This window comes from Enterococcus sp. FDAARGOS_375 (assembly GCF_002393265.1).
GTDB classification, from domain to species: domain Bacteria; phylum Bacillota; class Bacilli; order Lactobacillales; family Enterococcaceae; genus Enterococcus_D; species Enterococcus_D innesii.
This window is the reverse complement of the sequence record NZ_CP023515.1, coordinates 2,698,187-2,928,872: the sequence shown is the minus strand read 5'-3', so window position 1 is coordinate 2,928,872 and position 230,686 is coordinate 2,698,187. Positions and strand designations below refer to the sequence as shown.

General features: G+C 42.5%; 213 protein-coding genes, 1 tRNA gene, 3 riboswitches and 3 other annotated features (1 of these 220 only partly in view). Of the genes, 58 read left to right on the top strand and 156 right to left on the bottom strand.

Annotated features, from left to right (window positions below):
• Position 1: 1 nt before the first annotated feature.
• Positions 2–1,801: a penicillin-binding transpeptidase domain-containing protein gene (locus CO692_RS15280; RefSeq protein ID WP_096742622.1), complete on the bottom strand. Its 1,800-nt coding sequence runs from the start codon at positions 1,799–1,801 to the stop codon at positions 2–4.
• Positions 1,802–1,971: 170 nt separating this feature from the next.
• Between CO692_RS15280 and CO692_RS15275 the strand changes: the two genes are divergently transcribed.
• Together CO692_RS15275 and CO692_RS15270 are read left to right on the top strand one after the other, a co-directional pair.
• Positions 1,972–2,640, top strand: coding sequence for a response regulator transcription factor (locus CO692_RS15275; RefSeq protein WP_096742621.1), 669 nt, complete (start codon positions 1,972–1,974; stop codon positions 2,638–2,640).
• Positions 2,630–4,072, top strand: coding sequence for a sensor histidine kinase (locus tag CO692_RS15270; RefSeq protein ID WP_096742620.1), 1,443 nt, complete (start codon positions 2,630–2,632; stop codon positions 4,070–4,072). Before CO692_RS15275 ends, CO692_RS15270 begins: the two co-directional genes overlap by 11 nt.
• A 70-nt stretch (positions 4,073–4,142) precedes the next feature.
• Here CO692_RS15270 and CO692_RS15260 read toward each other — a convergent pair whose 3' ends face one another.
• The 5 genes from CO692_RS15260 to CO692_RS15240 form a co-directional block, all read right to left on the bottom strand.
• Positions 4,143–4,760 (bottom strand): HAD-IA family hydrolase, encoded by a 618-nt coding sequence (locus CO692_RS15260; protein WP_096742619.1) that lies wholly within the window; start codon positions 4,758–4,760, stop codon positions 4,143–4,145.
• A gap of 217 nt (positions 4,761–4,977) precedes the next feature.
• Positions 4,978–6,570 (bottom strand): TPM domain-containing protein, encoded by a 1,593-nt coding sequence (locus CO692_RS15255; RefSeq protein WP_096742618.1) that lies wholly within the window; start codon positions 6,568–6,570, stop codon positions 4,978–4,980.
• A gap of 140 nt (positions 6,571–6,710) precedes the next feature.
• The gene (locus tag CO692_RS15250; RefSeq protein WP_096742617.1) at positions 6,711–8,060 is read right to left on the bottom strand and encodes a PFL family protein; all 1,350 of its coding nucleotides are present in this window, start codon (positions 8,058–8,060) and stop codon (positions 6,711–6,713) included.
• A gap of 8 nt (positions 8,061–8,068) precedes the next feature.
• Complete coding sequence (locus CO692_RS15245) at positions 8,069–8,335, bottom strand: ACT domain-containing protein (protein ID WP_081118964.1); 267 nt, start codon at positions 8,333–8,335, stop codon at positions 8,069–8,071.
• A gap of 103 nt (positions 8,336–8,438) precedes the next feature.
• Entirely contained in the window at positions 8,439–9,101 is a 663-nt protein-coding gene (locus CO692_RS15240) for a 2,3-bisphosphoglycerate-dependent phosphoglycerate mutase (protein ID WP_096742616.1), read from the bottom strand.
• A gap of 415 nt (positions 9,102–9,516) precedes the next feature.
• On the opposite strand from CO692_RS15240, the gene CO692_RS15230 reads away from it, so the two are divergent.
• Genes CO692_RS15230 through CO692_RS15220 form a run of 3 tightly spaced genes read left to right on the top strand, consistent with a single transcriptional unit; the run spans position 9,517 to position 12,885 of the window.
• Entirely contained in the window at positions 9,517–10,998 is a 1,482-nt protein-coding gene (locus CO692_RS15230) for an ABC transporter permease subunit (protein ID WP_005230136.1), read from the top strand.
• The gene (locus tag CO692_RS15225; RefSeq protein ID WP_005230134.1) at positions 10,991–11,713 is read left to right on the top strand and encodes an amino acid ABC transporter ATP-binding protein; all 723 of its coding nucleotides are present in this window, start codon (positions 10,991–10,993) and stop codon (positions 11,711–11,713) included. The genes CO692_RS15230 and CO692_RS15225 overlap by 8 nt, the downstream gene beginning before the upstream one ends.
• Positions 11,714–11,730: 17 nt before the next feature.
• Entirely contained in the window at positions 11,731–12,885 is a 1,155-nt protein-coding gene (locus CO692_RS15220) for a pyridoxal phosphate-dependent aminotransferase (RefSeq protein WP_096742615.1), read from the top strand.
• Between the two features lie 134 nt (positions 12,886–13,019).
• On the opposite strand, the gene CO692_RS15215 is transcribed toward CO692_RS15220, so the two are convergent.
• Together CO692_RS15215 and CO692_RS15210 are read right to left on the bottom strand one after the other, a co-directional pair.
• Positions 13,020–13,727, bottom strand: a complete 708-nt coding sequence (locus tag CO692_RS15215) for a DUF4811 domain-containing protein (RefSeq protein ID WP_096742614.1) — start codon at positions 13,725–13,727, stop codon at positions 13,020–13,022.
• Positions 13,724–15,202, bottom strand: coding sequence for an MDR family MFS transporter (locus CO692_RS15210; protein WP_096742613.1), 1,479 nt, complete (start codon positions 15,200–15,202; stop codon positions 13,724–13,726). Before CO692_RS15210 ends, CO692_RS15215 begins: the two co-directional genes overlap by 4 nt.
• Positions 15,203–15,339: 137 nt before the next feature.
• On the opposite strand from CO692_RS15210, the gene CO692_RS15205 reads away from it, so the two are divergent.
• From CO692_RS15205 to spxB, 3 genes are all read left to right on the top strand, one after another.
• Positions 15,340–15,825, top strand: a complete 486-nt coding sequence (locus CO692_RS15205; RefSeq protein WP_086292474.1) for a MerR family transcriptional regulator — start codon at positions 15,340–15,342, stop codon at positions 15,823–15,825.
• A 175-nt stretch (positions 15,826–16,000) separates the two neighbouring features.
• Positions 16,001–16,693, top strand: a complete 693-nt coding sequence (locus CO692_RS15195) for an N-acetylmannosamine-6-phosphate 2-epimerase (RefSeq protein WP_096742611.1) — start codon at positions 16,001–16,003, stop codon at positions 16,691–16,693.
• A gap of 127 nt (positions 16,694–16,820) precedes the next feature.
• A complete protein-coding gene (gene spxB, locus CO692_RS15190; RefSeq protein ID WP_096742610.1) occupies positions 16,821–18,554 on the top strand; it encodes a pyruvate oxidase in 1,734 nt (577 codons plus the stop codon).
• A 75-nt stretch (positions 18,555–18,629) separates the two neighbouring features.
• On the opposite strand, the gene CO692_RS18065 is transcribed toward spxB, so the two are convergent.
• The gene (locus tag CO692_RS18065; RefSeq protein WP_005236316.1) at positions 18,630–18,758 is read right to left on the bottom strand and encodes a hypothetical protein; all 129 of its coding nucleotides are present in this window, start codon (positions 18,756–18,758) and stop codon (positions 18,630–18,632) included.
• Positions 18,759–19,168: 410 nt separating this feature from the next.
• On the opposite strand from CO692_RS18065, the gene CO692_RS15185 reads away from it, so the two are divergent.
• Positions 19,169–19,714: an NfeD family protein gene (locus CO692_RS15185; protein ID WP_086292481.1), complete on the top strand. Its 546-nt coding sequence runs from the start codon at positions 19,169–19,171 to the stop codon at positions 19,712–19,714.
• A 25-nt stretch (positions 19,715–19,739) separates the two neighbouring features.
• Complete coding sequence (locus CO692_RS15180; RefSeq protein ID WP_096742609.1) at positions 19,740–21,194, top strand: flotillin family protein; 1,455 nt, start codon at positions 19,740–19,742, stop codon at positions 21,192–21,194.
• A 78-nt stretch (positions 21,195–21,272) separates the two neighbouring features.
• On the opposite strand, the gene CO692_RS15175 is transcribed toward CO692_RS15180, so the two are convergent.
• The 3 genes from CO692_RS15175 to CO692_RS15165 all read right to left on the bottom strand — a co-directional run bounded on the left by CO692_RS15175 (position 21,273) and on the right by CO692_RS15165 (position 23,599).
• Positions 21,273–21,842, bottom strand: a complete 570-nt coding sequence (locus CO692_RS15175; protein ID WP_096742608.1) for a sugar O-acetyltransferase — start codon at positions 21,840–21,842, stop codon at positions 21,273–21,275.
• 22 nt (positions 21,843–21,864) lie between these two features.
• Positions 21,865–22,377 (bottom strand): cyclophilin-like fold protein, encoded by a 513-nt coding sequence (locus CO692_RS15170; RefSeq protein WP_096742607.1) that lies wholly within the window; start codon positions 22,375–22,377, stop codon positions 21,865–21,867.
• 124 nt (positions 22,378–22,501) lie between these two features.
• A complete protein-coding gene (locus CO692_RS15165) occupies positions 22,502–23,599 on the bottom strand; it encodes an alpha/beta hydrolase (protein WP_096742606.1) in 1,098 nt (365 codons plus the stop codon).
• 211 nt (positions 23,600–23,810) lie between these two features.
• Between CO692_RS15165 and CO692_RS15160 the strand changes: the two genes are divergently transcribed.
• The gene (locus CO692_RS15160) at positions 23,811–24,695 is read left to right on the top strand and encodes a LysR family transcriptional regulator (protein ID WP_096742605.1); all 885 of its coding nucleotides are present in this window, start codon (positions 23,811–23,813) and stop codon (positions 24,693–24,695) included.
• 193 nt (positions 24,696–24,888) lie between these two features.
• Here the strand turns inward: CO692_RS15160 and CO692_RS15155 are convergent, their stop codons facing one another.
• From CO692_RS15155 to CO692_RS15050, 22 genes are all read right to left on the bottom strand, one after another.
• Positions 24,889–25,749 carry an AraC family transcriptional regulator gene (locus tag CO692_RS15155; protein WP_077453758.1) on the bottom strand — a complete coding sequence of 287 codons (861 nt, stop codon included), beginning with the start codon at positions 25,747–25,749 and terminating at the stop codon, positions 24,889–24,891.
• Between the two features lie 158 nt (positions 25,750–25,907).
• Positions 25,908–26,693: an ABC transporter permease gene (locus tag CO692_RS15150; protein WP_096742604.1), complete on the bottom strand. Its 786-nt coding sequence runs from the start codon at positions 26,691–26,693 to the stop codon at positions 25,908–25,910.
• Positions 26,690–27,637, bottom strand: coding sequence for an ATP-binding cassette domain-containing protein (locus CO692_RS15145; protein ID WP_222422865.1), 948 nt, complete (start codon positions 27,635–27,637; stop codon positions 26,690–26,692). Before CO692_RS15145 ends, CO692_RS15150 begins: the two co-directional genes overlap by 4 nt.
• Positions 27,637–28,419 (bottom strand): MerR family transcriptional regulator, encoded by a 783-nt coding sequence (locus tag CO692_RS15140; RefSeq protein ID WP_186366379.1) that lies wholly within the window; start codon positions 28,417–28,419, stop codon positions 27,637–27,639. Before CO692_RS15140 ends, CO692_RS15145 begins: the two co-directional genes overlap by 1 nt.
• Positions 28,420–28,652: 233 nt before the next feature.
• Positions 28,653–29,546 carry a sensor histidine kinase gene (locus CO692_RS15135; RefSeq protein WP_096742601.1) on the bottom strand — a complete coding sequence of 298 codons (894 nt, stop codon included), beginning with the start codon at positions 29,544–29,546 and terminating at the stop codon, positions 28,653–28,655.
• Between the two features lie 9 nt (positions 29,547–29,555).
• The gene (locus tag CO692_RS15130) at positions 29,556–30,392 is read right to left on the bottom strand and encodes an ABC transporter permease subunit (protein ID WP_081118940.1); all 837 of its coding nucleotides are present in this window, start codon (positions 30,390–30,392) and stop codon (positions 29,556–29,558) included.
• Positions 30,385–31,299, bottom strand: a complete 915-nt coding sequence (locus CO692_RS15125) for an ATP-binding cassette domain-containing protein (protein ID WP_096742600.1) — start codon at positions 31,297–31,299, stop codon at positions 30,385–30,387. Before CO692_RS15125 ends, CO692_RS15130 begins: the two co-directional genes overlap by 8 nt.
• Positions 31,300–31,387: 88 nt before the next feature.
• Positions 31,388–32,062, bottom strand: a complete 675-nt coding sequence (locus CO692_RS15120; protein ID WP_081118938.1) for a response regulator transcription factor — start codon at positions 32,060–32,062, stop codon at positions 31,388–31,390.
• Between the two features lie 470 nt (positions 32,063–32,532).
• Positions 32,533–32,994 carry a DUF3788 family protein gene (locus CO692_RS15115; RefSeq protein ID WP_096742599.1) on the bottom strand — a complete coding sequence of 154 codons (462 nt, stop codon included), beginning with the start codon at positions 32,992–32,994 and terminating at the stop codon, positions 32,533–32,535.
• A 48-nt stretch (positions 32,995–33,042) separates the two neighbouring features.
• On the bottom strand, positions 33,043–33,507 hold the full coding sequence (locus CO692_RS15110; protein WP_096742598.1) for a hypothetical protein: 465 nt from the start codon (positions 33,505–33,507) through the stop codon (positions 33,043–33,045).
• A gap of 59 nt (positions 33,508–33,566) precedes the next feature.
• Complete coding sequence (locus tag CO692_RS15105; protein WP_081118934.1) at positions 33,567–33,869, bottom strand: antibiotic biosynthesis monooxygenase family protein; 303 nt, start codon at positions 33,867–33,869, stop codon at positions 33,567–33,569.
• Between the two features lie 171 nt (positions 33,870–34,040).
• Positions 34,041–34,388 (bottom strand): hypothetical protein, encoded by a 348-nt coding sequence (locus CO692_RS15100; protein WP_186366380.1) that lies wholly within the window; start codon positions 34,386–34,388, stop codon positions 34,041–34,043.
• Between the two features lie 283 nt (positions 34,389–34,671).
• Positions 34,672–35,655: a serine hydrolase domain-containing protein gene (locus tag CO692_RS15095; protein WP_086292502.1), complete on the bottom strand. Its 984-nt coding sequence runs from the start codon at positions 35,653–35,655 to the stop codon at positions 34,672–34,674.
• Positions 35,656–35,794: 139 nt separating this feature from the next.
• Complete coding sequence (locus tag CO692_RS15090; protein ID WP_096742596.1) at positions 35,795–36,331, bottom strand: CDP-alcohol phosphatidyltransferase family protein; 537 nt, start codon at positions 36,329–36,331, stop codon at positions 35,795–35,797.
• Between the two features lie 134 nt (positions 36,332–36,465).
• Positions 36,466–37,158 carry a M23 family metallopeptidase gene (locus tag CO692_RS15085; RefSeq protein WP_096742595.1) on the bottom strand — a complete coding sequence of 231 codons (693 nt, stop codon included), beginning with the start codon at positions 37,156–37,158 and terminating at the stop codon, positions 36,466–36,468.
• A gap of 320 nt (positions 37,159–37,478) precedes the next feature.
• A complete protein-coding gene (locus CO692_RS15080) occupies positions 37,479–39,452 on the bottom strand; it encodes an ABC transporter permease (RefSeq protein WP_096742594.1) in 1,974 nt (657 codons plus the stop codon).
• Positions 39,453–39,454: 2 nt separating this feature from the next.
• Positions 39,455–40,213 carry an ABC transporter ATP-binding protein gene (locus CO692_RS15075; RefSeq protein WP_096742593.1) on the bottom strand — a complete coding sequence of 253 codons (759 nt, stop codon included), beginning with the start codon at positions 40,211–40,213 and terminating at the stop codon, positions 39,455–39,457.
• Between the two features lie 93 nt (positions 40,214–40,306).
• Positions 40,307–41,290, bottom strand: coding sequence for a sensor histidine kinase (locus CO692_RS15070; RefSeq protein WP_096742592.1), 984 nt, complete (start codon positions 41,288–41,290; stop codon positions 40,307–40,309).
• Positions 41,283–41,975: a response regulator transcription factor gene (locus CO692_RS15065; RefSeq protein WP_077453775.1), complete on the bottom strand. Its 693-nt coding sequence runs from the start codon at positions 41,973–41,975 to the stop codon at positions 41,283–41,285. Before CO692_RS15065 ends, CO692_RS15070 begins: the two co-directional genes overlap by 8 nt.
• 110 nt (positions 41,976–42,085) lie before the next feature.
• A complete protein-coding gene (locus CO692_RS15060; RefSeq protein WP_096742591.1) occupies positions 42,086–42,916 on the bottom strand; it encodes a prenyltransferase in 831 nt (276 codons plus the stop codon).
• Positions 42,917–43,252: 336 nt separating this feature from the next.
• Positions 43,253–43,681: a VOC family protein gene (locus tag CO692_RS15055; RefSeq protein WP_096742590.1), complete on the bottom strand. Its 429-nt coding sequence runs from the start codon at positions 43,679–43,681 to the stop codon at positions 43,253–43,255.
• Between the two features lie 73 nt (positions 43,682–43,754).
• Complete coding sequence (locus CO692_RS15050; RefSeq protein WP_096742589.1) at positions 43,755–45,416, bottom strand: phosphoenolpyruvate carboxykinase (ATP); 1,662 nt, start codon at positions 45,414–45,416, stop codon at positions 43,755–43,757.
• A 361-nt stretch (positions 45,417–45,777) separates the two neighbouring features.
• Here CO692_RS15050 and CO692_RS15045 point away from each other — a divergent pair, with 361 nt between their 5' ends.
• The gene (locus CO692_RS15045) at positions 45,778–47,073 is read left to right on the top strand and encodes an ISL3-like element ISEfa11 family transposase (protein WP_096741998.1); all 1,296 of its coding nucleotides are present in this window, start codon (positions 45,778–45,780) and stop codon (positions 47,071–47,073) included.
• Positions 47,074–47,362: 289 nt separating this feature from the next.
• On the opposite strand, the gene rlmD is transcribed toward CO692_RS15045, so the two are convergent.
• The 4 genes from rlmD to CO692_RS15020 all read right to left on the bottom strand — a co-directional run bounded on the left by rlmD (position 47,363) and on the right by CO692_RS15020 (position 51,988).
• Positions 47,363–48,730 carry a 23S rRNA (uracil(1939)-C(5))-methyltransferase RlmD gene (gene rlmD / locus CO692_RS15040; protein ID WP_096742588.1) on the bottom strand — a complete coding sequence of 456 codons (1,368 nt, stop codon included), beginning with the start codon at positions 48,728–48,730 and terminating at the stop codon, positions 47,363–47,365.
• A gap of 240 nt (positions 48,731–48,970) precedes the next feature.
• Complete coding sequence (gene typA, locus CO692_RS15035; RefSeq protein ID WP_016611080.1) at positions 48,971–50,809, bottom strand: translational GTPase TypA; 1,839 nt, start codon at positions 50,807–50,809, stop codon at positions 48,971–48,973.
• A gap of 130 nt (positions 50,810–50,939) precedes the next feature.
• Positions 50,940–51,707 carry an inositol monophosphatase family protein gene (locus tag CO692_RS15025; RefSeq protein WP_081118918.1) on the bottom strand — a complete coding sequence of 256 codons (768 nt, stop codon included), beginning with the start codon at positions 51,705–51,707 and terminating at the stop codon, positions 50,940–50,942.
• A gap of 8 nt (positions 51,708–51,715) precedes the next feature.
• On the bottom strand, positions 51,716–51,988 hold the full coding sequence (locus tag CO692_RS15020) for a UPF0223 family protein (RefSeq protein ID WP_008381425.1): 273 nt from the start codon (positions 51,986–51,988) through the stop codon (positions 51,716–51,718).
• Positions 51,989–52,206: 218 nt separating this feature from the next.
• Here CO692_RS15020 and CO692_RS15015 point away from each other — a divergent pair, with 218 nt between their 5' ends.
• Positions 52,207–52,731 carry a type 1 glutamine amidotransferase domain-containing protein gene (locus tag CO692_RS15015; RefSeq protein ID WP_096742586.1) on the top strand — a complete coding sequence of 175 codons (525 nt, stop codon included), beginning with the start codon at positions 52,207–52,209 and terminating at the stop codon, positions 52,729–52,731.
• A gap of 72 nt (positions 52,732–52,803) precedes the next feature.
• Here CO692_RS15015 and CO692_RS15010 read toward each other — a convergent pair whose 3' ends face one another.
• The 19 genes from CO692_RS15010 to purC all read right to left on the bottom strand — a co-directional run bounded on the left by CO692_RS15010 (position 52,804) and on the right by purC (position 78,162).
• A complete protein-coding gene (locus CO692_RS15010; protein ID WP_096742585.1) occupies positions 52,804–54,003 on the bottom strand; it encodes an MFS transporter in 1,200 nt (399 codons plus the stop codon).
• Positions 54,004–54,165: 162 nt separating this feature from the next.
• Positions 54,166–55,437 carry an O-acetylhomoserine aminocarboxypropyltransferase/cysteine synthase family protein gene (locus tag CO692_RS15005; RefSeq protein ID WP_096742584.1) on the bottom strand — a complete coding sequence of 424 codons (1,272 nt, stop codon included), beginning with the start codon at positions 55,435–55,437 and terminating at the stop codon, positions 54,166–54,168.
• A gap of 50 nt (positions 55,438–55,487) precedes the next feature.
• Positions 55,488–55,741 (bottom strand) — a binding site (T-box leader).
• A 110-nt stretch (positions 55,742–55,851) separates the two neighbouring features.
• Positions 55,852–57,258, bottom strand: a complete 1,407-nt coding sequence (gene lpdA / locus CO692_RS15000; RefSeq protein WP_005230052.1) for a dihydrolipoyl dehydrogenase — start codon at positions 57,256–57,258, stop codon at positions 55,852–55,854.
• A 7-nt stretch (positions 57,259–57,265) separates the two neighbouring features.
• Complete coding sequence (locus CO692_RS14995) at positions 57,266–58,912, bottom strand: dihydrolipoyllysine-residue acetyltransferase (RefSeq protein ID WP_096742583.1); 1,647 nt, start codon at positions 58,910–58,912, stop codon at positions 57,266–57,268.
• 25 nt (positions 58,913–58,937) lie between these two features.
• Entirely contained in the window at positions 58,938–59,915 is a 978-nt protein-coding gene (locus CO692_RS14990; protein WP_005230047.1) for an alpha-ketoacid dehydrogenase subunit beta, read from the bottom strand.
• A 2-nt stretch (positions 59,916–59,917) separates the two neighbouring features.
• Entirely contained in the window at positions 59,918–61,027 is a 1,110-nt protein-coding gene (pdhA, locus tag CO692_RS14985; RefSeq protein ID WP_005231936.1) for a pyruvate dehydrogenase (acetyl-transferring) E1 component subunit alpha, read from the bottom strand.
• A gap of 434 nt (positions 61,028–61,461) precedes the next feature.
• On the bottom strand, positions 61,462–64,053 hold the full coding sequence (mgtA, locus tag CO692_RS14975) for a magnesium-translocating P-type ATPase (RefSeq protein WP_096742582.1): 2,592 nt from the start codon (positions 64,051–64,053) through the stop codon (positions 61,462–61,464).
• 187 nt (positions 64,054–64,240) lie between these two features.
• Positions 64,241–64,412, bottom strand: a riboswitch (M-box (ykoK) riboswitch).
• Positions 64,413–64,801: 389 nt separating this feature from the next.
• A complete protein-coding gene (wecB, locus tag CO692_RS14970) occupies positions 64,802–65,902 on the bottom strand; it encodes a non-hydrolyzing UDP-N-acetylglucosamine 2-epimerase (protein ID WP_096742581.1) in 1,101 nt (366 codons plus the stop codon).
• 122 nt (positions 65,903–66,024) lie between these two features.
• A complete protein-coding gene (guaC, locus tag CO692_RS14965) occupies positions 66,025–67,002 on the bottom strand; it encodes a GMP reductase (RefSeq protein ID WP_005230038.1) in 978 nt (325 codons plus the stop codon).
• 210 nt (positions 67,003–67,212) lie between these two features.
• On the bottom strand, positions 67,213–68,127 hold the full coding sequence (locus tag CO692_RS14960; protein WP_096742580.1) for an aldo/keto reductase: 915 nt from the start codon (positions 68,125–68,127) through the stop codon (positions 67,213–67,215).
• 169 nt (positions 68,128–68,296) lie between these two features.
• Positions 68,297–69,583: a phosphoribosylamine--glycine ligase gene (purD, locus tag CO692_RS14955; protein WP_096742579.1), complete on the bottom strand. Its 1,287-nt coding sequence runs from the start codon at positions 69,581–69,583 to the stop codon at positions 68,297–68,299.
• 16 nt (positions 69,584–69,599) lie between these two features.
• A complete protein-coding gene (gene purH, locus CO692_RS14950) occupies positions 69,600–71,135 on the bottom strand; it encodes a bifunctional phosphoribosylaminoimidazolecarboxamide formyltransferase/IMP cyclohydrolase (protein WP_077453792.1) in 1,536 nt (511 codons plus the stop codon).
• Positions 71,128–71,712 carry a phosphoribosylglycinamide formyltransferase gene (gene purN, locus CO692_RS14945; protein WP_081118542.1) on the bottom strand — a complete coding sequence of 195 codons (585 nt, stop codon included), beginning with the start codon at positions 71,710–71,712 and terminating at the stop codon, positions 71,128–71,130. Before purN ends, purH begins: the two co-directional genes overlap by 8 nt.
• A complete protein-coding gene (gene purM / locus CO692_RS14940) occupies positions 71,709–72,755 on the bottom strand; it encodes a phosphoribosylformylglycinamidine cyclo-ligase (protein WP_096742578.1) in 1,047 nt (348 codons plus the stop codon). The genes purN and purM overlap by 4 nt, the downstream gene beginning before the upstream one ends.
• A gap of 114 nt (positions 72,756–72,869) precedes the next feature.
• Positions 72,870–74,294, bottom strand: coding sequence for an amidophosphoribosyltransferase (gene purF, locus CO692_RS14935; protein ID WP_010749590.1), 1,425 nt, complete (start codon positions 74,292–74,294; stop codon positions 72,870–72,872).
• On the bottom strand, positions 74,279–76,507 hold the full coding sequence (gene purL, locus CO692_RS14930) for a phosphoribosylformylglycinamidine synthase subunit PurL (protein ID WP_192940711.1): 2,229 nt from the start codon (positions 76,505–76,507) through the stop codon (positions 74,279–74,281). Before purL ends, purF begins: the two co-directional genes overlap by 16 nt.
• Positions 76,500–77,177 carry a phosphoribosylformylglycinamidine synthase subunit PurQ gene (purQ, locus tag CO692_RS14925; RefSeq protein WP_010749588.1) on the bottom strand — a complete coding sequence of 226 codons (678 nt, stop codon included), beginning with the start codon at positions 77,175–77,177 and terminating at the stop codon, positions 76,500–76,502. Before purQ ends, purL begins: the two co-directional genes overlap by 8 nt.
• Positions 77,174–77,446 (bottom strand): phosphoribosylformylglycinamidine synthase subunit PurS, encoded by a 273-nt coding sequence (gene purS, locus CO692_RS14920; protein WP_096742577.1) that lies wholly within the window; start codon positions 77,444–77,446, stop codon positions 77,174–77,176. The genes purQ and purS overlap by 4 nt, the downstream gene beginning before the upstream one ends.
• Positions 77,437–78,162, bottom strand: coding sequence for a phosphoribosylaminoimidazolesuccinocarboxamide synthase (purC, locus tag CO692_RS14915; RefSeq protein WP_081116641.1), 726 nt, complete (start codon positions 78,160–78,162; stop codon positions 77,437–77,439). The genes purS and purC overlap by 10 nt, the downstream gene beginning before the upstream one ends.
• A 214-nt stretch (positions 78,163–78,376) precedes the next feature.
• Here purC and CO692_RS14910 point away from each other — a divergent pair, with 214 nt between their 5' ends.
• The 3 genes from CO692_RS14910 to CO692_RS14900 all read left to right on the top strand — a co-directional run bounded on the left by CO692_RS14910 (position 78,377) and on the right by CO692_RS14900 (position 81,567).
• A complete protein-coding gene (locus tag CO692_RS14910; RefSeq protein WP_087627619.1) occupies positions 78,377–78,811 on the top strand; it encodes a hypothetical protein in 435 nt (144 codons plus the stop codon).
• Positions 78,812–78,911: 100 nt separating this feature from the next.
• Positions 78,912–79,517 carry a DUF1054 domain-containing protein gene (locus CO692_RS14905; RefSeq protein ID WP_016611021.1) on the top strand — a complete coding sequence of 202 codons (606 nt, stop codon included), beginning with the start codon at positions 78,912–78,914 and terminating at the stop codon, positions 79,515–79,517.
• A 1-nt stretch (position 79,518) separates the two neighbouring features.
• Positions 79,519–81,567, top strand: coding sequence for a penicillin-binding transpeptidase domain-containing protein (locus tag CO692_RS14900; RefSeq protein WP_096742576.1), 2,049 nt, complete (start codon positions 79,519–79,521; stop codon positions 81,565–81,567).
• A gap of 50 nt (positions 81,568–81,617) precedes the next feature.
• On the opposite strand, the gene purB is transcribed toward CO692_RS14900, so the two are convergent.
• The 9 genes from purB to CO692_RS14855 all read right to left on the bottom strand — a co-directional run bounded on the left by purB (position 81,618) and on the right by CO692_RS14855 (position 89,847).
• The gene (gene purB, locus CO692_RS14895) at positions 81,618–82,916 is read right to left on the bottom strand and encodes an adenylosuccinate lyase (RefSeq protein ID WP_096742575.1); all 1,299 of its coding nucleotides are present in this window, start codon (positions 82,914–82,916) and stop codon (positions 81,618–81,620) included.
• A 13-nt stretch (positions 82,917–82,929) separates the two neighbouring features.
• Positions 82,930–84,057 carry a 5-(carboxyamino)imidazole ribonucleotide synthase gene (gene purK / locus CO692_RS14890; protein WP_015509893.1) on the bottom strand — a complete coding sequence of 376 codons (1,128 nt, stop codon included), beginning with the start codon at positions 84,055–84,057 and terminating at the stop codon, positions 82,930–82,932.
• Complete coding sequence (gene purE, locus CO692_RS14885) at positions 84,041–84,529, bottom strand: 5-(carboxyamino)imidazole ribonucleotide mutase (protein WP_010749580.1); 489 nt, start codon at positions 84,527–84,529, stop codon at positions 84,041–84,043. The genes purK and purE overlap by 17 nt, the downstream gene beginning before the upstream one ends.
• Before the next feature lie 329 nt (positions 84,530–84,858).
• Positions 84,859–86,163 (bottom strand): nucleobase:cation symporter-2 family protein, encoded by a 1,305-nt coding sequence (locus tag CO692_RS14880; protein WP_010749579.1) that lies wholly within the window; start codon positions 86,161–86,163, stop codon positions 84,859–84,861.
• The gene (locus tag CO692_RS14875; protein ID WP_010749578.1) at positions 86,163–86,744 is read right to left on the bottom strand and encodes a xanthine phosphoribosyltransferase; all 582 of its coding nucleotides are present in this window, start codon (positions 86,742–86,744) and stop codon (positions 86,163–86,165) included. Before CO692_RS14875 ends, CO692_RS14880 begins: the two co-directional genes overlap by 1 nt.
• A gap of 76 nt (positions 86,745–86,820) precedes the next feature.
• A riboswitch (purine riboswitch) is annotated at positions 86,821–86,918 on the bottom strand.
• An 82-nt stretch (positions 86,919–87,000) separates the two neighbouring features.
• Positions 87,001–87,678, bottom strand: coding sequence for a hypothetical protein (locus CO692_RS14870; RefSeq protein WP_010749577.1), 678 nt, complete (start codon positions 87,676–87,678; stop codon positions 87,001–87,003).
• A 20-nt stretch (positions 87,679–87,698) separates the two neighbouring features.
• Complete coding sequence (locus tag CO692_RS14865) at positions 87,699–88,304, bottom strand: glycoside hydrolase family 73 protein (RefSeq protein ID WP_005229997.1); 606 nt, start codon at positions 88,302–88,304, stop codon at positions 87,699–87,701.
• Positions 88,301–89,311 carry a M15 family metallopeptidase gene (locus tag CO692_RS14860; protein WP_096742879.1) on the bottom strand — a complete coding sequence of 337 codons (1,011 nt, stop codon included), beginning with the start codon at positions 89,309–89,311 and terminating at the stop codon, positions 88,301–88,303. Before CO692_RS14860 ends, CO692_RS14865 begins: the two co-directional genes overlap by 4 nt.
• Before the next feature lie 32 nt (positions 89,312–89,343).
• Complete coding sequence (locus tag CO692_RS14855) at positions 89,344–89,847, bottom strand: hypothetical protein (RefSeq protein ID WP_005229993.1); 504 nt, start codon at positions 89,845–89,847, stop codon at positions 89,344–89,346.
• Positions 89,848–89,970: 123 nt separating this feature from the next.
• Between CO692_RS14855 and CO692_RS14850 the strand changes: the two genes are divergently transcribed.
• On the top strand, positions 89,971–90,927 hold the full coding sequence (locus tag CO692_RS14850; RefSeq protein ID WP_005229991.1) for a Gfo/Idh/MocA family protein: 957 nt from the start codon (positions 89,971–89,973) through the stop codon (positions 90,925–90,927).
• Between the two features lie 32 nt (positions 90,928–90,959).
• Here CO692_RS14850 and CO692_RS14845 read toward each other — a convergent pair whose 3' ends face one another.
• Complete coding sequence (locus tag CO692_RS14845; RefSeq protein ID WP_015509896.1) at positions 90,960–91,922, bottom strand: aromatic acid exporter family protein; 963 nt, start codon at positions 91,920–91,922, stop codon at positions 90,960–90,962.
• Positions 91,923–92,020: 98 nt separating this feature from the next.
• On the opposite strand from CO692_RS14845, the gene CO692_RS14840 reads away from it, so the two are divergent.
• Positions 92,021–92,620 (top strand): FUSC family protein, encoded by a 600-nt coding sequence (locus tag CO692_RS14840; RefSeq protein WP_005231932.1) that lies wholly within the window; start codon positions 92,021–92,023, stop codon positions 92,618–92,620.
• A gap of 44 nt (positions 92,621–92,664) precedes the next feature.
• On the opposite strand, the gene CO692_RS14835 is transcribed toward CO692_RS14840, so the two are convergent.
• The 5 genes from CO692_RS14835 to CO692_RS14815 form a co-directional block, all read right to left on the bottom strand.
• The gene (locus CO692_RS14835) at positions 92,665–96,087 is read right to left on the bottom strand and encodes an FtsX-like permease family protein (protein WP_096742574.1); all 3,423 of its coding nucleotides are present in this window, start codon (positions 96,085–96,087) and stop codon (positions 92,665–92,667) included.
• A complete protein-coding gene (locus tag CO692_RS14830) occupies positions 96,088–96,789 on the bottom strand; it encodes an ABC transporter ATP-binding protein (RefSeq protein ID WP_015509898.1) in 702 nt (233 codons plus the stop codon).
• A gap of 195 nt (positions 96,790–96,984) precedes the next feature.
• Complete coding sequence (locus CO692_RS14825) at positions 96,985–97,824, bottom strand: SDR family oxidoreductase (protein ID WP_096742573.1); 840 nt, start codon at positions 97,822–97,824, stop codon at positions 96,985–96,987.
• Positions 97,825–97,946: 122 nt separating this feature from the next.
• Positions 97,947–99,092, bottom strand: a complete 1,146-nt coding sequence (gene nagA / locus CO692_RS14820) for an N-acetylglucosamine-6-phosphate deacetylase (protein WP_096742572.1) — start codon at positions 99,090–99,092, stop codon at positions 97,947–97,949.
• A 68-nt stretch (positions 99,093–99,160) separates the two neighbouring features.
• Positions 99,161–100,006 carry a helix-turn-helix domain-containing protein gene (locus CO692_RS14815; RefSeq protein WP_015509901.1) on the bottom strand — a complete coding sequence of 282 codons (846 nt, stop codon included), beginning with the start codon at positions 100,004–100,006 and terminating at the stop codon, positions 99,161–99,163.
• A 159-nt stretch (positions 100,007–100,165) separates the two neighbouring features.
• Between CO692_RS14815 and CO692_RS14810 the strand changes: the two genes are divergently transcribed.
• Complete coding sequence (locus CO692_RS14810) at positions 100,166–100,345, top strand: hypothetical protein (RefSeq protein WP_005229977.1); 180 nt, start codon at positions 100,166–100,168, stop codon at positions 100,343–100,345.
• Positions 100,346–100,400: 55 nt separating this feature from the next.
• Here CO692_RS14810 and CO692_RS14805 read toward each other — a convergent pair whose 3' ends face one another.
• The 4 genes from CO692_RS14805 to CO692_RS14790 form a co-directional block, all read right to left on the bottom strand.
• Positions 100,401–101,618: a pyridoxal phosphate-dependent aminotransferase gene (locus CO692_RS14805; RefSeq protein WP_005229975.1), complete on the bottom strand. Its 1,218-nt coding sequence runs from the start codon at positions 101,616–101,618 to the stop codon at positions 100,401–100,403.
• 167 nt (positions 101,619–101,785) lie between these two features.
• Positions 101,786–102,661: an ABC transporter ATP-binding protein gene (locus tag CO692_RS14800; RefSeq protein ID WP_005229973.1), complete on the bottom strand. Its 876-nt coding sequence runs from the start codon at positions 102,659–102,661 to the stop codon at positions 101,786–101,788.
• Positions 102,662–102,671: 10 nt separating this feature from the next.
• Positions 102,672–103,886: an ABC transporter permease subunit gene (locus CO692_RS14795; RefSeq protein ID WP_096742571.1), complete on the bottom strand. Its 1,215-nt coding sequence runs from the start codon at positions 103,884–103,886 to the stop codon at positions 102,672–102,674.
• A complete protein-coding gene (locus CO692_RS14790; RefSeq protein WP_096742570.1) occupies positions 103,883–104,995 on the bottom strand; it encodes a hypothetical protein in 1,113 nt (370 codons plus the stop codon). The genes CO692_RS14795 and CO692_RS14790 overlap by 4 nt, the downstream gene beginning before the upstream one ends.
• Positions 104,996–105,187: 192 nt before the next feature.
• On the opposite strand from CO692_RS14790, the gene CO692_RS14785 reads away from it, so the two are divergent.
• From CO692_RS14785 to CO692_RS14775, 4 genes are all read left to right on the top strand, one after another.
• Positions 105,188–105,270: transfer RNA gene (locus tag CO692_RS14785), tRNA-Leu, on the top strand.
• 411 nt (positions 105,271–105,681) lie between these two features.
• Positions 105,682–106,539 (top strand): hypothetical protein, encoded by an 858-nt coding sequence (locus CO692_RS17980; protein ID WP_226818170.1) that lies wholly within the window; start codon positions 105,682–105,684, stop codon positions 106,537–106,539.
• Positions 106,540–106,672: 133 nt separating this feature from the next.
• Positions 106,673–107,002, top strand: a complete 330-nt coding sequence (locus CO692_RS17975; RefSeq protein ID WP_226818168.1) for an Ltp family lipoprotein — start codon at positions 106,673–106,675, stop codon at positions 107,000–107,002.
• A 31-nt stretch (positions 107,003–107,033) separates the two neighbouring features.
• Positions 107,034–108,305, top strand: a complete 1,272-nt coding sequence (locus CO692_RS14775) for a hypothetical protein (RefSeq protein ID WP_096742569.1) — start codon at positions 107,034–107,036, stop codon at positions 108,303–108,305.
• 88 nt (positions 108,306–108,393) lie between these two features.
• On the opposite strand, the gene CO692_RS14770 is transcribed toward CO692_RS14775, so the two are convergent.
• From CO692_RS14770 to CO692_RS14715, 12 genes are all read right to left on the bottom strand, one after another.
• The gene (locus tag CO692_RS14770) at positions 108,394–108,621 is read right to left on the bottom strand and encodes a hypothetical protein (protein WP_005229963.1); all 228 of its coding nucleotides are present in this window, start codon (positions 108,619–108,621) and stop codon (positions 108,394–108,396) included.
• A gap of 64 nt (positions 108,622–108,685) precedes the next feature.
• A complete protein-coding gene (locus CO692_RS14765) occupies positions 108,686–109,558 on the bottom strand; it encodes a VOC family protein (protein WP_096742568.1) in 873 nt (290 codons plus the stop codon).
• A 160-nt stretch (positions 109,559–109,718) separates the two neighbouring features.
• Positions 109,719–110,552 carry a sugar phosphate isomerase/epimerase family protein gene (locus CO692_RS14760; RefSeq protein WP_186366383.1) on the bottom strand — a complete coding sequence of 278 codons (834 nt, stop codon included), beginning with the start codon at positions 110,550–110,552 and terminating at the stop codon, positions 109,719–109,721.
• A 149-nt stretch (positions 110,553–110,701) separates the two neighbouring features.
• Positions 110,702–112,195 (bottom strand): extracellular solute-binding protein, encoded by a 1,494-nt coding sequence (locus CO692_RS14755; RefSeq protein WP_096742566.1) that lies wholly within the window; start codon positions 112,193–112,195, stop codon positions 110,702–110,704.
• Positions 112,196–112,198: 3 nt separating this feature from the next.
• Positions 112,199–113,791, bottom strand: a complete 1,593-nt coding sequence (locus CO692_RS14750; RefSeq protein WP_096742565.1) for a glycoside hydrolase family 43 protein — start codon at positions 113,789–113,791, stop codon at positions 112,199–112,201.
• Positions 113,788–114,234, bottom strand: coding sequence for a DUF4064 domain-containing protein (locus CO692_RS14745; protein ID WP_096742564.1), 447 nt, complete (start codon positions 114,232–114,234; stop codon positions 113,788–113,790). Before CO692_RS14745 ends, CO692_RS14750 begins: the two co-directional genes overlap by 4 nt.
• A complete protein-coding gene (locus CO692_RS14740; protein ID WP_096742563.1) occupies positions 114,231–115,148 on the bottom strand; it encodes a pectinesterase family protein in 918 nt (305 codons plus the stop codon). Before CO692_RS14740 ends, CO692_RS14745 begins: the two co-directional genes overlap by 4 nt.
• The gene (locus CO692_RS14735) at positions 115,109–115,999 is read right to left on the bottom strand and encodes a dienelactone hydrolase family protein (RefSeq protein ID WP_096742562.1); all 891 of its coding nucleotides are present in this window, start codon (positions 115,997–115,999) and stop codon (positions 115,109–115,111) included. Before CO692_RS14735 ends, CO692_RS14740 begins: the two co-directional genes overlap by 40 nt.
• Positions 115,996–117,312 (bottom strand): glycoside hydrolase family 28 protein, encoded by a 1,317-nt coding sequence (locus tag CO692_RS14730; RefSeq protein WP_096742561.1) that lies wholly within the window; start codon positions 117,310–117,312, stop codon positions 115,996–115,998. Before CO692_RS14730 ends, CO692_RS14735 begins: the two co-directional genes overlap by 4 nt.
• The gene (locus CO692_RS14725) at positions 117,309–118,430 is read right to left on the bottom strand and encodes a glycoside hydrolase family 105 protein (protein WP_077453826.1); all 1,122 of its coding nucleotides are present in this window, start codon (positions 118,428–118,430) and stop codon (positions 117,309–117,311) included. Before CO692_RS14725 ends, CO692_RS14730 begins: the two co-directional genes overlap by 4 nt.
• Positions 118,431–118,595: 165 nt before the next feature.
• A complete protein-coding gene (locus CO692_RS14720; RefSeq protein ID WP_096742560.1) occupies positions 118,596–119,273 on the bottom strand; it encodes a YesL family protein in 678 nt (225 codons plus the stop codon).
• Between the two features lie 15 nt (positions 119,274–119,288).
• The gene (locus CO692_RS14715; RefSeq protein WP_077453828.1) at positions 119,289–120,257 is read right to left on the bottom strand and encodes an ABC transporter permease; all 969 of its coding nucleotides are present in this window, start codon (positions 120,255–120,257) and stop codon (positions 119,289–119,291) included.
• Positions 120,258–120,516: 259 nt separating this feature from the next.
• Between CO692_RS14715 and CO692_RS14710 the strand changes: the two genes are divergently transcribed.
• Complete coding sequence (locus CO692_RS14710; RefSeq protein ID WP_015509917.1) at positions 120,517–121,404, top strand: carbohydrate ABC transporter permease; 888 nt, start codon at positions 120,517–120,519, stop codon at positions 121,402–121,404.
• 60 nt (positions 121,405–121,464) lie between these two features.
• Here the strand turns inward: CO692_RS14710 and CO692_RS17970 are convergent, their stop codons facing one another.
• Together CO692_RS17970 and CO692_RS14705 are read right to left on the bottom strand one after the other, a co-directional pair.
• Positions 121,465–121,917 (bottom strand): helix-turn-helix domain-containing protein, encoded by a 453-nt coding sequence (locus CO692_RS17970; protein WP_226818166.1) that lies wholly within the window; start codon positions 121,915–121,917, stop codon positions 121,465–121,467.
• Positions 121,918–121,946: 29 nt separating this feature from the next.
• On the bottom strand, positions 121,947–123,677 hold the full coding sequence (locus CO692_RS14705) for a cache domain-containing protein (RefSeq protein WP_226818164.1): 1,731 nt from the start codon (positions 123,675–123,677) through the stop codon (positions 121,947–121,949).
• 162 nt (positions 123,678–123,839) lie between these two features.
• On the opposite strand from CO692_RS14705, the gene CO692_RS14700 reads away from it, so the two are divergent.
• From CO692_RS14700 to CO692_RS14680, 5 genes are all read left to right on the top strand, one after another.
• On the top strand, positions 123,840–124,820 hold the full coding sequence (locus CO692_RS14700; RefSeq protein WP_005229927.1) for a LacI family DNA-binding transcriptional regulator: 981 nt from the start codon (positions 123,840–123,842) through the stop codon (positions 124,818–124,820).
• Between the two features lie 74 nt (positions 124,821–124,894).
• Positions 124,895–126,298: a tagaturonate reductase gene (locus CO692_RS14695; protein ID WP_096742559.1), complete on the top strand. Its 1,404-nt coding sequence runs from the start codon at positions 124,895–124,897 to the stop codon at positions 126,296–126,298.
• 12 nt (positions 126,299–126,310) lie between these two features.
• Entirely contained in the window at positions 126,311–127,822 is a 1,512-nt protein-coding gene (locus CO692_RS14690; protein WP_060792119.1) for a UxaA family hydrolase, read from the top strand.
• A 20-nt stretch (positions 127,823–127,842) separates the two neighbouring features.
• Positions 127,843–129,231, top strand: coding sequence for a glucuronate isomerase (gene uxaC, locus CO692_RS14685; RefSeq protein WP_096742558.1), 1,389 nt, complete (start codon positions 127,843–127,845; stop codon positions 129,229–129,231).
• A gap of 10 nt (positions 129,232–129,241) precedes the next feature.
• Complete coding sequence (locus tag CO692_RS14680; protein WP_096742557.1) at positions 129,242–129,913, top strand: rhamnogalacturonan acetylesterase; 672 nt, start codon at positions 129,242–129,244, stop codon at positions 129,911–129,913.
• 258 nt (positions 129,914–130,171) lie between these two features.
• Here the strand turns inward: CO692_RS14680 and CO692_RS14675 are convergent, their stop codons facing one another.
• From CO692_RS14675 to CO692_RS14655, 5 genes are all read right to left on the bottom strand, one after another.
• Entirely contained in the window at positions 130,172–130,978 is an 807-nt protein-coding gene (locus tag CO692_RS14675) for a gluconate 5-dehydrogenase (protein ID WP_005229917.1), read from the bottom strand.
• Between the two features lie 22 nt (positions 130,979–131,000).
• Positions 131,001–131,843 (bottom strand): 5-dehydro-4-deoxy-D-glucuronate isomerase, encoded by an 843-nt coding sequence (kduI, locus tag CO692_RS14670; RefSeq protein WP_096742556.1) that lies wholly within the window; start codon positions 131,841–131,843, stop codon positions 131,001–131,003.
• 12 nt (positions 131,844–131,855) lie between these two features.
• A complete protein-coding gene (locus tag CO692_RS14665; RefSeq protein WP_096742555.1) occupies positions 131,856–132,854 on the bottom strand; it encodes a sugar kinase in 999 nt (332 codons plus the stop codon).
• Between the two features lies 1 nt (position 132,855).
• A complete protein-coding gene (locus tag CO692_RS14660) occupies positions 132,856–133,503 on the bottom strand; it encodes a bifunctional 4-hydroxy-2-oxoglutarate aldolase/2-dehydro-3-deoxy-phosphogluconate aldolase (protein ID WP_005229908.1) in 648 nt (215 codons plus the stop codon).
• 110 nt (positions 133,504–133,613) lie between these two features.
• Entirely contained in the window at positions 133,614–134,366 is a 753-nt protein-coding gene (locus CO692_RS14655) for an IclR family transcriptional regulator (RefSeq protein WP_026008086.1), read from the bottom strand.
• A gap of 151 nt (positions 134,367–134,517) precedes the next feature.
• On the opposite strand from CO692_RS14655, the gene CO692_RS14650 reads away from it, so the two are divergent.
• Entirely contained in the window at positions 134,518–135,258 is a 741-nt protein-coding gene (locus tag CO692_RS14650; RefSeq protein ID WP_096742554.1) for a MurR/RpiR family transcriptional regulator, read from the top strand.
• 18 nt (positions 135,259–135,276) lie between these two features.
• Here the strand turns inward: CO692_RS14650 and CO692_RS14645 are convergent, their stop codons facing one another.
• The 5 genes from CO692_RS14645 to recQ all read right to left on the bottom strand — a co-directional run bounded on the left by CO692_RS14645 (position 135,277) and on the right by recQ (position 142,319).
• The gene (locus tag CO692_RS14645) at positions 135,277–136,650 is read right to left on the bottom strand and encodes a gluconokinase (protein WP_226818162.1); all 1,374 of its coding nucleotides are present in this window, start codon (positions 136,648–136,650) and stop codon (positions 135,277–135,279) included.
• 220 nt (positions 136,651–136,870) lie between these two features.
• Positions 136,871–138,202 carry a 6-phospho-alpha-glucosidase gene (locus CO692_RS14635; protein ID WP_096742877.1) on the bottom strand — a complete coding sequence of 444 codons (1,332 nt, stop codon included), beginning with the start codon at positions 138,200–138,202 and terminating at the stop codon, positions 136,871–136,873.
• Positions 138,202–139,830, bottom strand: a complete 1,629-nt coding sequence (locus tag CO692_RS14630) for a PTS transporter subunit EIIC (protein WP_015509929.1) — start codon at positions 139,828–139,830, stop codon at positions 138,202–138,204. Before CO692_RS14630 ends, CO692_RS14635 begins: the two co-directional genes overlap by 1 nt.
• Positions 139,831–139,992: 162 nt before the next feature.
• A complete protein-coding gene (locus tag CO692_RS14625) occupies positions 139,993–140,496 on the bottom strand; it encodes a hypothetical protein (protein WP_096742552.1) in 504 nt (167 codons plus the stop codon).
• Positions 140,497–140,552: 56 nt separating this feature from the next.
• On the bottom strand, positions 140,553–142,319 hold the full coding sequence (gene recQ, locus CO692_RS14620) for a DNA helicase RecQ (RefSeq protein WP_096742551.1): 1,767 nt from the start codon (positions 142,317–142,319) through the stop codon (positions 140,553–140,555).
• A gap of 118 nt (positions 142,320–142,437) precedes the next feature.
• Between recQ and CO692_RS14615 the strand changes: the two genes are divergently transcribed.
• Positions 142,438–143,553 carry an NAD(P)/FAD-dependent oxidoreductase gene (locus CO692_RS14615; RefSeq protein ID WP_096742550.1) on the top strand — a complete coding sequence of 372 codons (1,116 nt, stop codon included), beginning with the start codon at positions 142,438–142,440 and terminating at the stop codon, positions 143,551–143,553.
• Positions 143,554–143,643: 90 nt separating this feature from the next.
• Here the strand turns inward: CO692_RS14615 and CO692_RS14610 are convergent, their stop codons facing one another.
• Entirely contained in the window at positions 143,644–144,654 is a 1,011-nt protein-coding gene (locus CO692_RS14610) for a plasmid pRiA4b ORF-3 family protein (RefSeq protein WP_096742549.1), read from the bottom strand.
• Positions 144,655–144,720: 66 nt separating this feature from the next.
• Positions 144,721–146,259 (bottom strand): zinc ABC transporter substrate-binding protein AdcA, encoded by a 1,539-nt coding sequence (locus CO692_RS14605; RefSeq protein WP_015509936.1) that lies wholly within the window; start codon positions 146,257–146,259, stop codon positions 144,721–144,723.
• A gap of 321 nt (positions 146,260–146,580) precedes the next feature.
• Positions 146,581–146,680: riboswitch (TPP riboswitch) on the top strand.
• Positions 146,681–146,773: 93 nt separating this feature from the next.
• Here CO692_RS14605 and CO692_RS14595 point away from each other — a divergent pair.
• The 4 genes from CO692_RS14595 to CO692_RS14580 are packed head-to-tail and all read left to right on the top strand — an operon-like array spanning position 146,774 to position 150,008.
• Positions 146,774–147,397, top strand: coding sequence for a YkoF family thiamine/hydroxymethylpyrimidine-binding protein (locus tag CO692_RS14595; RefSeq protein ID WP_096742547.1), 624 nt, complete (start codon positions 146,774–146,776; stop codon positions 147,395–147,397).
• Positions 147,390–147,992, top strand: coding sequence for an ECF transporter S component (locus CO692_RS14590; RefSeq protein WP_010749530.1), 603 nt, complete (start codon positions 147,390–147,392; stop codon positions 147,990–147,992). Before CO692_RS14595 ends, CO692_RS14590 begins: the two co-directional genes overlap by 8 nt.
• Positions 147,989–149,401, top strand: coding sequence for an ABC transporter ATP-binding protein (locus CO692_RS14585; protein ID WP_096742546.1), 1,413 nt, complete (start codon positions 147,989–147,991; stop codon positions 149,399–149,401). The genes CO692_RS14590 and CO692_RS14585 overlap by 4 nt, the downstream gene beginning before the upstream one ends.
• Positions 149,328–150,008: an energy-coupling factor transporter transmembrane component T gene (locus CO692_RS14580; protein ID WP_017144391.1), complete on the top strand. Its 681-nt coding sequence runs from the start codon at positions 149,328–149,330 to the stop codon at positions 150,006–150,008. Before CO692_RS14585 ends, CO692_RS14580 begins: the two co-directional genes overlap by 74 nt.
• A 62-nt stretch (positions 150,009–150,070) precedes the next feature.
• Here the strand turns inward: CO692_RS14580 and CO692_RS14575 are convergent, their stop codons facing one another.
• Positions 150,071–150,589, bottom strand: a complete 519-nt coding sequence (locus CO692_RS14575; RefSeq protein ID WP_010749528.1) for a S24/S26 family peptidase — start codon at positions 150,587–150,589, stop codon at positions 150,071–150,073.
• A gap of 178 nt (positions 150,590–150,767) precedes the next feature.
• Here CO692_RS14575 and CO692_RS14570 point away from each other — a divergent pair, with 178 nt between their 5' ends.
• Both CO692_RS14570 and proS read left to right on the top strand, forming a co-directional pair.
• Positions 150,768–152,609 carry an SNG1 family protein gene (locus CO692_RS14570; protein ID WP_226818160.1) on the top strand — a complete coding sequence of 614 codons (1,842 nt, stop codon included), beginning with the start codon at positions 150,768–150,770 and terminating at the stop codon, positions 152,607–152,609.
• Positions 152,610–152,705: 96 nt separating this feature from the next.
• Positions 152,706–152,910: a binding site (T-box leader), on the top strand.
• 40 nt (positions 152,911–152,950) lie between these two features.
• Entirely contained in the window at positions 152,951–154,384 is a 1,434-nt protein-coding gene (gene proS / locus CO692_RS14565) for a proline--tRNA ligase (protein ID WP_096742545.1), read from the top strand.
• A 44-nt stretch (positions 154,385–154,428) separates the two neighbouring features.
• On the opposite strand, the gene CO692_RS14560 is transcribed toward proS, so the two are convergent.
• The 6 genes from CO692_RS14560 to CO692_RS14535 all read right to left on the bottom strand — a co-directional run bounded on the left by CO692_RS14560 (position 154,429) and on the right by CO692_RS14535 (position 161,273).
• Positions 154,429–155,433, bottom strand: a complete 1,005-nt coding sequence (locus CO692_RS14560) for a lipoate--protein ligase (RefSeq protein WP_015509943.1) — start codon at positions 155,431–155,433, stop codon at positions 154,429–154,431.
• Positions 155,434–155,451: 18 nt separating this feature from the next.
• Positions 155,452–156,192: an MBL fold metallo-hydrolase gene (locus tag CO692_RS14555; protein WP_005229857.1), complete on the bottom strand. Its 741-nt coding sequence runs from the start codon at positions 156,190–156,192 to the stop codon at positions 155,452–155,454.
• A 206-nt stretch (positions 156,193–156,398) separates the two neighbouring features.
• Entirely contained in the window at positions 156,399–157,169 is a 771-nt protein-coding gene (locus CO692_RS14550; RefSeq protein WP_096742544.1) for a DUF975 family protein, read from the bottom strand.
• A gap of 24 nt (positions 157,170–157,193) precedes the next feature.
• Entirely contained in the window at positions 157,194–158,276 is a 1,083-nt protein-coding gene (locus tag CO692_RS14545) for a M42 family metallopeptidase (RefSeq protein ID WP_074932768.1), read from the bottom strand.
• A 188-nt stretch (positions 158,277–158,464) separates the two neighbouring features.
• A complete protein-coding gene (locus tag CO692_RS14540) occupies positions 158,465–160,519 on the bottom strand; it encodes an FtsX-like permease family protein (protein ID WP_096742543.1) in 2,055 nt (684 codons plus the stop codon).
• Positions 160,509–161,273, bottom strand: a complete 765-nt coding sequence (locus CO692_RS14535) for an ABC transporter ATP-binding protein (protein ID WP_096742542.1) — start codon at positions 161,271–161,273, stop codon at positions 160,509–160,511. The genes CO692_RS14540 and CO692_RS14535 overlap by 11 nt, the downstream gene beginning before the upstream one ends.
• A gap of 287 nt (positions 161,274–161,560) precedes the next feature.
• On the opposite strand from CO692_RS14535, the gene nrdD reads away from it, so the two are divergent.
• A complete protein-coding gene (gene nrdD / locus CO692_RS14525) occupies positions 161,561–163,756 on the top strand; it encodes an anaerobic ribonucleoside-triphosphate reductase (RefSeq protein ID WP_096742540.1) in 2,196 nt (731 codons plus the stop codon).
• A gap of 83 nt (positions 163,757–163,839) precedes the next feature.
• The gene (nrdG, locus tag CO692_RS14520; protein WP_096742539.1) at positions 163,840–164,436 is read left to right on the top strand and encodes an anaerobic ribonucleoside-triphosphate reductase activating protein; all 597 of its coding nucleotides are present in this window, start codon (positions 163,840–163,842) and stop codon (positions 164,434–164,436) included.
• An 80-nt stretch (positions 164,437–164,516) separates the two neighbouring features.
• Here nrdG and CO692_RS14515 read toward each other — a convergent pair whose 3' ends face one another.
• From CO692_RS14515 to dnaX, 13 genes are all read right to left on the bottom strand, one after another.
• Entirely contained in the window at positions 164,517–165,173 is a 657-nt protein-coding gene (locus tag CO692_RS14515; RefSeq protein WP_096742538.1) for a DNA alkylation repair protein, read from the bottom strand.
• A gap of 19 nt (positions 165,174–165,192) precedes the next feature.
• Positions 165,193–166,317 carry a DNA polymerase IV gene (dinB, locus tag CO692_RS14510; protein ID WP_096742537.1) on the bottom strand — a complete coding sequence of 375 codons (1,125 nt, stop codon included), beginning with the start codon at positions 166,315–166,317 and terminating at the stop codon, positions 165,193–165,195.
• A gap of 150 nt (positions 166,318–166,467) precedes the next feature.
• Positions 166,468–166,809: a P-II family nitrogen regulator gene (locus tag CO692_RS14505; RefSeq protein WP_096742536.1), complete on the bottom strand. Its 342-nt coding sequence runs from the start codon at positions 166,807–166,809 to the stop codon at positions 166,468–166,470.
• A 16-nt stretch (positions 166,810–166,825) separates the two neighbouring features.
• A complete protein-coding gene (locus CO692_RS14500; RefSeq protein ID WP_077452479.1) occupies positions 166,826–168,043 on the bottom strand; it encodes an ammonium transporter in 1,218 nt (405 codons plus the stop codon).
• Positions 168,044–168,215: 172 nt separating this feature from the next.
• A complete protein-coding gene (gene rsmI / locus CO692_RS14495) occupies positions 168,216–169,076 on the bottom strand; it encodes a 16S rRNA (cytidine(1402)-2'-O)-methyltransferase (RefSeq protein ID WP_096742535.1) in 861 nt (286 codons plus the stop codon).
• A 74-nt stretch (positions 169,077–169,150) separates the two neighbouring features.
• Positions 169,151–169,498 (bottom strand): DNA replication initiation control protein YabA, encoded by a 348-nt coding sequence (locus CO692_RS14490; protein ID WP_077452675.1) that lies wholly within the window; start codon positions 169,496–169,498, stop codon positions 169,151–169,153.
• A 19-nt stretch (positions 169,499–169,517) separates the two neighbouring features.
• Positions 169,518–170,318 (bottom strand): stage 0 sporulation family protein, encoded by an 801-nt coding sequence (locus CO692_RS14485; protein ID WP_086292659.1) that lies wholly within the window; start codon positions 170,316–170,318, stop codon positions 169,518–169,520.
• Between the two features lie 29 nt (positions 170,319–170,347).
• Positions 170,348–171,280: a DNA polymerase III subunit delta' gene (holB, locus tag CO692_RS14480; RefSeq protein WP_081118471.1), complete on the bottom strand. Its 933-nt coding sequence runs from the start codon at positions 171,278–171,280 to the stop codon at positions 170,348–170,350.
• Between the two features lie 14 nt (positions 171,281–171,294).
• Complete coding sequence (locus CO692_RS14475) at positions 171,295–171,624, bottom strand: cyclic-di-AMP receptor (protein WP_005229817.1); 330 nt, start codon at positions 171,622–171,624, stop codon at positions 171,295–171,297.
• Between the two features lie 32 nt (positions 171,625–171,656).
• Positions 171,657–172,304 (bottom strand): dTMP kinase, encoded by a 648-nt coding sequence (gene tmk, locus CO692_RS14470; RefSeq protein WP_005229815.1) that lies wholly within the window; start codon positions 172,302–172,304, stop codon positions 171,657–171,659.
• Positions 172,305–172,325: 21 nt separating this feature from the next.
• The gene (gene recR / locus CO692_RS14465; RefSeq protein WP_005229813.1) at positions 172,326–172,922 is read right to left on the bottom strand and encodes a recombination mediator RecR; all 597 of its coding nucleotides are present in this window, start codon (positions 172,920–172,922) and stop codon (positions 172,326–172,328) included.
• Between the two features lie 14 nt (positions 172,923–172,936).
• Positions 172,937–173,251, bottom strand: a complete 315-nt coding sequence (locus tag CO692_RS14460) for a YbaB/EbfC family nucleoid-associated protein (protein WP_081118470.1) — start codon at positions 173,249–173,251, stop codon at positions 172,937–172,939.
• A gap of 20 nt (positions 173,252–173,271) precedes the next feature.
• On the bottom strand, positions 173,272–174,993 hold the full coding sequence (gene dnaX, locus CO692_RS14455; RefSeq protein WP_096742534.1) for a DNA polymerase III subunit gamma/tau: 1,722 nt from the start codon (positions 174,991–174,993) through the stop codon (positions 173,272–173,274).
• Between the two features lie 283 nt (positions 174,994–175,276).
• Here dnaX and CO692_RS14450 point away from each other — a divergent pair, with 283 nt between their 5' ends.
• The 5 genes from CO692_RS14450 (at position 175,277) to CO692_RS14430 (ending at position 180,551) form a co-directional block, all read left to right on the top strand.
• On the top strand, positions 175,277–176,503 hold the full coding sequence (locus CO692_RS14450) for an SPFH domain-containing protein (protein WP_096742533.1): 1,227 nt from the start codon (positions 175,277–175,279) through the stop codon (positions 176,501–176,503).
• A 16-nt stretch (positions 176,504–176,519) separates the two neighbouring features.
• Positions 176,520–177,641 (top strand): ATP-binding protein, encoded by a 1,122-nt coding sequence (locus CO692_RS14445; protein ID WP_077452485.1) that lies wholly within the window; start codon positions 176,520–176,522, stop codon positions 177,639–177,641.
• Positions 177,638–178,456 carry a TPM domain-containing protein gene (locus CO692_RS14440; RefSeq protein WP_077452486.1) on the top strand — a complete coding sequence of 273 codons (819 nt, stop codon included), beginning with the start codon at positions 177,638–177,640 and terminating at the stop codon, positions 178,454–178,456. The genes CO692_RS14445 and CO692_RS14440 overlap by 4 nt, the downstream gene beginning before the upstream one ends.
• A 97-nt stretch (positions 178,457–178,553) precedes the next feature.
• Positions 178,554–180,104, top strand: a complete 1,551-nt coding sequence (locus CO692_RS14435) for an ABC transporter ATP-binding protein (RefSeq protein WP_096742532.1) — start codon at positions 178,554–178,556, stop codon at positions 180,102–180,104.
• A gap of 9 nt (positions 180,105–180,113) precedes the next feature.
• Complete coding sequence (locus CO692_RS14430; protein ID WP_077452488.1) at positions 180,114–180,551, top strand: helix-turn-helix domain-containing protein; 438 nt, start codon at positions 180,114–180,116, stop codon at positions 180,549–180,551.
• Between the two features lie 95 nt (positions 180,552–180,646).
• On the opposite strand, the gene CO692_RS14425 is transcribed toward CO692_RS14430, so the two are convergent.
• Positions 180,647–181,615 carry a pyridoxal-phosphate dependent enzyme gene (locus CO692_RS14425; protein WP_096742531.1) on the bottom strand — a complete coding sequence of 323 codons (969 nt, stop codon included), beginning with the start codon at positions 181,613–181,615 and terminating at the stop codon, positions 180,647–180,649.
• 209 nt (positions 181,616–181,824) lie between these two features.
• Here CO692_RS14425 and CO692_RS14420 point away from each other — a divergent pair, with 209 nt between their 5' ends.
• Positions 181,825–182,844 carry a branched-chain amino acid aminotransferase gene (locus CO692_RS14420; RefSeq protein WP_096742530.1) on the top strand — a complete coding sequence of 340 codons (1,020 nt, stop codon included), beginning with the start codon at positions 181,825–181,827 and terminating at the stop codon, positions 182,842–182,844.
• A gap of 148 nt (positions 182,845–182,992) precedes the next feature.
• Entirely contained in the window at positions 182,993–183,166 is a 174-nt protein-coding gene (locus CO692_RS17745; RefSeq protein WP_005231922.1) for a hypothetical protein, read from the top strand.
• A gap of 116 nt (positions 183,167–183,282) precedes the next feature.
• Here the strand turns inward: CO692_RS17745 and rplL are convergent, their stop codons facing one another.
• The 4 genes from rplL to rplK all read right to left on the bottom strand — a co-directional run bounded on the left by rplL (position 183,283) and on the right by rplK (position 185,684).
• Complete coding sequence (gene rplL / locus CO692_RS14410; protein ID WP_003127081.1) at positions 183,283–183,654, bottom strand: 50S ribosomal protein L7/L12; 372 nt, start codon at positions 183,652–183,654, stop codon at positions 183,283–183,285.
• Positions 183,655–183,715: 61 nt separating this feature from the next.
• A complete protein-coding gene (rplJ, locus tag CO692_RS14405; protein WP_016610861.1) occupies positions 183,716–184,216 on the bottom strand; it encodes a 50S ribosomal protein L10 in 501 nt (166 codons plus the stop codon).
• 65 nt (positions 184,217–184,281) lie between these two features.
• Positions 184,282–184,408 (bottom strand) — a sequence feature (ribosomal protein L10 leader region).
• A 63-nt stretch (positions 184,409–184,471) separates the two neighbouring features.
• Positions 184,472–185,161 carry a 50S ribosomal protein L1 gene (gene rplA / locus CO692_RS14400; RefSeq protein ID WP_005229790.1) on the bottom strand — a complete coding sequence of 230 codons (690 nt, stop codon included), beginning with the start codon at positions 185,159–185,161 and terminating at the stop codon, positions 184,472–184,474.
• 100 nt (positions 185,162–185,261) lie between these two features.
• The gene (rplK, locus tag CO692_RS14395) at positions 185,262–185,684 is read right to left on the bottom strand and encodes a 50S ribosomal protein L11 (protein ID WP_005229787.1); all 423 of its coding nucleotides are present in this window, start codon (positions 185,682–185,684) and stop codon (positions 185,262–185,264) included.
• 318 nt (positions 185,685–186,002) lie between these two features.
• On the opposite strand from rplK, the gene sdaAB reads away from it, so the two are divergent.
• Entirely contained in the window at positions 186,003–186,668 is a 666-nt protein-coding gene (sdaAB, locus tag CO692_RS14385; RefSeq protein ID WP_005229781.1) for an L-serine ammonia-lyase, iron-sulfur-dependent subunit beta, read from the top strand.
• A gap of 14 nt (positions 186,669–186,682) precedes the next feature.
• Positions 186,683–187,555: an L-serine ammonia-lyase, iron-sulfur-dependent, subunit alpha gene (gene sdaAA, locus CO692_RS14380; protein WP_010749448.1), complete on the top strand. Its 873-nt coding sequence runs from the start codon at positions 186,683–186,685 to the stop codon at positions 187,553–187,555.
• 144 nt (positions 187,556–187,699) lie between these two features.
• Here sdaAA and tnpA read toward each other — a convergent pair whose 3' ends face one another.
• The 5 genes from tnpA to rpmG all read right to left on the bottom strand — a co-directional run bounded on the left by tnpA (position 187,700) and on the right by rpmG (position 191,047).
• Positions 187,700–188,152, bottom strand: a complete 453-nt coding sequence (gene tnpA, locus CO692_RS14375; RefSeq protein WP_096741460.1) for an IS200/IS605 family transposase — start codon at positions 188,150–188,152, stop codon at positions 187,700–187,702.
• Positions 188,153–188,431: 279 nt separating this feature from the next.
• Complete coding sequence (locus tag CO692_RS14370; RefSeq protein ID WP_096742529.1) at positions 188,432–189,922, bottom strand: DUF1576 domain-containing protein; 1,491 nt, start codon at positions 189,920–189,922, stop codon at positions 188,432–188,434.
• Positions 189,923–190,050: 128 nt separating this feature from the next.
• On the bottom strand, positions 190,051–190,593 hold the full coding sequence (gene nusG, locus CO692_RS14365) for a transcription termination/antitermination protein NusG (RefSeq protein WP_005229769.1): 543 nt from the start codon (positions 190,591–190,593) through the stop codon (positions 190,051–190,053).
• A 118-nt stretch (positions 190,594–190,711) separates the two neighbouring features.
• Positions 190,712–190,882 carry a preprotein translocase subunit SecE gene (gene secE, locus CO692_RS14360; RefSeq protein WP_005229766.1) on the bottom strand — a complete coding sequence of 57 codons (171 nt, stop codon included), beginning with the start codon at positions 190,880–190,882 and terminating at the stop codon, positions 190,712–190,714.
• Between the two features lie 12 nt (positions 190,883–190,894).
• A complete protein-coding gene (gene rpmG, locus CO692_RS14355; protein WP_005229764.1) occupies positions 190,895–191,047 on the bottom strand; it encodes a 50S ribosomal protein L33 in 153 nt (50 codons plus the stop codon).
• A gap of 155 nt (positions 191,048–191,202) precedes the next feature.
• On the opposite strand from rpmG, the gene cbpA reads away from it, so the two are divergent.
• The gene (cbpA, locus tag CO692_RS14350; RefSeq protein ID WP_077452493.1) at positions 191,203–191,841 is read left to right on the top strand and encodes a cyclic di-AMP binding protein CbpA; all 639 of its coding nucleotides are present in this window, start codon (positions 191,203–191,205) and stop codon (positions 191,839–191,841) included.
• A gap of 82 nt (positions 191,842–191,923) precedes the next feature.
• Here cbpA and CO692_RS14345 read toward each other — a convergent pair whose 3' ends face one another.
• Both CO692_RS14345 and CO692_RS18155 read right to left on the bottom strand, forming a co-directional pair.
• Positions 191,924–192,433 carry a QueT transporter family protein gene (locus CO692_RS14345; protein WP_077452494.1) on the bottom strand — a complete coding sequence of 170 codons (510 nt, stop codon included), beginning with the start codon at positions 192,431–192,433 and terminating at the stop codon, positions 191,924–191,926.
• A 628-nt stretch (positions 192,434–193,061) separates the two neighbouring features.
• Positions 193,062–193,760: an Ig domain-containing protein gene (locus CO692_RS18155; protein ID WP_096742528.1), complete on the bottom strand. Its 699-nt coding sequence runs from the start codon at positions 193,758–193,760 to the stop codon at positions 193,062–193,064.
• 340 nt (positions 193,761–194,100) lie between these two features.
• Here CO692_RS18155 and CO692_RS14335 point away from each other — a divergent pair, with 340 nt between their 5' ends.
• The gene (locus CO692_RS14335) at positions 194,101–194,628 is read left to right on the top strand and encodes an FUSC family protein (RefSeq protein WP_096742527.1); all 528 of its coding nucleotides are present in this window, start codon (positions 194,101–194,103) and stop codon (positions 194,626–194,628) included.
• Between the two features lie 59 nt (positions 194,629–194,687).
• Here the strand turns inward: CO692_RS14335 and bsh are convergent, their stop codons facing one another.
• On the bottom strand, positions 194,688–195,662 hold the full coding sequence (bsh, locus tag CO692_RS14330; RefSeq protein WP_096742526.1) for a choloylglycine hydrolase: 975 nt from the start codon (positions 195,660–195,662) through the stop codon (positions 194,688–194,690).
• A gap of 653 nt (positions 195,663–196,315) precedes the next feature.
• Between bsh and CO692_RS14325 the strand changes: the two genes are divergently transcribed.
• Entirely contained in the window at positions 196,316–197,287 is a 972-nt protein-coding gene (locus tag CO692_RS14325) for a diacylglycerol/lipid kinase family protein (protein ID WP_077452497.1), read from the top strand.
• A gap of 54 nt (positions 197,288–197,341) precedes the next feature.
• Here the strand turns inward: CO692_RS14325 and CO692_RS14320 are convergent, their stop codons facing one another.
• The 3 genes from CO692_RS14320 to CO692_RS14310 are packed head-to-tail and all read right to left on the bottom strand — an operon-like array spanning position 197,342 to position 200,592.
• Positions 197,342–198,514: an ABC transporter permease gene (locus tag CO692_RS14320; protein WP_096742525.1), complete on the bottom strand. Its 1,173-nt coding sequence runs from the start codon at positions 198,512–198,514 to the stop codon at positions 197,342–197,344.
• The gene (locus CO692_RS14315; RefSeq protein ID WP_096742524.1) at positions 198,501–199,646 is read right to left on the bottom strand and encodes an ABC transporter permease; all 1,146 of its coding nucleotides are present in this window, start codon (positions 199,644–199,646) and stop codon (positions 198,501–198,503) included. The genes CO692_RS14320 and CO692_RS14315 overlap by 14 nt, the downstream gene beginning before the upstream one ends.
• A 13-nt stretch (positions 199,647–199,659) precedes the next feature.
• Complete coding sequence (locus CO692_RS14310; RefSeq protein WP_096742523.1) at positions 199,660–200,592, bottom strand: ABC transporter ATP-binding protein; 933 nt, start codon at positions 200,590–200,592, stop codon at positions 199,660–199,662.
• 86 nt (positions 200,593–200,678) lie between these two features.
• Here CO692_RS14310 and CO692_RS14305 point away from each other — a divergent pair, with 86 nt between their 5' ends.
• Both CO692_RS14305 and CO692_RS14300 read left to right on the top strand, forming a co-directional pair.
• Positions 200,679–201,788 (top strand): sensor histidine kinase, encoded by a 1,110-nt coding sequence (locus CO692_RS14305; protein WP_396000860.1) that lies wholly within the window; start codon positions 200,679–200,681, stop codon positions 201,786–201,788.
• The gene (locus CO692_RS14300) at positions 201,785–202,408 is read left to right on the top strand and encodes a response regulator transcription factor (protein ID WP_086292689.1); all 624 of its coding nucleotides are present in this window, start codon (positions 201,785–201,787) and stop codon (positions 202,406–202,408) included. The genes CO692_RS14305 and CO692_RS14300 overlap by 4 nt, the downstream gene beginning before the upstream one ends.
• A 104-nt stretch (positions 202,409–202,512) precedes the next feature.
• Here the strand turns inward: CO692_RS14300 and CO692_RS14295 are convergent, their stop codons facing one another.
• The 5 genes from CO692_RS14295 to CO692_RS14275 form a co-directional block, all read right to left on the bottom strand.
• Entirely contained in the window at positions 202,513–202,740 is a 228-nt protein-coding gene (locus tag CO692_RS14295) for a cold-shock protein (protein WP_081118454.1), read from the bottom strand.
• A 101-nt stretch (positions 202,741–202,841) separates the two neighbouring features.
• Positions 202,842–205,496: an ATP-dependent RecD-like DNA helicase gene (locus CO692_RS14290; protein ID WP_096742521.1), complete on the bottom strand. Its 2,655-nt coding sequence runs from the start codon at positions 205,494–205,496 to the stop codon at positions 202,842–202,844.
• A gap of 20 nt (positions 205,497–205,516) precedes the next feature.
• On the bottom strand, positions 205,517–206,170 hold the full coding sequence (locus tag CO692_RS14285) for a histidine phosphatase family protein (RefSeq protein ID WP_086292693.1): 654 nt from the start codon (positions 206,168–206,170) through the stop codon (positions 205,517–205,519).
• A 17-nt stretch (positions 206,171–206,187) separates the two neighbouring features.
• Positions 206,188–206,691: a tRNA (uridine(34)/cytosine(34)/5-carboxymethylaminomethyluridine(34)-2'-O)-methyltransferase TrmL gene (trmL, locus tag CO692_RS14280; RefSeq protein WP_077452506.1), complete on the bottom strand. Its 504-nt coding sequence runs from the start codon at positions 206,689–206,691 to the stop codon at positions 206,188–206,190.
• Between the two features lie 352 nt (positions 206,692–207,043).
• The gene (locus tag CO692_RS14275) at positions 207,044–207,886 is read right to left on the bottom strand and encodes a methyltransferase domain-containing protein (protein ID WP_077452507.1); all 843 of its coding nucleotides are present in this window, start codon (positions 207,884–207,886) and stop codon (positions 207,044–207,046) included.
• A gap of 102 nt (positions 207,887–207,988) precedes the next feature.
• Between CO692_RS14275 and CO692_RS14270 the strand changes: the two genes are divergently transcribed.
• Positions 207,989–208,639, top strand: a complete 651-nt coding sequence (locus CO692_RS14270; RefSeq protein ID WP_086292695.1) for a copper homeostasis protein CutC — start codon at positions 207,989–207,991, stop codon at positions 208,637–208,639.
• 65 nt (positions 208,640–208,704) lie between these two features.
• On the opposite strand, the gene CO692_RS14265 is transcribed toward CO692_RS14270, so the two are convergent.
• Entirely contained in the window at positions 208,705–210,486 is a 1,782-nt protein-coding gene (locus CO692_RS14265; RefSeq protein WP_077452509.1) for an ABC transporter ATP-binding protein, read from the bottom strand.
• A complete protein-coding gene (locus CO692_RS14260; RefSeq protein WP_077452510.1) occupies positions 210,473–212,224 on the bottom strand; it encodes an ABC transporter ATP-binding protein in 1,752 nt (583 codons plus the stop codon). The genes CO692_RS14265 and CO692_RS14260 overlap by 14 nt, the downstream gene beginning before the upstream one ends.
• A 144-nt stretch (positions 212,225–212,368) precedes the next feature.
• Between CO692_RS14260 and CO692_RS14255 the strand changes: the two genes are divergently transcribed.
• Positions 212,369–213,205 (top strand): AraC family transcriptional regulator, encoded by an 837-nt coding sequence (locus CO692_RS14255; RefSeq protein WP_081118450.1) that lies wholly within the window; start codon positions 212,369–212,371, stop codon positions 213,203–213,205.
• A gap of 59 nt (positions 213,206–213,264) precedes the next feature.
• Here the strand turns inward: CO692_RS14255 and mgtE are convergent, their stop codons facing one another.
• Genes mgtE through CO692_RS14235 form a run of 4 tightly spaced genes read right to left on the bottom strand, consistent with a single transcriptional unit; the run spans position 213,265 to position 217,022 of the window.
• On the bottom strand, positions 213,265–214,629 hold the full coding sequence (gene mgtE / locus CO692_RS14250) for a magnesium transporter (protein ID WP_081118449.1): 1,365 nt from the start codon (positions 214,627–214,629) through the stop codon (positions 213,265–213,267).
• Positions 214,630–214,646: 17 nt separating this feature from the next.
• Positions 214,647–215,546 carry an RluA family pseudouridine synthase gene (locus CO692_RS14245; protein WP_081118448.1) on the bottom strand — a complete coding sequence of 300 codons (900 nt, stop codon included), beginning with the start codon at positions 215,544–215,546 and terminating at the stop codon, positions 214,647–214,649.
• A gap of 4 nt (positions 215,547–215,550) precedes the next feature.
• On the bottom strand, positions 215,551–216,348 hold the full coding sequence (locus CO692_RS14240) for an NAD kinase (protein WP_170920136.1): 798 nt from the start codon (positions 216,346–216,348) through the stop codon (positions 215,551–215,553).
• 5 nt (positions 216,349–216,353) lie between these two features.
• Positions 216,354–217,022 carry a GTP pyrophosphokinase family protein gene (locus CO692_RS14235; protein ID WP_096742519.1) on the bottom strand — a complete coding sequence of 223 codons (669 nt, stop codon included), beginning with the start codon at positions 217,020–217,022 and terminating at the stop codon, positions 216,354–216,356.
• A 195-nt stretch (positions 217,023–217,217) separates the two neighbouring features.
• Between CO692_RS14235 and CO692_RS14230 the strand changes: the two genes are divergently transcribed.
• Entirely contained in the window at positions 217,218–217,793 is a 576-nt protein-coding gene (locus CO692_RS14230) for a CYTH domain-containing protein (protein WP_081118447.1), read from the top strand.
• A 108-nt stretch (positions 217,794–217,901) separates the two neighbouring features.
• Entirely contained in the window at positions 217,902–218,558 is a 657-nt protein-coding gene (locus CO692_RS14225; RefSeq protein WP_096742518.1) for a DsbA family protein, read from the top strand.
• Between the two features lie 131 nt (positions 218,559–218,689).
• Here CO692_RS14225 and pepF read toward each other — a convergent pair whose 3' ends face one another.
• The 5 genes from pepF to CO692_RS14200 form a co-directional block, all read right to left on the bottom strand.
• A complete protein-coding gene (gene pepF, locus CO692_RS14220) occupies positions 218,690–220,507 on the bottom strand; it encodes an oligoendopeptidase F (RefSeq protein ID WP_096742517.1) in 1,818 nt (605 codons plus the stop codon).
• A 60-nt stretch (positions 220,508–220,567) separates the two neighbouring features.
• Positions 220,568–221,470, bottom strand: coding sequence for a competence protein CoiA (locus tag CO692_RS14215; protein ID WP_413464641.1), 903 nt, complete (start codon positions 221,468–221,470; stop codon positions 220,568–220,570).
• A 196-nt stretch (positions 221,471–221,666) separates the two neighbouring features.
• Entirely contained in the window at positions 221,667–222,317 is a 651-nt protein-coding gene (locus CO692_RS14210; protein WP_077452520.1) for an adaptor protein MecA, read from the bottom strand.
• 152 nt (positions 222,318–222,469) lie between these two features.
• The gene (gene spxA, locus CO692_RS14205; protein ID WP_003127030.1) at positions 222,470–222,868 is read right to left on the bottom strand and encodes a transcriptional regulator SpxA; all 399 of its coding nucleotides are present in this window, start codon (positions 222,866–222,868) and stop codon (positions 222,470–222,472) included.
• Positions 222,869–223,569: 701 nt separating this feature from the next.
• Positions 223,570–225,306 carry an ABC transporter ATP-binding protein gene (locus CO692_RS14200; RefSeq protein ID WP_096742515.1) on the bottom strand — a complete coding sequence of 579 codons (1,737 nt, stop codon included), beginning with the start codon at positions 225,304–225,306 and terminating at the stop codon, positions 223,570–223,572.
• A 244-nt stretch (positions 225,307–225,550) separates the two neighbouring features.
• Between CO692_RS14200 and CO692_RS14190 the strand changes: the two genes are divergently transcribed.
• Positions 225,551–226,285, top strand: a complete 735-nt coding sequence (locus CO692_RS14190; RefSeq protein WP_096742514.1) for an HAD family hydrolase — start codon at positions 225,551–225,553, stop codon at positions 226,283–226,285.
• A gap of 46 nt (positions 226,286–226,331) precedes the next feature.
• Here the strand turns inward: CO692_RS14190 and CO692_RS14185 are convergent, their stop codons facing one another.
• A complete protein-coding gene (locus CO692_RS14185) occupies positions 226,332–229,496 on the bottom strand; it encodes a DEAD/DEAH box helicase (protein WP_096742513.1) in 3,165 nt (1,054 codons plus the stop codon).
• 16 nt (positions 229,497–229,512) lie between these two features.
• Positions 229,513–230,686: the 3' end of an AAA family ATPase gene (locus tag CO692_RS14180; protein WP_096742512.1), read on the bottom strand. The gene runs 1,955 nt beyond the window's last position; the window shows 1,174 of its 3,129 coding nt (coding positions 1,956–3,129); its start codon lies beyond the right edge, outside the window — the gene reads right to left on this strand; it ends in the stop codon at positions 229,513–229,515.

Here is a 230,686-nt window from a genome sequence, read left to right as displayed (position 1 = left end):
TTTAATCACGAAAACTTTGCAGTGCCATCGAACGCTCCATCAAAGGATTGGCGATTTTAGCCAATGTATGACGATCGTACTTTTCTGGACGTTTGATGGTGAGGTAAAGAATAAACTGTGGATCATCCGTTGGATAGATCGAGACCGCCGAATAAATATAATCAAACTCTCCTGTCAGGTAGCCTTGACCATTCTCATTGGCAATCTGAGCTGTCCCAGTTTTGACAGAAATCTCATGGTTCGTTAGTTGGTATACATCATAAGCGGTGCCATAACGTTCATCCGTCACTACATCGGTCATGTATTCCAATACAGCATCAGCCGCTGTTTGTGAAATAGGCTGGGAAACGACTTCTGGAAAAACTTGGGTCTCTTCCCCCACTTGCCGAATCAATTGGGGACGAATCATCTCGCCACCATTGGCAAATGCACTAAATAACTGCATCATCTGCATCTGATTAACACCAATCGCATGACCATATGAACTCATAGCTTGATCAACCCGATTTCTTGAAGGTAAGATACCTGGTACCTCACCGAAAAGCTCACTTCCAGTAACTTTCCCTAGTCCAAAATCAGCTAAATACTGCGCCCATATTTCACCGCCGATCCGCTGCTGAAGACGAACCATCCCTGTGTTGCTAGACCAAGCTAACGCTTGCCGCATCGTCAGCTCACCATTTGACCCTGAGTCGTGGTCACTGATGAGTCGATCTTCAATCTGCATACTCACTGGATTATAACGTTCCGTGGGATCAAACACTCCTTCATCAATTGCTGTCGCAACGGTTGCCAGCTTCAAAGTCGAACCAGGTTCATACATCTCTTCTGTGAAAAGGTTGCGCCATATAAAATGCGCATCATCAATCCCCTCTTGGGTCTCTGGATGAAAAGTCGGTCTTTGAGCCATCGTTAAAATTTCACCCGTTTTGGCATCCATTAATAAGGCAGTTAAATTTTCTGGCCGCGTTTCTTTCAAAACTTCATCCATCAGAGATTCAGTGAATAACTGCAAATGCGCATCTAATGTCGTCCAAACATCTTGTCCGTCAATGCCTTCTTCAACCGTTTGATTGGTTGCAGGAACAGGATTCCCTGAAGCATTGACTTGAAAGGACTCTCGCCCGTTTTGATTGCTCAGGAAATCGTTCATTACATATTCTAACCCAGATACACCGACACGAATCTCTTCATCATCTGAGGTCGTGCCTATCAAATGTGAAGAAAAGATGCCATTCGGATAGCTGCGACTTGTACGAGCATCGAAATAAATGCCATTGATTCCAGCTGCATCAAGTGCCGATTGAATTTGATTTCTAATAGTCACACTTAGACCACTCCCCACACTGCCAAATTCCACTTGATATGCAGGTGGTTCCGTTTGATTCACACCGTTTGTCAAAATAGTCAAAACTTGATCGTTTGAAATAGGTAAATACTCTGAAAGAATCGTTGCTGTTTCCTCAAAATTCTCTCTACCTAGATACATAGGTCGTCCATTATCAATGTAATCTTCAGAAAGAATTGCTCGAACAGTATAAGAAAGAACGTCTTGTGCAATCACAGACCCTTGTCGATCAAAGATTGAGCCTCGCCTTGTTTCAATCGGTCTGGAACGATAATACAAATGTTCTATTCTTTCAGACAAAGAGACGCCTGCGATGACGCCAACTTGAACAATGTAAATCAGACGTGCAGAGAACCCCATAAAAAGTACAAAACTGATGATGTACAACCAATGACCGACTAGCTTACGATTTTTTTTCGCTTTATTCTTATTTAGCATGCTTGAGTCATGCATCGTAAAAGCGCCCCTTTCGATCGAATATATCTCTATAGTATTGGGTATTTGTGATAATCCTGTGAGGGAAAGAACAATTATTTTTCAAAAGGGCATTTCCCTGTCAAACTAACCAACACGCTGTGATATAATTTAAAAAATATAATTTAATTGTTAGGATGTGACAAAAATTGCAAAAATTATTGATTGTTGATGATGACACCCATATGCGTGCCTTAGTGAAAACCTATGCGGAGATCGAAGGCTACCTTTGTTTTGAAGCATCAGATGGAAATGAAACACTGGAAAAACTAGCCAATCGTTCATTTGATTTGATCCTCTTAGATGTCATGATGTCGGGAAAAGATGGCTTTCAGACGCTTTCGGAAATCAGAGGGAGCTGTAACACGCCCGTCATCATGATTACCGCTCGAAAAGAAGAGTACGATAAACTCTTTGGCTTCAATCTTGGTGCCGATGATTACATCGCTAAGCCATTTAGTCCTAAAGAGTTAATGGCTCGCATCAAAGCTGTGTTGAAACGGAGCATTCAGTTTCAGTTCGAAAAGATCGTTTTTGGTGATCTCGAGGTCAATGTTTTTTCACATAACGTGACGATCAAAGGGGAACCTTTGCCGCTAACACCGAAAGAATTTGACCTGCTGGTCTATCTAACGAAAAACAATCATATCGCATTGAGCCGAGAATCTATTTTGGAAGGTGTCTGGGGCTTTGATTATTTTGGTGATACCAGGACAGTGGACACACACATCAAATCGTTAAGAGAGCGTCTAGGCGATTATCGAGAATTAATCCAGACGGTTTGGGGGGTAGGGTATAAATTTGATTATGAAGACTAGTCGGTTAGGATTCAATTATTTCAAAAGCAAATTACTTATTCGACTTTGGTCCGCCAATATGTTGCTGGTCATCATTGGTATCGCTTTTTTATGGACCGTTCAAATTTTACTCTTTGAACCAAATTATATCAACACAACGAAAGAATCACTTCTGGAAACCGTTCAAGAAACAGCTACTTCTCTTGAAGATATAGCAGTAGATCCTACTGGTTTACCAGATGAGCCATTACTTTTCCTCAGTAAAACAATTGTTGGAACTCTCTTCTTAATTGATGATTCCGGTGAAATCCTTTCTGCATATAATAATGGACAGAAACTGAACATAGACGGGTTGAAAAACGAATACAACTGGTTATTATCACATGCGCCAACTGTCCTCAATGGGGAGAGTCTTAGTACCGTAGAAGACTTTGAAAAATCTTCTGCCATTCTTATTGGCGTCCCTATGACTCTTTTCCAACGTCCAGCTGCCCTTTTGCTTTCAAATACCATCACTCAAATCGAAGCGCTTCAGAGGTTGAATCGTCAACAGCTCTTTCTATTCACCATCATATTAACTATTTTTGCGTCAACAATCTCCTTTTTTTTGGCACAACATTTTATTCGTCCAATCAAAACGATCAAAAAAGCTATTGTTCGCCTAACGAAGGGTGAACTTTATTCAGTGCCAAAACTCAACCGTGGAGATGAATTAGGAACACTTTCTGAATCAGTTGCGGATTTAAGCACAGAACTTCAGCGAGTAGACGTGTTGCGAAAAGAAGTAATTGCCAACGTTTCTCATGAACTACGCTCCCCCCTTGCGTTAATCACTGGTTATGGGGAGATGGTACGTGATGTATCTGGAAGCGATGAACGACTTCGAAAAGAACATATGGACCTAATTATCAGCGAAGCCCACCGTATGAGTGCCATGGTCGATGACATCATGGATTTCTCTATTATGCAAGCAGGCTATACACAACTAAAAAGTGAAGTTTGGAATACATACGAGGTGGTTTCCTCCGTCGTTGCTTACGCAAGAGGGATCGCCAATCAATATGACATCACTGTCGATTTTGAAGCAGATCGTACGAATGGAGATGCTCTTTTTGATCGCATCAAAATGGAACAAGTTTTGCGTAATTTAATAAACAATGGCATCAACCATACACCAAAAAATGAACGACTCTTGATCAAATTGACGAATACAGCTGCAGGAACAAAAGTTGCTGTCATCAATCCTGGAAAAGATATCCCTCCAGAACAACTCGAACTTATTTGGGAAAGATACCAACGCGTCCAACATCAAGCAGGCCATAAAGAAGGAACAGGCATCGGCTTAGCGATCGTGAAAACCATTTTGACTTCTCATGCCTTCGATTATGGCGCTGAGTCGAAAAATGGCGTGACTTGTTTTTGGTTTGTTGTGCCGAGACTAGAAAACCCATGAAAACCACTTTTATACAGTCCATCATAAGTAATGGGTGACTTACTTTTTGAACAAAAAAAGCCTTGATTTCTCAAGACTTAATGATTTCTTGTATTTCAGCCATTGATTGGACGGTATGGTCGGCAGATATATCTTTTAAGATACCTTCTATATCATAAAAAATTGTCTTAACACCTGCTCCTTGTCCTGCAAAAACATCCATCGTACGATCGCCGATCATGACAGTTTGATCTTTGTCCAGCTGATATTTCTCGACAAGATAAATTAATGAAGTCGGATCAGGTTTACGGGGAAAGTTGTTTTCCGGTCCTACGATCTCAACGATCAGGTCTGCCATCTGTTCTTTTTCTAACAGTTCTTTCGTTGAGATAACATCTCGGTGGGTCAAAATGTAGTTCTTGCCACCAGCAGCAACCACAGCCTCTAATGTCTCTTTTGTCCCATCGAAGGAAAGAGGCAGCCGATCATCTAGTGCTTCATTGGCTTTGAATGCTTTAGTGAACTCTTGGAAATCTAAGTTGTATTTTTCAGCAACTTTTTTGGAAGATGAATCTTTCAAAATATAATAAATCTCCGCTGGATCTGGATCGAAGCCATACTCTTTCAATGTCTTCATAAAAGCTTTCAACATGATTGGGTAGCTGTCATAAAGTGTTCCGTCAAAATCCCATATGTAAGATTGGTACATGATATCCCTCGTTTTCTCCCTTTTTCAGATGAATGAAACTTCCATTCATTTTCTGTAACTCTAAAAAGTTTACCACACTTTGTTAGGTTTGTCTTTTTTATCAAGGGATTTCCTCCACGAGAAAAAACGCCATTGACCATGCAATCCTTCCTCTTGCACAAATCTACATGCAAGCGAATGTATTGCAGAGCAATGAACGTTCATCCTTAGTAAAAAATTACCAGCTACCAGAAACACCGCCACCGCTGCTGCTTCCTCCGCTAAAACCACCAAAATTGTTCGAAGAACTCTGCGTATCGGCGATGACTTGTTCTTGATGGGACACATGATTATTCATCATCACGAAGAACAACGCCATATTCATTCCATGGGGATCATACTCTTGGCGAGCATTATTTAAAACTGCTGCTCGATCAGAAGCATCAAATGAGGATAATTTGTTCGCTAAATCTGGGTGATTTTGATAAACCTGTTTCAAGTCAACTTGGAACAAGGCATCTGTTTTCACTTCCGCTAGAACATTAGAAACTTCTTTTGGAATGGCTTGTACCATCTCAGGATAGGTCGCTTTTTCCGTCACAAGTTGCGCTAAGTATCGCCCTTGCTCATTGCGTCTTCTGATCTCTTCTTTGGCTTGCTTGGCTATTTCTGCTCGATAAGCATCTGCTAAAGGCAGATTCTCGGGTAACACCGCATCAGTCAAATCGTAGTCTGCCATCCGTTCAGTCACTTCCCTGCCTAATTGGGCTTCATAGGTTTTTAAGGTGTCATGTTGTGTAAGGATCACCTGACCGAAATGTTTGACCGTGGTTTGTTTCTTCATCAGCAAGTTTGAAAAATAGGCGCCAATTGCTGGATTCGTCAAGCTGTGTTGGATGACTCGCTTATCCGCTGTCGACAATCCAGTGACCGAAGTCAATTTCGCTGGCACATAAGTACTCGTCACATACTGCGTAAATGCTTGTCGACAATCTTTGGCTGTCTGATACTGATGGTAACGCTGATAGTTCTTTCTATTGCTAGCCCATTTCAAGAAATCTTTCTGTTGGAAGTGACTATCTTCTAACAGATGTTTCGGCAATGGCAGGTGCTCTTCAAAACGCCGTTTGGTTTTAAGATGGCGAATACTGATGAACCCGACAAGGCTTGCAGCTGCTGCCGCTAAGACACCACTGACGATTTTGCCAATAGTGAACCACATCTGCTTAGTAGCTTCTGCTTCTTGTGCCTGTTTTTCTGCTAACATTTGCTTGCCATCTTGATAGATCGTCCCTAAACCAATCGTTTCATCCGCTTCTTTCATTCGCTGATAAACTTCATTAGAAGCTGCCAATATCGCTGTATCATAATCTTCATCTCGTAATGCGTCTTTGGCATCTTCATCCACTAAATCATCTTCCGATAGCTCACTGAAGACATAGGATAGTCCATCGCCATAACCCAGACGAAATTCACGATCGTCAATGGCAAAGAGAAACAATAGTCCATTATTGTCCTCTGGATTTCCTAAACCATACTCATTGAACAGTTCCAAATTACGCTCTTCAATCGATTGCCCATCTAAAGAAGGGATCGTGATTACAGCATATTCTGGCGCTCCGGTCAATGATTGGAACCCCTCTTTATTCAAGGCATCGATCTGTTTGATCGTCTCTTGTGAAAGGACCCCGGCATCATCACGAACAAATGTCTGTCCAAAGGCAATTGATGGTTGAAGGACAAAAAATCCCATCAAACCAATAAAAACCAACATCCCAAGTTGGAAGATTTTCTTCATTTTACCACCCCTTTTTATCGTGTTATCTTTCATTGTATTCGATTCCAAACAAAAAAACATCCGTCTTAGGAATGAAAAAAATAGTAACAGGACCAAAAAACCTTTAAAAGACAGCATTCTGATTAGTCTTTTAAAGGTCATTTCATCATATTTTCTTACAAAATGAACACGAGCTAGTTTTTAAATGAATGGATCGGTGCGGGAATACGGCCGCCACGCAAAATGAAATCGGTAGACTGCGCAGGATTGGTTTTCATCACTGGCGCCGTCCCTAATAAACCACCAAACTCGATGCGATCGCCGATTTCTTTGTCTTTCGCTGGAATGATTCGAACCGCTGTCGTCTTGTGGTTGATGACACCGATCGCTGCTTCATCCGCGATCATTGCGGCGATCGTCTCAGCCGAAGTATCTCCCGGAATCGCAATCATATCTAAACCGACAGAGCAGATTGTCGTCATGGCTTCAAGTTTTTCTAAATTCAATAAACCAGCTTCTACTGCTTTGATCATCCCTGCGTCTTCAGAAACGGGGATAAAGGCACCCGACAGACCACCAACATGGTTGCAGGCCATTACGCCGCCTTTTTTGACTGCATCATTTAACAAGGCCAAAGCAGCTGTCGTTCCGTGGGTACCGACAGATTCTAAGCCCATTTCTTCTAAAATCAATGCCACGCTATCGCCGACTGCAGGAGTCGGTGCCAGCGAAAGATCGACGATCCCAAATGGAACGCCTAAGCGCTCTGAAGCCACGCGCCCGACTAACTGCCCCATCCGTGTGATCTTGAAGGCAGTTTTTTTAACGGTTTCCGCCACGACATCAAAGGACTCCCCTTTGACTTTTTCCAAGGCACGTTTGACGACACCAGGTCCGCTGACACCGACGTTGATTTCCACATCAGCTTCACCGACCCCATGAAAAGCCCCCGCCATAAAGGGATTGTCTTCCACTGCATTGGCAAAAACAACCAGCTTTGCACAGCCCATATCTGATGCTTCAGCAGTCTTCTTGACTGTTTCTCCCATCAAACGCACTGCATCCATGTTGATTCCGGCTTTCGTTGATCCAATATTGACCGACGAACAGACAAAATTGGTTTGTGCCAAGGCTTCTGGAATCGATTCGATCAATGCAAGGTCGCCGCCTTGATAGCCTTTTTCTACTAGCGCACTATAGCCGCCGATGAAATTGACCCCAACTTCTTGCGCCGCTCGATCCAAGGTCTGCGCAACTTTGATACAGTCGGCTGGCGTCGGCTGGCAAGCGGCCACTACGATCGCTACAGGGGTAACCGAAATCCGCTTGTTAATGATTGGAATACCATATTCACTTTCGATCTCTTCGCCGACTTTGACAAGGTCTTTGGCTTTTGTTGTAATTTTTTGAAAAATTTTCTCACAGGTACGATCAATATCGGCGTCAATACAATCCAATAATGAGATCCCCATCGTGATCGTACGAATATCTAAATTTTCTTCTTCCACCATGCGAATGGTTTCAAGTATTTGATTTGTCTCCATAGTACCTCCTATAATTTGTGCATGGTATCAAAAATTTCTTGATTTTGAATGCTGATTTTCACACCTAATGTCTGACCTACTTGGTGAAGCTCCTCACGAATACCGTCAAAATCCTGATTGGCATCCATGTTTAAAAGCATCATCATCGTGAAGTAATCTTCCATGATCGTTTGGGACACATCTAAAATATTGATCTCTAATTCTGCTAATTTCTGGCTGACACCAGCGATGATCCCAACCTTGTCTTTTCCAATAACGGTTAATACGGCTTTCATATTCTCCCGCCTTTCATTAAATTTTTCTTATTATAGCACAACAAAACCACATTTTCGATGTAACATCAAACGAAAATGCGGTTTATTCTTTAAATGTTCGTTATTACGCCCGTTCAATCAAGTTTGCTTGGCTATCAAACTCATAAATGATCGGCTGTGCGTTAGGAATATCGATCGTATCCATGGCATCTTTGGGCACGTCTTCCAAGTATTTGACTAACGCCCGCAAGCTGTTCCCATGACCAGTGATGAGGATATTCTTATGATCTTTAAGTAACGGAACCACCTGGTCTTGCCAAAATGGGACTACTCGCGCCACCACCATCCCCAGATTTTCGCCCTTAGGTATCAAGCGGGGGTCTAAAGAATCATAGCGGCGGTCTAAATCATTTTCCTCCACATATAAAGGCGGTTCATCATATCCACGTCGCCATTTTTGCACCTGTTCTTTTCCATACTTTGCCACCATCTCATCTTTATTGACCCCTACTAATTGGCCATAATGACGTTCATTTAGGCGCCATGTTTTTTTCACAGGGACCCAAAGCTGATCGCTGGCTTCCAGAACGGCATCGCAGGTGATGATCGTTCGCTGCAGCACAGATGCAAAGGCAAAATCAAAGGAAATCCCTAATTCTTTGATTTGTTCCCCAGCAGCCCAAGCTTGTTGTCGGCCTTTTTCGGTCAGAGAAACATTCAGCCACCCTGTCCAATAATTTTCGAAATTTGCTTCACTTTCGCCATGTCGAATCAATACGACCTTCATTCTATCGCCTCCTCTTCTCTTTTATTATCGCAAGAAATCTAGAAAATGTCTTATGTTTCGTTTTTGTCGCTTTGTTTCAACCCACTTCTCATTTTGTCATTGCAGATCCTGGTTCTCGTTTAAGCGAAGCTGTTTCCTTTCTTCATTATCCGTTATTTTCTAAGCATCCTTTCAAATAGACGTATTTAGAAAATGGCTGATGCTCCTTCACCACTTTCTTCTTCCTTGGATTGCAAATAATTTGAATAAATGGTTTTACGCTCTACAACAATTTTTGACTTTTTTTCTCTGACTTATTGACTTCAACTGATGTTATGCTATGATAGTTTCTATCACTTATATGTATTTTTATACATTTATTAGTTATTATTTGCATTTTTAATAGATGCACAGAAAAAGTTAAAGGGGCGTTTACATGAAAAGGTTTAGTAAGGGTACTGTTTTATTAGGGATCATCACAGCGTTGCTGCCGTTTTTCTTTGTCGGACAAGCACATGCAGAAGAAACCGATCCAATCTATGAAAAAGTCAAAGAAAATGGTGTATTGGTCGTGGGTTTATCTGCCGATTATGCACCATATGAATTCCGTGCCAATGTTGATGGAAAAAATGAAATCGTGGGGATCGATATCTCGATTGCCCAAAAAATTGCAGATGACTTAGGGGTCGATCTGAAAATCGAGGAACTTGGGTTTGATGCGTTGTTAGGGGCGTTAAAAACAGGCAAAATCGATGTCGTCATCTCTGGGATGGCTGCAACGGATGAGCGCCGCAAAGAAGTCAATTTTACTGACACTTATATGGAAGTCCAACAGACCGTTTTAGTTCGAGCAGAAGACGCGGATCGTTTCCAATCGACGGCTGATTTTGATGGTGTGGCTGTCGGTGCACAACGTCAAACCACCCAAGAAGAGCTGGCAAATACAGAATTGACTGGCTCCACCGTCACCTCTTTGCAAAGGGTGCCTGATTTGATCACCAATCTAAAATCACGCAAAATTGATGCGATCGTGATGGAAGGTCCCGTTGCCGAAGCATATGTGACGGCGAATGATACCTTGGCATTAGCCGAAAATGTCACGTTTGAAAACGGTGTGAAGGAGACCGCCATCGCCATCTCGAAAGAAGCGCCAGTTTTACTGGAAAAACTCAATTCCTCCATTGAAACTATCATTAGTAATGATCTTTTAAGCCAATACAAAGAAGATGCCTATCGATTGATGTTTACCGAAGAAGGCACGATCGATGAAGAGCAAAGCTTTTGGGAAAAATATCTGCCTTTTTACATCACTGGAACTGGCTATACGATCTTCCTAGCCTTGGTTGGGGTATTATTCGGCTCTATCGGTGGTAGCTTGTTAGCCTTTATGAAGCTTTCTAAGTCAAAAGCATTGAAAGTCATTGCCGCTGTCTATATTGAATATGTTCGGGGAACACCTTTGTTAGTACAAATATTTATTGTATACTTTGGAACAGGCGTGTTAGGCTTAGAGCTTTCGAAATTAGCGGCCGGCTGTATTGCCTTAGCACTAAACAGTGCCGCCTATGTGGCAGAAATCATTCGTGCCGGGATCAATGCCGTCAATAAAGGACAGCTGGAAGCCGCTCGTTCACTAGGAATGAATCAGATCCAAGCGATGCGCTTCATCATTTTCCCGCAAGCCATCAAAAACATCTTGCCTGCTCTAGGAAATGAATTTGTCACGGTCATCAAAGAGTCTTCGGTCGTATCGGTGATCGGCGTGTCTGAACTGATTTTCCAAACAGGCGTCGTTCAAGGGGCCAGCTTCAAACCATTTTTACCATACGTTATCGTATCATTGATCTACTTTGTATTGACCTTCGCCCTCTCACGTCTATTGGGTGTTGCTGAAAGGAGAATGAAAACTAGTGATTAAAGTTGAAAAATTAGTGAAAACATTTGGCGAGAATACCGTCTTAAAAGAAATCGATCTTGAAGTGACACCTGGTGAAGTCGTTGTGATCATCGGACCCTCAGGAAGTGGGAAAAGTACTTTCTTACGCTGCTTGAACCTTCTTGAACAGCCGACTGGTGGGAAAATCACCTTCGAAGGCAATGATTTATTAGCAAAAGGGGTGAAAATCGATCAGATTCGTCAAAAAATGGGAATGGTCTTTCAAAGCTTCAATTTATTCCCTCATAAAACGGTGTTAGAAAATCTGACTATCAGCCCGATCAAAGTCAAACAGCAAGAGCAAGCCGCTGCCGAAGAGACAGCGAAAGGATTGCTGGAACAAGTTGGCTTAGCTGAAAAAGCAGATAGTTACCCCTCTAGCCTTTCTGGCGGGCAGCAGCAACGGGTCGCTATTGCTAGAGCGTTGGCAATGGATCCTGATGTAATGCTCTTTGACGAACCAACATCAGCTTTGGACCCAGAAATGGTCGGAGAAGTGTTGACGGTTATGCAAGCTTTAGCAGAAAAAGGCATGACGATGGTAGTCGTTACCCACGAAATGGGCTTCGCCAAAGAAGTTGCCGATCGTGTCATCTTTATGGCTGACGGTATCATTCAAGAACAAGGAACACCAGAACAGATCTTTGAGCATCCGCAAAATGCGCGGACCCAAGACTTTTTAAGCAAAGTTTTATAGAAATTGGAGATGACAAAATGAACCGTCCGTTGATTGCAGAACGTTTTTTACAACCAGAAGAAAATCTTTTAATGGAGATCGCCACTCTTGCGAAGAAAACCCCAAATTTGATTGATTTGTCGATTGGTGATCCTGATTTGATTACAGATGCGACAATCATTGAAGCAGCTTTTGCTGACGTCAAAGCGGGTCATACAAAATACACCGCTTCAGACGGCAGTGCTGATTTTATCCAAACTGTCGTTGATTTTTATCAAAAGCAATACCAGCTTACTTTTTCTCCTAGCCAAGTACGAGGAACAGTCGGTGCATTGCATGGTATGTACTTAGCTTTGGCTGCCATCATTGATCCTGGTGATGAAGTGATTATTCATGAACCGTACTTTTCACCTTACAAACAACAAGTCGAACTAGTCGGTGGTGTGCCAGTCTTTATCCCGACCTTTGAAAAAGATGGCTTTCAAATCGATGTCGAAGTCTTAAAATCCGCCATCACTGAGAAAACTCGGGCGATCATTATCAATTCACCAAACAATCCTACTGGTGCTGTTTTTTCTCCAGAAACTTTTGAAAAAATCGCAGCAGTTGCCATTGAACATGACTTGCTGATCCTCTCAGATGAAGTCTATGAAGCCTTTTGCTTTGATGATACCTTTGTACCGATGGCAGCCTTCGCACCTGAGAACACCATCACATTCAGCAGTTTCTCAAAAGCCTTTGCCATGACTGGCTGGCGGATCGGCTACATGATTGCACCTGAATCAATCAATCTTACGGCAAAACTGATCAATGAGGCGATCGCCTATTCGGCACCAACCCCTTCACAACGGGCAGGTATCTACGCATTGAATCACTATGATACCCTCGTGCCGCAAGTGGTTGCTGTCTTTAAGGAACGACTGACTTACATTGAACAACGGGTTGCTGAGATCCCCTTCCTTTCCTTATCTCCAGTCAAAGGAAGCATGTATGCCTTCATCAACATTGAACAAACGGGGTTGGACTCTGTCAGCTTTGTCGAGAAATTATTAAAGGAAACCAGTGTGCTGATGATTCCTGGGAAAGCCTTTGCAGAAACGACCGGCGATGGATATGTTCGCTTAGCTGCCACCCAATCGTTGGACTTGTTAAAAGAAGCTTTCGACCGGATTGCCACGTGCTCATTTGACTAAAGAAAATCCCACTCACTTCTAGTGTGTGGGATTTTTTTTGGTGGCAGCCGTTTTTCAAAAGTATCACGTTCCATATAAAAAAGGGACAGAAGAATCCGATTTGATTCTTCCATCCCATGACTATCTACTCGTTTTTACTTTTTTGCTTCTTCAAGCAATTTTGCCATCGCTTCTTTTTGATAAGCTTCTGTCAATTCAGCGATTTTTGCTTTTTGGGCTGCCTCATCCATAGTTGGATCAGCCATTAATGCAGCTTGCATTTTTTCTTGGACATACGCTTGTCCTTGTGTTTTCATGGTGTCCGCTTGTTCTTTCGCTAAAGAAGCCAGTTTTTTTGCTTGATCCACACTCAAGACTTCCCATGAATCTGGCAATGAGAACGTATTGGTACGGCTGACATATTGGCCATCGTTATCAGCGATTCCGAACAAGAAGCGTGATAGGTCACTTTTATAAACCCAGCGGGTCGTTTTTGTTTCTAATTGAGCTGAATCAGCCCCTGTTTCCACAACATTGGTCACTTTATCAGTACCGGTTTGTTTTGGTTCCTCTTGATCAGCATCCGTTTTATACAGGTAGATTTTTTCCGTACCATCTCCTAATGGCTGATACAATAGCAAATCAAAATTCTCGTTATCGGCACTAGAAACCAGTGGGGTTGTTTTAGCAGTCGTTTCTTTTTCCATTCCAAAATGGTAAGTCAAATTGGCCATCAATGCGACGACACTAGCTACGAAGACTAGACCTAAGACCAATGATAAACCTGTTTGCCGCTTGTTTTTGGCAAAGACATTCAATACCGCAAATCCTAACACGCTAAGAACGATCAAAAGCAAGATCATTTGTCCGCACCTCCTTCAAGAACCGTCAATCGTGGTTCTTTTTTCTTTAAGGAGAAGGCGATCAAGAAACCTAAGAAACTAAACATCGCTGCCACATAAAAGGCGGCATGGTAGCCAGATAAAGTCGCTTCGATTGCTTGGTCTTTGTAGGCCAAAGGCGTTTTATCCAACAAAGAATCACTTGGCAAATTGCCTTTAGTCACGTTTGTTAAGACACTGATCAAGATAGCTGTACCAATCGAGCTGGCTACTTGACGGAAGGTATTGTTTACTGCGGTACCGTGACTGATCAAGTTTCCAGGCAAGGCATTCATTCCTGAAGTCGTTACTGGCATCATCACCATTGAGATCCCGAACATCCGAATCCCATAAAGAATAATGATATGCAAAATCGGTGTATCTTTTGTTAGGAAAGCAAATGGTAAGGTTGCGGCGGTCAAGATAAACATCCCGGTGATGGCTAAACGTTTTGCACCATACTTATCAAAGATCGCACCAGTGATCGGCATCATGATCCCCATGATCAGCGCACCTGGTAATAACATCAATCCTGAATGGAACGCTGATTCACCACGAATGTTTTGGATATACAATGGGAGAACCATTTCAGCACCGATCATCGCCATATTCGTGACCCCTGAAAGGATCGATGCCAAGGTAAAGGTCGTTGATTTGAACACGCGCAACTCTAAGAACGGATGCTCAATGTGCAATTGACGCCATGCAAAGAAAGCAATGAAAAAGACACCGGCTGCAAGAAAACCGATTACTTCAATACTGCCCCACCCTTTGTCACCGACGCTTGAAAAGCCATAGAGCAATGTACCAAAACCAAGCGTTGATAAAATCGCTGAGAACAGATCGATTTTCGGATGCGACAATTCAATCACACTCTTCATTAGAAAGAGCGCTAAGACTAAGACTAAAACGACGATCGGAATGACCATTCCGAACAAATAACGCCAGTCATAATGATCAATGATCCAACCAGATAACGTTGGGCCTAAGGCTGGTGCCAACCCGATAACGATTCCGGACATACCCATGGCTGAACCGCGTTTTTCTGGTGGGAAGATCGACAACATGATATTTTGCAAAAGCGGCATGGAGATCCCTACACCAGCAGCTTGCACTAAGCGACCAATCAATAATGTAGAAAAGTTCGGTGCTGCAAAACAAGCGATCGTTCCAGCAAGGAAGATGCTCATGGCGGTTAAATAAAGATTTCTTGAGCTGAACTTATTGATCAGCCATGCGGTGATTGGGATCATGATCCCGTTGACCAGCAAGAAACCGGTGGTTAGCCATTGGACATCAGATGCTGAGATGTCAAAGGCATCCATCAAGGTTGGAAAAGCCGTTGTTAACAATGTTTGGTTCAAAACAGTACAAAACGTACCGATCAGCAAAACCATAACCAGTAAGGAACGGTTGTAAGGTTTGCCGTAGATATCTAAAGGACGACTCGTTGACATATTTCACACTCTTTTCAGTATATTTTTCATAAAACCTTCTTTACTTTAAATCTTTCCCTAACATTTGTCAACCTACTTGACATAAAAGTAAAACAAGTTACAATGTTAACAAATACCTTTACAAGAATGGAGTCCGTATGTCTCATCTTTTTCGAAAACTCGTTGATAATGAAAACTTGTTGGTCGGCATCAGCGAACTTAGTCAAATGTGTGCTATCTCCCCTCGCCAATTGCGTTATTGGGAACAAAAAGGATTTATTCAATCGGTCCCACAAGAAGAAAACGCCCCACGAAAATACCGACTGCCCACGGTCGTCAAAGTGGAAATGATCAAAACATTTTTAGATGAAGGCTTTACGTTAGCCAAGGCTGTTGAAAAAGCCGACAAAAAAATCAAGACCGCCCATCATATTCGCAAAGTGTTCTCTGGGGTTTTACAGAATTTAGAAGTCATCAATGAACGGTTTACGATCATCAGTCTGGGACCAGTAGACGAAGACGGAAAAATCCTCCATATCATTCACGATGAAGAAACAGAACGATTGCAATATGATGTGTTGCCTGCTAATCAAACGATCGATTTTGAAAAGTTCAAGCAATGCACATCAAAACAAGCGGAATAAAGGATTCCCTATCCTCACCTCCTAATGAAGCAAGCACCCTTGATGACGGTGCTTGCTTCTTTTTTGATGTTCACTTCCCTTTTAATAAAGGTGTCCTTTCATTTACAAGGAAAAAGCCTCATGATATAGTCGAAGGGAGAACCGAACCTTTACAAGAATGGGAAGTGTCATATATATGGAAAAAGAAGCTTTTATCCAACAAATCAAGGACGGAGTAATTGTTTCGTGTCAAGCCTTACCTGGAGAACCCTTATATACTGAAAACGGCGGTGTCATGCCCCTATTGGCAAAAGCGGCTCAAGAAGCCGGTGCTGTTGGCATTCGTGCCAATTCCGTTCGCGATATTCGCGAGATCCAAGCCGCTGTTGATCTGCCAATCATCGGAATCATCAAGAAAGACTATCCACCGGAAGAACCATTTATCACAGCAACCATCAAAGAGGTACACGAATTAGCCGCTTTACATATTGCGGTGATCGCTTTGGACTGTACCTTGCGCAAACGTCATGATGGCTTGACGATCAATGCCTTTATCAAGCAAATCAAAGCTCTCTACCCCCATCAACTACTCATGGCAGATATCGCCACCTATGAGGAAGGCATCAATGCCTTTGAAGCGGGTGTCGATTTTGTTGGTACAACTTTGTCCGGCTACACGGCGAATAGTCCTACCAATGACGAACCGGATTATCAGTTGATCCAGCAATTGGTTGCGGCGAAGGTTCCGGTGATAGCCGAAGGCAAGATCCACACCCCGGAACAAGCAAAGAAAATCCACGAAATGGGTGTGACGGGTATCGTGGTTGGTGGTGCGATCACCCGACCAAAAGAGATCGCCAGCCGATTCGTGCAAGAGCTGCGCAGCTGAGTCGTTCATTTTCTAAAATAAGTTTTTCTATGCGCCTTGTGACAGAAGGCGCATTCTTTGTTGTCTTTTTGAGAAACGTTTATACTTAAAAGAGAACGAATGACAACAGAGAAAGCGAGTGAAGAAAATGACAAAAATCAATGCTGGTACAGCAATGATCAAGGTTTTTGAAGCGTGGGGCATCGACCATATCTATGGAATCCCCGGTGGATCTTTCAACTCAACGATGGATGCTTTGTACCATGAACGGCAATCGGTCAAATATTTTCAAGTACGTCATGAAGAAGCGGGTGCGCTGGCAGCAGCGGCTGATGCTAAGCTAACGGGAAAAGTCGGTGCGGTTTTTGGTTCTGCTGGTCCCGGTGCCACCCACTTGATCAATGGCTTATATGATGCTCAAATGGATAACGTGCCCGTCGTTGCCTTGTTAGGACAAGTAGCTTCGAGCTCGATGAACTACAATGATTTTCAAGAAATGAATGAAAATCCGATGTTCGCAGATGTCAGTATCTACAATCGCACGGTCATGTCCCCTGAAAGTTTGCCCCACGTGGTGGACGAAGCCATTAAAGCCGCCTACAAATTTAAAGGAGTCGCTGTGGTAACGATCCCGGTCGATTACGGGTTTGCAGAAATCGACGAACAGGAGATTGCAACCGCAAAAAATCATAAGACAGGTGTTCTCCAGCCGGATGAAGACGATTTACAGGCTGCCCTTCCTTATTTTGAACAAGCAAAAAAACCTGTCCTATATATCGGACAAGGTCTCTTTGGTCATTTTGATGCCATCGATGCTTTTTCTAAGCACTTCTCAATGCCTATCGCAGCTTCTGTCTTAGCCAAAGGCATCGTGCCTGATCTTTATGAAAACTTTCTTGGATTTGCCGGCCGGGTTGCGACAAAACCTGCCAATGAAGCTTTAGCAGAAGCTGATCTCATCGTTTTTGTCGGCAGTGACTTCCCTTTCGGACGCCGCTTTTTCAATCCTGATGCCAACTTTGTCCAAGTTGATATCGACGCCTCGAAATTTGGTCGTCGACATCAGACAGATGTCTCTGTTTTAGGAGATGGTGCAACCGCTCTTAGAAAATGGACAGAGATGGCTGCCCCTCGTCCTGCAGATGCTTGGATAAAAGCCAATCAAGAAAACGCTCGGAATTGGCATGCATGGCGTCATAGTTTTGACCATGATTCGCAAGAACCATTGCGTCCCGAACCTGTCTATCGAGAAATCAACCGTATCGCAGCTCCTGATGCCCTGTTTGTCACAGATGTCGGTAATGTGACCATCCACAGTATCCGTCATTTAGAAATGACAGGTGAACAGCGTTTCACAACGTCTGGCTGGTTTGCGACGATGGGCAATGGCGTACCTGGTGGGATCGCCGCTCAATTGAGCTACCCGGATCGTCAAGTATTCACCTTTAGTGGGGATGGCGGTTTCGCGATGCAAATGCAAGACATCATTACTCAAGTAAAATACAATTTGCCGATCATCAATGTGGTCTTTTCCAATGACTCATTTGGCTTCATTGAAGCGGAACAAGAAGATACCGAGCAAACCAAGTTCGGTGTGCAACTAGCCGGTGCTGATTTTGGTAAAGTTGGGGAAGCATTAGGTGCGAAAGGCTTTACGGTAACGAAGGAAGAAGAATTAGCGTCCGTCTTCACACAAGCAAAAGAAAGCCACGGACCAGTCGTGATCGATGTCAAGATCGCCAACGAACGACCTCTTCCCGTCGAAGAACTGAAACTGGATCCTAAGCGCTTCAGTGCTGAAGAAATCGCAGCGTTTAAAGCAAAATACCAAGTCCATGATTTGCCAGCTTTGAGTGAGTTGTACGTGGATTCTGAAGAATAAAAAAAAGAGAGAAAGACAGCAACCCTGTCCTTCTCTCTTTTTTAATCGATCATTTCGTATTAATAATCTATCGCCCTACTTATTATAAATTTTCGGGCCTTTACGCATGTTTTTCCGATCGTTTTTTGGGGATTCCATCTTTTTTGAACGGCCGCCGCCTTGTTTTTTCTTGATTAGTTCTAACATTTTTTCTTTTTGATCCATCGATTCCACCTCTATTTCTTAGCAATACGATCTGTCGGTTGAAAAGAAGTGTCCCTGACTTCTTTTATGTTTGCGAACAACTACTTTATTTCAATTGGGTTAGAGAACAAAATCTGCCTCTTGATGTGTCTACAATCAGCAGTTGCTTTTGACCTTTTTACTACCCTGATTTAATCTACTTTGATTTTCATTGTTTGTCAATGGTTGTTGAAAAAATCATGTGTATTTGAGGCTTCTCCTATCATAACAAACCCACCATTATTATATTATTTAATCAAATTATATAATTATATGAAATATTTTTCTTATTTATTGGTATAATTATAATAGAATACCTATTCTATTCTTTTGCTTCCCTCGATCTTCTTCCAACTTTCTCCTAGCTTTCGTCGTACTCACAATCACACTATATGAAAGGAGGTGGATATGTGCTGCACACTTATGCACCTGAGCAAATTTATTTGTATGTTTTGATTGGCTGTGCCATTTTGGCTTTTTTGCTGCTTCTGTTTGGCGATATCTTCGATTTCGATGGTCCAGTAGATCCAATGTTGATCATCCCCTGGTTTGCCTTTACAAGCCTCTTCGGTTACTTAGGAGAAACTTTTCTGCCTGGCTATTCGCTCCTGCTTTTCGTCATTAGTGGCTGTCTTTCGACAGGGCTCGTTTTTCTCTTAAATTTTTACGTGCTGATTCCCATGCGGAATGCCGAAGCAACACTTTCGAGTTCTGAGAAAGACTTTGAAGGTCGCATCGCAACGGTGCTGACGCCAATTCCTTGTGAAGGAATGGGCGAAATTCAACTTACAAGTGTCACTGGTTCAAGTAATCGACCAGCTACGGCTTTTCAACCAATCGATGAGCCATTAGCAGCAGGATCGAGGGTTTTGATTATTGAAGTCAAAGAACGCATTTGCTACGTCGTTCCTTACACAGAAAAATTTTTGAATCACTAAACAAAATCACAAAAGAGGTGTATCTATGGATATTATATTATCACCAATTGTCTTTCCGATTGCGATCGTGGCATTTATTTTGCTAATGCTTTTGATCGTCTTTGTCACGAAATATCAAACAGCCAAGCCCGATGAAGCGTTGATCATCAGCGGAAGTTATCTTGGTAGCAAAAATGTACACGCCGATGAAAGCAACAACAAAATCAAAATCGTGCGTGGTGGCGGAGCCTTTGTTTTGCCAGTGTTTCAACGATCGAATCGAATCAGTTTGCTCTCCAGCAAGCTGGATGTCTCCACACCGGAAGTCTACACAGAACAAGGGGTTCCCGTGATGTGTGACGGAACTTCCATTATTAAGATTGGCTCATCTGTGGAAGAAATCGCAACAGCAGCAGAACAGTTTCTCGGAAAAACCCGGGAAGAATTGGAGAATGAAGCGCGAGAAGTCCTAGAAGGTCATCTGCGTTCGATCCTTGGTTCCATGACTGTAGAAGAAATCTATCAAAATCGTGACAAGTTCAGTCAAAGTGTGCAAGAAGTTGCCTCTGTCGATTTAGCAAAAATGGGCTTGATCATTGTCTCCTTTACGATCAAAGAAGTCCGCGATAAAAACGGCTATTTGGATTCTCTTGGAAAACCTAGAATCGCCCAAGTCAAACGGGATGCTGAAATTGCGGAAGCTGAAGCACTGAAAGAAACCCGCATCAAAAAAGCCCAATCGGAACAAGAATCGCAAACAGCGGAATCAAAACGCATGACGGAAATTGCTGAAGCGTTGAAGGAAAAAGAATTGAAACTGGCGCTTTATAAGAAAGAACAAGACATCGCCAAAGCCGATGCCGATCAAGCCTATCATCTACAAAGTGCCATCATGAAACAAAAAGTCCGAGAACAAGAGATTGAAGTCGAAGTCGTTGAACGACAAAAACAAATCGAATTGGAAGAAAAAGAAATCTTACGTCGTGAGAAGCAATTTGATTCTGAGATCAAGAAAAAAGCTGATGCGGATCGTTATGCGCTTGAGCAAGAAGCATTAGCGAAAAAAGCGTCTGCGTTAGCAACCACTGAAGCCGAGCAATTCCGAACAGAGTCCCTGGCAAAAGCCGAAGCCGATAAAATCCGTTTGATTGGTTTGGCAGAAGCCGAGACCACTTTGGCGAAAGGAACGGCAGAAGCCGAAACGAAAGAAAAAATCGCCGAAGCCTTCAAGAAATATGATGAAGCAGCGATCCTTAGCATGATCGTTGAGATCATGCCGCAATTAGTCAAAGAAGCTGCCGCACCATTAGGCAATATCGATAAAATTTCAGTCGTTGATACAGGATCAGGTGAAGGCGGCGGTGCCAATCGTGTCACCAATTACGCCACCAATCTCTTGTCGACCACACAAGAAACATTGAAAGAAACCCTCGGTCTTGATGTGAAATCGTTGATCGAAAACTTCGCCGGTTCCAATACGAGCGAGCCACCTCAAGAATAAGAAAACTGCTGTTAGTCTTCATCGCTTCAAAAGCGACAAGGCGAACAGCAGTTTTTTTCTTACTCATTGCTATTATGCTTACTCAGTAACCTCTTTGACATATTTTGCAGGTACACCAGCCACGATCGTGCGCTCAGCGACATCTTTGGTCACCACTGCCCCAGCAGCAATAACCGCATGGTCACCGATGGTCACACCGGCAACGATCGTTGTATTTGAACCAATCCAGACATTCTTCCCAATCGTAATGGGTGCTGGATAAAGCGTGCTACGATCTTCAGGGTGAAGTCCATGATTCAAGGTAGCTAGAACAACGTTATGCCCAATTAGGGTACCATCACCGATCGTGATCCCTCCTTGGTCTTGAAAATGACACCCCGCATTGATAAAGACATCTTTGCCAATGCTGATATTCTTGCCATAATCAGTATAAAAGGGTGGAAACAGCGAAAATGTCGGCTCAACTGGTTTTCCTGTCAATTGGGCAAAAAGTTCTTGTAACTCATCAGACTCATGGTAGACTGTATTGATTTTCATGGTCAGTTTTCTCGCCTCAGCACTCAACGCCACCATTTGTTTTGAAGCTTGCGAACCGCCAAGTAAGGGTTCGCCACTTGCCATGTGTTTGTTTAATTGATCAATCGTCATGTGTTTTACTCCTATTCATTCGTTATTCACGAGGATTTCTTAACGAAAAAATAACCTCTACGTCTTCCGCTCCCAGTGCTTCGTTTAGCCCCACCGGATCTTCAATGACACCGATACGATTATAGCCACCATAAGAATTGGTGAAGGTCTGATAAAACAGCACCAACGTATGACTATTCCAGCTCATGATTTCTCCTTCGTGAATGATCTCCGGCCGTTCTGTAGTCATTTCTGCCAAATTCTCAGAAAAACGATAATATTTCTCGTTGTTGTTCAAGTCACTCATTGTCAACGTGAAGGGCATTTGATTCATTAGGTGTTCAGACGCCTCATTTTCATAAAACTTCGCTATAAAATCCTGTTGTCCAACCGTAATGACGACAGCTGTTGCTGATTCAATAATCGGTTGATCATGATCCTGACTTGCCTCAGAGGAAGTTTCGCTGGCAGACAGCGCATGCCTTTCCTCTATTCCACTTGACCCACAGGCACTTAGTAGGAGCAGCAAGACAGCAGGGATGAGTTTTATCAGCATGGCTTCGCTCCTTTCTGCTGATGATTCGATGTAGAAACGAGCAACTGAATGCGTAGTTTCAAAAAAACACGACTGCTCAGCAGAAGAAAGACGAGCGAACAGTCGTGAAGACCGTTGTGACTATTTAGTTCAAATGTTCTTGGAAGAATTCGGTCATTTGGTCAAAAGGAATCACATCTGTTTGGTCATATAGATCAACATGCGAAGCATTAGGAATGACCGTCAGCTCTTTGTTATCGCCTTGTAATTGCTCAAAGGCGTCTTGACTGAAGTAAAGTGAGTGGGCTTCTTCTCCATGAAGCAATAAAACGGCGCTTTGGATCTCATCGATATACGACAAGAGCGGCATATTTAAGAACGACAGCGATGATGTCACGTTCCAACCGTCATTGGAATTTAACGAACGTTCATGATAGCCTCGTTCTGTTTTGTAATAATCAAAGTAATCCTGCATAAAGACAGGCGCATCTTCTGGCAGTATATCTGGTACCCCACCTGCTCGTTCGTAGCTGTCATTGGCAAAATCGACTGTCCGCTGGGCGTTCAGCTGCTGGCGCAATTCATGGCGTCCTTCAGCTCCCATTTCATCAAAATACCCTTGAGCATTGACTCTCGACATATCATACATAGTGGCCGAAACCGTCGCTTTCACACGGGTATCGATGGCTGCGGCATTCAATGCTAGACCTCCCCAACCACAAATTCCGATCAAACCAATTCTTTCTTCATCTACATTTTCTTGGACTGATAGAAAATCGACTGCTGCTTGGAAGTCTTCTGTATTAATGTCTGGGGAAGCCACATAGCGTGGTTCGCCACTGCTTTCACCTGTATAGGACGGATCAAAAGCGATCGTAACAAAACCACGCTCTGCCATCATTTGAGCATATAGACCAGATGCCTGCTCTTTGACTGCTCCAAAAGGTCCGCTAACGGCGATTGCTGGAAGTGGTCCTTGTGCATCAATTGGTTCATAAAGATCAGCAACTAAAGTGATGCCGTAGCGATTCTGGAAAGTTACTTTTCGGTGATTCACCGTATCACTTTCCGGGAAGACTTTATCCCATTCATCTGTAAATGATACATTTTCTGTCATCGTTTCTCCTCCTGAACTGCCTTGTGTTGCTTCGTTTGCCTCCTCGTTATTGCTGCTGCAAGCACCTAAAACCAGCGGTACCAGCAAAACTAAAGACACAAGGGCCTTCTTTTGCCATTTTTTCATTCCATTCGCCTTCTTTCTCGGTCAACTATCCTGTACCTTAGGGCGATCCTCCAATTTTCCTCAACTGATCAAGGTGTGGATTATCACTTTTTCTTGATTGATTGAGCTATTTTTGGATAAACCTATTGTACTTGCCGCATCTTTCTATGTAAAATACTAATATCAAATACCTAACTATTCATATATAGCATAGAAAAAGGAGTATAGACTTATGGAATTAAAAAATTTAACCACCTTTCTAGCAGTTGCAGAAAAAGAAACGATTTCAGCTGCCGCAAAACATCTACATCTCTCTCAACCATCCCTGTCACGACAGTTAATGGACTTAGAAAAAGAATTGGGCGTGACGTTGTTCACCCGAGGCAATCGCAAAATCACGCTAACAGAAGACGGACTGTTGTTTCGTAAACGGGCGGAAGAAATCGTAGAATTATTAGAAAAGACCCGCTCAGAATTCTTGTCGCCTCGAGATACGATCGCCGGCAATGTATCGATCGGAGCTGGAGAAACTTATGTGATTCAGTTGCTGGGAACGATCATCAAAGAAATCCAAGCTGAATACCCTAACATCAAATTTCATTTATTTAGTGGCAATGCTGACGAAGTCAAAGAACGATTGGATAAAGGATTGTTGGATTTTGGCGTCGTAATCAGCCCCGTCAACGTCAAAAAGTACCATTCCTTGCGCTTGCCTGCCAAAGATACTTGGGGCGTGTTGATTCGAAAAGACAGTCCGCTAGCTGTCAAAGAAGTCATTACTCCAAAAGATCTCTGGGACGTTCCCCTAATTACTTCTCGACAAAGTCTGATCAGCAGTGAACTTTCTAAATGGTTGAAAAAAGACCTTAAAAAATTGACGGTCGTCGCCACATATAACCTTGTTTACAATGCATCAAAGCTGGTAGAAGAAGGTGTCGGCTACGGCTTGACCCTGGATAAATTAGTCAACTTCGCCCCTGACAGTCCTTTATGTTTTAGAAAATTGAGTCCTACATTGGAATCAAACCTTGATGTCATCTGGAAAAACACCCAAGTTTTTTCAAAGGCTTCTGGACTTTTCTTGGAGCGGATGAAGGAAGCATTTGAAGAGATATGAAAAATAAAAACTGTTTCTTTTTTCATAGAAAGAAACAGTTTTTATTTAATGGCAATATTTTAGAGAGCCAACCACCTACTTATTATTTCACTTTGTATAGTAAATATTCTTGTCAAAAAGAGGACTTTGGGAGAGAATCTCTCATTTGCAAGTTCCTTCGACTTCAAACATTCATTTTTGTGTAAAATATTTCTCAGACGATTTCTTTCGGTAAAATTGGCATCCAGATTTCCCAGTTTGAGATTCTTTCTTGCGTATCTCCAGGAAAAACTTCAAGATTGGGCAGATCTTCATTTCGCCGATAGTGACTGGTTGGAAACCATTCCGTTAAGATTCTTGTATAGGCTTTGTCCCTAGTTTCATCAATACAGCCATCAATTTCGAATACCGCCCATGATGAAGCAGGTATGGTTTTTATCGATAGGGTTTCTTTCAAGGAAAACTCATTCTTATATTCTGCTCCAATTATGATGCTTAGATCATTTTTAATAGGATGGAAATCATACGCTGCGACTTGCCAATAGGGCGCTTGAAAGTTTTGAACCATCTGCTCATAGTAGCTTTCATAAAACTCATACCATACAGTAGGCATACCTGCTGTAACTTCATCAGAAATCACACCTGATAAGCCTATAATCTCAAATTTTTCTTTCTCTTCAATTCTAAACGCCATGTCGCTCACTCCTTTTATACTAAGTAAGAAATGAATGGGTGGATAAGTCTTTACCGATACATTCGAGGTTCGTACAGATGTCGGGGTTGTACCGTGGAGTTCTTTAAACGCTCTCGAAAACGCAGCTGGTGATTCGTAACAGTATTTCAATGCAATATCAATCATCTTCGTATCACTCTTTTGAATATCAAAAACTGCTTGCGACAATCTTCTGCGTCGAATGTATTCTGAAATAGATATTTCAGTCATGAATGAAAAGATACGAGAAAATTCATAGACAGAACATCCTAAAATAGTTGCTAAGGTTTGCAAATCGATAGGTTCTGTTAGATTTTTCTCAATATATTCAATCACTTCATTCATTCCTTTTAACCAATCCATCCAATCATCTCCTTCTGAATACTATTATAAAGAAATGAACAGTATATGCTTTGCATTTCTTGCTAAATATAAGACAGTCCGAAACAACTGCTCCTTTCTAATAAATTTCACTTTCATTAATAATAAAGGAACTACTTGTCTACATAACATATTAACTATCAGTCTCGTTTCATCTTTATTTTATACATAATTATCGATGAGCAGCCAAACAAGATTGTCAGCCCAATCCCCCAAAAAAATGCCATTTGTATTGTTCTTGTTGGCAAATCCTCGCTCAGTAGCAGTGATCGAAGGCTATCTAGAATAGGAGTCATCGGTTGGTTTTCAGCAAATATCCTTAGAAGAGGAGGCATCGTATCGGTCGGGACAAAAGCAGAACTTAAAAAAGGTAACGCACTAATCAGCAACATTAAGTCAGAAGAACTCTCAGGTGTTTTCGCCAAAATACCATTTAAAGTAGCTAGCCACATGATCATCTTAATATACAAAATCATTAACAAGATGATAATCATCCAATCCTTAAAATTTGCTGTTGGTCTAAATCCTAACAAAATAGCCGTACCCATTGTTATCGTTACCGTGAATACGTTTTGTAAAATCGAAGATGTGACGTGAGCAAGAAGAATTGACGCATTTGAAATCGGCAACGTTCGAAATCGATCAATGATCCCATTTGTCATATCGTTACTTAAACGAACTGAAACAGATGGCGCGAATTGACCAATCGTTACTAAAATAATTCCAGGAACGATATAATCAATAAAGTTCCCCTCTCCTACATTCATCGCTCCGCCAAACGCATAGACAAAGACAACCAACATTGAAGCTGGCATGACAAGTGCTAGAGCAAAAGTTCCAGGCGTTCGAAAGGAAAGTTTTAGGTTTCGTATAGCTAATGTTTTCGTATCTCTATACAGTGACTGATTAGAATTTTTCACACTCATACCGATTCCTCCTGTTTTTCTCCAATTAAGGCGAAAAAAGCGTCTTCTATTGTTGGTTGCTTGGGTGTAAAAGCTTCCAAAATAATACTCTCTTTATTGAGCTGATGTAAAACCTCTTCGAGTTGTTGCAGAGTTCCATCCGTCTGAACTTCTATTCCATGTTCATAACTACATTTCCGAAGTGGATAATTCTTCAATAACTCCATAACCTTTTTTTCATCTGCTTCATTCCTTACTTGAAGGTTTATGATTCCCTGTGGTAAAACCTGTTTCAGCGTTGCCGGTGTTCCCTTTGCAAGAATTACGCCATCATGCAATCTCGCTATTTGATCTGCCAAAATCTCCGCTTCATGCAAATATTGGGTCGTCAGAAAAACTGTGGTTCCTTGAGCGGCCATTTCTCGAATGATTCTCCACATCTCAAGCCGGTTTTGGGGATCTAATCCAGTTGTCGGTTCATCTAAGAAAACAACCGATGCTTGGCCCATCAAACTCATCGCAATATCCAATCTACGTCGCATTCCACCAGAATAAGTGGCAACTAATCGATCCGCGGCGTCTTGCAATGAAAACAGCTCCAACAAAGCGGCAGCTTCTGTTTTTTTATGGGGTAAGTTTCGCAATTCTCCAATCAAATACAAATTTTCGCGACCCGACAATAACTCATCCACTGTAGTGTATTGTCCCGTCAACGTAATATGTCGCCTCACTTCATTGGGTTGTTTTACGACATCATACTGGTTGATCATTACACAACCACTATCCATGGTTTTAAGCGTCGAAAGGATGTTCACAATGGTCGTTTTTCCGGCACCATTTGAGCCTAGAAGCGCAAAAATGCTCCCGCTTTCAACGGTAAATGAGACCCCTTTTAACACTTGCTGCCTCTGAAAGGTCTTTTTTAAGTCTTTCACCACAACAGCTGGAAGTCGATTATTTTTCATCATATTTCACCTCTTTCTACTTGTTCCTGATTGTTGCTTAAGTAGAAATCTAGAGCCTTCTCGATAAACGACTGTTTCGCTTTCCACTTTTTGTCGCCGTATTTAGTAGCGATATCCGCAAACTCATTGAGTAAATGCGTATTATCACCAACGATCTGCATCACTACTTGCCAAAAACGTTGAGCAAATCGTTGTCCTTGCGTGCTGTCAGGAGCAACACCGGCAAGATGCAATTGTTCCGCTTCTTCCAGTAGAAGGTTTTGTTCTTGAACCAATTCGCCAATCTCTGCTTCATATAAGTTCGCAACTTGTGTCGTTACTTTTTCAGAAAAATGTTTTCTCGTCCAATACAACTCACTGTTTGATTGCAACAACATGATAATGTCTGCATAGGCAGCCCAGTCTACTTTTTCCATCGTTGTTACTTCCTGAGCAAATGCTTCCAATGCTTCTAAACTATCTGTTAAAGAACTGATTTTATCTCTCAACTGCTTTATTTGCTTGACAAGAATACTGGACACCTCTTCTGGATTACTCATCGTTGGCAATACTTGTTTGATTTGTTCCAGAGAGAATCCTAAATATTTTAACGATTGAATTTGGTGCAACTTCACGAAGTCTTTGTCTGTATAAAGTCGTCGGCCCCCTTCACTCACTGAGGAAGGGGGCAAGATTCCTCGCTTGTCATAATATTGAATTGTTCGCACCGTTACGTCCATTTTTTTCGCCAATTGACCTACAGTCATATAGCCATGAGGAATCCCATTGCTTTTTTCATCCATTTTTGTTTTTGCTCCTCTCATTTGCATTACGCTCTTCTTGTGTTCAGTATAGCTCATGACCTAACGTTATGAACAAGCTATCTTATCAGCATTTTTTCTTCTCTATGCAAATCTCATCAACTAGTAAAAACGGAAATGTCTGTTCCAGCTTTTAACCCTAAAAAAGACGTCTCCTTTTAAAAGAAACGTCTTTCAAATATACGTATGGATATCCTTTATGCTTGTTCATTAAATCATCTATCTGGAAGTAGCAACCGAATGCTCAAGCGACTATTTTCATAATTAGCCATAATAGTTCCATTCATCTCTTCAATAAGTGATCGTGATATGGCCAAACCCAAGCCAGTTGATTTCCTAGTAGTATCTACTGTATAAAAACGATGAAACAGTTGCGCCACTTGAACCTGATCTAGCTCCTTCGCTGTATTGCAAAAAACGATTTCACCTTCTTCAGACAAAGTTATTTCCAAATCCCCATCACTATACTTAATAACATTACTTAATAAGTTTGAAAACACCCGCAACAGCGCAACAGGATCCAGGGTTCGTATTACATCTTGTTTCGGCATTTGAATGTTAGGTATGATCTTTTGTTCCTGCAGTGCGAGATAAAATGCAGAAAGACTCTCTTCTAAAACACTTTTAACATTAACTGGTTGTGATTCTATCGCTTGGTCTTTTGTGATGACGGTTGAATAATCAAATAACTCTTCGGTCAATTGTGTCAAGATTTCAGCACGGTTTTTCACAATGCCAATGTATCGTTGAGCTTCCTTTGTTGTTTCTATGGTTTCAAGTAATTCAAGATAACCCAACATGGCTGTCAAAGGGGTTCGTAAATCATGAGAGATATTGATAATCGCTTGTTGTATTTCTGAATTACCTTGTTGAAACCGATGGCGTTCTGCTCGCAATTTGCGCAGTTCAGCGTTCAGAACATTCGCTAATTCACACATTGAAGGATCATTGCTTGAAAGATCAATCAGTGTATTTGTATCCATATGCACTCTGTCTTGACAAGCTTCTTTAATTTCTAGAGCAGCTTTTTTCAGTAAACATAGTTTTAAGATCAAACCAACGATGATCCCTCCTAAAATGATTCCAGCCAGATAGAGCCAAATCTCCATGGTATCTCCTTATTTTAAGTCTTTTTTATAAAAAAGTGGCATGCCGATTCCGATAGTGATGAGTAGCAAGCTACCTGAATAGACTGGTAATCTTTCTATTTCTTCCAATTCAATGACACCGACACTGGCAAATTGAAGCATTTGTCCACCAGGCGTTGTCTGAAGGATCAATTCATGGACCTTGCGTCGTGTTCCTTCTACATATTCGGGATTTGGGGTATCTACTTCGTAAAATGGAGACCCGTTCCAAGAAGTATAAGCTGGGATCATTTCTGGTTCAGTAAGTTTGTTCAGTGAGTACATCGCAAAAAGCAGTAGAAATACCACAGTCAGAATACTGGTAAGAGATACAATGGATTTATTTTGTATCAGCATCCCTATCAAAGTATATATTCCAGCCATGGATAGCAAGAGCATGTATACGCCAAAAGCAAGTAGCAATAAATTTCCGAGTGTCAAAACAAATCTTCCTTCAAGAAAAAAACCAATGCCCAAATGGATTAAAAAGAAGACGGTTGAATACACAATGGCCACAATCGAAGCCGCCGTCAAATTGGCAAGATAGATGGTATTCCTAGTGTGACCGGCAATCACTTTATTGCGGATCGTTCCCTCACTATATTCGGTACCAAAATACAAACTAGAAAAAATAGCCAAAGCCAAGGAGCCAAAAATAGCACCCGTAAAAAATGTATTATCGAGTATATAGTCGATTTGATACATTTCTGCGTTATAATAACGGTGATAAGCCAAAAAATAGGCCATCAACACCATAAATACAAGTCCACCCCAAAAGGATTTACTTGTGCGAATACGTAAAAGATTGGCAGTTATCAATCTATTCATTGGTTTCACCTCCAACAAGACTCATATAATAGCTTTCAAGGCTTTCCTCTTGCTCATGAAGAGAAAGCATTTCACAATCGACCTTTGCTAATTGTAGAGATAAACGAGAAATATTAAGCTTAGCGAAAACATCAACGATGGTATCTGAAATTATTCGATATTCTACCCCTAGCTCATCGAGTACGAAAGTAGCAGCTTTCATATCATTCACTTCTATCCGCGTATATTTGCCACAGATCTCATCCAATTCTTCCTTACTTATTTCTTTGACTAACTGCCCTTTGTCAATAAAACCGTAATGAGTTGCAAATTTCGAAAGCTCACCTAAGATATGACTGGATATCAATACAGTAATCTGATATTCACGCTTTAATTTTAAAATCAGCTCACGTATTTCAATGATTCCTTGGGGGTCCAAACCATTAGTAGGTTCATCCAGAATCAAAAAGTCAGGATCTCCAACCAAACTAATCGCAATTCCTAATCTTTGGCGCATACCTAGGGAAAAGTTTTTTGCCTTTTTCTTCCCTGTATCGCTTAGACCTACCATGGTCAAGATACTTTCAAGCCCATGATAAGAAGGTAAACCTAAAATCTTGTATTGTTGTTTTAAATTCTCTTTTGCCGTCATCTCAAGATAAATGGAGGGAGTTTCCACCACTGCTCCAAGTCTTCTGCGAGCTTTTACAATCTCCTTGTCTGTGCTGTTTGCACCATAGAGAATATACTCGCCATAAGTAGGTTGCTGCAATCCGCAAATGATTCTCAGCAATGTGGTTTTTCCGGCACCATTCTTACCAACAAACCCATAAATTGCTCCTTTTGGTACCTTTAAAGATAAATTTTCCAACGCTTTGAAAGAATGATAATTTTTTCCAACCCCCATTGTTTTTAGAACATATTCCATTGAAACGTCCTCCTTGTTGATTTTAGTTACACCAACATTCTACAAAGCACTTGTAAAGAAAATAGTTAAGATAACAGTAAAGATAATGTTAAGATTCTTCTTGTCTCATTTTAAAGCCAATGCCCCAAACCGATTCTATATAATCCTTATCACTAATTACGCGCAATTTTTTCCTTAGATTACTGACATGAACTTTCAATGAGCTTTCTGTACAATCATATGTCTCCTGATTAATTCGTTCAATCAATTGCGACTTCGTTATCACTTGTGTGGGGTTTTGCACCAAAAGACGTAAAATGCTAGCCTCAGTCTTTGTTAGGCTTATTTGTTGGTCAGCTATCTTCACAATCTGTAAATCCATATTCAACTCGATATCACTAGCATAAAAAAGGCTGTTTTCATTTCTCGAATATTGGGGATTTCGAAGTTGAACCGCTATGCGAGCAAGTAATTCTTTCGAATGAAAGGGCTTGACTATATAATCACATGCTCCTTTCAGCAACAAATCTACTTTGTTGTCGATGTCCACTTTTGCACTAACTATGATCACGGGAATCCCTTTAATCAGTGGAAGCACCTCTTCTCCAGATAAACCCGGTAACATTAAGTCAAGCAAAATAAGATCTGGTGTGTATGAGGATAAAAGCATGACTGCCTCTGTGCCCGAATAGGCTTGCGAAACTTGATATCCCTCTTTACTTAAAAGTTCTTTTAACATATTACTAATATGCAGATCATCATCAATAATCACTATTTTTTTCATTTGAACCTCCACAAAACTTCGTGTATCTCGACAGAACTGAGAAGTGAACCGATCTCGCTTTCTAAATCTAACTCAGCTATATTCTACGATAACATATACTTTTCATTTATTTATTATGCAGTTTTAGTTTTTCTTTCACTTCAATATTGAAAAGGTCAATCACAAAGTTTATCCCCTCATTCTTATTAATACGCAAAAAAAACACATTATAGAAGAAAAATCACTATATATTGATAATAAATGTTCATCATATTGAAAATATTACGCGAAGAAAGAAATTTTATCTACCAATAAATTAAAAATATCTCAAAAAGCATAATCGAGTTTATGTTGTACAAAATCAAAAAAAATACCGTAAGAAAAGCTAACGCTTTTTTTACGGCAATACTTCATTCATGCTACCAAGAGTAACCTCTACAGCAACGATCAGTAAAACCTTACCTTACTTTCTTCGTTATCTCCGAATCCCTTTAGATAAATGATTTTCTGAAGTTGACTAAAACATAAATATCATTCAAAGAACTATCACTAGCTACATCAAAAATTACAGAGAAAAACTTCATTTTTGTGCCATTGGTCGGCGCCTTATAAATGGCTTCTTTTGTCTCTTCACTGATTGGTAAAGACAATAACTGTGTTCGGACTTTCTCGCTAAAGTGAAAGGAAACTTTGAAGAACCCTTCCCACAACGAGAGCCAAAAAATCGGTTTCACTTTATTCGTTCCACAAGTCGTTGTCCATTTGTATTCGCCTTTGGACAACCACGCTTTTCCATCTTGGTAATAGCGCCAATCCATAAGAGAGATACCCTCGTTTTTAATAGTTTCGATAAAACGTTGATAAATGGCATATTCCTCTCCCAGTGATTCAGCAATCAGCTGCTCTGTTGGTTTCACGTTTTTGTCTCGAAACAATTGCTCTTTGCCTTCCATCCGTTCACTCAACTCCTTTGCGCTTCGTTTTTTAAGGTTTTCGCTACGTTACAATTTGATTTTGTTGATATCATCAGTGATGATCCAATCATCCATATTTTTTTCACGATTGTACTGAAATGGTGTTATTTCTTCTAATTCAGCGATTTCATAGACCGCTAGATATTTTTTTCCTGCCCAACGATCGACTTGTTTTTTCGATAAATTCAACTCTTTTTCATAGCGTTTTACAAAATCTATGGATTCTTCTTTCGTCATCTTTTCAGATTCAATCACGTTGGCGAGGATGCCCCGATGAGTGATGGTCAAATCGCCGCCGGTCTCCACAAAATAAACAAGATCGTTGATTTTTGCTCTTCCTCCTAATGGTGATTTTCTTCCGGCTGCCCCCCGAATGATCATTGTTTTGTCACCTTGAATCAGTTTCTCAAGCTCTTTGGCTTCCTTATTTAAATAGACCAAATGTTCTGCCCGACCGGCTTTTCCTTGATACCATTCTGCTGTTTTTGTCATAAAAAGTTCCTCTTTTCATATGAATTGTTTTTTGCGCTGTTTATTCCATGGTGGCTAAGTTATTTGAACGTTTTTTCAATCGTATATAGGTGAGAGCGGCAACTGTTTAAATTGATGAACGAATAAAACTTTTGTGCAAAGGCATTTGGCGTGCCGCATCGGGCAAATGCTTCCGCATCTTCTTTCGTTTCGAACTTGGTGATGTCCGCCCAAATTTCTCCATCTACGAATAATTCAAAAGAAAGATACCCTCTTTGTTTGGAAATATATTCACGGTTTAATTGTTCAACGACTCGAACAAATTCTGCTGTTGAAACACCCTTTTTTAATTTGTATGAGTTATGAAAAGCAACCTGTGCCATCGTGTTCCCCTCCTTTCTGATTCCCTCAAGAAATAGAGCGCTTAAAAAACGAATAGTTGTCGATTCAATCTTCAAATGACTTTTTAACCTCCTGTTGTATTTCCACTTGTAATCTCTAGACAGTTGGAACGAAAAGTCCGTTCAACTGGAGAGCCTTCGATACGGACACGATCACCCAACAACTTCCCCCAATAGCTTGTCGTGGGGAACCATCAAACATTTCTCCATTGCTTTCCAATAACTTTCATACAACCTTTTTTGAGCTTTACCATAGTTTTCTTCGGTATCAAACTCCCAATAGTGGGCATATTTCACACATTTTATGACTCTTGTCAATGGATCAGGCAGGCGCCCTTCCTTGATGGTGCTCATTTCTTTAATGTAGTGGGTTCGTTTCATTAATCGAAAGAACATAGCTCCCTCCATGACCTTCATTGCCTCTGTTGCTTCTTGCATGATTGCTTCAAAGGTATCGACTTCACTTGGTTTCACTTGATAGATACTGATTTCTGAAAACACTCCTACCGCTCCTTTCGCTTGTGATTTTCTTCTCAATTATAGTATACCAAGTTTACGACGGTGATTGTTTGGTCATTTTGTTCATTTCTTATTTATCTTCCGTTTATTATTCATTTAGCCACCTATATGTGGTACCAAATTGCTAGATTATAAATTCATAAAACGAGTAGCCAAGTTTTCTCAATAGGTCTCTGCTTGTCGCGATCAAGAAAGGATTCTTAAAGCTGTTACCTACAAAAAAGCAGTCGGCTTATGACAGCGGACTGCTTTTACTTATTGCTCGTTATTGAAATAGAAATGGTTTAAGATCTGTCTCGATAAAGTCGATTCGATCAAAGACAGTTGGCTTAAAATAAGCCGTAATGGCGATAACAATCTCTGATTTGGGATCGATGTAAAGGACATTTCCACTATTGCCGATGGCGGCATAGGTGCTTTTCTCAGTATCCAAAATCCACCACAAATATCCATAACTCATGTTTTGAAATTTCTCTATGTTTGTCTCTAGCGGATTGACCATTTCAGTGAGCCATTGTGAGGAAATCACTTGTTTTCCTTGATGGATGCCATGGTTCAAGCATAGCTCACCAATTTTGGCTAAATCTTTTGCTGAAAGACAAAGCCCGTAACCTGCAGTGCCAATATTTAAAGGATCGCAAAACCAAACTGGTTTTTTTGGTGCCTTGTCCATCGTAAAGTGCTTATGCTCTTCTGCCGTTTCCGCATAATAGCTGGTCATTTCGGCTACGCCAAGAGGTCGAAATAAATAATGGTTCGCATAATCAACAGTCGTCATTCCAGAAGCTTTCGCTAACAAACCAGTGAGAATCTGCAGACAAACGGTTTGATAATTGAATTCATTTGTCACTCCTTTTCTTCCTCCCAATAAATCAAGCGAGGCGCTGGTCCAGTCATCACTCGAGCAAACCTTTGTCCATGGATCACCTTTGCATTTATACGGGGCTCGCATCGTTAATAGGTGTTTGATGGTAATGTCGTAAATCGTTTTTTCGCCCCGTTTTACTTGATAGTCTGGAAAATAATCAAGTACTTTGTCATTGACACTCCTGATGAAGCCTTGATCGATCGCTATCCCGACTAGTAGAGAAACGATACTTTTCGTAGCGGACATAAGGTGGCAAGTGTCCTCTGGCTTATACTCATGCCATTCATCCGAGTAAATTTCCTTTCCATTTTGGTAGGCAGAAATTTGGCAAATATTAGGCTGGTTTTTACTGATACATGCATGCAGTTCTTGTCTATTCATTTGTAAGCCTCCTTCAAAGATAAGCATAAGGCCATTAAAAATGGTTTTCAATGTTATTTTTAAAATTGTTTTTAACGAATCTTTTAAAAGACTGTTAGCTTTGAATAAGCAAAAAAAGGCCCTCAATGACAGAGGCGCCTTACTTAAAACTTTCGATTATCGATTTTTGATTTCTATCCAGTTTTTTTGAGAGGATCGTTATCAGCAATTCTTCTAATGCGGAAATAGTGGCGATGATCCCCAAAATCAAGATAACAATTTTTTCATGGAACATGATGAGCAACAACGGGAAAATACATAAAAGAAATCCGACTGCTTTGTTGAGCCATGTATGCAGACTGCTAAAAGACCGATATTTTACATAGCCAATCAGATAACTGACGAAACGGATGATAGCGATCACCAAGATCCAAACCATGATTGCTTGGGTTTCCAGAAGCCGTGGTAGTAAAGAAAGAAAAACGGCGAGAAAAAAGCTGACATCTGCGAAACTGTCTAGTAAGGCACCGACCTCACTGGTGAGCTTCATCCTTCTTGCAAGTAGCCCATCGACGAGGTCACTTAAAAAACAATAAGAATAAAGCAGCCAAAACCAGCCAGACATTGGCTGAAGGAATAGTAAAAATGGTGCGAGAATTAGGCGAGAAGTGGTAAGAATATTGGGTAATTGCTTCATTTGTTTCCCCCAGAGATACATTTTCTGAATACCTAAGATTGTTGCAAATTTTTTAAAGAAGCTCAGAAACGATTAAATGTTCTTTCTTCTAATCATTTCGGCGATGCCCCCTATGAATGTTTCACAGCTTGTCCCTAATGCTCCTGCAAAAATCTTATCCGTTCTGTACTATCTGGCATCTGATTCCAAACCTTTATCCATCGTCCTTCTCGGTAAACCTCGTATTCTTCAAAACGACAAGGAAGCCCTTTTGCATGAGCGATATCACTGGTGTCCATCACTTGAAAATGGAGATGAGGCGAAGTCGAATTTCCTGAATGGCCGACGTTTCCGATCACCATCCCTTTGGTGATGTTTTGTCCTACGGAAACAGTGACAGATCCTTTTTGCAGATGGACAAATGCCATATAAACGCCCTCAGAAGCTTTTATCACAATGTAGTTGCCAGCTATTTGTTGATAATCATCTTTGTGTTCATTATAAAACAAACCATTTTTTACAGCGATCGAAGAGTCTCTGATCCAGTGAACGATTTTCCGTTCCCGATAGCCATCTCTTGCAACAATTACTTCGCCATCACAAGGTGCATAGATTTTTTCGCCCCAACAATAACAGCTCTCCAGCGGAACCCCTAAGAAGAAATAGCGCAGAAAGCTTCGATTATGAAAAGCCTTGGTTTTCCCCTCAAAGTTAACTTGTAAAAAATCAAAGGCATAACGCAACCCCATTCGATCGGTACCATGGCTAGGAATCTTCTCGGCTGGTGTAGTCGGCGCAAGCCACTCACCTCTTAAGGGGAATCCAATGGTTATCTTCTGCTCTTTCATAAGGCTTTCTCCTTTTTGGATCACATGATCCCTTTTATTTGGAAATGACTATCATCCGCACGGCACTCTGCACCTGCGCTTTACTCCTTTTCACTATAGGTCACCTAAGGCTTTTTTTCAACTCTAAAAAAGTGGGCTAACGGGCGTATTATCAAAAAAAACACCTCAATCATGTAGCAATTCCAAAATGTTAGACCAAAAATTCTAACTTTTGAGCGTCGCTTCACGAATGGGTGTTCTTACATTTTATTTTTGTAGCTCCTGTCGGTGACGGCTAATCCATCCAGCTATCATCTGACAAAATAGCGTTTGTCCATCTTCTACTGTTTGCGCTCCACCAATCGATAGTAGACCCTTGCGGTGATGAAATACACCAGCAGATAAATCATTGTAAACAATAGGACAGAAATAATCGATACCGTAATCAATAAGTTGCGATCTGTTAGACCAAAAAGAAGCAACAACTTCTGAATCATCGGAAAAGCAAACGCTAAATGGATGATCGCAGCAGCCAAAGGAAACGAGAAGATCATCAAGACTTGCTGCTGGATCACTTGTTTGACTTCCTTATGGCTTAACCCAACTTTTTGCAAGATCTCGAAACGTTCTTTGTCCTCCATTCCTTCGGAGACTTGTTTATAATAAATGATCAACGCGGCAGCTAAAATAAAGATCACACCAAAAATCAAGCCTAAGAAGAAAAAACCACCAGTAAAGGTTTTTGTCTCATCTTCAAAAAGATCTTTTGACTGAACGCTCGCATGAGCATCTGCTGCCAGAAGTTCGCTGCGAATCTCTTTTGCGATGATTTCACGATCGCTTGCTTCTGCTGTTTGAAAATTGAAGACTGTTGTTGTTACTGGTTGCTGGTAAAGCTGGAAATCTTCGTTTTGATACCAAGAGCTTAGCTTTTCGGAAAGCCACTGATCATCCGCCACGAGAACAAGATGCTGAACGGGGTTTTCTGTTTTCGTGAATGTTGGCAGTTCTTTCAATTCCCGCAAGCGAAATTGACGATCATCGATTGTGGCCTTTTCTGGTAATGCTTGTTGGGTCCAGGTTGCGGGAAAAACGAATAATTCATCTTCAGCAGGTCCTGTTTTCCCGGTGATTTCATGGTATTCAGAACTGGTAAGAAAAATAAGATACACAACTTTATCTAAGCTACCGCTATTTTCTTCAAAAGTGGTTGAGGGAACAAAATTTGGTTCCTCAAAGGTAAAAAGCAACGGTCTTGTTGTAGTGACTTGTTGGCGCTCTTTGATCGTTAGCTTCTCTTCAAGTCCATCAATCGCTGTGTTGATTTGCTGGGAATCAGCTGCTGATTCAATTTGAACATCGTACGGATAACGGGTTTCGATCACATTCTTTTGTCCAAAATAAAGACTGGCGGTCGTAGCAACGGTCACTAACACCATCGTTGATAAGATACAGATACTCGCTAAACCAGCCGCATTTTGTTTCATCCGATACAACATGGTAGAGACATTGATAAAATGGTTCGTTTGATAATAATAGGTCGTTCGTTTTCTTAAAAACTGCAATGCTTTGATACTGCCAGAAATAAACAACAGATAGGTGGCTAAAATCACGAGGATAACTGCGACAAAGAAGAGGCCTAAGGCACTGATGGGCGACTTGATTGTCACAGAAATCGTATATCCTGCCACTAAACAAAGGACACCCAAAAGTGCTAAAATGCCTTTCGCACGAGGCTCTTTTTCATTACGTTTGCTTCCCTGTAGCAGTTGAAGTGGGTTGGTTTTGCGTACTTGCAACAGGTCAAATAAAAATAAACACCCAAAGATGAATATAAAATACAGGATCACCAAGCCAATACTCTCAAATGACAGTTTGAAGACAAAGAACTCGCCTACGGCTAATATTTTCTTCAAAATCAAAAATCCTAATCGTGCAAACAATAAGCCACTGATCAATCCGGCGGCAAGGCTAATGAGAAAACTGTAAAAGAGTTCCCAAAAAACCACGAAGGCTATCTCGCGTTTTCCTAGTCCTAAAACATTGTAGAGACCAAATTCTTTTTTTCGCTGCTTGATCAAAAAGTTATTGGTGTAAAAGGAAAAGATCGCCGCAAAAATCATGAGGATGATATTTCCTAAACGAAACATGAAGATGGCGCTTTGACTACTAGGAAGTTCTCTCATTCCCGGATTGTTTACGATGATTTGCGTCATCATCAAAACAGCCACCAAGAAACTCATGGATAATAAAAAGGTTGTGTAAGCTTTGGCATTTTTACGCAAATTGGAGAAGGCGATTTTTTGAAAGAACATCGTTACTCCTCCTTTGCAAAGACAGCAGTCATTGTTTCGGCGATTGCTTCTAGAAAAGCGGTATTGCTGCGATCCCCTCGATACAGCTGGTGAAACACATACCCGTCTTTGATAAACAAGACGCGTTGTGCGCGACTGGCTGCGATCGAACTGTGAGTGACCATCACGATCGTCTGTCCATTTTGATTGATCTGTTGAAATAATGTCAGCAGTTGATCAGAGGTTTTCGAATCCAGCGCTCCGGTTGGCTCATCTGCTAAAAGCAGTTCTGGTTTTGTGATGATCGCTCGTGCGACGGCGACCCGTTGCTTTTGTCCGCCAGACAATTCATACGGATAGTGCTGCAATAAATCGGCGATCCCTAAAGTTTGTACGATGGGCTGAAGCTGCTTTTCCATTTGTTTGACGGAAACTTTCGATAAAACTAATGGCAATAAAATATTGTCCTTTACCGAAAAGGTGTCCAACAAATTAAAGTCTTGAAAAACAAAGCCTAAGTGATCCCGTCGAAAACTCGCTGCGTCTTTTTCTTTGATCGTGGTCAAATCGATGCCATCCAGCTGCATTTCACCCGCTGTCGGTTGGTCTAACGTTGCCATCAAGTTCAGCAGCGTACTCTTTCCCGAACCTGATTCCCCCATGATAGCGACATATTCCCCCTCTTCTACCATAAAGGTAATATTTTTCAACGCTTCAACGGGTTGTCCGTTCAGCTGACTTTGATAGATTTTTTTTACTTGTTGAATGTTTAAAAGTGTCATCTTGTTCCCTCCTTCCTTTTTAGAATAAGCTGACTGGCAGAAAAAAGCGACTTACAATAAAAACCGCAAACTTACAGTGTTGAAAGTTTGCGGCTATCGGTTATTTGTGGTGGGAAAATGAAGCGTGACGATGGTTCCCTGTCCTACTTCAGAATCAATCGCTAAACGGCAGCCGATTTTTTCAGCCGCTTGTTGACTCATATATAAGCCTAGCCCGCTCGCTCGTTGCTGAAAGCGACCATTTTGTCCCGTATATCCTTTCTCAAAAACCCTTGGCAAGTCTTCCTTACGAATACCAATGCCGCTATCTTGAATCACCAAGGCATTGTCTTTAGTGAAAACAGTGATGCCACCGGTTTCGGTATACTTCAAGCTGTTGAAAAGAACCTGTTCAAAAATAAAAACGAGCCACTTTCGATCAGATGTCACCGTCAAATCCACCGCCATGTCCAGTTGCAGATTCTTTTTCGAGAAAAACAAGGCATACTTTTTGATCGTTTGACGAACGAGGGGCGCTAAAGCAATCGACTCAAAGACAAAATCTTCATTCGCTAAATTTTGTCGTAAATAATTCAACATCATTTGCAAGTAATCATTCACCTTAAATAATTCCGCTTTGACCTCCGTCGGTGACAACGAATCGCTTTGGACCAAAAGATCCAGCGCAGCTAGAGGCGTTTTGATTTGATGAAGCCACAAGCCGAAATCTTCATAAATTTCTTCATTTTTTAACGCTGCCTTGTAATCAGAAGTGGTTTTTTCTCTTGCCAATTGTTTAAGAAGGGCTTGGTATTCGTCTTCTAAGCGATTTCGAGTGGCAGGCAAGAACGCCAACGCCGCTTCCGTCATACGTTCTTTTCTTAATAAATGCTGCAGCTGCTTTCTTTTTTGTGCGTAACGAAAATAATGAAAAAGGGAAAGTCCCCCTAAGATCACCCCTGAAAAGACCACATAGTCAATGAAGGGCTCCAACGAAAGGCTGTGGAGAAAGAATAGCCCAAATAGGCCCGCACTAAACAGCAGGTAAACGAGATAAAACTTTCCATAAAGGACGAAATATTCTTTCACGTTAGTCATAGGCCTGTTCCTTTTCGATCAAATACCCTTTATTCTTTACCGTCTGGATCAAATCGGATAGTTCGATCTGGCTTAATTTTTTTCGCAAGCGGGTCATATTGACCGCTAATGTGTTATTATCGATGAATTCTTCACTATTCCAGAGCATTTCAATGATGGTCTCTTTGGCTACGATCTTCCCTCGATGCTGCAAAAGCAAGGAAAGAATCCGAGCTTCATTTGGAGACAGCGGCAACTGTTCCCCCTGTTTTTTTAATACATTTTCTGTGGGATAAAAGGTTACTTGCCCTATCTCAAAGGTCAGCGCTTGTTGGTGGCTATACTGATAGCTGCGCCGCAGCAATGCTTGGATTTTTGCCAAAACGAAGGCTAAATCAAAGGGTTTTGTTAAATAATCATCTGCTCCCATGTTCATCGCCATGATCTGATTCATCTGTTGATCCATCGACGAAAGGAAAATGATCGGCACTTCTGACGTCTTGCGAATTTCTTGGCACCAATGATACCCGTTGTAATAAGGCAGTGAAATATCTAAAAGAACGAGATCCGGTTTGTTCTCATGAAACTCTTGCAAGATGCTAGCAAAATTCTTCGCCGAAACACATTCGTACCCCCATTGCTGCAAATATTCTGCTAAAACAGAGACGATCGTTGCATCATCTTCAACAAGATATATTTTTTGCATGTCTTTCTCTCCTCTGTTGTTTAATCAACTGCTTCTTTACAGACAGTGTACCAGAAAAGAAAAAGAAACGTCTAGATGCGGGGGAACATTCCAAAGGGCTGTTTTTTTCATCATTCCTCTGCCAATCGAGCAAGGATTTCTTGGTAACGCTGTGTAGCAAAGGGACTGATTTGTCCTTTTTTACAAAAATTCAGTTTCCCCAGTTTTGGTACGACCCGTTCTACGATGACATTGCCATTTTGAACTTTTGATTCAAACTGCTGCAAAGCCTCCAAAAACCGTGCGTCTTTTCTGGCAGCAGGATAAAAAGACAAGACATACAGATAATAAAAAAGATTGTACCCTCTAAAGGGATATTCTGTCTGCATAAATAATGTGCCCATCCCATAATGACAAGGACTGATTGGCTGCCGGATCTCCCAATGAGCAAGCAAAAATTCGATTGCTTGATGAAGCGTTTCCATCTTCTCACGATCATGAGTATATCGAAAGGCATCAAGGACCGTTAACGTCGTCATTGGAGTAGAAAAGTGGGTCTCCGGTCCGCGACCAAAACTATACTTATTACACTTCCAGCCGCCATCTGCTTCCTGAGTAGCAAGAAAATAGTGAAAGGTCTGTTGCAGCCGCTGGTCCCTTGCGTAACCAAGAGCACACAGCGTTCGCAAAGCCTGTGCTGTGTGACAAGGATAGATCCCCCCTGATGGCGAAATTTTAAATCTGCCATCTTCTCTCCATCCTTGAAAGATCAATGCAGCTGTCTCTTTTAATAAGTTCTCCTCATGTGACATACCAAGTTCAAGTAAATAAAGAGGACTTTCTAAGGTCGTAAAGGGTGCTCCTTTTAGTAATTTATGGTCTGGCGTCGACCATAAATCGGCACCATGATCATTTTGACGGGAAATGATTGCTTCGATATCTTGCTGAATGCTCTGATCCATATTGATCTTCCTCCATCTCTTAAGTGTCGTGCAATCAACCCAATAATCCTCATTGACCCACGGTGCACTCGCTTCTAGAATGATAAAAATTCGAACGTTTTTTAACACACGAGTTAGATTTTTGTTTTTGAATTATCCAAATGAATTTTAGGAAACAAATAGTTTTTTCCAGACAGACGTACTTTTAAAAAAGAGTGTTCTAGTTTTCCTGATGACAGGTTCGAAAAAAGTTTGTCTCTGATATCGCATGGTCATTCGAACCCCATAATGAAAGATCACCTGAATAGGAACACGTTCACGCAACAAGTTCATGCCACGCTCTTTTAGTTTAAAGAATCAGGCATAATGAAATAGTTCAAAACGAATGCCTTCTGGGTTTTCAAAGAATAAGGCATAGTAGTTAGGTGCGATGCGCTCTTTGTACTCCATTGGTCGATCGTGAAGGATCTTTACCCCTAAAGCTTTTATTTTGGGAAAAATCGCATCTACTACTTCGCGGCTTTCCGCCTTAAATGCTATGTGCTGAACAGAGCCAGGTTTTCTTGAATCGATTTTCTCGTTCTTCCATTCTTTTCGTGGGGAACAAATACCGAAATCAAATGAATCCCCTATATATTCTACTACTTCCATCTCGGCATGTTCTAAATACCCAGAATATTTCTTTTGAAGGTCAAAACCTAATAGTGCAAATAATTGATCATAAAAGCCTTCTGCTTTTTTTACATCATTGACTGTAATTTGGATATGGTGAAACTGAATGTTCATATTCGCTCCTTTCTGGCTAACAAATTAAGTGTTTCAGGAAAAAAGCCGCTTGCGGAAGTTTGATTCAACTGAATTAGCTAGGAAGCTCACTTAATTTAGAAATCACCTTTTCCATTGCCTTTGCTACATCTTTAGGCAACTTATTATAGCCATCGTTTTCTGTCTCTTGAGCCAAAATAAAGTCCAGCCGTCCTTGCATCCGCTCTCTTAAATGAGCAACATAGGAGGCATCTTGAAAATCGACTTTAAAGCCTGTTACTGGCAGGAAACTCATTTCGGTGATCCCGCCGAAATTTTTAAATTTAGCCTCACCTTCAACAATTTTTTCAATCGATGTCAGCGTGACTTCAGGCGTGACTTTCTTGTCTTTGTAAAAGCCTGTATTTAGAATGTAACAAGCCGTTTGGTTTTCTTTAAACAAGTGCATGAAATGGGCAAAATCTTCCCCTAAGGGATAGACTCTAAATGGATTGGCATAAGGTTCGATGACCAGTTTATCTATATCCGTGGTCTCGACAACATGTTCAGCTGTCGTACGCTTCGTAGCTAAGGTCAAACCAAAAACAGCGGCTAAAATCGGATCGTCAATTTTTACTACAGGAGGTAGCGTGTCATCTTTCATGATCCAAAATACGGCATCGATTGGCGAATCTAAATGATCCACCCGATTAGGTGTGACATACCGTGATTTGACGGTTCGACCATTCCCGTTACGAATATCTTGGGTCACAAGGACCTTCTTTCCTTCCTCATCCAAAGTAACGCCAACATTTTGACAGGTGATAAAGTAGCGGACATTTGGGTTGGTTAGTGGATAGTCTTGCGTTTTATCAAAATAAGAAGGCTCCAGAGCCGTGGAGGCACCATTTGTTTGATTAATCACAAATGCATCATCATGCAGAACCTTGATCTCATATCTGCCATCATGTTCTGCCAATGTGATAGTCGATTTTCCTGATCCTGAAAGACCAAAAGCAGCCATCGTAAATGTTCGATTCGGTAACTGATACTGCTTCATTCCCCCATGACACGCCACAAAGCCATGGCGATGCGCGGTAGCCCAAGCCAAAGTTAATGTCGCTTTTTTCAATTCACCAAAATAGTTTAAACCTAAGACTGCCGCAACATTGTGTTCAGGATCAAAAAGAGACAGTCCATAAGGAAAATCAGGATGAGACCAATCTGGATCAGCGTACAAAAAAATGTCCGTCTCTGGATATTCTTTGGAACGTTGGTACCTTTCTTCCCATGATTTCGTCATCAATTGAAAATTCAACAAATAAGAGTAAAAGTTGGTTTCATAGTGCTCTGGTATCAACAGGTGAGCTTTGACCATAAACGCTTCATCTAATCCTACAACAACTTCACCACCATAAAATTGCTTGCGGGTTCCTTGGTATAAGGCATCTCGCAAAATGTCTTCATATAATTCTCGCTGGATTCCAGGATGCCCGATGATGCGTCGAGCTGCCGCTGTCCGTCCAACCACTTTTCCGTCATTAAACACGATGACTTTTGCATCCTCTGGTAGTCCTAACTCCTTGGTGTGGGTGACCGGCATATCCGTAAGAATAGCGCCAGAAGATTCTTTTGCTAAGTGATAGGCAGTGGCTAGATCATGAATCCAAGTGACATTGTTCCCATAAAAAGCTGACTCTATCAACACTTTAAAACTAGACAAATGCGTATTTTGCGGTGTAATCTCTTTGTGTGAAAATGCATGAATCGTTGCCATGTGCAATCCCTCCTAACAAAAATTTTCTATTCACTACGTTTATTATAATACTTTCTAATCACGCTATGCCATATTTTTATACACATTAACTATAAATTGCCGACAAACCATTTTGTTAAAGGATTTGGCTGTCTGCATATTTGTAGCTTCCCTGCTTTTTGCATTGATTTTGTCCCCGCTCATCAATAATGAGAAAGAACAAAAAAAACTGGAACAAAAAAGAATGGCTCTATAATTTATGGGACTGATGAATCAGAATTGATTCTTCAGCCCCATTTTCATTTTAGGTATTAAAAAACATATCGTTCTCTAGTATGATTAAATCACCACAAAATAAACAACTGAGAGGACGATATGCTATATGAATGATTCTATCAAAAAAATGCTGAGAATAATAGAGAAAGATTTGATGATTACAGAGGTCTCTTACGAGACCCTTCAGAAGAAAAAGACGTTGGTCGTCGATGCTGTTCTCTCGCCTACTCCTCGTGCTTGTAGAAGTTGTGGTTCTACTGTGGTAGATGGAAACGGGAAAGCAATTATAGTGAAAAATGGGAAGAAGGAAACGATTGTCCGTTTTGAACAATACAATCATATGCCTTTGGTTATGCGCCTAAAAAAGCAGCGCTATACCTGTAAAAACTGTCGCACCCATTGGACTGCTCAAAGTTATTTTGTCCAACCCAGACATTCAATCGCAAATCATGTTAGATATAAAATTGCTTCTTTACTGACTGAAAAAGTATCTTTATCTTTTATTGCGAAAAGCTGTCAGGTATCTTTGACCACCGTTATTCGTACATTGAAAGAGTTTAAAAGCTATTTACCAAAGCAATCTAAGAAGATTCTCCCAAGAGTATTGATGGTTGATGAATTTCGTTCGCATGCTTCCATAGAAGATAAAATGAGCTTTATTTGTGCAGATGGCGAAACAGGAAAATTAATAGATGTTTTGCCTACGCGTAAATTACCCCGATTAACAAGTTATTTCTTAGGTTGTACCAATCCGGAAGAAGTAGAATTCTTGGTGACAGACATGAACGCCGCCTACTTCCAGCTCACCAAACGTGTTCTGCCAAATGCGAAAGTAGTGATTGATCGGTTTCATATTGTCAAACACATGAATCAAGCGTTCAATGAGTTGCGTATCCGTGAAATGAATGGACTTCGTAAAGCCGGACAGAAAAGCCAGGCAGAAAAACTGAAAAAGAACTGGCGCTTTTTGCTAAAAAATCGTGCAAACATCAACCATTATGAATACAAAACATGGAAAAGTTTCCGAGCACCAAAATACCCATTTCTTACTGAAGCAATGATGATTGATCGATTGCTTGAGTTTTCTCCGCCCCTAAAGGAGGCGTATCCCTTTTTTCATGAATTAGTTGAAGCCTTTCGAGACAAAGACCCTGACTTATTTTTCTCCTTATTGGCAGAACTTCCCGAAACGTTAGATGACAGCTTTCGGGAAAAGCTTCAAAACCTTCTTACCCATGAAGAAGGCATCACCAACGCAATGATCTATCCTTATTCCAATGGAAAAATAGAAGCGAAGAATACCCACATAAAGACAATGAAACGAGTATCCTACGGATTTAAATCATTCGAGAACATGAGAATTAGAATCTTTTTGATCAATCAATTAATCAATGTAAGATAACAAAAAATCTGAGCCAGAATGTGGTTCATTCTGACCCAGATTTGATTTTGCACAACTCATCAGTCCTTATTGACAAAGAGCCAAAAGAATTTCTTTCTGTTCCAGTTTCTGGTTTTATATTTCATCCATTCCAAACGTCACAATCGACGTAATTAGATAGACAGATGGGTTATAGTTGCTTATTTCTCAATTGATTCGCTTTCTCTAGTAACTTTTTTATCGTAAGACTTTATGACAATTACCATAAAAAGAACTCACGGTCAAAATCACTGAAAAGAACTCGTTTTTCTTAACGACGTTCTAACAACACGACACACTCCACATGCGTCGTTTGTGGGAACAAATCAACAGGTTGGACTTCTTTTGTCACATACCCTTCTTCTTCAAACAACGCGAGGTCACGAGCCAAGGTTGCTGGATTGCAGGAAATGTAGACGATGCGCTCTGGTTTAACCGCAGCGGTCGTTTCAATAAAGCTGGCATCTAAACCTTTGCGAGGTGGATCAACGAAGACGACCGTCGGTTGAATGCCTTCGCGTAGCCATTGCGGCATGATTTTTTCGGCTTTACCGATAAAGTAATGCACGTTTTCGACACCATTTCTTTTGGCATTGGCTTTGGCATCGTTCACTGCTTCAGGAATGACTTCCATCCCTAACACTTCTTTCACGCGATCAGCCAAACTAATCCCAATCGTTCCGATTCCTGCATAAGCATCCACAACGACATCATTTTCAGACAGTTGCGCCATCTCGAAGGCGGTTTGATACAAGACTTCTGTTTGCGCTGTGTTGACTTGGTAGAAAGATTTCGCTGAGATTTGGAAGGTTTTACCTAATAATTGATCATCGATCGATGACTTGCCATACAACACACGCTCGAATTCGCCCATGATCACATTGGTTTTTTCTTCATTGATGTTTTGAATGACAGAAACAACTTCTGGAATCTCTTCGTGGATCACTTCCGCGATCTCTTCTCCCTTGAAGAATTTCGGTTTACGTGTCACTAATACGACCATCATTTCACCTGAGTGATGCCCACGACGCACGACAATGTGGCGTAAGAAACCTTCATGGGCTTCTTCATTGTAGGCTTTGACATTGAACCGCTGCAAAATATCTCTGACTTTGATGATTGCTTGATCGATGTTTGGATCTTGAATATAAAAGTCTTCGATCGGTACCAGAGTATGGCTGTTTTTGCGGTAAAATCCAGTCGTTAATTTTCCATGAATCTTTTGCACAGGGATTTGCGCTTTGTTGCGATAACCAAATGGTTTTTCCATCCCAATTGGTTCATTGACCTTGATTTCAGGCAGTTTGGCGATTTTAGCCAAAACATTCTCTACTTGCTGCTGTTTGAAGGCTAATTGTTTGTCATAGCTCAAATGACTCAACGGGGCGATCCCGGTGCGCAACAATGCTTCATTCGGTAATTCTTGCCGATCAGGACTTGCATGCAACAGTTTCATCACTTTGGCAAAACCAAATTTGTTGCCGACTTTCAACACTTTGACTAAGGCACGTTCATTTGGCAGGGTGTTTTCAATAAATAATAAGTACCCATCGACTTTGGCGATCCCATTTCCTTCATGGGAAAGGTCCAAAATATCGACTTCAAGTTCCTGATTCTTTTTAACAGGATAATTTTTCATAGATTTCTCCTTTGTGCTTACTTTCTCCATTTTAAAAAGGAATGGTCGAAATTGCAAGCGCTGCTTATTTTAACGGTTCAACAGATCGGGTAGACGTGCAAAAAAGAACCGAAGGAGGGAAATCGGCTGATTGCTTTTCTAGGGGTTGCGGCGAAGAGCCGCTGCACCACAGGAGCAATCCCTTTTCCATCCTTCGGAAAATCGAACAGATCAGAAGTTGGTAAAAACCTCGATCATTGTTTATTTGTCAGCTGTTTTTTTCTTTTTCTGTGATTTTTCCCGTTCGCTCTTGTTTAAGATTTGTTTTCTCAAACGAATGCTTTCTGGTGTTACTTCACAGTATTCGTCATCGTTCAAGAACTCCAATGATTCTTCTAGTGAAAGGATTCTTGGTTTCTTGATGACAGATGTTTGGTCTTTCGTCGCTGAACGGACGTTGGTCATTTGTTTTGCCTTCGTAATATTGACCGTTAAGTCATTGTCACGAGAGTTTTCGCCGACGATCATTCCTTCATATACTTCAGTACCTGGTTCAACGAAGACCGTTCCACGTTCTTCAATACTCATGATTGAGTATGTCGTTGCTTTTCCTGTATCGATCGATACAAGTGCGCCGTGGTGGCGTCCGCCGATTTGCCCTTGAATCATTGGCAAGTATTGGTCGAAGGTGTGGTGCATGATACCGTAGCCGCGAGTCATTGATAAGAATTCTGTCGTATAGCCGATCAAGCCACGAGCTGGTGCTAAGAAAATGATCCGTACTTGTCCATTTCCTGTATTGATCATATCTTGCATTTCTGCTTTACGAATCCCTAGTGATTCAATCACTGAACCCATGTATTCTTCTGGTGTGTCGATTTGCACTCGTTCAAATGGTTCGCATTTCACGCCATCAATTTCGCGTTCGATAACTTCTGGACGAGAAACTTGCAATTCAAAGCCTTCACGACGCATGTTTTCGATCAAGATCGACAAATGAAGTTCGCCACGTCCTGAAACAGTCCAAGAATCTGGTCCGATTGGTTCAACACGTAGAGACACGTCTGTTTGTAGTTGCGCCATCAAGCGTTCTTCAATTTTACGAGCGGTTACGAATTTCCCTTCACGACCTGCAAATGGTGAGTTGTTCACGACAAAGGTCATTTGTAACGTTGGCTCATCAATGTGTAAAACAGGCAATGAATCTTGGTGATCGATCGGTGTGACTGTTTCACCAACGAAGATGTCTTCCATCCCAGAAACAGCGATCAAATCGCCAGCTTTCGCTTCTTGGATTTCTAAACGTTTCAAACCGAAGAAACCGAATAATTTTGTGACACGGAATTTCTTCACTTGGCCATCAAGTTTCATCAAAGCAACTTGGTCACCAACTTTGATCGTTCCACGGAAGACACGTCCGATTCCGATACGTCCAACGTAGTCATTGTAATCAAGTAAAGATACTTGGAATTGCAATGGCTCATCGCTGTTGTCGATTGGCGCTGGAATATGTTCGATAATCGTATCAAACAATGGTGCCATCGTTTTTTGTTGATCGGCAGGATCATCTGATTCACTTGAGGTCCCGTTGATCGCTGAAGCGTAGATCACTGGGAAGTCCAATTGGTCATCGTCTGCACCTAATTCGATAAATAGTTCTAAGACTTCATCTACCACGTGCTCAGGACGAGCAGATGGTTTGTCGATTTTGTTAACAACAACGATTGGGACTAAATGTTGTTCCAACGCTTTTTTCAATACGAAACGTGTTTGAGGCATCGTACCTTCATAAGCATCAACAACTAAAACAACACCATCGACCATTTTCATGATCCGCTCTACTTCACCACCGAAGTCCGCGTGTCCTGGGGTATCCATGATATTGATTTTGGTTCCGTTGTATTCAACCGCTGTATTTTTCGCTAAGATCGTGATACCACGTTCTTTTTCGATCGCATTTGAATCCATCGCCCGTTCTTGTAATTGGGTATGGCTATCTAACGTTTGGGATTGTTTCAATAATTCATCAACTAATGTAGTTTTTCCGTGGTCAACGTGGGCAATAATAGCGACGTTGCGGATATCATTTCTAATATTCAATTTATAAACTCCTTTTTTGGTGACATTGCACTCGACAAGCCATTATACCAGAATTTCTTTCTGAAATATAGTGCAAAGTTTTCATTTTTACAGAAAAAACCAGATATAAAAAAAAATATCTGGTTTTTTCTTATTGATTGACGATCGCCAATAATTCTTCAAAAGCTTTCGGTGTACCGCCTACGAACAATTCCCGTCCATTCAAGGATAGCGGCTCTCCTTTGATGTTTGCCATTTTTAATCCAAGGGTTTCTAACAAAACGCCCCCTGGCGCATAGTCCCATGGCGCAAGATGAGAAAGATAGCCTGCTCTTTGTCCTTTAGCGAGGGCGATCAGCTCTACCCCAGCACAGCCAGTCATACGAATGCCTAATGCTTTGTCACTGACCTCGGTTTCGTGGTGGCGGTTGTGGATCAACATGGGTGAATTCAAGCCAACGAGACCTTCGGATAAGGCAATATCTTTCGGCGGTTCGATCTTCTTGCCATTGTTATAGACACCAATCTCTGGACCACCCCATAAGAATTCATCTTTCATGACATTATAGACAAAGCCAAAGCGCCCTTTGCCCTCTTCGTAAATCGCGATCATGATACAAAAGTTTTCTTTTTCCAATACGAAATTCATCGTTCCATCGATCGGATCAATGATGAAGACCCGTCCACTCATGTCAGCAAGTGTGTCCAGTCCGTTTTCTTCACCTAAAATTTTGGCATCCGGATCATAGGATTGGATCTTACCAATCAGAAAATCTTGCGTGGCTTTATCCAATTCTGTCACTAAGTCTTTCCGTCCTGATTTTGTCTCGACCACCAAGTCTTCTTTATTTAAATTGTCTTTGATCGTTTCGCCTGCAGCGATCATCCACTGGCGAACTTCATTAACGATTTCATGCATTCGTTGATCTATCCTTTCATTTTTAGTTTTCCCTCAGTCTTTTTCGCTGCCTGCACGGCATGGTATAACGAATAGCCTGATAGTTCTTCAAATTCTCTACCTAAACGGCGTTCCTCGCCAATGCTGGGAACGACTTTCTTAAAGGCTTGATACGCCTCAAGAAACGTACTGCTAGGAAGGCCTTTTTCATAGGCTTGTTCTAACCGTTCCCACATCTTCATGACGACGACCATTTCATCTGTCGACCAATCTAAGTCAAGAGGATATTGATAATCCCGCATAGTTTTCACCTCTAGTTTCTTTCTCTTCCAGTGTACCATAAAACCTCTTATAGGCGAAAAGAGGTTCTTTAGTACAAGCATTTTTTTATAGGTAATTCTCTAAAAAAAACTAACAAAGAATCACTCTGCTCGTTTAGTTACTGACAGCAAAGCGGATATTTTGTTGTTTTTCTAGGCATTTGTTACACTTGTGTTAGCAACCTAAAGGAGGAATTCTCTTGCGTTTAGAAAACAAAAAAATCATTGCCTTAGTCGACAATGATTTCGAAGATTTAGAACTGTGGTATCCGGTCCATCGGTTACGGGAAGAAGGCGCACAAGTCGATTTAGTCGGTGAAGAAGCGCATAAAACGTATATTGGCAAATACGGCGTACCCGCAGAATCAGCCTTTGCTTTTTCTGATATTCATGCCGATGACTACGATGCCATCTTAGTTCCAGGTGGTTGGGCGCCTGATAAATTACGACGTTTCCCAGAGGTCATCTCTTTCGTGCAGACGATGGACAAAGACCAAAAAATCATTGGTCAAATCTGTCATGCAGGCTGGGTCTTGATTTCTGCGAAGATCCTGCAAGGCAAGACAGTCACCAGTACGCCAGGCATCAAAGATGATATGACAAATGCTGGGGCCACATGGGTCGATACACCTGTGGTTACGGATGGACATATCGTTTCCAGCCGCCGTCCCCCAGATCTACCAGACTATATGCGGGAATTTATCGCTGTATTAGAAAAGAAATAGTACCCGTTGATCAGATTCAAAAGAGTTGCGACCGAAGCAAATACGGCCGCAACTCTTTTTTTTACCTATCGATCATTCGCTTACGATCGCTAATTTCTTGTCGCTTTTAGGGATTTTTTTCACACCGATAAAGGTCAATGCAGCACCCAAAACGGCAAACCCAGTCCCAATCAAAAGCATTTCCCAAACACCGAAGCTTTGGATCAGCATCCCCCCTAAAAGATTGCCGATCACGCCACCGATCGTGGTAGCAATAATGATGATCGTTTGTCCAAAAACCCGGTCTTCATCTGCCAAACTATGGTTGAACAAATAAGCCGAAGCTGGAATAAACAAAGCAAAACTAATCCCTTGCATCAAATGGCTCATTTCCATCAGGATGATGGAGCTGATCAACAGCATCAGCACCCCACGAATGGCAAAGGCAACACTGGACAGCAACAGCCAAAAACGGCTAGACCGTATCCTCACTAACTGTTCAAAGAAAATCATGCCTGGCAATTCGCATAACGCCGCAATCATCAGGGCGATGCCAACTTCCTTACTGCCACCGCCAATATCGGCAAAAATTTGTGCCAAAAAACTGTTGATCATCGTGTGGAAGCTGAAGAGAAAGCTAAACCCGACAAAGAGAAAGAGTAAAAAAGGATATTTTTTCAAAAAGGCACCTGAATGACTTTGTTCAGTAAGCATCACGGGCATTTCTGGCTTCTTGATCGCTGGCAGCAAAAGCAAAATAATGAGAAACAAAACGGCCTGCCCGATAGCGATCATAGGCAAAAGGGCTGCCGAAAACTCCTCCAAGAGCTGCCCCAGTAAAAAGGAGGTCCCCGCAAATCCTAGTGACCCACCGGCACGGGAAAAGCCAAAATTGATTTTGTTGTCGCTATTCGTGTATTCAAACGCCAAGGCGTTGAGAAAGGACTGCATGGAAACGAGCAAAATCCCTCCTAAAACATAGGTCAGTATTGATAATGCAGGGAAAATCACACCTGCTAAGAGCACCGTGACCACGCCGATTGTCATCGTTTTCAAGACAACGATCAGCGGTACTTTGCTTTTTTTGATAATGACTTGACTGATGAAGGGCTGCAAAATCGTAGACGCAATATTGACTAGGGCTAAAATACCGCCAATTTTTGCCGGATCGACCTTGAAATAAATCAAAAAGAGTGTCGCAAAGCCATAGATTGAGCAAAACATCATCCAATAAAGAAATTGCAAACTTATGTAGTAAAACCGAATCCTCTTGTCACTTGCATGATTACGCATACATCCCCCACCTTATCCATATTCCTTAGCAACTAAATATAGCATAGAACCGATGGATTTACTATCCTTCTATCAACAGAAACCGCAGTTTTATTTGAAACACTAACCCACAACAAAAAAGCGCAGCATAGTATCCTGCGCTTTTCCTACTTATCCAACTATTTAGAGCTGTTGAAAAGCTTGTGTGAGATCTTCCAATAGATCATCGATGTTTTCCAATCCAATGGATAAGCGAATCGTCTCTGGACGAATTTTGGCTGCTGCAAGTTCTTCTACGCTAAGCTGTGAATGGGTCGTCGAAGCTGGATGGATGATCAAGGACTTTGCATCCCCGACATTTGCCAGCAAAGAGAAGAGCTTAGTTGCGCCACAAAAGGTTTTGCTTGCTTCTGCCCCACCCTTTAATCCGAAGGAAAAGACCGAACTGGTTCCTTTGGGGAAATACTCCTGCGCCCGTTCAAAATAAGGACTGTCTGGCAGTGTTGGGAAATGAACCCAAGAAACTTCCGAGCACTTGGCTAAAAATTCAGCAACTTGTTGCGCATTTTCTACATGACGTTCCATCCGCAACGAAAGCGTTTCGATGCCTAACAGCAACACCCATGAATTGAAGGGAGAAATCGCAGCGCCTGTATCCCGTAAAAGAATCGTTCGTGCCCGAGTGATATAGGCAGCGTTACCAGCGGCTTCTACCCATGAGATTCCATGGTAACTATGATCGGGATCGACCAGCTTGGGAAATTTGCCGTTTGTCCAATCAAAGTTGCCACTATCAATAATAGCCCCTCCTAAAGCAGCCCCGTGACCACCGAGGTATTTTGTAGTGGAATAAACAATGATGTCCGCCCCATGCTCAAACCCTCGAAACAGATAGGGAGTCGCAAAGGTGTTGTCAATGATCAGGGGAATACCGGCTTCATGAGCGATCGCTGCAATCTTTTTAAAGTCGGCAATATCAATATCTGGATTGCCTAAAGACTCTAGAAAAACTGCCTTGGTATTTTCTTGGATGGCTGCTTTTAGTGCTGGTAGATCTTCACTATCGACAAAGCTTGTGGTGATGCCAAAATCTGGCAATGTATGGGCGAACAAATTATAGGTACCGCCATAAATTGAAGCAGCAGAAACGATATGATCTCCTGCTTGCGCGAGATTTAAAATTGCATAGGTGATCGCTGCTGAGCCAGAAGCCGTAGCTAACGCACCGACACCACCTTCTAATAGGGCTAATCGTTCTTCTAGAGCCGCGGTCGTCGGATTGGTAATACGGGTATAGATATTGCCGCTCTCACCAAGACTAAATCTCGCTGCCGCTTGGTCAGCATCATCAAACACATAGGATGTGGTTTGATAAATGGGTACGGCGCGACTCCCTGTGGTAGGATCTGGTGTTTGTCCTCCGTGTAATTGAATCGTCTCAAATCTTTCTGTCATACTATTCCTCCTTAATAATGCAAATAAAAAAGCCCTCTGATATCGAAATATCAAAGGACGTGTTTACGTGTTACCACCTTTATTCAAGCAGACTTTTCAGCATGCTTCTCAGCAAGTACGCGACAAATAAACGTCGTTATACTTTGACGCGATAGCGGGCGCACCCGGATCTCCTTATCTTTCGTACAAGTTCAGAAGATCACCTTAGAGGCCATTTTCGATTGATCCTACAAGTTCTTCTTGCACCTTACGAAGACTCTCTAGGCTTGCCAAATCAATTTACTTTCCTCATCAACGGTTGAAATATTAAGAGCATCGTATCATTTCCAGAAGATTCTGTCAATAGCATAGGATCGCTTTATTTCTGGTGATAAAAAAACTCGTTCACCAAATGATGAACGAGTTTCACAAAGCTTAAATGTGGATTGGTAATCCTAGAGCTAACTCAGCAGCATCCATTGTGATCTCACCTAGAGATGGATGTGGATGGATCGTTAATGCGATATCTTCTGCGTTCATGCCAGATTCAATAGCAAGAGCAAGTTCTGAAACCATATCGCTTGCTCCTAGACCAGCAATTTGCGCACCGATGATCACATTGTCTTCAACCGTTGTTACTAAGCGGATGAATCCTTCAGTTTTTCCTAGAGATAACGCACGACCGTTACCTGAGAATGGGAATTTGAATGCTTTTGCTTCAATTCCAGCATCTTTGGCATCTTTGATCGTCATACCGACAGAAGCCAATTCTGGGTCAGTAAAGGCAACTGCTGGCATCGCTTTGTAATCAACGGCAACTTTTTTACCAGAGATTGCTTCAGCAGCGATTTTTGCTTCGTAGCTAGCTTTATGTGCTAATGCAGCACCAGGTACGATATCACCAATTGCGTAAATGTTTGATACGTTGGTACGGCCTTGTTTGTCAACCGTGATCAATCCGCGTTCGCCTACTTCAACACCTGCTTGTTCTAAGCCCATGTCATCAGTATTTGGACGACGACCAACAGTAACCATTACGTAATCAGCAGTAACTGATTCTTCTTTACCATCTACGGCATATTTCACAGTTACGCTATCGCCATTGTCAATTGCTTCTTTCGCCATTGCGTTGGTAACGACTGTTACACCTTTTTTCGCAAAGTCTTCTTCAACCAATTTGACCATGTCTTTTTCATAGGTTGGCAAGATTTGAGGAGAGCCTTCAAGGATCGTTACTTCTGCCCCTAGGTTTGCATAAGCTGCACCTAGTTCAGAACCGATGACACCGCCACCGATAACAACGAATTTTTTAGGAACTTCTTTTAATGCCAATCCGCCAGTTGAATCAAGAACACGTCCGCCGAATTTGAAACCAGGGATTTCAATTGGACGAGAACCTGTTGCGATGATTGCATTGTTGAAAGAGTATGTTTGTGCTGAATCTGGGTGGATGACACGCAATGTGTGATCATCAACGAAGAAAGCTTCTCCTTCAATCGTTTCTACTTTGTGTTTTTTCAATAGGAAACCAACACCTGAAGTTAATGTTTTAACGACTTTGTTGTCTTTCCATTCTTGAGTTTTGGTAAAATCAAGGGAAACATTTTCACTTGTTACACCAAACATTGTTGAATCCAAAGATTCTTGGTAATGATGACCTGCAGCGATCAAGGCTTTTGAAGGGATACAACCAACGTTCAAACAAACGCCGCCGATGTATTCTCTTTCAATGATTGCTACTTTTTGTCCCATTTCAGCAGCGCGGATGGCAGCTACATAGCCGCCAGGTCCCGCACCGATTACAACTGTATCTAATTCAACAGCAAAATCTCCAACTACCATTTGTTAATCATCCTTCCATCATTAATAGCTCTGGATCAGCTAATAGACGTTTGATATTATTCATTGCTTGTTGCGCTGTTGCGCCATCAACGATACGGTGGTCGAAGCTTAATGAAAGTTTCATCACACGTCCGACAACGATTTCGCCTTCAGCGTTTACGATTGGTTGTTGCGCGATCGTACCTACACCCAAAATAGCTACTTCAGGGTAGTTGATTACTGGAGTGAACCAGCCGCCACCAACTGAACCGATGTTACTGATTGTGATGGTACCATTACGCATATCATCTGCAGCCAATTTGCCGTCATGAGCAAGTTTTGCTTTTTCGTTGATTTCATCAGCGATAGCAAACATGCCTTTACGATCTGCATCTTTTACGTTTGGTACATACAACCCATGGTCAGTATCTGTTGCGATACCGATGTTGTAATAGTTTTTGTATACGATCTCTTGTTTTGCATCATCGATTGACGCATTCAAGATAGGGAATTTTTTCACTGTTGCAGTCAATGCTTTTACAACATATGGTAAGAAAGTAAGTTTTGTGCCGTTTGCAGCAGCAACTTCTTTGAATTTCTTACGGTTATCCCATAGGTTTGTTACTTCAACTTCATCATGCAAGGTTACATGAGGTGCTGTTTGTTTGCTGTTTACCATCGCTTTAGCGATTGCTTTACGGGTAGGTGTTAAGGCAACACGTTCTTCTAAATCACCTAAGTTTGATTTGAAGGCTTTTGCTGGAGCTGCTGGTTTGCTTTCAGTTGCTGCAGCTTTTGTTTCTTCTTTCGCAGGAGCTTGAGTTTCAGCTTTTGCAGCTTGTCCGCCACCTGATAGGAAGTTTTCGATATCTTCTTTTGTTACACGGCCGCCTTTACCTGTTGCTGATACTTGAGAAATATCAACATCTTTTTCGCGAGCAAATTGACGGACAGAAGGCATAGCCAAGACACGTTTGTTAGGATCTGCTGCTTCAACAACACTTGCTGAACCAGAAGTTTCCACTTTTTCTTTTGGTGCTTCTGCAGGTGCGCTTGATGAAGCAGGCGCACTGTTGTGACCAGGTGCGTCGATTTCAACTAAAACATCCCCAACATTTGCAACTGTTCCTTCAGCAACAACGATGTTTTTCACTGTTCCTGTTACTGGAGATGGGATTTCTTCCACTGATTTGTCGTTTTGAACTTCAAGCAACGTATCATCTTCATTGATGGTATCTCCTGCTTTAACGAACCATTTTACGATTTCGCCTTCTGCAATCCCTTCACCGATATCTGGTAATTTGAATTGGAAAACGCCTGCGCCTTCAGAAGAACCAGCTGATGCTTCAGCCGTTTCCGTTGTAGGTTCTGCTGCTGGTTTTGCTGGTGTTTGAGACTCTGCTGCTACACCTGCATCGCCTTCGTTGTCTTCATGTCCTGGTGCATCGATCTCAACAAGGACGTCCCCAACGTTTGCGACTGTACCTTCAGAGACAACGATGTTTTTCACTGTTCCTGTTACTGGAGATGGAATTTCTTCCACTGATTTATCATTTTGAACTTCTAGTAAGGTATCATCTTCATTGATGGTATCCCCTGCTTTGACGAACCATTTTACGATTTCGCCTTCTGCAATTCCTTCACCGATATCCGGTAATTTAAATTGAAATGCCATTTTCTATTCTTCCCTTCTTCAACTATTAAAAGTTCACGATTTCTTTCACTTTGTCTTCGATGTCTTTTGCATTTGGCAACCAAATGTTTTCAGCTTGACCGAATGGGAAGATCGTATCTGGTGCAGACACGCGTCCGATTGGAGCTTCTAGTGATAGAACCGCACGTTCAGAAATTTCAGAAACGACTTGAGCGCCAACACCTGCTTGTTTTTGTGCTTCTTGAACGACAACCACACGACCAGTTTTTTCAACTGATTTGATGATCGTTTCAACATCAAGAGGAGCAACTGTACGCAAGTCGATGATTTCAGCGTTGATGTTTTCTTTCGCTAAGTTGTCAGCAGCTTTGATTGCTTCACGAACCATCGCACCATAAGTGATGATGGAAACATCAGAACCTTCACGAGTGACTGCTGCTTTGTCTAAAGGAACTTCGTATGCTTCTTCTGGCACTTCTTCACGGAATGAACGGTAAAGTTTCATGTGCTCTAAGAAAACAACTGGGTCATTGCTGCGGATAGAAGCAATCAATAATCCTTTTGCATCATATGGGTTTGATGGAATAACGACACGGATACCAGGTGATTGAGCGATCAATCCTTCCAAGTTATCTGAGTGTAATTCTGGTGTGTGCACACCGCCACCAAATGGTGAGCGAATAGTGATTGGTAAATTACGTGTACCACCCATACGGTAACGAGTACGCGCCATTTGACCAACGATTTCGTCAAATGTTTCAAATACGAAACCAAAGAATTGGATTTCTGGAACTGGACGGAAACCTTCTAATGCTAAACCGAAAGCCAAGCCGCCGATACCAGATTCAGCAAGAGGGGTATCGAAGACACGATCTTCGCCGAATTTTTCTTGTAAACCTTCTGTTGCACGGAAAACCCCGCCGTTTTTACCGACATCTTCACCAAAGACTAAAATCTCTTTGTCATTTTCCATTTCAACAGCTAAGGCATCTGTAATTGCTTGAATCATTGTTTTTTGTGCCATGACTATTTCGACTCCTTCGCTTCGTAAGTTGCAATTTGTTCTTTAATGTTTTGTGGTTGAACTTCAAACATGTTTTTCAAGAAATCTGAAACTTTTTGTTTTGGCACGCGGTCCGCTTCAGCGATCGCTGCTTTGATTTCTTCTTTTGTTTGCTCAATGACTTGTTCTTCTTTTTCTTCAGACCAAAGTCCTTTTTCAGTTAAGTAAGTACGGAAACGTACCAATGGATCTTTTTGTTGCCATTCGCTGTCCATGTCTTTTGAACGGTAACGAGTTGGATCATCACCAGACAATGTATGTGGACCGTAACGGTAAGTCAAGGTTTCAATCAATACAGGACCGTTGCCGTTTGCTGCCCATTCACGAGCTGCTTTAGAAACATAGTACACTGCCAATGGATCCATACCGTCAACTTGGATACCAGGGATCCCAGCTGCTGCAGCTTTTTGTGCCAAGGTTGGTGCCGCACTTTGTACTTCACGAGGTGTAGAGATCGCAAAACCATTGTTTTGGATGTAGAATACAGCGTTTGCATGGTAAGCCCCTGCAAAGTTGATTGCTTCATAGAAGTCCCCTTGTGAAGAACCGCCATCACCTGTATAAGTAAATACTACATTTTTCTTGTTACGTTTTTTCAATCCTAAAGCAACACCGGCTGCTTGGACGTATTGTGCACCAATGATGATTTGTGGTGGCAATGCTTTTAAATCTTCTGGGTAAAGGTTCCCAGCAACGTGACCACGTGACCATAAGAAAGCTTCTTTCAATGGCAGGCCGTGTTGGATCAATTGTGGTACATCACGGTAACCAGGTAATAAAACGTCTTCTTTTTCAAAAGCAAATTGACTTGCTAATTGGCTTGCTTCTTGTCCAGCAGTTGGCGCGAAGAAACCTAGACGACCTTGACGGTTTAACGCAGTTGAGCGTTGGTCTAATACACGAGACCATACCATACGAGTCATCAATTCAACTAATTCGTCGTCACTTAAATCTGGTACTAACTCTTGATTTACAATTTTCCCGTCTTTGTCCAAAGCTTGGTAAGTTGGAAAATCCGCATTGACTTGCTCCAAAATCGCTTGGAAATCAAGTGCTTTTTGTTTTTTTGCCATCTTGACACACTTTCCTCTCTGATATAAAAATTCACTTTCGTATGTAACAGGGTTTAAATCTGTACTATCGAAATTTCATTTACTCTTATAAATTATCATTTAACTTCGAAAATGACAAGTGAAAAGGGTATTTTTTTTAATAAAAGAATTCCCACTGTAGCAACTCTTAAGAAAACATTAGTGAAATTAATCACATTAAAGCAATCGCTTTCTTCGATTTTTTCTTTTCAGATTCTTTTTTTTATTTAAGAATAGTACAGCAATCATCATTATACAAAACAGATTAAGTATAATCCTTCTATTATCACTTGTGAAAGATTCGACTTGAATCTAAGAGAAATTTCTTAATATGAGAAAAAAATAATACAGAGAACAGATAAAAAGAAACAGATCGGCGGTTCTCCCCTTGTTAGGAAGAACGCCGACCTGTTTTTTTAAATCCATTCTCTCGTGACATGAATGTAAATGCGTTTCGCAAACTCAACTGTTACTAAATAAGCTAGATTGATACCAACATACCATGGCCAGTAGCTTGATGGCAATGCTGCAAAATCAAAGACGGTATGCAATGGCGTCAAGATGACTAAGAAGCCAACTGCAATCGCTAGAACACTTGAAATCAAAACTGCAGGTGATGCCATACTTTTGATAAATGGTAATTTTCTCGTTCTGATCATGTGAACGACTAAGGTTTGTGTCGTTAAGCCAATCATAAACCATCCTGCTTGGAACAAGGCTTGCTCTTGGATGGTATTTGCACTAAAGACATGCCACATCATAAAGAAGGTCAAAATATCGAAGATGCTGCTAACAGGTCCAATGCCGACGGTAAACTTCAATAGTCCACCCACTTGCCATTTAACTGGTTTTTCTAACTCTTCTTTATCTACGTTGTCCCATGGAATCGTCAATTGGGCCATATCGTACACCAAGTTTTGAACCAACAGTTGAATGGACAACATTGGTAAGAAAGGTAAAAAGGCACTAGCAACTAAAATCGAGAACACATTCCCGAAATTCGAACTCAAAGTCATTTTGATGTACTTCATCATATTGGTAAATACTTTGCGGCCTTCGATGACCCCTTTATCAAGGACATTCAAACTTTTTTCTAATAAAATGATCGAGCTGGCATCTTTGGTGATATCTGCTGCGGTATCAACCGAGATACCTACATCTGCCGTGCGTAAAGCAGGCGCATCGTTAATGCCATCTCCCATAAAGCCGACCGTATGGCCTGCCGCTTGAATGGTTTCAATGATTCGGGATTTTTGCATTGGATTTAATTTTGCAAACAGATTGGTTTTTGCAGCTTTCTCTGCTAACTCTTCATCTGACAGATGATCTATATCGGTTCCTAATAAGTATTCATCAGCATCGATCCCAACATCTCGACAAACTTTTTGCGCAACGATCGCATTATCTCCCGTCAACACTTTGACATTGATGCCATGACCATGTAAAGAAGCAATCGCTGTTTTTGCTGTTTCTTTTGCTGGATCTAAGAAGCCCATAAAGCCAATCATGATCATGTCTTGTTCATCTTCTACAGAATAAACGGCATCTGCGTGGGCATCCCGTTTTACAGCAACAGTCAACACGCGCATTCCTTGTTTGTTCAAGCGCAAATTCACTTGACGCAATTGTTCTCTCAATTGAGGAGTCAATTCCATCACTTTGCCATCAACTTCTACATACTTGCAGACTTGTTCCATTTCCTCGGCTGCCCCTTTAGTGACCATCAGTTGATGACCATCTGCATTGACTACAACCGTCAAACGACGACGTGAGAAGTCAAACGGAATCTCATCGATTTTTGTCACATCGTTAAATGGCGCTGCCAAGCCTTCTTCTTCATAGTAGTTTAAGACAGCAATATCCATCAGGTTTTTCCACCCTGTTTGATAGTAAGAATTTAAATACGTCATATCAAGGACTTGTTTATCTTCTACGCCAAATGGGTTTAAATGCTGTACCAGTACAACACGATCTTCGGTGATCGTACCCGTTTTATCGGTACATAAAACATCCATTGCGCCTAAGTTTTGTATAGAAGGCAATTCTTTGACGATCACTTTTTCTTTTGATAAAGAGATCGCCCCTTTGGCTAAGTTGCTGGTGACGATCATTGGTAGCATTTCTGGCGTCAAGCCAACTGCTACTGCTATCGCGAAGAACAACGCTTCGCCCCAATCGCCCTTGGTCAATCCGTTGATCAGTAATACGATCGGGAAAAGAACCATGACCATTCGCAACAATAGTTTGCTGACTTTCGTTAAGCCATCTTCAAAAGTTGTTTTGCCGCGTTTCGTCGTTGCATTTTTAGCAATATCACCAAAGAATGTACTTTGACCAGTTTTCAAAATAATCGCTTTTCCTTGGCCACTCAAGACATCGGTACCCATGAAAACGAGGTCTTGCATGTCTAAAGCTGAAATTTGGGCATCACTTTCTTTGATCCCAGCATCCACAAATTTTTCAACTGGCATTGACTCGCCAGTTAATGATGATTGATTGATAAATAAATCTTTGGTCCAAATCAAGATGGCATCAGCAGGGATCATATCGCCGGTTGCTAAGGTGACGATGTCTCCTGGAACGACTTCATCCATTGGAATTTCTCTCGTGATACCATCTCGAGTGACGGAACAAGTATTTTCAATAAGTTCTTTTAACGCTAAGCTTGCTTTTTGGGAACGGTATTCTTGGACGAAAGTAATCATGACACTTGCCAAAATCATGATTCCCATCACGATCACTGCTTCAATATCGCCTGTTACAAAAGAAATAACCATTAATAATGCCAAAACTAACACAAAAGGATCTTTGAAAGCACCTAGGATCATCAACCAAGCAGGTGTTGGTTTTTGCGCATCCACTTTGTTTGGACCATACTCTGCCAAACGTTCTGCAGCATCTTCTTCCGATAACCCTTGGAAAGATGTCCGCATTTCCATCAGCAATTCTCTTTCGGTCAATTTTGCCAGTAATTTTAATTCTTGATCTTTCGATAGTTTTTTTAACATCTTTTTTTCCTCCTAGCACTTAGGAGTTGCTTACGCCACCCCTAGCGATTCGATAACTACTCCGCTGTTTCATCTGGGGACTGGGGTATTCCATGTGAATCTTCCTTTCTTTTTATTAGGTAAGTCACTGTGGAACGCGCGTAAAAGACACAAAAAAACGCACGCTCCCAATAAGCATGCGTAAAAAACTCATGATCATTGTAGAGCTTTAGCACTATAGGGCGTAGATAGCAAATCTGCTATCAGCTACTTTGGGTTTAACCTTCACGATTAGACCTGTCCTACCAACTAAGTATCTCTCGATACTTTTGCGGCAGCAGCTTGTGTCCATATAGGAGCCTCACCTAACAATTATTTGTATAAAATGTCAGTTCGCCGGAAGTCTTCCTTCCAACTACCCACATAATAACTGCTATCCTAGCCATTGTCAACCGCAACAATGGAAAAAAGCACCCTTTTTTCTTAGATTTTCGTTCGTTTTTAAATGAAAGGTCTTACAATAAAATAACAACGTTAAAGAACTATTGTGATTTTATACGTGATAAAACTTTTTTCATGAATAGATAGAAAGTTTCTCCTATCAAAAGCCATAGCACAATAAGCCGTTCGTCTATCCCCTTGAACGAGAAAATGAAAAAGATAATACAGTACATTCCTTAAACTTGCACAAAAAAATAGACAGCCATTTATCAAATAGCTGTCTAATCATCTATTGTTTTTCATACTGAGAGATTGTTCTTTCTAACTCTCACGAAAAATGTTCAACTAAAATCTGCAGGATTCGCTGGCTTGCTTTCCCATCGCCATAGGGATTTTCTGCATGTGCCATGGCATTGTAAGCTTCTGGATCTTCTAGCAGTCGCTTTGTTTCTTGATAAACTGCAGCTTCAGACGTACCGATCAGTTTTAACGTACCTGCAGCAATTCCTTCCGGACGCTCTGTTGTATCTCTCAGGACCAAAACAGGAACGCCTAACGACGGTGCTTCTTCTTGGACACCACCAGAATCCGTTAAAATCAAGGTACTTTGATTGGCAACATTGTGAAAATCAATGACATCTAAAGGCTCAATCAGCGTGACATTTTCTAGTTCCCCAAGTATCTCCATAGCAATCCCTCGGACTTGAGGATTCTTGTGCATAGGAAAAACCACTTTGATGGTTGGTTTCTCCTTAGCGATTTTTGCTAAAGCGCGGAAGACTTGCTGCATCGGAACACCTAAGTTTTCTCGACGGTGCATTGTCAGAAGAATTATGGTTTGATCTGCTGCAGAAAGTTCTGGATGCTGATAGTCCTCCGAGATCGTATAACGCATCGCATCAATGGCGGTATTACCTGTTACATAAATCGCAGCCTCATTGCGGTTTTCAGCCAGCAGATTTTCTTTGCTTTGGGAAGTTGGCGCAAAGTAAAAATCAGCTAAGACATCGATCAACTGACGATTGGCTTCCTCTGGATAAGGAGATTTTTTGTTCCATGTGCGCAAACCGGCTTCCACATGCCCCACAGGAATTTGCTGATAAAAGGCGGCCGTTGCGGCTGCATAAGCGGTGGTTGTATCCCCATGAACGAGTACGATATCAGGGGTTTCTTTTTGCAAGATTGGTTCCAGATCCAGCAAAACTTTGGTAGTAATCCCTGTCAAGGTTTGCCCTAAAGTCATAATATCCAGATCATAGTCTGGTGTGATCTCAAAAACCGTTAATACTTGATCCAACATTTCTCGATGCTGCGCCGTCACCACAACGATCGATTCAAAACGCGGGTCGTTTTCCAATTCCTTTACTAGTGGCGCCATTTTGATGGCTTCCGGTCTGGTACCGAACACAGACATCACTTTGATTGTCATTTGGTCACCCGCTCCTCTACTTCTCATTGCTTCTATTATAACGAAGAAAACAGAAAAACAAAATGGTTGTTCCTACAAAAAAAAGAAACGACCGCTAAAAGGCCGTTTCTTCCGTATCCAGCTTAAATAGTATCTCCATTGAAAATCGAATTCTTCACGATTACGTAATCCACTTTACGAATCGATTCTAAATCTTTTCCACCTGCATAAGAGATCGATGACTGCAAGTCTTGCTGCATTTCAACTAACGTATCTTTTAAAGAACCTTTGTATTGAATCCAAATTTTCTTTCCTTCTACGTTTTTCTTTTCACCTTTTTGAAATTCCGATGCAGAACCAAAGTATTCTTTCATCACAACGCCATTTTCTACCTTGGTTTCCCCTGGTGATTCTTCATGCCCAGCAAACAATGAACCGATCATGACCATGGTTGCACCAAAGCGGACAGATTTAGCGATATCGCCGTGTGTCCGAATGCCACCATCTGCAATGATTGGTTTGCGAGCAGCTTTGGCACACCAGCGTAATGCTGCCAATTGCCATCCGCCAGTTCCGAAACCAGTTTTGATTTTTGTGATACAAACTTTCCCAGGTCCAATGCCGACTTTCGTTGCATCTGCACCAGCGTTTTCCAATTCACGAACTGCTTCTGGCGTTCCAACATTTCCAGCGATCACAAACGTTGCTGGCAAATGCTTCTTGATGTGTTGGATCATATTGATCACAGCGTTTGAGTGGCCATGAGCAATATCGATCGTAATAAAATCAGGAACAAGCTCTTTGTCAGCTAGTTCTTCCACAAAGGCATATTCATTTTCTTTGACACCCACACTGATAGAAGCAATCAAGCCGCGGCTTTTCATTTTTTTGATAAATGGAATCCGTGCTTCTTCATCAAAGCGGTGCATAATATAAAAATAGCCATTTTCAGCTAAAAATTCTGCGATTGAATCATCAATAATTGTTTGCATATTTGCAGGAACAACAGGCATTTTAAACGAGTGTCCGCCTAATGTCACCGTGGTATCACATTCTGAACGGCTGTTCACGATACACTTATTAGGAATCAGTTGTATATCTTCGTAATCAAAAACTTTCATGTCAAACATAAAAATATCCTCCAAATCTTACTAAGAGTGAAGCAAGCATCAAATGGCATCAGCCTATTTTTAACGCCCACAACAATTTAAACCACCTGGAAATGAAATACAAGCTTTTTAGAAATACTTTTCCAAAAAAAAGGATGAATGTTCGTTTTTTACGAACATTCATCCTTATAACTACTGAATAAAACGGAGTTTACGGATAAATTAAGGCAAGATGTTCCCTGCTACTTTATACACTTCATACCATTCATGGCGGGTCAATACGATTGAAGAAGCTTGCGCGATTTCTTCGATTCGATGCGGGGTCATTGTTCCGGCAATCACTTGCATATTTGCTGGATGACGTAAGATCCACGCAGAGGCAATACCTGTCGGTGTCGTTTGATACTTGTCCGCTAGTTCGGTCAATTTTTCGTTTAACTCGGGGAATTTCTCGTTACCGATAAAGACCCCTTCGAAGAAACCATACTGATACGGAGACCACGCTTGGATCGTCATCTCATGCAAGCGAGAATATTCAAGAATTTCTCCATCATGATCGACACTACCAGCATCCGTCATGTTGACATGAATTCCTTGATCGATCATTCCCGTATGCATGATCCCGAATTGCAGCTGATTCGCTACTAAAGGTTGGGAAACATATTTTTTCAATAGCTCGATTTGACCAGGTTTTTGATTGCTGACACCGAAGTATTTCACTTTGCCGTCTTTTTCTAATTGATCAAAGGCAGCTGCCACTTCTTCTGGTTCAAACAAAGTATCAGGACGATGCAGCAATAGCGCATCCAAATGATCGGTTTTCAATCGTTGCAAACTACCTTCCACAGAAGAAATGATATGCTCTTTCGAAAAATCAAACATTTCACCAGGAACGATGCCACATTTTGATTGAATGAACAAATCTTCTCTTTTGGCATCCGTTTTTGCTAATGCTTCCGCAAAAATCGTTTCACACTCCCCGCGTCCATAGATATCGGCATGGTCAAAAAAGGTAATGTCATTTTCAATCGCAGTCGTCAAGACCTTCACAGGATCTTTGGCATTGTTGATTCGCATCAAGCCTAAAATCACGCTAGATACTTCTAAATCAGTGGGACCGAATTTAATTTTTTTCACGTAAAGTTCCTCCTTATTTAAACTACACTCCTATTTTAGCACAACAAGATGAAAACGCTATACCAACGTCAAAAAAACCTCCCATAAAACGAAAACCACCAGCACAACCGATCGGTTCTACTGGCAGTCCTCCTATCATTACAGTTTGCGTTACACACAGAAAGGTTCTTTACTTCATCGCCTTTGATGAGTTGCTATATTGCAAGGCTTTATCGCCGATATCGTTTCGATAATACAAGCCAGATAAAGACAACTTGCTGATTGCTTCATAGACGTTCTTTTGCGCAGTAGCTAAATCCTCAGCTGACGCTTCTACAAGAAAAACGCGCCCACCAGCTGCCGTCAAACCATCTTGGTCGGTAGCTTCCTCAACTCCTGCATAAAAGAATTGAATCCCTTCTCCTTGAGGGCTTGGGACAGGCATTCCTTGCTGATACTTGCCCGGATATCCTTGCGATGCAATCACGACACCGATCGAAGCCGCTTGATTCCATCGGATCGCGGGCACTCGATCCTGCAATAGATCATCAATGATCTGGGCTAAACTGCTATCTAAACGACTTAACACGACTTGTGTTTCTGGATCGCCGAAACGCGCATTGAATTCGATGACTTTCGGTCCATCATTGGTAGCAATCAGACCTGCATAGAGAATCCCCGTAAACGGTGTCTTATTACGAATCATCCCTTTTACTGCAGGAAGTAAAACTTCTGCTACTGCTTGATCGACCATTTCTTGCGGTATCTGCGGTACCGGTGTGTATGCCCCCATACCTCCTGTATTCGGCCCTAAATCGCCATCAAAGGCACGTTTATGGTCTTGAGCAATGACCATTGGATAGACGGCTTCGTCCTTAACAAACGCCAAGAGCGAAAACTCTTCGCCAGCCAAAAACTCTTCGATCACCACTTTTGCACCACTTTCACCGAAAGCATTTTGCTCTAGCATCGCTTCGACAGCCGCATTCGCCTCATCAACGGTTTCAGCGACGACTACGCCTTTGCCCGCCGCTAAACCATCTGCTTTGATAACGATTGGTGCACCTTTACGTTGGATATAGGCTTTTGCCTGGGCACTATCTGTAAAACTTTGGTAGTCTGCTGTCGGAATCTGATTGTCCCGCATCAATTCTTTGGCAAACTCTTTTGATCCTTCAATCATCGCTGCTTGTCGATTGGGGCCAAAAATTGCCAAGCCCGCCGCCTGAAAATCATCTACGATGCCATTTAGTAACGGAACTTCCGGACCAACGAAGGTCCAATCAACCTCCTGCTCTTGAGCAAAAGCAATTAGGCTTTCATGATCGGACTCTTCAATTGCGACTGTCTTGATCCCGTCTTTTCGCATACCGGGATTGCCCTTCGCACAAAAGACTGTTTCCACTTGAGGATCCTGCAGAAACTTTTTTGCGACGGCATGCTCTCTACCGCCACTACCAATAACAAGTATTTTCATCGTCTTCTCCTATTTCTTAGTGTTTAAAATGACGAACACCAGTAAAGACCATCGCCACACCGTATTTATCTGCCATGTCGATCGACTCTTGATCTTTGATACTGCCACCAGGTTGAATAATCGCTTTGATTCCTTGTTGCGCTGCATATTCAACACTGTCATCCATTGGGAAAAAGGCGTCGCTTGCCAGCACTGAACCAGCCAATTTATTGTTTTCACGGGCTTGTTCCACAGCGATTTTCACTGAACCCACGCGGTTCATTTGACCAGCGCCGATCCCGACGGTTTGCTGTTGATTGGCTAAAACGATGGCATTAGATTTCACGTGTTTCACCGCCTTCCAAGCAAAAGCCAAAGCTGCGATTTCTTCTGTTGTTGGCTTTCTCTTTGTCACCACGGTCCAATCTTCTGGTGTTTCTATTTGATCATCTGGTTCTTGCACCAATAAGCCCCCAAGGACAGAGACAACTTCTGGCTGTTTGGCTGCTTTCTGGAAATCAACAACCAGCAGGCGCAGATTTTTTTTCTTCGTTAAAATTTCTAGTGCTTCTTCTTCAAATGCAGGTGCAATAATGATCTCAAGAAAAATCCGCTGCAGTTGCTCCGCAGTTGCCACATCAACTGGACGATTCAAGACGATGATCCCGCCAAAAATCGACACTGGGTCTGCTTCGTAAGCTTCTTGGAAAGCTTCAGCAATCGTTTCTCCACTTCCGATCCCACATGGATTCATGTGCTTGAGGGCTACCGCAGTTGGCTCTGTAAATTCTTCTGCGATCCGCAAGGCAGCATCAGCATCTTTAATGTTGTTGTAAGACAATTCTTTGCCGTGGATTTGTTTTGCGCTGGCAATCGAATAGGGCACGGGTAGTGCGTCTTGATAGAAGGAAGCTTTCTGATGGCTATTTTCACCATAACGCAATGTTTGTTTCAAAACATAGGTTTTCGTCAAGGTCTCCGTTTCTGTTTCAGCCACCGCTTTGGTCAAGTATTCACCAATCAAGGCATCGTAGGCTGCGGTATGGCGGAAGACTTTGGCAGCTAATTTCTTTCTTGATGCCAAAGTCGTATTGCCTTCCTTCAGCTCAGCTAATACCCAGTCGTAATCCTTGGGATCAACGACAACAGTTACTGAGGCATGGTTTTTCGCCGCAGAACGCAGCATGCTTGGTCCGCCGATGTCGATATTTTCGATTGCGTCGGCTTCAGTGACATCAGGCTTGCTGATGGTTTCTTTAAATGGATAAAGATTGACGACAACGAGGTCGATTGGTAAAATACCGTGCTCAGCCATTGCCTCCATATGAGAAGGCAGATCACGTCGCCCTAACAGACCTCCATGCACCCGCGGATGTAGCGTTTTGACCCTACCGTCCATCATTTCAGGAAATTCTGTGATCGCTTCGATGCCGATCGGTTGAAGCCCTGCTTTCTCTAAGACGGTTTTGGTCCCGCCAGTTGAAATGATCTCAAATCCTAAATTGGTCAATTCTTGGACAAATGGTACCAGTCCTTCTTTGTCAGACACACTGATTAATGCACGTTTATTCACGATTTGATAGCCCCTTTTCCACAATTTCAGCTAAAACAGCTGGATAGATTTGGTGTTCCACTTGATGAATTTTCTCTGTCACACTTGTTAATGTATCGTCGGTGTCGATCCGAACGATTTCTTGGGCAATGATTGGCCCTGTGTCAATGCCAGCATCGACATAATGAACCGTCACCCCCGTCACTTTCACGCCATAAGCGAAGGCATCGGCAATCCCAGACTTACCTGGGAAGCTTGGCAACAAGGAGGGATGGATATTGATGACTCGGCCTTCATAAGCGGATAATAAGGTGTTGCCGATGATCCGCATGTACCCTGCTAAAACAATAAAATCGATGGCATGATCTTGCAATTCTTCGATCAATTTACTTTCAAAAGCTGCTTTTGACGCAAATGCCGCTGGCTCCAAAACAAGCGTTTCATAGTCTCTCGCGCGGGCTTTTTCTATTACTGGCGCTGTAGGTTTATCGGAAAAGACCAACCCGATCTGCGCTCCTTTGATTTTATTTGCTTGGATCGCATCGGCGATCGCTGTAAAATTGCTGCCCGTTCCAGAAGCAAAGACGGCGATCCTCATCGGACTGCCTCTTTGAAGCAAACGGCTTCGTTGTTACGTTTGGTCACTTTACCGATCCGGTATGCTTGTTCTTCATTGGCGGATAGAAGTGCCATCACTGCCGCAACATTTTCTGGCGCAACGGCTAAGACCATACCGATCCCCATGTTGAAAATCTCGAACATTTCTTGGTGAGGAATCGCGCCATGAGCAGCGATCAGATCAAATATCGGCAACTGCGGCCAAGTGTCTAAGGAGATTTCTGCCGCCAGACCTTCAGGCAGCATCCGCGGGATATTTTCAACAAAGCCGCCACCAGTGATATGAGAAATTCCAGCGAGCAATCCTTCTGTCAATAAAGGATTCAATGCATCAACGTAAATTCTCGTTGGCGTCAATAAACTTTCTGCAAGTGTTTGGTTGCCAAGTTCCGCAAACGTTTCTGCTCCTGTATAGCCATGCTGTTCAAAAAAGACTTTTCTGACTAAAGAGTACCCATTGGAGTGAATGCCTGATGAAGGCAAACCAATCAGCTCATCGCCTTCTTTGATGGTTTCTCCAGTGATCAAGCGACTTTTTTCGACGATCCCTACGGCAAAACCAGCAAGATCATATTCTTCTGGCTGATACATCCCCGGCATCTCAGCGGTTTCCCCACCAATCAGAGCAGCACCCGCTTGCACACAGCCCTCTGCGACACCAGCAATGATTTGTTCGATCTTTGCCGGATCGTTTTTACCAACTGCAACATAGTCAAGGAAGTAGATAGGTTCTGCCCCTTGAGCGACGATATCATTCACGCACATCGCGACGCAATCAATGCCGATCGTTGCGTGCTGTTCTTGTTGGATCGCCAACAAAAGCTTGGTTCCTACACCATCAGTCCCAGAAACAAGTACCGGTTCTTTTAATTGGTACGATGATAAGTCAAAACAGCCACCAAAGCCCCCGATTGCCCCCATCACGCCTAGTCGTTCTGTTCGTTTCACATGCTTTTTGATCCGTTCGACTACTTCATAACCGGCTTCGACATCGACACCGGCTTTTGCATATGCATTTGCCACGTTCGTTCCTCCTCAATCATTCATCCGCTTTTCTTCATCAGCTCACTCGTCGTTAACGTAAGCAAACCATCAGTCCTTCAATGCTTCGCTTGAAAAACCATTCTTGCCTACTTTTTATTCAGCTAAAGACGCGAGATAGTTTTCTTCATAATCATACAAAGGGGTTGGATAATCGCCATTGAAATAGGCCATACACAAGCCTGAGTAAGGTGCGTCAAAATCTAAACCGATCGCTTCGATCAACCCGTCTTCACTTAAAAAGGCCAAAGAATCTGCTTCGATTTTTTCACAAATCTCAGCTTCCGTATATTTGGCTGCGATCAATTCTTTTCTCGTTTGAATGTCGATCCCGTAAAAACATGGATAGCGCAAAGGCGGCGAACCGATACGCACATGAACTTCTTTGGCACCTGCCTCTTTTAGCAGCTGGACGATACGGCGGCTGGTGGTTCCTCGGACGATCGAATCGTCGACTAGAATCACTCGTTTGCCTTCGACTACGCCACGAACAGCTGAGAGCTTCATCCGCACGCCTTGTTCCCTTAACTCCTGCGTCGGTTGAATAAACGTTCGTGCAATGTATTGATTTTTTACTAAGCCCAATTCATAAGGAATACCTGAAGCTTCGGCATAGCCGCTGGCAGCAGATAAGGATGAATTCGGTACACCAATGACCATATCCGCTTCGATCGGCGCCTCTTGTGCTAAGCGACGGCCCATATTTTTACGGGCACGATGGACATTGACGCCAGCGATGTTGGAATCAGGACGGGCAAAATAAATAAACTCCATCGAGCAAATCGCCGGCTGTACTTCTTGGGTATACTGCTCGATTTGAATGCCTGCATCATCAATGATCACGACTTCGCCCGGTCGGACATCACGAATAAATTCCGCACCGATGACTTCCAACGCACAGGTTTCTGAAGCTACCACATAGGCACCATTGACCATTTTCCCGATTGACAATGGTCGAAAGCCATTGGGGTCTAGTGCTGCGATCATGGCATTTTCGGTCAGTAAAAGGTACGCAAATCCACCTTTAACTTGATTTAATGCCTCCTTGACCCGATCCATAAAAAGCGGTTCTTCGCTGCGACGGATCAAGTGCATGAGAATCTCTGTATCGGAATTCGAGTGGAAAATCGCACCAGCCTTTTCTAAGGATTTCCGTAGACTTTTCGCATTCGTCAAGTTGCCGTTATGAGCTAAGCCAATCTGCTGATCAAAAAATTTGAATAAAAATGGTTGAATATTATCAACGCTACCATTACCAGCAGTTGCGTAGCGAACGTGACCAATAGCAGCATCTCCTGTCAGACGCTGGAGGACACGTTCATCCGAAAACACTTCCGCTAGCAACCCTAAATCACGGTGACCATTGAGTTTCCCCGCATCATTCGTGACAATCCCAGCACCTTCTTGGCCGCGATGTTGCAAACTGTGTAGTCCGAAGTAGGTGACACGAGCGGCATCTGGATGACCCCAAACACCAAAAACCCCACATTCCTCGTTGAGGCTCTTTACTTCATTAAACATGGAATGGCTTCCTCCCATTTCAATTTCGCCTCAGCAAGGGGCATCTCGATCGTATCATCTTGTGCTTGCATGCGAATCTGGCCATCAGCAGTCACTTCCCCGATCGCTGTTGCAGCAGCGCCTACCAGCGCTTCAAAAGCTGCTTGCTTATCAGGTGCGACTGAAAGCACAAATCGGGATTGGGTTTCTGAAAACAATTGTGCTGCTGGCAATGACACGGTCACATTTAGACCAAAGCCCTTGTCAAAATCGGATTCGGCTAAAGCGATCGCTAAACCACCTTCGGCACAATCGTGGGCACTTTGAACAAGACCTGCTTGGATCGCTGCGGTAACCAATTGTTGGTTCATTTTTTCTGTTTCAAGGTCAAAGGACATTAAACGCCCAGCGATCTTTCCTGTCTGCAGTTTTTGCAATTCAGACCCATTGAAGTCAGCATGGGTTTCCCCTAGGACATAGATCAGATCCCCCGCTGCTTGGAAATGCTGCGTCGTGATATGCGCCAGCTCTTCGATCAATCCGACCATCCCAATTACCGGCGTTGGATAGACCGATTGTCCGTCCGTTTCGTTGTATAAGGAGACGTTCCCAGAGATTACTGGTGTCTCTAGCACACGACAAGCTTCTGAGATCCCGTCAGCAGCCGTGGATAACTCCCAGAATCCTTCTGGTTTATCTGGCGAGCCGAAGTTAAGGCAGTCAGTGATCGCCAATGGACGCCCACCGGAAGCGACGATATTTCGAGCAGCTTCTGCAACTGCGATCTGTCCGCCGACTTCTGGATCTAAGTACAGGTAACGAGCATTACAGTCAGTCGTCATCGCCAAGGCTTTATTGGTTCCCTTGATTCGTAAAACAGCGGCATCACTGCCGGGTCCTACCACGGTATTGGTACGAACTTGCGAGTCGTAGGTTTCAAAAATCGAGCGTTTTGAAGCGATCGTCGGCTGCTGCAGTAGATCGGCAAATACAGACGTTGCTGAATGAATCACTGGAACAAAGTCTGGAGTTTCCTTAAACACTTTGATCCGTTTCGGTTCTGCCATCTCTTTGTAGTAAGTCGGCGCATCTTCAGCTAAAGCATCTACTGGCAAATTAGCGACTTCCTGTCCGTGATGGAACAAACGATAGTTGCCATCATCTGTTACTTCACCGATCACGACGGCTTCTAGATCGTATTTCTTAAAGAGTGCTTCCACTTCAGCTTCATGTCCTTTTTTGACACAGATCAGCATCCGCTCTTGAGATTCTGACAACATCATTTCATAAGGCGTCATATTGGTTTCTCGTTGTGGAACATCATCTAACGTTAAACGCAACCCTGATCCGGCTTTTGATGCCATCTCGGCACTAGAAGAAACCAATCCAGCAGCACCCATATCTTGAATTCCGACTAAAATGTCCGAATGATCTACGATCAATTCCAAACAAGCTTCCAACAAAAGTTTTTCCATAAAAGGATCACCGACTTGTACGGCGGAACGTTGTTGTTCTTCTCCTTCGACAAATTCTTCCGATGCAAAAGTCGCCCCGTGTATCCCGTCGCGTCCTGTTTTTGCGCCGACATACATGATGGTGTTTCCAACACCTTTGGCTTGCCCTTTTTGAATATCCTTGTGGGCAATGATCCCTACACACATCGCATTGACTAATGGATTGCCTTCATAACAAGGATCAAATGCCACTTCACCACCGACGGTCGGAATCCCAATACAGTTGCCATAGCCACTGATTCCAGCAACGACTTCTTCCAAAAGATATTTCGTTCTTGGATTATCTAACTCACCAAATCGTAAGGAGTCTAAAACAGCGATCGGTCTTGCACCCATACTGAAGATGTCGCGGATGATCCCACCAACACCAGTTGCTGCTCCTTCATAAGGTTCCACCGCAGAAGGATGATTATGGCTTTCCGCTTTAAAAACGACGGCTAGATCATCGCCGATATCCACGATACCCGCACCTTCGCCAGGTCCTTGCAGTACTTGCGGCCCTTCTGTCGGAAATTTCCGCAAAACAGGTTTGGAATTTTTGTAAGAACAATGTTCACTCCACATCACTGAAAAGAGTCCAGTTTCGGTATAGTTCGGTAAACGTCCCAAAATATCTTCTGAGATCATCCGATATTCTTCTTGGGTCAATCCCCATTGCTCGTATAATTTCGTGTCTTTGATTTCTTGTGGTGTAGGTTCTTTTACGATCATTTTATCCATTTACCGGCACCTTCCCAAAATTTTTCAATAATGAAGCAAAAAACTTCTTGCCATCTTCTGAGCCTAATAAGCTTTCCATCGCTCGTTCTGGATGAGGCATCATGCCTAGAACATTGCCAGCTTTATTACAGATACCAGCGATGTTGTGTAGGCTACCGTTGACGTTATCTTCATAACGGAAAACGATTTGATTGTTGGCAACCAATTCCTGATAAGTCGTTTCATCACAATAATAATTGCCCTCACCATGAGCGACAGGAAGCGTAATGACTTGATCCGTTTCATATTCAGAAGTAAAAGCTGTTTGATTATTCACTTGCAGACGGACCGGTTTGCAAATAAAATGGAGTGATTCATTTCTTTGTAAAACCCCTGGTAACAAGCCCGCTTCCGTTAAAATTTGAAACCCATTGCAGGTACCAAAGACAGGTTTGCCTTCATTTGCCAGACGAATGACCTCTGACATGATCGTTGAAAAACGGGCGATCGCTCCACATCTTAAGTAATCACCATAAGAAAATCCTCCTGGAAGCAAAACACCGTCAAAACCAGCTAAGCTGTCTGCATCATGGCGCACATATTCTGCTTCTGCCCCCATGATATCTTTGATTGCCCACATCAAATCAACATCACAATTTGATCCAGGAAAAACGATCACTGCAAATTTCATAGGGCCGCTTCCTCCATTTGAACCATTTCATAACGGTAGGTTTCCATATTGACGTTTGCCAAAAGCTTGTCGCAGATCGCTTCGATTTCTTCTGCTACAGTTGCTTGTGTTTGATTGTTTGAAGGTGTCACTTTGATTTCAAAGTATTTCCCGATCCGAATATCACTGACATCTTGATACCCCAAGCGATGAACGGCTCCTTTCACAGCTTCTCCTTGAGGGTCTAAAACAGATTCCTTATAGGTTACATAAACTTTGACTAAATACATGCTGAATTCTCCTTTTCTAAACGATTTAAGACTTCTTCATAAACAGGAACGATGTCCCCTAAATCACGTCGATAAACATCTTTATCAAGATGCTCATTTGTCCCCATATCCCATAAACGACAAGTATCTGGTGAAATCTCATCAGCCAGAAGCAACTCGCCCTTTTTGGTTTTGCCGATCTCGATTTTAAAATCGATCAAGCGAATGTTGATGTTCGCAAAGATTTCCAGTAACGCAGCGTTGACTTGCAGCGCCAATGTTTTGATCTGGTCCAGCTCCTCTTCTGAGGCAAGCCCTAGATAAAACACATGATCATCATTGATAAACGGATCATCCAAGCGATCTTCTTTGTAGTAAAACTCTACGATCGGCTTTGGCAGTTTGGTTCCTTCTTCGATGCCCAAGCGCTTTGAAAAACTACCAGCAGCCGTGTTGCGAACAACGACTTCTAAAGGAATCATGGTGACAGCTCGAATTAATTGTTCGTGTTTAGACACTAATTGAAGAAAGTGACTTGGGACATTTTTGTCGGCTAGCCGCTGAAAAAGATGCGCAGTGATCTGATTGTTCAAGGCACCCTTTCCTACAACGGCATCTTTCTTTTGACCATTCAATGCAGTAGCTTGATCCAAATAAACGACTCTCAATACATCCTCTTCGTTGGTTTTAAACAATTTCTTGGCTTTTCCTTCATAAAGAAGCACTTCTGATTCCATAATCCACCTCAGTTAAGTAATATTTTTCACATAGCGATGACACACATCTTTATTTGCTTATTATTCTAACAACGCAGAAAAAGCGGGTCAACGATTATCTGTACATTTACATATTAATAAACACGAATGTTCGCTTTTTACCCAGTTGGTTGAAAGTAGATTCCTCTTTAGAAGCAGCAAAGGATTTATAAAGCGTTTACAATATTCTTTTTTCATGCTATATTTAGGTCGTATTGTAGCTACATTCAAGGAGGAGTACTATATGTGGTCGCTAAAGAATCGTGCTGAACTTTTTTTAGCTCATTTATCAGACAAAGAAAAACAACAGCTCCATAACGAATTATTGGCCGTGCAGCAAATCCTTTCCATCAACCAACAAACAAGTTTCTATTTATTCAGTCCCTTCAAAAAAGGGGCGCGCCCTCATTATACCGAAGAACAAAAGCGTGTTCTACAATTTCAAAATGAACGCAATGACGAATTGATTATTCATCAAATCCATCGCCAAAGCTTATTTAAACATACGTATTCTTTTCGGATTTATTTTAATTTAGAAGAAATGGACTTTTCTTTCTTGGATGATCTTTTGCATCTTTTGAAGGAACAAAGCCAGACACCAACGTTTAAATTGAGTCCAGCGGCAAATTGACTGAGTATCCTTCAATAAAAAAAGGTAAAATAAACAAAAGCCCGTAATTTATCGGGCTTTTTTTGTTATACTATTTTCAGACAACAGAAAGGATACGATTATGCTATTTACGAAACAATCATTTGATGCTTTTTCTTTAGAAACGTTAGACGAACGAATGGAAAAAATCCGTGCCGAGATTCAGCCGATTTTTCAAACGATCGGTGAGGCAGCGATCCCATTAATTGAAGAAAGCTGCCAAGAGCCTTTTTATTTGCATATTGCTCAGCACCGACGCAGAACCGTCTACCCTCCTGCCGAAACCTGGGCAGGGATCGGTCCGAACAAACGAGGCTATAAAATGGATGCCCACTTTCAAATTGGGATCAATCAAGCGTATGTCTTTGTTTGGCTCAGCGTGATCGATCAACCGAAAAATCAGGCAACGATCGCTGAATCCTGGTTGGCCCAAAAAGAATTATTCGATCAATTACCAGCTGACTTTACACTTTCTCCTGATCACACAAAATACGACCACCACCCTATCGCCATGTGGCCAACCTATCTGGAACGATTGAAGAAAGTCAAAAAAAGCGAGCTTCAAATTGGAAAGATTTTTCCGAAAGAAATGATCGAAGACGTTGAGATGGCGGATATTTTAGCAGTTTATCAAACGCTGTTGCCGCTTTATCATGCCCGTATGACGGCTTTGAAGGAGGAACAATAATATGTCAGAAAATCGGCGCTCTCGCGACGAAAAGCCAGCGAAAAAGCCCAAGCGCTTCGTCTGGTTGGCACTTCCTGCCGCCTTATTTGTACTAGGCGGCGGCTATTATGGTTATACCGTCTATCAGGATCGGCAAGAAGAAGCCGCTGCTAAAAAAGCCCTCACTTCCTTTATCGACGCTTTGGCCGATCAGAAGTACAGTGACTTGCCTGCTTTCGTGTCTGAAGACAGTTTAGCATCAACCGGCTTTACCGCAGACGAAGTCTCTGCAAAATACGAAGCGATCTTCACTGGTATCGGTGCTGAATCATTTAAAGCCTCTGGGATTGAGGTAACTCCTAATGACAAGGATTCCGATCAATTCAATTTCCAATACAACGGTTCCTTGACCACCTCGTTAGGTGAATTAACCGAGCTTTCTTATAGCGGCACGATCACTGTAGCTGATAACGAAGCCAAGATCGATTGGTCCCCTCAGTTGATCTTTCCAGGAATGGAGGGACAAGACAAAGTCAATATTTCCGTAGATAATGCCACTCGCGGTGAGATTCTCGACCGAAACAACGAACCACTAGCAGAAAATGGCACGCTTTATCAGTTAGGCGTCGTTCCGGGGCAACTGGGCACGGGAGACGAAAAAAACGCCAATATCAAAGCGATCGCGGAACGTTTCGACCTGACAGAAGAAGCCATCAATCAAGCGTTGGGGCAATCTTGGGTTCAAGATGAGTTGTTCGTCCCCTTGAAGATCATCGAACCAACGGATGAGATGCCAACTGGAACAAGTTTAAAAGAAACGACTGGACGCACTTACCCACTTGGGGAAGCTGCCGCTCAACTGATTGGTTACTTAGGAAATGTAACAGCGGAAGATATCGAAAAAGATGAAACACTAGCAAGCAACGGACAAATTGGTCGTAGTGGTCTGGAAGCTGCCTTCGATAAAGAGTTGCGAGGAGAAAACGGCGGAAAAATCGCCATCACAGATGAAGATGGTGCTGAGAAAGCCGTCCTGTTAGAAAAAGAGCGCGCAGATGGCAAGGATATCCAATTGACTATTGATGCCCAAGCCCAAAAGACGGCGTTTGACTCCTTACAAAACCAAGCAGGAGCAACGGTCGTTACCGAACCCAAAACTGGCGATCTGTTGGTACTTGCCAGCTCGCCAAGTTATGATCCCAATAAAATGACCCAAGGGATCTCACAAGAAGATTATGATGCGTATGAACAAAATGAAGACCTGCCTTTCATCAGCCGCTTTGCTACGGCCTATGCACCTGGTTCGACCTTTAAGGCCATCACTGGTGCGATCGGCTTGGAAAATGGCACGATCGATCCTACGCAGAGTATCGCGATCGATGGATTGAAATGGCAAAATGATAGCTCGTGGGGCGACTACTTTGTGACGAGAGTTACTGATGTAGCTTCTGTGAATCTCAAGGATGCACTGGTATACTCTGATAATATTTATATGGCGCAACAAACTTTATCTATGGGCGAAGATGCCTTTCGTGACGGCTTGTCGAAGTTGATTTTTGGTGAAACATTGGATTTACCGATCGCGATGAATCCTGCTCAAATTTCAAATGAAGACTCCTTCAATTCGGACATTTTACTGGCAGATACTGGCTATGGCCAAGGAGAATTGTTATTGAATCCAATCCAGCAAGCGGCTATTTACTCCGTCTTTGCCAATCAAGGGAAGCTGGTCTATCCCCGTTTAGTGAAAGAGGCAGAGCAAAAAGACAAAGAAGTCTTTAAAGCAGAAACGATCGATCAAATCAATCAAGATTTGACCGCCGTTGTTTCCGATCCAAACGGAACTGCACATTCCTTGGCAGCATTAAACATTCCATTGGCTGCTAAGACAGGAACAGCTGAAATCAAAGAAAAGCAAGATGAAAAAGGCCAGGAAAACAGCTTCTTATTTGCCTTTGATTCGCAAGACCAAGGATTTCTGATGGTCTCCATGCTAGAAGATCGCCAGGAAAACCAATCAGCAACTGGTTTAGCACCTGAGCTATTGACTTACTTAGCTGAACATTATTAAAAAAAAAGCTGCAACCTTCAGATAAGGATCTGAAGGTTGCAGCTTTTTTCTTATTCGGCTAAACCGACACGTTCAAAGATCGTGTCGACTTGTTTTAAGTGATGGTTGTAATCAAACGCATCGTCTAAGTCTGCTTTGGTCAACACATCCGTAATGGCTGGATCAGCTTCTAATAGTGGACGGAAATCCGTTTGCTCATCCCAAGCTTGCGCTGTTTTTGGCTGAACCAAGTCATAGGCTTGCTCTCTTGTCATTCCGTGATCGATCAATTTCAACATCACTCGTTGGCTGTAGATCAATCCAAAGGTCGCATTCATATTGCGCTTCATATTCTCTGGGAAAACAGTCAGATTTTTGACGATATTGCCAAAGCGATTCAGCATATAATCGATCAAAATCGTCGTATCCGGAATAATGATCCGTTCTGCCGATGAATGTGAGATATCCCGTTCATGCCACAGTGAGACATTTTCATAAGCTGTCACCATATGGCCGCGAACGACTCGTGCAAGTCCCGCCATATTTTCAGAACCGATTGGGTTACGCTTATGGGGCATGGCAGAAGAACCTTTTTGTCCTTTGGCGAAGAATTCTTCAACTTCTCGGGTTTCTGATTTTTGTAAGCCCCGGATTTCGGTGGCAAATTTCTCAATGCTAGTTGCGATCAACGCCATTGCAGAGAAATACTCTGCATGCAAGTCACGAGGTAGTACTTGTGTGGAAATATCTTGCGCACGAATCCCTAATTTTTCACAGACATACTCTTCGACAAACGGTGGAATATTTGCAAAGGTACCAACTGCTCCGCTGATCTTTCCTGCTTCGACCCCTTTTGCTGCCCGCTCAAAACGCTCGACATTGCGTTTCATTTCCGCATACCATAAGGCTAATTTCAAGCCAAAGGTCGTTGGTTCCGCATGTACACCATGGGTACGTCCCATCATTACGGTATGTTTGTATTCTTTGGCTTTTTCACCAACGATCGTCACAAAACGATTTAAATCTTCCCGAATCAAGTCGTTGGCTTGCTTCATCAAGTAGCCATACGCAGTATCAACAACATCCGTCGACGTCAAGCCGTAGTGGACCCATTTACTTTCATCACCTAAAGATTCAGAGACTGCTCGGGTAAAAGCAACCACATCATGTCGCGTTTGCGCTTCGATCTCTAAGATACGGTCGATATCAAAGGTTGCTTTTTCACGAATCAAAGCAACATCCTCTTTCGGTATCTCCCCTAGTTCCGCCCAAGCTTCATCCGCCAATATTTCTACTTCTAGCCACGCTTGGTAACGGTTTTGATCGGTCCAAATAGCACCCATTTCTGGTCTTGTGTAACGCTCTAACATGTTATTATCTCCTTTAATCCCAAATATTGGTTTGATAGATTTCTTCAGTGGTCTCTGCGATATCTTCTGTCAAAACAGTGATATGACCCATTTTACGCCCGGTTTTCGCTTCTTCTTTGCCATAGTAATGGAATTGCCAAGCAGGTTTTGTGGCAATCAGCTCATACGTTTCTGTCAATTCATCGCCTAAGACATTGACCATGACTGCTGGTGAAAGCAATGACACTTCTGGCAATGGCCAGCCACAGATCCCCCGGATATGGGCATCAAACTGACTCATGGAACAAGCTTCGATCGAATAGTGACCAGAATTATGCGGTCGCGGTGCCAACTCATTGACATACAAGCCGCCACTTTTAGTCAAGAACATTTCGATGGCTAAAACGCCTTGCAGATCCAAGGCCTTCGCAATAATATGAGCGATCCGTTTGGCTTCTTCGGCAACTTCTGGATCAATGCGCGCAGGAGCGATCGTTTGATGCAAAATATTGTTGCGGTGGATGTTTTCTACCACTGGGAAAGTGGTAAAGGTTTCTCCATTACCAGCAACTAAAATCGACAATTCTTTTTCAAAAGGAATCCACGCTTCTAATTCGCACGTCCCTTCACGCAGTAAGTTCATCGAAGGCGCTAAGTCCGCGGTACTGTATAACACGTGCTGCCCTTTTCCGTCATAACCGCCTCTAGTCGTTTTTAACACACAAGGATAACCGATACTGTCGATGGCATCTTGGATATCCGTTGGACTGATGATCGTGGCATAAGGTGCAATCACGATATTGTTAGCCTCTAGAAATGACTTTTCTAATAAACGGTCTTGAGTGATTGCTAACAGATCAGTCCCTTGAGGGATATGGGAATAAGGCAAAATGGAATTCAATGCCTCGACACTGACATTTTCGAATTCATAGGTGATCACGTCGGCACGTCGAGCCATTTCTTCTAAAGCAAACACATCATCGTAGGCAGCAACAATATGCCAATCAGCGACTTGGGCTGTTGGACAATTGGCAGTAGGGTCTAAGACGCCAACCCGAAAGCCCATTTCTTTGGCACTCATTGCCATCATACGACCTAGCTGTCCTCCGCCAACGATTCCGATCGTTGCGTTGGGCATTAAAGGTTTAATCAAGTTGATCACTACTTTCCAATACAATTTCTTTTAATGTATTTCTTCGCGCGTTTAATTTCTCCGCTATCTCTAAATCATACATGGAAAGCATCTGCGCTGCAAGTAGTCCTGCGTTAGTTGCGCCAGCTTTTCCGATCGCTGTTGTTGCCACTGGTACCCCAGCTGGCATCTGCACGATCGATAGTAGGGAATCCAACCCGTTTAATGCGCGAGATTGTACAGGCACACCAATGACGGGCAACGTTGTTTTCGCTGCGACCATTCCTGGCAAATGAGCTGCTCCTCCTGCTCCAGCGACAATGACTTTGATTCCTTCTGCACGAGCAGTTTCGGCAAATTCGAACATCAAATCTGGTGTACGATGTGCCGAAACGACTTTTTTCTGATAAGGTATCGCTAACTCATCTAAAATCAAGCAGCACTCCTTCATTGTTTCCCAATCTGACTTGCTCCCCATAATCACTGCAACTGCTGGTTTCATTTGATTTTCCCTCCAACGATTTTTTACTAGTTTCTTCTGAAACAAGCTCAGAAGTATTTTCTCACGAAATTAGTTTGTTAGCAGCAGTTTGTCACTGCAACCCAACGCCCCTTGCATAACACATTATGACTAACAATCACTTTCACCTTTAAATAGTAACGAGTTGCCGGAGCAATGTCAAAATATTTTCGAACTATTTGCTAGTTTAACTTTGTATCGTTCGTTTTTATGGCTAAGAAAACTATTCAGTCTTTCTGTTTGGTAGGAAAAAGACAAATAAAGGAACAATACAAAAAATCCAGACGAATCCTCGTCTGGATCAAATCAACTTACTGTTGCAAGCTCAATTCCGTCACTTCGTCTGTTTCTTTCGGCAATCCATTGAAGAACAGATTCAAAACAATGGCTGTCAAACTACTCATGACGATCCCATTGCCTGTAAACATTTGGACGGTTTCAGGCATCTGACTGAATAAGGTTGGCATCATATTGAACCCTAACCCAAAACCGATCGATACCGCAATCACTAACAAGTTCTTGTCATTCATAAAATCAACTTTGCTCAGCATTCGCATCCCTTGAACAGCGACCATGCCAAACATCACTAACATGCCGCCTCCCAGTACTGCTTCTGGAATGATTTGCGCAATGGCACCAACTTTTGGAAACAGCCCTAATACGATCAAAAAGATAGCTGAAAAGAAAATCGGGCGTCGCGTCTTAATGCCTGAAAGTTGAACCAAACCTACATTTTGTGAAAATCCAGTATAAGGGAATGTATTGAAGATCCCCCCAAGGATCACCGCCAAGCCTTCCGCACGATAGCCGCGCTTTAAGTCATTGCCTGTAATCGGTTTTTCAGTAATATCTCCCAGCGCAAAATAAACGCCAGTGGACTCTACCAGACTCACGATGGAAATAATGATCATCAAAACGATCGACCACAGATCAAAGGTTGGTAAGCCAAAATAAAAAGGCTGAGGCAAATGAAACACAGGCGCGTGGGCGATGGCAGAAAGATCCACCAATCCTAAGAGCGCTGCTAAAATGGTCCCACCGATCAAACCGATCAAAACGGCAATCGAGCGAATAAAGCCTTTCCCAAAGACCTGCACCCCAATGATCAAGGCAATCGTCACAAAGCCTAACAATAAATTCGTTGGATCACCAAAGTTAGCAGCTGCAGCATCGCCGCCACCGATTTTAGTGATGGCGACTGGAATCAAGGTCAAGCCGATGACGGTAATCACGGTTCCCGTCACCAATGGCGGAAACAAGACTTTGATTTTCGAAAAAATGCCAGCGATCAGAACAATGAAAATCCCAGCGGCAATGATCGCTCCGTAAATCGCACTGATCCCTGATTTGGTGCCAATCAAAATCAATGGGGAGACCGCTTGGATGGCACAGCCTAAAACGACTGGTAGGCCGATCCCGAAAAAGCGGGTAACAACTAATTGCAAAAGCGTAGCGATTCCGCACATGAAAATATCGATCGAGATCAAATACGTCATCTGAGCTTCATTGAAGCCCAGACCTGTTCCAATCAACAAAGGAACGGCAACAGCTCCTGCATACATCGCTAGTAAATGTTGCAAGCCTAAAACTGCTGAACGGCTATTCGTTTCTTTCATTAGGCATCTCCTTCTAAAAAGCTGACTTGTCCCTCAGACAATGAGGCGATCCGTGCTAGTGAAACAACAGGAATCCCCATTTCTTCAAGTAATTGTCGACCACTTTGGAATGATTTTTCAATCACGATACCGATACCGACGACGTTGGCTCCTGCTTGTTGACACAGTTCGATCAAGCCTTTTGCTGCTTGTCCGTTTGCTAAAAAATCATCAATAATCAAGACCGTATCCTCTGAAGACAAAAATTTCTTGGAAATCGATACTTGGCTGGTCACTTGCTTGGTAAAGGAATAGACAGATGCAGTCAGCAACTCTTCATCCATTGTCAAACTCTTTGCTTTACGGGCAAAGATCATTGGTACTTGTAACTGTTCTGCAGTATAAAGGGCTGGTGCGATCCCTGAAGCTTCGATGGTCACTACTTTTGTGATGCCGCTTCCTTGAAACCGTTCCGCGAAGACTGCACCGATTTCTTTCATCAACTCATAATCCACTTGGTGGGTCAAAAATTGGTCCACTTTAAGAACCCCTTCGCCCAGCACATTTCCGTGTGTTTTGATACGCTCAACTAATTTTTCCATCCTAGCTCTCCTCGTTCCTTTCTATTCCATCCTGAAAAAAAAGACACTCTTTTTGCCAAAGCAAAAAAAGTGTCTAACAGGCACGATTTTTACTTATAGTCCGATATTTACGGTATCGGGTAGAGACTGTCGACCATATTTCGACGATATACAAGTAAGTTTTAAATGATAGATTCGATTATGCCTGTCTTTGATTAAAAACACAAGCATGGAATGCCCTTTATAAATAAAAATATTCTCATTTGTGGATCATTTCCTACTCTGGCTTCTCCATATCGCGATAGTGTTCCATCTTTTTACTGAAAAGCTCCCCATTGGACGGCGGCGTGTAGGTGATGGCATTCGCGCCTGCTTCAATCGTTTCTAAGATGCTTTCATCGGTTGGTCCACCGGTTGCGATGATCGGCAGCTTCGGATATTTTTTACGGAAGAAAGCCACGGTATCTGCTGTGTCCTTGCCAGCACTGATATTGATGACTTTCACACCAGCTTCAAGCTTGGCATCAATTTCGGTATACTTACTCGTTACGGTACTGATAACGGGAATATCTACAACTTTACAGACTTGCTCCACAGTTTTCAGTGGCGTTGGTCCGTTTAAGACGACCCCGATCGACCCTTGGGCTTCAGCAAACATGCTCATATAAGACGAGCGAAATCCTTGGGTCAAGCCCCCGCCGACACCAGAAAACACTGGAATGTCCGCTGCTTCGATGATTGCTTTCGTAATTGCTGGGTGTGGTGTAAAGGGATAGACCGCAATCACAGCATCCGCATTTGTATTACGGATGATCGCAATATCCGTTGTGAAAATAATGGAGCGGATTTGTTTTCCAAATATTTGAATACCGCTAGCCTCTCGAATAACTTTAGGCACTTTCACGATATCTTTACGCAAATCGGTGGTGATTTTTGGCATATATTTTTCTTCCATAAGCAGCCAACTCTCTTTTCTTATTGATCAAATCGATTCAATTGGTAGGTTTCAATTACTTGAATGATTTTGCTGGCATAATCCGGATCCGTTGCATACCCTGCATCTTGTAATGCTTGTGCGGCACTGCGGTAGTCGTTTGCTGTCAAGACATTTACATAAAGTGCAGGATTCCAATCCACACCATTTACAAACAACATTGTGTGATCATCCATTGATTCTTCCCAAGTATCATAGACACGAAAATCTCCTTGAATCGTGACCCATTCTCCATTATAAAACTCTTGGGTATCTAATGTCACCTTTTTTGAATGGCCAAACGACTTAATTCCAAATAAATTATTGTATTCACTGGCTAGAGAACTTTGACCCCAATCTGATTCAAGAATTGCCTGTCCAATAATGATACTTGGTAAAATCCCGTAGCCCTTTTGCAGTTCTTGTGCGTAAGGAGCGATGCGATCAATAAATTCTTCATGGGAGATGGCTTCCGTGTTTGTTTCTTCCTCTTTGGGAAGGGGGTCTGCCAAACTATTTAAGGAAAAAATAAAGGCAATCCCAATCAAGAATAACCCTAGAAAGACTAATGGGAAACGAGTCTTCTGTTTTTTTCGTCTTGCGCTCATTTTTTCACTTCCTTTGTCTGACTAAACACATTTTCAGAAAACAAATTGCCTCCATTTAGCAACAACTCATCTTGTGTAAGCTCACTGCTTTCTTGACTTTTAGCAAGAGACCCCTCATAGATCCAGTCCTCTGCCAAAGGATCTTCCCATTCGTGAGAGGACAGTTCTGCTTCTTTTCGAGCGATGTGTTCTTTTGCTTCTTCCAGAAACTCTTCAAAGGTCAACTCCTGCTCCTCAATGTAGATTGCCACTTCGACCCCTACATATCGTAGATGCCAAGGCTCATAATCGATTTGCGTAATAGCATGTTTTCCTTTCGGGTAACGGATGATAAACCCATACTCTCTTGCATGAGCTTGTAGCCATTTTCCACCCTCAGTATCACCGAACCCCTCATTGAGCAGTTCTCCTGTATGATTTTGATACCAATTTTGATCCACAACATCAACAGCAAGCCCAGTATGGTGTTCGCTATAGCCAGGCTCAGTAAAGGTCAGTTTCGTGATCCGAATTGCTTCTTCTTTTGTATGACCTTGACTCATCAGGGTGTTGACATTGGCATTGAATATCTCCTCTTGATACGCGACTGAACGGTAGGCAGAGACCATCACCAAAGGATGTCCTGCAGCTTTTGCGGCATCTGCCAGCTTTTCATAAGCTGAAACGATGCGTTGATCGACGAGATAGCCATTCGACAATTTCCCTAAATCTTTTTGGGCAATTTCGCTTTTGATTTTATTGTTTGGGCCTACCAAAACCAATGACCAATCATCCAATGAGACAGTTGGAAAATCCTCTTCGTTCACTTCATCACTAGCACTTGCTTGATCTTGTGACTCTTGCGTGTTCCCATTTGGCTCTTTTTCATTTGTTTCTGTTGTTTCACTCGTTGTTGCTTGATCTGTTGAACGAGCGATACTTGCACTCTTTGTTGGGGTGACTGCGGTCACTCGGTTCACTTGAATGGTTAAAAGAACCAGAAACAAGAAGCCCGCCGCCGCAGCCATTCCATAATACTTTTTCAAAAAATATCCTACCTTTAGTTGTAAGTTTCTTCCAGATTTTCTTTGACCCACTCCAACAGTTCGATTTTTTCATTGCGAATTTGCTGCTGAACAAAAGCGGGCAATCGGAAGTTTAGTATATCATCATAACCCCACTCATCATACGTAATACTGACTCTCAAATCAAGGTATTGGGCTGTTTCTTCAGATTCTGTTAACAATTCGACTTTCGCTAAATCGCTTGCTAACCACGTTCTGGCAATTTGAGTCTTCATTTTTTTGAACTCGACGACCGCTTGATTGCGTTTTTCTGGATAAATGACGGTTTGCCGAATGATTTTTTGGATCAACATCCATTCATAATCTGAAAACAGCAGCTTCACTTTCTGATTTTCAGCAGGTGACAGACTCATTGTGCCATTTTTCCATGCTTCCCATTGCTCCTCGGTGATGCCTAATTGTGTTTCATAAAACTGTTTTTCTGATGCGTATTGCTCGATGATGGTATTTAAAATAATTGCAATTGATACATTATGCATATGTTATCCCTCCTCTTCTATATTTTACTGAAAGTCAGCCGTAATGGAAACTTTTTGCGATTGTTTTTGATTATTTTAAAGAATTGATTTCTTTTGTTATACTAAATACGAAGGAGATGATCAATGATGAAAAAATACCGTTGGGGAATGATTGGCCTCGGAGATATCGCAACGCAATTTGCTGCTGGCTTTTCTAATGAAGCAAGTGAACTGTATGGGGTCAGTGCCCGGAGTTTCCCTAAAGTCCAAGCATTTGCTGAGAAACACTCTATTCCCCATGCTTATGAAAGCACAGATGCCATGTTAGAAGATCCGCAAATCGATATTGTTTATATTGCAGTACCTAATGATCTTCATCATGAATTTATTATGAAAGCTCTGATGGCAGGAAAACATGTCCTCTGCGAAAAAGCCATCACCACCAGTGCCGATGAGCTAGCGGAAGAACTAGCCTTAGCCAAAGAAAAAAACCTAATCTTAGAAGAAGCAATGACGATTTTCAATATGCCGGTTTATGCTCGGTTGAAGGAAGAGATCGATGCCGGACGCTTAGGAAAATTAAAAATGATCCAAGCACCATTTGGCAGCTACAAAGATCCAGACCCAAGCAATCGTTTCTTCAATCCAGATTTAGGCGGCGGTGCTTTATTGGATATCGGTACGTATGCTGTTTCATTTGCCCGCTTTTTCATGACGGATACACCAGAAGTGACGTTTAGCAGCATGAAGCCCTTCTCTACAGGTGTGGATGAACAATCAGTCACGATCCTACAAAATCCAGCCGATGAAATGGCTAGTGTCACGCTGACTTTTCAAGCGAAAATGCCTAAAACCGGTATCGTCGCTTTCGAAGAAGGATACATTACCGTAGATGAATACCCTCGTGCGGACAAAGCCGTGATCCATTTCCGAGATGGAACAAATGAAGTGATTGAAGCTGGCGACAGCAGTCAAGCCCTTAATTATGAAATTGCCAATATGATCAAAGCCATCGATGGCGAGATCGAAGGATCGATCCATTTGACCACTGATGTCATTGACGTTCTTGATCAAATGCAAGCTTTTTGGGAACAGCAGTAAAATGAAAAAGACTCCTTTTTGGGAGTCTTTTTTTAACGTGCCATTGTTTGCATTTGTTCAGAAAAGTCGGCTTTGATTTCAATAAAACTTTTAAAGGTTTGCAGAAACTGAAACAGCTGAGCGCGATTTTCAAACTCTGCTCTTGTTTGGGGCAATGGCTTTTGTCGATAATCTTCATAAAGCGCAGCAATTTTTGCCAAGATCTCTTTCCCATCGTTATTTTCGTGAAAGGACTCGGCAGTAAAGGATAGCAACTCTTGAAACGCATTTGTATAGGCTTCTTCTACCCAAAACAACTGCAATAAGTCAACCATTTCTAAGAGTAAGCGTGCCTGACTTTGGCGCATGGTAAAGTACTCTTCATAATAGGAGGCTTCTCCTCGCCATTGATTTTCACTATGCACCATTGCTTGTTGTTTGCCTTGCTTGATATCCCCCAAAAGCGTTTGGCAAACCTGGGGAAGCGTCGCCTTTTCTTTTTCAGTCAACGCAATCGACATGTCTTTTAAAAGACTTTTAAACGTTTCTTCCACTAATTGCTGTCTTTCTTTCAATGCTCGTTCGCCATCTGGCATATATAAATTGAACAAAAGTGCAAAGCCAATGCCAATACTCATCAATAAAAAAGCATTCCCAATCAGTGGCCAAGCAAACGAACGTTCCATCATATAATGGGTCACCAAGACAGAATTGACGACGATCCCATCGGTCAAATTGAAATAGACAGCGGTTGGGATAAAGAGAAAGAGAAAAAGAACAAATCCTATCGGCCCAAAGCCTAATAAATGGAAGCTGACAAAAGCTAAGAGTGTTGCGATCGCCAAAGAGATCAAACGCCCGATTCCCGTAAAAAGTGACGTTTTCTTTGTATTGCCGACGCTTAAAATGGCGATGATCCCTGCGGCTGGCGCATACAAAAGACCGATCTGTTGTGCTAGAAACATTGATAAACCAGCAGCAATCGCCGTTTTCACGGTCCTCATTCCGATTTTCATTTTTGTCACCTCCTGTGAAAAGTATACTAAATTGTGAGGAATAAGACTAGAATTTCTCAACTGCTTTGGGTATGATTAAGTAAAGGGGGCATTTGACCATGAAACTGGGGCGTTTTCGCTTAGGTATGCGAACGATAAAAACAGCCATCGCTGTCATGCTTTGTATTCTGCTCTTTCATTTTCTTGATCGTGGCCAACCATTGATTGCTGCCTTGTCGGCTGTCTTTTCTTTGCGACAAGACCTGACCACAACGATCTCTTTTGGTAAGTCACGGGTATTAGGAAATACGATCGGTGGTGGTACAGCCATTTTTTACTTTTTGACGAAGCAATATTTTCAAAATGACTTTCTGATCGAATTGTTTGTCTTGCCAGCGCTAGTCATTTTTGTCATCGTTTTTTCAGATGGCATCAATAACAATTCTGGCATTATCTCTGCTATTGCGACGATGCTTTTGATCACTTCCAGTGTCCCTCAAGGGGAATCGATCATCTTCGCCTTAGACCGTGTATTGGACACCTTTATCGGCACGTTAGTTGCCCTATCGATCAATTTCGTCATTCGACCACCTGAGGAAGAGAAAAAGGATGAGATCCAAGAAGATCTGGTGGTGCTGAGGCAAAAAGAGCTTGAACTAAAAGCCATGCTAGAAGAAGTCCAAGGCGAGATTTCCGAACAAGAAAAACAAGAAAAATAAAAACAGCCTTTTTCCAGAATCATTCTGAGAAAAGGCTGTTTTTGTTACTCATTGGCTTTCAGTGCATCAATCATATTGACATGTTTCAGTTTGAAATACATTGCGATCCCTACCACGCTTGAAAATAAGCAGGTCAATCCAGCGGCATACACATAGCTCATTGGTTCGACTGTCGGTGAAAACATGGCGATATCGACTTCGATGGTCTGTAAGACAAATTGATGCTGAAGCACCCCTAATAATAAACCAAATACAATGCCGAAGATCGTCAGAAAGATATTTTCACGAAAGACGTACATGGTCACTTCTCGATCATAAAAGCCCAATACTTTGATGGTTGACAACTCGCGAATGCGTTCCGCTATATTGATGTTGTTCAAGTTGTACAACACGATAAAGGCTAATGCCCCCGCAGACGAGATCAAGATCCAGATGACGATGTTCAAGGTTGCGGTCGTGTCATCTAAGGCATCCGCTGAAGCTGAGAGGAAGGAAACATTGATGACATTGTCTTGTGCCATCAAATCAGCCGCGATCACTTCTTCCTCCGATTTCGTCAAACGCTGACTGAATTTCAATAACTCACTGTTGTAAGAAGGGGCGGCCTGAAAGATCTTTTGATACGCATCTGGGGTCAAATAAGCAAAATGCCCTGTGTAGTTTTCTGCGATTGCAGCCACATTCAGTTCAAATGCTTCGCCGCTTTCATTCGTCAACGTTATCGTATCACCCACCGATAATCCAAACAACTTAGCAAGCTTTTCATTGATGATGGCGCCCTCTCCTTCTAGCTCGTAAGCTTCTCCTGAAACCCGATCATTCAAGTGGACAAATCCCGATAAAGCCGAAGGATCTTCTGGCACGGTGACGGTTACTTCTTGCTGCGTGCCCCCCGATTGAGCCAACGTCAGACTTTCCGTATGCAAGAATAACCCTGCTTCAAAGCCTTCAATATCTTCTGCGGCGGCTTTTGTTTCACTCATTGCTTCCGAATCCTCATCATCAAAGGTGATCACCGCCTGATACTGCCAGATTTTCTCAAACTGTAAAGGAATGATATTGCTGATGGAATCTCTTAGACCAAATCCAGTCAAGATCATGGAGGTACATCCCGCGATCCCTAAGATGGTCATGAGCATTCTTGACTTGTAGCGAAACAGGTTTCGCATTGTAACTTTTTGAATAAAACTTAAGTGCCGCCATATAACGGTGATTCTTTCTAAGAGAATTCGTTTTCCTGTTTTGGGTGCCTTTGGTCGTAACAATGAAGCCGATGACTGTCTTAAATCAAAACGTAAAACCAGCAGCGCGATACCGATGGTGCAAAGCAAGCTGACTCCCACAGCAATCAATGAAAGCCGCAAATACCATGGGGTGTCATACTCCGTGAGATTGTAAAGCGGTCCATAAGCTTGAATGATGATTGCTGGAAAAAAGGAAAAGCCGACCGCTAGACCCAATACAGCACCTGTGATGCCTGCTGCAGAGGAATAAAGCAAAAATTTCTGTCCAATCTCCCAGTTACGATAGCCTAATGCTTTCAATGTACCGATCTCACTACGTTTTTCATCGATCATCCGCGTCATGGTGGTTAGACTGACTAACGCTGCAATCAAAAAGAAGATAACTGGGAAAATCGTCGCTAACGAAGAAACCCGTTCCGCATTGTCTTGGTACTCTGAATAACCAGGATTCGCATCGCGGTTCGCGACACGATAAACTGCCGGTTTTAGATCCAATAATTCCTGCTCTTTTTCAGCAACTTCTTTTTTGGCATCTTCAAGTTTTTCGCGTTCTTTTGGTGCTCTTTCTTTAAATTCGTCAAGCTTTTCTTGAAGGGTTGCTTCGTTTTCTCGATATTCTTGCCAACCAGCAGCTAATAAAGACTGACCCTTGGCTTTTTCAGAAGCTAAGGTCTCACGAGCGTCGCTCATCTGCGTCTCTCCTTGGGTGATCTGGGTCTGCGCTTGTGCCAATTCTTGGCGCCCAGCTCTGATTTGGCTCCAGCCAGTATTGACTTGCTGTTGTGCCTGCTGAAGTTGCGCTTCTTGGTCATTGATCGCAGCCATTTGCCCAAGTAATTGCGCACGTTGTTGCTCGCCTTCGGCAATGAGTGGGCGCAATGTATCTTCAGCTGCCGTCAGCATAGTAGCAATCATCGTTTCATCGATTTCCTCCAGATCAGGAATCGGACCAAGGACATCTGTCGGCAGGTTCAACTGTGCCAGAGCCGCGGTTACTTGTGCATAGACGGTAGGCAGCTGGGCCATTTGCTCCTCTGCAGAAAGTTGACCCACACTTCTGATTTGATCCATGCCTTGGTATGCCAGCGCCAGTTGCTCCTCTACCTGCTGGATGCCCCTTTGTAGTTCAGGTCTTTGTGCCAAAACGGGTGCCAACTGAGCTTGGGCTGACTGTACTTGGGCTTCTTGCTGAATCAATGCTTGTTCATTTTGATCTAGCAGGCGTTGATTTTCGATCAATGCCTGTTTCCCCTCAGCTAATTTTTGCGCTTCTCCATTCAATTGCTCTTGGGCAGTTTGAATCTCTGTCTGAAAAGCTGCTTCTTGTTCCGTCAACTCCTGATGCGCCTGCGCCAATTTCTCTGTTGCGTCTTCAAGTTCCGCTTGCGCTTGCTGCAATGCTTCTTCGCCATCACGAATCTGTTCTTTGGCCTCATCAATGGCTGGTTGCGCTTCATCGATCAACTCTTGCCGCCGTCCTTGTGCCCGCGGAGCCAACCGTTCTTCTACTTCATCACTTACTTGATCCCTTTTTGTCTGATATGCTTCTGAATAGCTAGCCACTTGCGATAGCTCATCAAAACGAACTAACAATCTAGCATACGCAGTTTCTTTAAAATCTTCTTCTGGAATTACTGCAAAGTAATCGACCGTTCCATTCCCAACGGTACTATTGCCTCGATGAAAATTCTCAATAAATTCGGGACTATTGACAAAGCCAACGATCGTGTAAGTGTGCGTTTCTAGCTGGTTTTCACCGTTTTCTGGCAGTTCGAAAGTTTCATCTAGTGCAAACCCACCGCTGCTTTGTGCCGCTTGATCCAAAGCAATTTCCCCTGACTTTTGCGGCAATCGACCAGAAGTCACCTGATATTGATTGACTTGCCGCTCCTTCGAAAGGGAAAAGACACGGATCACGGCACGGTGATTTTCGGCATTGATATCGGCGATCTGCTCTGCTTCAACAGACGTAACATCAGGCATTTCTTCAATGATTTCCCGATCGGCAGTCGACAACCCTAATGTTGACGCAATCGTAAAGTCCGCTAATTTCTGGCGAGCAAAATAATCTTCAGCTGCTTGTTCCATATTCGGACCAGTTGCACTGATCCCCACAAAAAAAGCGACCCCTAAAAAGATAATGCCTAATATGGACAAAAACCGCCCGGGTGCTTGCCTGATTTCACGTAAACTGGAACGTAATAATGTTTTTTTCATAGGCATTTACCAAGAAATAGAGGCAATTGGAATCGGATGAGTATTTTTTTCCATCTTGCGGACCTTTGCATCATTGATATGGATCACACGATCAGCCATGGGAGCCAATGCGCTGTTATGTGTAATGATCAAAACGGTCGTCCCAGTCTCGCGAGCCGTTTTTTCTAGAATTGCTAGAATCTGTTTCCCCGTTTCATAGTCAAGTGCCCCAGTTGGTTCATCACAAAGCAGCAATTTGGGCTTCTTCGCAATAGCACGAGCGATCGTGACTCGCTGCTGCTCGCCACCAGACAATTGCGCTGGAAAGTGATCCAAGCGATCACCAAGCCCAACTTGGGTCAAGATCTCAGCTGCATCAAGTGCCTCTGGCACGATTTGTGCTGAGAGTTCAACGTTTTCTCTGGCTGTCAAATTAGGGACCAAATTATAAAACTGAAAGACAAAACCGACATCTTTGCGGCGATAGGTCGTCAATTGTTTGGCATCAAAGCCAGCAATATCTGTTCCATCAACGATCACTTTGCCACTATCACATTGATCCATTCCGCCTAATATGTTCAAAACGGTGGACTTACCAGCGCCACTTGGACCAAGGATCAGTGCGATCTCTCCTTTTTCTACGGAAAACGAAACACCATCATTAGCAGCAATAACCGTGTCGCCCATTGTGTATTTTTTCACTTCTTTCACAACTTCGATATAACTCATTATGTTCCTCCAAGAATTCCAGCGCCGCATGCGCTTTCTCGCTTAATAGTGTATCATACTTATTCCTGCGAAAGAAACAGCAAAAAAGCAGCTCATTTTATCAAATTAAAAAATCTGAGACAAAATGATGCTCATTCTGTCCCAGAATCGATTTTACACTTCCATCTCATTTGATTGACAAAGAACAAAAACCAATCATTGTGCTTGGTCGGCAATTCTTCGCTGGGTTTCTTCCCAAAGTTTTTGCGCTTGCTGCCGCTCATCAAGGATCTCCGTCGGCACTGCCTGACGATCGACAAAGTAGCGCCCGCTAGTGCCAGCCACCTCGGGGCTTAGTGCCAAATATATCGCTGTATCAGACCCTTCCTCAGGTGTTTTGAAAAAAGGCGTGAGCATTTTGTAGACAGATTGACCAAATCCTGTCTGTCGGCTGACCCCTAAGCTCGTCGCCACAGCTCCTGGATGCAAGGCATTGGCAGTAACGGTCGTATTGCGCAGTTGAAACGCAAGCGCATCTGTAAATAAAATCAGGGCTTTTTTTGAGCGGCCATATTCCCGCCAAGGCAAAAAATTCGCCACATCGAAAAAGCGCTGATCCTTTTTCTTTACAAATTTGTAAGCACCAGAAGCAACATTAACGATCCTACCAGCATCCGCACGTTTTATTAGCGGCAATAACTGACGGGTCAGTTCAAAATGCCCCACGTAGTTTACGCCCAGCATTTGTTCAAATCCATCGGCTGTTCGCTCTTTTTTTAAATTGACGATGCCCGCATTATTGATCAGTACATCCAATTTCTCAAAGCGGGCGTTGATTTCAGCGGCTGACTTGCGTACGCTAGCCAACGACCCCAAATCACCGACCACTAGATCGATGCTTGGATTGCCTGTCTCTTCCTTCAAACGTTGCTGTGCTGCCTGTCCTCGTTCGGCAGAACGGCAATACAAAATCACATGCATCCCCAATTCTGCCAATTGTTTGGCTGTTGCAAAGCCCATGCCAGCGTTGGCACCCGTAACTAAAATCGTCTTCAATTTGCCACCTTCCCCTTCTAAGAATACCGTTTTCTTTCATCATAACTGAAAATAAAAAAATCTGCTCAAAAAACAGATCAAGAGAAGCTCTCTTCTTGTTTCTTGAAGCAGATTGTTTCATTTTATGCTTGGTAACGGCAAACACCATCTAAATAAGTGGCTGCTAAATTCATTTCTTGATCCAAAACAATGAAGTCAGCTGGACGACCTTGTTTGATCATACCGCAAGCGTGGTCGATCTTGCAGCTGATCGCTGGGATCAAGCTGGCCATCATGACCGCTTCTTGAGGGGTAGCAATTCCCCATTCTACAACATTTTTCACGGCTTCTTTTAGTTTCAAGATGCTGCCAGCAAGATTGCCTGTTTCCATTCGAGCCGTGCCATCTTTTACCACTACAGGAAATTCACCTAAAATGTAATCACCGTCTGGCATACCGCCAGCCATCATACAGTCGGTGATCAAGGCCACATGGTCGTGACCAGCTTTTTCCATCAAGATCTCAGCTGCTTGAGGATGCACATGGTGGCCATCACAAATCAACTCAGAAAAAACTTCTTTTAATGAAAGTAAGGCACCGACCATTCCAGGTTCACGATGGTTTAATCCGCGCATTCCGTTGAAGGCATGAACAAAGACACTGGCACCAGCTTCTACTGCTGTTTGCGCTTCTTGTAACGTTCCGTTACTATGCCCTAGTGCAACCACTACGCCTTCTTCTGTCACTTGCGAAACAAACTCACTCACACCTTCGCGCTCAGGAGCCAAGGCGATTTTCTTGATAATTCCACCAGAAGCTTCTTGCCATTCATGGAAGGTATCAATATCAGGATCACCAAAGTAGATCGGATTTTGTGCCCCTTTATGTTCTTCAGTAAAGAACGGACCTTCAAAATAGATCCCTTGGATTTTTGCTCCTGTAACTTCGTCTTTGACTTTCCCAACGGTTTCAGCAACATCCCGCAATCGTTCTTTGCTAGATGTTAAGGTTGTCGGTAAGAACGATGTCACACCACAAGACAAAAGACCTTCTGACATGGCTTTGATGCCTTCTGCATCGTTATCCATCACATCATGGTTCATAAACCCGTGGATATGAGTATCCACAAGCCCCGGTGCTACCCATTTGCCTGAATAATCTTCTACGTCTGCACCAGCAGGGACTTCATCGACGATTGCGCCGAATTTTCCCTCCTTGACCTCCAAGTAACCAGGGCCATGAACCGCTGATTTCAGAAAGAATTTGTCTGCGTAAATATATTTATTCATCTTGATCGCTCCTCTATTTCTTTTCTTCCTTAAAAGTACTCTTATTTGCAGCAGAAGTCAAGAAAGGTCTACACCACTTTGTCAGATTGGCGAATATCCATGACGGCACGATACAGTTGAAAACTTTTTTCAGCTGCTTTTTCTTCTTTTAGTCTTTGAAGCAATTGTCCTTTTAGTTCAAACAATTCTTCTAGAAAATACAAGCTATTTTTCTCTCTCGCTAGAGCAATGCCTTCGTTGGTTACTTTTAGCGCGCGACAGTCTTCTTGTTGCTCTTTTAAAAAGACCGCATAGTTGTAATAAATTTTGGTCAGCGCTGTAGACAGTCGCTCCGGCGGCAAGGCATGCATGGCATCGTAGGCTTTTTCTAAGTAAAAACGCGCCTCACCCAGTTGCAGCAAGTCACTATAGACACGACCCATGCAGCTCAGGATACGAATTTCCATCACCGAAACATTGGTCTTATCCTGTTGATAGGAATAGGCCAATCCTTTTTTCAGCGCCTCAAGGGCGGCATCATAGTTTTGATCGAGAAAATAATCACAGCTGCCTAGATAGTAGTAATACATTTGCATATCTGAATCCAGATACAGATAATCCTTGATCGCCTTGTCTTCCATTTTTTCCCGCATTTCTTGAAATTGTTTATGGACAAAATGTGATTCGATTTCGGCAAAGATTTGATTGGTTTTGTTGATCTCTTCCGAATGAAGCATCATTACTTGATCTAAGGTGACGCCTAAGCGTTGGCAAATTTGATACATCACCCAGACATTGGGCAGCTCTTCGTTGTTTTCGATACGACTTAACACACTTTGCGAACAAATATCTTCCGCTAACATCTTCTGGGTCATCTTTCGTTTCAACCGAATTGAACGGATATTTTGACCAAAAGATTCATCTCTTTTTTTCATAATCGTCCTCCAGGGGGAATTCTAAAAAAATCGAACGTTTCTTGTCAAAAATGCGAATTCGCATTTTTAATTTTCTTTATTTTAGCACATAATGACAAAAAGGAAAGCAATTTCAAGAATGTCTTGTTATTTTTCCACAATTTCAAATGAGGTGTTAAGATGACGATCGACAGTACGATCTTTTTTACATGGGAAGGCAAAAAATACCAAGGGATCATCGAACGGGAATATGAAAATTCGGTCCTCGTTCAAGTGACCGATCCTAGTGCTGAAATGCTGGATAAGTTTACCAATCGGATGATTGTCAGCAAAAAAATTTGTCAACCAGTTACCGAATAAAAACATAAGCACCGCTCCCTCACGATCGCTGAAGGAGCGGTGCTTTTTCATGTACTTACTTCTGGCGATACGCTGCCAAGAATTCTGTCATTTTTTCAGCAGTCGTTTTTAAATCTTCCATATTAGGAAGGTAGACGATACGAAAATGATCGGGCTGTTGCCAATTGAACCCACCGCCGTGCACCAACAAGATATGGTGTTCATGTAAAAAGTCGAGAACAAATTGTTCATCATTGGTAATGTTAAAGCGCTGAATATCAATTTTAGGAAAAATATAAAAAGCTGCTTTCGGTTTCACTGCTGACAATCCAGGAATATCATTGATCGCCTTGTAGATAAACTCTCTTTGTTCATAGATTCGACCACCTGGCAGCAGCAGCTCATCGGAGCTTTGATAGCCGCCTAATGCAGTCTGAACGATTTGTTGCGATAAAACATTGGAACACAGCCGCATCGAAGACAACATATTCAAGCCTTCGATATAGTCTTTGACATTGGACTTATCCCCGCTGAGAACCATCCAGCCAACGCGGAAGCCTGCCACTCGGTGAGACTTAGACAAACCGCCTAGCGTCACAACGAAGCGATCTGGTGCTAGTGTAGCAATCGGTACATGGACATAATCATCCATGACTAAACGGTCATAGATCTCATCGGAGAAAATGATCAAGTCATGCTCACGAGCAACCTCGACGATTTGTTGCAAAACTTCTTTCGGATAAACGGCGCCGGTGGGATTATTTGGATTAATAATGACGATGGCCTTCGTCTTGCTGGTTACTTTGGCTTTGATATCCTCGATATCAGGATTCCAATCTGCTTGTTCATCACAAATATAATGGACGGGTTTTCCGCCAGCTAATGAGATCGAAGCAGTCCACAAGGGATAGTCTGGCATCGGCACGAGCACTTCGTCCCCATTGTTACATAACCCTTGCATACACATCGTGATCAGCTCGGAAACACCATTACCTGTGTAAATATCATTGATGGTCACATCAGGAAATTTTTGTAATTGATAATATTGCTCGATCGCTTTACGTGCCGAGAAAATCCCTTTTGAATCAGAATAGCCTTCCGACTCTCGCACATTCATAATCAAATCTCTAACGATTTCATTTGGGGCTTCAAAGCCAAAGGGCGCGGGATTCCCCGTATTTAATTTTAAGATACTGATGCCTTCTTCTTGCATCCGATCAGCTTCTTCTAAAACAGGGCCGCGTACATCATAACTGACCCCTTCAAGTTTTGACGACTTTGAAAATTTCTTCATATTCCATTTCTCCTTTAACCATAGGTCAACGTCAGGTTATTGGTTCTCGTCGTTGATCTCTTTTCAGATTGAACCTATTATAGCAAAAAAATTTTAACTGTGGCGAAAATTTTTCACCTCTCGGTCGAGAGCGCTTGCCCTGCGTTCATCCACTGAATTTGGTTCATTCAGGAATTTTCAGGAAAATACTTCAAGTACAATTCATTTAACGCCAAATGCCCCACCGAAAAATCAGTGATTCCTGCTGCGATAAAGCGTTGCGGCAACTGCGGATCGCTGATTTCTACTAGATAGATCCGCCCTTGCAGATCGATAGTCACTGTCGTTAGCTCTGGAAAAGCCACCAAGAAATCCGCCGAGTCCGTCTTTACATACAACGGTTCATTGACTAACGACTTGCGACCAAGGTATTCGTGAATGATCTTACCATCTTTTAAAAACAAGACCCTATCCGCGTAAGAATCTAAATTCGTCAGAATATGCGAAGCGATCACGATCGCTTTCTTTTGCTCCCGCAAGGCTTTCAACACGTTAGAGATCAATTCGACATTTGTCGGATCTAAGCCATTCATCACCTCATCCATCAGCATGTATGGCGTATCTGTCACGATCTGCATCGCAAAACACAGACGTTGCCGCATCCCCAGCGAATAGGTTCCCACTGGGCGTTTGATATAATCGCTCATTCGCAAACGAGCAATCGTTTCTTCCACCAAGCGTTCCTCTGAACGCCACATTCGCTGATACAGTTTCAAATGCTCGAGTCCGCTTAAATCATTGTACAAATCATTTTGGTCAGGAAAAAATGAAATTTGTTGATGCGCTGCCACTTCTGATTTTTTGGTCACATATACTTGACTGCCGTTTAAAAATACTGCGCCTTCATTCGGCTGGATGAAATTCATCGCCACATTCAATAGTGTGGATTTCCCAGTGCCGTTAGGGGCGACTAACCCGACGATCTCCCCGGGAGAAAAAGCAACGGAAAGTTGATCCAATACTTTTCTCGTATATGTGACAGTCACATTTTTCAGTTCTAACATATCGTTCCTCCTATGCCAAATGAAATTTTTTGCGTTGGATCGTCAAATAGAAACACATTTCGATCAGAAGCCAAACCCCGCCTAATAAAAGTAAGCCTTTTTCCATCGTAAATCCTGCAGAACCAAAGTAAAAGCGTGTCCAGCCTGAAAGGACTTGTCCCACATTTTGATACAGATAGACATACAGCGTTTTATCAAGGTAGGCACTAAACCAGCGTCGTTGGAAAAGAAAGGGCGAAAGCAAACAAAAACCAGCCACAAGCAGATTAATCAGTTCTGAACGAAACAGGGCACTGAACAGCAAGATGCCGCGACAATAAAGAAACTGCAAGAAAAGCGTTGCTAGAAAACATTGACTTAAAAAAAGACCGATGGCTTGTGTTTCAAAAGCATTGAAATCTGTGATCGGGTAGCGGGCATCAAAGGTCGATGATAAAATCGTGACTGGCAGCTCAAAGGAACCAAAGCCGAATTGAATACCAGAGCCAAACCAGATAAAGAACATGGTTCCTAGCGTTGCGATTGCAGAACCAACCATCAACGCTGCCGTTTTACTCCAAAGGATCTCTTCTGCCGATAATGGCAGTGAAAGAAACAGGGATTTATGTCTTCGTTCTTTTGGTAAACAATCGATCGCCAAAAATAAAGAAACAGCAATTAATAGAATCGGTAAATATTCAGTAAAGCTTCGCTGTAATGCTTGCACCCCCGTTTTTTGCTCCATGACTGCTTGAGAGAGTTTGCTATTGGGCAGCTGGCTAAAAGCCTCCATCAGTTTTGCGGTTGATGCATAGCCGAAGCGCCCGTCATACCCAGCATAGTAATTTCGAAACGTGTAATAATCAGGGGTATAAAATATATTTCGTTCATCGGTAAATTGCAAAGCGAGATGGTACCAAGTACTTGTGCTTTGTGCATAAGCTTGCCAGTCTTTCTCGGCTAGCGCGTCGAGCCGTTGTTTTTCTGCCTCATTCCATGGGCTAAACATTTCGACTGCCATGAATGCCGACCAATGGTCAGAGGGATTGGCTGCTTGTTGATCAAGAAAATCTTGTCGCACGGTATAGCGTTGTTGCATTTCTGTTTTATCTACTCGTTCAATCGGGCGAAAGTCTCTTTGCCAAAAACTGTAAACGCCGCTGTAGATCAGCAGCAAGCAAAAAAGGCCAATGGTTTTCTTGCTTTTTAACAGCTGGCGTAATTCAAAGAAAAAATAGTCTTTCATCCTTTGCCTCCTCTCAACAAGCGATTCTGTTTATCCGCAACGAGCATGATGCTTAAACAAAGGAAGATCCACACTAGCGTCAGCAGCCAACTGGCATAGACGCCCCAAGAAGTGCCAGAGCCCAAAGCAAAGGCACCCGAATAAAATTTATCCATAGCAGCTAGATGAACTGGTAATATAGGGATCTTTTGCAGCATCGGAATCAAGCCGAATCCATAAAAAAGCACCAGTAAAAAGAAAGAGACGTATCGATTGGCTGCGACCATGTTCATGACAAAGCCTAAGCATTCGATCAAACCAATCAGCAAGGCAAAAGAAGCCATACTAGATAAAACGCTCTGCCAAAAAGGTAAGGCTGCCCAATCCCCACTGAGATAGACGGCTACTGGATACTGCCAATCTCCGAACTCCCCCAGAAGGCTCATTGAAAGAAAGACGCCTAAGAAAAACACGAGCAAGATTCCTAAATTGGTGATCGTTTTGACAAAAACCTTACTGACCATCCGAATCGGGAAAATCTGTGGGTATGAGCGGATCAAGGAGAAGTGTTCTCTTTCTTCTAATAAATTGTCACTAGCAAAAAAAGCCCAGAAGAAGAACCCAAAATTCAGTAAAAACGTTATTGCCAAAGCGACAGCCGTCTGGGTATTGGCAGCCGTGAGAACCGGATCTTTTTCTTGCTCGGCTAAGGCTTGATAGACCGTTTGCTCTTGTTCGATCGACCACATCGGCGGTAAAAACGCTTTGTCATCAACTGCAGACGCCCAAATCTGCTTTTTTAGCTCCGCCATTTGAATACTCGTTTGATTAAATCGTTCGTATTCCTCCATAATCAAGTTGGATAACTGCCGTGAGGTCAGTGTATTATTTTCAAGCAAAAGTTGATACACCTCTTGCTCATCAGGCGAGCCCGACTGATTGGCTTGGTAGCGATCAACAAGTCTTGAGGCTTCGGCTTTTTCTGCAGTGATCGTGGCGGGCAAGTTGATGGGTTCCATTAGTTTCAAATAAACGGAAAAACAGCAGCCTAAACTAAAGGCACCCATGAGTAGGAAGATAAATATTCTTTGTTTCGCAGATTTGGCTAATTGGTTTCTAAAGTAATTCATTTGCTCTCCTCTCAAAAAATCATTCATTCTTTTAGCATACCGTTTATGACAAAAATTGCAATCCATTGTCTGAATATTCTTTTAAATAGCTCTTGGAAAAGTTATTGACAAACCTGTCAAAAATCAGGTAAGATATTTTTTAGACGCGGTGTGACAGAACTACTTCAGCCTGCGTTACCTTCTATAGTATTTGCGGAAATGACGGAATGGCAGACGTGCAAGATTGAGGGTCTTGTGAGCAATCGCTCGTGTGGGTTCAAATCCCATTTTCCGCATCCTTACAGCTTCCCCTTTTGGGGAAGCTGTTTTTTTTTCACAAAAGATTCCCCCCTGGCGATCCTTCAATGAATTCTCTCGATCGCTTGATCTTGAGCACCTACTCCTCAAAAGTTGATAGTAATCCTCCTTTCCCAAAACACAAAAAGTCCGATAGAAATTCTTTTATCATTGCATTCATAGATATTTTTCATATAAAATGAACAATATAACGATTATTGATGAAAACTAGTTCGATGTTCCGTCATTTCTTATTAGCGTGTAAGAAACAGTTTCTTGAATGAACGAGTGATGGAAAATCTTTTCAGCATTTATTCCATTCACCTGACTTCTTCCTTCCCCCCGATGACCAAACAACAAACCTCTTCCGACCGTTTTCTCAGTTACTTTCGATAGAAAGAAGGAGCCTAATGAAAAAAAGAATACTGATCACCCTATTGTCATTCGTTATTTTGCTTATCGGCTGCGGCAAGGCAGATGAAGAACTGTCAGAGACCGTTGCACTTGGCATCGAAGCACGACTGGAATATACAAACCAGTCTGGAACGGGCTGGGCCTATTATCAACCTGCGACCTTAGAATTGCTGATTGCCGGCAGCCAAGCCGAACTGGCTATTTTGGAAGAACTTGATTCTTCCGACGAAGACCTTCAGCAATTGATCAGCCACACGAGTGATTTGATGGCAACCGCTGAACGAGCACTAGTGGAGCGTCGGATCGATGTCCCTGCTTGGTTTGCTGCCCGCATTGGTTATAGCCAGGCTCTGGCTGCGATTCATGAACGGAGCCCTATCATTCTCAGTAATCAAGACAACCTCAACAGTCTACTGGAGGTAGCAAACGAAACGATTCCTGAAGCCGACCCACGGGAAAAGCTGGGGCTTTTAGCAGACGATATCGAACAGCTTCAACAGCTCACAGAAGATACGCTTACTCTTCATCGCAGGATTGAACTTGACGATGGACTCACTGCCACTGTTTACCACACAAGGGAAACGAATGTTGACGTCTTGGTTTTTGCGAAGTCCGATGAGCAGTACGCATCTGGGTTTACTGTACTTAATCGGGAAACTGCCGACGAGCAAAAAGCTGCCTTCTATGAAACGATTTTACGAGCGCTGGTCATAAATATTCCTCGTGAATCCTTGATGTTTATGAATCGATTCGATCAATCTTCTGATGAACATCAGTTGGCGGTGATGACCTATGGCTTTGATCATGACATTGACCAAGACATGGTCGCTACCGTTTATCAGCAGCTTCAATAAGCTAGCGCCAAACGCAAAGCCAGCAAAACAATGATGAACAAACTCAGACCGAGAGTAAGAAATCTTCAGAACAAAGACGAGGGATAGCCCGTGCCAAAGCCTATACTAGACGGATGACTTTTCCCGTACTCGCATGATACGACAACTAGAATTTGAGGGCGTTTCCCATGATGATGCGCAATGGGCAGTGGACCATCTCACTATCGATTGGAACGAACAAGCGTTGCAAAAAGCAAACAGCTACCGTCTCAGGATGAATCTACCTCATGCCAATATCCGTCGTTTATTGGCTTCAGAAGTCTTTTCAGCAGAACAAATCGACTCTGCGATGACAACCATGGATAATTACAAACTAACAAAAAAAGGAGCATCGCGATGCCCTTATGTTGCCCCTTATATTGTTGCTATTTTTTATACCCAAGAAAAGTCTTTATTTGATGCGTTCATTCGAACAAAATGGTGAAGTTTACCAGAGACTCACGAGGAGGAGAAAAATGAAAAAACAAGTTTTGTTGCCTTTATTACTAATACTGTCCCTGATTTCAGGATGTGGAACGATAAATTCAACAAGTCCTGAGGAACTTTCTGAGCGCATTGGTGCCGCTTTAGATGCCGGTTGGGAACATACCTATCATGCAGAAAATCTTACTTATGAGTTAAGTATTGAAAATCTCGAACTGATGATTCGAGGCAAAGAAGCAGAATTGGCCTTTCTAGAACAGGTCAATAGCAACTCAAAACTCAAGGCGGCATTCATTGAAAACACAGAAAAAATGATCGCACTTGCTCAAGAAGCGATCGAAGCTCGCTATCTAGATATGCCCAGTTGGGTTGCCGCTCGGAATGGCCGGATCGAAGCCTTACTTGCCCTCCATGAGGAAAGCCCGATCATCGTCAGTAGACGAGCAAAATTGCAAGAATTATTCAACGAATACGAAGAGGATTTGGCACTAGTGACAGTTGGGGCAAACAATCCACTTGACGATGAAGAAGCGATCAATGAAGATTCACGAGAAAAGCTTGGTTTTACACCTGATACACTTGAACACTTACACCAACAAAGCGAAGACCAAGAAATCGAGTGGCAGACCGCTATTGATTTGGCGAACGGTGTGACCATGAATGTCTTTTCAACAAAACATGAGCCAGTGGAGATTCTCACATTTACGAATGCTGGCGAGACCTATCCTTCCGCAATCACTTTGTTTAATGGCCAAACGACGGAAATCGTTCCCGAGATAATGACTCCTTACGAAGCCGTTTCCGCTTATTTTAACGAAATAGCCGCTGCTGTTTATGAAACGATTCCATCTGGCTATCTATTTCTGGTTGAATCACTATGGCTTGAACTGGAAAACGACAATCGTTTTCACTTCAGAACCTACGTGTTTGATAACGAAGTGACCGAGGAAACGATTTTAGCAGGGTTTCATCGCACCCCGACTGTAGCAGCACGCTATGAGCGCGAAAACAATGCGACAGAACGAGAACGTGAAGCCTTTTTCCTCGTTAGAGCGCAAGGAAATCGTCGCTTTTATTCAAAACAAGAGATGGCAGAACTGTTAGAAACAGAAGGTTTTACTGCGGAGGAAACACAATGGGCACTAGAAACCCTCGATGTAGATTGGTATCGCCATGCTTTAGGACGCGCCAATCAATCCCGTCGGGTGTTAGGAATCCGCCAAAGGAATATGGCTGCTCATCTTGAAGGGAACGGCTTCTTACCTGATGAGATCGAATTTGCGATCAAAAACATGGACAATTAGTATGTAAGGGACGAGACAAAACTTCCCATTTTTTCTTAGCGTAAACAAAAAACCGACCAATCTTCCTGTTTAAGATTGGTCGGTTTCTTTATTTTTTGGTTTTGATTGGTACCATGGCTTTGCGCCGATGCTGCTTCATTATTGCTTGAAGACCATAGACACCAACTCCGATAATTCCTGCAAAAGCCGAAAAAGCAATAAAAATCACAGGAGACGCCCCACTTTCTATTAATTGTTTCCCTTGGACAAAGAAAAATAAGCCCATACTGATCAATAATGCTAGAAATAGTGACTGTCCCGCCCCGTTTTTTTTCATGCTTGCTCTCCTTTTACTTGATTATAGGTTATTCTCTCATTTCAAGAATGAAAAAACCTCCATCTTAAGGCTGATTCTTTCTTTCAATGATCAGATTGATCCCATTCGGATCAGTCAAATGCAAGCGGCTTTCTGTTTCTAACCCATAAGAAACGCCACTTGCCTTGAGATGACTTCGTAATGTAGAAAAAGCCAAAGCTGGCAAAACGATCGTAAAGTACGCTAAGCCTAGATCCTTTTCTTCCATAGCTGGAACATTTCTTCCCATCCAAATATTCGATCCGATATGGTGATGATACGCACCAGCAGCAAAAAACTTTGCTTGGCTACCAAAATCTGAAGTCAAACGCATGCCTAAAACTTGAGTGTAGAATTCTTCTGTTTTTACCAAGTCCGCCACTTTCAAATGGACATGCCCTACCGTAGTGCCAACTGGAAAGGTCGTTTGAGATCGGTCAGCGGCTCCCAGCACGCCTTGTGCGTCCATTTCGACAGTAACGCCTACGATCTCACCGTCTGCTCGAATATCCCATTCACTCTTTGGTTTGTCACGATACACTTCGATCCCGTTTCCTTCTGGATCGGTCAGGTATAACGCTTCACTATACCCATGGTCGCTGGCACCATCGAGGGGGGCTTTGGCCTCCAAATAATGAATCAGCATATTTCCTAGGTCTTTACGGCTAGGCAAAAGAAATGCCGTATGGAAAAGGCCTGTTTTCCGTGTCAAAGGCAACGGATCACTTACCTTCTCTAGAACTAAAAGCTCTTGCGCTCCCACGCCTAATCGCGCGTGATCTACACTTTGTTCCAATAAAGTCAGACCGATCACGTCCGAATAAAACTGGCTCATTTTTTCTATGTTTGCTACTTTTAAAACGACTTTACCAATTGCGGCAGTTGCATCGATTTGATAAGTTGATTGAATCATGGTCATCGCTATTTCCTCTTTTCTAAACAGTTACGTTCACTTGTTACTTTAAGTATAACACTAACTTTTAGTAAGTAAACAAATCTGCTTGTTTAGCAACGGAGCAATCGACTGCTCGTTGCTTCATAAATCGTGTCTTCAACAGTCGCAAGCAGTGAAGAACCAATTAGTTTTGTATTGCTTCAATCAAGGAAATCGCTGGCTGCATCGCTTCTTCGGTTGTCCCTTCTAACACAACATAACAATACGGCTTGTATGCAGCGGTGATGGCCAATAGTTGTTGATAATCAATCCTTCCTTCTCCCAATGGGACTACCTTGATTTTCCCATCGATTACTTGATAATCTTTCAAGTGCAAGCAAACGATGGCATCGCCAAAGCGGGAAAAAGCTTCCCTTGTCAAAGCAACTTGCTCTTGATAGTTCTTCGCCGTAATCAGATTGGTTGGATCAAAGATGATCCCTAAATAGTCAGAGGGTACCCGTTCCAGCAATTCTTCGATTCGGTCGATCGATGATAGTGGATGATTTAAGCCCGCTTCAATTCCTAGCATCACTTGATGTCTCTTGGCCACTTGGACCAAACGCTTGATCACCTGAACCAAATCATCGAAAACGACGTCACTGAAATTTTCCTCGGTATACCCCATATTTGGCAAAATCGAACCAGTTTCACTTGCGACCATAGCTGCATCAAAATATTTGGCATGTGCGAGATAGGTCTCGAATCTGGATAAAATTGCTTCCCGTTCTTCCAGATCAGGATGGATCAGATTACAATAACAACTTAATAAAGCGACCTGAACGTGAGATTGACCAAAAACTCGTTTGAAAAAGCGGCCTAAACCAGGGCTTAATTGCTCTGGCTCTGCCCATTGCGGGAAGGATTTATTTAATGCAAATTGAATGTTATGAATGTTTTGGGCGGCAATTTTTTGCGCTAATTCTTCTGGGGACCCATAATTCTTTACATCATGCCCCCGAACAGTTAGTTGAAACATAGCTTCTCCTTTCTTCACTGCTTTTGAAGAAAAAAGAAGACCAAGCAGCGAATCACTTCAACTGGTCTTGGTCTTCAAATCATTCAGCAGTAGCGGCTCCTCACTTCATCTATTTCTTCTCAATAGATGATCAGAACCTTTTGTGACCTTTATTGTTGTGAACGATAGTCTTCCGTGAACTCGTCAATGATTTGCTGTCCACCATTTCTTAAGAAGGTTTCGATTGCTGTATCAAACCCATCGATCTCGATTTCCCCAGTCATATATTGGTAGTAAGCGTCTGAGATTCCTTCAATCAAGCTTGACCATGAACGATCATAGGTTTCAGAGGTCAGCGATTGTGCAGGATTGATCACCGCAAACTCTTCATTTTCGCGAATCTTTTCATTGGCTAAGTTGACATATGGGTTGCTTGAAGGGAAAACTGTTACTAATTCTGATGGACGAGACGAAGAAAATGGTTGTACTTCTTGTTGCCACTTCGTATCATCTAAACGGACATAGACACCCTCATCATCAATTTCATAATGGACCCCTTCGATCCCTTGCGTCATCAACGTAAACGGCTCTTCGTCCATCAAATCATTGATAAATTTCAAAACAACACGTAAGTCTTCTTCGGTTTCAACATTGTTTTTCGGAATGGCTAACCAGCCGCCCATTCCACCATTGGTATCAGAAAGGATACGACGTTCCACATTTTCATGGACGATATCATTGATCAAGACCCATTCCATATGCTCTTCGGCAGTTCCAGCAGCATCATCAATGTAGTTACGTACTTCTTGCAAACCACTCAATACGATCCCACCACGACCTTGAACGATATAGTTCTTCTGGTCATTTTTCGCCATTACCGCAAAATCAGAATTCATCCAGCCGTTATCATAGATATTACGGAACCATTCCATTGCTTCTTTGTATTCTGGTTGCATAAAGGATGGCATCACTTCATCATCATCCGTGATCGTAAACCAATTGTCTGCGCCAAAGTAACCAGAAAGTGAACGGAAACCAACGTTAAAGGACTCATCACGCTCTACGAAACCAACCGTATCATCTACACCGTTGCCATCTGGATCACCTTCCGTAAAGGCCTGAGCGACAGCCGCTAATTCTTCTAATGTCGATGGCACGTCCAAGCCTAAATTATCCAACCAATCTTTTCTGACAAGGACGCCATAACGAGCGATCGGTTTTAAAAACGGAACACCATAGATATGACCATCGATCCGCGAGGACTCTATGCGATCCTCAGAAATTTCTGCCAAATTTGGAAACTCTTCTAAATACGGTTCCACATCCCAGAACATCCCGGACGCTAGCGAGCTCCGGACGGTCGTGTTATTGATTTCTGTCAGACTAACGATATCTGCTAAAGAATTTGATGCTAGTGCTGCATTCAAGCGTTCTGTTTTTGATGCGTCCGGCACCCAAGTGAAATCGATCTCGATCCCTGTATATTCTTCTAATTTTTGCGTCACATCCCCAGACGGAGGCGAAGCGGTATGCAACATCGCCATCCAAGAAATGCTTGATTTTGTTTCACCTTCTGTACCTTCAGATGAACCTCCGCCATCGCCGCAGCCTGCTAAAAACAGTCCGGCACATAATAATAAACTTGCAACTTTCAACTTTTTCATTTGTTAACCTTCTTTCTCTATTTTTAGGGAGCCATCATCGCGCTGATCTTTCCCTTGATACGTAAAATATTCAAAATCGGCATAGCTTCCGGCAAAGTGATCTAAATCATGGGCACTGATTCCTATGAAATTCCCCGTAAAACCACCAGACAAGAACTGAATGTTTTGCTTTTTAAAGGGATGCCACGTTTGTGATTGCCGATAGAACCATTGGGCTTCTAGATAAGAACCGACTACTTTCAATCTGATCGGCTCACTTGCAGCAGCGAGGGGCAATTTATCTGGGAACAAGTGAAATTCTCCTTCACAACAGCGCAGCAACCGAAGGACCTTGCCTGCTTCTTCATCATAGGTCACATAGAAAAACAAATAGTTTTCTTCGTTTAAGAAAAGCGACAATCCAGCCATCTGGTTAAACGATTGGGGTTGATATTCCATCACTGTTTCAGCTTCAAAACAAAAGTCTTGTTGGCGAATCGCTAATAAGTGCTTATGAAAGTTCGATTGCATCGATTCTCCACCGATCAATCGCAAATACCCTGGTCGCTCAGTCAGATTGCACCACTCTTCATTGGGCAGCAATCGTCTACCGTTCCATGCTTTTTGCAACGATCCTTGAAAATCATCAACAAAAACAGCAGGTGATGTCTCTTGCTTCTGAACCTCGCTAGCGAGCCTGATGGTTTGATCTGGGATCGTATCATCATTGCTAAGACGCAGCCATCCTTCGTGATCCCAATAGACGGTTTGGAGTGCCGTCTCTCGTCCAAGGATCGCTGCCCCTGCTACTGGCCGAGTCATCAAATAGCTCATGACCCATTCTCCTGATGGCGCAATCGTCAAACTGCCATGACCTGTACATTGAAAAGGGGAATCTTGGCGCTGATAGGCACACATCATGGGAAAATGCGGATCTACTTCATAAGGTCCAGTGATGGTCTTACTACGACAAACCGTTACCGCATGACCTGCACCCGTTCCTCCTTCTGCCGTCAGTAAGTAATAACACTCATTGTGGTAATAAAGATGCGGTGCTTCAGTCTTCGCCAGCTGGGTACCAGAAAAAATTGGCACTCTGTCACCGATCAAGCGGCCTTGTGCTTCAGAGTATTCTTGGAGCACGATCCCCACCGATTTATTTGGTGTATCCTTACGATAATCCCATAGCGCATTCAATAACCAGATACGCCCCTCTTGATCATGAAACAAGGACGGATCAAAGCCACTACCATTTAAGTAAATGGGCTCACTCCATGGCCCATGAATCGTAGGAGCCGTCATGAGATAGTTTCGACAGTCTTTGAAGGGGCGTGTCGTGTTACGAACATTTGTATAGACACAATAGTATTGTCCGTTTGCGTAACTGATTTGCGGTGCCCAAATGCTGCAATTTGCTGCGTTGCCTAATAAATCCACTTGATTCGTCAGAATATCTGTTTCATGGGACCAATTGACTAGATCTTGAGAACAGTAGACCCGGATTCCTGGCAACCACTCAAAAGAAGAAACCGCTAAATAATAAGTATCCTCGACTTTTAAAATACTCGGATCAGGATGAAACCCTCTTAAAATCGGATTATTGATCATTGCCTTCATGCAACCCCTCCTTGTTTGCTGACTGTGTCCGTTGTTTTTTTCTTGTGTCGGTCATCACGATGGAGAAAACAAAAACCCGCCGCTAAAAAGAAACAAAAGGCAATCGGAAAAGCGATCATTTGACTACCAATCAATGTCACGACACCAGTCAAAAAATAAAGAACACACGCTTGTTTTCGATAATTACGATAGCGAACAAGCATCGTCGCCACTGAAACCAATATCAGGAGTGCCAACAGCGTGAAGCCAAACCAAGCACCGAGTGTTTGAAATTGCGCCAACGCTGCTTCTGCCGTCATTTGCTTCAGTACAGTAGGAAAAGCACTTTGAAAGATCTCTTCGAACTGCTGGACAGTCATTTGATTGATCACCAAGGAAAAGCCGCCCATAAACACCAGAGCGAGAACCATCCCGATCCAGCCAGACCATTTTGCCTTGCTCATTTTTCTATCACTCCTTCGATAGTCACCCATTCAGGACGTTGGGGACTTCTTTGGTAACAACACATTCGCTCCGTGAACGCGACCGTTTGGTGGCTTGCTGCTTTTCCCCAATCAGACCAGCCGCAAGGGACGAGCTGTTGATCAAAGCAGCAGGATAAAAAGGTGACTTTGGCGTCATTGCGCCAAGGGCGGCCTAAAAAATAGGCTTTGTCCCCTGTCACCCGACACCGATCGAAGGTTAACCCGCTTGCTTGTTTGTTGGTTGAGGCAGCAGTAATGTAGTTCGTTTGTGGTGTATTTTTACAATGCAAGCGACACTCTTCAAAGGTGGCGGAACCACCGCCAAAAATAAAATCGACTGTTCCACTGATCCTGCAATGCAAAAACAAACTCTGTTGTTGGTCAAAGATTGTTTTTCGCCAAGGACTGATCATTGGTTCGCCCTCTTTGGTATATTTTGGCAATGGTCCCAGGCACAAGGTATCTTGAAAAGCATCGAGATGACAGCGTTCGAAGCGAATGTCATCCCCTTCGATAAAGACGGCAACTGCTTGCCCGACTGCTTGCCCATACCCTGCGTCATTGGTGATGGTCAGGTTTTTTACAAAGACTTCTCGGCTATTGATAAAAAGCGTCGCTGTTTGAAACGTCCCTCTTTTTTGCCCATTTTCATCGGTTTGCTCGGCAGCCAAGTGGTAGCATAAGAACGTGTTGGGTTCTGCGATCAACGTAAGCTGGTTTTTATAGATTTTCACCTGTTCTTGGTACACGCCAGAGGCGATCGTGATCTCACAAGGTGCGTTTAAGGCTTCAGCAGCCAGCACAGCTTCTTGGATACTCGTAAAATCGCCCTTTTGCGGGTCTTTACTAACCTTTAGCTTGATAGGAGGTGCTGTTTTAGAAATTCGATCCACTGCGCTCTCATCTCCTTGGTTTCTTCATGACCACCTGGCAAGCTGCGCGCCTGCCAATGCTCCTTGTAGCCCATTGCTTCATAATGCTGCCCGACCTGCAGATCCAAACGAGCGACGCCGCTTGAGGGGCATCCACGATCTTTTTTGCCAACCAAACTCAAACGCGGGCGTGGTGCAATCTGTTTTTGGATTGCCGCAGTCGTAATGTCTTTCAACACATTAGGAACATAATAGTAAAACCCATGTTTGCTTAGACGGTCCTCTTCGATCAATGCTTGATAGTCCACTTGTGCTGCCATGTCCACCACCACTGATATCCGTTCATCAAGCGCTGCCAACCACCAACTCATCAAGCCGCCCATGGAAAGTCCCAATGTGGCGATAGCGGAATGTTTCACTTCTTTGCGGGAAGCAAGATACGTCAAAAACTGTTGATTGTCATAGATTCGCTGCCCCCATAACGTTTTGCCTTGCAAGAGAAATCGCTTGTAGCTATCATTTTCACCATTTTTTCGTTCGCCAAAGCCCCACATGTCGATCACCCCAACAGCGACGCCCAGCTTCATAAATGCAGCGAATAGGCTTTCCTTTTGCATATAAGGCGGACTTTGCCGAAGTTCTTCTTTCCCTATCGTGAAGTCACCGCCATGAGAATGATTGAACAAAACGAGTGGAACAGGTTGCTGAGAGCTAGGATAAGCAAAGTATGCAGGGACATCCTCTTCTTGATTTAATCGTAGAAGTAAATGTTCCAAGGTATAATTTTTCACTTGCTCTTTTGTTTGCTGAACCACTTGTGGTGCAACTTTCATATCAGGACCTAGCAGCTGAAGTAACTGAGGATCCCTCACAAAAAATCTCCTTGAAATGCCAGAGGCTGACGATTCTCAAATGATTGTGTGACGGTGATTTCCCGACTATTCTCGATATGGAACGCTTCAGTTACGCCTTCCAAATTGATACGATCAAACTGAATATTCCGTCCACAGCCAATATAAAAGCCTTGTTTTGTCATCTCTTCGATACCTGTCATCATTGCAGGCTTTCCTGGAATTGGATGTTCAGCCATAGAGATGGCAATATCTTGGAAAGTGATATTTGAAATAAATTGTTCAGCCAAGCCATAAACAAACCCAGCGGCCGCATGGACATTCCGAGCCGAGATATTTGCAAAATGGATTCTCCGGAAATGAGGGGTTTCCTCGGTGATTGGGTACGGATTTTTATCCCAAACATACTTCTCTTTGCCTTTCGGTCCACAGAAATAGTAAAGATTTAAAGTGAATGGACAGATGACATTATCCATCACAATGTTATTCACTCGAATATCTTCGATCGTTCCGCCACGTCCACGACGGGATTTCAAACGAATCCCACGATCGGTATCTTGAAAAATACAATTACTGATGGTGACATTACGAATATCGCCGCTCATCTCACTCCCTAGAACGACTGCCCCATGCCCATGAAGCATATGGCAATTTACGATCGTGATATTCTCACAAGCGACCCGTTCTTTAGTGTCCTCCGTTCCTGATTTGATGGCGATGCAATCATCGCCAACATCGATATGACAGTTACTGATGCGGACATTTTTACAAGATTCAGGATCGATCCCATCCGTATTTGGCGAATCCGCTGGATTTTTGATGCGAAGATTATCGATCGTTAGATCTTGGCAAAGAATCGGATTGACGGTCCAACTTGGTGAATTGACAAGACGGATATCTTTCAATGTAATTTGCTGGCAAGAGTCAAAACTGATTAATTTTGGTCGTGGATAAGCAAGCTCTTCACGGTTTTGCCGAAAGGTCTTCCACCATCTTTGCCCTTGTCCATCAAGCATTCCTAATCCTGTGACAGCGATATTTTCCGCATTCTCGGCATATAAACAAGAGGCATAAACTTCCCGTTTGACCCCTTCCCAGCGAGACACGACGACGGGATAGTCTTTGGGATCATCAGAAAATACTAAGGTCGCCCCCAATAGTAGGTGCAGTTCAATGTTACTTTTTAAAAATAGCGCACCTGTCGGATAGCGTCCTGCAGAAAAAGTGATTCTGCCTCCTCCTTGTTGATGCAATTCATCAATTTTTTCTTGAATCGCTTCTGTCAACAGACCTTCTTTTCCTTGTAAATCAGCTGTAGTTAATTGGATATTCATTTCTTGCTTCCTTCCTCCGTTAGTGGTTGCAGCAGTAAACTCGCTTGTAAAAAGGCACCGTATCCTTTGAAATCATTCGTGATAACGGGTTCACTGATATAGTAAACAAACGTACCATCCCGATTATCTGGTCCACCAAGACCAGCAACTTCACAGTTTCTGATCAGATTCAACCAGCCTTCTTTTGTTAAAAAGACAAACTCATCCAGCAATCCTTGATAGGTCTCTTGGGCAAACACTTGCCATTTTTGATCGATGATCCCTGCTTTGACTGCTTTCGCTGTTGCGTAACAAATCATTGAAGAAGCGGATGCTTCTAAATAATTCCCACGCTCACTGCCTTTATCTAAGACTTGATACCACACTTTTTTCTGGGGATCTCTTACTTTAGCAAGAGCTTCTAGACAGGAGACAAACATGTTTTCTAACGAATTCTTCTGCTCTGATTCCCCTAATAGCACCATCGTATCTGCGAGTGCCATCATGAACCATCCCATTGACCGTCCCCAGAAATTTTTTGAACAACCAGTCTCAGGATCTGCCCACGGCTGGACTTTTTGTTCATCCCACGCGTGATACAAAAGACCCGTTTTTGGATCTAGGGTATGCGTAAAGCATAAGGTGAATTGCTTGATGACATCTTCCAATGCTTCTGCTTTCTCAAATTTCAGTGCGTATTCTGTTAGAAATGGGGCCCCCATATATAAGCCATCTAACCACATTTGATATGGATAGATTTTTTTATGCCAGAACCCGCCTTCGCTTGTTCTTGGCATCTGCTGTAATTGTTGATACAGCGTGTCCAAGGCGATCTTGTATTTTGAAACACCTGTTTCTTTGTATAGTAAGAATAAACATTTGCCATTATTGATGTAATCGATATTCATCGCGTCCATCTGATAATTTTTGATACGACCGTCTTCGTCAATATAAAAATCCATCGTGTTTTGGATATAGTCGAAATAACGTTTGTCACCAGTCTGTTCATAGGCTTCTTTCACGCCTTGTAAAACAACCCCGATGTCATAGGACCATTTTCCGTGATAAATTTTTTCTTTGCATAAGTAGTCATAGCGCTCAAATAACGTGTTCAAAGCAATTTCCGAATAGTTCTTCATGTACGATACTTCCTTTTATTGTAGTCTCCTCAATTCATAGAGCTGTTTCAATGAATCTGTTTTACTGGCTGTATTTCATGAGGGTTCAGCTTGTTTTGCTATTTCCAGGTGTTCTCTAGTAACCGTTTTGTTCACGAACCAGTAAAAGTCTTTGAGCCGTTTTCTTCAGATAATGACCTCATCTCCTTTACTGGCAACGGTTTGCTCCGTAGTCGATGCCGCTTTTGAAACCACCTGATCTGTTTCAATTGGGTGGATATCTTGAAGAATTTTTTTGCCAGCAAGGGCAAAAACACCACCAACTAAGCTACTCCCCATCAAAAAGAGACCGATCAAGAAATAACTGCCCAGGACTAAATAGCAAAGGATCAAAATCGTCCAACTAATGATCGAATAATGCAGATAGCCTAAACCTAACAAGGCACTCCCCCGCAGGATCTCAAGCACGGTCGCAAAGTTGGTAGCCGCCATGACGGTATACACGTGCATGAATAGAAAGAGGAACGCAATCAAAAAGAGGACATTCGCCACTTGGATAAACCATGGAAATGGCGCAAATATATTGGTGATCACGATTGCTGCGATAATCAAAAACAACCAACTGATTAGCACCGATTGCCGGAACCGTTCTTTACTATAGTAGAAAAAACTTTTGATCAAAGGCGGTCGTTCATGAAGACGAAGCCAGCGATCATAATATTTCATCATGGCATACGACGCAGGGCCAATGCCAAAGAGGATGCCTCCCAGGAGAGTCACACTTAGCCAAAGAAAGTGAAGGGCGATCAGCGTCAAAAATGCGAGTAATCCTTCGTTGATTTTCGTGATCTTTTCGATCGTCATGTGATCCCTTCTTTCTTAATAAATCCCATCTTCGCCAATTTTTTTCGCCAAACGATTGGCAAAGATGACAAGAATCAAGCCAACAAGTCCTTTAAACAGCCCAACAGCTGTCGAGTAACTCAATTGACCATTTTGAATCCCGGCGGTATAGACAAAGGTATCAAAGATTTGGGCAACCTCACGGTTCATTGAGTTCATCAACAAGAACATATGCTCAAAGCCCATATCTAAGATCGAACCGATCTTTAAAATCAATAAGGTTACGATCGTCGGACGAATACAAGGCAATGTGATATGCCACATTTTTCGTAGCTTGCCAGCCCCATCCATATCCGCCGCTTCATAAAGCTGTTCATCAACATTGGTAATAGCGGCTAGATAAACGATCGTCCCCCAACCGGCACCTTTCCAAAGATCTTGGAAAATGTACATTGGACGCAACCACGTGCGACTTGTTAGAAACGGGATACGTTCGCCACCAAGACTTTCGATCATGTTATTGATTACACCACCTTCTGTCGTTAATAAAACATAGAAGATGGAAACAACGATGACCCACGACATAAAATGAGGCAAATAAATGATGGTTTGAATCCCTTTTTTCAAACGGCGATTGTTTACTTCATTTAGCATAAGTGCCAATACTATAGGAAAAGGGAAGGAAATCGTGATATTTAAGAAGAACATGATCAATGTATTGCGCATCAACATCACGAAGGTATCTTCGGTAAAGAGCCGAATAAAATGGGTGAAGCCAACAAAGGGGCTTCCTAGGATCCCCAAGAATGGTTGGTAGTCTTGAAAAGCGATGACTAACCCGCCCATCGGTATGTAACGGAAAATAAGAAAATATAAAATCCCCGGCAATACCATAATATAGAGGGCACGATTTTTTCTGATTTGCGCCCATTTTTTCTTTTTCAGCCGCAGCCGCTGTTCTTCTTCATTTAGTGGTGAGAAGTAATTATCAACTTTTGTTTCCATACTTGTTCCTCCGATTTTTTTTGATTTGATAGTCCCATGGTAGCGTGAAAAAAAGATAACGTATATAATCATTTTCTCAGCTTTGAAAAGGCATACATTTTTTAGGATTATCTCGCAGTCGAATTGGATAATCCTTTATTTATCAACGTTTGTCATTATTGTGATTTTTTTAACATGTAAAAATGATTATATACGTTGTCCCCGCCTCATGATACGTTGGAAGTACCTATTTAAGTAAAAAAAGATGGAGGTTTTTTCTATGCAACAAACCCTGAAAAAAACGAACCGCCCGAAAAGTGAACGGGTCGTTCAAGGATTTATTATTGGCTTTCTACTACTCTTCACCTTAACGTGTCTCTTGCCTTTTCTAAACATTCTCGGAAGCTCCTTTGCTTCTTCTTCTGAGATCGCGACACGAACATTTATCATTATCCCTCGTGAATTTAGCTTAAATGCTTACCGGTATATTCTCTCGACACCCACGATTTTTACCAGTATTGGTGTTTCCCTTTTTGTGACCATCGTCGGAACAGTTCTTTCAATGATCTTGACCTCTTTTATGGCCTATGCTCTTTCAAGAAAATATTTGCATGGACGCGGCATCTTCAACTTTATTGTCGTATTTACCATGTTGTTTAGCGGTGGGATGATCCCAAGTTTTATTTTGGTACAAAGCCTCGGCTTGATCGATTCTCTCTGGGCACTGATCTTACCGAGTGCGATCAGTGCATATAATATGATCATTATGAGAAACTTTTTCCAAGGAATTCCTGATAGTTTAGAAGAATCCGCAAAAATGGATGGTTGCTCTGATTGGGGCGTCTTTTTCCGGATCATCTTACCCCTTTCCTTACCATCGATTGCGACGATCTCTTTGTTCTACGCTGTTAGTTATTGGAATACTTATCAATCAGCGATTTTGTACATCAATGATTCAGCGAAATGGCCGATCCAAGTGCTCCTTCGACAAATCGTGATCGTCTCCAGCGGGATGAACGCCGATGCCGCGAGTGTCGATGTTGTCCCACCAGCACAATCCGTAAAAATGGCCGTGATCGTCGTTGCAACTCTCCCAATGTTGATCGCCTATCCATTTGTCCAGAAGTATTTCGTGAAAGGGGCAATGGTTGGTTCCGTCAAAGGGTAACCAACAGGCAGCCAAGAAAAACGCGCTTTTTGATCAACGATCAAAAAGCGCGTTTTTCTTTTATTCTTTGGAACGTTTGCGATACTCTCCGGGCGTCATCTGTTCTTTCTTTTTGAAAAAGCGAATGAAGTTTTGAGAGTTGGTATATTGAAGGTTGGCTGCGATTTCCTTGATCGTCATATCCGTTTCCCGCAACCATTTTTTGGCGATTTGCAACCGATAGTTTTGTAAGTAATCGGCAAAATTGATGGATAATTCCTTTTTAAACACATTACTTAAGTAATTGGCATTATAATGCAGCTGTTCAGCAATGCTATCTAAGGAGAGATCTTGATCGTATTGTTGGTGTACGATCAAGACCATCTTTTCAGACAAGGAGCGAATTTCTCGATCTGTTTTGGCTTGTGTCGTTTCAACGATAGGTAAAACTAACTCATGATAGATGATTTGCTCAACTTTGAACAAACTGGTTTGATTAAGCACGGATTGATAAACTTTGCGACTATTCTGCAAGCTGGTATGATCCGCTCCTAAGAGTTGCCCTAGCTGAACGATACTGTTGATAACTTAAACAAGGCACTTTCAATCGTCAACGGATTTTTGTTTTCATGAATGATTTCCCGTACGACTTCCGTGTAACTTGCTTTGATGGTCGCTAGTTCCCCACTACGCATCGCATCCAAAAAGGTGCTTTCTGCTTCTCTAGGGTATTGAACGATCGCATTATTGTCTAATTGTGCTGCAATGTCGTCAAAAAAGATAATGACTTCTTCCCCTAAATTCATTCGATAGTGCAAGGCTTCTTTGGCGTTATCAACCGCTAATTTGGTTTCTACGAGGCGGTCATAGGATTGTGAGACCCCACAACTTATTTTGATTTTCAAGTAATCTTTTGCCGCTTGATGGATCTTTTGACAATAGGTCAATACTTGTTTTTGGTCAACTGATTCAGGAAGCTTTAAAATCGTCCCTTGGGTTTCTTGACTGGAGATGATTGGTTGAAAACGCAAATTTTCTGGAATGATCTCAGAAACGAGATTCTCGATGGCAAGCAAGAAAATATCAATAGTCGCTGTTTCTCGTCCACACAAATCATCGATTTGAATCAGTAATAAGGCAAAGTGTTCTGTTTTGGATACTTCATACCCAAATTGTGACAGTTTTAAGTGAATATCTTCTTCTGAGATACAGCCGCGAAACAAGTTTAATAGAAACAAGGATTCTAATTCGGGCTTTTGATGCTCGACTTTGACGGCGAGATCGTGGTTTTGATGTAAGACCTGGTCGATATCGGAAATCAACTGATTGACTTCTAATTTCTGACCTTGTTTTTTGGGCTTTAAAAGCTCACCGATCCGATTGATGGGTGAGGTAGCCACGATCGCAATGCGATAGGATACTAATAAAAAGAGGATGATCAAAAGACTGCCAATCACGATCAAACCGCTTCTTAATTCACGGATTGCTTGTGAAACGCTAGCAGGCGCCAGGCGGATCACATGATACCACTGATTGTAATCCGATTGTGTGACCACATACTTATTGTTTTCTTTGTCAGTGAAGATGCCATCGCCGTGGGCAGCTGCAATCATTGTTTCTTGTAAGGCAGAATCGATCACTTCACCATTATCGAAAAGCAGTTGTCCGTCTGCATGAAAAATATTCAAAAAGGAATCGTCATGATCTGCCACCAACTGCGCAATGGTATGGTCTTGGATTTCAGCGATCCCCAAAGCAGTGGTTTCCTGTCGAAACACAGGCAGCGTCATCACCATTTTTAAATAGCCATCTTCTGGCAACCAATACAAGTAGCGTTGGTTGTCGATCAACGCTTGAAAAGCAGCGAATTCAGTATCATCGATCTGTTTTAAGGAGCCTTCTTCGATTTTCCAATGCTGGTTCAAATTCACCAATTGGTAGCTGGCGTTTTCGATTCCCATCACACCAATGTAAGCCAGTTGTGAATTGATCTCTCGTACTTGTCGATAATTCGTCACAGAAAACGGCTGTTCCATCGTATCGGAAAAGCTTTGTGTGCTACTGTATGTAGAAAAGGCATACTCCACCATCTGAATTTTTTGATCCAGATTTTCTTTGACTTGGTTGACCAAATTATGTTGACTTTGCAAAAATGTTTCTTGAATGTTTTGATACGTTCGATGATAAATGACCCCACTAAACCCAATGATTAAAGCGCTACCAATTAGAAAAATCAAAATAAATATTTTATAAAACAAGTTGGACGTTTGATGATAGCTTAAAAAGAATTTCATAGACTCCCTCCCATTACCTGACTATCTTCTTTTATACTAGCACATCCCAGAAAAAGTTCCTATGTTATTTTGAAAAATGTTTCACGTGTGCATCCTTGGTGTATTGACATTCTCGTGGGAACAAGCTATGCTTGAATCAAGCAAAAAGGAAGAAGGTTTTCTATGGTCACGATCAAAGATATCGCCAAAGTCGCTGGTGTTTCACATACAACTGTTTCTCGTGCGCTAAACGATAGCCCATTAATTAAGCCAGAAACAAAAAAGAAGATCGCAGCCATCGCTGAATCTTTACACTATGTGCCCAATGTCAATGCCAAAAGTCTGGTGAATCAAAAATCCTATATCATTGGTCTTTATTTTTCTCATCTATCCATTGGTACTTCCGATAGCTTTTTAGTCGAAGTGATCAAAGGAATCAGTGATACCCTACCATCCGAATATACTTTGGCGGTTCATGAATTATTGCAATCCGATACATTTGATGAAGAGCCGAATCGCCTCGATGGAGCGATCGTGATGAGTCAAAGCGATCGTGATGACGGTTTTATCGCTGCTCTTTCAAAGAAAAACATTCCCATCGTCGTTTTGAATCGTCAATTGCAGGATGCAACCTTGATGAATGTCACTAGTAATGATGCCCAAGGGGTCTATCAAATGATTACCTATGTGCTTGAACAAGGCTTTCGAAAGATCGCCATGATCGAAGGGATCGCTTCCTTTGGTTCCGCTAGAGAGCGCCGCAAAGGATTTATGAAAGCGATTCAAGAAAAGCAGCTTGTCTGCCCGAAAGAATACTTCGTAGCTGGCGACTACTCGTTGGAAAGCGGTCAGCTGGGTGCCCAGCAACTACTCGCTTTACCTGAACCACCTGAAGTGATTTTTTGCGCCAATGATGATATGGCGATCGGTGCGATCAATGCCTGTCATCAAGCAGGACGAAAGATCCCAGAGGAGATAGGCATCATCGGTTTTGATGATAGTTCTTTTTCTCCCTATACGTATCCCCCATTAACAACGATCCGCAAACCAGTCTATGAAATGAGTCAATTGGCAGCAACCCTGCTGTTGCAGGCATTTGCCAATCAAGTAGTTGAGAAACAACATTTCTTTGATACCTCGTTAATCATTCGTCAATCGCTGTAAGCCTCTTGTTTTCAAGAGCGCTTACGCAAAAATGTTAACGTGTGCATATATATATTTTTTTTAAGGAGGATTCTATGAAAAAAATTACCGAACAACCCCATCAAACCTATCCAGCCCGAGTGATTCAATTCGGGGAAGGCAATTTTATGCGGGGCTTTTTTAACTGGCAGCTGCAGCAAATGAACAAGCAAGGTCTTTTTAACGGCAGTGCCGTTGTGGTACAGCCGATTGATCACGGCTTGAAAGAGCTGTTGGCACAACAAGAAAATCTCTACACCGTTATCTTAGAAGGACTTGTCGATGGCGCTTTATCTCAAACATTTGAAGTCGTCTCCACCATTGATCAAGTGCTGAATCCTTATCAGCAATGGGAAGACTATCTTGCTTTAGCCGAAGACGAGCAACTTGAGATCATCGTTTCTAATACGACGGAAGCAGGCATTGCGTTTCACCCAGAGGATACCTTACACGATACCCCTCCCCAAAGTTTTCCCGCAAAACTGACCGCTCTTTTGTATCGTCGTTTTCAACTACGAAAAAAGGGATTTTTGATCATTCCTTGTGAATTGATCGATCGGAATGGGGAAAAACTAAAAGAGATCGTCTTACAATATGCCGCATTATGGTCTTCGGAATCAGACTTCGTCAACTGGTTAGAAAAAGAAAACACCTTCTGCTGCAGCTTAGTCGATCGGATCGTTCCAGGATATCCTCGCGACAAAGTGGCACAATACCAAGAGGTTCTTGGCTATGAGGATGCCGTAATGGTCACTGCGGAACCCTTTATGCTATGGGTGATCGAAGGAAACGGCGTAGCCGAAAAGCTCCCTTTGCAAGAAGCTGGGTTGAATGTGATCGTGACAGAAGATATGACTCCTTACCGTGAACAAAAAGTACATTTATTAAATGGTCCTCATACGGCGATGGTTCCACTCGGTCTTTTAGCGGGTTTAGAAACCGTTGAAGAAGTAATGAACGACCGTGAATTTGCAGCCTTTTTGGATGGTCTTTTTCAGGAAGAGTTGATTCCAATGCTTGATTTGCCTAAAGCGCAGCTTGCAGCTTATGCGGACCAAATCAAAGAGCGCTTCAGAAATCCTTATGTGAAGCATCAGCTGCAATCGATCGCTTTAAACAGCGTCTCAAAATTCCGTGCGCGTCTTCAACCAGTCTTAAGTCGTTATGTCCAACAAAACCAGCAGGTACCTAAACGAATCACTGCCGCACTGGCAGGATTGCTGACTTTCTATCTCACACGACCCTTTCAAGATGATGAGCTAGTGACAACCATATTTCAGCAAGTGAAACAATTACCAGCAGAAGAACAGATCGCAGCTCTATTAAAAAATGAGCAACTTTGGCATGCAGACCTGAGCTTTATGACAGAGACGATCAATGAAATGTGCGCATGCCTAAAACAAGACGGACCCCGCCAGTTACTTGAGTCGATTGACACCCCTGAGCCAAGTTTGAAATAAAGGAGAATCTTTATGTCCAGCACATTAACAGAAACACCCGCGCAACTATTGAAATTGCACCCTAAAGACAATGTCGCAGTCGCATTAAAACCACTAGCTGCTAAAACGACTCTTGCATTTGAAGGTCAAACGATCACCCTTTTTGAGGATATTCCACAAGGACACAAAATCGCCCTCAAAGACCTCGCACAATCACAAGACGTGATCAAATATGGCTATCCCATTGGACATCTCTTAGCTGACGTGAAAACTGGCCAATGGTTGCATACCCACAATGTCAAAACCAATCTTTCTGGTACCTTAGCATACACCTATGCCCCCGATTTGCATCCCGTCCGTTATCCAAAAAGGGCTGCGACGTTCCAAGGGTACCGTCGGGCAAACGGCAAAGTTGGAATTCGTAATGATTTACTGATCGTGCCAACAGTTGGCTGTATCAATGGCATCGCAGAGATCATTGTTGAAAACTTCAAGAAGAATCATCCAGATCTTGGCACTTTTGATCATATTACGATCCTTAAACATCCCTACGGCTGCTCTCAGTTAGGCCAAGATCATCAAAACACCCGTCAAATTTTAATTGATGCGGTGCATCATCCAAATGCCGGTGGCGTCTTGGTCTTTGGCTTAGGTTGTGAGAACAACACCGTTCCCGAGTTTAAGAAAAACCTTGGTGACTACGATCCAAAGCGCGTCAAATTTATGGTGGCACAGGAAAGCGACGATGAAATTGCGGTCGGCGAAAGCTTATTAGAAGAATTACTGGAAGCAGCAAAAGAGGATCAACGAGAAGCCGTTCCCTTGAGTGAGCTAAAGATCGGGTTAAAATGTGGGGGGTCCGACGGGTTTTCTGGGATCACCGCCAACCCTTTGTTGGGGGCATTTTCTGACTTTTTAGTTTCTCAAGGTGGCAGTACGGTCTTAACGGAAGTACCCGAAATGTTTGGCGCTGAACAAGTCTTGATGGCGCGTGCACAAGATGAAGCAACCTTTGAAAAAATCCTCCATTTAATCAATGACTTTAAAGATTATTTTCTTGCTTACGGTGAGCCGGTCTATGAAAATCCTTCTCCTGGCAATAAGGCAGGCGGCATCACTACGCTAGAAGATAAGTCATTAGGCTGTACCCAAAAATCTGGGACTTCCGCTGTCGTCGATGTCTTAAAATATGGGGAGAAACTCCGTAAGCCAGGCTTGAGCCTGCTGGAAGGTCCAGGAAACGACCTTGTTGCCGCTTCTGCACTGGCTTCTGCCGATTGCCAACTCGTCTTATTTACCACGGGTCGCGGCACGCCATTTGGTGCCTATGTGCCGACCATGAAAGTTGCCACGAATCAAGAGATTTACCATAAGAAACCCCACTGGATGGATTTCAACGCCGGTCGCTTGTTGGAAGAGCCGATGGAGGTCGTGCTGGAAGACTTTATTCAAGCGATCATCGATACTGCCAGTGGAAAACCGACGCGTAATGAAGCCAACAACGTTCGTGAGATCGCCATCTTTAAAAATGGCGTGACACTATAATCAAAGAAAAGAGGTTCGACATGTTTTTAAATGAAAACTATTTATTGCCAAATGAAATTGCTCAAACCCTTTACCATGAATATGCCAAAGAGCTGCCGATCATTGATTACCACTGCCACCTAGACCCGAAAGAAATCTATGAGGATCGACCCTTTAAAACGATCACCGAGGCATGGCTAAGTGGCGATCATTACAAATGGCGCTTGATGCGCGCTTGTGGCGTACCAGAAGAAGCGATCACCGGCAATGCCAGTGATTATGAAAAATTTTTGGCATGGTGTCAAACAGTGCCAAAATTGGTGGGAAATCCCCTTTACAGTTGGACTCATTTAGAATTAAAACGATTTTTTGCGATCGATCTTCCCGTTACTGAAGAAAATGCCGAAACCTTGTGGACGCTATGCAACGAAAAATTGCAGCAAAAAGACTTTACTCGAAGAGCTTTGATTACTCGCAGTAAAGTCGAGATCGTTTGCACCACAGATGATCCAGTCGATGATCTTCACTATCATCACCAATTAAGCCAAACAGAACAACGTTTTCGTGTCTTGCCGACCTTTCGACCTGACAAAGCGTTACAAATCGACCATCCGAATTTTCTTGCCTATGTTACCAAACTCGAAAAGAGTGTCGAAAACGCGATCACTACCTATGATGCTTTCTTGACAGCCTTGCGGGACCGTGTAACCTACTTTCACCAACATCACTGCCGCTTGTCTGACCATGCGCTGGATACTTTAGTGTATTTTACAGACGAACAGTTATCCCTTGAAGCAATATTTGCCAAAGCATTAGCTGGGGAATCTTTGGAGGAAAACGAAGTCTCGTTCTTCAAAACCAATGTTCTAGTTGAACTGATGAAGCTGTATCACGAACATGGTTGGACGATGCAACTGCATGTCCATGCGTACCGCAACTGCAATCAACGAATGTTTGAGCGCTTGGGACCAGATACTGGCTACGATGGCATCAATGATCAACCACTGACTCAAAGCTTGCAGAAATTATTGAACGCCGCTGATGCGCAGGACCATTTGCCTCAAACGATTCTCTATTCCTTAAATCCCAATGACTATGATGCACTCGTCGCTTTGATGGGGTGCTTCCAGCAAGAAGGCAATAATAAATTGCAGTTAGGATCTGGCTGGTGGTATAACGACACCCGCGCAGGCATGCGTCACCAATTGACGAAATTCGCAGATGGCAGTGTGATCTTTAACTTTGTCGGCATGCTGACGGATTCAAGAAGCTTTTTGTCTTACACCCGTCATGAATATTTCCGACGCGTCTTTTGTGAATGGCTTGCTGAGATCGTTGTACGTGGTGAAGCACCTGCTGATCTTCGTCAGCTAAAACCATTAGTAGAAAATGTCTGTTATCAAAACGCCAACAACTACTTCAAATTTTAGGAGAAAGACAATGGAAAAAATCGTCATCGTCGGTGATTCCACCGCATCGATCAAAGAGCCTAGCGCTCGTCCAGAAACGGGCTGGGGTGAAAAGATCTCACGCTATCTCCCCCAGCATCAAATCGTCAACTTGGCAAAAAATGGGCGTTCCTCCAAAAGCTTCATTGAAGAAGGACGCTTGTTGCAGGCAAAAAAAGAACTAGATGCTGGTGATTATCTCTTGATTCAATTTGGACACAACGATCAAAAAAGAGATAGTCGTGGTACGACACCTGTAGAATATCAGCATAATTTAGCAACCTTCGTGCAAACGGCACGCCAGCAGCAAGCGACACCGATCCTATTGACCTCGATCACTCGTTTGCATTACGTGGACCAACAGCAACTTGATCCTTTGGCAGTCGGTCCTTACCCAGAAGCAATGCGTGCTTTGGCTACCTCCTTGGATGTGGTCTGTCTGGATCTTTTTGCCGCAACACAACGGTTCTTTTCAGCACTGGAACCACAACAGGCGAAAACCTATTTTCTTCATTTAGAAAAAAACCAGCACCCCAATTATCCAGCCGGCATTACGGATAACACGCATTTGAATGACCAAGGTGCTACAGCCGTCGCCAAATTAGTTGCCAAATGTTTGACAAATGCTCCATTACCGCTTGCACAACAAGTTTTGTTAGATTGAAACTCATTGTTCGTGTTGAATCTTCCCCTAACATAAATATGCTACCTGATTTTAAAAAGAGCTACTCAAGCAAAACGCTGCGAAGAACATTTTCCTTCACAGCGTTTTGCTTTTCGTTCTTTTTAAAAGATTTATTTGCCACTTCTTTGCTTCAACCCATTTATCGCCAAGCTACCTTTTAAAGCCCTACATTTCTTGGGTGTTGGACCATAAAAATGGGAACGATTGCAATCGTCCCCATCCTTACTACTGATTGTTTTATTCAGGTTGTTTCCCGATATACGCCAAGATACCGCCGTCTACATATAAGACATGGCCATTGACAAAGTTGGATGCCTCAGAAGCTAAGAAAACAGTTGGTCCTGCTAAATCTTCTGGCTCACCCCAACGGGCAGCAGGTGTTTTCGCTACGATAAATTGATCAAATGGGTGACGAGAACCGTCTGGTTGGATCTCTCGTAATGGTGCGGTTTGCGGTGTTGCAATATAACCAGGTCCGATCCCATTACATTGAATGTTAGCTGAACCAAATTCAGCACAAATGTTTTTCGTCAACATTTTCAAGCCGCCTTTAGCCGCTGCGTAACCAGCCACCGTTTCTCTTCCCAATTCACTCATCATTGAGCAAATGTTGATGATTTTTCCATGTCCTTTTTTGATCATTGACGGTAAGACTGCTTTTGAAACGATAAATGGAGCGTTCAAGTCCACGTCAACGACTTGGCGGAAGTCTTCAGCAGACATCTCCAACATCGGGATTCGTTTGATGATCCCAGCATTATTGACTAAGATATCGATCACGCCAACTTCTTCTTCGATCTGCTTGACCATTTCGTTGACTGCTTTTTCATCCGTTACATCACAGACATAGCCGTGGGCTTCGATCCCTGCTTCACGATAGTTTGCTAATCCTTTATCCACTGATTCTTGATCCAAGTTGTTAAAAACGATCGTTGCTCCTGCTGCTGCTAATGAACGAGCGATCGTAAAACCGATCCCATAGACAGCTCCTGTCACTAATGCGATCTTACCATCTAAACGAAATTGATCCATTGAAAAATCCATAATTGATAAACCCTCTTTCTTTTTATTTTAAGTCGTCCATTGCCACCATATCCATGTCGGTATAGGTGATATTTTCGCCACACATTGCCCAGATAAAGGAGTAGTTACTGGTTCCAACACCCGAATGGATCGACCAGCTTGGAGAAATAACTGCTTGTTCTTCACTAACGACTAAATGCTTCGTTTCATCTGGTTTGCCCATCATATGGAACACTTTTGTGTCTTCGTTGGCAAAATCAAAATACACATATGCTTCCATCCGACGTTCATGGGTATGACTTGGCATCGTATTCCAAGCACTGCCTGGTTCTAAGATCGTGTACCCCATTTGTAATTGACAGCTTTCACAAACATTTGGGTGAATGTATTGATAAATTTTCCGTTCATTTAATGTCAAGCCCTCGCCTGTCTCCATTGGTGTGACTTGATCGATACTGATTTTTACATTTGGGTATTTCTTATGTGCTGGCACGCAAGATAGATAGAATTTCGCTGGATTTGCTGGATCATCTGAGTGGAACAAGACTTGTTTGGTTTCCTTGCCGATATAGTAGCCGTCTTGTTTTTTCATTGGTTCTTTTTGGCCATCGATCGTGATCGCACCAGGTCCTCCAATATTGATGACGCCCAATTCGCGACGTTCTAAGAAGTATTCCACCCCTAATTCGCTGCTTAATTGCACTTCTAACGCTTCTTCTGCCGGTGTCACTCCGCCAAAGATCATCCGATCATTGTGGGTATAGGTCAGCATGATTTGTCCTGGTGTGAAAATTTTCTCTACCAAAAATTCTCTGCGTAATTCCTCGGTACTATAGTGACGAATATCAAGTGGACTATGGGTATAGCGTGTTTCCATGTGTTGCATGTTTTATTCCTCCTATCGGATAATTTTTCCTGAACCTGTTGCAATAAATTCTTGTATCTCATTGGCGCTAAACTGATTACAGTCGCCATGGATCGTATGTTTCAAAGCAGATGCTGCAGTGGCAAAATCAATGATTTCTTGGTCTTGTTTCTTCGTGACAAGACCATGTAGGACACCAGCTGAAAAGGCATCGCCGCCGCCGACGCGATCAACGATTGGATTGATCTCATGGGTAGCAGAAACGACATAATTGCCGTTGTGCCATAGGCTTCCTGTCAATTGATTGTGGCTTGCTGAGAGCACCTGACGACTAGTTGAATAAAAGAGCTGGATATTTGGGTATTTCCGATGCATTTCTTGATAATAGTAGTCATCTTCGACTTCCTCTGTTGGAGCTGATACATCCATAAAGACTTGGGCATCTAACTGTCCTGCCGAGCAATAATCGACATAGGGGAGCACTTCTTGCAAAAAGACGCGCGCTTCAGCGGTCGTCCACAGCTTTCCACGATAATTGATATCGAAACTGATTTTACAACCAGCTGCTTTCGCTTCTTTGATCAACGTCAGTAAAAGTGTCTGCCAAGTCGTTGAAAGAGCGGGCGTGATTCCTGAAAGGTGAACAATGTCAACCCCATCAAAAAGGTCAGATTGCCACTCATTTTCTTTCATTTGAGCAAAGCTAGAGCCAGTGCGATCATAAACCACTCGCGCTGCTCGTTCGCCGATACCGGTTTCAATATAGTAAGTACCTAGTCGGGAACCGCCACGAAGCAAGTGACGACAATCGACGCCATAGCTTCGTAAATGATGAAAAACGGCATCTCCTAAAGCATTCTCAGGCACTTTACTAGCAAAAGAAACGCGATGACCAAAATTCGCTAAGGAGATCGCAACATTGGCTTCTCCACCGCCATAATGGGCAGCAAACATCGAACTATGGGCGATTCGGTCGCCTAACGTTGTCGATAGACGCAACATGATTTCTCCTAGTGTCAGAATGTTTGCCATCTTACTTTCCTCGAATCTCTTTTAATTTTGCCGCATATTGTTTCGCTACTTCTGTTACTTTGTCAAAATCCCCACTTGCTGCTGGCGCTAACAAATTCCCCCCTACACCAACGGCTACGACACCCGCCGCAAACCATTCTTGCATGTTGTCTAAGCTGACACCACCGGTCGGCATAATGTTTAATTGTGGCAATGGTGCTTTGAAGGCCGAGATGATACTTGGTCCATACGCACTACCCGGGAATAGTTTAATGATATCTGCGCCTGCTTTTAAGGCGTCCTTCATTTCTGAAATGGTCATGCAACCAGGCAGATACGGGATTTGATATAAATTACATAATTCAGCCGTTTCTTGATCAAAGGTTGGGCTTACCACATATTGTGCTCCTGCCATGATCGCTAAGCGAGCGGTCACTGCATCAAGAACGGTCCCAGCACCAACGACTACCTCTGGATTATCTTTGAAGGTTGCTACTAATTCAGCGATTACATCCGCCGCTTGAGGCACTGTAAAAGTCAACTCAATGCCAGTGATCCCCCCTGCAACGATCGCTTTACTTGCTTGTAGTGCTTCTTCTTTTGAAGCGCCACGCACAACAGCGATCACGCCGCTTTCTTTTAGTTTCATTAAATTCGCTACTTTTTTCATTGAGACCCTCCATTTATTTCCTATTTGGAAAATGGTATTTATTATAAAGAAACTTACACGTTTATTATACCGTTCTCGTTTTTATTTGCAAGGGCTTTCCACTAAAAAGTTTATAATGCTTGTTCAATTTGTTGTTTTGTCGCAATAATCGCATCGATCAATGTCGATTTGTATTCTGGGGTCAAGCGGTATTTCGGTAGGCTGATAGAAAACGCCCCAACGATCTCCTGATCCTTTATGAGTGAGGCGCCGATGCAATAGATTTCTTGTTCCATTTCTTCATCATCAAACGCTACTTGGTTTTCTTTTGCCTGTTCCAATTCTTTCTTCAACTTCAACTGATTCGTAATGGTGTTTTCCGTATAAGCGGTTAAAGGCGTTGCTGCCAAATATTCTTCCACTTGAGGGGCATCAAACTCCGCTAAAACGGCTTTCCCCATGGCAGAACTATACAATGGTCTTGTGATCCCTACTTTGGAAGACATGCGGATCGTTTGATTGTGGGGCTCCAATTTATTGACATAAAGAATCTCATTAGCAGTCAAGACCCCTAAGTGGATCGTTTCATCCGCCGTTTTCTGCAATGCTTCCAAGTAAGGCAAGCTGATTTCCACTAAATCAAGCTCTTGAATGTTTTGATTGGCATACTTGATCAGCTTAGACCCTAAGCGATAATTCTTCTCTTTGTCGCGTTTGACATAGCCGATCATTTGCAGCGTTTCTAATATTTTCAAAGCTGTGGATGGGGTCAGTTTCGTTGCTTCTGAAATTTCTTGCAATGGTTTACTTGGCGCTTCTGCGAGATAATCTAAAATGGTTGCTGCTTTTAGTAGTACGGTTCCATATGGTTTTTGCGTCATCATTTCTCCACCTTTATTTTCTATATAAGAAATTATAATATCTTTTTAGGAAATGTACAATCTTTTTTCCTATATATCAGCATGACGCGATTCCCATTTTACTTTCTGTCGTTATTCATTGTATGATGAAGACAAGACAAAGGAGTGCCGAACAATGGACTTAAATGTATTAATCAAAGGAAAAAAATTGACTGACAATGAGTTGCAAATTCTTGATTATTTGCTTGCAAATACCGCTGCGATCGATGGACTGCCCTTAAGAGAAATCGCTAAAGCGATCTACACTTCCCCCGCAACCATCGTGCGGCTTGCGCAAAAATTGGGTTTTTCTGGCTATCTAGAGCTACTTTACTTCTTAAAGAATCGCTTGAAAAATCAGACTATCACTGAAGCCGCCATCGATTACCAAATTGACGCTGCCAGTATTGCAGATACGATCGACGCGATCAAAGAAATCTATGGACGAAACAAGGACAAGTTTATTACGATTTATGCAACAGGTTTTTCTGGGATCGTGGCAGAATACCTCCACAAAAAAATGCTTGTCAACGGCATCAAAACCTTATTAGTCAGTGCTTCTGACTCAGGTGGGATCATTAGTAACAACATCGAGAACATCAGTATGCTGATCACCATCTCTAAATCTGGCGAAACACAAAAAGTGCTGGAGAAGATGGCATTAGCCAATGAACATCACATACCAACTGTTTTGTTTTGCGGGAACGGTGATCATCGCGCCAATCAACTAGCGACCTTTTCCTTTGAAGTGACCGATGAACGCCCCTACGACACCCAAAACATCCAGTACACTAGCTTCTTTGGTAAACTGCTCTTATTGATGGAATATATCGTCGACGCTTTTACCCATGTTGAAAAAAAAAACCAGCAACCCTAGTGGATTGCTGGTTTTTTCTTATGCTTGAAAATAGGTTTTTGCCAGTTCTTGATAAAGCGCTTGGTTCTGCGGATCAGGAACAAATTTTTCATCTGGCTGATCTTGCCGCACAACAGAGCTTTTGTATAAATCATACAAGCCGAATATCGGTTCGTTTTCATCGGAAAGATAACAGGTCAGCCCCAACACATCCGCGGTCATTTGACCTAAAAGTTTTGTTTGAAAGAAACCACCACTTACAGTGACTGCCTCTTCCAACTGCGCCATTTGCTTTAATAAATCGATGTTCATCAGCATGCCTTCGATGACTGCCCGCAACATGTCTGAGCGATTGTGTTTCAGGGTCAAGCCAGAAAAGCCGCCTGTGATCTCATTTGTCCAAAAAGGTGCCCGCTCCCCGTTTAAATAGGGAAAAAAACGTAAGCCGTTACTGCCAATCGGCGACTCCTCCATGACTTGAGGCAGATAATGATAAAACGCATCAGGATCTTCTGATAAGGTCTCTTTTGCCCAAGCAAGGACACAGCCACCATTGTTTGAAGGTGCCCCTACGACATAGAGGTCATCTTGCAGATAGTAGCAAAAATTTTGTTTTTGGCGATCAAAGACGGTGGTCTCACTTACTTTACGAACCGCCGCACTGGTTCCGATCGTCAAGCTGTTGCGGATCCCAGTAGAAATATAGCCAGCATATGCTGCTAAACACCCATCGCTAGCCCCACACATCACTTCTACCTCAGGCTTCAAGCCACACCGCTGCGCCATCTCCTCGGTAATCAAAAAACGATCAGTCGGTGCACATAAAGGCGCTAACTGGGCTTTTGAAAGGGATAAATAATTGAGAATTTTTTGACTCCATTGCTTTTCTTTCAAAGAAAAAAGACCGGTCGCTGATGCGGTACTATAATCGATCCGTGCTTGTCCGGTAAACAACGCCATTGCTAGTTCTTTTAAGCCAAACCATTTCGTCTCTTTGGAATATGAACCATTTGTTTGAAAATAAGCAAGTTTCGCAAAGGGAGACATCGCATGGATCGGTGTCCCTGTCTCTTCATAAAACGTTGCCGCCAGATCCGTTTGACGAAAGGCCGTCATCGTTTGACTCGCTTGATTGTCTGACCAAATGTAAATCTCTTCTGCTGTCTCACCCTCCACTGGCATCAAGCTGTGCATGGCGGTACTGAACCCGATCACTGTGATTGCCGCTTTTAATTGAGCGGGAATCGTTGTGACACCACTGATCAATTGGCTACTGATCTGGGTCGCTGATTGGGTCTGTTTTAACCCGTGGCTATGGGTTTTGATTGGTAATGACTGTGAGTAAATGATTTTCCGATCTTCAATGACCCCAAATTTTATGGCTGTCGTGCCGATATCAATCCCTAAAAACATCGCATTGCTCCCTCTCATCTGATTCAATTAGCTTTATTCTACCATAGTTAGTGGCATATTCTAGTATACCTGTCTGATCGTTTTGTTGATAAGACGTTTCGTGGTGATTTTCTTCAAAGAATTATCCTTCCACAACAAAAATCAAAAAAGAGAAAGATTCTTGGAGAATCTTCCTCTTTCAGTTATCTAACCAGCGAATGTTTCGCAAATGTGAAACAATTCAAGACAATCCTGGCCAGTAATCACCATTTTCCGAGACCAAATCATCGAGTAACTCTTTGGCTACTTTTGCGCTAGGAATCGTTTTGGAAAGGCTTAACGCTTGCCACATTTTTTGATAGCTCTTTTCCACATATGCTTCGACCACTAATTTTTCCACAGTCACCTGTTGGAACATCAGCGCTTGTTGGAAGGCAGGAATTTTTCCTTGAGCGAGGGCTTCTGGTCCATCAGAACCAACGATACATGGCACTTCCACCATGGCATCATCTGGGAAGTTCGCAATCGCGCCGTTGTTTTCCACAATCATGACCATTCGCTCATGCGTATTAAAAGCGATGGCGCGTGCCAAATCAACGATAAAGGTTGCATGGGCATCAATCTCAAAGGCGATCCCTTCAGCAGATCCTTGGGCAGTGATCTTTTTGGCATGATCGAACACTCGTTTTTCCCGTCCTTCCATCACTTCATTGGAACGCGTATACTCTGGATGTTCTTTCATGTGTTCGTAGACGTAATCTGGGTATAAATAATACTTCAAGTACGTATTTGGCAGATATTCTGGTGTGAGCGCCAAGAGGTCTTTGGCTTTTTTGTGGGTGTCTTGCCAACTTGGGTCAGTATGTTGGGTATCCACTTCGATCTGCGTCAAATAGCCGTGTTCTGCAACGTAGTCACGAATGGTTTGAATGTACTCCGTGCCTTCTTTGTCTTTGACGCTGGTCCACCAGCCAAAATGATTCAAGCCAAAGTAGCGAACTTCTAGTTCCTCTGGCTGTTTGCCAATGATTTGCGACATGCGACGCAACGTGCCCACGGGCATGTCACAGATATTCAGAACCTTTGATTCAGGACGCAAGACCCGACATGCTTCAGCTACGATTGCAGCCGGATTGGAATAATTCAGCATCCAACAATCGGGGGAATATTTTTCCATGTAATCAATGATCTCCAGCATACCAGTGATGCTGCGCATCCCATAAGCGATCCCTCCTGGTCCACAGGTTTCTTGGCCAAAGACGCCATGACGCAAGGGAACTTTTTCATCTTTTTCCCGCATGTCATACTTTCCTACTCGGATATGCGCCATACAGAAATCGACATCGCTGAAGGCTTCTTCAGGATCCGTCGTAAACGAAAATTCGATTTGCGGTGCTTGTTCTTTTAATAAAATCGCTAGGGCTTCACCAAGGACCGCTTGGCGTGCTTCATCATTGTCGTATAGTTTCAGCTTTCTTAAAGGAAAGCGTTCTTGATTGTCAAGCAGCATCATAACGATTCCCGGGGTAAAGGTACTGCCGCCCCCTGCGATCACTACTGAAAAATTTTTCATCATTCAATCTCTCCTTCTCTTCCAAGATAATTTTCTAATTCTTCCCGCACTTTCGGCACGGTCAACCCGTAAACGACATGGACATTTTCACCGTTTTTGATCACGCCTTTGGCTTGTGTTTCGTCTTTTAGCAGTGCTTCATCCACGAGTTCAGGATCCTTTAGTTTTAAACGTAAGCGGGTATAGCAGTTGTCGATGGTTTTGATATTGTCATCGCCACCTAGCGCTTTGGTGATGATTGCTGAGATACTTGTTTCACTAGTTGGACTAGGGGCGGCTTGGTCACTCGCCATGACCCCGACACCTGCTCCAGCAAGTTGTTTTTCTTTGTACTCTTTCTTCGAATACAGTTTGGTCTCTGCCCCTTCTTCTTCACGCCCGACCGTTTTCAAATTCAGTTTCGTGATCAAAAAGCGGAACAAGAAGTAATAAAGAAAGAAGAAGACGACCCCGACGATCAAGTACACTGGCCAGCGAGTTTTCTCGATCCCTAAGGGCAAGTTGTACAAAAGAAAGTCGATGAAGCCATTCGGTCCGATGGCGCGAGAACCAAAGAGATTTAACGCCACCATGCTCAAGCCGCTAAGGGCAGAATGAATGACGAACAAAACAGGTGCCACGAACATAAAAGAAAATTCGATCGGTTCAGTCACACCTGCAATAAAGGAAGTCACAACTGCGGGAATCAAAATGGCTTTGACTTTGACTTTATTTTCTGGTTTTGCCGTTTGATACATCGCCAAACAGGCACCGATCAGTCCAAACATTTTTGAGATCCCACGAGCGTCCCAAATGACACTTTGCGATAATACGCGGACTGCTGGGTCAGCAATTTCCGCAAAATAAATATTCCGTGCCCCTTCAAAGACTTGACCGCCAACTTCTGCGACACCGCCTAATGAAGTATACAAAAACGGCGTGTAGATCAAGTGATGCAAGCCAGTTGGAATCAATAAGCGTTCTAGCGTACCATACAAGAAGATACCAAAGTTGCCCGTTTGTTGAATGATGCCCCCTAAACCGTCAATGCCAGTTTGTATTACTGGCCATACAAACGTGGAAACGATGGCTAATAACACGACGACCGGAATCAAGACAATAAAGACGAAGCGCGCGCCACCATAAACTTGAAAGGCATTGTTAAAGGTCGTATCGATGAAACGATTGTGGACCAATGCCACGACGATTCCTAAAATGATGCCAAGAAAGACCCCCATATCCAGCACTTGGATCCCTAAAACGATCGCTTGCCCTGAACCTTGAAGTGCATCGGCTGGAACCAACATCCCCCGAAGCTCCATGAATTTATTCATGGCATTTAAGAAGACGAAATATCCCAACAACGCGGTAAATCCCGCTTCAGCCTTTTTCTTATTGGCTAGCCCTAGAGCGATCCCAACACAAAAAATAATGCCTAAATTGGTTAAAATCGGTAATAAGGAAGCGGATAAGATACTACCAAAACCGGTGGTTATCGGATTATCCAAAAAAGGAAACTGCTCAAGCAAGCGGACATTTGTAAACACATTCCCAACGGCAATCAATATCCCTGCGATCGGCAAAATCAAAACGGGCACAAACATTGCCTTGGAGAATTTCTGCATCGCATCCATCACTTTTTCTTTCATTGAGGAAACTCCTTTGTAGTTGATTTGTAGGTTCATTATAGGAAACATTTGTTACTAATAGAATAGCAAACGTTTTCAATTCAATGCGTTTCAAAGATTGGAACATGTTTCATCCTGTCTACTTCCTTGCTAGTGGCGAATACAAGCAAAAAACAGAGTGAATCAAGATTGATCCACTCTGTTTAGATGCAACACTTTTTGATAAAAATACAAGGGCCCAGACAGACAAAACAGATAGAAGATACTTGGTGCTGATTGCCATGTGAAGAAATAGCCGATCGCTGCTAGGACTAAAATTCCGATCCCTTTATGGTAGTGCATCATCGTAAAGAAAAAACTACTACGAAAAAGGTCAAACAGGTTTTGCCGATCTTGCAATTTTGATTGCATCACATACAGGTTAATGTTGTAGGACAACAAAAATGTAAGAAAAATGATGGTCAAAAAAGAGAAAAACAATGAATTCGTCAAAGCAGCAGAACGCCACAAGCTGAGTCCGCATAAAAATGAGAAGAGATTGAAGACCCCTAATGGTAGGGTCTTCAACAATGCGTTTTTGCTGTTTTTCAAGAAGGGGCGTAGCAGTTTTGCTTCCGTTGGTAAGTGAGTATCCAAAGAAAACCAAAATGCTTGATCTGCAGCTACTGCCGGTCGAATCGTAATCACTGATGTTTAGTCCCTTCCTGCTGTCTTTTTAGTCTTATCTTAAAAAATTGTCTATTTTAGTCACTTTCCGTCTTTTCGTATTCAGAAAGCAATGCTAAAAAGGCGTCGCCATACTTATCCAACTTGTTTTGGCCAACTCCTTTGATCTGTAAAAACTCGATCGGCGTTTTTGGTTGAACTTCCGCCAATTCTCGTAGTGTTTTATCAGAAAAAACCACATACGGCGGCAAATTTTGTTCTTGTGCGAGATTCAATCGTAAGGTGCGCAGTTGATCGAATAGCTCATCATCCACCACTAACTGTTTGACTTTGGTTTGTTTTCTATAAACTTTTGCTTTTCCAAGCAACACATCAATCCCCGCATTGGTCACACTTAACAACGGGTATTGCCCTTCAGACGGCAAAAGATACCCTGATGCTGTTAAATAATCGATCAGCTGATTGACTTCCTTTTGGGACCAATCTTTCATTAATCCATAAGTTGGTAACTTTTCAAAGCCCCACTGTTTGACTTTTTGATCGCCTGAGCCAGTTAGCACTTTCCCCACCAAGGCTTTCCCAAAGCGTTCGCCCATTCGTTTCACACATGACAACACTTTTTGTGTATCCACTGTGATATCCACTTGTTCTCTTTCATCAAGACAATTGCTGCAACGACCGCAATCGGGACCATCTTCTCCGAAATAACGCAAAATATAGCGCTGCAAACACAGTTGGGTATGTCCGTATTGGCTCATCTCCCGCAACTTCAAGTATTCGTTTTGGCGATAAAGAATGTCTGATTCGGATTGATCGATAAAGAATTGCTGGATCTGCATGTCTTGCGGCGCATAAAGCAAGATCGCATCACTAGGTTCCCCATCTCGTCCAGCACGTCCTGCTTCTTGATAATAAGACTCCAAATTACCTGGTATCTGGGCATGGATCACGAAGCGGACGTTGCTTTTGTTGATTCCCATTCCGAATGCATTGGTGGCTACCATCACTTGTAGGCGGTCATAGAGAAATTCTTCTTGGAAAAAGGAGCGCTCTTCTTCTGAAAGCCCGCCATGGTAATACCCGACTGACACGTGTTCATGCTTCAACAGGTGATAGATTCGTTCCACTTCTTTGCGGGTGCTGGCGTAAATAATACCTGATTGTCCTTGGTTCATTTTCAAATACGTCGTTATGTAGGTATCTTTTTGATCCTTGACGACTTGAAAAGCCAAATTTTCCCGCGTAAAGCCGGTCTTGACTTGATTTTCAGCTGGAATCGAAAGTAAATTTTCGATATCTTCGGCAACTTTGGGCGTAGCTGTTGCGGTAAGGGCTACGATCGTTGGCTTTTGTTCCCAATTGTCGATCGTTTCGGCGAGCCGCAGATAGCTCGGGCGAAAATCGTGCCCCCATTGGGAAATACAGTGGGCCTCATCAACGGCTAACAAAGCGATCGGCATCTGCCGCAGCGAATAGCGAAAAGCTTCTGAGTCCAGACGTTCTGGAGAAACGTACAGCAGCTTGATTCGTCCTTGGCGAGCTTCTTGCAAGCGTTGATTGATCTGTGCTCCTGTCAAGGAAGAATTGATGTAAGCAGCAGAGATCCCCATATCAACGAGGCTGTCTACTTGATCTTTCATTAAAGAAATCAAAGGGGAAATGACCAAGGTGACCCCATCCAGCAAGAGCGCTGGCAACTGATAACAAATCGATTTCCCGCCACCAGTAGGCATGATTCCCAAAACATTTTGTTGTGTTAAAATAGATTGAATAATCGTCTCTTGACCTTCACGAAACTGTGAATAGCCAAAATGTTCTTTTAAGACTGTTTGAATAGTTTGCATAATACCCTCTTTTCCATTTCCTTATTATACGCAATTAAGTACGCAAAGAAAACGGCATTAAGAGAACTTTCGCTTTTTATTCGCTTTTCATTGAAATCAACCAAAGGAGTCTTCTACTATGAAAAAAGTTGTGATTATCGGCGGTGGGATCATTGGATTGACCCTCGCCAATTATCTTGATAAAACCAAATTTGACGTGACTGTCGTTGATTCACTTATCGGACAAGCAACGTCTGCTAGTGCTGGCATCATCTCCCCTTGGCTCTCCAAACGCCGCAATAAAAAATGGTACCAGCTTGCACAAGACGGTGCCGCGTTTTTCCCACAATTGGTGCGGGATTTTGCTTTAGATGAATCCATCTATGCCCCCTGTGGCACGTTGGTGGTGCGTCCCGAAAACGCGCTTCAGGAGCTAGCAGATCTGGCTGTGAGTCGCCGCAAAGAAGCCCCAGAAATCGGCGAGATCGAGTTGCTGACAGGACCACAAACCAAAGAGGCACTGCCATTATTGAAGGAAATGTCCTCATTACGGATCTCAGGAGGTGGTCGTTTAGATGGTCGTGCTTATCTTGCGCACGTAAAAGGAGTTGTCTTACAGCAGCAAGTGACTTTTATCGAAGAAAAAGCCGAGATTTTAAGAAAAGATAGCCATTGGCAAATCAAAGCAAAGGATCAACTCCTTGAGGCGGAGGTTCTTTGTCTGACAGCTGGACCTGGATTGTTAGACTTGTTATCACCTTTGGGGTATCACGTTGATATTCGTCCGCAAAAAGGCCAATTGCTTTCCTTTGCTGCCAACTTGCCGACAGATAATTGGCCAGTCGCCATGCTAGAGGGTGAAGGCGACTTGATCCCCTTCTCAAATGGTCAAATTTTATTAGGCGCTACGCATGAAAATGATGCTGGTTGGGATCTGACGCCTACGGAAGCTGCCAAGCAGCAATTGATGACAGGAATCGGTGCTTTTCTTGAAGATCCCGAAGCACTCTTTGCCACGCCTGTGACCATGCGCGTTGGCACACGTGCCTATACTTCTGATTTTGCGCCGTTCTTTGGGGAAGTGCCTGATGAAACGAATTTGTTCGCCGCCAGTGGACTTGGTTCTTCTGGGTTAACGACCGGGCCTTATATCGGTTATCTCCTAGCCAATCGGCTCAATGATGGACGATCTCAAACCAAAAACTTCTCGAGCTACACAAAACCGATGACAGAATATATCAAGAAGCGTCTTTGACAGAAGACTAAAAAACCACCAGAACCGCTAGGGTCTGGTGGTTGTCATTGATAGTCTTGCAAAATTACGGTACAGTCTTCTAGCTGATCGCTAAACATATTCTCCTGTTTCCCAATAATCGAGTAACATTTCATTGATGATCTCGCGATCCAATGGTTCTCGGAAATCGTCATCAAAGGCATCTTCAATTGGAACGTAGCCAACAGCTTTGATACAAACTGGAACGACGGGATCTGGGTGATCTTCTGTGGTCAACACTTTTTCAATTTTGATCTTATGTGTCCAATCTGCCCCCATATCATAAATGTAGGTCATGGACTTGCAATACTGAAAATCTTGGTCAATACCGGAAGCATCCGTTGGTACGGAATTGCCTAAGCCGATCGATTTCGAACCGGCAATAAACAAGTACAAATGTTGATTCATCCACTCAAAGGCAATCTGGATCAAAATATGCAGCTGCTCATAAGTCAGCCCTGCAGGAATGATCAAACGACGCCAAATTGGCGGACGGTATCCTTCTAAATCAATACGGATCTGATAGGCGACTGGTCTATTCGCCGCTTCATCAAAGGCCGTATGTTTCGTTGGAAATGGGACGATTTTTGGCGAGATTGCAGCAATACGCGGGTCATCAACGGGCAATAGTTCATGTTCTTCAGGATCGGTGTCTTGAATCATCGCTAACATCGCTTCTTTCTTTTCAGCTGACCAAAACTGGGGTTTGGACATCCGTGCGAAAAAGATAGGTTGTTTTTCAGCCAATACAAAGGCGATTTCTTGGTATTGTGATTTGGTGATATGCTTTTCTTTATACATGCAGTAATAAAAGTCTTCAATGGCTGTTTTGGCAAACGGAAGAAAATTTAAACTGTACGGTACTTCTTGAGGCAGCATTTCGGTATACACCGATTCGACAAAGACTTTGTCTTTTAATTTAGTCATGCCACCATCTGTTTCCGCGCAAAAGATCAAGTAAAAAACAGGATCTAAGTAGTGTTCAAGATCGTCGTCACTAACCACACTTGGTCCGCCATACAAATCAACGTGATCCATCATACGGTCAATCACTTTCGCTAATTTCTTCAATGTTTTTTCCAAAAAAATTCTCGCTCCTTCCTATCAAGTTTACTTTGACGAAAAGAGCGAGGATTGTCAATCTTTTTTTTAATGGGAAAGCATTTCCTGTGCAATTTCTAATCCGCTCATCCCAGTTGGATAATAGGTTGGCCAATGATCCATTTCTTCTAATAAGGCTTCATGACTATCATTGCCGAAGTAGATATGGAAATGATGGGACGCACTTGGTGCGATCATATGGTCGCTGAATTGGATGTATTTGAATGCCGCATCTTCGTCAGTGCTTTCAAACAAGAAACGTACGCCCCGATTCCCAGCGGAATAGTTCAAAATCTCTTTGCCAGTATACACATAATTTGCTTCTTTCTTCGTACCATCATCGAAGATAAACGTCATTGTATTGTCTGTGATCTTGATCTGAGCAACATCTGTTTGATAACCGGTCGTATAATACTCTTTGTATTCGTCAGCCGTCATTTTCTTGTCCATTTTTGCTTTATAATCAAACACTTGGTCTAATGTTCCGTCTTGTAAAAATGGATATACGGATTGCCATTCTCCTGCCCAATCAGATAAGGGACGATCTTGAACATCTGCATCCTCGAAATAGCCGTTATAAACCGTTTTTTCTTTTTCGGCTTCCGCTATTTCTTTGTCATTTGCTACATCGGTCGTTTTTCTCAAGGCATCACGGTTTTGTTCCATGATCGAAATATAGTCTTCCCCGTTATCCATTTGTTCTTGGGTCAACCCTTCTAATGGATTCAAGACAGCCAGTTCGACACCTGCTTCTGAAGCTAACGTTCGTGCAATACTGTCTTTGGCATTTTCTTCAAAGTAAATCGTTTGGATACCTGTTTCTTGAACGAACTCTTTTAGTTCTGCGATTCGTGAAGCGGAAGGTTCCTCGCTTGGTGAAAGACCAGAGATCGGTACTTGGGTCAACCCATATTCCAATGCCAAATAACCAAAAGCTGCGTGCTGGGTCACGAAGTGATTTTGCGCTGGATTGCTAAACGCTTCTTCATAAGACGCATGAAGCTCTTGTAACTTCGCTAAATAATTCGCAGCATTTTCTGCAAAGGCTGTTGCTTTCGCTGGATAAGCCTCACTTAGTTGGTCACGGATCGCCTCTACTTGTTTCATGGCTAAGCTTGGTGCTAACCAAACATGGGGATCCAATTCATGGGAATGACCATCGTCGCCATGATCGTGGTCATGATCATGATCCTCGTCTCCTGGAAGTAAGACCATTCCTTCTGTGGCTTTGACCACTGTCACATCGCCATCATTTAACGTAGCTTCAATCGAAGGAACCCACATTTCCATGTTTTCATTGTTGTAGACAAAGACATCCGCATCTTGGATCTTTGCCATGTCCTTTGCAGAAGGTTCGTAGTCGTGGGAATCAGTGCCTGCGGGCATCAATAATTCGACCTGCCCTTCCTCCCCTACGACTTGGCGTGTAAAATCATACATCGGATAAAACGTGGCCATGACCTGAATTTGTTCATTCTCAGAAGAGGCGTTTCCTGACTGCTCCGTAGCGTCAGATCCACCTTGACCACAGGCAGCCAATGCGAGGGCTACTGCTGATAACATCGTTATTTTAAAAAACTTCTTCATTTTCTAACTACACTCCTTTTATTTTTCCTCTTTTTCTTTCCCTTGGTAAAATACTGATAAATCAATTACGATTTATAAAAACAAAACGTAACGTTTACGTTTTACCATCGGTTTTATACTTTACACAACTATTTGCAACCTGTCAACCGCTTTTTCACTTGTTTTTTTATATGTAAAAACCTTCATATGTACCACCACAGATATCAGTGAAGAAATTTCCTTGAAAGACTTGCTCTGCTGATTTTTTTCAATCGTTGAACATCTCTTTTTATTGTCCTTTGCTGGGTCCTGTGCTACACTCGAGGGGTAATTGAATAGAAGATTATCCACTAGGGGCGCTTTATGCTGAGATAGACGTAAGTCTGGTCCCTTAGAACCTGATTTGGTTAGTACCAACGTAGGGAAGTGGCAGCGCATGATTTTTCGCGTTCCCATTTTTTCTGTCTACGTGTGGATAGAAAAAGGAGGAACGCTTTTTTTGTAGACAGAAAAACCATCGAGAGGAGAAGAGAAAATGACAAATGAACCAATCGCCTGTGCCGCAGGCGGGATCGATATCACTGGGTGCCGAGTAAGTTTGTACCCCATGAAAGACCACTTCGCGCAACAAATCGTAGCGAGCATTGAGCGGACGGATACAACAGCTGTTTGGCAGCAAACCGATCTGTTCAGCACCCTTTTCCGAGGGGAAGCCCCAAGTGTTGTCGATGCGGCAGCTGGGCTATTTATCAACGCTTACGAATCCAAGACACACCTCGTGGGTGAGTTTACTTTTTCTAAGGGCTGTCCTGGCGATTCTGCAGGTGACGCGTTTTTGAATGGAGAACAGGCACAACCCAATAAAGCAAGCAATCTTATGAATGGTACGTTTGACGTGGATTGTAAATACTCGTTTTATGTATTTGGGGAAAACAATTATATGGAAGAGATCGCCACCATCGTCCAACTGGCAGAAACCTATGGTTTGGCGCCTCGCTCCGCCCATTATGTCACGATGCTGACGGGAACGGCCAGCCAACTCTTTGCGTATTTTGAAGCGGCATTAGCGTATGCCCATGACCATCTTCCCCATTATGTGTTAGAAGCAACGGTCTCAGTCAACAGTCCTTCCAAAAAGAAGGCGGTGTCGCATGACTAAATGGGTCTTAAAAGATGTCATTATGGTGGGGATCGCTTCGTTGATTTTTGGCGTGATCTATTTGGGCGCTGTTCATTTTGGGCTGTTGTTAGGTACGCTTTTAACCCCCTTTGGTTTGTCTGTTTTAGCGAATGAGTTTATTTTCGGGGTTTGGTTCATGGCAGCGGCTTTTGCTGGCTATGTGCTGCGCAAACCGGGCGCAGCGACGATCACTGAGATGATCGCCGCACTTTTAGAAGTGTTTATGGGGAATTTTTATGGACCGATTATTTTTATCAGCGGGTTTGTACAAGGGATTGGAACAGAAGCTGGCTTTGCATTAGGTGGCTACCGTCGCTATGGCTGGTTCCCTTTGATCACTGGTGCCATTGGCGCCACGATCACGAGTTTTCTTTGGGGGATCATTCGGTCAAATTTCGTTGACTTGCAATGGCAGTTGTTGGTGGTGATTTTTATTATTCGCTTGCTTTCTTCTTTATTCTTTTCCGCCTTTTTGGTGAAGATCGTCTGTGACCATCTGACACGCATGGGCGTTCTCAACAGTTACCCGATTGCTGAAGACCAAACCATTAGCGCCAAACGAGAAGCGGCATGAGCCTGCTCGTAAAAAACGGCTGCTTTTTCGTGGATCAAAAACGGCTTGATCTGACACTGTCTTTAGCCCCCGGAGAAACAAAAGGAATCTATGGTGCTTCAGGAACAGGAAAAAGCACTCTTTTCCACCTCTTAGCGGGGCTTAACGAGAAAGGGTTTGAAGAAGGAACCTATACGATCGATGACCGAATGCTAAACCAGCTTTCCATTCGAGAAAGAAGCACGTCGATCAGCTTACTGTTTCAAAATCCAGATATGCAATTTTGTATGGCCACGCCTCGAGAAGAACTACTGTTTTGTCTTGAAAATCAATGTATTCCCCAAGCCGACATGCCAAAAAAAGTAGCGGAAGCCTTGACGTTTTGCGAGATAAGCCATCTTGCCGATCAGCCCTTTACGACCTTGTCTGGCGGTGAGAAACAGTTAGTAGCATTGGCTTGTTGTCTGATTTTAAAGAGTCGCTACTTGCTTTTGGATGAACCATTTGCCAATTTGGACGCCGACACAAGTCAAAAAATCATTCGAAAACTGCGACAGCTCCAAAAGCAACATGCCATTGGCATCTTACTGATCGACCATCAAATCAAAGAAACTGCTGACTGGGTTTCTGAGTGGCTGCTGATTGAAGAAGGATTCAGATCCGTCGATCAAGAAAAGATGCGCACACTCGATCAGGAGCTGCGCAGGTCACTAGCGCCTGTTGAGATTAAGAAACTTTCTGCAAAAGGGCGGCTATCTTTTCAAGATTTTCGCCTGCCGATCCGTAACCAAGCGATTGTTTTTCCGAATCTTACCTTTGATAGTGGGACAATGATTGGGCTTACCGGACGTAGCGGCAGCGGCAAATCTTCGTTTTTAAAAGCGATCTTGCAGCAGCAGGCGTACTCAGGAACCATTCGCCTGTGCGGGGATCCAATCAAGAAGCATCCCTCCCCTTTTCGGTCCATCAGCTGGATCATGCAAAATCCGCAGGACCAGTTTTTAGCTGCTACAGTGGCACAGGAGCTTAGCCAAGGACGTGCAGCGACCGAGAGTGCCAAACTGCTGGAAAAATTGCGACTACAAAACAAGAGCACTCAGTCCCCTTTTCTACTCAGCCAAGGCCAGCAAAGACGCTTAGCAGTAGCAGCTTTATTGCAGCGACCAGTCAAATTACTGTTGGTGGATGAACCGACCTATGGCCAAGATGTCAAGCAAGCTTGGCAGGTCATGCAGCTGTTAGCCGAAAAAGCCGCAAGCGGCACCTTGGTTTTAATCGTTAGTCACGATGTCTTATTATTGGAAGCATTTTGTTCACAAATCATTGATTTTAATCATTATGAAAAGGAGGACATAGATGCGCACCCTCAACCCGACAGTCAAGTTATTCGCCATTTTAGGACTCGCCTTACTGGTTTCTTTTCAAAATAATTTCAGATTGAATCTGCTACTCTGTGTCCTGTTCTTTGCTGTTTCTGTAAGCGAACGCACTTTGAAAAAAAGCCTTTTGCTTGTTTCTGCATTGACCTTGGCAGCTGTGGGGGTCTTTTTCACCGGACTCCTTTACTACCAGGACAACCAAAGTGGCTCCTCCTCAGCAGCAGCTATGCGCTATGGACTTGACATGGCGAGCCGTATCTATTGCTTTGGTATGTTGGGCAGTTCTTTCAGTGTATCGACCACGATCAATGAGCTGATTTATTCGCTACAGCAACAGCTGCGACTCCCTGCCGTTTTTGCCTACGGTCTGCTCGCTGCGTTTCAAATTGCGCCCATCATTCCAGCCGAGTATCAGAATATCCGTAATAGCATGCGTTCTAGAGGAATCCCCGTCAATCCATTTTCATTCAAGATGCTGATCCCTTTACTGGTCAAATCGATTCGTTGGTCTGAGCTCTTGGCGACTGCGATGCTTTCAAGAGGATTTGACAGCGAGGCAAAGCGAACCTACGCCAAGTCATTTCGCATCACTTTCGCCGATATGCTCTTTCTATCTTTTTGTCTGATAATCGGCCTCGCTGGAACACTGCTCTTATGAAGGGGAAAAAGAGAAAAAGCCAAAGAAACGGCAGTGTTTCTTTGGCTTTTTCCTTCTTATGGCTAAGAGATGATTGATTTTTTTATGGATCCAGATTTGATTTGATAGAGCGTTACAAACAAGGTGGTCACTAAAATATACATTGCGAAAAGGAAATACATGTTTTTAAAAAGCTGGATCGTCGTTTGATTGAGCCAAGCCCCTACTTTAGGGATATAAAAAATGGGTTGCCCAATCAATTGGCTTTTTTGGATTTCTTTTGGTTCCATCTGGCTTTGGTTATCACCGATCGCATAAAGCACCGATTGGTTTTCTCCCACTGCAACGATTCGCCGTGTGCGCATCTGTCTGCCATGATCGACATAATAGGTCACTTCATTACCAACGACCAAATTGTCTTCTGAAGCCTTTTTAACAAAAAGTAATGTCCCTTCGGAATATGTAGGTTCCATTGCATCGCTGTTAACGATGGCCATTGTGAAACCAAACGCATGAGGAATCACGACCGCTAAAACAGAAATCAGCATAAACAACAATACAAAAAGTGAGAGCATGATACTTTGTTTTGGCAAAAGTTTCATTTTCTTTTCTCCTTCTAAGGCTCAGTTTCTTTTTCGATTCTATAACATATTTAAATTTTTTTCAAATATTTAAAAACGATTTATTGAATTTTTATGCGTATTTTTTCTGATTATTATTTGACTTTATTTTACTATTTATATTATGCTAAAGGCGATTAAAAAACATAGGAGAAAAAGTATGCTTTTTTTAAATAACAAGTTCTTTTTTAAACGTTGGATTCCCTTTATCCTACTCGTTCTATTTTTGCTAGGAAGCATCGGTTTTTTTCTTATGCTCTTCCTATCTCCTACTTCTGATAACCATACCGTGGAGAAGAAGGAAGATTGGATTTTTTATGCGGAAGACAATCCTGATTCTACTTTTATTAGCCGTTATGTGAAATATTTACCTAGCGTAAAAGCCAATGAGCGATTTGTCATGCAGCGAAAAATGACCAATGAATACAAATATCCAACGATGCTGCTGATTGGCGATCATCAACACATGACCGTCTATTTGGATGATCAAGAAATTTATACCAATGAAGCTGCCGAACATTCATTGACCTTCAACCATCCTGGCAAAACCTTATCTTTTATCACATTGCCAGAGGATTACGTTGGAAAGACGTTGAAGATCTACGTGACTAGTCCTTTCGACACCTATTCTGGCTTTCCAGCCGAAGTCTTTTTCGGTCCTGCCAATGCATTGATCGGTTATGTTTTTAGTCTATCAATTTTGAATATCTATATCCTCCTATTTACCGGATTTATTTGTATCCTTAATTTATTTTATCTCTTCGTTTCTTTTATCAACCAAAGAAAGCTGAAAGTCTCTTCCATTTTATTCAGTGGCTTTGCCTTAAGTGCAGGTTTAGAAGCAGGCTTCGGGGATCTGCTGGGTGGACTGCTTTTTTCTCCCATCGTGAATTCATTTATGTTAAATTTTCTTTCGATTATTACGCCCATGTTTTTGATTGGGTTTTACTACACAAACATGCACTTCGTACGTAAGTATTATCAGAAATGGTTGTTTGTTCACTACTCCTTCGGGATCTTTGCCATGTTTTTGGCACTTTTTCAAAAACAAAGTTTGCCAGTCGTCATGAACTATCTGTTTTTATTAAATATCACCAGCACCTTTGTGACTTCGTTTGCGGCGATTTATGAGGCGTTAAAAAAGAATCAATTTTATGTCCTTTGTGCACCTTGGATCGTTGTCGCGGCAATCGGTCATGGGTTCTTGTATATCCAGGATATTTTAGTCCTCCCGCAATCTGACATCAATTGGCGCTCGATCATCTTTTTCTTACTGATACTTATTTTTACTTGTTATGGGTTCCTCGAACTCTTTTTTGCCAGTGAAGGCAAAAATAAGCAGATCGACACAGCAGACATCAAAGTGCGATTATATGAAAATCAGCAGGCGATCGGTCCAGATCAAACGGCACAATGGCAGCAAGTTTTACAAACCATCAAAAAGAGAACCCATACCATTAAAGACATGTTAGAAGACGAACAACTAGCGGCTGCGTATGAAGGTCTTTGCGAGATTGAAGAAGAAATCAAGCAGCAGCTAACGATCCCTGCGGTTGAAAAAGAATCGATCACGACGATGCTGCTTGCTGATTATCAACACACCGCCGCTCAAAAAAGGATCACGCTTACCTGCGATGACCTCACGGAACCACTGGAACGATTGGAAGAAAATGATCGTCTGTCCTTGATCGCCCATTGCTTAGAGTACGCCATCCGCTACACCTGTTCGGTCACAAATCCTCAAAATCGCAGGCTTTCGTTGAAAGTGACTGACATAAAAGAACAGCTGCATATCGACTGTCAAATGCCGCTTTTAACAGAGGATGAGGCAGAAAAACTGCAAACTGATGAAGCAAAACGACAGGCGATCCATACCGATGTGCAAATGCTGGAACAAATTTGTCTTGTCTATCAAGGAAGTCTGCGTATCGAGGATTCAGATGGTTTTCATTTTTTGCGTTTAACACTTGCCGCTAAAGCGGATCTGCTGTCTTTTGACTGACTGCCTTTTCTCCGATACGTTAAACGGTCTATTTTAAGAAAAAGCGAAAAAACTCTTGCTTTTTTCGCTTTTTCGCTTTAGCATGATAAAGAACAGCAACAAGCATTGGAATAGTAGTTTTATGATGGTCTTAGAGAGTCGACGGCAGCTGAAAAATCGACACCCGCTGATAAAATGAACCTACCCAATGGCAATGACCGCAAAACGGTCGGTGGAAAGGCCTTATCCTTTACGAGTTGGATTATCCCGATCGATAATCAACAAAGGTGGTACCGCGAAATCCAAGCATTTCGTCCTTTTTAGGACGAGATGCTTTTTTATTTTTTTAAGGAGGAAAAACAATGACACAAAAAAATGATTTTACAGAATGGTATATCCAAACGATCCAAAAAGCCGAATTGATGGCTTACTCCCCAGTGAAAGGTTCCATTATTTTCCGTCCTGACGGCTTCGAACTTTGGGAGCATATTCAAGAGGAGTTCAATCGTTTCTTGAAAAAAGAAGGCATTCGCAATGCATACTTCCCAATGCTGATTCCGCAAAATTTCTTTATGAAAGAAGCGGATCATATCGAAGGCTTTGCCCCTGAATTACCTTGGGTCACAGAAGTCGGCAACGAAAAACTGGAAGAACCTTTGGCCTTGCGTCCAACCTCAGAAACCATGATCGGCTCTGCCTTTTCTGATTGGATCAACTCCTACCGTGACCTGCCTTATGAAATCAATCAATGGGCAAACGTCTTTCGTTGGGAAAAGAAAACATTGCCTTTCTTGCGTACCTCAGAGTTTTTATGGCAAGAAGGTCATACCGCTCATGAAAATGAAGAAGATGCTCGTCAACGCACCATGAAAGTCTTAGATGAATATGCCCGCCTTTGCGAAGAATTCCTAGCGATCCCTGTTTATCGCGGACAAAAAACCCCATCTGAGCGCTTTGCGGGGGCGGTAGATACGTATTCGATCGAAGCGATGATGAAAGACGGCAAAGCAGTCCAAGCAGGAACCAGCCACTACATGGGGACAAAATTTGCTGAAGCATTTGATATTACGTATTTAACGAAAGAAAACAAGCATACCCATGCCCACACAACCTCTTGGGGTGTCTCTACCCGCTTGTTAGGTGCCTTGATCATGACCCATGGCGATGAAAATGGTTTAGTTTTCCCACCAACCATTGCACCAACCCAAGTTGTGTTGTTACCAGTCGGTCCTTGGAAAAAGAATCCAGCCATCTTAGAAAAATTAGAAGAACTGTATGCCAACTTTAAAGCCAAGGGCATTCGTGTTCGTTTGGATGATTCTGATAACTCACCTGGCTATAAATTCAATGAATGGGAACTAAAAGGCGCTTGCTTGCGAATCGAATGTGGCCCAAGAGATTTAGAAGCTGGCAAAGTCATGGTCAAAGTCCGTGACCTACCTGACAAGCAAACGGTGGCGCTTGAGGAATTAGAAGCGTTTGTTGACCAAGAATTACAAGCAATGACTCCACGTTTATTAGCAGCTGCGAAGGAACGAAACAAAGAAAATGAGTACACCAACATCGATACATTGGATGAACTAAAAGCCCATATCGAAATGTGCAAACAAGAAGACAAAGTGACTGGTTTTGTTTTGATCGGTTGGGATGGCTCGGAAGAAACCGAGGCCAAAATCAAAGAAGAAACTGGCTTTACTACCCGAAACATTCCGTTTGAAGCACCAATGGAAAAAACAGTCGATATTGTCAGCGGCAAACCTGCCAAACACACCGTTTGGATCGCCCGCGCATACTAATAAAAAACGAAGCAGCCTTTTCCATCTGGCTGCTTCGTTTTTTTTTAATAAATCAATGAAAGAAAATCTTCAGGCGTGATGTTGCCAAAATATTTTTTGACATCAATGTTGGCAATGACTTGTGCCAAATCTTCTTTGGCATAACGAGTACCGATCAGTGCTTGTTCTACATCTGCAATGTCCCCTAGGCCGAAAAAGTCGCCAAAGATTTTGGCATCTGTGATTTTTCCTTCTGCCACATTTAAACGAACTTCGATGGAGCCGATCGGGAATCGATGACGACGTTCGATATCAAAGGCTGGTGATTTGCCGTAATTCCAATCCCAGTTACGATAATACTTATCGGAAATCTCATTGATCTTGACCCAATCCTCTTCTGTTAGTTCATAGGTTTTGACGTCTTCCACGGAATCGACACCAAAAATCTTCAATAAGATTTCTTGACGGAACTCTTCAGTCGTCATGTCTTGCTTCTCTTTTGGCAAGAATGGTTTGATGTTGGTCACTCTTGAACGGATCGATTTGATACCTTTTGATTCGATTTTGTCTTTACGGACTTTCAAGGCGTTGACTACTTCATTGATATCACTGTCAAACATGATCGTGCCATGAGCAAACATCCGGCCATTTGTTGCGTACATCGCATTCCCAGAAAATTTCATGTCATTGATCACAAGGTCGTTGCGGCCTTTTAGTTGCGCCCCTTCAACCCCCATCTCATGTAAAGCTTGGACGATTGGTTTGGTCAGTTTTTCAAAATCTCTGAAAGAATTCCCATCGTCAGGCATAATAAAGCTGAAATTCAAGTTTCCGAAATCATGATAGACTGCACCGCCGCCGCTGAAACGACGAACGACATGTATCCCATGTTCATCCACATACTCCTTATTGATCTCTTCGATCGTATTTTGATTGCGTCCAATGATAATCGATGGTTCATTAATGTAAAAAAGTAAGATGGGTTCATCCACTTTCATTTCTTGAAGAAGAAAAATCTCGATGGCTAAATTGATGCGTGGGTCATTCAGTTCGTTCGGTACAAAAAGCATACTATTCGTTCCTCCTAATTAGATGATTTCAATTATTTTTTGAACAGCCGCCAATTCAACGGGGATCCCATTGGCAGCTAGTGCAGCCTCTTCTCGTAACTGTTCTAAATCACCGTGTTGCGGCAAATGCGTCAACATTAATTTTTTTACCTGCGCCGCATGGGCAATCTCGCCTGCTTCTTTTGACGTAAAATGAGCCTTGTGCCGCTCATTGCCTGCAAAAAGATAGGTATCTGCCAAAAACAGGTCAGCTCCTTGTGCAAACGGAACAAAAGATTCTAAGTAGCCAGAATCGCCTGTAAAAACAAAAACCTTGCCTGTACTTTTCTCAACAAATCGCATGGCATAGCAAGTGACTGGATGGATCGTTTTCATAAAGGTAATGGTAAACGGGCCCAATTCCAATGACTCCGTTTGGAGGTAATCAATTCCTTGAGTCACTCCAGGCATCGTCAGGCTTTCAAAATGAACTGTGTCCTCCCCATGTCCGTAGATTGGCAAAACCTGGCGTTCTTCGTTTCCTGGATATAATTGCCAATAGTATTGCAATACCCCTAGATCCGCAATATGATCGTGATGGTAATGCGTCAGAATCACTGCATCTAAGTCTAAGGGATCAAGGATTTTTTCTAGTTGGACCAAGGTGGTGCTTCCCGCATCAAGCAGTAAATGAAAGCCTTCCGACTCAATTAAATAGCCAGTAGTCCCTTCACCATTATACGGATAGGCACCTAAACAACCTAAGACAGTTATTTTCACTTGTGTTTCCTCCTCTTTGGCTCAAGCTGGTTTTCTACTTCTTTTATGCTATCACATCTCAGCTGATTTGACTAAAATCCGACCATTTTTTTGCAAAAAAAGATCGAGAAAACGAGAAAAAAACGACGTCTATTGGTAGAACCCTATGAATGAGTTTTTTACTCTATCTGCAGGGAGCCAGACCAATGGGCCATCGTCTTTTTTGTTTATCTGATCATCGCTCGTTGTTCATTGATCAATTCCTCATAAAATACTGCATTAACTGCATAAGCGTAGGCGTTTGCCCATAGCATCCCGATCATCAGTGCCAAAAAGCCGAGAATAAACCAGCCAATCAATGATAACTGTAGCCAAATGTATTGACCCAGATGTGGACGCAAGAGCGCAAAGGCCACTTTAATTGACTGAAGAACCCCTAATTCCGGTTGATCATAGCGCAGATAGATTGCTAATTGAATCACACCAGTAACGACTTGTGACAAAAAGAAGAACAAAATGATGGAGAGAAAGGTCCCAATCACAAAAGCGACCGAGCCATTAAACATCGCCACATCAATAGAGATTCCCCGATTAAAATTGAATACCAAGTCCAAATATTGATTGAGTCCTGATAAGACAAACTGCGGCAAGAAAATCGCAAAACTCAAAAGATAATTTAAAAGCGCGCTTACTAAATTTAGTAGCAAAAACGGTACATACAGACGCTTATCAAAGACGAGAAAAATATCCCCCACGTTGATTCCTCTGCCACGAACCAGATAGAGTGCCATGATACTCAACGCTACCGAAAACGCAAAGAAGACAAAATTGTCCAAGATCAGATCGATCCAGCTCCCTGCATTGTTTGCACCAAAAGAAGTCCCAATACTACTAAAAAGCGAGCTGACCACCGCTTGTACCGCAACCGTCGCTAAAATACTTAAGACGAACGTTCCCCAGAATCCGCGCAAGGAGTTTTTGGCGGTCTCTCGAATCATTGTATTTGATCTCATAGACTCACCTTAATAACTGCGCAACGCTTTAACGGTCTTATCGTCTAAGCGGCGAACCACTTCCGTCACAAGCTTGACTGTATTGAAGTAGTCATCCTCATGAATGATAGAAGTATGAGAATGCAGGTAACGAACGGGCACGGTAATAGCGATCGAAGGGACCCCATCACGAGTCAAATGCATTTGACCAGCATCGGTTCCTCCACCAGTGATCACGGTATATTGGAAAGGAATTTCCATCTCTTCTGCGACATCGATCACAAAATTCAATAATTTCTTGTGAGGAATCATGGAAGCATCGAAAATCAAGACTTGTGGGCCTTTGCCTAACACAGAATCCGCTTCTTTTGGTGTCATTCCAGGTGTGTCCCCAGCGGTACCAGTATCTAGTGCGATAGCGATATCGGGATTCACTAAGTGAGTGCTTGTTCGCGCCCCTCTTAGGCCAACTTCTTCCATCACGTCACTGCCAGCAAACAAGCAGTTTGGATGTCCTTCGGCTGCCAAGGTTTCTAATACCCGCAGTGATACCGCCGTACCGATGCGATTGTCCCATGCTTTGGCTAATAAAAATTTGCTGTCGTTCATCCGTTTGTATTGGATATAAGGGGTGATCATATCTCCCGGACGGATCCCCCAGCCTTTGGCTTCTTCTTCACTTGAAGCGCCGATATCAATGAACATATCTTTGATATCATACGGTTTATTTCGAGTCTCTGGACTCAAGACATGGGGTGGTTTTGAACCGACGACACCGTGGATCAATTTGCCTTCATTGGTTTTGATCTCGACTTGCTGTGCCAGCATCACTTGCCCCCACCAACCACCAAGGGTCTGGAATTCAATAAAGCCTTTTTCTGTGATTTTAGTTACCATAAAGCCGACTTCATCCATATGTCCCGATATAAAAATTTTCGGTCCACCGCCATCACCAACATGTTTGGCAATGACACTTCCTAAACCATCAAAAAAGATATCTTCAGCAAAGTCTTTGGCATATTCTTTAAAGACTTCACGCACTTCCTCCTCATTCCCAGGAACCCCACGTGCAGTCGTTAGGTCTATTAAAAGCTGTTCTTCTTTTTTCTCCATCTTGCTTCCTCCTTTGTCTCATTGATTATGATTATACCATTCTCTTAATCTGGTGCCAGAGGGAAATACAAAAAGATTGGTTAAATGAAAAAACGATCCTCGTTTTGTCGTGATCCTCAAGATTAGATTTTTTGGTCTAACTTGTAAGGTTCGCTTCAATTCTAAGGATCGTTTTATCAAGAATTCAATCAAGTTTCAATTATTCGCAGACACAGCTTGACGGTAATCAAATAGGCAAATAGATAGACGACTGCTGCAACTGCCGCAAACAAATGAGCCACCCAATACCCAGGACTGTCGATGATTTGGGTGAAGGTATTGATGGCAAAGACGGCATGCAAGATCGCCAGTAACGTACCTGGCATAAAAATCCAGATGTTTTGCCAGTAAACGAGTTTGCGTACTTCTTTTCGGGTGTAACCTAATTTGGTCAATAATCGGTAATTGTGTTTCTCCCGCTCGGTATTTGAAAATTGCCGAACGATCAAACTGCTGGATGTCGTGATCAAAACGATCACACCTACAAATAATGACACAAACAAAACGATTCCTGCTTGCCGCCGCACGCCGCGCATCGTTGTAAAACGATTCGCTAAGGTCAGTCGATATGCGGTCATCTGGTTATTCTCACTGGTGGAATCTCGGGCAGTCTCTGGATAAAAACGCACGCTTTTTTGGTCATCGCTAAACTCATAGGTCAAAGGATGCGTCCACTCGATCGGCAGCTCTTCATCTAGCAGCTGAGTCAAGCTCTCCGTTTGCACCTTGTCTGTTTGTAAATAAGCAACGCTATAGGTGAAGCCCTCAACTTGCTGGTACGCATCATCTTGGATGACAAGGACATTCGGCAAGGAATAGCGCAAGGCAGAATCCCCAAAATAATCCTGTTCTGCTTGAATGAGTTTGAACGTATGTTGACTGCCGATTTTGACCTCATCGCGATAGGTGATAAACGAACGAGTCACATCGTATTGACTGTCAAAAAGCACCGCTTGTTTATCGGTACTCAGTTGAATCTCCGGGGCATCGGGAACCAGTTTTCGCAGACGCTGATAATCAGAAAAAGCGACCAGATTCACCATGATATTTTCAATATTTTCGTCTTGCAACTCTCCAAGGTAACGGGTTTGAACCGTCATATTGGTCATTTTATAGGGAATCGATTGTTCGGCAATAATCGGTGTATCGGCTTTTTCTAAAAGGTCCCGCAAGGTATTTGCCTGCTCTTCTGACACTTGAAAGGACGTTGGATAAATGCGGTTCGTTGCTTGATAGTTTAATGAGATGACCCCCATCGTTCCCCCGATCAGGGAGATTGCGATCGCTGTGATGATCGTCAAAAGCGCATAGCTTTTCCACGTTCTTTGCAAGTAAGCACGCACGTTATTGTAAGCAATCAGTTTCGCCCCTTTGATAAGACGTTTTTTCGGCTTACTCAAAAAATATAACAATGCCGGCAACGAGCAATCAAAAAAAAGATAGGTTGCCGTCACACAACAAAACAGAATCAATAAAGGAATCCATAAAATTGCTGAAAAATCTTGTGTGTACGTGATATAGTTGGTCCACGTTTCCCGCAGGGTCAAAGACAAATAGTAGCCTACCCCCAGTAGAATCAGACCTATAACCCCCATTAATGAACGAAACGGGGTCATTTTCATTTTCTTGATCGGTAAGCGGTATTCAGTCTTGATCAGCTCACTCATTGGGGTACGCCATACAAAAAGGATCACTTGAATACTCAAAATAATCATCGCCGCGATAAAGACAAAAACCGTTGAAAAAATCGATTGGGGTGAATTAAAGAAATGACTCGTTAAATTCAAGCCCATCGCTCGAATCAAAATCATAGAAAAAAATTTCGAAAAAATAATCCCCATAAAGATGCCGGTCACTAAAGAGAAAAAGTTCAATAGAAACGTTTCCCGCAGCAACAGCCAAGCCAGACGACCTTGCCGCAGCCCCAAAAGCTGGTAAACACTGATTTCTTTTTGCCGCTGACTAAGAAAAAAATGATTGGCACTCAGCATAAAAAACAAGACGACAAAGGCAACCACACTGCTGCCGAATCCTAAAACCCCTTCAATGCGGATATCTTGCTGGACTCGTTGATTCAGCAGACGATCATTCATCAAGGCGTTAAAGGAATAGAAAATCATCACGGCGGTCATCATACAAATAAAATACACCATATAGTTGCGAAACTGCCGCAAAAAACTCCGCCAGCCGATTTTAAACAACATGGCGCGGACCGCCTCCAATCGTTGCCTGCATATCGATGATTTTTTCAAAAAATTCCTGACGCCCGCCTTTTTTGACGACTTCTGCAAAGAAGACACCGTCTCGGATGAATAAAATTCGGTTGCAGTAGCTGGCGGTGAAAGGATCATGCGTGACCATCAAGATCGTTGTTTTCTCTTGTTGATTGATTTGTGCTAAATACCGTAACAATTCTGTCGCCGCTTTTGAATCAAGGGCGCCAGTGGGTTCATCAGCAAAAAGGACCGCCGGACGACTAATGATTGCTCGAGCAGCAGCGACCCGCTGTTTTTGCCCTACAGACAATTCTTCTGGGTAGCGATCTAACAAGTGGTCGATTCCTAACAAATTGGCCGTTTGTTCAATGCGCTCTTGGGTTTCACTTACGGGCAAGCGATCAATGGCAAGGGGAAGCAAGATATTGTCTCTGGCAGTCAACGTCTCTAAAAGATTAAAGTCTTGAAAGATAAAACCGATCTGCTGACGACGAAAATCACTGAGGGCTTTTTCCGACATTCGGGTAATGTCTTTGCCATCGATGTAGATCGAGCCTAAGCTAGGTCGCATAATTGAAGACAACAGATTCATCAAGGTCGTTTTCCCAGCGCCGCTAGGCCCCATGACCCCGACAAATTCTCCTTGATCCACTGCAAAAGAAAGGTTATCTAATACTTTGGTTTGATTGAAACGAGTGCCGTAACTTTTGGTCAGATGCTTCACATCAATCATATTTTTCACATAGAACCCTCCTTTAATAAAATTCTCTCCTTATGGTAGCATACTTTTTCATTGAATACTTCTGCTTCAAAACAGAGAAAAAATAAATTTAAAAAAGTTTTTTATTCATTATGTGAAACATGGAACAACCAAATCCTTAATCTTATCAGTTTTCTCAGAAAACACTCCAATGAATATACACCATATATTGTGTATATCCAATTTACCAACCCTTATTCACCACTATATATAGTTGCTCATTCCTACAATTTGTTTTATTATATTGAGGAAGATAAGGAGTGGTAGAAATGATGAACATTAAGAGAAATCCTGAGCAAGGGTTGGAAAGACAGTCCGCTTTGCGTCAGTTAAAAATCGTTAAACGTGATGGACGGCTTGTCGATTTTGATGATCAAAAAATTTACGATGCGTTAGTGAAAGCCCTAAGAAAAATCAACGGCGAGCTTTCTCCCATCGACCACGAAAAAATCACCGAGATCGTTGACAGTGTCGATCACGAGATCGCGGAACGTTTTCGTACGAATGTAAAAATCTATGAGATCCAAAATATCGTCGAGCATATCTTATTAGCAAAAAACGAGTATGCCTTGGCTGAAGAATATATCAACTATCGGACCCATCGTGATTTCGAGCGCAGCAAAGCCACAGACATCAACTTTACGATCAACAAATTGATGAATAAAGATCAATCGGTCGTCAATGAAAATGCCAATAAAGATAGCAATGTGTTCAATACACAACGTGATTTGACCGCTGGGATCGTAGGAAAATCGATCGGTTTGAAAATGCTCCCTCCTCACGTGGCAAATGCTCACCAAAAAGGCGACATTCATTACCATGACTTGGATTATCATCCTTACACCCCAATGACCAACTGCTGCTTGATCGATTTTAAAGGCATGCTGAATAATGGGTTTAAAATTGGGAACGCCGAAGTGGAATCGCCAAAATCGATCCAAACGGCCACCGCTCAAATCTCACAAATCATTGCAAACGTAGCATCGAGTCAATATGGCGGCTGTTCTGCTGATCGAACAGATGAATTATTGGCTCCTTTTGCTGAGTTGAATTATCAAAAGCATCTAAAAGATGCCGAAGAATGGATCGAGTCGCCTGAACGTCGGGAAGCTTATGCGAAGAGCAAAACGCGCAAAGATATCTACGATGCAATGCAAAGTCTAGAATACGAAATCAATACGTTATTCACCTCAAACGGACAAACGCCGTTTACTTCCCTTGGGTTTGGTTTAGGAATCAACTGGTTCGAACGGGAGATCCAACGAGCGATTCTCCAAATTCGCATCAAGGGGTTAGGCAGTGAGAAGCGTACCGCTATTTTTCCAAAATTGATCTTTAGTATTCGCCGTGGCGTCAACTTGGCCCCTACCGATCCGAACTATGATATTAAAGAACTGGCTTTAGAGTGTGCCACCAAACGGATGTATCCTGATATTTTGAATTATGATAAATTGGTTGAATTGACCGGCAGCTTTAAAGTGCCGATGGGCTGTCGTTCTTTCTTGCAAGGCTGGAAAAACGAACGTGGCGAAGAAGTCAATGTCGGTCGGATGAATCTAGGCGTCGTAACATTGAATATTCCTCGGATCGCTTTAGAAGCAAATGGTGATCAAGAAAAATTCTGGACGCTGCTGGAAGACCGTCTACAAATCGTCAAGGATGCTCTTGTCTATCGGGTGGAGCGCTGTAAAGAAGCCAGCCCTGCGAATGCGCCGATCCTTTATATGTACGGAGCTTTCGGTGAACGCTTGGATCGCAAAGACAATGTGAATGAACTATTTAAAAACAAACGTGCTACTGTTTCTCTTGGATATATCGGTTTGTATGAAGCTGCTTCGGCTTTTTATGGTGGAACATGGGAACAAGATCCAGAAGCAAAAGCCTTTACCCTAGCGATCGTGAAAGAACTGAAAGCTCATGCAGATGCTTGGGGCGATGAATACAGCTATCATTTCAGCGTGTATTCGACGCCTAGTGAAAGCCTGACTGATCGTTTCTGCCGCTTGGATACCGAAAAATTCGGTGAAGTTGAAAACATTACCGACAAAGAATACTACACCAACAGCTTCCACTATGATGTGCGGAAAAATCCGACACCATTTGAAAAACTTGATTTTGAAAAAGAATATCCAAAATACTGTTCTGGCGGGTTTATTCATTACTGTGAATACCCAGTCTTGCAGCAAAATCCAAAAGCGTTAGAAGCGGTTTGGGATTACGCTTATGATCGGGTCGCCTATCTTGGAACAAATACCCCTATCGATCACTGTTATGAGTGTGGGTATGAAGGAGATTTCAATCCAACCGAACGGGGCTTCGAATGCCCGCAATGCGGCAATCATGACCCAAAAAGTTGTGACGTCGTCAAAAGAACCTGTGGGTATCTTGGAAATCCTCAAGCTCGTCCAATGGTCAATGGACGGCACAAAGAAATTTCTGCCCGGGTCAAACATTTGCAAGAATAAACGAAAAAGGAGTGCTGGAATTCTTCTACACTCCTTTTCTTGAAGACCAATCCCTGTAATTCATGATAGAAAGAAGTTTTCTTATGAGAAATCCGAAACCTAAAGAATGGCAAGCCAAAGAATATAGCCAAAATTATATTGCTGATTACAAAGCCTTCAACTTTGTGGATGGTGAAGGCATTCGAAATAGTTTGTATGTGAGCGGCTGTCTGTTTGCTTGTGAAGGCTGTTTCAACAAAGCCGTCCAAAACTTTCGCTATGGGACACCTTTTACGCAAGAACTAGAGGATCAAATCATTGAAGATCTGCGACATGAGTATGTTCAAGGACTGACACTCCTAGGCGGCGAACCTTTCTTAAACACGACAGTCTGTCTGAAAGTCGTTGATCGGGTTCGTGCTGAATTTGGGCACAGCAAAGATATTTGGAGCTGGTCCGGCTACACCTATGAAGAATTGCTTTTGGAAACACCTGATAAACTGGAACTCTTATCCAAAATCGATATTTTGGTGGACGGCCGCTTTGAACTCAGTAAGCGAAACCTAAACTTGCAATTTCGTGGCAGCAGCAATCAACGAATCATTGATCTTGCTGCATCCCGTGAACAAGGAAAAGCGGTTATCTGGGCAAAGTGCAAAGATGCGGAAGCAAGCTACGAACAAATCAAAAAACAAATTTAACGATCAAAACACCGTGCATCTTTCAAAAAAGATACTGCACGGTGTTTTTTATTGCTATATTCAGCCAGTAAAGCAACTTTTTAAAGGTACTTACTCGCTTCACGAACCGTCAAAGGCACCAGACTTGTTTGATAGCGCAGGAGAAAATCTTGAACCCACTGAGGATTTGTCTTGGCATAATCTCGCAAGGTCCAGCCAATGGCTTTGTTGATAAAAAATTCAGAACTACCCAAATTGTTGACAAGGATCTCTTCTAGCAATGGTTCATCCATCTGTTCTTTTTGCAACAGTTGGTGGAGAATCGCCACGCGCCGTAGCCAAAGATTATCGTCAAGACTCCAACGAAGCATCTCAACCTTTAACGCTGGCAATCGGCGAACAAGTTTTCTGACGACCTCACTCAGTGCGTCCACGCTGTCCCACCAAGCTTTCGTTATGACCAACTGTTCAATTTTTGCTAGATCAACGGCTATTAAAAAGGGCTCCATCGCAACTAAATAATCAATCCCAAAGTACTGGTGTTCTCGATAGTTACTTTGCCAACAATGATCGATAAAATCCCAATCGACCGTTTTCGTTTGTTTTGCTGCTTTAAAGGCTGTTTTTTCTTGCTGGCGACGCAATGGCGCAGGAATGCCCAGAAAATCAAACTGATGCCGCATGTAGGCGGCCATTTTTTCACTTCGCTCCTGATCAGCCAACCCCACCATCGTGTCATATACTTGATAGAGTGTCATTTTGCTCCTCCTCTTTTACCTACTGCTCGTCAGATAGTTGCCATAAGGGCAGTACGATATTTTCATAGGTCAGTGGATCAAGATTTGTGACGGTGATCCCCAAAAGACGGATGCCTTTTTCCAAACCTAAAATTTCTTCCCAGATCAGACTTGCTTCGGAAAACAGCTGTTCTTTTTTATGAACATAGGTTGGCAAGGTCACTCGCTTGGTGATCGTAGAGTAATCACTGTAACGGACTTTTAACACGACTGTTTTGCCATGTTTTTGTGTGCGCTTCAGTGATCTTTCGACTTCTTCTGCGATAGCCCGTAATTGGCTCAAAACTTGTTCTTCACTAGTTAATGGATTGCCGTACGTATGCTCTTTTCCAACTGATTTTCGTTCTCTGGTCACACTGACTGGTGAATCATGGATTCCTCTAACTTTCCGATACAAGGAATACCCCATTTTGCCAAATTCGCGGATCAACGCCATCTCACTCCAAGCGTATAGATCTGCTCCTGTAAAAATGCCTAACTCATGCATCCTGGGGACAGTTTTCTTCCCGATCCCATGAAATTTATCGATGGGTAGTTGGTGTAAAAAGGCCACTGCCTCATCCGGCATCACCACCGTTAATCCTCGTGGTTTATGATAATTGGAAGATAGTTTTGCCAAGAATTTGTTGTAACTGACACCCGCCGAACAGGTCAAATGAGTCTCTTGCCAGATGTCTCGTTGAATCAAACGAGCGATCTTGATCGCGGAAGGACAATTGATTTTGTTAACTGTCACATCTAGATACGCTTCATCGATAGAAACTGGTTCGATGATGTCGGTGTATCGGTGAAAAATTTCTCTGACTTGCTGGGACACTTCACGATACTTTTGATGATTCCCCGGTTTAAAAATCGCTTGCGGACAAAGCTCGTAGGCTTTTTGCGCACTCATTGCCGAATGGATACCATATTGTCGCGCCAAATAATTCGCTGTCGTGACCACTCCTCGTCCGCCAGTATCGCTTGGGTGACGGGCAATCACGAGGGGATGCTTGGCCAGCTCAGGATCATCCCGTTCTTCCACCGAAGCAAAAAAAGCATCCATATCAATATGAATAATTTTGCGGCTCGTATCATTTTTTAAGGGAAATTGCAGTTCCGACATCGTTGCTCACCTCACTTCTCATTATAAACGAACAGAGGTTCCCTACCAAGCAAGGAATCAAGCGAAGCACGCAAAAAGGACCAATTTTCATTGGTCCTTCCCTCTACGTTCACTGCTTTTGCTGCAAGGTTCATAGTCTAAGAATTTCTGTTATAAGGCGGCTTTCCCTCGTTCATTGGTGCGAATCCGAATCGCTTCTTCCAACGGGTAGACGAATATTTTGCCATCACCGACTTCATCTGTTCGACAGATCGATAAAATCAACTCAATCACATCGTTAACTTTTTCATCTGCTAAAACGAAACGGACATTTACTTTTGGTAAAAGAGTCGTGATCACTTCTTGGCCACGAATAAACTCTTTTAGGCCTTTTTGATTGCCACATCCGAGGACTTGACTGACCGTCATCCCGCTGATCAGATCCGATTGATCCAATGCGGCTTTTAGCTCCTCTAATTTTTCTTGGCGAATAATCGCTTCAACTTTTTTCATGACTGCTCCTCCACTCTTAAGAATCTAACCCCATAAAGGTAGGATAGGCCGTTTCATCATGTTCGATCCGATCCATCCCCACCGCTTCTTCTTGCTGAGAGACCCGAATCGGTATCACCCATTTGATCAAGGTGATAATGACAAAGGATAGGATACCGGCAAACAAAATCGTGAACACGATACTTTCGGCCTGTGCGATAAAAAGATCAATACCGCCATAAAGCAATCCTGAATGTCCACCAACAGCTGGATCAGCAAAAATTCCGGTCATCAAACCGCCAAAGATTCCGCCTACCCCATGGCACCCAAAGGCATCCAAAGCATCATCTAAGCCTAATCGATGTTTGATGACAGAAATAAAGAAGTAACAAAATGGACTGACTAAAGCGCCAATGATAAAGGAAGACCAAAGGGAGACAAACCCCGCCCCTGGAGTAATCGCAACTAAGCCCACCACTGCTCCGGTACAAGCACCGACGATCGTCGGTTTGCCCACGACGAGTTTTTCAATCAACATCCAAGACAGCATTGCACTGGCTGCTGCCGTATTCGTGGTCATCAAGGCGTGGATCGCTAGGCCATCAGCTGCTAGAGCAGAGCCGGCATTAAAGCCAAACCAACCGAACCATAGCAATCCCGCTCCTAGAACAACGAAGGGAATATTATGAGGTCGATATTCCGTTTGATGAAATTCTCGTCGTTTGCCGACAACGATCGCTAAGACTAACCCACTGATTCCTGAGCTGATATGAACGACATTGCCTCCTGCAAAGTCGATCGAGCCGATCGCATCTAAGAAGCCGCCGCCCCACACCATATGCGCCATTGGAAAATACACGAAAACCAGCCAGAAGCCAATAAATAGGAAAATAGCAGAGAACCGCATTCTTCCAACAACTGATCCAGTGATGATCGCCGTTGTGATCAAAGCAAACATCATTTGAAAGGCAGCAAATAACCCTTCAGGAATTCCCTCTCCTTCTGACATCGAAACATGATTGAAAAAGACTTTGTCTAAATTGCCAATAAATGATCCTGTCCCGCTAAAGGATAATGTATACCCTAGAGCGACCCAGAGGACGGACGCCAAGCCCATCGTACAAATCACCATCATCATGGTATTGAGGATGTTTTTGCGTCGTTCCAATCCTCCATAAAAAAATGCTAATGCTGGAGTCATTAGAAAAACCATACCGCTACAAATTAAAATAAATGCAATATTCCCTGTATCCATTTTATACGCCTCCCTTTCTATATGTTAGCTATCCTAACACCATATTTTCGAATAATCTAGATTTTTCTGAGAAAAACATGAATTTTCTGAAAATAGCTGACCTTATATGTTAGGTAATATCACATAAGTAGGTGTTTGATACAAAAAAATACCGAGAGAAGTCTCGGTATGATTACTCTTCTATTTGGTGATAGGCTTGATAGACAAGCTGTTTCTTTACTTGATTACGCTTAGCCACTTCTTTGATCGCTTCTTTTGAGGACAATTCGGTCTCTTGCATCAAGGCAGCCACTTGTTCTGCGTAACTTCCTTCATAAACAATTTCTTGTATTTCAGAAGACCCTTCCACCAACAGACAGCATTCTCCTTTGATTGACTGCTGTTCTAGATAGTCAGTCAGTTCTGAAAAAGTTCCGCGCAAATATTCTTCGTGGATTTTCGTCAATTCACGGCAGATGACTGCCTGCCGTTCACCAAATACCTCCCGCATCGTTTCAATCGTCGCAGCGATTCGATAGGGTGATTCATAGAAAATCATCGTTGCTTTCTGGGTCGCTAATTCACTCAAGGCTTGTTTTTGTTCTTTTTTCTTACGAGGTAAAAAGCCATAAAAGAGGTTTGGTTGCGGTGATAAACCAGAAGCGATCAGCGCGGTCAAACCAGCCGTAGGTCCTGGAAGGGCAATCACCGCGATTCCTCCAGCTAGACAGGCTTTGACTAATTCATGCCCCGGATCACTGATGGAGGGCATACCAGCATCGCTGCATTGGGCAATGGTCTTGCCCATCTGCAGCTGTTCTACCAACTGCGGAACTCGCTCTTTATAATTGTGTTCATGTAAGCTTTTTTGCGGTGTTGTGATCTCAAAATGATTCAACAATTTCTGAGTATTACGAGTATCTTCACTTGCGATCAGGTCCGCTTCTTTTAAAATTTTGACACACCGGACCGTCATATCTTCCAAGTTTCCGATCGGCGTCGGAACAAGATACAATTTTCCAGTGTCTTGTTTATAACTTTGCTGCTTTTGCATGTACTGCTCCTTTCGAAAAAAAGACCAGTGGAAACTGATCTTTTTTCTAACGAACCTAGTAGACTGTCAGTCAGTTATTTGCCGCTTTCACGATAGATCACTTCTAGACAAAATGCACAAGGTTCGTCATGTTCTCTGCGAGAACCGTATAAGTCATAACAAACATGAAATCCTTCTTCGTAAATCTTTTCTAAATTCATCCGTGATTTAGAAAGTTCCTGCTTGACCGATTCAGCAGGTGCATCTGCCACTTGGTTCAACTCACGGATGTGTTCACGTAAGCGTTGATTTTCCAATTCTAATGTCGTATTTTTTTCGACGATTTCTTGCAAAGACTGCTTCATTTCTGCTAGATTATTTAAGGAATTTTGCAACTCCGATTCTAACTGATTCAATCCGTCATATATTGATCGTTTGTCCATGCTCATTATGGTCACCTACTTATTTTGTCACTAGCTCTTCATAATCATATTCGATTGGTGTTTGCCGATCATGCAAACGGACTTTGATCACTCGGCTCAACAGATCCAGCCCAACCACACGTCCTTTGCCATCTGGCGTTTCAACTTCCTTGCCGCGATCCGGCAATTCTTTTTTTGCCCGCTCATACTCTTCACTCTCGTACTTAAGACAACACATCAAGCGACCGCATAATCCGGAAATCTTCGTAGGATTCAAAGAAAGTCCTTGATCTTTAGCCATCTTAATGGATACGGGAATAAAATCTCCTAGAAACGTCGCACAGCACAGTTTTCGCCCACAAGGACCCACTCCGCCTAGTGCTTTGGCTTCATCTCTGACGCCGATTTGGCGCAGTTCGATCCGGGTATGAAATTCACTTGCCAAGTCTTTGACTAATTCACGAAAATCAACACGGCTTTCTGCGGTAAACGAGAAAATCAGCTTTGTTCGCTCGAAGGTATAAGCTACTCGAATCAGTTTCATCGGCAGCTGGTGCGCCCGGATTTTTTCTTTTCCGATTTTTAAGGCTTCATCTGCCGCTTGTTGATTGGCTGCCGCTTGTTCCAAATCTTTCTTCGTCGCCCGACGTAGAATCGGTTTGACTATCTGAGGCAGATCGCTTTCGTCCATTTTTCTGCTTTTGGTAACCACCGTAGCAAGACATTTGGCATCTTGTGATTCCACGATGACTTGGTCATTTATGGTATAGGTCTGTTTTTTCGGTGCGTAAAAATAAATCTGGCCTACGTCATGGTAACGCACTCCGACAACTTCGATCATCTCTGGTCTCCTTTTCCGGCTGCTGCGTTTTATCCATAGATGATTTTCACGGAAAATTGTTCTGCCACACCTTGGAAAGACACATTGGCTTGCAGCTTTTTTTGTGCTTGCAATGCGGCTTCAATGGCACGATTGATCTCTTTTCCCCATAAACCTTGCGCCAACAATCGATCCCGCTCCTCTTGAAAGTAAAATAACAAGAGCAAAAAGATTTCTGATTGCTGATTTTTTTCTTTTGCTAGACCCAATAATTTTTTCTGAACAAAAATAAATGCTTGCGGGTCTTTCTTCAAAAGGTAATTCACCCAACGCTTAACAGCATCCTTAGTTTCATTAAACCATTCATCTTGCGAGATTTCAACTGCTTTATGATAACTATTGGTCAAGTGGCTTAGAAGTCGGCTTGTCTCTTTAGAAAGTCCCTCTTCTTGTAACTTTTCTTGCAGTTTTTCTTTTGACAAAGGAGAGAAATGAATGATCTGACAGCGAGACTGGATGGTTGGCAAAATACGACCAAGGCTCTCCGTTTCTAAGATTGCCAAAAAGTTTCCCACCGGTTCTTCCAAAAACTTTAATAAACTGTTGGCAGCGCTGTTGTTCATTTTATCTGCTTGAGACAAAATAAAAATCTTTAAACGGCTCTCAAAACCGCTTTTTGAGAATTCTTCTTGTAGTTGCCGAATCTGATCAACTTTGATCATCTGTCCATCTGGTTCTATTTGGATAACGTCCGGATGCTCTCCTTGAGCAATCCGCACACAGTTACTGCATTTCCCGCAAGGTGCTTCTTCTTGCACGTCGGTACAAAAAAGGCGTTTTGCGAGCCATAGACTTAACTCATGCTTGCCAGTCCCCTTGTCCCCTTCAAAAAGATAAGCATGAGCAATGCGCCCATGCTTGATACTTTTTTTTAGTTGGGCAAAAACAAGAGGCTGATATTCTTGTAGAAATAACTCCTCCATGAAATGCTCCTTTTTTAATATTGATGGAATCCGTCAACTGGCAGTACGAATACGGTGGCGCCACCAACTTCGACTTCGACTGGATAAGGAACTTGACCATCTAAGGAAATATCTAGAGACATCGGTGTCGAGACATACTGCTTTCTTGATTGACAGGTTTTTTTGATCAATTCTAACGCATCTTGCACACGATCATCTTCAATACCAATGATAAAGGTACTATTACCAGCCTTTAAAAACCCACCCGTTGATGACAATTTTGTTGCACGGATATTGGCATCAATAAACTCATTTGCCAAACGATTACTGTCTTTGTCTTGTACGATTGCCATAATTAATTTCATGGGACCATCTCCTTTGTGTTATCCAGCATACCTTAGATTGATTTGAAGTAAGCAGGATACGATTCAACGATTGCTGAATAGCTGGATTCAACAACTTCTTGTAACCCCATTCTAGCATCAATCTTATGAATGCGTACAGGATTTTCTTCCGCCAGCTTTAGATACGCATGACGGACGCGTTGATGAAACTCCAATCCTTCCGAATCAAGACGGTCATATTGATGGGCACGGTTTTCCTGAATGCGTCGCAAACCAGTATCTGAGTCGACATCTAGGTACAACGTAAAATCAGGGGTCGTTCCCTCCGTCGCAAACTCGTTGATCCGGGCGATTTCAGGAATCCCGATCCGCCGGCCAGCTCCTTGATAAGCCAACGAACTGTCGACAAAACGGTCACAGATCACGATGTGCCCGGCATTCAATGCCGGCAGGACAACCTCAATCAAGTGTTGTCGACGAGCTGCTGCGTAAAGCAAGGCTTCTGTCCGCTCATCCATTTCCTCATTTCGAGGATCTAATATAATTTTACGTATCTTTTCAGCAATCTTGACTCCGCCAGGTTCTCTTGTCTTGACGATCTTTCTTGTTGCTTCGAGCTGTAATCGAGGATACAACTCTTCGATCACACTGGTCTTACCAGCGCCATCAGGTCCTTCGATGGTTATAAACAATCCATTCACCCTAATTGCCTCCAATATCTATTATAATTCTCGGCGACCTTCTACTGCTTTAAGCAAGGTCACTTCATCCGCGTACTCAATATCGCTGCCCACAGATAACCCATGAGCCAAACGCGTGACTTTAATACCAGCAGGCTTAATCAAACGCGACATATACATCGCCGTTGCTTCACCTTCCGTGGTCGCATTGGTCGCAATTATCACTTCTTTGACCTGATCATCGTGCAGCCGCTGTATTAGCGATGCAATGTTGATATCTTCTGGTCCGGTTCCCTCCATTGGGGATAGCACACCGTGAAGCACATGATAAAGTCCATGATACTCGCGGACTTTTTCTAACGCCATCACATCTTTAGGCTCTTCCACCACTAAAATCGTTTCTTTGTCTCTTGTGGGATCACTGCAGATCTCACAAGGATCTTCTTCCGTTATATTTCCACAGATACTACAAAAGTGCAAATCTCGTTTGACACTAAGCAGTGATTTGGCAAACTCATTCACGACTTCTTCTTTCATATCAATCGTATAAAACGCCAAACGTGTTGCGGTTTTTTGGCCGATTCCCGGCAGTTTCATGTAACTGTCGATCAATCGGGCGATCGGTTCAGGATATTGCACCGTCATTTCTCCTTTTATAGACCCGGAATGTTTCGTGTATATTTGCCCATTGTTTGTTCCGATTCTTTTTCAATTTTCTTTAAACCATCGTTTACTGCCAGGATGATCATATCTTGCAGCATTTCCACGTCGTCTGCATCAACGATTGCTTCATTGATAGCAATGTCTTGTAACGTCTTATCGCCAGTAAAGGTCGCTTTGACATAGCCATTTGTCGATTCGCCGATAAATTGTTTGCTGTTCAGCGCTTCTTGTTCTTTCATCATTTCTTTTTGCATTTTTTGCATTTGTTTCATCATGCCTTGCATATTTCCCATGCCTCGCATCATTATCCATCACTCCATTTTCATTAATTTTCTTCAATGCTGGTTAATTCACCAAATAACTCTTGCGCTTTGGTTACTAAGTCATCATTTTCTGGTTCGACAGAGACCACTTCGGTATCCTCTTGCTCTACTTCAATTTCCGACTCTTCCGTTGCTTGACCGCCAGCCAAAAACTCTTGTCTTAGCGCCGGCCAACTTTCTTTTGTAATAAAGACAGCCTGCGGCGCGTAGTCTTTGATCATACGGGATAATTGATTATGGATCATCAATTGAAACTCTTGGTCGTTACTTGCTCGTTGGCATAAGATCTCATAGTCAAAAGCGATCACGACGCCCGATTCGCTGGCAGCTTTTGCTTCACTGGAGTGCAGCATCGCTCTTTGCGTCACGGAAAGAGACATCAAAAGATCGTCCCAGACATTACGAACATTTGCCAAGTCTTTCTTCGTGGCACTTTTCAGTACTTGGAACACGCGTTCCTTTGGTAAACGGAACGTAGTGGTCGCCTTGGTTTTCTTCACTGGCGCGTTGGTCTCAGCAACGGCACCCGCTGGTCGATTCTCTTGCAGTCGTTGTACTTCTGCTTGAAGCTTTTGCAGTGCTTGCCGCAACTGCGCCACTTCTTGACTATTGTCAACTGAATTGCTAGCAACAGCAGCACTTTCTGGATCATTGGCTAATTTGACCACAGCCACTTCCAAATAAATCGTAGGATTGTTGGTAAATCGTACTTCATTTTGCGTAGCGTTTAAGACCGTGATCCAGTGATAGATCTTTGCTGGCGGGGTATTATTTGCCAGTGTTTGAAACGCTTCCGTCAACTGCAGCGACTTTTCAGATAGCAGCTGCGGCGCTTGTTGATACATCAGCAAGTCTCGACAATAAACCAACAAGTTTTCCAATAAACGGCGGGCTTCTTTACCAGAGGCTAATAACTCCCGCAAGGTCGCTAACGCATCGGCAACTTCTTTTTCCCCACAAGCCTGCATCAGACGGTCCATCATTTCATAGGACAAGCTGCCCGTCACTTCTAGAGCATCTTGGGTCGTTACGGTTCCATCACTAAAAGCGATCGCCTGGTCGGTAATACTCAAGGCATCCCGCATCCCGCCTTCTGCGGCTCGCGCAATGATCTGTAAAGCTTCTGCTTCGTAATTGATCTCACTAGTAGTAAGGACCGTTTCCAAATGACCCACGATGTCTTGCGTATTGATCCGTTTGAAATCAAAGCGTTGGGTACGAGAAATGATCGTTGCTGGAATCTTATGGGGCTCAGTTGTTGCCAAAATAAAGACAACATTTTTCCTTGGTTCTTCCAATGTTTTTAGTAACGCGTTGAAGGCCCCTGTCGACAGCATGTGCACTTCATCGATGATATAAACTTTGTATTCAGCTTGGGTCGGTGCATAGTTCGCACGATCACGAATAAAGCGAATTTCTTCTACACCGTTGTTGCTTGCCGCATCGATTTCGATCACGTCTTCTTGCGTCCCTGCTGTGATTGAGCGACACATGTCGCACTCATTGCAAGGCTCACCGTTGACCTGGTTTGGACAATTGATGGCTTTGGCAAAAATTTTCGCTGCACTTGTTTTCCCGGTTCCTCGAGGACCCGTAAACAAATAGGCATGCGAGATTTGGTTTTGATCGATTGCATTTTTTAAGGTTTGGGTAATTGCTTTTTGTCCGACAACATCATCAAAACGCTGAGAACGCCAAACACGATATAATGCTTGATAGGCCATAGTTTTCCACACTCATTTCAAAATTCGCTACCTTCTATTATACGTAATATCAGCTAAAAAAACCACCGTTTGCGTGGTGGAATCTCAAAAGAAATGGAAATTTCATTCGAAGAGCCATTCCGTGCGCTTTCACTCACCATATCCTTTTGTTCCTCCCTATTTTCAAGAAAAAAGACCATTCCTCTTCTCCAACTTTAGACTGATAACGTATATCTCTCCTCCTATGGTATAATGAATCTATGTTCATCTATTGTGATGAAAACAATTTAAAGGAGGACTGAAAATGGGTATTATCAAAGCGGCAACAAGCACAATTGGCGGCGGATTAGCAGATCAATGGCTAGAGGTGATCGAGCCTGACAATATGAGTGATTCGACAGTAATGACAAAAGGTGTCAAAGTGCGGCGTAATGACAAACGCGGTGCCAACAGAAAAGGCACGGAAGATGTCATCACTGATGGCTCAGTGATCCATGTCTATCCGAATATGATGATGTTATTGGTTGATGGCGGGCGAATCATCGATTATACCGCCGAAGAAGGCTACTATACAGTGAAAAACGAATTAGCGCCTTCGATGTTGAATGGTTCATTGAAAGATGCGATTTCTGAAACCTTCGACCGCTTTAAGTTTGGTGGCGTTACACCGCAAAAACAACAAGTTTTTTATATCAATCTACAAGAAATCAAAGGGATTCGCTTCGGTACTTCATCGCCTTTGAATTATTTTGACAACTTTTATAACGCCGAACTTTTCTTGCGGGCGCACGGAAACTACTCCTTACGAATTACCGATCCAATTTTGTTCTATACGAATGCGATCCCCAAAAACAAAAGTCAAGTCGATATAAACGACATCAATGAGCAGTACTTAGCTGAATTCTTGACCGCCCTACAAACAGCGATCAACAAAATGTCAGCAGATGGCGAACGAATTTCTTACGTTCCATCTAAGAGTATGGAATTAAGCAAATATATGGGAACGGTTCTTGATGACAGCTGGCGAGAACTCCGAGGAATGGAAATCGTTTCGGTTGCTGTCGCAAGCATCTCTTATACGGATGATTCCGTAAAACTGATCAACATGCGGAACCAAGGGGCAATGTTAGGCGACCCTTCGATTCGTGAAGGCTATGTTCAAGGTTCGGTTGCTCGTGGTATGGAATCTGCCGGTAGCAATGCCGCTGGGGCTACCACTGGGTTTGTTGGCATGGGCATGGGAATGAACGCTGGTGGCGGTTATTTGAACCAAGCGTCACAAAACAACCAGCAGCAAATGCAGCAACAGGCTTCCGCACAAACCAACGCAGATCATTGGAACTGTCCACAATGCGGCACCTCTAATACTGGTAAATTCTGCAGCAATTGCGGGACGCCAAAACCAACGAGCGATGGACCAAGCCTAAAAATGAAATGCAGCGATTGTGGTGAAGTGATCGATTTAGCCAACGGTATTCCAAAATTCTGTCCGAATTGTGGCAAACCTTTCAAAGGTGTCCCAGTAGACTAATTGAGGAGGATTGCTGATGGATGTTATCACACATAAGTGCCCCAATTGTGGGGGCGCTTTAACCTTTGATCCTGGCGATCAAAAATTTCATTGTCCATTTTGTCTGAGTATTTTTACTGAAGACGAAGTCACTGCCTTTGAAGAAAAGCAAAAAGAAGCGCAGATGGCCGATACTCCTGTCTCAGATCCTTCTGCAGCGACCGAGACCGAACCGTCCCTTCAAGAAGAAGTTAGAGAGCAAGCCGATGCACAAGCGGGACAGATGGACCTTTTCACCTGCCCCAGCTGCGGTGCTGAAATCGTGACGGATGCGACTACAGCCGCAACCTATTGCTACTTTTGCCATAATCCGGTCGTTTTGTCTGGTCGGCTTTCGGGAGAATTTTTGCCAAACAAAGTCCTTCCCTTTGCGATCGAAAAAGAAGAAGCAACCAAAAAGTTTTTAGAATGGGCGCAAAAGAAAAAATTCGTCCCACGGGATTTCTTCGACCAAGCACAAGTAGAGAAATTGACTGGCGTATACTTCCCTTATTGGGTCGTCGATGCCGAGATGAACGGATCCCTCTCAGGAATGGGTACCTCCTTGCGTATTTGGCGAGTGGGTGACATTGAATATACCGAGCATAAACAATACGACGTCTTGCGACGAGGCAAAATCAAGGTGAACGAATTACTCAAGCATGCGCTGTCAAAAAACGTCCAACAAAAAATGGTAACTGGCGTTCAACCGTTTCCCCTTGAAAAAGCCGTTGCGTTTCGCAGTCAGTATTTAGCCGGCTTCCAAGCAGAAAAAAGAGACATTGAGTACATCGATCTTTCCGACGAAGTCAAAAACGAATTATCGGGTTATGCTGAAAACCTGCTAGCAGGCACCGTCAATGGCTATACTAGTTTTAAACGCAACAATCGATCCATCAATCTAACAAAAGAAGAAAACAACTACGTTTTGCTTCCTGTATGGCTAGTGACCTATCGAGCCGATGATGAAAACAAGAGTGCCTTTTATTATGCGATGAATGGGCAAACCGGAAAAGTCAGCGGTGTTTTACCGATCAGTTACAAACGCTTGGGAATCGTCAGTGGCGCCATTTTCGCGGCAACGACCATCCTCGCGTTGATTGGAGCGTATTTCTTATGAAAAAACTATCTTATTTGTTGCTTCTGCTAGTTGGCTTTTTCTTAACCACCCTGCCCGCCTTCGCAGCCGAAGAGACAGTCGCAGACCACGCTGGACTCTTTACCGAACAAGAGATCCAGAAGTTGAACGAAGAAGCAGAAGCGCTGAATGCAAAGATCAAAGGCGAAGTTTTTATTCAAACAACGAACAGCAATACGGGAGATATCGAGTTGTACACTGATCGATATCTTTCAAGACGGATCGGCAACGACAACAACGGTTCGGCATTGGTGATCGATATGGCGCAACGGGAATTTCACGTTTCGACTTCCGGAAATATGATCGATTATCTTACCGATTCACGTCTAGATAAGCTACTTGATGCGGTATTTGACCAGATGGCAGAGGGAAATTATTATCAAGCTGCATTGGTCTATCTGCAAAAAGCAGAAAGTTTTGTGGAAGCGGGTGTTCCTGCCGATCACTATCGTATCGATCGTGATACCGGAAAAATTACTTATTACAAAGTGATAACGCCACTAGAAATTGCTATTTGCTTAGCGATCGCGGCAGTGATCAGTATCGCCTTTTTCATCATTGTTAAATCCCGTTATCAATTAAAAATGGGCGGCTACAAATTTAACTATCTAGAAAAATCAAGTATTGATCTAACCCAAAAAGAAGATCGCTTAGTCAACTCCTTTGTCACAACCAGACGCATCCCCCGTCCTTCGAATAATGGTGGAGGCGGCGGTGGTTTTTCTGGCGGCGGTGGCGGCAGTACGACTCACTCTTCCGGTGGCGGTACATTCGGCGGCGGCGGACGCAGCTTTTGATTTTTCAAGAGTTCCTTTAATCAGGAACTCTTTTTTTGTTGACATTTTTCATAAAAACATCTATCATTTAGGAAAATATAGGAAATAAGTTGATTTAATGTTTGAAATTATTAGAAATAATAAACTTTTTATCAGTTTGAGTAGTTTGCTAGTTTTTTTGACTGTCCTGACAAACCTCGCTTTCCCTTTGCTTCTGCAAGAAGATCACGCACTGCGCTTTGATCATCTCGTCGGCTTATTAGCGTTCATATTAAGCATTACTTATTGCGCGCAATTCTTATTGATTGTGATGAAAGAGCGCTATGCAGCTTCGATGAATGTTCGCCATCTCTTAGAATTGTTAAAAAAAATGAAAAGGAAGAGTTATGTTGAGCTCTCTGAAAAGGAGCCCACTTATCTATTAAACCGCATCTTTGGCGTTGTTGATTCCTTATACTTGTTTATTTGCGGTAGTTTTAGCGAAGCTATTCGCTGCTTTTTCTTATTGCTGATCCCACTTTTTTTGTGTTTCCAATTGCATTATTTACTGGGTTTCATTTTACTATTGCTATTTCCCATCAATGTTTTTGGGTTTCGATGGATCAATCAACAGTTGAGTATTAAGATGAAAAATATGCAAGAAGCATTTGCTCTCAGCAATAAGGAAATGTTAACAACATTGTCCCATATTGATACAATGAAGCAATGGAGTGACGCTGTTCTTGAGCAGCTGTTTTCCTCTCAATTGACATCGATGTATCAAACATTAGCAAACACCAATACATTTGCCCAAACGACTAGTTTAGTCCTTAATGCGATCAATCAGATCGCCCAGATCGGCATCTATTTGTTTATGATTCAAGCAATATTACAAGATGAACTGCCAACCTCTGCGTTGATTTTGATTGGCGTGCTATTACCCATTTACTTTTCTGCGTTAAGTGGTTTAACGAAAATCAATCTTGATACCGCTACTCTGAGGACCAATCAACGTTTTGTTAACGAAGAATTGGCTGCTCCCGATGACTGCTGGAACCAAACGAGTGAAGCTACTCTGTGTCTTACTTTCGACCACCCTGTCGTATCAATTGGCAACTACAGCTTTTCCTTTCTCATTGAAGAAACCTTGAAGCCTGGTGAACATATTTACTTGGCTGGCGCTTCAGGAAAAGGAAAATCAACATTTTTAAAGGCAATTGCTGGCCTTTATCCATCAGAAGGAATTTTGCTTTCAACGAAGAGTACACGCATCAAGCCAAGAAACCCTGAAACAGATAAAACCATCTACCTTGCTCAAGACCCTACGATTCTCTCTCGGACAATTGAAGAAAATCTTGTATGGGGAAGAAAAATGACGGAAGAAGAAAAAACAATTATCGAAACCTCTGGTATTTTAGCGCCTATTTTTCAACAGCGCTCATGGACTAGCAGGCTTACGGAAAATGGTGCCGACTTGTCTGGAGGAGAAAAGCAAAGAATCGCTCTAGCTCGCATCTTATTAAGTGATGCCGAAATCATTCTTTTAGACGAAGCTACCAGCAGCCTTGATGATGAAGCTGCCGAAAAGATTATGAAGTGTTTAAAAAAACATGCAGAAAAACGCATTATCATCTATACTAGTCATAAGAAAGAGGAGCAACGCTTTTGTGATCGTACAATCGCTTTGTAGGAGGAACCGATGAAAGATTATTATACCGTTGAAGAAGTCGCTGAAAAACTGGGCGTAACGACTCGAACCATCCGAAATTATCAAAAGACCAACCAACTTAAAGGGACAAAAATTGGCGGGCAGTGGCGCTTTTCTTACAAAGATGTGGCTTCGTTGATGGGCGAACCATTTGAAGATCCCCTGCTTTCTTTTGCTTCAATACGTTCAGAAAAACAGATACCCGAAAGCTTACTTGCCATTGATTTCTTTATTGAATCAGAGGAATTGCTACAACAGCAAAAAAAAATCGTTATTGATGAATTCAATGCACTTTACTCAGGGGAAAGTCGGCGTTTTTACTTTGAAAAAATCAACCCAACGATGGCACGATTTACATTGGTCGGACCCTTAAAATATGTAACAACCTTTGGACAGTGGATCGAAACAATCCTTTCTCCCCCAAAGTAATCATCTGAGCACCTGCTTTGAATTTAAAAGAAGAGACCCAATTAGGAGAATGTCTAATCAGGTCTCTTCTTTCTTTATTGGAAGGCTTGTTGCACTCAGATGATTTCCTTAAACACAGAGAAATCAATATTTCCGCCGGAGACCAATGCCACAGTTTTCTTTCCTCGAAGCAAATGATCGATCTGTCCACTTAAAATCGCCGCCGTACTTAATGCACCGGCACCTTCTGCAATGACTTTTTCCTTCAAAGCCAAGTAATGGATCGCTTGTTCGATGTCGGATTCTTCAACTAAGACTGTTTCATCGATACGGGTCTTTAAAACATCATAGGTCAGCTCCCCTGCCAAAGCGACATCACAGCCGTCGGCGATCGTTCGGCTACGACGATTGGCAACTAGCTTTTGCTGCCAAAGTGAGGCGATCATGCCATAAACGCCATAGGATTGAACGCCGATGATCTTGACTTCTGGACGAAGTTCTTTTAAGGCTAAAGCGATCCCAGCGATCAACCCACCACCGCCGATGGGAATAATGACATTATCAACATCCGGAAGATCCTCCAACAGTTCGATCGCAATCGTTCCTTGCCCCTCCATTACTGCACGATCATCAAAAGGAGAGACAAATACTTCGCCACTGTCTTGCATGGCCTCTAGTGTCAGTTGTTTGGTTTCATCAAACGTCTCTCCTGCTAAAACGACTTGTGCGCCATAGCTTCTTGTCGCCTCTATTTTTGTTTTGGCGGCCGTCAATGGCATAAAGATTCGGACATTGACCCCCAGTAACGATCCGGCGAGGGCAACACCTTGTGCATGATTTCCTGCAGAACAGGCAATGACACCGCGAAGTTTTTCTGCATCAGTCAATGAAGCGAGTTTGTTATACGCCCCACGCGCTTTAAAGGAGCCGGTGCGCTGTAGATTTTCTAATTTCAAAAATATCGTGCCCTCTTTTTCTTTACCTAAAATATTACTTGGTGCAAGTGGTGTATGGATCATGATTGGTTTCAATCGTCGATACGCAGCAGCGATCCCTAGACTATCCGTCAACACTTCCTCAATCACAAACGTTCCCCCTTTTTTGTTTTTTATACTCTCATTGAAGCACAGAACTTGTAGAAAAACAATCTGGGGAACTCGTACAAGCAAAGATCACTTCCCCTTTCTTTACACGTCAATGTCACCAAATATTCTTACAGAAGAATTTTCAGAAAATAATGACATTTCTTTTCTGAAGTGCTATACTTAGAAAAATTAAAAAAGGGTGTGAACGAATGACAATCGATTGGTCAAATTTAGGGTTTTCTTATATCAAAACGCCATGGCGTTTTTTGGCTACATGGAAAGACGGTTCTTGGAATGAAGGCGAACTTACCGAGGATAATTATCTGCATATCCACGAGGGATCAACCGCTCTTCATTATGGACAGCAATGTTTTGAAGGACTAAAAGCCTACCGAAGAAAAGATGGCGGCATCAATTTGTTCCGTCCAGACGAAAATAGCAAACGGATGAACCGCAGTGCCTATCGTCTGCGCATGCCAGAGGTTCCTGAGGACTTCTTCTTAGATGCGGTAAAACAAGTTGTAAAAGCAAATCAGGAATATGTTCCGCCTTATGGCAGCGGCGCCACCTTGTATATTCGTCCGCTATTGATTGGCGTCGGAGAAAACATCGGTGTCAGTCCAGCACCAGAGTACATTTTTACGGTTTTTTGTATGCCTGTCGGTCCTTACTTTAAGGGCGGATTGACACCGACGAATTTCATTGTTTCTGATTATGATCGCGCGGCACCAAATGGTACTGGTGCAGCCAAAGTTGGCGGAAATTATGCGGCGAGTTTATTGCCTGGATACGAAGCCCATCAACGGAAATTTTCCGACTGCATCTATCTTGATCCAGAAACACATACAAAAATCGAAGAAGTCGGTTCTGCCAACTTTTTCGGGATCACGGCTGACAATGAATTTGTGACACCAAAATCTCCTTCTATTTTGCCAAGTATCACAAAATATTCATTGCTGCATCTAGCGCAACATTCATTAGGATTGACCCCGGTTGAAGGTGATGTTTATCTCAATGAGCTGGATCGTTTTGTCGAAGCGGGTGCCTGCGGAACAGCTGCTGTTATTTCTCCGATCGGCGGGATCCAAAACGGTGAGGATTTCCATGTGTTCTATAGCGAAACGGAAGTTGGTCCACAAACCAAAGCATTGTATAACCAATTGACCGGCATTCAATTCGGAGACATTGCCGCACCAACTGGTTGGATCTTTGACGTCCCATTGGGTTAAGCGAACCGTGTATATCCTCTTCAGCTGAACGATCCGTTGTGATCGTTCGGTTTTTCTCTTTCTATCGATCAATTTATCATCACTACATTAGAATTGATTGCCACAACTCTTTTGACTTGTTACAATCATAGCAAAGGGAGGCGTAATGATGGGCAAACGACTCGGCTATTCTTTGCTAGCAACAGCATTGTATTTGGTGGTTTCCAATATCGGTAATCTCGTTTTTGGTATCAACCGCAGTTTTAGCTGGACCACAACATTGTGGGAAGCATTTTTCTTTTTTATTTTTGTGTTCTTATTCCAACAATTTAGAAAAAAATAAGCAGTGATCCTCGCTAGTAAGAAACGGGGATCGCTGCTTATTCCTTTTGCAGGGATTTCATTTATTAAAAAAAGCGCCAAATCCCTTCATACAAAAGGATTTGACACTAAGAAAAATTATTTAACTGTTACTGAAGCGCCAACTTCTTCTAAAGCTGCTTTCAATGCTTCAGCTTCATCTTTAGAGATACCTTCTTTAACTGCTGAAGGAGCTCCGTCAACGACTGCTTTCGCTTCTTTCAAGCCTAAGCCAGTTGCTTCACGAACTGCTTTGATAACTTTAACTTTTTGATCGCCAGCTGCAGTCAATTCTACAGTGAATTCAGTTTGTTCTTCAGCAGCACCAGCATCGCCAGCTCCACCAGCTACAGCTACAGGAGCTGCAGCAGATACGCCAAATTCTTCTTCGATAGCTTTAATTAAATCGTTTAATTCTAAGATTGTCGCGCCTTTTAGCTCTTCGACAATGTTTTCAATGTTCAATGCCATTTTGTTTTCCTCCATTTAAGTAAGTAGTTTAGTTTTTTAATACTGAAAAATCATGCGGCAATTATGCTGCATCTTCTTCTTTTTCTGCCACTGCTTTGACAGCGTAAGCCACGTTGCGGATAGGTGCTTGTAGCACAGATAGCAACATAGAAAGAAGTCCTTCGCGGTTTGGCAATTTCGCCAATGCAGTAATTTCTTCCAATGAAGAAACTTTGCCTTCGATGATACCGCCTTTGATTTCTAAAGCTTTTGCGTCTTTTGCGAAATCGTTAATGATTTTTGCAGGTGCAACAACGTCTTCGTTACTGAATGCTACGGCAGTAGGACCAGTGAATACTTCACCTAAACCTTCTAGACCAGCTTTTTCAGCAGCACGAGAAAGAATTGAGTTTTTGATAACTTTCATCTCAACGTTTGCATCACGCAATTGTTTACGTAAGCGAGTTACTTCATCAACAGTTAGTCCACGGTAGTCAACAACGACTACAGATGCGGCTGCAGAGAATTTTTCACTCACTTCATCAACGATCGCGGATTTTTTAGCGATAGCTGCTTCACTCATTTATATTTCACCTCCTGATTTTGATGGAAGAGTTTCTTCGAAACGAACGGTTCCTTTGTCTTAAAAAAAGACAATAAAAAACTCTATGCCACCGTAGACATAGAGGGACTATTGAAGGTTCTCAATAAACGTCCTCGGTAGGAAATTAAGGCAAATGCCACCTACTGTCTTCGGTACAGTTAAACTTTTAACCTTGACTACCTTACCATAGATAAGGCAGTCAAGTCAATAAAAGTTTTAAATTTTTGTATTAAATTAGAAAGAAGCTTGTTCTACATGGATCCCAGGTCCAAATGTTGTTGTAACTGAGATATTTTTCATGTATTGACCTTTTGCTGCTGAAGGTTTAGCTTTCAACAATGTTTCATGGATCGTTTTGAAGTTTTCGATCAATTTGTCATCTTCAAAAGAAACTTTTCCGATTGGTACGTGGATGTTTCCAGCTTTGTCAACACGGTAAGTAACTTTACCAGCTTTTACTTCGTTAACTGCTTTTGTTACGTCCATTGTTACTGTACCAGTTTTAGGGTTAGGCATCAAACCTTTAGGGCCTAATACACGACCTAATTTACCAACAGTAGCCATCATGTCAGGCGTTGCAACAACAACGTCAAAGTCGAACCAGCCACCTTGGATTTTTTGAACCATATCGTCGTCACCAACGAAATCAGCACCAGCTGCTTCTGCTTCTTTGGCTTTATCGCCTTTAGCAAAAACTAAAACTGTTTGTGTTTTACCAGTACCGTTTGGTAATACAACCGCGCCACGGATTTGTTGATCCGCTTTTTTAGGGTCTACGTTTAATTTGTAAGCAACTTCAACCGTTGCGTCGAATTTTGCAATATTTGTTTCTTTTGCCAAAGCTACTGCTTCTTCAACTGAATAAGCTTTTGTAGCATCAACTTTTTTCAATGCTTCTTGCATTTTTTTGCTTTTTTTAGCCATTTTGTTTCCTCCTTGATGTGGTTATAACGGTAGAACCTCCCACGTGTCCCATATTTTTCAATATGAAGCCGACTGAGAAGCTACTTCCTTAGGGCTGTAATTATTCTACAGTGATCCCCATGCTTCGTGCAGTTCCTTCAACCATGCGCATTGCTGCTTCAACGTCAGCTGCGTTTAGGTCTTCCATTTTCAATTCAGCGATTTCTTTTACTTGATCGCGTGAAACTTTTGCAACTTTTGTTTTGTTTGGTTCGCCTGAACCTTTTTCAACGTTTGCTGCTTTTTTCAACAATACTGCTGCTGGTGGTGTTTTTGTAACGAAAGTAAATGAACGGTCTTCGTATACAGAGATCACTACTGGAATGATCAAACCTGCTTGATCAGCTGTACGAGCATTGAATTCTTTAGTGAATCCCATGATGTTGATACCCGCTTGACCTAGCGCAGGACCTACCGGCGGAGCTGGTGTTGCTTTACCTGCAGGAATTTGCAATTTAACGATTTTTTCTACTTTTTTTGCCACGAGACATACCTCCTTGAGTCCGTGATGTGGTTAATTGGAGATCCAAATTTCTCCTCCCACTTTGGTGATTCATGTGTACACACAAAAAACGTGTGACGAAAGCACACTGGAACATTATAGCATCTTTAAGGAATAATTCAAGGTTTTTCAGCTGATTTTTTTGAAAAAATACTCACCAACGCTTTTCATCATTCCTTCGCTAAAAAAATAAATAAAAATCCCTTGCTTTTGGTCTGCTTTTTTCATTCTCTCATTTTTTTATGCTACACTACTACTGGAATTCTTCCCTATTCGTTTACTACTATCGAGGTGAAAAAAATGGAACAATTAAAATACCGCAGTGTATTTGATATAATCGGACCCATCATGGTGGGTCCCAGCAGTTCTCATACCGCCGGTGCTGCCCGGATTGGAAAAATCGTTCGCAGTATTTTTGGTGAACAACCAGACAGTGTAGATATCCTGCTGTATGAATCGTTTGCCAAAACCTATCGCGGTCATGGAACCGATATTGCGTTAGTTGGCGGTCTTTTAGGCATGGAGCCAGATGATGCTCGCCTAGCAGACTCATTAAAAATCGCTTATGAGAAAGGGATCGAAGTCTTATTCGTCCCTAAAAAAGAAAAAGCGGAACATCCGAATATGGTCAAGATGATTTTGACAAAAGGTAGCCACAAACTATCCGTCACTGGTATCTCGATCGGTGGTGGCAATATTCAAATCTCAGAGCTTAACGGCTTCAAAATTTCTCTGACGCTGGGTACGCCAACTTATGTGATCGTTCATCAAGATGTTCCAGGAATGATTGCAAAAGTAACCAATTTACTATCAGAGGCTCAAATCAATATCGGTACGATGACCGTAACAAGAGAAGCTGTCGGTGATAAAGCCATCATGATCATCGAAGTCGATCAGCGCAATGATCAGCTGGCCCAACAAATCAAAGTTTTGCCACACGTTTACAGCGCTGCGTATTTTGATTAAAGGAGAAAAGGCACATGTTCTATACAATAGAAGAATTAGTAACAGAGAGTAAAAATTACCCTTCCGTTGCAGAGATGATGATTGCAATCGAAGCAGAAAATACTGGCCGTAGTCGCGAACAGATCCTTGCAATCATGGAAAAGAATTTAGTTGTTATGGAGCAATCAGTCGCTGAAGGTGTCGCTGGTGTAAAATCGGTGACGGGATTGACCGGCGGCGATGCGACACGCATGAACGACTACCTTGCTGCCGGTGATTTTTTAAGCGGAGAAACCATTCTACAAGCGGTCCAAAATGCCATTGCAGTCAACGAAGTCAATGCGAAAATGGGCTTGATCTGTGCAACACCGACTGCCGGTAGTGCGGGTGTTGTTTCTGGTGTCTTGATGGCCGTGCGTGAGCGTTTGGCACTGACTCGAGCGCAACAAGTCGACTTTTTGTTTACAGCCGGCGCCTTTGGTCTGGTGATTGCCAACAATGCCTCGATTTCGGGTGCCGAAGGTGGTTGTCAAGCGGAGATCGGTTCTGCTAGCGCAATGGCTGCGGCGGCTTTGGTTTGTGCAAAAGGAGGCACCCCTCACCAAGCGGCTCAAGCGGTGGCGATCACCTTAAAAAATATGATGGGCTTGATTTGTGACCCTGTCGCGGGCTTAGTCGAAGTCCCCTGCGTGAAGCGCAATGCCCTGGGATCTTCCCAAGCCTTTATCTCTGCCGACATGGCACTGGCAGGAATCGAAAGTGTCATCCCACCAGATGAAGTGGTCTTAGCGATGTATCAAGTCGGTCGACAAATGCCTAGCATTTTCAAGGAAACGGCTGAAGGCGGTCTAGCCATGACACCGACTGCCCAACGCTTGCAGGCAGAAATCTTAGAAGCCAATCGTTGATTTTTTTAGAAATGAACACCAGTAAATATCCACCCGTGAAACGGGTGGCTTTTTAACAGCCCTAGAAGGGCTCACCACTCGCTAGCCCCTTAAAAGGGGCTTTTTAAATGACCACCAACCGCTCACAGCCCTATCTCTCTTTCACTATTTAAATGGATCTACATACTCTTGTTTACTTATACTATCTCTTATTCGATCATCTGCTTCTTGTTCTCGAATATATTTTTCAATTGTTTTTTGATTTAACCCAACCGTACTCACGTAGTATCCTTTGGACCAAAAGCCTTTATTCCCATACTTATATTTCAAATTCGCATGTTTTTCATGGATTAAGGGTGCACTTCGTCCTTTTAAGTAGCCCATAAAACTAGAAATACTAATCTTTGGTGGTATTCTTACTAACATATGAATATGGTCAGGCATGGCATGAGCTTCAATGATTTCAACATCTTTCATCTCACACAATTTTCTTAATATCTGACCAATACTTACTCTTAACTTTCCATAAATCACTTTTCGTCGATACTTCGGGGTGAAGACTATGTGATACTTAAAATTCCATCTGGTATGTGCTAAACTTTTATCGTCGTTAGACATAAAAAAACTCCTTTCGATCTGATATGCGGTTGGTAGCCACTATTAGTATATCGAAAGGAGTTTTTTATCGCTAAAGCTATTTCGTCCACGCGTAGAAACGCGCGGTTTTTTTGTTTCGTACGCTACGCGAACGAAACTGACTAAAGTCAATAAATAAAAACCAACCAAGAACAACCAATCGTTGCTTGTTCTTGGTTGGTTTTCATTTTCTCACTATTTCTCAGGAAGGTAAGTCCCTCCTATTTGTTAAATAAGTAACAAACAGCACTGAGGATTTCTCTACTCCCACTCGCTTACTCCATAGCGTTTCTTTTGGGCAACAGGTGTTAATACCTTCACAGGCTCGGAAAATTTAGGTTTTCCTTCTGTTTGATCCAATGGGACTAATGGCTGTTCACTTTCTTGTACTTTCGAGACTGTTTGTGTTTTTTTTTTCTGGGTAGCTGGCACCTGATCGGCTGATTTTTGCCAAAGCTGTTTGCTGAGATCCAATAATGGAATGATCATCATGGCGACTAACCCGCCAGAAAAACCATTATTATACAAATTCAAGCCACCATGTAAGAAATCAATATTCAGTACCATAGAGGCGTGAACAAAGCCAACCACCAAGCCCCCTTTCCAGCCATAGGCATTCGTTACTGCACAGAGCATCATCCCAAAAATCGCTGATGTGACTGTGACGGTTTCGTTGATAGTATACACACTCAATAGGTTGGCGATCGTCACTCCTGCCAATAAAGGGAGTGAGTTAAAGACATGAGAGCCACAAGCAGAAAAGCCGATGACACAAAAGATCGCACCGATGACAGGTCCATTTAAAACCGCACCAATACTGACAACGTAAGCCACTAGTAAGAATGTCATTAACCCCATATTGATCATGGTATTGTAGACGCCGGTATCACGTAAAATATCGCGCTCGATTTTGCCACTATGAGACCAAATCGCTCGCATATTCAACCGTTTTTTCTTGATCGCCATCAGCGAACCATAGCCTACGAGCATACTTCCTAAAACCAGCATCATGAAAATCAAACGCGGTTGCTGTTCTTGTGACACCATTGTTCGCAGCTCGATCGTTAGGCCAAACATCCGACAGATAGCGGCAACTAGTGTACATAGCATTCCTGAAGTGAACCCCGCACTGTAAAGACTGACACTTTGAAATAGCGCTTGAAAGTACAGTGCCATGGGAATCATCAAAAAACCGGTAAAAATTCCAATGCCATACCCCATCACTAAGCTAAAATAAGGTGGTAATGAATCATTGAAAGCAAAATAGCTGACGATCGGGGAAACCGATGACCCATAGAGGGCGATCAACAGAAATTTTTTCAATGGTTCGTTCATAAAATACGAATAAAGTCGAACGCCTAAAAATATTGGGATAAAATTCAGTAAATTTTTTCCAAAAAAACCATACCCAGTCACCATAAAGATAGCGGACACCGCACCGCCTGTGATCGGCACCCGATAATGATAACAAATCGAAATCGCTACAAACGTCATCAAACTGCTGTTTAATAAAGCCGTCCCTACAGAAGTCATAGCAATATAATCTGTCACAAGATGACTTTCCGAAAATAAAATCAACTTGAGCTCTTCGACTGCCACCCTTGGATCGAAAAACAACATGGCAAAGAAAAACAACAGCAAATTAAAAAGAAACAACAAGCTATACCCATTATGTACAGAAATCATCCCTTTAGTATGGGGATGAAAATCATTGTGAAACTTTACTCTAAAAAAAGCAACTAATTTTGACATAGGACCCCTTCCTCTTATAAAGCGCTTACTCATTTTGAGAAAAAAAGTGGGCCAACGAATTGGTCCACTTTATTCTCATTACTGTTATTTTACCGTAAATGAGCCGTTCATGCTAGTCTATCTAGCAGTTAAATTTTATCTACTTGCTCAAAATCAAGTTCCGTACTGGTTTCACGACCGAACATATCGATGTTCACTTTTAGTTTTTGTTTTTCTTCGTCGATTTCTGCTACTTGTCCTTCTAAACCAGAGAACGCACCTTCGATGATTTTGACGGTTTCGCCGATTTCTACTTCTAACTCAACTGTTCGGGTGCTCATACCAATCGAACGCAAAATCGAATTGATTTCTTCTTGTAATAAAGGCGCCGGCTTGCTTCCTGCACCATGAGAGCCAACGAAACCAGTCACACCTGGTGTATTCCGAACCACGTACCAAGATTCATCCGTCATGACCATCTCAACTAGCACATAACCAGGAAAGGTTTTATGAACGATTTCTTTGGTTTTGCCATTTTTTTCTTCTGTTTCCACTTCTTCGGGAACAACGACACGGAAAATATAATCACCCATCCCCATGCTTTGTGCACGTGACTCTAGGTTTGCTTTTACTTTGTTCTCGTAACCTGAATACGTATGTAGAACATACCAATTTTTTTCAAAAGATTCCATTTTTTTCGGACTCCCCATCTTTTTGTAAAATAAAAAAACCTCAGCTGCACCGAAGTTTTTCCTCAAAGCGATTATAGCATGATTTGCGATAAATGACTAGCGCTATCAGTAAGAAGTCTTACTTTAGGATCCAATTGAAGACTGTTTGAATCAGTGTGTCCATCACAAAGAACATCAATGCAAAAATAATGGTTGTTTGAATCACCACAAAGGTATCTTTGCGTAATTGTTTTTTTGATGGCCAAGAAACGTTTTTCATTTCTTCAACAACATTTTTCAAAAATTTCATTCGATTCCCTCCTTACTTCGTTTCACGATGCAAAGTATATTGATTGCAATACTTGCAAAATTTGTTGATTTCAAGGCGTTCGCCTTTTTTACCTTCACTGACTGATTTTGAATAGTTGCGGGATCCGCAGACAGAACAAGCCAAAGCAGCTTTTTTCGTTGCCATCTTAGTGTCCTCCCCCTTTTTATAAAGTTTTCCAACACTAAAAATACCATTTAATTAAGATTGTGTCAATTTTTGATTTTCTGTCGTATAAATATAGTTTCTGCTGATTTTGTGGTATGATAATGGTGTTAAATGGGTATTTGGGAGGGAATATTATGTTATTAAAAACAATGGTTTACAAAAAACGCGATTTAACAACGGTAAAGGAAACAGCTACCTTAGAAGAAGCGCTGGCAATTTTAGAAGAGTCTGGTTATCGTTGTGTGCCTATCCTAGATGAATCAGGAAAGATTTTTAGAGGAAATATTTATAAAATGCACATCTATCGCCATAAAGCAAACGGCGGTGACATGACTTTACCCGTCACCTATCTGCTAAAAAATGCGACGAAGTTCATCTATGTCAACTCTTCATTTTTTAAGGTTTTCTTTACGATCAAAGAATTGCCTTATATTGCGGTATTAGATGAAAACAATCAATTTTACGGCATCTTGACCCACAGCTCCTTATTGAATATGTTGTCACAATCATGGAGCGTTGAGCAAGGAAGCTATGTGTTGACGATCGCATCAACAGGTCAACAAGGCGACTTAGCGGTTATCTCAAAAATAATCGCAAAATACAGCAGTATTGCCAGCTGTATCACACTGGATATCGGCAAAGACGAATTTATTCGTCGTACGATGATCACTTTACCAGCAAACACATCAAAAGAATTATGCGACAAGATCGTTACGCAGCTAGAAGCAAAGAACTTCAAAGTTGTAGAAATCGAAGACTTAAAAGCAGAATAAAACAAAAGATCATTCCTTCATTTCTTAGGAATGATCTTTTTCTTGTTTTTTGAGAACCATCAAAGCAAAAAACAAGTTTTCTTTAAACGCGTTTATCAAAACGAACAGCACGATTGATAATATACATCACAGGTGCCGTAATCGTCATCACGATAAATTCACTTAATGCTGTTGTTGCAAATGTTGGCCAGAAAGGCAATGCTAAGGTGATATTTAGCATAATCGCAATCAGGAACATGCTTAATGAAAAAACAATGGTGTTAAATGCCAGTCTTAAGAAAACATTTGGAATCTTCTTCTGTACCAGCGCAGTCGCTCCTAAAGCCAAAAAGCTTCCGACCCCACCGAATACGACATCCAAGATCCCCATTCCAAAGAACAAGTTATACACAACAACCCCGCCGACGACACCCCACATCAATTTTCTGTTGAAAACGACTAAGTGATTCAATCCTTCAGATATCCTGAATTGAATCGCTCCTGAGGCAACTGGTGCGACTAGAACCGTTACAGCTATATAAAGTGCCATGATGATCCCATTCGCTGCGACGACTCGCAAACGTTGATTCGTTAGATTTGTTGATTTTTCCATATGATCCCTACTTTCTCCGAGTTTTGATTACGCGGGATGGTTGATGAACCGCGGTGCGCTTCGCACAAGTACTTATTATACACATTAATAGCCATATATCAATGTTAAACTGGCCATTTAATCATCAAATCATCTCGAATTCACCTGACAAAAATTTATGCAGATGAAATTGCCCCCTCTATTCCTTCATTCGTTGATTCAAAGAAACACTTCGCAGCTTTCATTTTCTAGCCCTATTCGACGATCAATGAGTCATCCATCGTCAGATTTCCTAATGGCTGGTGATTCAATCTTTACCCTTGAAAGAGATGGCAAAAATATTATTTTTACGCCTACCGACGAAATAAACGATGAAGATGGTGGCTTTATGTTGGAACCTCGCTAAATGAAGACGCATCTCGTGATGGAAGGTTAAATGGTGAATTACTATAAGATCCGCCTGATCTACGCACAGTAATCATCTTGAATACGTAAAACATCCCTTTCCATTAATGGAAAGGGATGTTTAGAATGAATCGGACGATTCAGTTACTTTTTGAACAAAAATAGCTTTCTTCTCGTTGCCTCGTTAATTTTTTAGCAAAGCAATTTCTCATAGATGTTTACTCAGCGAATGCCTGCCACGCCTCTATTTAGCAGGCCGATAACCAGCTTTGTACGCTTCCACTTCAGTCTTGAACATACGAATCGGACTTGTCGTTTTTTTATAGTATTGACTACCCGGTATGTGGTAAATCTTTTGCTTGGACCCTTTGATCAACCCTTTGCCTTGTTTGTCTACGTACTTTTTTAATCCATCTCGAAATGCATCATTCGTCGTTCCAGGTGCTTTCCCACCTTTTTTCACCAGTTTGACCTGGATTGCTTCCAGTTGAAAGCCAAAGCCGGACGTTCCTGAAGACTGCCCGTTTTTCGCCCATCCCATCCAGCCAAATTGTTGTGTATTGACTCGATAATAGACATCATAATACTTAGCGATCTCACCGGTGAGTTTGATTTGGATCGCCTCCAGCCGTTGCCCTTTTCCACTTATACCAGACAGAGTCCCATTTTTTCTATACGATTTTTCCCATCCTTGTTTCTGAATAAAGGTTTTATATTCAATATTCCCTTTGTATTTTTCATTAGTAATTTTTATCTTGATTGCTTCAAGTCGCTTTGCTTTCCCTATGGTCCCTGACGTCTGACCATTTGTTTTCCATGATTGCCACCCTTGAGACTGGACATTTGTTTGATAGCTCACACTTGGTGAAGATGCAGCAAAAACTGTCATCGGAAAAACAACGAAGCCAAGCAATAGCACCAATAGTATAGAAACTTTTTTCATTTTAACCCCTCCTTATTTTTGATTATGCCAATAATATTGTTAAAAAACAATCTATTTATAAGCAATAAATAATTTTTCATCATTTCAACTCACTTAGAAAATGAACTGCTGGGTAAAGCGTAAAATCAACACTTCTAGAGGGCGTTCCAATTATTGTATTACTTCAAACTCGAAGTTGAAAAATGCTTAGCATCAAACTAGCTATTCAACTACTGATAGAAGGTGCATCTTGACTTACGAAGAAAAATCAGTGTTCGTTTTTCTGAGAATCGAAACGAATGACCGCCTGCAATGTGGTATAATCTAATTCGTTGAAATTTATTTTGGAAGGATGTCATGATTGAACTTATTTGGATTGACCTTTGGCTTAAGAAATCTAAAAACGGGAATCAGTGTATTCCTCTGTATTTTGATCAGTTTTCTTTTGAATCGAGAAACCTACGTCGTATCGACGATCACAGCTGTTTTCACATTAAGAGAAGATCATGAAAACACCGTCAAATACGGGAAACATCGGATTGCCGGTAATAGCTTTGGCGCAATCGCTTCTGTATTTTGTATTGCGATATTTAACTTTTTCGGACATTCGTCCTTTATACAAATGATTGCGATCCCTTTAGTGATCATGTTGATGATCGCTTTACTGGTCAAATTTGATTATTCCGAGGGAACAGTTGGTGCTTGTGCCACACTATTGACGATTTTATTTATGATTCCTCAAACTGAATCTTACTTGTATGCTTTTAATCGGATTGTTGATAGTTTTATCGGCATGACGATTGCGATATTGGTGAATCGCTTTTTTCCATTTCCGAATAAAAGTACCGCAGGGACGAAGACGACAACAAATGAGAGTGACTCATTTTAAAAATGGAAAAGAAAAAAACCATCTCAAAACAGCTTTGAGATGGTTTTTTTAAGAATGGATCAGTTACTGAAAAGAACTTGTTGGTCTTCAATTAATGGATAAGAAATCGGTGCATTACCTTCCAAATCTTCTTTATTCATATCAACTGCAACGATTTGACTATTTTCATACGTACGATAGTAATAGATTCCTTTATCTGTATTGCAGCAAGAAGTATAAATCGTGTACTCATAGCGCTCATTGCCTATGTCACAAAGTCCTTTTTGTTGCTCAACCGAACCTAAAATATGGAAGAACTGACTAATGCTTTCGGATTCAGATTCTCCAGAAACGGAATTCAATCGGGTAAAAGCTACTTTGACAAAGCGAGACATCGAAGAAAGATCTCCTGGCAGCCCTAAGCCTCCCATTCCACGACTATATTCATCAAAATCCAGCTTGTCAGAAAAATGAGTTTCCGGAGTTTTCGATGATAACACACGGTAGTTATTCAAATTGAACAATTGATAGTCAAATGGCGGATTATTTGTCAAAACTCCCACCGGATTTTCATGAATATGAAGGCCGTCACTCATACTTTCCACAACGATGGCACTTTTTTTATCAGCAATCATCCAATGCAAAGGCGATAAAGGCAATTCCTCACTAAAATTGATCCGAACGAGATTGACATTGGCTAATAACCCTTTTACCTCTTCGACAGTAGCGCATTGCCCTAAGAGCCATGGGATGAACTCAAAAGGCGTAACATTCTCTTTTCCTTCTTGAAACTCATTATAGAAAGCATTTTCTGGAAAATTCAAACCAGCGATACCTAAGCCTTTTTCGTTGACCGCATCATAATACAGTGGGTATTCAGCGACTCCAGCAGCAATCCCAATCATTGCGTAATGATGATCTATTTCACTTACTTTGCGAAATTTGAATGGATAATTTCTCGGAGTAATGGTCACTACTTCTTTATAAGAAACATCATAATCAAAATTTCTGCCAAAATAATGATCTTTCGTTACATAAGTTAACGCAGTACACATAATACTTCCTCCTAAAATAATTTTTTTACACTACTAATTTACTCCTATCGCTTTTTTTTAACAAGGAAAAAGCAATAAATAATAATAAAATTACAATTAAATGATTTAAAATCATTTTAATATACTGTATATAAGGCAATTTCAATCTAGTATTCTTTAGTTAGCCTACCTTCTCGCAAATTCACTTTGATTACAAATCCTTTAGAAGAGCCGTTCAAAAGCGGCGATGATCATAATCTCCACCCTTTTTCCTTTACCTTTCATTAAACTATTTAAATTTCTCTAAAAGGCAACGACAAAACAATGTAAGCGATTGCTCAATATAAAAAATGTGCTATACTATAAGTGTAAGGAGCAAGGATTCCCAGTAAAGCAGACGAAGCAGGTTCTGCAAGAAAAGAATTGTTGTCAACTTAGAATAAAAGACAAAGGATGTGGGAATTTGAGTTACTCCTTACTAATTGAATAGGATTCGGCGATGGGCATCGTTACCTGAGGATCAAAGTGGACATAAGAACCTTTGAAAACCCAGAAAGCACAATCGTCGAATCTATTTTTTTGCTCTTTTTTCAGGCATCGTCTCCCCGCCTTCTTTCGAAACATGCTATAATTAAACGCATTGAACGAAAAAACGATATGGAGCTATTCATAAAATGAACTATTATTATCACTTCCTCGTAAACCCTGCCTCAGGCAGTGGAAGGGGGAAAAAAGCGGCGGAGCGTGTGCAAAAAATCGTAAACAAGCATCGTTTCCCCCATCAACTCTATTTAACAAAATCGCCCGGCGACGAACGAAACATCACCCGAAAACTCTTAAAAGAACGCCTTTTGCCTTGGGACGATGTTTATTTAGAAAATGGCGAAATGCTATATCCATTGCTGGTCGTTATCGGGGGAGATGGAACGCTGCACCAAGTAGTATCAGAGTTACAACTTGAACAACAACAAATCCCCGTTGCTTACATCCCCGCTGGCTCAGGAAACGATTTTGCGCGAAGTATCGAGTTGCCGCGGGAACCGGAAAAAGCATTTTGGAAAATTGCGGGTACTACTAAGCCCCAAGAATTGGCCATTATCCACTATGATGAGCAGATCCAGGAGGAAAGCGGCATTGCGCTTAACAATGTCGGTATTGGCCTTGATGCGGCAATCGTCTATACCACCAATCACTCTGTGGCAAAAAGTAGTCTGAATAAGTTTAACCTCGGCTCCTTTTCCTATATCGCTGCAATTATTCGGGTTTTGTTTCGCCAAAAAGGCTTCCCGATCTTAGTTGAGTGTAATGGGCAACAATTCAGTTATAAGAAAGCTTTTCTATGCACTACGACCAACCATCCTTACTTTGGCGGCGGTGTTGCGATCGCCCCAACCGCTTCGGTCAAAGAGAAAAAGTTTGATTTTGTTCTTGTCGAGCGTGTATCGATTTTTAAGATTTTCTGGCTGATCGGTTTACTGATGCGAAAGAAACACATGAATTCACGTTACTTTCACCATCTTTCCACGTCGAAGCTGAGAATTATCTCTACCGTGCCCCAACATGGACAAGAAGACGGTGAGGAAATGGGCCAACGTCCCTTTGATATTACTTTTACAACAGCTAGTCAATTATTTTGGTGCCCATAAAGAAAACGATACAAATCGCTGCTGATTTATATCGTTTTTCTATACGTTAGATTATTAATTTTTCGCCGAGTTGTATTGCCAACGACGGCTTTTTTCTCTTCCCAAAATAAATTGGATCATTGAAAATACTGCTGCAAATGTTACCAAGACAAAGCCATTGAACCAGAAGGATTCATTGAACCTTTGATTATACGTGAGGGTCTCACTGATCAAGGTATTGTTTTGAACAAACCAATAGGTTGGCGTGAATGCCGCGATTTTATTGACGATATCCGGCAGAAAGTTCGCGGACACAAAGACCCCACCGATAAAACAGCTTCCGGTTATAAAGATATTGCTGATACCGCCGATCGTTTCTGAATTTTTCACAAGAGAGGTGACACAAGCCGAGAAGCTGATGACAGGTAGTAAAAACAAAAACGTGTTCAAAATGTGGTACCAAGCTGCTGTATCCCAGGATGTGCGAATCACTAGTAACACCATCAGTAATAAAAAGCCGAAGGTTAAAAGCAGCGAGTAACTGATTAAGCTTAACAGGATTTTCCGCTGTAGCATCCGCTTTGGAAGAGGCGCACTCTGGTTTCGCTTGCTGATTTCTTGGCGGTTAAAGGTCAGATTGATCACACCAAACCCGCTAAATATTGATAGAAAGAGGCCATATGACAATAAGTTAAAGGTCATGCCTGTTAACATTTTTTTCATTCGTTGACTATATTCTGTACTGAGCTCAACTTGCCCTGTGACGGCTAGCGCTGTTTGTGTTTCTTCTATCGCCTCACTGACTGTTTTGCCTTCTTCTTGAAAAAGTAAAAGCGTCTGTAAGAACGTGTTCACTTGCTGGGTGACAATGGTTTTAGAAAAAGCATCTGGCCGGCTTTGAATCTCGATCGTTGGCATCTGGCCAGCCTCCACTTGTTTGGAGAAATCAGCTGGCAAATGCAAGACAATGTTTACACGATTAAAATAAAGGGCATCGTCAATTTCTTTTTGTGAGGTCCCCTCTAAAGCAACCAAGGTTTGCTTTTCCTTCAAGTACTCCCGAAGACCATCAACGACTGGCGACTCCTCCTCACTGATCAAAGCAATGTTGGCTTCTTGTAAAGAGGTGTTTTCGACGTCGATGCTTTGCGCATAAAAGAACGTGACACCAACTGTGATCAATACTCCAATTAGTAAGTTCGACTTATTTGCCTTCAGCAAAGTCCAAATCGTTTTATAAAGCGTCATAGCGCACCCCTCTTTCGATCCAAGCATTTCCAATTGACAAAAGGACAATAAAGCCAGTCAACCAGAAAAGATTGGTATAAAAGCTACTCAAATCTGTATAGTAATACAATTGATAAAGACTTTCACTGATCAAATTGACGGGATTTACTTGCCCCAGTATCGGCACATGTAGATCAAGCCAATACTTGATTTGTTCCGAGCCCATCATCCCAGCAAAAAAGCTCATTGCCATTGTAACGGAGACCAAAATGCCATCTTTTTGCACCAAAATCATTTTTGGCGTCAGATTTCCAATCAATGTCCCTAGCAAAATCGCACACAATGATCCTAATGCGGCAACCAGCAGTAACCATTGCCAACGATCACCAAATTCTACTTGATAGACAAAACGAAACACCGCTAAAATAATGTAGACTTCTACTAACACAATCGTAAAACTCGCCGCCAAATTCGCACTTGAAACCAATATCCGTTTTCTTGGTATCAAGGAAAGCCGAATACCATTCGCGGATTGATTGGCTTGCTGATCCTGGACATTACGGACACCCCACATCGTCCCATAGAGGATCGCCATCCCGATCAAGGTAAAGAAATAAAAACTTTTGACACTCATGTCACGATCTGCATTCACTTCTTGAAAAGTCGCCTCCTGTTCAAATGCGGCCATAATAGGTGCAAGATCAAGCGTTTCAAGTTCTGCTGCTTTACTAGAAATGATCGCTGTACGTTGTAAAAATTGATCCATTACATTTTTCATCAACGTCTGACTCATGCCCGCTTGGCCCACATGCAGAGAAATGGTTTTGTCGTCAATCAGGAAATATCCAGCTAATTCACCGGCAGTCAGCTTTTCAACTGCCTCTGTTTCTTGTAATTCCTCGAGTGCAAATAATGGTTTTTCATTGATTTCCACTTGTTCAAGGACGGTGGAAAAATTTTCCGTAAGCGCTGTTTGGTCCCCGGTTTTTACGATCCCCGTCGTGATTGTCTCTAAATTTCCCGCTTGATCGATCTCCCCAAAGGCCGCCATAAACATTAGGCCTAAGAGAATGGGAAACGCCAACGTCCAAAACAGCATCGATTTATTTCGCAACAACACCTTTGTGCGGTATTTGTAAAAATGCCAAAACATGGTTTCCCCCTCCTCAGTCTCTCAATTCCTTGCCCGTGATCTCTAAAAAGACATCATTTAAGGTCGCTTCTTTGGTTGCAATTTTTCCGTAACTGATTTTCTCTGCTTGTAAGAGTGTCAAAATGGGTAACAAGACCGCATTGAGTTCCGTTGTTGTTACTTGGAGCTGTCCGTCTTTGTAAACGATTCCGTTAGCAGTAGTGGTGTTCTGAATCGCTACCAACACGTGGTCAGGCAATAAGGGGATGTCGATGGTCAAACGATCTGCCGTGCGTACCATGTCTTTCAGAGATTCCTTAGTCCCTTTGGCAATCACCTGTCCCTGATCCATAATCGCGATCTGGTCACAAAGAATTTCCACTTCTTCCATGTAATGGGTCGTGTAAACGATCGTTGCTCCTTGGCGATTTAGCTCTTTGATGCTTTCCAAAATTTTATTACGACTTTGGGGATCGACAGCTACTGTTGGTTCATCTAAAAAAATCAAACGTGGTTTATGTGCGATCCCGCAGGCGATATTCAACCGCCGTTTCAAGCCACCGCTCAGCTCTCCTGGATGAAAGGTCACGAAATTTTCCAAACCCACTAATTGAATCACTTCTTCGATCAATCCTTGCCGTTTCTCTTTGTCAGCAACATATAACCCGCAAAAATAATCGATATTTTCTTGCACACTAAGTTCTTCAAAGACGGCAACATCTTGAGGAACGACCCCGATCATTGCTTTAACGGCATAGTTTTCCGGCGTCATGATTGATCCAAACAGTTTGATGGTGCCTTTGTCATAGTTTAACAAAGAGAGCATACAGTTGATGGCGGTCGATTTTCCGCTGCCGTTTGGTCCCAATAATCCTAAAACCTCTCCTTCTTGTACTTGCAGATCAAAATGATTCAATGCCACAAAATCACCATAGCGTTTAACTAATTTATCAATTTCGATAATCACGATGAAAAACTCCTTCCAAATTTCTTGTTAATCTGACTATAATAAACTTCAAGGAAAGAAACTAGTGACGATTGGCTAAACTAAGCATGACATTTGTCACAATGAAGGAGTTTATCATGTCTAAATCTCGACTACTCAGCGAAGCTGGCTTTCTACTCGCAGTCTCATTACTTTTATTGGTAAATCAAGGTTTTGTTGCTGTGCAGGTCATCTATCTACTGATCGCCGTTATATTTACTGGCGTTAGTTATTTACTGCCTAGAATAGCAAACTGGTTTTTTCAAGTTATTCTGTTGCTTCTATGTACGTTTTGGCCAGAGCTTGCCCTCTTTCTGCCTGCATTGATGCGGGTGATCGCTCCGGAAGATAGTAAAGATGATGTTCTATTTTTATTAGGATTTTTATTGATCGCAACGGTTGTCCATCATTCTCTCACGGAGCTCGCTTTTGTCATCCTTTTGTTGCTCTTTGCTTTTTACTTACGCAAAAAAGATCAGCGAATGTCTGATCTTGAGAAAAAGTACATCGCTTCAAAAGATACCCATTGGGAAAAGCAGCAACAGTTATCGCAGCAAAACAAAGCGCTAGCCCTATCACAAGAAACAAAGTTAGCCTTGCAAATTGCCGAAGAACGAAATCGAATTGCTCGCGATATCCATGACAATGTCGGCCATCTACTGTCGAGTGCCATTTTACAGATTGGCGCGCTTGAAATGATCAATCAAGAGCCAAAACTAAATGACCCCCTAGCAAATTTAAGTGCTACCGTTCATACAGGGATGGATCGCATTCGACAAAGTGTTCACGATCTCCACGAGACATCAATTTCTTTCCAGCAATCCTTAGAGTTTCTAATTGCTGATTTTCCATCACCTGTCACGATTGAAGGAAACCTATTTGAAGGGTTGAATGAAGCACAGCAAAACTGTTTCCTAATGGTCATCAAAGAAGCCTTAACCAACAGTATCAAACATAGTCACGCGAAAACCCTCGTGTTGCATTTTCGAACGCTGCCTGCATTTTTTCGCTTGCAAATCACGAATGATGGCGTCCGCACACCTCAAAATCCAGACACTGGAATCGGTCTGAAAACGATGCGTCAACGGGTCCAAGAACAACAAGGACAAGTTCATATTTTACAAGAAAACCAACGCTTTCAACTGACGATCATTTTACCAAAGGAGGAACACCAATGATTACTGTAGTTATTATTGACGATGATCCGTTTGTGACCACATCTTTGCAAACCATTTTAGAAAACACAGAAGAGATTCGTGTATTAGGAATCGGCCATTGTGCCAAAGACGCACTGGAATTATATGAAACCTATCATCCTGACGTTTTGCTGACGGACATCCGCATGCCGGAACAAACGGGGATCGATGCTGCCAAAGAAATATTGGCTAAATTTCCCCAAGCGATCCTTTTGCTATTGACTACCTTCAAAGATGAAGAATACATTCGCGAAGCCTTTTCCATCGGTGTGAAAGGTTATTTGATCAAGCAGAATTTACAAGCGATCATCCCTTCTGTCAAAGCCGCTTATAATGGCCAAGTTGTCTTCGGGAATGAAATCGTTGAGACCTTCACGCAGCTAATGAAGAACGAACCATCAATTAACAATCAAGCTTCTTTTAGCGAACGTGAATTTGCGATCATCAAAGAAGTAGCCGCTGGAAAAAACAATAAAGAAATTGCCGATGCTTTGTACTTGAGTGATGGTACTGTCCGTAATTACATCAGTCAATTACTGGAAAAACTGGAATTGCGGGATCGCACGCAATTAGCAATCTATTTTTATCAGCATTTACAGTAAGTCTCATCGATTGCAAAAAAAAGCCTGAAGAATGCGAAGCTGCATTCTTCAGGTTTTTTGTTTTCTACTCGATTATACTACTGTCGTAGTTTTTAGTGGACAAGCTATGGATTTCCGGGACTGCCGGGATTCGTTGGATTGTTCGGTGTGTTAGGCGGGAAAATCGGCGCCTTTTCTAACGTTTTTTCTAACCCTGATTCATCCCGCTCGCCTCGTTCTGCATCGGGACTTTCATCTAGTTTAAATTCTTTTTCCATCTCATCTAGTTTCTTAAAGTCGTTGCCAGATTCTTTTGCTAATTTTGCTAATTTATCTTCGGTTTCTTTCGCCATAACGTAACGCCTCCTTTTAATTTTAGCTTAGCATAAGAAGCTAAAAAACCAAAAGAAAGCGCTCACTAAGGTACCTTTTTTAGTATTTTCTCATCTTTCAATCAGCCATTTTTTGCGGGCATAAAGTCGTATGGAGAACAGTCCTTCATGCCAATCATTGGATCCACTAAATGCTTTTTGACCATCGTTAAGGTCAATACACCATCGTTCGACGTTTCTTCGATGAGTGCTTCTTCCCCCATAGTCCCTTCACTTAGGTCTTTTCCCCCTGACAAAGGCTTTGCCGTTTCTGTCTGATTTGATGCCGACGGCTCAGTCTCAGCAAAAGCAAACAAATTAAGCCCACTATCAGAGGTCTTTTCTGCAACTTGCTGGTTCGCAGCAGCTTCCGCACTGGATTGGTCCTGTAACTTCGTCGATGACGTTTTTACTTTCCTGTTTTCAGAGGAATCATCATAAAACGGATCATCCGCTTCTTCAAATTGGGCCAATTTTGCTCGTTGCAGCGGCGTCATTTTTTCCGTACCATTGATACGTTCTTTTAATGTCGTTAAGCGAGTAGCAGATTCGTGGCTGACACAAGTTTGGTAGGCTTGCGGTTCACCAAGTAAAATCAGCATTTCTTTGCTGCGGGTCACAGCAGTATAAAGCAGATTGCGTTGCAGCATACGTTGGTATTGATGAACCATCGGCAAAATAACCATTTGAAATTCACTACCTTGAGATTTATGGATCGAACAACAGTAAGATAATGTGATCTTATTCCATTCATTCCGCTTATAGGTCACTTCGTTGGCATCAAACTGAATGACCAGTTCGTCAACCTTGTCTTCCGACTGTTTGGCTAGAGTGATCCCAACGATTTGGCCCATATCGCCATTAAACACGTTATCTTCTGGTGAGTTTACCAACTGCAAAACCTTATCACCGATACGATACACCGTATCATTGAAGGTCACCTCTTTTTTTGTCCCATCATTGGGGTTAAAAATCTCTTGCATCATTTTATTCAGAGCATTGATCCCGGCTGCCCCACGATACATCGGTGCCAACACTTGAATATCTTGCGGCGTGTAGCCTTTGTCTTTTGCCCGTTTCACGATCTGAGCGATCAACGGTTCGATTTTGTAAGCATCACACGCAAAGAAGGAGCGATCTTTTTGGTTTTGTGTAAAATCAGCAGGCAGCTGTCCGTTTTTGATGGCATGAGCCAGTGGAATGATGCTTGATCCATCTCCTTGACGATAGATTTCCGTCAATTCTTGTTTCGGGATCGCATCGATCGCTAGCAAGTCATGAAGGACTTGTCCTGGTCCCACAGAAGGAAGCTGATCTTTATCCCCCACAAAAATCACTTGCATGTTTGTAGGGATTGACTTAAAGAGCGTATTCGCCAACCATGTATCGACCATAGACATCTCATCGACGATCAATAAGCCGCCTTCTAATTCTTTCGGGCTAATCGATGGCGCTTTTTCACGTCCGTTCAAGCCTAACAAACGATGGATCGTCCCGCTTGGCAAACCTGTCGTTTCATTCATCCGTTTGGCGGCTCGACCAGTCGGTGCTGCCAAGAGAATCGGAAAGGTTTCTTCACTGTATTTTGATGGCTCTAAGTCCAGATCGTTCAACTCAGCAAACAATTGTACGATCCCATTGATCACCGTCGTTTTCCCGGTACCCGGACCACCTGTCAAAATAAACAATGGCGAACGAATGGCTTCTTTGATTGCTTCTTCTTGCGAAGACCCATAGGTGATACCTAAATGCTTCTCAATTTTTCGCAGCGTTTTGCTGATTGTTTTCTCAGGATACACGATCTCTTTTTTGCGGGAAAGCAAGCGTTCGATGGAACTAGCGATTCCCCATTCAGAAAAGTACAGACTGTTTTCGTACAAACGAGTTTCTTCTTGCTGGATTTTTCCTTCTTCCACTAATTGAATGATCGTTGATGCCAGGTCGTCTGGCGCAATCTCAATAGGACGACTCGTTTCTAATAAACGCAGTGTCTGCTCTAACAAGTCTTGGGCATGGATAAAGGTATTGCCTGTCTGCAAGGATTGCGCAAAGATCTGATGCAAGACCGCCGCTCGAAACCGTTGCGGCGACGAAGCTTCGATCCCTAGCTGCTCAGCGATGCCATCTGCGCGTTTAAAGCCAATGCCTTCAATGTCTTCCACCAACTGGTAAGGATTTTCTTCGATAATTGCTAATGCTTCATTTTTGTAGGCTTGATAGATTGCAAAAGAAAGCTGACTACCAAAACCATAGCGGCTCAAGCCAACGATCACTTGATCCATCCCATGATTTTGCCGTACAGTATCTAAAATCATTTTTTGCTTACTTTCATTCAATCCTGGAATCTGCTCCAACAATGTTGGTTCTTCCAGCATCCGGTCGATCGCTTCTTCTCCTAAAAGGTCAACGATTTTTTCAGCGGTCTTCTTGCCGATCCCTGGAAATTTTTCTCCAGAAAGATAGGCGATCAACCCTTGTTCAGAGGTCGGTTGTTCTTGTTGGTAGCTTTCGGCCTTCAACTGGACGCCATACTTGGGATGATTGACCAGCTCACCAAAAAACCGATACTTTTCCTCTTCTTGGATTTCGCCGAAACTACCAGTAACGACGATCTCCGAGTCTTTGTAGTCGGCATTATTCTCAGTGACTTTAACTAATAGTACTTTATAAAAATTGCTGGGATTCTGGAAAAAGATGGCGGCAACATGGCCGACAAAAAACGTTCTTTCTGGAATCATGGTGCCGCTCCTTTCATGGTTTACAACAAAGCGTCTAATCCTGCTTGATTGCTTAAAAAGCTTGCTTCATTCCAAAGTTTTAGTTCAAAAGGCAATACTTTTTGTTCATTCGTCTCTAATAAGCTAACGCTGTTATTGACTAATCCACCTTGCTCTCTTAATTCGGCTAATGGTTTGCCTGCAAGCCACTGGATAGCAGCCGTAAAGGATGCCCCATGACCGACGAACAATAATGGGCCTTCATGCTGCATCACCGCATCCATGACGACGGTCTCGATCCGGCTCAATGTTTCTTGGATCGGCTCACCTTTAAAGGCACTTGGATCGTAACGATCCAAGTGATTACGCAGATCAGTCAGTTGTTGGGGATACTTCTCATGCATTTCATCGATGGACTGACCTTCCAATTCACCGAGTCCGATTTCTCGCAGATTCTCATTATAAATGATTTCAACTGGGTGTTGGAGTCTTGCTTGGATCTCTTGGGCAGTCACTTTTGCTCGCAAAGATGTACTTGAGTAAATCTTCTCAAAAGGAATAGCTGCCAGATAATCACCGAGTAATTTGATTTCGTCATAACTTTCTGGCAATAACGGCGAATCCCCCAGCATTCCTTGAAAGCGGCGTGCTTGGTTCCACTCTGTTTTTCCGTGACGGGTAAAGTATAATTGCATCGAAAAAGCCTCGCTTCTTAGTCTAATTTGTCGTTCTCATAATGATGCGTCAATTCCAATTCTGGGAAGCCTTGCTGTCGCAAAACTTCATAAATGATCAAAGCAGCCGTATTTGATAGGTTAAGGGAACGAACATGCTCATCATTCATTGGGATCCGCAAACATTTTTCGGCATGCTCACGCATAAAACTTTCTGGAAGCCCCGTCGTTTCTTTCCCGAAAATGAAGAACTGATCATCATCTGCGGTGTAATCGACGTCAGAATACACGCGATTGGCAAATTTCGAAATCAGATACAACGGACGCTCCCCTAAAAAGTCCATAAAAGCAGCTAAATCTTTATGATAGGTAATATTGACATCATGCCAATAATCAAGCCCAGCTCGTTTTAATTGCTTGTCATCCGTTGAAAAGCCTAAAGGCTCGATTAAGTGTAAATGAGTATTTGTTGCTGCGCACGTCCGTGCAATATTTCCCGTATTGGCCGGGATCTGAGGTTCAAAAAGAACGATGTGATTCATAGATAAAAACTCCTTTCGCTCGGATACTACCGATCGGTTCTCGCTTTCCTTTGTGTCTCTGTATCTTGCGTTTTACAATTGATTCTCAATAGCTTCTTCAATAACTTCTATAGTACCATATTTTGGCACGCTTGTTTTTTAGAAACGACCTTTTTTGTGTAGAATTTTGGGCATAAAAAAAACGTACCAACTCGGTGTCGATCACTGCGAGTCGTTACGTTAGTGAAGCTCTTTTCACTAACTTTTATCAGAACAGGAACCTGATAAAAACCAATGAAAAATGACTTGAGAACAATATATCACTCCCATGGCATGATTGCAAGAGTAAATAACAAAAAAGTTCAAAATATTTTCAGGAAATTTTCGCAATCAACACCTCAACATCAACAGTGATCTGTCTCAAAGGAGCTTGCCGGAGCTTTTCTTTGCGTTCCTCCGAAGCCCCCCACTCTAACGGGGACATGGCAAGTAAATCTTGGCGATTTTCTTCAGGGATCGTAAAAACATGTGTCACTCTTTGACGGGAAGCGTCAGGGTAATGTTCAAGAAATTTAGTGACGACCCGTTCATTTGAGTATTGCTGTTTCGCTTCATCATTCGGATAAAAAGCAGCCCGCAATTCTTTTAAATAATCCGCCGCAGGGACGACTTTGATCAACTGTCCACCCTTTTTCAAAATACGATTGAACTCCCCATAATTTGACGGCGAAAATAGATTGAAAATCGTATCAAAGCTCGCTTCAGCAAACGGCAAGTTGGTCAGATCCGCCACACACCAAAAAGCCGGTACGTTTTGATTGGTTGCTAGATAAACTCCGTCTTTGGCGATATCAAAGCCGACAGCCGCCTGGGTCTTTTCATTGACCAGCTGAGCCAGAAAACTGCCTTCGCCGCAGCCGACATCTAAAAGATGCTTAGCATCCCCCAAAACTGCTTTGATGCATTCAATGACTGGTGCATACATGCCGCTAGCGATCATACGTTGACGCGGCAGAAACAGTGCTTGATCATAATCTGCTTTGACTTGATGATCCAAAAAGAAAAGTGTGCCTTTCTTTGATAAGTCAAATCGATGACGATTTGGACAAACCAAGCCATTTTCGGTCGGGAAAAATGCTTGGCGGCACAATGGACATTCAAATAAGTGATAATGGGCGTTTAAAAAAAGGCGCCCGCGATCGATTTTTTTTAACATTCAACTTCCCTCATCTCTGCTCTACTTTAGCATATTCTTGTGGTAGAATGCTAGTGGATAGAATAACAAATCAACTGAACAACCATCTATTGGAGGTAAATCATGTTAAAAGAATTTTGTGCAGAAAATTATACCAATATTCCCTTAGCAATCGCCCGAGGGGCAAAGCGGATTGAACTCTGTGATAATTTAGCGGTCGGCGGAACAACGCCAAGTACTGGTGTGCAAGAAGAAGTTTTGCAATATGCTGGTGAAAAAGGAATTCCCGTTATGACGATCATCCGACCTCGAGGCGGTGATTTTGTTTACAATGACACTGAGTTGAAAATCATGCACACTGACTTGATCGAAGCAAAAAAGCTAGGAACAGACGGCGTTGTTCTAGGTTGCTTAACTCCTAGCGGCTGGTTAGACGAAGAAGCATTGGAGCTATTGTTAGAAACCGCAGAAGGCTTGCAGGTTACTTTTCACATGGCCTTCGACGCGATTCCTGTAGCGCGCCAATTTAAAGCGATCGATTGGTTAGCTGAGCATGGCGTACAGCGGATTTTGACCCATGGTGGTGCTGCAGGGACTCCGATTGAAGACAACTTCGATCATCTGAAAGAATTGATCGCCTATGCTGGTGAGCGTTTAACGATTTTACCTGGCGGTGGCATTTCCTTTGAAAATGCCCAACATGTTGCTGATACATTAAGTGTAAAAGAAGTTCATGGGACCAGAATCGTCGACCTTAATGATTTCTTTGCGTGACACAAAAGAATCACGCAAAGAAATCCCCACAAACGATGAGAACGCATCGTTTGTGGGGATTCTTTTTATATGGCTTGCAGTAAGTCGTATTGTGATTGATACAAATGATGGTACAAGCCTTTTTGTGCCATTAGCTGATCATGGTTACCAGATTCAGCAATCGTGCCCCCTGCCACGTAAAAGATTCGATCAGAATTTTTGATTGTGGACAGCCGGTGAGCGATGATGAATGAAGTTCTGCCTTCTAACAGCTTCAACAGTCCTTCTTGCAGCAATTCTTCTGTCTTAGTATCAATACTAGAAGTAGCCTCATCTAAGATCAAGATTTTTGGATCAGCCAACAACGCTCGGGCAAAGGAAATCAGTTGCCGTTGCCCCGCAGATAAAGTACTTCCTCGTTCTTCGACGACGGTTTGATAGCCGTCTTTCAACTCCGTGATAAAGTCGTGAGCACGGACGATCTTCGCTGCTTCAATGATCTCTTCTTCTGTCGCGTCTAATTTTCCATAGCGAATATTTTCTATGATCGTTCCTGAGAAAATAAAGGTATCTTGCAGCATGACCCCCATCTGTGAGCGCAGGGATTCCAGCGTCACGTCACGAACGTCCATCCCATCTACTTTAACACTGCCTTCATTGACATCATAAAAGCGGCTCAGCAAATTGATGATCGTGGTCTTCCCTGCACCAGTAGGGCCAACCAAGGCAATGCTTTCCCCGGGTTCGATGTGGAAATTGACATCAGAAAGAATGTTTTTGCCTTCTTCGTATCGGAAGGTCACGTGTTCAAAATCAACGGTCCCTTTCATTGTCGGCAATACTTTTGCATCTGGTTTGTCTTCGATATCTGGGACTTCATCCATCGTTTCAAAAATCCGTTCAAGATAGGCTGTTGCTGTAATCAAAGAATTATAAAAATTCCCGATATTGATGACTGGATTCCAGAAATTATTGATATAACTGATAAAAGCGATCAGAGTACCTGTGCTGACATCGACACCGATTTGGCGAATGCCGACAAAATAAATCAAACAAGTTGTAATGACTGAAATGTTTTGCACCCCAGGCCACATGAGAAACTGAATTTTGACAGCTTTCATCCAGGAAGTCCGATAATCATTGCTGACTTCTTGGAAAATCTCTGCATTTTCTTCTTCCCGTGCGAAGGATTGGGTGATCTTGATGCCGGCAATACTTTCATGAATGTAGGCATTTAAATTGGACTGTTTATTACTCAACACCTGATAAGCTTTGCGCTGGTTATTTTTGATTACCATCACCATGATGAACAAGATTGGCAGCAACGCAAGGGAATACAGGGTCAATTTGAAGTCGATCGCAAACATAAAAATCAAGGTGATGATGACGTTGAAAACATCGGAAATCAAATTGATTAGTCCATTACTCAACAGGTCACTCAGTGTATTGATGTAGTTTACGATGCGGATCAAGATCTTGCCATGGGGCCTTGTATCGAAATAAGAAAACGGCAGCCGCTGCAGATGTTCAAAAATATCAAAGCGCATATCCTTCAATACGTCTTGCCCAATATTCGTGATATGGTAAATACGATAACGCATGCAGACACCGATAACGATCAAGGTCACTAGAAAGGCAGCTCCTAAAAGCAGCAATTGATTGACATTTTTCTCAGGAATCGATGAGTCGATGGCGATCTTCGTGAAAACAGGCGCCAGCATTCCTGCTAAGTTTGCCAGGATGATCGTAAATAGTACTTTCCCAATACTTTTTTTATAGGGAACTACGTATTGTGACAAACGCTTGAAATCCTTCCAGCTAAATTCCTGGTCTAATTCCTCATCCACATCAAATTTATTTCTCGCCATCGTCTTCACCTCCTGACAAGCCTAATTGTTTTTGATACACTTCATAGTACTTCCCTCGCAGTTTGACGAGTTCTTCGTGGGTGCCTTGTTCAACAACCCGACCTTTTTCCATCATCAAAATCTGATCGGCTTCTCGAACAGAGGAGATCCGATGGGCAATGATAAACGTCGTTTTCTCTCCTGTTAATTTTGTCAGCTCTTGTTGGATCTTCGATTCTGTCTCCATATCGACGGCAGACGTCGTGTCATCCAAAATCAAGATCGATGGATCTTTGGCTAAGGCCCGCGCAAGGGAGATCCGTTGTTTTTGTCCGCCAGAAAGTCCGACGCCTCGTTCACCGACAATCGTCTCGTAGCCTTGAGGCATTCGAGAAATAAAGGTATCTGCATCGGCGACTACGGCCATTTGGCGAATAAAGCCTTCATCTGCTAAAGGATTTCCAAAAGCAATATTGTCAGAGATAGTATTAGAAAACAAGAAGACATCTTGCATCACCATCGAAATATTTTCACGCATTTGACGTACAGGATACTCTTTGGCATTTTTTCCATCAATCAATACTTCCCCTTCAGTCGGATCATAAAAACGTCCAACTAAATTTACTAACGTCGTTTTTCCAGAGCCGGTTTCGCCTAAGATCCCTAACGTTTGTCCCGGCCCAATCTTGAAGTTGATGTTCTCCAGTACATTTTGCTCTGGATCATCTGAAAAATGGAAAGAGACATCTTTAAATTCCACAAATCCTTTGATCGGTTCTAATTTTTCTTGTTGGTGAACCGGTATTTTCGATTCTTGTGCCAGCATTTGTCGAATTTTGATACAGGCCGCAGAAAATCGCTGAACATCGTTGATCAACCAGCCACTCATACGCATGGGGTTGTTCAACATCCATAGATAACCATTAAACGCAACAAGATCTCCTAAGGTCATGTCCCCATTGATTACGAAAATTCCGCCTAAAACTAAGGCAATGACTGACAAACTTCCTGCTAAGCCATCAAGCCAGGGCAGATAGGTACGGGAAACTTTGGCAGATGCCATGTTGCGGGTCTTAAAATCTTCGTTGTAGGAGCGAAATTTTTCGATCTCAAAATTTTCACGAGCGAAGGCTTTTACGACCCGATTGCCGCCAATATTTTCTTCTACCATTGAGTTCAAGCGAGAAAAGCTCTCACGAATGTCAAAAAACAATGGGTGTGCCTTTTTAGACATGCGGTTGGTCAACAGAAAAATGATCGGTGTGACAGCCACCAGTGCCAGCATCAATTTCCAATCAATAAAGCTCATCACCACCACCGCTGAAAAGAACCATAAGATACATTCAGCGATATTATAGGTCACCCAAGAAACAAAGTGGCGAATGGCATCGGTATCCCCTGTCATTCGTGCCATAATATCTCCCACACGAGTGTGATTGAAAAAGTCGAAATCCAATTCTTGCAGTTTCTGATACAAATCTTCCCGTAAATCGTATAGCGTATTTTGTCCGACCCGTTCAAATAAAATCTGATAACTATAGCGGACAATGGTGCGAATGACGGTCGTCGCAATCATGATCAACAGTAATGGAATCAATAAGTGCGTTTTTTGCTGATTGATGACATCGTCGATCACCATTCCTCCCAAGTACGGATTAACAATGATCAGCGCTGCATTGATCACTAAAAATAGGATCGCCAATATGATTTTTCCGCGGTTCTTTTTGGCATAGCGCCAGATCCATTGTGTATTACTCATCTAATTCCCCCTCTCGTTGTTAAGCTTAGCGTTTTGAAAAGCGATTTAAATGGTTTTTCTTACTCATTTTGATGTAAAATATTAGTAAGAAGCACCATTCCTTTTTTTTACAGGAAATGGGCACCCAATTGGAGTGAATCAGCCATGAATTTAGTTAACCCTCGGACCTTCAATCCCGAAATCATCTATCTCTTTGATCCATGGACGCAATCAGAAAGTCATGGAGAAATGCACCATCATGACTTTTTAGAAATCAGTGTCTTGTTAGAAGGAGAAAGTATGTATTATTTTGAAAAAGAACCAGCGAAAAAAATTCGGGCTGGCAGTGTCATGCTTTTCAATCCTGGCGTCGATCACTGTGAATTGCAGCCTAAGGGCACTCGCTCTCATCAGCTGCATATTGGTTTGAAAAATATTTCTTTGGAAGGGTTTAAACGAAATTTTTTCCCTAACAAACATCCCTTGTTGGAGCTAGGCAAATACCATCACCAAGTTTTGGAAAAAGCATGGCAGTTGGTGAGAGAAAGCAGTGAAGAGCGGGATGAGTTTCAATTGATGCAAAAAGCTGTTTTGATGGAGATGCTCGTCTACATTTTACGTGGACTAAATGAAGACCACATCAATGTCGTTCCTTACCTTTCCAAAAGCCAACGAAGACAACAACAGATCGTCAACTATACCGTCTATTATTTGGAAAATCATTACAAAGAAGAAATCACGTTAGAGAAGCTCGCACAAGATCAATTTCTTAGCCCGACGTACCTTTCAAAGATTTTTAAAGAGGCGACAGGGGTCAGCCCCATTAACTATTTGATCGAAATTCGCTTAAAACGTGCCAAAGATATGTTGAAAAATGACAACCTCACGATCAAGGAAGTTGCCTCAGCCGTTGGCTATCAAGATGCTTATCATTTTAGCAAGTCTTTTAAAAAACTTTATGGTGTCTCCCCTTCTGGGGTGTTGCCAAAACCCAAAAATTAAAAAGCAAGCCAATGATTCTTCACTGGAAGAAAAATCATCGGCTTGCTTTTATTTTGTGTTCATTGAATAAAATAGTTCATAAAAAGACTGGCAATGTTGAAGTAGATCAAGACACTGGTCAAATCGCTGAGGGTCGTAATAAACGGACCGCTCGCCACTGCCGGATCAAACCCAAGTTTGTCCATTAACATCGGAATCAAGCTTCCTGCTAAGTTGGCTACTGTGATAGCACACATCATTGCCATCCCAATGACAAAACCTAAAATTGGATTTTGTTTCCAGACGGCAACGATAGCAAAAATCGTTAATCCGGTAATAGCTCCTGTGAAAAGTCCTGTCAGCACTTCACCGACCACTGTCTTCATAAAACTATTTTCTTTGTCATCATTGATCGCTAAGCGACGGACGGCCACCGCTAAAGATTGGGTACCGGCATTGCCGGCGGTTCCGGTAATCAGTGAGATAAAGACAGCGAGAATACTCGCTTCACTGACTAATTCTTCATAATGGCTGATTAAACTGGCGGTGGCCATTCCGAGAAAGAGTAAGGTGATGAGCCAAGGCAATCGTCTCGAAGACGCCTTGATCGGGTTCTCACTGACTTCTTCCACATTGACCCCTGCCAAACCAGAGTAATCACTGGCTGCTTCATCATCGATAACGTCGATAATATCATCGACGGTCACGATCCCTAATAGATGATCGTCATAATCGGTAACAGGTAGCGCGAGAAAGTCATAATCCCGGAAGGTCTGAGCGACATCTTCTTGGTCATCTCCAACATGGACGGACATGACCCGCTCGTTTAAAATATCAGCGATCATGGTATCTTCATCATTGATGATCAAATCTCTTAGAGAAATAACCCCAACAAGTTTGTTATCAGTATCCACAACATAAATATAATAAATCGTCTCAGCGACATCGGCGGCATTTTTCAGGACATACATTGCTGAACGAACCGTTTGGTTGGCCACAATGGAAACAAACTCGGTTGTCATCAATGATCCAGCTGTTTCATCTTCATAATGCAATAGTTCTTTGATCTCGCTAGCGGCTTCAGCCGTCATCAGACTCAAATATTTCGCCGTTTGTTTCTTGTCCAATGTATTCAGTAGATCGACAGCGTTATCGGTATACATCTCTGCTAACATCGTTGCAGCATATGCCGGACGCATTTCTGAAAGATAGTCCACCATGTTTTCGTCGTCTTCTTCAATGACGTCAAACATGTCTGCTAATTCTTTCGGCGATAGATACGTATAGACGATTTGTCGAGCGTCTGCTTCTAGAGATTGGTAGAATTGCCCCTGCTCGTAGATATGCAGATCCAAGAATGCCTCACGAAATCCCTGGATATCATTGTCTTTTAATGCTTGATTCAGTTGATCAAACCGTTCGGTTAATTCTTGATTTTCATCCAATCTCTTCACCTCATTTGTTATTGCTTAACGATAGCTGAACAAACAGCGGCCATGTCTGCAGGTAAAGGCAGGTCAAAAGCCAACGGTTCATTCGTAAAGGGATGCTGAAATTGCAGCTGACAGCAATGAAGTGCCTGTCGTTTGATCCCAAAAGCCATTGATCCCCCATACATCTCGTCTCCTAGTAAGGGACAACCGATCGCAGAAAAATGGACCCTTATTTGATGTGTCCGGCCTGTGTGTAGTTGAATGTCGACTAATGCGCAATCTGAATTGCGCTGTTTTAGCCAATACTCCGTACGTGCCTCTTTTCCTTCTTCACTGACCTTGCGTTTCAAAAGCGAGGTCAAGTCCCGAGCTATAGGCAAATCGATCTCGCTATGGGCGGATAATGCGGAAAGCTCTCCCGCAATGAGGGCTTGATATTTTTTGACAACTTGCTTCTTTCGTAACTGGCTATCCATCTTTGCATGGGCAAAGCCATGTTTTGCAAAAAGCATCAATCCTGATGTGTCACGGTCTAACCGCGTCACTACATGGATCACTTGGTCTTCATAGTGTTGCGCTTGATAGTAAGCTTTGACTCGATTAGCCATCGTGCCGGTCGGATGGTATTGTGCAGGAATCGATGAGATACCAGCCGGTTTATTCACGACTAATAGATGGGCATCTTCATACACGATCTCAATCGGTGTCGGGTCAGGCAGCATCGTTTCATGTTCCCCTTCAGGAGGAATTACAATAGTTACCCTATCATTTTGCGCCAAAGAAAACAAGACGTTTTGCTCGTGGTCGTTCACAAATATCTTTCCGCCTTGAAATTTGATTTTCGCTAGTAACCCCTTGGATACTCCTTGTTCCTTCAAAAAATATTTGACTTGCTGCCCTTGGCCGGTATAGTGATACGTAAATTCCATGAGTTCATTCTTCTCCAATAAAGGAATCTTTGACCCGATTCCAAAAATGCATATGCCGATAAGACGCAAAATGAATCCGTTCATCGGCTATACGGTAATAAATTGCATCGATTTCTTCTTGTTCGATGGTAAATTGATCGATCGTCACTAAATAGTCGGTACTTTGCTGCAGTTGCACTTTGACCCATTCATGGTGACCCACGACGATCGGCGAACCAAGGGTCCGAAAGACACGATTGTTCAACGAAGCAATCTCTGCCAATTGAAAGGCATTGATACTTGGGTGCAAGACTGCACCACCAACACTTTTGTTATAGGCAGTTGAACCGGTTGGCGTAGAAATCGATAAGCCATCCCCGCGAAATTTTTCAAAGAGGTCTTCTTTAATAGAAATATCGGCAACCATGGTGCGATTGCCACGCTTGATCGTTGATTCATTCAGTGCCAGGAAATGCTTATCTGGTTTGCCATTCGCATAAGTGATACGAACATCTAATAACGGATAACTGACACTTTTTTGATGGTCATTGCACAAAGACTCGACTAATTCTTCCAATTCATAGTCACGCCAATCTGTATAAAAGCCGAGGTGACCCGTGTGGACCCCTAAAAACTGCACTTGATCCAACTTATGATTGTACAAGTGAAAAGCAGAAAGAAGCGTGCCATCTCCACCAACAGAGATCACTAATTCAGGGTTCTCTTGATCGATCTTGTTTTCAGACTGCTCCAGGAGAACAGTTAAACGCTTCGTCACTTCTACTGACTTACTTTCTTGATTATGGACGATTGCCACGCGAATGCCTTTCATTCGTTCTCCTCCTTTGGCAACTTGGGCGTGTCATGTCCGCCACGCTTGCCTTTCCCATGAGAAAACAACCGCTGTGCCTCTTGGATTTCTTCACGAATATTAGACATCTCTTCATCTAACTGATAGGCAGCTTCTGCCGAACGTCGTAACCGCTCGCTAATTTCAGCAGGAAATTCCCCTTGGTATTTGTAGTTTAGTGAATGTTCGATCGTTGCCCAAAAATTCATCGCCAATGTACGAATTTGAATCTCCGCTAAAATAATTTTTTCTCCATCGATCAATTGAACGGGATACTCGATCACTAGATGGTACGAACGATAGCCACTGGCTTTTTTATTGGTGATATAGTCCCGTTCAATGATGACTTTCATGTCTTTGCGCGTTCGCAACAATTCAACGACTTGGTGAATGTCTTCCACAAATTGACACATGATTCGCAAACCGGCGATATCAGACATCTCTTCTTCAAGCCGATCCAATGCAATCCCTCGTAATTTGCTTTTCGTTAAAATACTATCCACTGGCTTGACACGACCCGTGACAAATTCAATGGGAACATGTTTGTTTTGTTCCCGATATTGTTTTCTTATGCCTCTTAATTTTACTTTTAATTCTGAAACCGCCTGTTCATAAGGCGCTAAGAATTCTTCCCAATCTCGAATCATTCTTCTCCCTCGATTCTGTTCATAACATACCCCTTATTCTACCATACTCTTGGAATAAAACTGAATGGACAGAAGTGCAGAAACAAAAGATTTTTTGTCTGATTCGATCGTTGCTGCTTTTCTTTGTATAGTTTCTTTGACGGAATAGTTGAAACAGCGTACACTATGGTTGCAATAGAAAGAGAGTGAAAATCGATGGTCGAACAAGTAGAGATTGAATATAAAACGATGCTGACGGAAAAAGAATACCACCAGTTGCTTACTTATTACAATTTATCAGAAACAGCCTTCAAGACACAGACCAATTATTACTTTGATACAGCAGACCATAAATTGCGGGAAAAGCAATTTGGTTTGCGTATTCGCACGACGACTACCCATGCGGAGTTAACACTAAAGACCCCCATTGAACATGGTCTACTAGAAACGACTGATCCTTTACCGAAGGAAATCGCTGCGTCATTAATTGATTCAGAAAAAATTCTATCTACGGGTGTAGTTGCTCAACGCTTAAGAGCAGCGAATATCGAACCTGATTCATTACGCATGATTGCAGCATTAAAAACGAGACGGGCGGAATTCCCGATCAAAGAAGGATTACTCGCTTTGGATGAAAGCTGGTATGGTCAGCAACATGATTATGAATTGGAGCTAGAAGTAAGCGAGCCGCTCCAAGGAAAGCTTGCCTTTCAATCGTTGTTGCACACCTTTGATATTCCTTACCGACCAGCAAAAAACAAGATCATTCGTGCTGTAGAAGAAAAATCATAGTAGGCTGCCCTTTTGCTTACTTTTTCCGCGTTTTTTTGCTATATTTAATAAAACATACTTATTTTGTTTTTCAAGATACGAAAGAATCTTAATTGGGGAGAGATTCAAATGATCGAACTATTTTTATTTATTAATCCGATTGGGCCTATTTGTTATGATATCGAAAAAGAGATTATCAACAGATTAAATACAAATCGCAAAAAAATCCATTTGCAGATCCTACCTTTCGTTAATTTATTTTCAGTAGGCGTTTCGATGGACTATTTGTCCATGAACAAGGCGGATTTGGTCTTGCGTAATGAACAGACAAACCAAATCTACGCTGCGTCACTGGACTATAAAGCAGCCCAGTTGCAAGGAAAAAAAATTGCTCGGGATTTCTTATTGAAACTGCAACAACGAATAGGGATCGAAAAACAGGAATATTGTGACACCTTAGTAAAAGAGCTATTTTCAGAAACGAACGGTGATTTAGAGATGTTCTTAGAAGACCGTACATCTGAGCTAGTGAAAAAGAACTTTGCCACCGACCAAAGGGTAGCGAAAGACATGGGCATCACGATCACACCTTCTGCTGTGGTGTATGATTTTTCAAGTGAAGAAGAATATGGTGTCCTCTTGGAAGGATCAGAAGAGCTAAAAAGTCTTCCACTTATCTTTGGCACAGCGACAGAGCTTGATACATTTTTACAAAGTGCACAATCCTTACAAGCACCAAAACTTTCCACGATTCATGAAATTGATCGCGGGTTGATTCTTTTATGAAACCCTATTCAATAGCAATGCTGCGCAATGAGCCAAACGATGACTTTACGTTTGGCTCGTTGCGCAGCTTTTTCATTGTGCGCGAACAAAAAACAAACCAATCCATTGTGGATTGGTTTGTACTGTTTCATTTATGCTTCGATTTCTTTAACGAGTGCTTCCAATTCATTCAAACGTTGCTCAAATACTTTCATCGCATCTTCAATATAATCTGCTTTCGTCATATCGACGCCTGCTTTTTTCATGACTTCGATTGGATAATCACTACGTCCGGCTTTCAAATAGTTCAAATAGTTGGTTAAGGCATCCGGTTCGCCAGCTAAGATTTTCTTCGCCAAAGCAGAAGCTGCGGAAAAACCAGTTGAATATTGGTAGACATAGTAATTGTAATAGAAATGAGGGATTCGTGACCATTCGAGACGAATCTCAGGATCTTTTTCAACTGATGGTCCGTAGTATTTCGCATTTAACTCGGCATAATTCTCGCTTAAGAATTCACTGGTCAACGGTGTTCCTTTCGCATCTTCTACGTGCATGAAATGCTCGAACTCGGCAAATTGCGTTTGACGGAAAATCGTGCCTTTGAAGCCATCAAGAAAATGATTCAAGACATAGGCTTTGACCCGTGGATCAGTCTCAGTCTGAAGCATGTATTCCGTTAATATATTTTCGTTCGTCGTCGAAGCGATTTCTGCTAAGAAAATCGAATAATCGCCATAGGCATAAGGCTGGTTATTCCTTGTGAAATAACTATGCACACTGTGCCCCATCTCATGAACAAGGGTGAAGAGTTGATCCAATCGATCATTCCAGTTCATTAAGATATAAGGCAGCGTGTCATAAGCACCTGACGAATAGGCACCACTGCGTTTGCCTTTGTTTTCAGCGACATCGATCCACCGATTGCTGAAGGCTTCTTCAACTACAGCGAGATACTCTTCCCCTAATGGTTTTAGCGCTTCTTTCGCTTTTTCGACTGCTTCTTCATAGGTGTAGCGAATCGGTGCTTCCCCTAAAATCGGCGTGTACACATCATACATATGAAGTGTGTCGACAGCCAACAGGCGTTTTCTTAATGCCATATAACGGTGTAGTAACGGCAAATGTTGATTAACGACGTCCACTAACGTATCATAGACACTTTCAGGAATATGATTGGCACTCAAAGCGGCTTGGCGTGCGGAATCGTATTTACGGGCTTTGGCTTTAAAGTTGTGGGCTTTGATATTCGTACTTAAGGTTTGGGCAAAGGTATTACGGAATTGCTCATAGACGCCATAGAGACCTTTAAAGGCCGCTTCTCGAACAGAGCGATCTGTACTTTCCATCAACTCACCGTAGACACCATGTGACAGCTGCACTTTTTCCCCATTTTCGTCTTCAACGACTGGAAAATCCAAGTCAGCATTGTTTAAAACAGAGAAAATATTGCCAGGGGCACCAAAAATTTCGCCAGCACCGGCCAATAACGCTTCTTGATCGGCAGGCAAAACATGGGGCCGCTCGTTGATGGTTTTTTCGATCATATGACGATAAACTGCTAACTTAGGTTCTTGATCGAAATAGCCCCAAATCGTTTCATCGGACATCGTCAATAACTCGGGATCAAACCAAGCAACGGCTTCACTTACTTGCGCAACTAAACTGCTGGCTTTCGCATATAAGCCTTGATAAGTCGTATTAGCGGTGTCTTGGTCGTTTTTTAGATGGCTGTACACATACAGTTTCTCCAAGCGGCGAGAAAGATCTAAGACAAATTCTAAAGCGGCTAAAAAGGCTTGCGGACCGTCTGCTAAAGTGCCTTGGTAACGGCTGGCTTCTTTGACCTGTGCTTGAATTTCTTGAAATTCTATGTCAAAAGCCGCATCATCGGCATAGATTTTCGTTAAGTCCCACGTTTTTTCGACTGGGATCGATTCACGTGCTGGTAATTGTTTTGTTTCTGACATTCCCTTCACTCCTTGTTCATTGGTTAAAAATATCTTATCACACTTTTCAACGAAACCAAATCATTGGCTTGAAAAAGAAACCGAATTTTCTAAATATTGGCATTCTTGAAAGATTTCTCGCAATATTTCTCTTTGATCAAGCAAAGGAAAGTGCCATTGCCAATGCAACTGCCTCAGCCGGATCAACCACTGCTCAAAACTAATGGGACAATCACTTAAATAGAGAAAGCGAAAAATCAGTATGCGGTGTTCAAATAAAATGCCAAACCGACTTTCACAGTAGCACCACAAAGGCAGCTGTGAGACATTCCCATTCAACGGGTATACTATTTCTTGAATCTCTCTGATTTTGGGCAGTTTATTTCGTAGTTTTCGAATCACCCACAACCGATAATCGGTCGCTACCCATTCAGAAAAATTGTGGGTCTTCGATCCTTCTGTTTCGCACAAAGGTCGAAGTGTCTCTTTCCTGTAAGGCTCCCCTTTTTGTGTAGCAATTCGTCGACTGCTTACCCCTTCTTGATAATGCCATTTGATTTGGTGCAGCCTCACTAATGCCTGATTTCGCGTATCAATGAGCCACAAGCAAAAGCCAGTAGACTGATAAGTACAGCAAGCTTTTACCAAAAACGACCACTGGCGTTTCGGATACAATTTGGTCCCGAGGATCCACCAAGGCTGATAGCCATTTGCTAAATAAGTGGTGGTTCGTTCCAGAAATCGTGAAAACTTGAGGGAAGAACACTGGACTTCAATGGCGATATTCTTGTAACAAAGGTCAGGACGCTGTTGGAGTTTAGGCAAAAAGGCTTCGATTTCAATCCCTGTATCTTGAAACCACTCAAACAAAAGTTGTTTTGCTTCCAAATGTTCCTTCGTCTCCCCTTCACTGTACGTCTGACAATCAGTACTGGTTTGATGGGCAAAGTGGGGCTGTCGCTTTGGTCCCTGCCTCAAAATCACTTCTTTCTGACATCCTGGGCAATAAAAAGGGCCCGATGATTTCTTTCTCCCTTTCGCTGCAATAACTTCTTTTCTTTGGTTCAACGCTTTCAGCATCTGGCTCACCTCAATAAAAGATACGCCATTTTCTTTAATCACAATTGAAAAAGCCAAGAACATTGTCAAAATGTCCTTGGCTGGAAATGATTTTCATTCATTAATCATTCTTGAAGTAGAAACGAGTCAATTCAAGTGCATCGTTTTCCATAATCAACTCACCGTATTCAGATAAAACCTCTGGCGTCACTGACGTCCGTTGAGCAAACTCCATCAAATAAGAAAGTGCATTTTCTACTTCAATATCAGTAACATCTGCATCCATGAATCGAATTTCAATATAATAATGGTTGCCCATTTGGTAAAGATTGGTTGCAACAGAATCCAAATATACCTCGGATGCCAATTGAATCATATCTTCGAATCGCAACAACTCGAATACAAAACGATTGCCGATATCTTCTGCTTGCTCTGACTCTTGTAATTGAGCCGCCACATGCTTTTTCAACATATCGGTAATGTCTTCATTCGCTTCATCGTTCATCTCATCAAAATTTTCCATTCCTTCTGGTGGAAGATTTTTGCTAATAAACAATTCTAACCCATCGCCTTTAGGCAAGACTTGGAAAGTTACAGCTTCACTGCCTTTAAATTCTTCGTCAATATCAACTTCTTCAAGAATACTATAAAAGAAGTTTTCAATTTCATTGTGATTTCCTAGAAGGTCAAGAAAAGTGATGCCTCTCGCAGCTAAGTCTTCACTTTTGATCAATACACGAATGGTGTTCTCATTGATATGTTCCATTTCCATATTAGCTACACCTCACTTTTGCTACTCACTATAGGTTCATTGTATCGAAACCTGATAAAAAGTAAAGAGAAAACGAATATCCTCTTAAGAAAAACGTAAAAACTCAAAAAAAGACTCACTTTCTACGAGAAAGCGAGTCGATGAAGTCAAATTTATAAGCCTGCCATTAATTGCGCTTGTCTTAGTTCCAGTTGGCGAACATCCCTTGGTAAAAACCGACGAATTTCATCTTCGTTAAACCCAACTTGCAATCGTTTTTCATCAATCATGATTGGCCGACGCAATAATCCTGGATTTTCTTGAACAAGTGTCAATAAATCTTTTAGGGGCAGGTCATCTAGATCCATATTCAACTTTTGGAATACTTTGGATCTGGTGGAAATAATTTCTTCTGTGCCATCTTCTGTCATCTGTAGAATTGCCTTAAGCTCAGAAATATTTAACGGTTCTGAAAAAATATTTCTTTCAACAAAAGGGATTTCGTGCTCTTGTAACCACGCACGAGCTTTGCGACAAGATGTGCAACTTGGGGAAGTGTATAGTGTCAACAACGTGCATCTCTCCTTTTTAATTTTCAATCAAGCAAGTCCTGTTCCCTCGCTTGATTTCAATTATACAGGTTTAACTAAAAAAAATCTAGTCTAAATCTCATATTTTTTAATAAAACTCGAAAGTTATATTAAAAGCGAAACCTCTTAGGCAAAAGGTTTCACACAAAAACTTTGTTTTTAAATGAGAAAACTCAAATTTTTTTTTAATATTACTTATTTTATACAACAGTGTGTCAAAGGTGTATCAAAAAGATGTCAGAATATTAAAATACTCTTTTAGTTGAATCGCGCGTTTTTTAATTTCCTATCTGTAATTACATGTGTAATCAAAATACAAGGAGAAAAACCAAGTCCATGGCTCAATCGTTTTCAAAGGAAAAATTTCACGAACCATTGTTGCCTTCAAACCGATAGGGCTACAATAAAAATATATGTTATTTTTTTCAGAGAAGATTTTCAGCTCATCCCTTCAATCTTGATTCAATTGTATCACATTCCTTTTTAATCAGAAAACCATACAAGCATTTCTGTCATAATCGACATTAAAACAGCAGGAGAAATGAATATCTGCTTATAAATGAAAAGGGTTTCTCACAAAAATTTAGTGAAAAACGATCAACCCAAGAAGCCCGTCTTTTTATGCTTTTTCCTGACAAAACATAAAAAGGCTAGGGCTTTCTTGAATGGATCGTTCCTTTTTTCTAAGAGAGAGACGGTTCCCCATCACGAGCGAATTGCGCATCATGCAATGCGCGATAATGTCCCCTTTTCGCCATCAATTCTTCATGGGTTCCTTCTTCCAAGATACCTTTTTCACTAACGACAATGATTCGTGTTGCATGTTTGATCGTCGCAAGACGATGAGCAATGATCAAGGTTGTGCGACCATCTGCCAATGAATTCAAGGATTCTTGAATCACTTGCTCGGTTTCCGTATCTAACGCTGATGTTGCTTCATCTAATATCAAAATCGGCGGATTTTTCAAGAACATCCGAGCAATCGCTACCCGCTGCTTTTGGCCACCGGATAATTTGACTCCTCGTTCACCAATGACTGTATCCAACCCATCTGTCATTTGATCGATGACTTTTTCCAAGTGTGCTAACTTGACTGCCTTTAGAATCTCTTCTTCTGTTGCATCGAGTTTGCCATATGCAATATTTTCTCGAATCGTTCCTGGGAAAAGAAAGACATCTTGCTGGACAGTCCCAATCTGCTGACGTAAAGAAGCCAAGGTCATCTCCTGAATATTGATGCCATCGATCGTAATAGCACCTTCCGTGACTTCATAAAAACGTGGCAAGAGATTGCATAACGTGGTTTTCCCTGAACCACTTTGTCCTACGAAGGCGATCGTCTCGCCGGCTTTGATCGACAAATTGATGTGATTCAAGACTTTTGTCGCATCCGCATAAGAAAAAGAAACATCATGGTAGACGATATCTCCTTTTAATGATTGAACGGCCCGTGCCCCTGGTTTGTCTTTGATCGTCGGTTCTTTATCCAATTCTTCCGTCAATCGTTTGAAGCCGGCGATTCCTTTGGGATAACTCTCGATCATCGTATTGACCTTCTCAATTGGTCTAACAAAGACATTCGACAATAAAATAAACCCTACAAACTGGCCATTCGTCAGTTCACCGCGAATCACGTAGTAAGCACCAAAAATCAGAGCAAACAAGTTGATCAAGCGAATCAGGAAGTAATTGTACGCTGAACTGATCGCCATTACCTTATAAAAAAGGATCTTTGATTGACGATAGATTTCGCTCAATCCATCAAAGCGTTTGTGTTCGAACGTTTCATTGGCAAACGATTGAGTCACCCGAATGCCGCTGACAGATGCTTCCACTCCGGCGTTGAACTCACCGAGGTTGTCATAGATCTGTGTGTTGACTTTGGTCATTTTCTTGTTGAAAAAAACTAAGGCGATCGTAATCAATGGAATCAACGCAAATGTCGCTACCGCTAATTGAACATGCATATTTAACATCAATAGGAATGAACCGACTAAAGTCATGATGGTAATAAAAACATCTTCTGGCCCATGGTGAGCGACTTCAGAAATTTCAAAGAGATCCGTAGTCAAGCGACTGATCAGCTTGCCAGTCTTTTGATTGTCATAATATTCAAAAGATTGCGTTTGCAGATGTCGAAACAGTTCTTGACGCATATCTGTCTCAATATTGACTCCAAGTTTATGACCATAAAAAACTACGATATATTGCAACACAGTATTGATCACATAAAACAAGAACAAGCCTAAGCATGCCAATAGTATCAGGCGAAAGTTGTTCTGGGGCATGATCTTATCGATTACTTGGTTGACGGCTACGGGAAAGGCCAGTTCTAATAAACCAGCAAATACCGCACAAGTAAAATCCAACATAAATAGTGACCGATACGGTCGATAATAACGGAAAAACCTTTTTAACACATTTCCCCCTCCTCAATAGCTTTCATTATAAGCAACTCTTTGAAGAAATGCAAAATGAGAAACATGTGAAAATGGGTAAAATTCACTATAATTTTGAAAACCTATCAAGACGCGGATTTCTAAAAATAGTAAATAAAACCTTTATTTCACAAGGCTTTCCCTCTTTTTTTTAGAGTCAAAATAGCTTATGATTGATTCGAAAACAAACTGAAAATTTTCACTAACTCTGAAAGGCGTGTCTCTTTTGATCACTAGTATTCTTTTTGATGTCGATGATACCTTATATGACCAGCAGCAACCATTTCGTAATGCCGTAACCTCATGCTTCCCACAAATTGCCCCCAAAGATCTAACCGCTCTTTACTTACGGTTTCGGGTGCACAGTGATGAGCAGTTTGGACGGGTATTGGCCAATGAATGGACACTAGATCATTTTCGCTATCACCGACTGACGCATTCATTAACGGATTTAGGGTACTTACCGATTAAAATGGAAGAAAGCTGTAAATTCCAGCTGTGTTATGAACAAGAACTAGATGCCATTACGCTACATCCTGAAGTTGAGTCAACCTTGAACTATTTGTCTAAATTGCCAATCAAGTTAGGGATTATTACTAACGGTCCCACCGACCATCAACAAAAGAAATTGGATCAGTTGCAATTGACTCGATGGATCAAACCAGAGCATATGATCATTTCCCAAGCAACTGGCTATCAAAAGCCGCAACTAGAAATTTTCCAATTGGCAGAAACCGACTTTGCTCTTGATCCAGAAACGACACTGTACGTTGGTGACAATTTTGATAATGACGTGGTCGGCTGCAAAAAAGCCGGGTGGCAAGCCTTGTGGTTCAATCATCGTCTCCGTCAGGCCCCTAATGGATTGGAAGATTTGCCAGATGTGTCGATCACCGCTTTCTCGCAACTCCAAGGAAGTATTGACACGCTCTTGCAGCTTCCTGCATACGCCTATAGCTAAAAAAACATGGACCTTCGCTTCAAGCGGGTCCATGTTTTTTGAATGCTTAATTTTCTTCACCGATACTCAAAATCAGACGAATATCTTCTTCGGTCATTTGTTGCAGCTGTGTTTCGTTGCCTTGGATCACTTTTTGAAAAAGTTCTCGTTTTTCTTGTTGCAGTGCATCCATTCGTTCTTCAATGGTTCCTTCAGCAATCATTCGCCAGACTTCGACAACATTTTTTTGACCGATCCGATGGGCTCGTCCAGCGGCTTGTTCTTCCACCGCCGGGTTCCACCACAAATCGTATAAGATCACGGTGTCTGCACCGGTCAGATTCAGTCCTGTTCCTCCTGCTTTTAATGAGATCAAGAAGACATCTTTTTCACCACTATTGAAGGCATCGACCATCGTCAAACGATCTTGTGGCGGGGTACTGCCGCGCAAATAAAAGGATTCAAACCCTTCTTGTGCTAGCTCTTCTTCAATGATCGAAAGCATGCTAGTGAATTGAGAAAATAGCAGCACCCGACGGCCATTTTCTTTGGCTGCTAAGAGTAAATCTTTGACCTGTTCAAGTTTCCCAGAAGAACCTTCATAATCCTCCACGAATAATCGTGGGTCGCAACAGATTTGCCGCAGTCGAGTCAAACCAGCTAAGATACTGATTCGATTTTTACGGAAAGACGTAGAATCCATTTGCGCGATTTCTTCCCGCATTTGCCGCAAGTACGCCAAATAGATTTTCTTTTGTTCTTCTGTAAGGACACTGTAATAATTTGTCTCCAATTTTTGCGGCAAATCATGCAGCACGGATTTTTTGTCTCTTCGCAAAATAAAAGGTTTGATCATTTTCGCAATTTCTTGTGTGGACAGTTCTTTAAATTTCTGTTTGTTCGGGAAAAATCCTGGCATAATCATTTGGAACAAGGACCACAATTCTTCTAGATTGTTCTCGATTGGTGTGCCACTGAGGGCGAACCGCTGTGGAACTTCCAAGGATCGCAAGGCCTGTGCCGTTTTGGTCGCACTGTTTTTGACCATTTGCGCTTCATCTAAAATCAAACAAGTCAGATCTAGTGCTTGATAGGCATCAATATCTTGCCGCAAACTTGCATAAGAAGTGATGCGAACGTCCGCTGGCTGCGCCATCTGCCCTTCGCGCTCTTCTTTCGTTCCGCTGATGACAGTCGCTGAAATCGTCGGCGCAAACCGTTTGATCTCTTGTTGCCAGTTGAACGTTAGACTGGCAGGTGCCACGATCAATGCATTCAACTTTTGTTTCTCTTGTTTTTCTGAAAGTAAGTAGCTGATCGTCTGAACGGTCTTCCCTAACCCCATTTCATCGGCAAGAATACCGCCAAATTGATAATGGCTCAACATTTTTAACCAACGAAAGCCAACTTCTTGGTATTGCCGCAACTCAGCATGCAAGTTTTCTGGCAGCTGCGCCTCAAAGTTTTCTGGGTGGATCAAGTCTTCCGTCATTTGCTGAAAGCCCGCGCTAAAGCTGGCTTGATCAGCAAACTGCTCTTGCAGGAGCAGCCCTTGATTCATAGGAACTTGGATCGCCCCATCCTTCGCTTCGAGTGAAAGACGCAATTTTTTCAGGGCAGCATTTGCTTCTTGAAACTCTTCTGATTCCAATGAAAGGACTTGCCCATTTTCTGTGGTATAAAATTGCGCAGATTGCAACAGACTCCGCAAAACATCGTTGATTTCTGATTCTTGAATGCCGCTCACATCAAACTTGATATCCAACCAAGAACCATTCTCTTCAATCACGATTTCTGGTCGATGATGCTGGGCATCAAGGTAGAGTTCCCTCAGCTTCTTGCCGATCCGCACTTCACCTAATTGTCTCAAGACCGGGATCTCTCTTGTGAAAAAGGCATAGAGTTGTTCACCTATCGGGAGGTTTTTTTGCCAGTTCTTACTGCTAGCTTGATAGCCAAAGGTTTCAATAATGGCTTCGATCCGGGATTCTTGCTGGAAATCACGTAAAATCTCAGGATGATTTTCTGGCATGTATTGATGTTTTTCATCACTTGAAAAAACGACTTCTCCATAAGTAAAATCAACTTGTAGATCTACTTGACCTTTGATTTTCCGCAAGGAGAAAACTGCTTTCAATTCAGATTCTTCGATGTTATTTTGAACCTCAGGAGCCACTTGGACACGCCCAATTTTTCGCAAATAAGGCAAAACTTTCATAAAGAGATTCGCCAGCTCTTCTTTTGGATAATCAATGATTGGCTGTTCAAAACGTTTAAACAGCTGCTGCATCGTGACATAGATCTCCTTTTGCTCGACAGTCAATTCATAAAAGGTTCCGTCCAACAGCCCCCAGTTATAATAACTAAGTAAGTGGTCGAAGTCTTTTACGAACTGCAGCGGAAAATGATCCGCTTCTTTTGTAACTGAAAACGTCAATGGTTCCCCCGATCGGAAGTCTACTTGGCTGACCTTGGTTTCACCAATGGTGATTTGCGTATAGACATCATTGAATTGCAATAGCAGTTCCTTGCCGAATTCAACGGGTAGCAGCAAGTATTTTTTGTCAAGTTTTCCATTGATTTGAATGCCGGCTTGCCCCATTAATTGCTGGGTTTGCGCGATTCCTGCCAATCGATTTAATAAAGCTTGATTTTTCTCATCAAAGGCATCCGCAGAAAGAAAAAAGGTCTGTTGCTTATTGGCCGTATAGTGCTTGTTTTCTTGATACATCTGTAAAAATTTGTAAATGTCTTTGACGACATAATTCCTGGCCGTGCCGCGATGCCCGACCTTCAAAGAGACGCCTAAAATATCCATCTCTTGGTGATATGGATTTGTCGCAATCGTATCTACCCGAAATTCAATCTGTAACGGTTTACTCGCTTCTTTTTCGCTGTTTAAGCGGGCAAAACCATTGGAAAACATCTCTGAAGCAGAAAAGGCTTTTTTGATTGGGGTTTGTTCATTGATTTTTCGTGCTTTTCCTTGTTTGCGTAAATAGAGTTCGACGGCCACCGTATGTTTGCAATAATGGTGCTCTTCCCAATAAGGACATTGGCAATAATCCACTTCTTTGGCAGTAGCATCCAAAGTAACTAAATACAATTCTGTTCCTAGTACTTCTGCGTGCCACACATTTTTCTCTTTATCCGGTGTGACAGACAAGACACGACCTTCATTAACGTAGGTTCTACCTCGCTCGATTACTTTTTCTGGAATACTCCACTTCATAAGAGCCCTCCTCTCCTTATTCTTTTATTCGGATCCGGCTTTGCCCGCTGCCGTTAGTCTCTACGAAAACTTGTTGCAGGATTCTTGCCCGCAATTCTCGAACATGACTGATGATTCCAATCATGCGACCTTCATTTTCGATCATTTCTAATGCTTCCATCGCCATTTCCAATGATTCTTCATCAAGCGAGCCAAAGCCTTCATCGATGAAGAGTGCTTCGATCTCAATCCCGCCAGCTCGTTGCTGGATCACATCTGCCAAAGAGATCGCCAACGCTAAGGCTGCAATAAAGCTTTCGCCACCTGACAGCGTATGGGCTCTTCTGACTTGACCGGCATTATCGTCATAGATATCGATCTCTAATCCTGTTGAGCTCCGATAGCTCCCGACTTTATCTGCTAATTCAAATTGATAACGGCCACGGGTCAAACGGGCCAAGCGTTCGTTGGCGACTTCTAAGATCTCCGTCAAAAATTGCTGTAGTACATACCGTTCCAAACTGGTTTTTTTGACGTTTTCACCATTGATGGTTTCTGCTAATTGCTGAAGTTGGCCTAATTGGGCAAGTTCTTCGACATTTTGCTGATAAATGACTTGCAACTCGTCAAACAACCGTTGATTGCCATTGACTTTCTCCTGTTTGCGGACTGTTTCTTGCTGCAATTCCTCCATCACAGTCTGCAACTGAAGGTAGGCCGTTTCCAATTGGTTTAAATCTATCGTAGCTTGCTCTTTTAACTGCGCATCTAACAATGCTAGCCGCTGCTGAACAAACGCCGTTTCTTGCTCATAGGTTTTGATTTCTTCTGAGAGAACGGTTGTTTGAGGGGCTTGGGCAATCAAGTCCCGCATCGTTTCTTCAGTCATACCAGCTTCTTGGAGTCGCTGCGTCAGTCGTTGTTCTGCTTTTGTCTTAGCCGCTTGCTTTTCTTCAAAAAATTGCTGCAGATTTTTCAGCTTCTCTGATAGGATCGCTTGTTGCTCGTTTATCTGCGCTTCTTGTCGGGCATCCGCCTCGATTTGTTGCGAATATTCCATTAGTAAACCATTGGTTTCTGCTAAATCAGCTTGTAATTGTTCATACGTTGCGCCGGCAAGTTGTTCCTGTAGAGAAGCCAATTTCCCCTCCGCAAGCTGGCGCGCTTCTTGAGCTTTTTTCACTTGCTCACTCACTTGCTGATAGGACTCA

Coding starts and splice junctions, on each gene's coding strand:
- CO692_RS14860 (WP_096742879.1), bottom strand. CDS start 89,311: ATGGCTGCGGCGGCGGGCTTCTTGTTTCTGGTTCTTTTAACCATTCAA.
- CO692_RS15130 (WP_081118940.1), bottom strand. CDS start 30,392: ATGAATAGATTGATAACTGCCAATCTTTTACGTATTCGCACAAGTAAA.
- CO692_RS15095 (WP_086292502.1), bottom strand. CDS start 35,655: ATGAATAGACAAGAACTGCATGCATGTATCAGTAAAAACCAGCCTAAT.
- CO692_RS17980 (WP_226818170.1), top strand. CDS start 105,682: ATGAAAAAAAGAATACTGATCACCCTATTGTCATTCGTTATTTTGCTT.
- CO692_RS15240 (WP_096742616.1), bottom strand. CDS start 9,101: ATGAAGGTCGTATTGATTCGACATGGCGAAAGTGAAGCAAATTTCGAA.
- CO692_RS14630 (WP_015509929.1), bottom strand. CDS start 139,830: ATGAAAGAAAAAGTGATGGATGCGATGCAGAAATTCTCCAAGGCAATG.
- CO692_RS14830 (WP_015509898.1), bottom strand. CDS start 96,789: ATGAGTTATATCGAAGTTGTGAAAGAAGTGAAAAAATACACAATGGGC.
- CO692_RS15255 (WP_096742618.1), bottom strand. CDS start 6,570: ATGAAAGATAACACGATAAAAAGGGGTGGTAAAATGAAGAAAATCTTC.
- purL (WP_192940711.1), bottom strand. CDS start 76,507: ATGGATAAAATGATCGTAAAAGAACCTACACCACAAGAAATCAAAGAC.
- rplJ (WP_016610861.1), bottom strand. CDS start 184,216: ATGAGTGAAGCAGCTATCGCTAAAAAATCCGCGATCGTTGATGAAGTG.
- CO692_RS15020 (WP_008381425.1), bottom strand. CDS start 51,988: ATGCGGGATTATCAATATCCTCTTGACTTAGATTGGTCGACAGATGAA.
- CO692_RS15005 (WP_096742584.1), bottom strand. CDS start 55,437: ATGACAGAAAGATTTGAGACGATTCAATTACACGGAGGACAAACACCA.
- CO692_RS15155 (WP_077453758.1), bottom strand. CDS start 25,749: ATGGATTGGTTAAAAGGAATGAATGAAGTGATTGAATATATTGAGAAA.
- CO692_RS14370 (WP_096742529.1), bottom strand. CDS start 189,922: ATGTCAAAATTAGTTGCTTTTTTTAGAGTAAAGTTTCACAATGATTTT.
- purN (WP_081118542.1), bottom strand. CDS start 71,712: ATGAGGATCGCCGTCTTTGCTTCTGGAACGGGCAGCAATTTTACAGCG.
- CO692_RS14690 (WP_060792119.1), top strand. CDS start 126,311: ATGTCCAGCACATTAACAGAAACACCCGCGCAACTATTGAAATTGCAC.
- wecB (WP_096742581.1), bottom strand. CDS start 65,902: ATGACAATCAAAGTGATGTCTGTGTTCGGTACCAGACCGGAAGCCATC.
- kduI (WP_096742556.1), bottom strand. CDS start 131,843: ATGCAACACATGGAAACACGCTATACCCATAGTCCACTTGATATTCGT.
- CO692_RS14795 (WP_096742571.1), bottom strand. CDS start 103,886: ATGAAAGACTATTTTTTCTTTGAATTACGCCAGCTGTTAAAAAGCAAG.
- CO692_RS14805 (WP_005229975.1), bottom strand. CDS start 101,618: ATGAAGAAATTTTCAAAGTCGTCAAAACTTGAAGGGGTCAGTTATGAT.
- CO692_RS14580 (WP_017144391.1), top strand. CDS start 149,328: ATGCGCACCCTCAACCCGACAGTCAAGTTATTCGCCATTTTAGGACTC.
- sdaAA (WP_010749448.1), top strand. CDS start 186,683: ATGTTCTATACAATAGAAGAATTAGTAACAGAGAGTAAAAATTACCCT.
- CO692_RS14800 (WP_005229973.1), bottom strand. CDS start 102,661: ATGTTAGAACTGAAAAATGTGACTGTCACATATACGAGAAAAGTATTG.
- uxaC (WP_096742558.1), top strand. CDS start 127,843: ATGTTTTTAAATGAAAACTATTTATTGCCAAATGAAATTGCTCAAACC.
- CO692_RS15070 (WP_096742592.1), bottom strand. CDS start 41,290: ATGACTAACGTGAAAGAATATTTCGTCCTTTATGGAAAGTTTTATCTC.
- CO692_RS14590 (WP_010749530.1), top strand. CDS start 147,390: ATGACTAAATGGGTCTTAAAAGATGTCATTATGGTGGGGATCGCTTCG.
- cbpA (WP_077452493.1), top strand. CDS start 191,203: ATGTTATTAAAAACAATGGTTTACAAAAAACGCGATTTAACAACGGTA.
- CO692_RS14265 (WP_077452509.1), bottom strand. CDS start 210,486: ATGGCGAGAAATAAATTTGATGTGGATGAGGAATTAGACCAGGAATTT.
- CO692_RS14880 (WP_010749579.1), bottom strand. CDS start 86,163: ATGAAAGAAACGAATAGCCGTTCAGCAGTTTTAGGCTTGCAACATTTA.
- CO692_RS14845 (WP_015509896.1), bottom strand. CDS start 91,922: ATGAAAATCGGAATGAGGACCGTGAAAACGGCGATTGCTGCTGGTTTA.
- CO692_RS14680 (WP_096742557.1), top strand. CDS start 129,242: ATGGAAAAAATCGTCATCGTCGGTGATTCCACCGCATCGATCAAAGAG.
- CO692_RS15175 (WP_096742608.1), bottom strand. CDS start 21,842: ATGACGATTGATCAATTAAACAAACACATGGCAAGTGGCGAACCCTTA.
- bsh (WP_096742526.1), bottom strand. CDS start 195,662: ATGTGTACTGCGTTAACTTATGTAACGAAAGATCATTATTTTGGCAGA.
- CO692_RS14585 (WP_096742546.1), top strand. CDS start 147,989: ATGAGCCTGCTCGTAAAAAACGGCTGCTTTTTCGTGGATCAAAAACGG.
- CO692_RS18155 (WP_096742528.1), bottom strand. CDS start 193,760: ATGAAAAAAGTTTCTATACTATTGGTGCTATTGCTTGGCTTCGTTGTT.
- spxB (WP_096742610.1), top strand. CDS start 16,821: ATGACAAAAATCAATGCTGGTACAGCAATGATCAAGGTTTTTGAAGCG.
- CO692_RS14725 (WP_077453826.1), bottom strand. CDS start 118,430: ATGAAGAACTATTCGGAAATTGCTTTGAACACGTTATTTGAGCGCTAT.
- CO692_RS14705 (WP_226818164.1), bottom strand. CDS start 123,677: ATGAAATTCTTTTTAAGCTATCATCAAACGTCCAACTTGTTTTATAAA.
- CO692_RS14460 (WP_081118470.1), bottom strand. CDS start 173,251: ATGATGCGAGGCATGGGAAATATGCAAGGCATGATGAAACAAATGCAA.
- CO692_RS14595 (WP_096742547.1), top strand. CDS start 146,774: ATGACAAATGAACCAATCGCCTGTGCCGCAGGCGGGATCGATATCACT.
- CO692_RS14315 (WP_096742524.1), bottom strand. CDS start 199,646: ATGTTTTGGCATTTTTACAAATACCGCACAAAGGTGTTGTTGCGAAAT.
- CO692_RS14635 (WP_096742877.1), bottom strand. CDS start 138,202: ATGAAAAATTTTTCAGTAGTGATCGCAGGGGGCGGCAGTACCTTTACC.
- CO692_RS15260 (WP_096742619.1), bottom strand. CDS start 4,760: ATGTACCAATCTTACATATGGGATTTTGACGGAACACTTTATGACAGC.
- purS (WP_096742577.1), bottom strand. CDS start 77,446: ATGTATTTAGTCAAAGTTTATGTAACCTATAAGGAATCTGTTTTAGAC.
- CO692_RS14850 (WP_005229991.1), top strand. CDS start 89,971: ATGATGAAAAAATACCGTTGGGGAATGATTGGCCTCGGAGATATCGCA.
- rlmD (WP_096742588.1), bottom strand. CDS start 48,730: ATGAAAAATTATCCTGTTAAAAAGAATCAGGAACTTGAAGTCGATATT.
- CO692_RS15075 (WP_096742593.1), bottom strand. CDS start 40,213: ATGACACTTTTAAACATTCAACAAGTAAAAAAAATCTATCAAAGTCAG.
- CO692_RS14660 (WP_005229908.1), bottom strand. CDS start 133,503: ATGAAAAAAGTAGCGAATTTAATGAAACTAAAAGAAAGCGGCGTGATC.
- CO692_RS14545 (WP_074932768.1), bottom strand. CDS start 158,276: ATGGAGAAAAAAGAAGAACAGCTTTTAATAGACCTAACGACTGCACGT.
- CO692_RS14720 (WP_096742560.1), bottom strand. CDS start 119,273: ATGACGATCGAAAAGATCACGAAAATCAACGAAGGATTACTCGCATTT.
- CO692_RS14320 (WP_096742525.1), bottom strand. CDS start 198,514: ATGACGCTTTATAAAACGATTTGGACTTTGCTGAAGGCAAATAAGTCG.
- CO692_RS14515 (WP_096742538.1), bottom strand. CDS start 165,173: ATGACACTCTATCAAGTATATGACACGATGGTGGGGTTGGCTGATCAG.
- CO692_RS14420 (WP_096742530.1), top strand. CDS start 181,825: ATGACAATCGATTGGTCAAATTTAGGGTTTTCTTATATCAAAACGCCA.
- CO692_RS15250 (WP_096742617.1), bottom strand. CDS start 8,060: ATGGAGACAAATCAAATACTTGAAACCATTCGCATGGTGGAAGAAGAA.
- CO692_RS14285 (WP_086292693.1), bottom strand. CDS start 206,170: ATGCAATTATACTTTACCCGTCACGGAAAAACAGAGTGGAACCAAGCA.
- CO692_RS14290 (WP_096742521.1), bottom strand. CDS start 205,496: ATGATTCCAGAAAGAACGTTTTTTGTCGGCCATGTTGCCGCCATCTTT.
- CO692_RS15145 (WP_222422865.1), bottom strand. CDS start 27,637: ATGAAAAATAATCGACTTCCAGCTGTTGTGGTGAAAGACTTAAAAAAG.
- CO692_RS15195 (WP_096742611.1), top strand. CDS start 16,001: ATGGAAAAAGAAGCTTTTATCCAACAAATCAAGGACGGAGTAATTGTT.
- CO692_RS14295 (WP_081118454.1), bottom strand. CDS start 202,740: ATGGCGAAAGAAACCGAAGATAAATTAGCAAAATTAGCAAAAGAATCT.
- CO692_RS14900 (WP_096742576.1), top strand. CDS start 79,519: ATGTCAGAAAATCGGCGCTCTCGCGACGAAAAGCCAGCGAAAAAGCCC.
- rplA (WP_005229790.1), bottom strand. CDS start 185,161: ATGGCTAAAAAAAGCAAAAAAATGCAAGAAGCATTGAAAAAAGTTGAT.
- CO692_RS15050 (WP_096742589.1), bottom strand. CDS start 45,416: ATGGCAACGATTCATGCATTTTCACACAAAGAGATTACACCGCAAAAT.
- CO692_RS15105 (WP_081118934.1), bottom strand. CDS start 33,869: ATGGCACAGGTTGCTTTTCATAACTCATACAAATTAAAAAAGGGTGTT.
- CO692_RS14650 (WP_096742554.1), top strand. CDS start 134,518: ATGGACTTAAATGTATTAATCAAAGGAAAAAAATTGACTGACAATGAG.
- CO692_RS14270 (WP_086292695.1), top strand. CDS start 207,989: ATGTTAAAAGAATTTTGTGCAGAAAATTATACCAATATTCCCTTAGCA.
- CO692_RS14235 (WP_096742519.1), bottom strand. CDS start 217,022: ATGATTCGAGATTGGGAAGAATTCTTAGCGCCTTATGAACAGGCGGTT.
- CO692_RS14655 (WP_026008086.1), bottom strand. CDS start 134,366: ATGATGACGCAAAAACCATATGGAACCGTACTACTAAAAGCAGCAACC.
- CO692_RS15230 (WP_005230136.1), top strand. CDS start 9,517: ATGAAAAGGTTTAGTAAGGGTACTGTTTTATTAGGGATCATCACAGCG.
- CO692_RS14990 (WP_005230047.1), bottom strand. CDS start 59,915: ATGGCACAAAAAACAATGATTCAAGCAATTACAGATGCCTTAGCTGTT.
- purE (WP_010749580.1), bottom strand. CDS start 84,529: ATGAAACCAGCAGTTGCAGTGATTATGGGGAGCAAGTCAGATTGGGAA.
- CO692_RS14815 (WP_015509901.1), bottom strand. CDS start 100,006: ATGAAAAAAAGAGATGAATCTTTTGGTCAAAATATCCGTTCAATTCGG.
- trmL (WP_077452506.1), bottom strand. CDS start 206,691: ATGAATCACATCGTTCTTTTTGAACCTCAGATCCCGGCCAATACGGGA.
- CO692_RS18065 (WP_005236316.1), bottom strand. CDS start 18,758: ATGGATCAAAAAGAAAAAATGTTAGAACTAATCAAGAAAAAACAAGGC.
- recQ (WP_096742551.1), bottom strand. CDS start 142,319: ATGCAAACTATTCAAACAGTCTTAAAAGAACATTTTGGCTATTCACAG.
- rpmG (WP_005229764.1), bottom strand. CDS start 191,047: ATGGCAACGAAAAAAGCTGCTTTGGCTTGTTCTGTCTGCGGATCCCGC.
- purF (WP_010749590.1), bottom strand. CDS start 74,294: ATGTTTAATGAAGTAAAGAGCCTCAACGAGGAATGTGGGGTTTTTGGT.
- lpdA (WP_005230052.1), bottom strand. CDS start 57,258: ATGGTAGTTGGAGATTTTGCTGTTGAATTAGATACAGTTGTAATCGGT.
- CO692_RS14995 (WP_096742583.1), bottom strand. CDS start 58,912: ATGGCATTTCAATTTAAATTACCGGATATCGGTGAAGGAATTGCAGAA.
- CO692_RS14755 (WP_096742566.1), bottom strand. CDS start 112,195: ATGAAAAAGTTGAAAGTTGCAAGTTTATTATTATGTGCCGGACTGTTT.
- CO692_RS14710 (WP_015509917.1), top strand. CDS start 120,517: ATGCAACAAACCCTGAAAAAAACGAACCGCCCGAAAAGTGAACGGGTC.
- CO692_RS15215 (WP_096742614.1), bottom strand. CDS start 13,727: ATGATCTTGCTTTTGATCGTTCTTAGCGTGTTAGGATTTGCGGTATTG.
- CO692_RS15210 (WP_096742613.1), bottom strand. CDS start 15,202: ATGTCAACGAGTCGTCCTTTAGATATCTACGGCAAACCTTACAACCGT.
- CO692_RS14550 (WP_096742544.1), bottom strand. CDS start 157,169: ATGATTCGAGAGACCGCCAAAAACTCCTTGCGCGGATTCTGGGGAACG.
- CO692_RS15060 (WP_096742591.1), bottom strand. CDS start 42,916: ATGGATCAGAGCATTCAGCAAGATATCGAAGCAATCATTTCCCGTCAA.
- CO692_RS14810 (WP_005229977.1), top strand. CDS start 100,166: ATGACGATCGACAGTACGATCTTTTTTACATGGGAAGGCAAAAAATAC.
- CO692_RS14745 (WP_096742564.1), bottom strand. CDS start 114,234: ATGAGCAAGGCAAAATGGTCTGGCTGGATCGGGATGGTTCTCGCTCTG.
- CO692_RS15115 (WP_096742599.1), bottom strand. CDS start 32,994: ATGGAAGGCAAAGAGCAATTGTTTCGAGACAAAAACGTGAAACCAACA.
- CO692_RS15185 (WP_086292481.1), top strand. CDS start 19,169: ATGAAAGGAGGTGGATATGTGCTGCACACTTATGCACCTGAGCAAATT.
- CO692_RS14765 (WP_096742568.1), bottom strand. CDS start 109,558: ATGACCATGATTCAATCAACTTATCAAATCGATGCAACTGCCGCAATT.
- rsmI (WP_096742535.1), bottom strand. CDS start 169,076: ATGCAAAAGCAGCAAAGTTATAAACAAGACACTGGAAAATTGTATCTT.
- purD (WP_096742579.1), bottom strand. CDS start 69,583: ATGAAAATACTTGTTATTGGTAGTGGCGGTAGAGAGCATGCCGTCGCA.
- CO692_RS14560 (WP_015509943.1), bottom strand. CDS start 155,433: ATGCTTTTTGTACCGAACGAACTGAATGACCCACGCATCAATTTAGCC.
- CO692_RS14575 (WP_010749528.1), bottom strand. CDS start 150,589: ATGAAACTTTTGCCAAAACAAAGTATCATGCTCTCACTTTTTGTATTG.
- CO692_RS15045 (WP_096741998.1), top strand. CDS start 45,778: ATGAATGATTCTATCAAAAAAATGCTGAGAATAATAGAGAAAGATTTG.
- CO692_RS14225 (WP_096742518.1), top strand. CDS start 217,902: ATGATCGAACTATTTTTATTTATTAATCCGATTGGGCCTATTTGTTAT.
- CO692_RS14715 (WP_077453828.1), bottom strand. CDS start 120,257: ATGGAAACAAAAGTTGATAATTACTTCTCACCACTAAATGAAGAAGAA.
- CO692_RS15110 (WP_096742598.1), bottom strand. CDS start 33,507: ATGACAAAAACAGCAGAATGGTATCAAGGAAAAGCCGGTCGGGCAGAA.
- tnpA (WP_096741460.1), bottom strand. CDS start 188,152: ATGTCTAACGACGATAAAAGTTTAGCACATACCAGATGGAATTTTAAG.
- CO692_RS15220 (WP_096742615.1), top strand. CDS start 11,731: ATGAACCGTCCGTTGATTGCAGAACGTTTTTTACAACCAGAAGAAAAT.
- dinB (WP_096742537.1), bottom strand. CDS start 166,317: ATGTCGGAACTGCAATTTCCCTTAAAAAATGATACGAGCCGCAAAATT.
- CO692_RS15180 (WP_096742609.1), top strand. CDS start 19,740: ATGGATATTATATTATCACCAATTGTCTTTCCGATTGCGATCGTGGCA.
- CO692_RS14345 (WP_077452494.1), bottom strand. CDS start 192,433: ATGGAAAAATCAACAAATCTAACGAATCAACGTTTGCGAGTCGTCGCA.
- CO692_RS15025 (WP_081118918.1), bottom strand. CDS start 51,707: ATGCATGAAATCGTTAATGAAGTTCGCCAGTGGATGATCGCTGCAGGC.
- CO692_RS14730 (WP_096742561.1), bottom strand. CDS start 117,312: ATGAATATCCAATTAACTACAGCTGATTTACAAGGAAAAGAAGGTCTG.
- CO692_RS14570 (WP_226818160.1), top strand. CDS start 150,768: ATGCTTTTTTTAAATAACAAGTTCTTTTTTAAACGTTGGATTCCCTTT.
- proS (WP_096742545.1), top strand. CDS start 152,951: ATGACACAAAAAAATGATTTTACAGAATGGTATATCCAAACGATCCAA.
- CO692_RS14645 (WP_226818162.1), bottom strand. CDS start 136,650: ATGTTTTTAGGGATTGATATCGGCACGACAGCCATAAAATTTGGGGTC.
- CO692_RS14440 (WP_077452486.1), top strand. CDS start 177,638: ATGAAAAAACTATCTTATTTGTTGCTTCTGCTAGTTGGCTTTTTCTTA.
- CO692_RS14615 (WP_096742550.1), top strand. CDS start 142,438: ATGAAAAAAGTTGTGATTATCGGCGGTGGGATCATTGGATTGACCCTC.
- CO692_RS15270 (WP_096742620.1), top strand. CDS start 2,630: ATGAAGACTAGTCGGTTAGGATTCAATTATTTCAAAAGCAAATTACTT.
- nrdD (WP_096742540.1), top strand. CDS start 161,561: ATGATGAACATTAAGAGAAATCCTGAGCAAGGGTTGGAAAGACAGTCC.
- CO692_RS14210 (WP_077452520.1), bottom strand. CDS start 222,317: ATGGAAATGGAACATATCAATGAGAACACCATTCGTGTATTGATCAAA.
- CO692_RS15165 (WP_096742606.1), bottom strand. CDS start 23,599: ATGAAAAAATGGCAAAAGAAGGCCCTTGTGTCTTTAGTTTTGCTGGTA.
- purQ (WP_010749588.1), bottom strand. CDS start 77,177: ATGAAATTTGCAGTGATCGTTTTTCCTGGATCAAATTGTGATGTTGAT.
- CO692_RS14700 (WP_005229927.1), top strand. CDS start 123,840: ATGGTCACGATCAAAGATATCGCCAAAGTCGCTGGTGTTTCACATACA.
- pdhA (WP_005231936.1), bottom strand. CDS start 61,027: ATGGCAAAAAAACAAAAAGCACTTGATTTCCAAGCGATTTTGGAGCAA.
- CO692_RS14450 (WP_096742533.1), top strand. CDS start 175,277: ATGGGTATTATCAAAGCGGCAACAAGCACAATTGGCGGCGGATTAGCA.
- pepF (WP_096742517.1), bottom strand. CDS start 220,507: ATGTCAGAAACAAAACAATTACCAGCACGTGAATCGATCCCAGTCGAA.
- CO692_RS14475 (WP_005229817.1), bottom strand. CDS start 171,624: ATGAAATTAATTATGGCAATCGTACAAGACAAAGACAGTAATCGTTTG.
- CO692_RS15280 (WP_096742622.1), bottom strand. CDS start 1,801: ATGCATGACTCAAGCATGCTAAATAAGAATAAAGCGAAAAAAAATCGT.
- CO692_RS14485 (WP_086292659.1), bottom strand. CDS start 170,318: ATGATCGAAGTTGTCGGAGTGCGTTACCATGACGTAGGCCAGATTTAT.
- CO692_RS15140 (WP_186366379.1), bottom strand. CDS start 28,419: ATGGATGAAAAAAGCAATGGGATTCCTCATGGCTATATGACTGTAGGT.
- CO692_RS15205 (WP_086292474.1), top strand. CDS start 15,340: ATGTCTCATCTTTTTCGAAAACTCGTTGATAATGAAAACTTGTTGGTC.
- CO692_RS14245 (WP_081118448.1), bottom strand. CDS start 215,546: ATGGAATTTACGTATCACTATACCGGCCAAGGGCAGCAAGTCAAATAT.
- CO692_RS15090 (WP_096742596.1), bottom strand. CDS start 36,331: ATGAAGCAATTACCCAATATTCTTACCACTTCTCGCCTAATTCTCGCA.
- CO692_RS14760 (WP_186366383.1), bottom strand. CDS start 110,552: ATGTTTCAACTAACTGTTCGGGGGCATGATGTAAAGAATTATGGGTCC.
- CO692_RS15055 (WP_096742590.1), bottom strand. CDS start 43,681: ATGAACATTCAGTTTCACCATATCCAAATTACAGTCAATGATGTAAAA.
- CO692_RS14775 (WP_096742569.1), top strand. CDS start 107,034: ATGAAAAAACAAGTTTTGTTGCCTTTATTACTAATACTGTCCCTGATT.
- nagA (WP_096742572.1), bottom strand. CDS start 99,092: ATGAATAAATATATTTACGCAGACAAATTCTTTCTGAAATCAGCGGTT.
- CO692_RS14275 (WP_077452507.1), bottom strand. CDS start 207,886: ATGTTAAAAAAAATCGATCGCGGGCGCCTTTTTTTAAACGCCCATTAT.
- CO692_RS14770 (WP_005229963.1), bottom strand. CDS start 108,621: ATGAAAAAAAACGGGGCGGGACAGTCACTATTTCTAGCATTATTGATC.
- CO692_RS14490 (WP_077452675.1), bottom strand. CDS start 169,498: ATGGACAAACGATCAATATATGACGGATTGAATCAGTTAGAATCGGAG.
- CO692_RS15125 (WP_096742600.1), bottom strand. CDS start 31,299: ATGGAATATGTTCTAAAAACAATGGGGGTTGGAAAAAATTATCATTCT.
- CO692_RS15120 (WP_081118938.1), bottom strand. CDS start 32,062: ATGAAAAAAATAGTGATTATTGATGATGATCTGCATATTAGTAATATG.
- CO692_RS14910 (WP_087627619.1), top strand. CDS start 78,377: ATGCTATATTTAGGTCGTATTGTAGCTACATTCAAGGAGGAGTACTAT.
- mgtA (WP_096742582.1), bottom strand. CDS start 64,053: ATGTTAAAAAAACTATCGAAAGATCAAGAATTAAAATTACTGGCAAAA.
- CO692_RS14435 (WP_096742532.1), top strand. CDS start 178,554: ATGTTTGAAATTATTAGAAATAATAAACTTTTTATCAGTTTGAGTAGT.
- guaC (WP_005230038.1), bottom strand. CDS start 67,002: ATGAAAGTTTTTGATTACGAAGATATACAACTGATTCCTAATAAGTGT.
- CO692_RS14835 (WP_096742574.1), bottom strand. CDS start 96,087: ATGCCTATGAAAAAAACATTATTACGTTCCAGTTTACGTGAAATCAGG.
- CO692_RS14255 (WP_081118450.1), top strand. CDS start 212,369: ATGAATTTAGTTAACCCTCGGACCTTCAATCCCGAAATCATCTATCTC.
- CO692_RS15065 (WP_077453775.1), bottom strand. CDS start 41,975: ATGCAAAAAATATATCTTGTTGAAGATGATGCAACGATCGTCTCTGTT.
- nusG (WP_005229769.1), bottom strand. CDS start 190,593: ATGGAATCTTTTGAAAAAAATTGGTATGTTCTACATACGTATTCAGGT.
- CO692_RS14750 (WP_096742565.1), bottom strand. CDS start 113,791: ATGAAGGCAATGATCAATAATCCGATTTTAAGAGGGTTTCATCCTGAT.
- CO692_RS14185 (WP_096742513.1), bottom strand. CDS start 229,496: ATGAAGTGGAGTATTCCAGAAAAAGTAATCGAGCGAGGTAGAACCTAC.
- CO692_RS14855 (WP_005229993.1), bottom strand. CDS start 89,847: ATGCATAATGTATCAATTGCAATTATTTTAAATACCATCATCGAGCAA.
- CO692_RS14665 (WP_096742555.1), bottom strand. CDS start 132,854: ATGGCAAACATTCTGACACTAGGAGAAATCATGTTGCGTCTATCGACA.
- CO692_RS17975 (WP_226818168.1), top strand. CDS start 106,673: ATGATACGACAACTAGAATTTGAGGGCGTTTCCCATGATGATGCGCAA.
- CO692_RS14300 (WP_086292689.1), top strand. CDS start 201,785: ATGATTACTGTAGTTATTATTGACGATGATCCGTTTGTGACCACATCT.
- CO692_RS14540 (WP_096742543.1), bottom strand. CDS start 160,519: ATGTTGTTTAAAATCGGCTGGCGGAGTTTTTTGCGGCAGTTTCGCAAC.
- CO692_RS15135 (WP_096742601.1), bottom strand. CDS start 29,546: ATGGAGATTTGGCTCTATCTGGCTGGAATCATTTTAGGAGGGATCATC.
- CO692_RS14505 (WP_096742536.1), bottom strand. CDS start 166,809: ATGAAAAAAGTTGAAGCGATTATTCGCCAAGAAAAATTAGAGGAGCTA.
- CO692_RS14675 (WP_005229917.1), bottom strand. CDS start 130,978: ATGGATTTTTCAATGGATCAATTTCGTTTAGATGGTAAGATCGCATTA.
- CO692_RS14865 (WP_005229997.1), bottom strand. CDS start 88,304: ATGAGCGCAAGACGAAAAAAACAGAAGACTCGTTTCCCATTAGTCTTT.
- holB (WP_081118471.1), bottom strand. CDS start 171,280: ATGGAGGAGTTATTTCTACAAGAATATCAGCCTCTTGTTTTTGCCCAA.
- CO692_RS14305 (WP_396000860.1), top strand. CDS start 200,679: ATGACATTTGTCACAATGAAGGAGTTTATCATGTCTAAATCTCGACTA.
- nrdG (WP_096742539.1), top strand. CDS start 163,840: ATGAGAAATCCGAAACCTAAAGAATGGCAAGCCAAAGAATATAGCCAA.
- CO692_RS15170 (WP_096742607.1), bottom strand. CDS start 22,377: ATGCTGATAAAACTCATCCCTGCTGTCTTGCTGCTCCTACTAAGTGCC.
- CO692_RS17745 (WP_005231922.1), top strand. CDS start 182,993: ATGGGCAAACGACTCGGCTATTCTTTGCTAGCAACAGCATTGTATTTG.
- rplL (WP_003127081.1), bottom strand. CDS start 183,654: ATGGCATTGAACATTGAAAACATTGTCGAAGAGCTAAAAGGCGCGACA.
- CO692_RS15160 (WP_096742605.1), top strand. CDS start 23,811: ATGGAATTAAAAAATTTAACCACCTTTCTAGCAGTTGCAGAAAAAGAA.
- CO692_RS14905 (WP_016611021.1), top strand. CDS start 78,912: ATGCTATTTACGAAACAATCATTTGATGCTTTTTCTTTAGAAACGTTA.
- CO692_RS15085 (WP_096742595.1), bottom strand. CDS start 37,158: ATGAAAGAGCAGAAGATAACCATTGGATTCCCCTTAAGAGGTGAGTGG.
- CO692_RS14605 (WP_015509936.1), bottom strand. CDS start 146,259: ATGAAGAAGTTTTTTAAAATAACGATGTTATCAGCAGTAGCCCTCGCA.
- CO692_RS14870 (WP_010749577.1), bottom strand. CDS start 87,678: ATGGAAGAAAAATATATGCCAAAAATCACCACCGATTTGCGTAAAGAT.
- dnaX (WP_096742534.1), bottom strand. CDS start 174,993: ATGGCCTATCAAGCATTATATCGTGTTTGGCGTTCTCAGCGTTTTGAT.
- CO692_RS14445 (WP_077452485.1), top strand. CDS start 176,520: ATGGATGTTATCACACATAAGTGCCCCAATTGTGGGGGCGCTTTAACC.
- CO692_RS14790 (WP_096742570.1), bottom strand. CDS start 104,995: ATGAATTACTTTAGAAACCAATTAGCCAAATCTGCGAAACAAAGAATA.
- CO692_RS14875 (WP_010749578.1), bottom strand. CDS start 86,744: ATGGAAAAATTAGTTGAGCGTATCAAAACACACGGAAATGTGCTGGGC.
- CO692_RS14230 (WP_081118447.1), top strand. CDS start 217,218: ATGGTCGAACAAGTAGAGATTGAATATAAAACGATGCTGACGGAAAAA.
- CO692_RS14260 (WP_077452510.1), bottom strand. CDS start 212,224: ATGAGTAATACACAATGGATCTGGCGCTATGCCAAAAAGAACCGCGGA.
- CO692_RS14695 (WP_096742559.1), top strand. CDS start 124,895: ATGAAAAAAATTACCGAACAACCCCATCAAACCTATCCAGCCCGAGTG.
- CO692_RS15150 (WP_096742604.1), bottom strand. CDS start 26,693: ATGAGTGTGAAAAATTCTAATCAGTCACTGTATAGAGATACGAAAACA.
- CO692_RS15010 (WP_096742585.1), bottom strand. CDS start 54,003: ATGCGTAATCATGCAAGTGACAAGAGGATTCGGTTTTACTACATAAGT.
- secE (WP_005229766.1), bottom strand. CDS start 190,882: ATGAAATTTTTGAAAAATGTTGTTGAAGAAATGAAAAACGTTTCTTGG.
- CO692_RS15245 (WP_081118964.1), bottom strand. CDS start 8,335: ATGAAAGCCGTATTAACCGTTATTGGAAAAGACAAGGTTGGGATCATC.
- purB (WP_096742575.1), bottom strand. CDS start 82,916: ATGTTAGAGCGTTACACAAGACCAGAAATGGGTGCTATTTGGACCGAT.
- CO692_RS14325 (WP_077452497.1), top strand. CDS start 196,316: ATGAACTATTATTATCACTTCCTCGTAAACCCTGCCTCAGGCAGTGGA.
- CO692_RS15080 (WP_096742594.1), bottom strand. CDS start 39,452: ATGTTCTTTCAAAAAATCGCCTTCTCCAATTTGCGTAAAAATGCCAAA.
- CO692_RS14500 (WP_077452479.1), bottom strand. CDS start 168,043: ATGGATACAGGGAATATTGCATTTATTTTAATTTGTAGCGGTATGGTT.
- purC (WP_081116641.1), bottom strand. CDS start 78,162: ATGGAATCAGAAGTGCTTCTTTATGAAGGAAAAGCCAAGAAATTGTTT.
- CO692_RS14430 (WP_077452488.1), top strand. CDS start 180,114: ATGAAAGATTATTATACCGTTGAAGAAGTCGCTGAAAAACTGGGCGTA.
- CO692_RS14840 (WP_005231932.1), top strand. CDS start 92,021: ATGAAACTGGGGCGTTTTCGCTTAGGTATGCGAACGATAAAAACAGCC.
- sdaAB (WP_005229781.1), top strand. CDS start 186,003: ATGGAACAATTAAAATACCGCAGTGTATTTGATATAATCGGACCCATC.